The organism is Acetoanaerobium sticklandii, assembly GCF_000196455.1.
In the GTDB taxonomy this organism is placed as follows: Bacteria; Bacillota; Clostridia; order Peptostreptococcales; family Filifactoraceae; genus Acetoanaerobium; species Acetoanaerobium sticklandii.
Genome location: NC_014614.1, coordinates 2,137,966 through 2,368,651, shown reverse-complemented (window position 1 = coordinate 2,368,651; position 230,686 = coordinate 2,137,966). Strand labels below are relative to the sequence as shown.

The window sequence follows — 230,686 nt, the reverse complement described above, 5'->3', positions numbered from 1 at the left end:
ACGGGGAGGTTTGGCACCTCGATGTCGGCTCATCACATCCTGGGGCTGTAGTAGGTCCCAAGGGTTGGGCTGTTCGCCCATTAAAGTGGTACGCGAGCTGGGTTCAGAACGTCGTGAGACAGTTCGGTCCCTATCCGTCGCAGGCGTAGGAAATTTGAGAGGATCTGTCCTTAGTACGAGAGGACCGGGATGGACGCACCTCTGGTGCACCAGTTGTCACGCCAGTGGCACAGCTGGATAGCTACGTGCGGAATGGATAAGTGCTGAAGGCATCTAAGCACGAAGCCAACCTCAAGATAAGATTTCCCTCCGCAAGGGTAAGACCCCAGGAAGACTACCTGGTTGATAGGCTCTAGGTGTAAGTGCAGTAATGTATTGAGCTTAAGAGTACTAATAGGTCGAGGACTTGACCTAACTTAGGATTATGATATGCAGTTTTTAGTGTGCAAACACTAACAATATGGCTATTATAGAGAAGAGGATACACCTGTTCCCATCCCGAACACAGCAGTTAAGCTCTTCATCGCCGATGGTACTTGGACCGCAGGGTCCCGGGAGAGTAGGACGTAGCCAATTGACTAACCACAGAATATGATTTCTGTGGTTTTTTAATGCAAAAAAATAAAAGATATTGATATAGCATGGCATACGTAATATAATGTATAAAACTTATGTACAGAAAGGCTAAAGGGGGGACTGTAATGTACTATAAAAAAATAGAGGGTAAGCTATGCTATCTATCACCTATTAACCAAGAGGATTATGAGCTTTATACGAGATGGCTTAATGATTTGGATATCAGCATAGGGCTAATGACAGCATCTAAAATAATAACACCTGAAAAAGAAAGAGAGATATTAGCGCATCTTCAAAATACAGAATATAACTTCGCGATAGTAGATAGGCAAAGACATACTTTGGTTGGGAATATAGGTATATTAAATATAGATACTCTAAATAGATGTGCTGAAATAGGAGTTTTTATAGGAAAAAAAGAAGATCAAAGCAAAGGCTATGGACAAGAATCTTTAAATTTGATTCTAGATTTTGGATTTAATATATTAAATTTTCACAATATGTATTTAAAGGTATACGATTATAATAAAATTGCTATATCATGCTATGAAAAAGTGGGATTTAAAGAAGCAGGAAGACTTAGAGAAACTAAAATAATAGCTGGTCAAAAATTCGATACTATATATATGGATATGCTAGCTAGTGAGTTTAAATCACCTGTTATAGCAGATATAGTAAAAAAGAAGAACCAAGTTAAAAAATAAATATTTAATTATTATGATAAAAATCTTGATGGTTATGGTATATAACTATTGAGATTTTTTTACTTATCCACAAATTTTATATTTTAGTCCACACATTCTATAAAAGCTATAGACAACACTATATATTGTGGTAGAATGTTTTATAGATAAAAAAACTAACCATATATTGTGCTTTGTAAACGGAACTGGAGGCGATAGCTTGAAAGTAGAAAAAAGAGATGGAAGAATAGTAGAATTTGACAAGATAAAGATAAAAAATGCTATAGAAAAAGCAATGAGTGAAACTATTGAAGGTATAGATGAAGCTTTAAGCTTAATGATTTCTAATGGAATAGCAGAGGATTTTGAGCAAAGAAGAGTACCTGTTAGAGTAGATGAAATTCAAGATATGGTAGAAATCATGCTTATGGAAAGTCCTAGAAAAGATGTAGCCAAGAGCTATATTATATATAGAAGTGAGCAAGATAAGACGAGACCTAAAAAGCAAAAAGTAGAGCATCCTCTAATCACAGACGAATTTATTAGTCCATATAAGCATAAACCATCACCTATGGGTGAGCTTGGAAACTTTGTATTTTATAGAACTTATTCTAGATATTTAAAAGACATTAGTAGAAGAGAATATTGGTGGGAGACTGTAAGAAGAGCTGTTGAATATAACACAGGGATTGTTAAGACTTCAGCTGAAGAGGCTCAAAAGCTCTTTGATAATATTTTTAATCTTAGACAATTTTTATCAGGACGTACATTTTGGATAGGAAACACTGAGGTTTCAAAATATTATCCTATGGCAAACTATAATTGTGCATTTGAAATAATAGATTCTCTAGAGTCTTTTAAGGATTTGTTTTATTTATTAATGATTGGAGCAGGAGTAGGGGTTAGAGTATTAAAGGATGATGTGAAAAGTATTCCAAAAATCAGAACTGATTATAAGCTGATTCACAAAGATTATACTCCTATTGAGCCAAATGACAGAATGGAGAATACGAGCCTTAAGTTCGTATCTGAAGACGAAGTAGAAATAATAGTAGGTGACTCAAAAGAAGGCTGGGTACAATCATTAGAGTTTTTCTTTAATTTATTGAGTGGACACGATTACAGAAAAGTAAAAACTATAATAATGGATTACTCTAATGTAAGAAAGAAAGGCGAAATGCTAAGAACCTTTGGTGGAACAGCATCTGGGCATGACAGTCTTAAGCAGATGTTTATTAAGATTGATAAAGTAATTCATAAAAAAGCTATTTCTCTTAATCATAAAAGAGTTAATCTAGAGCCAATAGACTGCTTGGATATAGCTAATATTATCGGTGAAAATGTGGTAGTTGGTGGAGTAAGAAGAACAGCGGAAATGGTTATAATTGATCAAGATGATAAAACTTGCATAGATGCGAAATCAAAGTTATATATTCAGCAAGATGGACAGTGGACTATAGACCAAAGTATTTCACACAGACAAATGAGCAATAATTCTATTTATTATACAAAGAAGCCATCTAGAGAACAACTAAGATGGCAGCTTGAGAAAATGAGATACAGTGGAGAACCAGGGTTCATAAATGCAGAGGCAGCAATTAAAAGACGTCCTAATATGAATGGTGTAAATCCGTGTGGAGAGATATTGCTTGATACAAAAGGACTTTGCAATCTAACAACAATAAATGCTTTTGCTTTTGTAAAAGAAGATAACACCTTGGATTTAGAGGGGTTATTACAGGCACAAAGACTTTCTGCTAGAGCAGGATATAGAATGACTTTACTAGAACTTGAACTGCCAAAATGGGATATGGTACAGCAAAGAGACAAGCTTATTGGATGCTCCTTAACAGGATGGCAAGACATGGTTAATGCGCTTGCTATGACTAAGGATGAAGAAAGAGAGCTTTTAAGCAAGCTTAGAGATGAAGCTCATAAAGCAGCAAATGATTATGCTAAGGAGCTAGGACAAACTGCTCCAATACTGATGACTACAGTGAAGCCAGAAGGAACCTTATCTCAGCTTCCTACAGTTTCAAGTGGAGTTCATTACTCTCATTCGCCATTTTTTATTAGAAGAGTTAGAATTTCATCATCGGACCCGCTATTAAAAGTGTGTGAAGAGCTAGGATACCCAGTTCATCCTGAGGTAGGTCAAGATCCAGCTAATCCAGCAACCAAGGTTGTTGAGTTTCCTGTTAAATCTCCTATGGGTAAGACGAAGTATGATATTTCAGCAATAGAGCAGCTTGAAAATTACAAGCTATTTATGGAAAGCTATGTAGACCATAATTGTTCTATTACAGTGCATGTAAGAGATGAAGAGTGGGAAGCTGTAGAGCAGTGGGTATGGGATAATTGGGATGAGGTAGTTGCAATTTCTTTCTTACCTCTAGACGATAGTTTTTACGAGCTTCTTCCTTATGAATCCATTGATGAGGAAGAATATAATAGAAGAAAATCTATAATGAAACCATTTGTGCCCTCTCTTATATCAAAATATGAAAATGAAGAAAAAGAATATGAACTTTCAAATGATGGCTGTGATAGTGGAATTTGCCCAATTAGATAAAAAACAAGAAAAAATTTATTTAATTTAAAAATACTTCTTTTATAAATGTTTGGATATGTTAGAATATATTGGGTAAACTAAATAGTAGAAAAAAACTATTTATGATAATTTGAAATTCATAAAAAATATTAGGAGGTATATATGGATAAGAAGCATGAGCACACACATATGCACGGAACTGTAGAACATACTCATGATCACGATCATGACAAGGAGCATGGACACGACACTCATGACCATGGTCACCATCATCATGAAGGATGCTGCGGAAACCATGGTCATGAAGATCATGAATGCTGCGGACATCATCACCACGATGAAGACGAAGAGCCTATAACTCTAGATTTAATTTTAGACGATGGCCAAGAAGTGAAATGCGAAGTAGTTGGAATTTTTGAAGTTGAAGGAAAAGAATATATAGCACTTCTTCCTTTTGATGATGACAGAGTGTTACTTTACACTTATGAAGAAGACGGAGAAGAATTAAATCTTGAAAACATCGAAAATGATGAGGAGTTCAAAAAGGTTTCAGAAACTTTCTGGGAAATTTTCGGAGACGAAGATTTTGAGAAAGTAGACGAAGAGTAAGAACAGTTTAAAATCAAAAACACCAAGGATATTTATAATATCTGAGGTGTTTTTTATTGCGACGAAACAAGGCTTTCAGAAACAATGACAAGTTCTGTATGCATTTAAGGAAGAAAATTTTAATTGTTCTAGAAAAATATGAAGAAAATTTAACACTTTGATATTGAAGCTATACAAAGCTCTGTATGTGTATTTTAGAGACGGACAAAAATATAACAATGGGAAAAGAAAATGAGTCTTATTTAATTGTAGTTAAAATAATTTATAGGCAAATAGTCTCGAAATATTTATATAATTTAGAATTCTTTATAAAAAAACTGTTCTAGGTATAAAAACAATTATTTATATAATTCGAAATTTTTACATAAGATTATAATTAAATGTAAAATATGTTTATATTGACACTATCATCAGGTTTTAGTAATATGAAAGAAATAATTTTTATATGTAAAAAATTCTAAATATTCGAAAAGGGGGAGTAAATTTGAAAAGTTTTAAGATTAAGTCTTTAATGGCTTTGGCTTTAGCAGGTATGCTAGTGCTAAGCGGATGTGGCGGAGGACAAGAGGCTGCTGCACCAGAACAAGCTGCTGAAAAAGCAGATTTAACAACACAAACAGTGGATATCCACAAAGCAGAGGATCCTTCAAAGAATCCACAGCAAGCTCTAGATAGAAAAGATACTATAGTAGTAGGTATGACAGAGTTTAGTGGTAAATTTATGGAGCAGTTCCGTCAATCAAGCTACGATATGTATGTAAATCAAATGATATTTGAGCAGCTAGTTGAGGTTGATGATGAAGGTAAACCAGTAGATGAAGGTATTGCTACTTGGACAGTGGAAAACGATAACAAGTACATATTCAAGCTAAAAGATGGCATCAAGTTCTCTGATGGAACAGATGTTAAAGCAGAAGACGTTGAGTTTTCATATCTTCTTTTAGCTGATCCTAATTACGATGGCGACTCAGATATGAGTAAATACGGCTTTGTTGGATTTGATGATTATAAAAACGGTTCAGCGACATCTATTGAAGGTATCAAGGTTATAGATGATAAGACAATAGAGTTTACTTTAGAAGAACCAAATGCTGAAGTAATTTACTTCTTTACAGGCGGCATAGTACCAAAAGCTTATTATGGTGAAAATTACACTAAGGGAGACCTTTCTAGTGTAAAAGCTCTTTTAACTAAGCCAATGGGATCTGGTCCTTATAAAATGGTAGAGTATAAAGAAGGACAATCTGTAACATTTGCTGCTAACGAGCATTACTGGAAGGGACAGCCAGCAGTTAAAAATGTAATTTTTACAGTTACAGCTAAATCAACTGCAATGCAATCATTCTTAGGTGGACAGACAGATGTTGAAATGATGGATGTTAGTATTGAAAACGTAGAGCAGTTAAAAGGTGCAGGTTTCGTTGATCTTCATCGTTTCCCTACAAATGGATATGGATATTTAGGTATGAACAACGCTCTTCCTAAATTCTCAGATAAGAGAGTAAGACAAGCACTTGCTTATGCTCTTAACAGAAAAGATGTAGTTGAAGCAATTTATGGACCTTTTGGTAATGTACTTAATGTACCTCAGTCAAGAGTTGCATGGTCTTACTCTGAAGAAGGTATCAATGAATACGGATATGACATGGAAAAAGCGGCTGCACTTTTAGATGAAGCTGGCTGGACTATGGGAGATGATGGTTTTAGATATAAAGATGGAGAAAAGTTTGAAATCTTCTTTACAGGAATGGCAGACCATCCAGTACTTGATATCATGCTTCCTGTTATGATTGAATCTTACAAACAGCTTGGAATAGATTTAAAGGTTGAGTATGTTGACTTCCCAACATTAACTGAGAAAACAAACAACTTCTCAGCTGAAATGTGGTTTATGGCTTGGGGCTTAACTCCAGACCCAGGGGATTCTTCAAACGTTTATAAAACTGGAGGACCACAAAATAAATACAACTACGGAAGTACAAAAGTAGATGAGTTATTTGTTCAAGGTTCAAAGGAAACTGATTTCGAAAAGAGAAAAGCAATTTATGCAGAAATCTACAAAGTATTAAATGATGAATTACCATGCATTATAGTATATCAAAGAAGTGACATGTGGGCTGCAAACTCAAGACTTGAAGGCTTCCATGTTACACCATATAAAGAATTCACTAAAGACCTTTGGAAAGTAACAATCAAAGAATAGTGAAATAAGCAACTTAATAAAATGACCAGATGAATTTAGGCAAGGCCCAGTCTATAATGGCTGGGTCTTTTATTAAAAGGAGGCTTATAGTTAATGAGGCAGTACATAACACGAAGGGTGTTACAGATGATTCCGATTTTACTTGGATTATCGATAATTATATTTGGTTTGTTTGCACTAGCTCCAGGAGATTTTATAGATGCAAACTTAAGTAAAAATCTATCAGCTGAAAAGGTTGCAGAGCTAAAGGCTTTATATGGATTTGATCAGCCGCTACACATTAGATATTTCAGATGGGCTGGAGATGCTCTTAGAGGTAATTTAGGAGATTCACTTCAATTTTCTAAGCCAGTTACATCAGTAATTAACGATTATGTTTGGAATTCATTTATTTTATCCGCATTTTCATATTTATTATCTATTATATTAGCAGTACCAATAGGCATCATTTCAGCTACTAAGCAATACTCGAAATTCGATATGGGAGCTACTGTTGTTGCTCTTATAGGAATATCTATGCCAGCATTCTTTTTAGGACTACTTATGATTAAAATTTTCGCAATAGATTTACATATACTTCCTGTTTCTGGTATGAGAACCGCAGGACTTAATGCTACAGGATTCGCAGCTATGGCAGATGTGGGCAAACACCTTATACTGCCAACACTAGTACTAGCTTTTTCAGGGGTTGGGTCTCTGATGAGATACACTAGAACCTCTATGCTTGAAGTAATAAAGCAAGATTATATTAGAACGGCAAGAGCAAAGGGTTTATCCGAAAAGACTGTTATTTACAGACATGCTCTTAGAAATGCACTTATTCCAATTGTTACTATACTAGGATTAATGCTTCCGGGCCTCTTTGGAGGAGCAATGATTACTGAGCAGATTTTCGCATTCCCAGGGATAGGGAAAATTGCGCTTGGAGCTCTTAGTAAAAGAGATTATCCTCTTATGATGGGCTTCAATATGTTCATGGCGGTACTAGTTCTACTTGGAAACCTACTATCTGACATTTTGTATGCAGCAGTAGATCCTAGAGTAAGATTGAAATAAGGGAGGGCTTAGGATAAATGGAGGCAGTTAACAAAAAAGTGAAAATTAGCTCCAATGAGACTATAGAATCTCCTTGGAGGATGACATATAGAAGACTTAAGAAAAATAAACTATCTATGGTTGGATTTATTATATTACTAGGCATGTTTATATTTTCTTTTATAGGACCGTTTCTTTCACCTCACGATATGATTACAACAAATGTACTTAATGCAAATAAACCACCTAGCTCTCAGTTTTGGCTTGGAACTGATTCTGTAGGTAGAGATGTGCTTCTTAGACTTATGCTAGGGGGAAGAATATCCCTTTTAGTTGGGCTTGTGTCTGTAGCTATTTCTGTATTCATCGGGACTCTAGTTGGAGGGCTTTCTGGGTTTTACGGTGGCTGGATAGATAACGTCCTTATGAGAATAGCAGATATTTTCATGGCAGTTCCTACTATGCCTATACTTGTAATACTTGCTGCTGTTATGAGTGATTTAAAGGTACTTCCAGAAAGAAGAATATTTGTAGTAATGTTCATATTAGGTATTCTTAGCTGGGCAGGGCTTTCAAGACTTGTAAGAGGTCAGATTCTTACTCTTAGAGAGCAGGAATTTATGCAAGCAGCAGAAGCACTAGGTTTAAAAGATAGCAGAAAAATATTCAAGCATCTTATACCAAACGTAGTTCCAACTATCATAGTTAATGCTACTCTAGGAATAGGTAGCTCAATACTTATGGAATCAGCGCTTTCTTTCTTGGGACTTGGAGTTGTACCACCTATTCCATCTTGGGGAAATATGATTCAAGCGGTTAATAATTTTTATAATTTCCAAAACAGACCTTGGCTTTGGATTCCGCCGGGAGTATGTATATTCTTAACAGTTATGGCGATTAACTTGTTCGGCGACGGACTAAGAGATGCCTTAGACCCAAAATTGAAGCGATAGGAGGAAGACGAGTAGATGGCAAAAACATTGGTTGAATTTAAAGATGTGCATACCTATTTTTATACTGAAGCCGGAACAGTAAAAGCTGTTAACGGAGTGAGTTATAAGATTAAAGAAGGAGAAACTGTGTGCGTAGTTGGAGAGTCTGGATGTGGTAAGTCTGTTACTGCACTTTCTCTTATGAGACTAATAGCAGCTCCTCAAGGTGAGATAGTAAAAGGAAATATAAGTTTTGATGGAAAAGATATAACCTCGCTTTCTGAAGAAGAGATGATGAGCATTAGAGGAAATGATATCTCTATGATTTTTCAGGAGCCAATGACTTCTCTTAATCCTGTTTTTACAGTAGGAAACCAGATTATGGAGTCTATTATGCTTCATCAAAAATTAGATAAAAAACAAGCTAGAGATAAAGCAATTGAGATGATAAAACTTGTAGGTATCCCTAGAGCAGAAGCTATAGTTGATTCATATCCTCATGAATTATCTGGAGGAATGAGACAAAGAATTATGATAGCTATGGCGCTTTCGTGTAATCCGAAGCTACTTATAGCTGATGAGCCTACTACTGCGCTTGATGTTACTATTCAAGCTCAGATACTAGATTTGATGAGAGATATAAAGCAAAAAACACAGACATCTATTATGCTGATTACTCATGACCTTGGTGTTGTTGCTGAGATGGCAGACTATGTGGTAGTAATGTATGCTGGAAAGGTAATAGAAGAAGGACCAGTAAATGATATATTTAAGAATCCTCTTCATCCATACACTAGAGGACTACTTAAATCGAAGCCTGTAATAAATCAGGAGGCTGATAGACTTTATTCTATTCCTGGTCAAGTACCTAACCCAATAGGAATGAAAGATAGCTGCTACTTCCATGAAAGATGTGAGCACTGCATGGAAATCTGCAAGACTCAAATTCCTACCATTAAATATTATGATGAGCAACACAAAATCAGCTGCTTTTTATATGAGGGGGAGGGAAAATAAGTGTCAGAAATAATTTTAAGTGTAAGAGATTTAAAGAAATATTTTCCTATCAAAGCTGGGGTTCTTCAAAAAACTGTGGGACATGTTAAGGCAGTAGATGGAGTGAGTTTTGATATAGTAAAAGGAGAGACTCTAGGTATAGTGGGAGAGTCAGGTTGTGGAAAGTCAACAACTGGAAGAGCTATTATCAGACTGTTTGAAAAAACAGGAGGAGATGTATATTTTAACGGTAAAGAAGTTCATAGCTTAAACCATAAAGAGCTAAGAGCTATAAGACCTAAAATGCAGATGATATTCCAAGATCCATACAGTTCACTTAATCCAAGAATGACTGTAGGACAAATAGTTGGAGAGGCTCTATTAGATCATGGAATAATTACTGATAAAGTAGAGCTTAGAAAAAAAGTTATGAAAACTATTGAAGAATGTGGACTAGCATCATATCATATAGATAGATATCCTCATGAGTTTTCTGGAGGACAGCGCCAAAGAATAGGTATTGCTAGAGCTCTAGCACTTGACCCTGATTTTATAATAGCAGATGAGCCAGTATCTGCACTGGATGTTTCTATACAGGCTCAGATTATTAACCTTCTTATGGATTTACAAAAAGAGCGTGGATTTACTTATTTATTTATTTCGCATGACCTTTCTGTAGTAGAGCATATTTCTACGAGAGTAGGAGTTATGTATTTAGGCTCTATGGTAGAGCTTGCAAATAAAAAAGATATGTACAAAAATCCACTTCATCCATATACACAGGCACTTTTATCAGCTGCTCCAGTGCCAGATCCAACTGCAGAAAGAAAGCGTATTATACTTACTGGAGATATTCCTTCTCCTGCAAACCCACCATCTGGATGTAAGTTTCATACACGCTGCCCATATGCTATGCCTATATGCAAGACAGATATACCAGAATTTAAGGATAGAGGAAATAAGCACTTTGTTGCTTGTCACTTACTTGATAAAAATAATTAATATAAAATAGGAGAAATATCAGATGATTTTTAAGAAAAAAGAACAAGACCAGCAAGCTAACAGAATAAGAGATGACATATCGAAGGATTTTCCAGAGAAGATAACAATGAAAGACTTTATTGCACTTTGCATGGCTCAATATTCGGTACTGATTCCACTTGGTCTTTTGATTCTTTTAGGATATTTCATCATAGTGTTTTTTATAACCAAAGTATGGTTTTAAAAGAAAAGTCAGCTAATTTTAGCTGGCTTTTTGCTTGCCTAAAAATAATAAGGTATAACCTGCCTTATATTTTGAATTTATGTATGAGATTAATATATAATAGACATATAGTTTTTGATAAAAGCGTACTTTTGAGGTAAGCTTGAATTTAGAATGATCTTTAACTTGAATTTAGAATGACCTTTTAGTAGAGATATAAGAAATTTTGGGAGGATGTTATGATAAGTGCTATAGTGGTAGCTGCAGGAAAAGGGACTAGGATGAATGCAGAGATTAACAAGCAATTTATAGATTTGGAAGGCAAGGCAATTGTCCTTAGAACTATAGAAAAACTTGTAAAGGATTACTTAATCGATGAAGTAGTAGTAGTGATAGTAAAAGAAGAGGAAGCTATCTATAATGAAAAAGTTAAGCCCTATATAGTGACGGATAAAAAAGTTAAGCTAGCTTATGGAGGAAAGGAACGTATTGATTCAGTTAAAAATGGGCTTGCTTTAGTGGATGAAGCTTCAGAAATAGTTATAATTCACGATGGAGTAAGGCCTTTTTTTTCAAGTGAGGATATAAAAGCTGTAATAGAGGGAGCGGCGCAGTTTGATGGATGTATCATAGGCGTGCCAGTCAAGGATACTATAAAGGTAGTCGATAAAAATGGATTTGTTTTTGATACTCCAGATAGAGCTTCGCTTTTTGCAGTGCATACTCCTCAGGCATTCAAGAAAAAAGCTCTTATAGATGCCTATAAAAATTATGAAACAAGCTCTACCTACAATCTGCCTACAGATGATGCATCTCTTGTAGAGCACAACAAGGGTAGAGTTAAAACTGTAATTGGCTCTTATGACAATATAAAAATTACTACAAAAGAGGACCTCGTATTTGCAAAGGCTATACTTCATAAATATAAGGAGGAAGAATAGATGAGAATAGGAATAGGTTATGATGTTCATAAGCTAGTTGAAAATAGAAAGCTAATAATAGGAGGAGTGACTATACCTCATGAAAAAGGACTAGATGGACACTCTGATGCAGATGTACTTGTCCATGCAATCATGGACAGCTTGCTTGGAGCTCTTGCTATGGGAGATATAGGAAAGTTTTTTCCAGATACAGATATGAAATATAAGGGTGTAGACAGTATGCTTCTTTTAAAGGAAGTAGCTTCTTTTATAGATGAGAAAGGATATAAAATTGGTAATATTGACAGTGTTATTATTGCTCAGCAGCCTAAAATGGCTCCTTTTATAGATTCCATGAGAGTAAGAATAGCGCAGGTTCTGGAAATAGATGTGGAGCAGGTAGGGGTAAAAGCTACTACTACTGAGCATTTGGGTTTTGAGGGTAGAAAAGAAGGAATTAGCTCATCGTCTGTGGCAATACTTTTTAAAAAATGATATAATTAAAGGCTATGAGTGAGATATAATATAGTTATAACGTAGCGTTTATCTAAGCTTAGATAATTACGCTTAAGAAAGTATAAAAGATTTTATAAGGAGGATGAATATGAGCGTTAGAGTAAGATTTGCACCATCACCTACAGGCTTTGTACATATAGGAAGCCTTAGAACGGCTCTATACAATTTTTTGTATGCAAGAAAAATGCAGGGAAATTATGTACTTAGAGTAGAAGACACGGACAGAACTAGATTGGTTGAAGGGGCAGTAGAAGGAATGCTTTCTGCTATGAACTGGGCAGGAGTAAACCACGATGAAGGTGTTATGCTTTCAGATGACAATAAAGTAGTTCAAAATGGAGACTGTGGGCCATATATTCAGTCAGAGCGCCTAGACATATATAAGGAGCACATTAAGACATTGATTGATAAGGGAGATGCTTATTACTGTTTCTGTAGCAGAAGTAGACTTGACCGTATCAGAGAGCAGCAAAAAAATGAAGGGTTAGACCCTAAATACGATGGACATTGTAGAGAGCTATCTCAAGAGGAAATCCAAGATAAGCTTGACAAGGGAGAAGATTATGTAATTCGTATGAAGCTTCCTGAAAATAAAAGTATTACATTTAATGACATAGTAAGAGGAAAGGTTTCTATTCATACCTCTGATATGGATGACCAAGTTCTGATAAAGGCTGATGGATTCCCAACTTATCATTTTGCAGTAGTTGTGGATGACCATATGATGGATATCACTCACGTTATAAGAGGGGAAGAGTGGCTTACATCTACACCAAAACACGTACTTTTATATCAGATGTTTGGGTGGAAGGCGCCTACTTTTGTACATCTTCCAAACATTCTAAATGCGGATAGAAAGAAGCTATCTAAAAGACAAGGCGATGTAGCTGTAGAGGATTTTAGAAATAAAGGTTATCTTCCAGAAGCTCTAGTAAACTATATAGCTCTTGTGGGCTGGTCTCCTGAAGACAACAAAGAAATATTCTCTATGCCAGAGCTTATAGAAGCTTTTTCACTAGAAAGAGTATCTAAAAGCGGAGGAGTATTTGATACAGCTAAGCTGAACTGGGTTAATAGCCATTATATCAAAGAAGCTGACACTCAAAGACTAGTGGATTTGGCTTCGAAATTTGTAATAAAAGAAAAGCTGATGGGTGAGCAGGAAGTTAAAGCTAATAACGAGTGGCTTTTACTTGCTATGGATACAGTAAAAGATAGACTTGATTACCTAGCACAGTTTCCAGAAGAAATTAAAAGCTTTTTGAATTCTGCTATGCCAGAGCTTGAAGATGAAGCTAAAGAATTTATGAAGCTAGAGCATATGATGGAGCTAGCTGATGAGCTTGAAGCAAAAATAACAGCAGCTGATAAGATAACACCAGATTTTGTTTCAGCTATGTTTAAGGAAATTCAAAAGGAAAAAGGTATAAAAGGCAAGAACCTATTTATGGGAACAAGAGTTATAATCACTGGACAAAATCATGGACCAGATATCCCTATGGTACTTAGCTTACTTGGCAAGGAGAAAGCACTTTCTCGTATAGAGCAAGCTAAGGCTCACATTCGGGGGTTATAATGTTTGAACTTGGAAAAATAGAGCTAATAAAAGCAGTAATCCATGTGCTGGATGCAAATTTTGAAACTCCTATTTGTTCTTCTTTTGAAGTAGATGCTGATGATAGTACGACAATAGGTTTTATAGAGCATGCACTAGGCAGTATACTAGATTCTAAAAATATGCAGTGGAGCAATTTTGTAGAGGATAGCTCGCCAAAACGTATATTTGAAGCACTTTCTGGCGATATGAACTTATTTATGGATGCAACTAAGGATTTATCTTATGAGTTATTTAAACTTATAAAAGATAATCCAGACATAAGCTCAGGAGATATGGTATTTGCACTTTTTCAGATGGATGAAGCCTACTATCTAGCTGGTATGAAGTACAATTACAAAACCATGCTTACAAGAAAAATAGAAGCAATAAGAGATGGCCAGAGCATAAGCATAGTAAAAGACGCTTCACTTTTTGCAAGCAATAGACATAAGGCTGATGAAGGCTTTATAGTTCATCTTATGCATATGGATATAGCACTATTAGATAAGAAATATGAAATAAATGGAGAAAAAGAGTTCTATTTAAAAGAACATTTCTTAAAGTGCAAAAGCAATTTCTCTGAAAAAGAAAAGCTAGATATCTTCAGTAAAGTCACAAAGAATATAGAGAATAAGTATATTGGAGATGACTTAGAGAAAAAAGCTAAGATTAAAAAGGCTGTTGTTGATGCTGTGGTTGAAGATGGAATTCTAAGCGTAGAAAAAGCATTAGAAACAGCTTTTGAAGAAACAGATGAGATTAAAGCCATATATAAAGAAGCTCTTAGTAAAGCAGGCATCGAAAATGAGCAAATAGAAGTTTCTGAAACTGCACTTAAGAGAAAATTTGAAATTCAAAAGATAATAACCGAAAGTGGAATAGAAGTAAAGATTCCAGTAAATTACTATGGAGATCCTTCAAAGCTTGAATTTGTAGCAAATGGAGATGGGACTGTTTCTCTAGTGATTAAAAATATAGGGAATATACAAAGTTAGTAAAGATTAGATTGACAAAATCATACCAAATAATATATTATTTAAATCATAGTAATCCTACTGGAATACTATGATTTTCTTTATATAGAAATAATGTTATCTAAATTTGGGTATAAAATAAAAGGTATGAACACATGTCTTAAGCTATAAATATAGCATTTTAGTATATTTGCTGTATTTTATAATTACATGTATAAGTGAAAAAATTATCTCAGGAGGTAGAATATGATTTATGAAAATATCATGCAAACAATAGGAAAAACTCCAATAGTTAAGCTTAAAAATTTAACAGATGAGAATATGGCAGAGCTTTATGTAAAGCTGGAATTTTTTAATCCAGGAGGTTCAGTAAAAGATAGAGCTGCATTAAATATGATAGAAAACATGGAAAAAGAGGGTAAGCTTAAGCTTGGTGATATTATTGTAGAGCCTACAAGTGGAAATACTGGAATAGGAATAGCGATGGTAGGCTCGGCAAAGGGCTACAAAGTAATTTTATGCATGCCAGAGACTATGAGTATAGAAAGAAGAAAAATCTTAAAAGCCTATGGAGCTGAGCTGGTTTTAACTGAAGGAGCTAAAGGCATGAAAGGTGCTATAGCAAAAGCTGAAGAAATGGCACAAGAAGATGGCTATATTATCCTAAGACAGTTTGACAATAGCTATAACGTAGATGCTCACTATAAAAACACAGCTAAGGAAATAATAAGTGACCTACCTGATTTAGATGCTCTAGTCGTAGGAGTAGGAACAGGAGGAACACTTACTGGAGTTGCTAAAGCATTTAAAGAAAGCTCTATAAATGCAGAAATTGTTGCTGTAGAGCCAGTAGATTCAGCAGTTTTATCTGGAAATGCTCCAGGGCCGCATAAGCTTCAAGGGATAGGCGCAGGATTTGTGCCTAGTATTTTAGATACTGAGTATATAAGCAAGATAGAACAAATTCAAACGCAGGAAGCTTTTAATGCATCTAGACTTATGGCTTCAAAAGAAGGAATCCTCCTTGGAATTTCAGGGGGAGCAGCATTAGAGGCTGCGATTAGAACAGCTAAACGTCTTGGAAAAGGGAAAAAAGTGCTGTTTGTTGCTCCTGATAACGGAGAAAGATATCTAAGCACAGCTTTATATGGAGATGAATAAATAAATCTAGTAGGCAGCTTTATAGGCCGAAAATAAAATAGGAGAGTATAAATGCGAGAGGTGTTAAGCTTGAGAGAAAAACAAAAATTAACCTTTATGGAAAAAATTAAAGAGACTATAGAAGTAGCTAGAGAAAAAGATCCTGCTGCAAAAGGTGCAATTAATATCTTAGTTAACACCCCTGGTATTCATGCGATTATGTTTCACAGAGTTGCTCACAGCCTATATAATAGAAAACATTTTTTTATAGCTAGACTCATATCTCAAATCAGCAGATTTTTAACTGGAATTGAGATTCATCCAGGGGCTCAGATAGGCAGAAGGTTTTTTATAGACCATGGTATGGGCGTTGTTATAGGCGAAACTGCTGAAATAGGTGATGATGTAATGCTTTTCCATCAAGTTACACTCGGGGGAACTGGAAAAGATAAAGGAAAAAGACATCCAACCGTAGAAAATAATGTTATAATATCAGCAGGAGTAAAGGTGCTTGGACCTATAGTGATAGGTGAAAACTCGAAAATAGGAGCCAATGCAGTAGTACTGCATGATATACCTAAGAATGCTACAGCAGTTGGAATACCAGCGAAGGTAGTTAGGCTCAATGGAGAAAAGGTCGAGCACTAAATTTTGATTTGGGGAGGGAACATTTTGAAGATTTACAATACACTTACTAGACAAAAGGAAACATTTATCCCTTTAGAAGAAAACAAGATTAAGATGTATGTATGCGGACCTACAGTGTATAACTTCTTCCATATAGGAAATGCAAGACCATTTATGATTTTTGATGCATTTAGAAATTATATGGAGTATAGAGGTTACGAAGTAACTTATGTGCAAAACTTTACTGATGTAGATGACAAGATCATCAAAAGAGCGAATGAAGAAGGAATATCGCCAATTGAAGTGGCTGAAAAATACATCGCAGAATATTTTAAAGATGCAGATGCTCTAGGTATAAAAAGAGCGACCGTTCATCCAAGAGTAACAGAAAATATTGAAAACATCATAACCTTTATAGAAGATTTAATTTCTAAGGGCTTTGCGTATGAATTAAATGGAGATGTGTATTTTAACAGTCAAGCGTATAAAGAGTATGGAAAGCTATCTAAACAGAATTTAGAGGAGCTTAACTTAGGAGCTAGAATTGATGTAAATGATGAAAAGAAGCATCCTATAGATTTTGCTCTTTGGAAGGCTAAAAAAGAGGGCGAAATAGGCTGGCAATCTCCTTGGGGAGAAGGCAGACCAGGATGGCATATTGAGTGCTCAGTAATGAGTGCGAGATACCTTGGAGATACAATTGACATTCATGCAGGTGGACAGGATCTTATTTTCCCACACCACGAAAATGAAATAGCTCAAAGTGAAGCTAGGTCTGGCAAACAGTTTGCTAGATATTGGATGCATAATGGATATATAAATGTAGATAATCAAAAAATGAGCAAGTCACTTGGAAATTTCTTTACTGTAAGAGATATTCTTTCTGAGTTTTCAGGACAGGTTATAAGATTTTTCTTGTTATCAGCTCATTATAGAAATCCAGTGAATTTTAGCAAGGAACTGATACTTCAAGCGAAGGCTGGGATGGAAAGACTTGCAAATTCAAAGGAAAGACTTGTATTTACTATATCGCATGCAAAGGGGCAGATGAACGAATCTGAGCTTGAGCTTGTGAGTGCGCTTGAAAATCACAGAGACAGATTTATTGAAGCTATGGATGACGATATAAATACTGCTGATGCTATAAGTATAATTTTTGAGCTGGCAAGATTTTCAAACACAAATGTAACAGAAAATTCTTCACTTGAGTGGGCTGAAAAAAATCTTAGTTTATTTAATGAGCTTACTGGTGTACTAAATATTATAAAAGCTGAAGATACAGATTCGAATGACAATGAACAGATTGAAAAGCTGATTAAGGATAGAGTAGAGGCTAAGAAAAATAAAGATTTTGCACTGGCAGATGCTATAAGAGATGAGCTAAAATCTATGGGCATAGAAATAGAAGATACAAGGCAGGGTACAAAGTGGAAGAAAGTAAATTAGTAAATAAAGTAGGAATTTTATCTTTAGCTTTTATGGGCGATGCAGCGTACGAAGATAGGGTAAGGGCTCATGTGATAAGAAAGTGCCCTACGCTCAAGGTAAATGACCTTCATAAGGAAGCTGTAAAATATGTAAAGGCTTCAGCTCAGGCTTATGCAGTTTTAGAACTTATGAAGCAAGAGCAGCTAAGTGAAGATGAGGTGAGCGTAGTAAAGCGAGGCAGAAATCATGCTAGCAACGCACCTAAGAATGCAAATGTAGCTGAATATAAATATGCTACTGGATTTGAGGCGCTATTAGGGTATCTTTATTTTTCCAGCTTAACTGATAGAATGGAAGAAATAATAGATGAAAGCATAAAATTAATAAATAACTGCTTGACAAGTAAATAGAATGTATAATAAGATATTAAATAACTTTATACACTGCTTTGATAGGAGCTAGTAAAAATTATGATGCTAACTAGAGAGTGAAGTCCACCGGCTGAAAGACTTCTTAGCTATATTAATTTTGAACCTGACCTGGAGCATTTAGCAATAAACTAAACGGTAGGAGCGTTATATCCTGTTGAGTGAGTGTATGCAGTTCATTGCATACATTAATTAGAGTGGTACCGCGAGCCATCGTCTCTATATATTTAGAGATGATGGCTTTTTTAGTTCATAAAAACATATTAATATTAAAAATCAGCAATCTAAAATAGATATGCTTATTATTTTAAGGAGGAAGATTATCAATGGCGAAAAAGGACCAAGAATTTGTAAAAGATATTACCAACATGGATGAAGACTTTCCACAGTGGTATACTGATGTAATCACTAAAACAGACTTAGTTGATTATTCACCTGTAAAAGGCTTTATGGTAATCAAGCCCTATGGATATGCTATTTGGGAAAATATCCAGGCATTTTTGGATAGAAGATTTAAAGAAACAGGACATCAGAACTGTTATTTCCCTCTTCTTATACCAGAAAGTCTACTTAATAAAGAAAAAGAGCACGTTGAGGGCTTTGCTCCAGAGGTTGCATGGGTAACTCATGGAGGTAGTGAAAAGCTAGCAGAAAGACTTTGCGTTAGACCTACATCAGAGACTATAATTTGTTCTATGTATTCAAAATGGCTTACTTCATATAGAGAGCTTCCTTATCTATACAACCAGTGGTGTTCTGTTGTAAGATGGGAAAAATCAACTAGACCATTTTTAAGAACATCTGAGTTTTTATGGCAAGAGGGACATACTCTTCATGAAACAGCTGAAGAGGCGCAAGCTGAAACACTTCAAATGCTTGCTATATACAAAGAGATGGCTGAGGATTTACTAGCTATTCCAGTAGTAGATGGAAGAAAATCAGATAGAGAAAGATTTGCTGGAGCTGCAGCTACTTACACTATAGAAGCTTTGATGCACGATGGAAAAGCACTTCAGTCAGGAACTTCTCACAATCTAGCACAGCACTTCACTAAAGCTTTTGATATCACTTTCCAAGGAAGAACAGGCGAGCTAGAGTATCCTCATCACACTTCTTGGGGAGCTTCTACAAGACTTATAGGTGGAATCATAATGGTTCATGGAGACAACAGAGGCTTAGTACTTCCTCCAAGAGTAGCACCTACTCAAGTTGTTATTATCCCTATAGCTCAAAACAAAGAAGGGGTACTAGATAAAGCTTATGAAATCAAAAAAGAATTAGAAGCAAAAGGCATAAGAGTTACTTTAGATGATGATACTAACTACAGCCCAGGCTGGAAATTCAACCAGTATGAAATGAAGGGTGTACCTCTAAGATTAGAAATAGGACCTAGAGACATCGAAAATAATGTAGCTATGATAGCTAGAAGAGATACACTTTCTAAAGATTCTTACAGCCTTGACAATATAGGAGATACAGTGAAAAATCTTCTAGATACAGTGCATACTGATATGCTTGAAAGAGCTAGAGCTCATAGAGACAGTAAAACATTTACATTCAAGGATTATGAGGAGTTCAAGAGAAAAATGATTGAAACTCCAGGTTTTGCAAAAGGAATGTGGTGCGGAGAAGAAGAGTGTGAGGCTAAGATTAAAGAAGATACAGGAGTAACAATTCGTTGTATTCCTTTTGTTCAAGAAAATCTTGGAGAGACTTGTCAGTTCTGCGGAAAGCCAGCTAAGCATATGGTATATCTAGCAAAAGCTTACTAAAATTTTATAATTAATATTAAATTTAAGGGCACTAATTGATGCATGTGAATGCTTCGATTAGTGTCCTTTAGCTTGTATAATTTCTTCCTTTTTGGTATTCTACAGGTAGAGATATAGCCATATTTAAAAAAATATTGAACTATAAAGGAGAATGGACATGGATGCAAAACAAGCAGTAATTGCTAAATTAGATGAACTAAAAATCAATTACACTCTTATAGAACACGATCCAGTATATACAATAGAAGAAATGGAAAAAATAGATATTGAAAATGTAGACTACATTGTAAAAAATTTATTTCTAAGAGATGCTAAAGGCAGACAGCATTACCTAGTAGTAGCAGATAAGGACCAAAAAATTGATTTGAAAACACTTCAAGATAAAATAGGCTCTACAAAGCTCAGCTTCGCTTCAGAAGATAGATTACAAAAGTATTTAAAGCTAACTAAGGGAGCAGTATCTCCGTTTGGAGTTTTAAACGATGAAACTGCAGAAGTTGAAGTAGTATTTGATAAAAATCTTGTAGGAAGAAGCTGTGTAGCAGTTCACCCAAATGACAACAGCGCTACAGTTGTGCTTTCGTATGAGGATCTTGAAAAAATAGTCAAGGCAAATGGTAATACTTTTAAGGCAATTGAGCTGTAATTATAAATGATATTAAAAAGGATGGCGTTAATTAATGTTTTTTAACCAAACTAAACGTCTTAAAGTCAAGGAAATAATGTCAAAGGATTTTATAGTGTTTGACTCAGACATATCTCTTAGAAGATGCGTAGAGCATATAGCTCTTAATAATCTCAAAGAGGTAATAGTAAGACACCATGAAAAGCTTACAGGGTATATAAAATTTGACGATATAATAAAAATTTCATTAAGTCAAAGCTTTTCAGAAAAAAAACTATTCGATATCAGGGCTAATAAGCCCTTTTATCTTAATGTAGAAGATACAGTTCTTATGGCAAAAGACATAATGAGGGAAAATCAAGTAGATAGAGTATTTGTTTTAGATGATGAAAAGCTAGTAGGGGTACTTAGAACTCAGGACATAGTGTACAAGCTATATCCTAAAATTCAAGCAAATGAAGATTTGTATGAGCTGTTATGGGATAACGTTCATGAAGGCATATGCATAATAGATAATAAAGGAATGGTTTGCATTTGGGGTAGAGGCTCAGAAAAGCTTTACGGAATAAAAAAATCAGAAATTATTGGTAAAAAGCTTGAGGAATTTTTCCCTACGGCTTTGTTATTAGATGTGCTAAAAAGCAAAGAACCTGTGGAAAACATCATCCACAGCCCTAGAAAAAATACTTATGTAAATATAAGTGCTCTTCCACTTATTAAAAATGGCAAATTAATCGGCGTAGTATCTACTGAGAGAGATGTGTCAGAAATTACAAACCTATCCAGAGAACTTGAATTCACTAAAGAGAAGCTAGACTATCTTCAAGTAGAAGTTAGAAAAATGAACGAAGATAAATTTTCCTTTGGCAATATAGTTGGGAAAAGTAAAATAATGACTCATACTATAGATAGAGCCTATCAGGTTGCATCGACGACCAGTAGTGTGCTTATCAGTGGTGAAAGTGGTACTGGTAAAGAAGTATTTGCAAGGGCTATACATCAGTCAAGTGGCAGAGAAGGAGCTTTTGTAGCTATAAACTGCAGTGCTATACCTGAGAGTCTTTTTGAAAGTGAGATGTTCGGCTATGAAAGTGGTGCATTTACTGGGGCTCTTAGCAAAGGGAAAATAGGAAAAATTGAGATAGCAAATGGAGGAACACTTTTTCTTGATGAAATAGGTGATATGCCTCTTCATATGCAGGCAAAGCTCCTTAGAGTACTTCAAGAAAGACAGCTTATGAGAGTGGGTGGAGATAAGAGTATATCTCTCGATGTGAGAGTAATTTCCGCTACTCATAGAAATTTAGAAGATATGGTAAAGTCGGGAACATTTAGAGAGGACCTTTACTATAGATTAAATGTTGTAAACATAAAGCTTCCTAGTTTAAGCGACAGGATAGAAGACGTTCCACTTTTTGTTAAGCTTTTTATTGAAGAATTTTGTAGGGAAAATCATATGAAGGTTCCAAATATTTCTCCTGAAATATTAAATATGCTCATGAACTATAGCTGGCCAGGAAATATAAGAGAGCTTAAAAATATGGTAGAGCATTTAGTTGTTTTTTCTAAAAATAATGAAATTCAAATAGATACTCTCCCTGAATATATAAATAACAAGGAAGATAAAACAATAAACATAAAAAATGAAAAGAGTTTAACAGACCTTATAAGAAAAACTGAAATAAAAGCGATTCATGATGCAATGAAAGAGTGTGGGAATAACAAGCAACAAGCGGCTAAACTGCTGGATATTCCTAGAAGTACTCTCTACTATAAAATCAAATTTTATGACTTAAATCAATACTTATAACCATATGTCAAAAAATTGACATGTGTCAGAAAACTGACACAAATTGCTCTGATGCATTGATTTTAAGTTCGTTACGTTTTAATTTTAACAAAACCTCTAAGTTAGTGTCAGAAAACTGACATCAACATAGAGGTTTTATTTTTGAGATAAGTAATTATTATAATCGCAATAAATAAAATTTATAGCTAGAATTCTGGATTTGAAGGTAATTAAAATAAAAAAATATCAATTGTTTATTTTTTGGCACGGTACTTGCTTTGTTTATTAACAAACAAAGTTGAAGGAGGTGAAATGATGGATATTGTTTTACTTTTAAAACAGCATGTAGGCGCACCATGCCAAAGTATAGTTGAGGCTGGACAAAAAGTTCAAAAAGGAGAATTGATTGCTAAACCAAATGGTTTAGGAGCAAATCTTCACTCAAGCGTTTATGGTGTTGTAAAAGCTGTAAATGAAACTGCAATCATTATTGAAGCAGACGAAAATCAACCAGATGAATTCGTAAAGATTAAAGATACAAATACCCACATTGAAGCTATCCAGGAAGCTGGAATAGTTGGCTCAGGAGGAGCAGGCTTTCCTACTCATGTAAAGCTTAACGTAAACCTTGAAGGTGGATATGTTATTGCCAACGGAGCAGAGTGTGAACCTGTACTAGGTCACAATATAAAGCTAATGGAAGAAGATCCTCAGCTTATAATAAGAGGTCTTAAATACGTAAAAGAAATCACAAATGCATCTAAGGCATACATAGCGATGAAAGCAAAGCACAGAAAAGCTCTAAGAATTCTTAAAACAGCTTGCGAGCTTGAGCCTGATATAGAAGTTAAGATTCTTCCAGATATGTATCCTGCTGGAGATGAAAGAGCAATAGTAAGAGATATCTTAGGAGTTCTTCTAGAGCCAGGACAGTTACCAAAGGCTGCCAATGCTGTTATTCAAAATGTAGAGACTTTAAAGCATATTGTAAATGCAATAGAACTTAGAAAGCCATATATCACAAAAGATATAACTGTTGCTGGAAGAGTAATGGATGCTACTGATGGAAAAGTATTTATGGATGTACCTGTAGGCGAGAGTGTAAAAAAATATATTGATCTTTGTGGTGGATATATGAATCCTCACGGCGAAATTGTTATGGGAGGACCTTTTACTGGAAGACATGTAGAAGAAGATGCTCCGATAACAAAAACAACAGGTGGAATTTTAGTAGCTATGCCTTTTGTACATGACGAGAGAAAAGTTGGTCTACTGGCTTGCGAATGCGGAGCCCAAGAAGACAGACTAAGAGAAATCGCTAAAGAAATGGGTGCAGAGGTTGTAGCTGTAGAGAAATGTAAGAGAATGGTAGAGGTAGATGGAAGATACCGCTGCGATAACCCAGGAATATGCCCTGGTCAAGCTGAAAAAGTAATCAGCATGAAGAAAAAAGGTATACAAATTCTTTTGACAGGTACTTGCGGAGACTGAACGAATACCGTTATGGGAGTAGCTCCTAGGTTAGGAGTTCCAACATATCACAGTACAGACCATGTACTTAGAGCAGCAGGACAAAGACTTGTTAGAAGAACTGATAAATAAAAAAATTATAATTTAGATAAGGAGGAAGGCTTGTGTCAATAACTTTAGAAAGTGCGAAAGAGCATGCTAATGATTTAGCCGTTTTATGTTGTCGTGCAGAAGAGGGTACAGTAATTGGACCTAGTAATTTAGAAGATCCAGCTATATTTGGTGACTTGGAGGATTCAGGTTTATTAACTATTCCTGCTAACTGCCTTAAAATAGGAGAGGTTTTAGGAGCGAAATTAGTTAAAACAGCTGATTCACTTACTCCACTTACTCCAGAATTACTTGAGGGAGTAAATTCTATAAGCGAAGAAGCACCTAAGCAAGAAGCTTCAGCACCAGTAGAAGCTCCTGTAGCAGAGGTAGCACCAGCTGCTATGCCAGTAGCAAATGTGACTGGTTCAATGCTTAAGATTCATATTGGAGAAGGAAAAGATATCAATCTTGAAATCCCTTTAACAATTGCAGGACAAATGGGAGTAGTTGCTCCAACAGCTGCAGCACCAGCAGGAGTAGCTATGCCAGTAGCATCAGCTACAGAGCAAGTAGTAGCACCAGCAGGAGAGCCAAAGCTTGTAAGAACACTTCAAAAGAAGCATTTCAAAATTGAGAAGGTAGAATTTGGACCTGAGACAAAAATTGAAAATAACACTATTTACATTAGAGAAAATATCTGCGAAGATGCTGTAAAAGTAAGCAACCTAGTTACAGATATCAAAGTAGAAATCATTACTCCAGCTGATTACGGCAAGTACAGCGAAACTATTATGGACGTTCAGCCTATAGCTACTAAAGAAGGCGACGGAAAAATAGGACAAGGTGTTACTCGTGTTATCGATGGAGCTATAATAATGGTTACAGGAACTGACGAAGATGGAGTTCAAATCGGTGAGTTTGGTTCATCTGAAGGTGAACTTGATGCAAACATCATGTGGGGAAGACCTGGAGCTCCTGATAAAGGAGAAATCCTTATCAAGACTCAAGTTACTATAAAAGCTGGTACTAACATGGAAAGACCAGGACCACTTGCTGCTCATAAAGCAACTGATTTCATCACTCAAGAAATCAGAGAAGCTCTTAAGAAGCTTGATGATTCTGAAGTAGTTGAAACTGAAGAGTTAGCTCAGTACAGAAGACCTGGCAAGAAGAAAGTTGTAATCATCAAAGAAATCATGGGACAAGGCGCAATGCATGATAACCTAATCCTTCCTGTAGAGCCAGTAGGAGTAATAGGTGCAAAGCCAAACGTTGACCTTGGAAACGTTCCAGTTGTTCTTTCACCTCTTGAGGTACTTGATGGAGGAATCCATGCACTTACTTGTATAGGACCTGCATCAAAAGAGAACTCTAGACATTACTGGAGAGAGCCTCTAGTAATTGAAGTTATGAATGACGAAGAATTTGACTTAGCAGGTGTTGTATTTGTTGGTTCTCCTCAGGTTAACGCTGAGAAGTTCTACGTATCAGAAAGACTAGGTATGTTAGTTGAAACTATGGATGTAGAGGGAGCTTTCATCACAACTGAAGGTTTCGGAAACAACCATATAGACTTTGCTAGCCACCATGAGCAAGTTGGTATGAGAGGAATTCCAGTTGTTGGAATGTCATTCTGTGCTGTTCAGGGAGCTCTAGTTGTTGGAAACAAATACATGAAATACATGGTAGATAACAATAAATCTGAGCAAGGTATAGAAAATGAAATTCTTTCTAACAACACTCTTTGCCCAGAAGATGCTATAAGAGCAGTTGCTATGCTTAAAGCAGCAATAGCTGAAGAAGAAGTAAAAGTTGCTGAGAGAAAATTCAACAAAAACGTTAAAGAAAACAACGTGGATTTAATCGAAGAGCAAGCAGGAAAAGAAATTACTCTACTTCCAAATGAGCAAGTTCTACCAATGAGCAAGAAGAGAAAAGAAATCTATGAGGCAGATAAATAAACCGTTCTTTTAAAATGAAAAGGTGATTATATGAAATATGGAGACAAAATCATATATATGGAAGGAATCATTGTAGATTTTGATGATTGTTCTGTATCGGTAGATTTTAAAGGAAGGTTAGGCTTTCTGAAAGTCCCTAAAAGAATGCTCATTACTGACTATCCTCTTGAAATTGGTCTAGAGGTTGCTATGAACATGAGTTTTATAGAAGTATTAAGTGATGAAGTTAATGAAAAATATTTGAGTAATATCCAAAAGAATAAAGATAAAAGGAGGAAGATGAATGTCTGATTTGACTGTAGTAAAAGGATTACAATCTGAAATTTATGTACCTATTACACCACCACCAGTGTGGACACCAGTAACAAAAGAATTAAAAGACATGACTGTTGCGCTTGTTACAGCAGCAGGAGTTCATATGAAAGCTGACAAGAGATTTAACCTAGCAGGAGACTTTTCTTTCAGAGTTATTCCAGGAGATGCATCTGTAAATGATATGATGGTATCTCACGGAGGTTATGATAATGGAGATGTAAACAAAGACATCAACTGTATGTTCCCAATAGATCCAATGAGAACATTAGCTAAAGAAGGATTCATTAAAGCTCTAGCTCCTATAAACATAGGATTCATGGGTGGTGGTGGAGACCAAAAGAAATTCTCAGAAGAAACTGGTCCTGAGATAGCTAGACAACTTAAAGAAGAAGGCGTAGATGCAGTTCTTCTAACAGCTGGCTGAGGTACCTGCCATCGTTCTGCAGTTATAGTGCAGAGAGCGATTGAGGAATCGGGTATTCCTACAATAATTATAGCAGCATTACCACCAGTTGTAAGACAAAATGGAACTCCAAGAGCTGTTGCTCCACTAGTACCTATGGGTGCTAATGCTGGAGAGCCTAATAATCCAGAAATGCAAAAAGCTATTTGTACAGATTCTCTAAAGCAATTAGTTGAGATTCCTAGTGCAGGAAAAATAGTACCACTACCTTACGAGTACGTAGCAAAGGTTTAATGGATTATATTTCTAAACAAAGGGCATATGCCCTTTGTTTAGAATAAAAATGAAGGTGAATAATATGCTGACAAACGAAATTGATTTAAGAAAACTTGTCATTAGATCTTATCATGTAGATAAAGTAGAATTTGCAGAAAAAGCAAAAATTAATGACAGTTGCTTAAGTTTTTCTTTATCCAAGATTGACAATATTATAACTAAATATCCATCGATAAAAGAAATTTCAGTAAAAATAATTAAGCCTAGGGAACATAATATTTGGACTAACAGTATTATGGATATTCTACCTATATCTGTAAAGGTACTTGGAAATTTAGGAGAAGGTATCACCCACACTATTACTGGGGCTTATGTTATGATAACTGGAGCAGATGAGGAAGGTACTCAAGTTGCTGAGTTTGGTTCGTCTGAAGGAATTTTAGCTGAAAGGCTAAAACTAGGTAGACCAGGTACTCCTTCTGAAAACGATTACATTATTTCTTTCGATTTAGTTTTATATAAGGGAAAAGGCGTAGTTAGAGAAGCAATTATAGAGTGTCATAAAGCTTGTGATGATTTTTTAGAGGATGTAAGACTGTACCTAAAGGCTATGGACTCCAAATTATGTACAGAAAAGTACAAATTTTACGACAAAATAAGAAAAAATGGCTATAAGGTGGCAATAGTTAAGCAAGTTGCAGGCCAAGGAGCTATGTATGACAATTTTATTTTGCCAAATAGTTCAAGCTCTGTAGCCGGAGGTAGAAGTATTATAGATATGGGCAATATGCCAATCATTTTAAGTCCTAATGAATACAGAGATGGTGCTATTAGGGCTATGACTTAAAGAAGGTGAATGATAATGGGTGTAGGACCATCTACAAAAGAGACTACTTTGCACCATTTTAGAGATCCGCTTTTAGATGTAGTATCGAATGATCAAGATATTGATTTAATGGGAATCATAGTCGTTGGAACTCCTCAAAGCAACGAAGAAAAAGAATACGTCGGCAAGAGAGTAGCTGTATGGCTAGAATCTATGCGAGCAGATGGAACTATTATTTCAGTTGACGGATGGGGAAACAGCCATGTTGATTATGCAAACACTATTGAAGAAATTGGTATCAGAGGAATTCCTGTTGTAGGGCTTAGCTTTATAGGAACTCAAGCAAAATTCGTAGTGGAAAATCAATATATGGATACTATAGTAGACTTTAATAAGTCGAAGGCAGGTATAGAAACCCAAACTGTGGGAGAAAACACAGTGGAAAAATTAGATGCTAAGAAAGCCTTAGCGTTTTTGAAACTAAAAATGAAGGGAGCAAGAAGATGAAGTTTTCTAAAGGAATTCACGCTATAGATTCACATACTATGGGAGAACCTACTAGAATAGTTGTAGGAGGTATTCCGCAGATTAATGGAGAAACTATGGCTGACAAGAAAAAATATCTTGAAGATAACCTAGACTACGTTAGAACTGCTTTAATGCATGAGCCAAGAGGACATAATGATATGTTTGGTTCTATTATAACTAGCTCGAATAATAAAGAAGCTGATTTTGGAATTATATTTATGGATGGCGGCGGATACTTAAATATGTGCGGCCATGGTTCAATTGGAGCTGCAACTGTAGCAGTAGAAACAGGAATGGTAGAAATGGTAGAGCCTGTTACTAATATCAACATGGAAGCACCTGCTGGACTTATCAAAGCTAAGGTTATGGTAGAAAATGAAAAAGTAAAAGAAGTATCTATAACTAACGTTCCTTCATTTTTATATATGGAAGATGCTAAATTAGAAGTACCTTCTTTAAACAAGACTATTACATTTGATATTTCTTTTGGCGGAAGCTTCTTTGCTATTATACATGCAAAAGAGCTAGGAGTTAAAGTAGAAACTAGCCAGGTTGATGTACTTAAGAAATTAGGTATAGAAATCAGAGATTTAATAAATGAAAAAATCAAAGTTCAACATCCAGAGTTAGAGCATATCAAAACTGTTGATTTAGTAGAAATCTACGATGAGCCATCTAATCCTGAAGCTACATACAAAAACGTTGTTATCTTTGGACAAGGGCAAGTAGACCGTTCTCCTTGTGGAACTGGAACTAGTGCTAAGCTTGCAACACTTTACAAAAAAGGACATCTTAAGATAGATGAAAAATTTGTATACGAAAGCATCACTGGAACAATGTTCAAAGGAAGAGTTTTAGAAGAAACTAAAGTTGGAGAATTTGATGCTATAATCCCAGAAATTACAGGGGGAGCATATATAACTGGATTCAATCATTTCGTAATTGATCCAGAAGATCCACTTAAGTATGGATTTACAGTATAAAATAGTGTATAATCGTTAAAATATGATTTAACAATCAAATTAAAATTAATTGAGGAGGCTACTATGATTACAGGGATATTAGGAGTTTTAGGCGCACTGACGGCATGGTTCAGCTTTGAGTTTGTTAAGGATGTCGCAAAACACAAAGACAATCTAGAAACTGAGACTAACTTTTTAACAGCAGGTATTATCGGATTTATAACAAACTTTTTTGATACACTAGGTATAGGAAGCTTTGCACCTACTACCGCTTTACTTAAAGCTTTTAGACAAATACATGACAGGGTTCTACCTGGAACATTAAACGTTTCTTGTACATGGCCAGTTGTTGCAGAGGCATTTATCTTTATCACAGTTATAGAAGTTGAGCCAGTAACACTTATTGGTATGCTAGCTGCAGCTACTATTGGAGCTTGGTTAGGCGCTGGCTTCGTTTCTGGACTTCCTGAGAAAAAGATTCAGCTTGCAATGGCAATCGCACTTTTTGTTACAGCGTTTTTAATGCTTGCTGGACAAATGGGATGGATGCCAGGAGGCGGAGATGCTATAGGACTTACTGGAGTAAAACTTGTTTTAGCTATAGTTGGTAACTTTATCCTTGGAGCTCTTATGACACTTGGAATCGGACTTTATGCTCCTTGTATGGCTCTAGTTTATTTCCTTGGAATGAGCCCAGCAGTTGCTTTCCCTATAATGATGGGATCTTGCGCATTCTTAATGCCAGTTGCATCTGTTAAGTTCGTAAGAGAAGGCGCTTATAACAGAAAAGCTTCTTTAGCTATAGCTGTACTAGGAATTGTTGGAGTATTTATAGCGGCATATATCGTTAAGTCACTACCTCTTGATATTCTTAGATGGTTAGTAATAGGAGTTATCTTCTATACTTCTATGACAATGTTTAAAGCTGCATCTAAGCCAGCTGATACAAAAGCTGCATAATTAAAATTTTATTTATAATATAAAGGTTATATCTTGAGTAAGATTATTCTTACTTGGGTATAACCTTTTTAATTGGACATGATTTTAGTAGAATTTGAATTTAGTTTATATTTGAAGGGTGGCGAAATGATGAATGTAGAAAAATCCCCAAAAGGCAAGTCGATTAAAGTTAAGCTTTTATTTGTTCCTCTCATTGTAATACTTGTGGGGGTATTTGTAATCGGAGCAGTTTCTAGCGTGCTCACAAAAAACAGTTTGTTAGCTGAGATGAGAGAAAATGGATTTTTTTTAACACATTCATTTGTTGACAGACTTAATGATAATTCGCAAGCTCTTGGTAGTATGAATGAAATGTTATCAGAAAAAATTATCTCAACTGGGAATACTATAGTTTCAAATAGTGGTAACTTGAGCATGGAGTATATGCAAACGCTTGCTAAAGACTTAAATGTAGATGAAATAAACTGGTTTAACCCTCAGGGCATGATAGTGTATTCAAACTTTGTTGATTATGTAGGATGGCAGGCTCCTAGTGACCATGCGGCTATGGCATTTGCAAATGGGACTGAAAAAACTCAAATAGAAGCCATAAGACAAGATGCAGAGTCAAAAGAATACAAGCAGTATGGCTATGTAAGAGGAAATGATGGTTACTATGCTCAGGTAGGGATAAAAGCCGACATGGTTCAAAAGTTCAGCGACCAGTTCAGTTACCAGACCCTAATTGACAATATAGTGGATGATGAAAAAATTGTTTATGCACTTTTTATAGATAAGAATTTAATCGCAACTGCTCACAGCAATAAAGACAGAATAGGTATAACTTTGACGGATGAAGGAAGTAAGACAGCTGCAGTTGATAAAAAAGAGTATGCATCAGAATATTATTATGAAGCTGGAAAAGTAGACGTCTACGATATACTCATGCCTGTGGAAGTGGCAGGAGAACATCTAGGAGCTATAAACATAGGATTCTCCATGGAAAGCGTCAATGTTGCTATAGCAAAAAACAACATGATGATAGCAATTGCAGGCTTATTGATCTTTGCAATACTAGCTCTTATATTGTATACAAATCTAAGTGGTTCTATTAAAATTATCAATAAGCTAAAAGCACATTTACTTCAAATGGCGTCAGGTGATTTTTCTCATGAGTTAGAGGATGGCCTTCTAAATAAACAGGATGAATTTGGTCAGATGGCTAATGCGCTAAGTGAGATGAAAACCTCTATTAGAGCGATGCTTTTTACACTAATAGAACGCTCAGATCAGATACATGAGGCATCGAATAGATTTGCTGAGGTTTCTAAAAAAACAGAGTTTACCTCTAAGGAAATATCGAAGGCTATAGAGGAAATCGCTAACGGTGCTACCTCCCAAGCAAAAGATACAGAGCAGGCGAGTGAAAATGTAAGCGAAATGGAAGAGGCTATAGAAAAAGATTTTGAGCATATTAAGGAGCTTAATCACTCGGTAACTCAAATAGACAAGCAAAAGAATGAAGGCTTTGTGCTACTAAATGAAGTGGTAAGTCAGACGGATAGCAATATGAAATCCTCCGATATGATTTACAAGATTATCTTGAGTAATAATGAAAGTGCCGAAAAGATCGAAGTGGCAAGTCAAATGATTCAAAATATAGCAGACCAGACTAATCTTCTCGCACTTAATGCTGCAATAGAAGCTGCAAGAGCTGGAGAAGCTGGAAGAGGATTTGCTGTTGTTGCTGATGAAATAAGAAAATTGGCGGAGCAATCAAATGACTTTACAAATGATATTAAGACTATAATCGATGAGCTAAGACAGAAATCTACAGGAGCTGTAGAGGCTATGGTAGAGGTTAAGGATATAGTTAATAAACAAAATATTTCTGTAAAAAGTACTGAAGAGAAATTTGAAATGATAGCACAAGCGATTGAAACGGTAAAAGATGTGATTGAAAAGCTAAATCAATCATCTAAAATAATGAATGTGAATAAAGATGCAATAGTAAATCTAATGCACAATCTATCTGCGGTATCTGAAGAAAACGCTGCGGGGACAGAAGAGGCATCGGCATCTATGCAGCAGCAATTAGAGTCAATAAGCATGATATCCGAGTCTGGAGAGGAGCTAGCTATTATCGCTGATGAACTAAAATCTCTTATTGATAAATTTAAAGTTTAATATTTGTTAAGAAAATTTAATATATAAATAAATTCAAAAAGGAATATAGTCTTTTCAAAGATTATATTCCTTTTTAGTTACTAAAAAAAAGTGTAATTTTATGACTATTTTGAAAATACTAAAAAAATAGATTGAATGTAAAGAAAAAATGTATTAGATTAAGATTGGCAAATTAATTTTACTTATAAAAATTTAATTTTACAACGAAAAGGAGAAATGAGACTAAATGAAAAATGGTATTTTTTCTATAGGTATTAAAGGAGAACTTTTGGTTTTTCTATCGGCTATGGGATTTGCTACAATGGGAGTATTGGGAAAGATGGCTTACAGCTATGGGTTAAATACTACGACTCTTCTTTTTCTAAGATTCTTTATTGCCGCCATTATTCTTTTTTTAGTCTCGCATATTTTAAAACGACCTTTAAAGCTAAATGCCAAAGACGGTATAATAGCATTTGGATTTGGATTTATAGGGTATAATTTGGTTTCCTTTTGTTATTTTTATTCACTAAACTTTATACCTGCATCGCTTACTGCAGTTATTTTTTTTACTTATCCTATTTTTGTAACCTTATTTTCATTTGCTTTTTTCAAAGAAAAGCTTACGCCGAATAAAATTTTATCTTTAGTATTAGGCAGTGTAGGTATTTTATCGATAGTATCTCCAGGAAAAGCTCAAATAGATTATAGAGGAATTATTTTTTCTCTTCTTGGAGGGATTCTATATGCGTTTTATGTACTAGGACTATCTCTCCCGAGAGTAAAGAAAATAGACTCAGTAAAAATGAGTTATTATACCAATATATTTGCAGCTTTAGGTATGGGAATTGCAGCGATAGTAAGTAACACCTTCATATATCCTATAAATATATTTGCTCTTAGCTATGCGGCTCTTATAGGAATATTTGCAACTTCAGTAGCTATGCTTGCTCTTTTTGCAGGAGTGAAGAGAATAGGAGCTGTAAAAGGATCCATAATTGCAAATATGGAAATTGTAATTGCCTGTATACTAGGAGCAGCGTTTTTAAATGAAAAGATGGGAATATATCAGCTTATGGGAGCTGTTCTTATAATTACATCAGCTATTATGGTAAGCCTACCAAACAAAGCTTTAAAAAAAGTATCGTTGGAAAATTCATTTGAAGTGAAGTAAAACATGCTAAATTGAATTAAATATAAAATGAATAAACAAAAATACCACTTGAATAAAAAAATATTTGAAGCAAGTAAATATATTGAAGAAAGCGATAATAATAAAATTATATCTCAGATTATAATTTATACTGATGAAACATTAAGTTCTAGTGTAAATGCATTCTGAGATATTGTTTTTTTTGACAAATTCTTAGTATTTTCTTGAATTGTGTATAAATGCTAAATATGATATATTAAGTCAAAGAACTTTACAAGAAAAGGGGAGCTTATGATGAGAGTAAAACTAATTGCACATACAGATAATCCGGACAAGGTTGTGTCTATGGCCGCTAAACTTTGCTATTCTCCAGTTGGAGCAGAGTCTATAGGTGAAGGTTTATCACCTCAAGAGGTTGAGAAGTTTCTTGGCATTCTTGTATCAATGGGACACGAAAGCCCTATAGAGCATGTAAGCTTTACGTTTTCTATTGAAGGAATATCAAGAGCCTGTTCTCACCAAGTAGTAAGACACAGAATTGCTAGCTTTTCTCAGCAGTCACAAAGATATGTAAAGCTAAGCCAATTTGAATACATAGTTCCACCACAAATAGAAGCCAATGAAGAGGCTAAGTCCATATTTTTAAAAGCTATGGAAGCAGACCAAAAAGCTTATGATGAAATAGTTGAAAAACTATATGAAAAGAATTATGCAGAGTTTATAAAACAAGGCATGAGTGAAAAAAAAGCGGCCTCAGCTGCTGAAAAAGTATCTATAGAAGATGCTAGATATGTATTTCCTAATGCCTGTGAGACTAAAATGGTAGTAAGCATGAATGCGCGCTCCCTTATGAATTTCTTCACTCATAGATGTTGTGAAAGAGCACAATGGGAAATCAGAGATTTAGCTTTTGAAATGCTAAGAGAAGTAAAGAGCGTAGCACCTATTTTGTTTAAAAATGCAGGTCCTAGTTGCTACAAGGGTAGTTGTAAGGAAGGTGCTATGTCATGTAAACGACCAGACATCCCAAAATCTAAAATTGAAGCTATCGAAGCTAGTTTATAAAACTAAAAGCAATTGTAAAGAAATTAAATCGCTGTATTTAAATTTATAAGGAGGTACCTGTTATCTCCTTATAAAAATTATCTAAAATAGAAAGAAGAAACCAGTATGAATATATCAGGAAGAAATCCAGTGCTTGAAGCACTTAAAAGCAATCGGACTATAGATTGCCTATATATTAAAGCGGGAGATAAAGAGGGCTCTATTAAAAAAATCCTCTCTATAGCAAAAGAACAGAAAATATTAATCAAAGAGGTTGATAAAACCAAACTAGATGAACTTGCTGAAGGCACCCAGCATCAAGGGGTTGTGGCGCTAGTAACAGATTATAAATACTATGAACTTGAAGAAGTGTTAGATGAAATTAGAGAAAAGGATGAAAAACCTTTCTTTATTATATTGGACGAAATAGAAGATCCTCATAATCTAGGAGCTATAATTCGTTCTGCAGAGGGTGCTGGAGCTCACGGTGTAATCATACCAAAACGAAGATCGGCCTCTGTGAATGCAACTGTAGAAAAGACAGCTGCTGGAGCGGCGTCTTACATGAAGGTTATAAAAGTAACCAATCTAGTATCTACAGTTGAGAAGCTTAAGAAAGAAGGTATATGGATTTATGCCTTGGATATGGATGGAGAGTCATATGATACAGTGGATTTAAAAGGCTCAGTTGCTCTAGTAGTAGGAAATGAAGGTAAAGGTATATCGAGACTTCTAAAGGACAATTGTGATTTTACCCTCAAAATACCTATGAAAGGTAACGTCGGGTCTTTAAATGCGTCCGTGGCTGCATCTATTCTTTTATATGAAGTAGTAAGGCAAAGACGAAATAGTTAGGAAGATAAAATTGAAAAAGAAATTTACGGACTATCTCATAGTAGATGGCTATAATGTAATTAATGCATGGAGTGATTTAAATGAAATTGCTAAAGTGGACTTAGAAGGAGCAAGAGACAAGCTCAATTTTATTCTAGGTGAATATGCTGCTTTTAGTGGAATCTTCACCATAGTTGTCTATGATGCATACAGAGTCAAAGCTCATACGAAAAGAGAAGAAGAAGTAGGCAATTTAAAAATTGTGTATACAAAAGAAAAGCAAACTGCCGATTCATATATAGAAAAGCTTATAACCGAGTTTGGACCTAAAAAGCACTTGAGTATAAGAGTTGCAAGCGATGACATGGCTGAGCAGCAGATGGTTCTTGGCAAGGGTGGAAGCAGAATAACTACAAGAGAGCTAAATATAGAGGTACAGCGCTCAAACACTAAAATTAAAACCACAACAAAGACGAAAAAAACAGAAAAAAACACCTTAGAGGATGTGGTTGACACGGATGTGCTTCGAAAATTAGAGGAAATAAGAAAAGGTGTATCTAAGGGGAAATGATGGAGGCTGTTAAATGTCAAAAAATGAGGACTTGAAATATGATTTCGCAATTGCTGACTCAGACATCGTTGATGAAAACAAAGAAATAATAAGCGATGATGAAGCTGACGTAGATGACAATATGGTTTTTAGAGCGAAAGCTGGAGACGAAAAATCTTTAAATCATATTCTTAAAAAATATCGTAACTTTGTAAGATCAAAAGCCAAGCCCTTTTTTATCGTTGGAGCGGACAAAGAAGATATATTGCAAGAAGGAATGATTGGGCTATTTAAAGCAATTAGAGATTACGATGAAGAAAAAACAGTTTCATTTAGAGCGTTTGCAGAGCTATGTGTAACTAGGCAAATCATTACAGCTGTAAAAACGGCAACGAGGCAAAAACATATTCCCCTTAATTCGTACATTTCTCTTAATAAACCTATGAGTGAAGAAGATCCAGATAAAACTCTTATGGATATGATGAAAAATTCTCATATAAGTGACCCTGAACAGCTTATAATAAGTAAAGAAGAAATGAAGCTCATAGAAGAGAAAACAAAGGAAATGCTAAGCGAGTTTGAAACTAGGGTTTTATCACTATATTTAAAAGGCTATTCCTATAATGAAATATCTGAGAAACTTTGCAAGCATACTAAAAGTGTTGATAATGCGCTTCAGAGAATAAAAAGAAAGTTTGAAAAATATTTGGAGCAAAGAGAATAACATAAATAAGTAATTCAAAACTTATAGAAAACAAAAATTACTTTTAAATTTCAATAATTTTAAGGTATTGATAATAAGATTTTAATATACAAAAAATCTTTCTTGATTTTTGTGTATAAACATAGTACAATATGCCTTGTAAGTGCTCACGTGGCTCAGTCGGTAGAGCGTCGCCTTGGTAAGGCGGAGGTCGGCGGTTCAAGTCCGCTCGTGAGCTCCATTTCTTTTTTATAATAATGAAACACTTGGAAGTGTTTATTGGAGGAGGAGCTAATAAAATGGCAAAAGCTAAATTTGAAAGAACCAAGCCACACGTTAATATTGGAACAATAGGACACGTAGACCACGGAAAAACAACATTAACAGCAGCAATCACAAAGACATTACATGCAAGATACGGATTCGGAGCAGCAGTAGATTTCGAAAACATAGATAAGGCACCAGAGGAAAGAGAAAGAGGAATCACAATCTCAACAGCACACGTTGAGTATGAGACTCCAAACAGACACTACGCACACGTTGACTGCCCAGGCCATGCTGACTACGTTAAGAACATGATCACAGGAGCAGCACAGATGGACGGAGCTATCCTAGTATGTTCAGCAGCAGATGGACCAATGCCACAAACAAGAGAGCATATCCTACTATCAAGACAGGTAGGGGTACCATACATCGTAGTATTCCTAAACAAATGTGACATGGTAGATGACGAAGAGCTACTTGAGCTAGTAGAAATGGAAGTAAGAGACCTACTAAACGAGTACGAATTCCCAGGAGATGACACTCCAATTATCAGAGGATCAGCACTAAAAGCATTAGAAGATCCAGCATCTGAGTGGGGAGACAAAATCGTTGAGTTATTCGAGCAAATCGATAGCTACATTCCAGAGCCAGAAAGAGATATCGACAAGCCTTTCCTAATGCCAGTAGAGGACGTATTCTCAATCACTGGTAGAGGAACAGTTGCAACAGGAAGAGTAGAAAGAGGAATTCTAAAAGTTCAAGACGAGGTAGAAATCGTTGGACTTACAGAAGAAGCAAGAAAAGTAGTAGTAACTGGAGTAGAGATGTTCAGAAAGTTACTAGATCAAGCGCAAGCTGGAGATAACATAGGAGCACTTCTTAGAGGTGTAACTAGAGATGATATCGAAAGAGGACAAGTTCTAGCTAAATCAGGAACAATCAAACCAAGAACGAAGTTCACTGCAGAAATCTACGTACTTAAAAAAGAAGAGGGTGGAAGACATACTCCATTCTTTAAAGGATATAGACCACAGTTTTACTTCAGAACAACTGACGTAACTGGTGACATCACACTTCCAGATGGCGTAGAAATGGTTATGCCTGGAGATAACATCACTATTTCAGTTGAGCTTATCACTCCAATCGCTATGGAAGAGGGACTTCGTTTTGCTATCAGAGAAGGCGGAAGAACTGTAGGCGCTGGTGTTGTTGCTACAATCGTAGAGTAATTAAAGCCCTGACTTATATACGAGCTTTTGCATTATGCAAAAGCTCGTTTTTAATATAAACTGAAATAAAATAGAAGGATAACAGCAAAAAAAATTAATATAAACCTAGAGCAAATATAGTGGAAAGCTTTGACAAAAAATACAAATTGAGTTAAACTTTAATTTCGGCGAAAATCATAATTTAGTTGATATATAAGAGCGAAATCTCTTGACATCGGCTGGCGATTGTGATAGATTTTATGGGTAATGTTATATAATTACACCAATCTATGTTTAAAAATAGATCCTTCTAACACATATTAATGTAGGAGGTGGACCATGAGAGTAAAAATAACACTTGCTTGCCAAGAGTGTAAGCAAAGAAACTACAACACTACAAAAAACAAGAAGAATGACCCAGACAGAATAGAGCTTAGCAAATACTGCAGATTCTGCAAAAAGCACACTGCGCATAAAGAAACTAAATAGTCAAAGGGTGTGAATGGATTGTCAGCAGAAGCAAATGTAAAAAAAGGTATAGGAACTTCTCTAAGAGAAACCAGAACAGAACTTAAAAAGGTTCATTGGCCAAGCCGCAAAGAATTAACAAACTATACTTGGATTGTTATATTCTCAGTATTTATTGTGAGCTTAATAATTTATCTTATAGATTCTGGACTCGGGTTTATCATTGAGAAAGTAATTTCTTTATAATCGTTAACCAAAAGGAGGGTCAGGCCTTTTTAGGCTGATGTCTATGTCAGAACAAGAACAAGCCAAATGGTATGTAATACATACTTATTCCGGACACGAAAACAAGGTGAAAGCTACAATTGAAAAAGCCGTTGCCAATAGAGGCATGGAAGACTTGATTCAGGACGTTGCTGTTCCTGTTGAAGACGTTGTCGAAAACAAAAATGGTAAAGAAAAAATCAGGCAAAGGAAAGTGTTTCCGGGTTATGTGCTGATTAAGATGATTGTTACAGACGAATCCTGGTACGTTGTAAGGAATACAAAAGGAGTTACTGGATTTGTAGGACCAAACTCAAAACCAGTAGCGCTAACAGCAGAAGAAGTTGAGAACATGGGAGTTGAAAAGCAAAAGAGCTTTGACCTTGTTGTAGATTTCTCTATAGGAGATAAAATCCAAGTTTCAGGAGGACCTTTTGATGGTTTTGCAGGTACGATTGAAGAAATCAACCATGACAAAAAACATGCAAAGGTCAACATTTCCATGTTTGGAAGAGAAACTCCAGTAGAACTTGAATTTTATCAGGTTAAAAAGGTAAAGTAATCTAACAGGAGGTGTATATAATGGCTAAAAAGGTAATTGGACAGATTAAACTTCAAATACCAGCAGGAAAAGCTACTCCAGCTCCACCGGTAGGACCGGCTCTTGGACAGCATGGAGTTAACATAATGGGTTTTTGTAAAGAATTTAACGCTAAGACAGCAGAACAAGGTGGATTAATAATACCGGTTGTTATAACTGTATATCAAGATAGATCATTCAGTTTTATAACTAAGACTCCACCAGCTGCAGTTCTTATCAAAAAAGCATGTAAAATCGAGTCTGGTTCAGGAGAACCAAACAAGAAAAAAGTTGCTAAAATTACAAAAACACAAGTTAAAGAAATTGCGGAGTTGAAGTTACCAGACTTAAATGCTGCTTCAGTTGAGTCAGCGATGAGCATGATTGAAGGAACAGCAAGAAGTATGGGCGTAACAGTAGAAGAGTAGTTCTATTTTAATCATATAGATTGGTGGGAGGCAAATTTATTTACCGTTATTACCACAAGGAGGCATTTTAATGGCGAAGAAGGGCAAGAAATATCAAGAAGCGCTTAGTAAATTCGACAAAAATAACTACTACAATGCAACTGAAGCGTTAGGTGTAGTTGTAGAAGTAGCTAGTGCAAAATTTGATGAAACAGTTGAAGCGCATATCAAACTTGGCGTTGACTCTAGACATGCTGATCAGCAGGTTCGTGGAGCAGTTGTACTTCCTAACGGAACAGGTAAAACTAACAGAGTTTTAGTGTTCGCTAAAGGAGAAAAAGCTAAAGAAGCAGAAGCAGCAGGAGCAGATTTTGTTGGAGCTGAAGATTTAGTAACAAAGATTCAAAGTGAAAACTGGTTTGATTTCGATGTTATCGTAGCTACACCAGATATGATGGGATTAGTAGGAAGATTAGGTAGAGTTCTTGGACCTAAAGGACTTATGCCAAACCCTAAATCTGGAACTGTAACATTTGAAGTAGAAAAAGCAATCAATGAAATCAAAGCTGGTAAAGTTGAGTACAGACTTGACAAAACTAACATAATTCACGTTCCAGTAGGAAAAGTTTCTTTTGGAAAAGAAAAATTAGCTGAGAACTTCCATGCTTTAATGGAAGCGGTTGTAAAAGCTAAGCCATCTGCAGCAAAAGGACAATATTTAAGATCAGTAGTAGTAACTAGCACTATGGGACCTGGAGTTAAAATCAACCCAGCAAGAGTAAACGACTAAAAAACTATTGACAATTTATATTCTAGGCTATATTATGTTTAGGTACTTAAAAATTAAATTATTACCGTAGACAGTAGGTGCTTATGCTTAATATCCTGCCGAGGATTATCTTATTTTTATAAAATGAGCCTTTGTATGTCTATGGATATATAAAGGCTTTAATTGTTTTAAAGCCTACGAAGGAGGTGCCGTATGACAAAAGCGATTGAAATGAAAAAAGGCGTAGTTGCAGAAATAGCTGAGAAACTTCAAAAGTCTGCTTCTTGTGTGGTTGTTGACTACAAAGGACTAAAGGTTGAAGAAGTGACTGAACTTAGAAATAAGTTTAGAGAAGCTGGGATTGACTATAAAGTATACAAAAATACATTAGTTAGAAGAGCTGCAGCTGAAGTAGGTAACATGGCTCAGTTTGACAATGTTAACTTAGTAGGAACTAATGCTATAGCGTTTGGATATGAAGATCCAGTAGCTCCTGCTAAAATAGTTAATGACTTCGCAAAAACTCATCCAAAGCTAGAGCTTAAGATGGGATTTGTAGAAGGCGAATTCTATGATGCTGATAATATCAAAAAACTTGCTGAGATTCCTTCAAGAGAAGAGCTTATCGCAAAACTTCTTGGAAGTCTTAAAGCTCCAGTATCAAACTTTGTTTATCTTGTTGACGCAATTGCAAAGAAGCAAGAAGCTTAATTTAATTTAAAAATAATTCGGAGGTGTACGTAATGACTATAGAACAAATTTTAGAAGCTATAGAGAATATGAAAGTTCTTGAACTAAACGAACTTGTAAAGGCTGCTGAGGAGAAATTTGGTGTTTCTGCTTCTGCTCCTGTAATGATGGCTGGTGCTGCTGCTGGTGCTGCTGCTGAAGAAAAAACTGAATTTGATGTAATCCTTGCTGAGGCAGGATCTTCAAAAGTAGGAGTTATCAAAGTAGTAAGAGAAATCACTGGACTTGGCTTAAAAGAAGCTAAAGACCTAGTTGATGGAGCTCCAAAGCCAGTTAAAGAAGGCGCAACTAAAGAAGAAGCTGATCAAATTAAAGAAAAGCTAGAAGCTGCAGGCGCTAAAGTAGAAGTTAAATAATTTAACTCTAGTAATTGAGTGCTTCAGGTATTACCTGAAGCACTTTTTTGTTCTAATAATTGCATTGACAATAAGGCAGAGTTTAGGTATAATAATTTGATGCTTTATAATGGAGTACTTTTGCCCATTTGTTTTATTTTTATTATTGAGAGGTGAAGTCTTGATGCCACATCCACATCCTGTGCAAATCGGGAGAAGGACCCGAATGAGCTTTTCTCAGATAACTGAAGTCGCAGAACTTCCCAATCTTATAGAAATCCAGCTCGAATCCTATGAATGGTTTCTTAGAGAAGGGCTTAGAGAAGTTTTTGAAGAGGTATTTCCTATAGAAGACTATACAGGAAATATTAAGCTGGAATTTCTTGATTACTTTATTGAGGAAACTCCAAAGTACGATGTAGAAGAATCGAAAGAAAGAGATGTAACTTACTCGGCACCGCTGAAGGTAAGAGTAAGGCTTACTGTTCCAGACGAAGATGGTTCTAAGATAATTAAAAACGAATCTGGAGAACCAGTATTTTTAGGTGATTTTCCTCTTATGACAGATAAGGGAACATTTATAATCAACGGAGCAGAAAGAGTTATTGTAAGTCAGTTAGTACGTTCTCCAGGTGTTTATTTTTCTCAAGAAATGGATAAATCAGGAAAGAGACTTATTTCTTCTACTGTAATTCCAAACAGAGGAGCATGGCTTGAGTACGAAACTGATTCAAACGATATAGTTTCTGTAAGAATTGACAGAAATAGAAAACAACCGGTAACTATGCTACTCAGAGCATTAGGCTATGGAAGCGACCAGGAAATTAGAGAACTTCTTGGTGATGACGAAAGACTTGAGGCTACTATTCTTAAAGATAGCTCAAAGTCAACTGACGAAGGCTTAATTGAAATTTATAAAAAATTAAGACCTGGTGAACCACCTACATTAGAAAGTGCGACATCGTTAATAAACTCTATGTTTTTTGATCACAAGAGATACGATTTAGCTAAAGTTGGAAGATATAAATTCAACAAAAAATTAGCTTTATCTAACAGAATCTACTCTAGAGTACTATCGAGAGATGTGGTAGACCCATCTACAGGAGAAGTAGTACTTACAAGTGGAATTAAGCTTAGCGTAGAGCAAGCTAAGATGTTAGATGATATTGGAATATCTCATGTTTATGTCTATGGAGAAGAAGAAAAAGAAGTTAAGGTTATAGGTAACTGTTTTGTAGACATTAAAAAGCATATAGCTTTTTCTATCGACGATTTAAATATAAAAGAAAAAGTAAGATATAAGGTTCTAAGAGAAATCTTAGACAATTTCAGTACAGAAGAAGAAATAAAAGCTCAGCTTATCGAAAGAAAAAGAGAGCTAGTTCCAAAACACATAACTGAGGAAGATATAATTGCATCTATCAGTTATCAGTTCAATTTATTCCATTCTATAGGTAATATAGATGATATCGATCATCTAGGAAACAGAAGAGTTCGTTCTGTTGGAGAACTTCTTCAGAATCAATTTAGAATCGGTCTGTCTAGAATGGAGAGAGTTATCAAGGAAAGAATGACTGTTCAAGATGCTATAGACCTTACTCCTAACTCATTAATGAACATCAGACCAGTAACTGCAGCAATCAAGGAGTTTTTTGGTTCTTCTCAGTTATCTCAGTTCATGGACCAAACAAACCCACTTTCTGAACTTACGCACAAACGTAGACTTTCTGCTCTTGGACCAGGTGGTCTATCAAGAGAAAGAGCTGGCTTTGAGGTAAGAGACGTACACTATTCTCATTACGGAAGAATGTGTCCTATAGAGACACCAGAGGGTCCAAACATCGGACTTATAAACTCACTTTCGGTGTATGCAAGAATCAATGAATATGGTTTTATTGAATCTCCATATAGAAGAGTAGACAATGAAAATAACAAAGTAACTGAAATCATAGATTATCTTACAGCAGATGAAGAAGATTTATACATCAGAGTTCAGGCGAATGAGCCTCTATCTGAAGATAGCTGGTTTGTAAACTCAAAGGTTGCATCTAGAACTAAGATGGGTACAGTTGAACTAGTGCCTACTGAGTTGGTTGACTACGTTGACGTTTCACCAAAACAGGTAGTTTCAGTTGCAACGGCTATGATTCCTTTCTTGGAAAACGACGACGCAAACCGTGCCCTTATGGGATCGAACATGCAGCGTCAGGCGGTACCGCTAGTTAGAAGAGAAGCACCTATTATAGGAACTGCTATAGAATATAGAGCAGCCAAGGATTCTGGTGCAGTTATCGTAGCAAGGCACGACGGAGTAGTAGAAAAAGTATCGGCAAAAGAAATCATTATAAAAAGAGAAGACGGACAAAAAGATAGATATCGTCTGCTTAAATTCAAACGTTCTAACCAAGGTACTTGTATCAATCAAACACCTCTTGTAAACAAGGGCGATGTTATGAAAAAAGGTGACGTTATAGCAGATGGACCTTCTACTGATTTAGGGGAAATTGCTCTTGGCAGAAACTGCCTAGTTGCATTCATGACGTGGGAAGGTTATAACTATGAGGATGCTATCTTAATTAATGAAAGACTTGTTAAGGAAGATAGATTATCTACTATTCATATAGAAGAATATGAAGCTGAAGCTAGAGATACAAAGCTAGGGCCAGAAGAGATTACTAGAGACATACCTAATGTAGGCGACGATGCAATTAAGAATCTGGATGAAAGAGGAATAATTAGAATCGGTGCTGAGGTTGAATCTGGGGATATCTTAGTAGGTAAAGTAACACCTAAGGGTGAAACTGAAATAACTCCTGAGGAAAGATTGCTTCGCGCGATATTTGGTGAGAAAGCTAGAGAAGTTAGAGATACATCTCTTAGAGTTCCACATGGAGAGTCAGGAATTATAGTTGATGTCCGCATATTTACAAGAGAAAATGGGGATGAACTATCTCCAGGAGTAAATGAACTTGTAAGATGCTACATTGCTAAAAAGAGAAAAATTAATGTTGGAGATAAAATGGCGGGTCGCCATGGTAATAAAGGGGTTATTTCTAGAATTCTTCCAGAAGAGGATATGCCATTTATGCCTGATGGAACACCAGTTGAAATCGTACTTAACCCTCTAGGCGTACCTTCGCGTATGAATATTGGACAGGTACTGGAAATTCATATGGGACTTGCTGCAAAAGCTCTGGGATGGCATGTTGCAACACCTGTATTTGATGGAGCAGTTGAGGAAGACATCTTCCAAGCTCTTGATAAAGCTGGTTATCCAAAGAGTGGAAAGATTCATCTTCAAGATGGAAGAACTGGAGATTATTTTGACAATCCAGTAACTGTTGGATACATGTATATGCTTAAGCTTCACCACCTTGTAGACGACAAAATACATGCAAGATCAACTGGACCTTACTCCTTAGTTACTCAGCAGCCTCTTGGAGGTAAAGCTCAGTTTGGAGGACAGCGTTTTGGAGAGATGGAGGTTTGGGCTCTTGAGGCATATGGAGCAGCTCACACACTTCAGGAAATCCTTACAGTTAAGTCTGACGACGTGGTTGGTAGGGTTAAAACTTACGAAGCTATCGTAAAGGGTGAAAATGTTCCAGAACCAGGCATACCAGAGTCATTTAAGGTTCTTATAAAAGAGCTTCAATCACTTTGCTTAGATGTTAAGGTTCTAACTGAAACTGATGAGGAAATTGAAGTTAGAGAATCTATTGAAGAAGCTGCACTTGTTGATGAATTTGAGTATGTAGCAGAAGATAGAGATGACATGATAGAGGAAGTTTTAACGCCTGAAGAAGATTTTAACCTTGAAGAAGAAGGCGATGATGATATAGATTTTGATTCATTTATTTCTGATACAGATGAGGAAGATGATGAGTTTGATTTTTAGTTTGCTAACGATTGACTATATTAATTTCAAGGAAAGGAGCGACACTCCTTGTTTGAACTAAACAACTTTGAATCCATACAAATAGGGCTAGCTTCTCCAGAAAAAATTAGACAGTGGTCTAAGGGAGAAGTAAAAAAACCTGAAACAATTAACTACAGAACTTTAAAGCCAGAGAAAGATGGGCTTTTCTGCGAAAGAATTTTTGGACCTACAAAGGACTGGGAATGCCACTGCGGAAAATATAAAAGAGATAGAGCAAGACACAAGGGTATAGTTTGTGACCGCTGCGGAGTTGAGGTTACAAGATCGAAAGTAAGAAGAGAGAGAATGGGTCATATCGAGCTAGCGGCTCCGGTTTCTCATATTTGGTATTTTAAAGGAATCCCATCTCGTATGGGACTCCTTCTAGATATGTCACCTAGAGTACTAGAGAAGATACTTTATTTTGCATCTTATGTAGTAATTGATCCAGGTGAGACAAACTTATCTGAAAATCAGCTTCTTAATGAAAAAGACTATAGAGATGCTCTTGAAACTTTTGGACACAAAGCATTTAAAGCTATGATGGGCGCTGAAGCTGTTCAAGAAATACTTAAAAAGGTTGATCTTGAAAGACTTTCAAAAGAGCTTAAAGCAAAGCTTAAAGATGCTACTGGTCAAAAAAGAATTAAGACGATAAGACGACTAGAAGTAGTAGAAGCATTTAGGCAGTCTGGAAATGATCCAACATGGATGATTTTAGATGTAGTTCCAGTTATACCACCAGATCTTAGACCTATGGTACAGCTTGATGGAGGAAGATTTGCAACTTCTGACCTAAATGATTTATATAGAAGAGTAATAAACAGAAACAACCGTCTAAAAAGACTTCTTGAGCTTGGAGCACCTGATATCATTGTAAGAAATGAAAAAAGAATGCTTCAAGAGGCAGTTGATGCTCTTATAGACAACGGAAGAAGAGGAAGACCTGTAACTGGTCCTGGAAACAGACCTCTTAAGTCACTTTCTGACATGCTAAAAGGAAAGCAAGGACGTTTCCGTCAGAACCTTCTAGGAAAGCGTGTTGACTATTCTGGACGTTCGGTTATAGTAGTTGGACCAGAGCTGAAGTTTTATCAGTGTGGACTTCCTAAGAAGATGGCTTTAGAACTATTTAAGCCGTTTGTAATGAATGAACTAGTTAAGAAAAATTACGCGCACAACATAAAGAGTGCTAAGCGTATGGTTGAAAAGATTAAACCAGAGGTTTGGGATATTCTAGAAGAAGTAATTAAAGGACATCCAGTACTTCTAAACCGTGCTCCGACTCTGCATAGACTTGGAATTCAAGCATTTGAACCAGTTTTAGTTGAAGGTAAAGCTATAAAGCTTCATCCACTTGTATGTACTGCTTATAATGCGGATTTCGATGGAGACCAGATGGCTGTTCACGTGCCTCTTTCAGTAGAAGCACAAGCCGAAGGAAGATTCTTAATGCTTTCTCCAAACAACATTCTAGCGCCTAAAGATGGAGCGCCTATTACTACTCCTACTCAGGATATGGTACTTGGTACTTACTACCTTACTATTGAAGAAAAGGGTGTTATAGGGGAAGGCTCTGTATTTAAGGACTTCACTGAAATGATGCTTGCTTATGAAAATCATCAAGTCCATCTTCATGCTAGAGTAAGAGTAAAAGTAAAAAAATCTTCAGATGATCCAGGCAGACTTGTTGAGAGTACTGTTGGAAGATTTATTTTTAATGAAAATATCCCTCAAGATTTAGGATATGTAGATAGAGAAAAAGAGCCTTATGCTCTTGAAGTTGATTTTATATTAGACAAGAAAATGATAGGAAAGGTTATAGACAAATGCTTTAGAAAGCATGGAAATACTATGACTGCTATCATGCTTGATAATATTAAGAATCTTGGATTTAAGTTTTCAACTAGAGCGGCTATTTCTGTTTCGGTTGCAGATATGGAGATTCCAGAAGAGAAGTACGCACTGATAAGAGAAGCTGAGCAAAAAGTTGAAAAGTATGAAAAGAACTTCAGAAGAGGACTTATGTCTGATGATGAGAGATATGAAAGAGTAATAGAGACTTGGGCTAAAACTACTGAAGAAGTAACTGATGCTCTTATGAAGAAACTTGGACCTCTTAATAACATCAACATTATGGCTGTATCTGGAGCGAGGGGTTCTAAAAAACAGATTAGACAGCTTGCTGGTATGCGTGGTCTTATGGCGAATGCATCTGGTAAGACAGTTGAAATCCCAGTTAAATCGAACTTCCGTGAAGGACTATCTGTCCTTGAGTACTTTACATCTTCTCATGGTGCCCGTAAAGGTCTAGCCGATACAGCACTTCGTACAGCTGACTCTGGATACCTAACAAGAAGACTTGTTGACGTATCACAGGACGTTATCGTAAGAGAGCTTGATTGTGAGACGAATGAGGGAATAGAAGTAAGTGCATTTAAAGACGGAAACGAGGAAATAGAAGGTCTATTCGATCGTATCGCAGGAAGATATGCACTAGAGAATATAATTCATCCAGAAACTAACGAACTAATTGTTCCAGCAGGCGAAATGATTCAAGAAACTGATGCTGAAAAAATTGTTGCAGCTGGTATAGAATATCTAAAACTACGTACACCTCTTAACTGTAAAGCTAAAAAAGGTATCTGTGCTAAATGCTACGGACGTAACCTAGCAACAGGAAAAGAAGTAAATGTAGGTGAAGCTGTAGGTATTATTGCCGCGCAGTCAATCGGCGAGCCGGGTACTCAGCTTACAATGCGTACTTTCCATACAGGTGGAGTTGCAGGAGGAGATATAACGCAAGGTCTTCCAAGGGTTGAAGAGCTTTTCGAAGGTAGAAAACCTAAAGGACTTGCTGTTATTACTGAGTTTGCAGGAACTGTTAGAATAGAAGAAACTGGAAGAAAGAAAGAAGCTATAGTTACCACAGATTCAGGGGAAGAAAAGAACTACACCATTCCTTATGGCTCTAGAATGAAAGTAAAAGATGGTGCTAAAGTTAAAGCTGGAGAACCACTTACACAAGGATCTATTAATCCTCATGATATCCTTAGAGTTAATGGAGTAACTGGGGTTCAAGATTATATAGTTAAAGAGGTTCAAAGGGTATATAGACTTCAGGGTGTTGATATCAATGATAAACACATTGAAATCATAATAAGACAAATGCTTTCTAAGGTAAAAGTAGAAGAATCAGGAGATACAAATCTTCTTCCTGGAGCTCTAGTTGATATCTTAGAACTAAGACGCATAAATGAAAAGGCAGTTGAAAATGGCTTACAGCCAGCTACAATAAAAAGAGTTCTGCTTGGTATAACTAAAGCATCTCTTGCGACAGAATCATTCTTGTCAGCGGCATCATTCCAGGAAACTACTAGAGTTCTTACTGAGGCAGCTATAAAAGGCAAGAAAGACAATCTAATTGGACTAAAAGAAAATGTTATTATCGGAAAGCTTATTCCAGCAGGTACAGGCATGAAAAGATATAAGACTATAGAAATTTCTACTCCTGATATGGTTAAGCCAGACGCTAAAGAGCAAAAAATAGAGAATTTTGTAGATTAAATATGTTGACTACTACCAAACCTGGTGGTAAAATATAACAGTGTGTAAATTAGCAGACTCCTTAAGGGGACTGCTAATTTCATTACACTGGTCAAATGATTTTTTAAAACCAAGCTATTAGAGGCTTTTGAATTTACATATGAATTCTTTAGCGACGGTAGCAATACTCAAAGCAGTTGGCTGTGCAAAAAAACAAATAATTTAAAAGGAGGTGCGCGAATGCCAACCATTAGTCAGTTAATTCGTAAGGGAAGAGAAGAAGTAGAAAAAAAATCTACAGCTCCAGCTCTTCAAAGAGGATTTAACTCTCTTAGAAAAAAAGGAACAGAGATATCTGCTCCACAAAAAAGAGGAGTTTGTACGTCAGTAAAGACTGTTACTCCTAAAAAACCTAACTCAGCGTTAAGAAAAGTTGCCAGAGTTAGACTGACAAATCAAATGGAAGTTTCAGCTTATATCCCAGGAGAAGGACACAATCTGCAAGAGCATAGTGTTGTTCTAATCAGAGGAGGAAGAGTTAAAGACTTACCAGGAGTTCGTTATCACATTGTGAGAGGAACGCTAGATACATCAGGAGTAGACAAGAGAATGCAAGCAAGATCAAAGTACGGTGCAAAGAAACCAAAAGCTGCTAAGAAATAGTTGAGTATTGTTCGGTGCGTTTATTATATATATAACAGGCGCCCGCGACATAGAAACAGCTTATGTCGAGTACCGATGATCTAATAAATTAGATTATTAAGGAGGGAAGTATAGTGCCAAGAAAAGGTAATGTTCCAAAGAGAGAAATTTTGCCAGACCCTATGTACGCAAGCAAGGTTGTGACAAAATTAATAAATAAAGTTATGCTAGATGGAAAAAAAGGTACATCACAAAAGATTGTATATGGTGCGTTTGATATTATAAAAGAAAAGACTGGTGAAGATCCATTAGAGGTTTTTGACAAAGCTATGAATAATATCATGCCAGTACTTGAAGTAAAAGCTAGAAGAGTTGGTGGAGCTAACTACCAGGTGCCAATAGAAGTTAGACCTGATAGAAGAGAAACTCTAGGACTTAGATGGTTAGTGAAATACACTAGACTTAGAGGCGAAAAAGGTATGACTGATAAGCTAGCAAAAGAAATTATGGATGCAGCTAACGGTACAGGGGCTTCAGTTAAGAAGAAAGAAGACACCCACAAAATGGCAGACGCAAATAGAGCATTTGCTCACTATCGTTGGTAAAATAGTATTCGTTTTGCCAGAAAGGAGTGTAATACGTGTCAAGAAAGTTCCCTTTAGAAAGAACTAGAAATATTGGTATCATGGCCCACATAGATGCGGGTAAGACTACCACGACAGAGAGAATTCTATTCTACACAGGAAAAACCCATAAAATTGGAGAGACTCACGAAGGAGCTTCTCAAATGGACTGGATGGAGCAGGAAAAAGAAAGAGGTATAACAATTACTTCTGCTGCTACAACTGCTGAGTGGAAAGATCATAGAATTAACATTATAGATACTCCGGGCCACGTAGATTTTACAGTTGAGGTTGAAAGATCTCTTAGAGTTCTAGATGGAGCTGTAGCTGTATTTTGTGCGAAAGGCGGAGTTGAGCCACAATCTGAGAATGTTTGGAGACAAGCAAATAACTATAACGTTCCAAGAATTGCGTTCGTTAATAAAATGGATATCATAGGAGCAGACTTTTTAAGAGTTGTTCAAATGATGAAAGATAGATTAGGAGCTAATGCAGTAGCTCTACATCTTCCTATAGGAGCTGAAGATACATTTACTGGAATAATCGACCTTATGATTATGAAGGCTTATATGTATAAGGATGACAAAGGTCAAGAAGTTGACATAGTTGAAATCCCAGAAGATATGAAAGCTCTAGCAGAAGAATACAGAGAAAAAATGGTAGAAACTATAGCTGAGTTAGATGAAGACTTAACAATGAAGTTCCTTGAAGGAGAAGAAATCTCTGTAGAAGAGCTTAAGGTTGCACTTAGAAAAGGTGTAATTGCTTGTGAAGTTAATCCAGTATTCTGTGGAACAGCTTACAGAAATAAAGGTGTTCAGCTAGTTCTAGATGCAGTTATTGATTATATGCCATCTCCACTTGATATTCCAGCTATTAAAGGATTACTTCTAGATGGAGAAGAAGCAGAAAGACACTCTTCAGATGAAGAACCTTTTGCAGCTCTTGCATTTAAAATCATGGCTGACCCATTTGTTGGAAAGCTTGCTTTCTTTAGAGTTTATTCAGGAGTACTTAAATCTGGTTCTTATGTAATCAACTCTACTAAGAATAAAAAAGAAAGAATTGGACGTATCCTTCAGATGCATGCTAACACAAGAGAAGAAATCTCTGAAGTATATGCTGGAGATATCGCATCTGCTGTAGGTCTTAAGGACACTACAACTGGTGATACTCTTTGTGATCCAGACCACCCAATTATTCTTGAGTCTATGGAATTCCCAGAACCAGTTATCCACGTAGCTATTGAGCCAAAATCAAAAGCTGCTCAGGAAAAAATGGGTGTGGCACTTCAAAGACTTTCAGAAGAGGATCCTACATTTAGAGTTCGTACTGATGAAGAAACTGGACAGACTATTATCGGTGGTATGGGTGAGCTTCACCTTGAAATCATCGTTGACCGTCTGCTTAGAGAATTCAAAGTAGAAGCTAATGTTGGAGCACCTCAGGTTGCTTATCGTGAAACAATTAAGAACCCTGTTGATATTGAACACAAATATGCTAAACAGTCTGGTGGACGTGGTCAGTACGGTCATGTTAAAATTAGAATGTTCCCTCAAGAGCCAGGAGCTGGATACCAGTTTGTAAACTCTACAGTTGGTGGATCTGTTCCTAGAGAATACATCGGACCAGTTGATGCAGGACTTCAAAGCGCTATGGCTGCTGGTATTCTTGCTGGATATCCAGTTGTAGACGTAAAAGTTGAGCTTTATGATGGTTCTTATCATGAGGTTGACTCATCAGAGATGGCGTTTAAGATGGCTGCTTCTATGGCATTTAAAGATGGTATGAGAAAAGCTAACGCTATAATTCTTGAGCCATACTTCAAAGTTGAAGTTGTTACTCCAGAAGACTACATGGGAGATGTTATGGGAGACCTTAACTCTCGTAGAGGTAGAATCGAAGGAATGGAAGCTAGACAAGGAGGAGCACAAGCTATCAACGCTATGGTTCCACTTTCAGAAATGTTTGGTTATTCTACAACTCTTCGTTCTATGACTCAAGGTAGAGCAACTTACACAATGATATTTGACCACTATGAAGAAGTTCCAGCTTCTATTGCTAAAAAGATAATGGAAGAAGGAAAATAGTAAGATACTATTTGAATTTTTAGTATAAAATATAAATATAGGAAGGCCTTTTGGCTTTCCTAATATCAAGTATACATTCACTTAAAAGGAGGATTTTTAAAATGGCAAAAGCTAAATTTGAAAGAACCAAGCCACACGTTAATATTGGAACAATAGGACACGTAGACCACGGAAAAACAACATTAACAGCAGCAATCACAAAGACATTACATGCAAGATACGGATTCGGAGCAGCAGTAGATTTCGAAAACATAGATAAGGCACCAGAGGAAAGAGAAAGAGGAATCACAATCTCAACAGCACACGTTGAGTATGAGACTCCAAACAGACACTACGCACACGTTGACTGCCCAGGCCATGCTGACTACGTTAAGAACATGATCACAGGAGCAGCACAGATGGACGGAGCTATCCTAGTATGTTCAGCAGCAGATGGACCAATGCCACAAACAAGAGAGCATATCCTACTATCAAGACAGGTAGGGGTACCATACATCGTAGTATTCCTAAACAAATGTGACATGGTAGATGACGAAGAGCTACTTGAGCTAGTAGAAATGGAAGTAAGAGACCTACTAAACGAGTACGAATTCCCAGGAGATGACACTCCAATTATCAGAGGATCAGCACTAAAAGCATTAGAAGATCCAGCATCTGAGTGGGGAGACAAAATCGTTGAGTTATTCGAGCAAATCGATAGCTACATTCCAGAGCCAGAAAGAGATATCGACAAGCCTTTCCTAATGCCAGTAGAGGACGTATTCTCAATCACTGGTAGAGGAACAGTTGCAACAGGAAGAGTAGAAAGAGGAATTCTAAAAGTTCAAGACGAGGTAGAAATCGTTGGACTTACAGAAGAAGCAAGAAAAGTAGTAGTAACTGGAGTAGAGATGTTCAGAAAGTTACTAGATCAAGCGCAAGCTGGAGATAACATAGGAGCACTTCTTAGAGGTGTAACTAGAGATGATATCGAAAGAGGACAAGTTCTAGCTAAATCAGGAACAATCAAACCAAGAACGAAGTTCACTGCAGAAATCTACGTACTTAAAAAAGAAGAGGGTGGAAGACATACTCCATTCTTTAAAGGATATAGACCACAGTTTTACTTCAGAACAACTGACGTAACTGGTGACATCACACTTCCAGATGGCGTAGAAATGGTTATGCCTGGAGATAACATCACTATTTCAGTTGAGCTTATCACTCCAATCGCTATGGAAGAGGGACTTCGTTTTGCTATCAGAGAAGGCGGAAGAACTGTAGGCGCTGGTGTTGTTGCTACAATCGTAGAGTAATTAAAGCCCTGACTTATATACGAGCTTTTGCATTATGCAAAAGCTCGTTTTTTATTTTTTGTTTTTTTAGGTTTTGCTAGCAAAGCTAAAAAAACAATTTAAATAACAATAGCTTATAAAAAAATAATTTCATTTAATTTTTTACTTAATGATATATAAAAAAATAAATTTCCGTATAAAAAAATTTATTAAATATTTAGAAAAATCAGATATTGAGTACACACTACTAGTGTGGTATACTAAACGAAATAAAAATATGAATCAAAGGGAGGTTGTAAGTCATGAAGAAGATTACTACATATCTACTTCTAATTTTTGTATTAAGCACTATGTTGTTTGCAGGGTGCTCTAGCCAGCCATCTGCAGGAGGAGATGCAGCTGAAAGTGATACAATTAAGATTGGTTGGATAGGTTCTCTTACTGGAGATCAGGCTGTATGGGGAACTTGTGAATTCGATACCTTAAAAATGGTAGTTGAAGATGCAAATGCAGCAGGTGGAATACTTGGGAAGCAAATTGAAGTTATAGGTTATGATACTAGGGGAGATGCTACTGAAGCAGTTAACGCTGTTAAGAGACTTACCTCTCAAGACAAAGTTGTTGCAATACTTGGACCTAATGCTAGTGGACAAGCTATATCAATTTCAGGAGTATTAGAGCAAATGAAAGTAGCAAATATAGCTACAGTTGCAACAAATCCAAAAGTTACAGTTAATGATGACGGAAGCGTAAAACCATACAATTTTAGAGTTTGCTTTATCGACCCATATCAAGGGGCAGTAGCAGCTGGATATGCAGCCGATAAATTAAGCTTTACTAAAGCAGCTATACTATACGATGTAACAAGTGACTATTCTCAAGGACTTACTGAATTCTTCGAGAAAACGTTTACAGAAAAAGGTGGAACTATAGTAGCTAAAGAAGGATTTAAAGCTGGAGACGTTGATTTTAGAGCGCAGCTTAGTAAAATCAAAGAAGCTCAGCCAGAAGTGATTTTCATGCCTTATTATTATAAAGAAGTTGCTCTTAGTGCAAATCAAGCTAGAGAACTAGGAATTACATCAGTATTAATGGGTGGAGATGGCTGGCCTTCAGATCAGCTTATAGAAATGGCTAGCGATGCTATAGAAGGAAGCTTCGTAGTAAACCATCTTGATTTTAATGATCCAGATGTAAAACCTTTCCAAGAACAATACAAAGCTAAATACAATAAAAATCTTGAGCTTAATGGTTATTTAGTACATGATGCATTCAAACTATTTGAGCAAGCAGTAAAAGATGCTAATTCAACAGATTCAGATGCTATAGCAAAAGCTTTATCAACTGCAAAAGTTGAAGGTATCACTGGTAACATTAATATAAGTCCAGAAACTCATAACCCTGAAGGTAAAGAAGCTGCAATAATTAAGATTACTGGCGGAAACTATGAATTCCAAGAAAAATATGCGGCTGAATAAAGTGCTCTAGATTATTAAATAAGAGTCCCACTTATAAGTAATATAAAACTTACTGTTAAGCTAGGGGAAGCTTGTTTTAACTAAAATAATGGCAAAGTCTTCTTTACATATTAAAGAAGACTTTGCTATTTAATCTATAAGAGTTGCCTAATATGAGGTACGAAAGGGGTTAATTCGATGATTGGATTCATACAGCAGATGATTAACGGCTTATCCATTGGAAGTGTTTATGCACTTATGGCAGTTGGATATTCACTGGTTTACAGTATTATGAACTTTTCTAACTTTGCCCATGGCGGAGTAATAATGATAGGCTCATACATAGGATTTTTTTGTATTTCCTTACTAAATTTCAGCTTTCCAGTTGCATTTTTAACTGCGGCGCTTGGCTCTGGATTGCTAGCAGTAGTACTCGAAAAAGTAGCCTATAATCCACTGCGAAAAAGAAATGCACCGTTTTTATACTTTATAATATCAGCAATGGGTGCATCTATATTTTTAGAAAATATTGTAGTAGCGACGATTGGGCCTACTTTTAGAACCTATCCACCAGTGTTTTCTGCTACTCCGATTCAAATTGGAGGACTGACAATAGGAAGGCTAGATGTTCTTATGTTTGTCATCTCGGCTATAAGCTTGAGTATATTAGTATATATAATAGAGAAAACTAAAATAGGACTAGCTATTAGAGCGACATCATACAGCTCTAAAGGGAGTACTCTTATGGGAGTAAATGTTGACAAAGTAATATTTACTATATTTTTACTTGGAGGAATATTAGCAGGGATTGCAGGCGTACTTTTTGGTATGAAATATACTGTATATCCACAGATTGGCGCAATAACTATGAAATCTTTTATAGCAGCTGTATTTGGAGGACTAGGAAGTTTGCAAGGCGCAGTTATAGGTTCTATTTTATTAGGAATTATCGAAACGCTTACATCGGGATATATATCCTCACAATATAGAGATTTGATAGCTTTTGCACTACTTATTGCTGTTTTAATTATCAGACCTACTGGAATCATGGGTAAATCTAACGAGGATAAGGCATAAGGAGGGATAGATATGGATATGTATTATGTGCAAGGGATACTAATACTGGCTGGAATAAATCTCTTAACAGTGCTAGGTTTATCTCTTCTTACAGGGTTTACAGGGCTTTTTTCTTTTGGACATGCAGGCTTTATGGCTATAGGAGCGTATATGACTACGATGATGACTGTCAAGCTTGGACTTCCGTTTATTCCTGCGTTATTGGTTGGTGGCCTATCAGCAGCACTTATAAGCTTAATAATAGGAAAATTCACGCTTAATCTAAAAGGAGATTATTTTTGTATAGCAACTCTTGGTTTTGGAGAAGCTATTAGACTTATACTTGATAATATTCAGTATTTCGGTGGCTCTAGAGGATGGGCAGGTATTCCATTATATACAACATTTTGGAACGTAATGATTATAGATGTTGTTGCAATTATAGTAATGGTATTTATAATAAATTCCAGACATGGTAGAAATATGAAAGCAATAAGAGAGGAAGAACTTGCATCTCAGATAGTTGGGATAGATGTATTTAGATATAAAATGACATCACTGGGAATTAGTGCACTATATGCAGGAGTTGCAGGAGGAATGCTAGCACATTACCTTGGATATCTACAACCGCTTATGTTCCAAATGGTTAAATCCACAGAACTTACAATTATAGTGATTTTTGGTGGACTTGGAAGTATTACAGGAAGCGTTATTGGAGCTATCCTTCTTACTGCACTTCCAGAGATACTTAGAGACTTCTACCAGTGGAGACTTGTGATTTATGGATTAGCTGTTATTGCTATCATGATAAGCAGACCTAGAGGGCTTATGGGAGGAAAAGAGCTTAATTTCAAATTTATAAAAAAATTATTCAATAAAGAAAAAGAGGTGAATATTTAATGAGCGAGATGCTAACATTAAAAAATGTCACCAAAAAATTTGGAGGACTAACTGCAGTAGGTGGAGTGGATTTTAGCATTAAAAAAGGTGAGATATTTGGACTGATAGGTCCTAATGGAGCTGGTAAAACTACCATTTTCAATCTTATTACTGGAATATATGGACTTACAGAAGGCGATGTTTTATTTGAAGGAAAGTCAATTAGTGGATTAAAGCCATTTCAAATAGCAAATACAGGAATAACAAGAACGTTCCAAAACATAAGATTATTTAAGAATTTAACTACCTATGAAAATGTTTTAATTGCTTGTCACAAGTCAGCTAGTTATGGGCTTTTAGACAGTGTTTTTAGAACGAGGAAGTTTAAAAATGAAGAGAAGCTACTTGCAAAAAAAGCTGAAGATTTAATGGAGCTTATGGGGCTTACTCAGCATAAAAATATGCTAGCATCAAATCTTCCTTATGGACTTCAAAGAAGATTGGAAATTGCAAGAGCGCTCGCTCTTAATCCAAAACTCATTCTACTTGATGAGCCAGCAGCTGGAATGAATCCCGAAGAAACTCTTAGACTTATGGAACTTATAAGAGAAATAAGAGACAAGCTCGATGTGACTGTTTTAGTAATAGAGCATCATATGGACCTTATTATGGGTGTTTGTGACAGGATATTTGTACTAAACTTCGGTCTTCCTTTAGCACAGGGCTCTCCTAAAGAAATCCAAGATGATAAAAATGTAATCGAAGCTTATCTTGGAAAGGAGGACGAATAGATGCTACAAATAAAAAATCTAAATGTATATTATGGTGGAATACACGCCCTAAGAGGAGTGTCTATTGATGTAAAAGAAGGCGATGTTGTATCTATAATAGGTTCTAACGGAGCAGGAAAATCAACTCTTCTTAATTGTATCAGTGGGATAGTTAAGCCTAAGGAAGGCGAAATACTTTATAAGGGACAGCCACTAGCCAAGGCTCCGCATAAAATAGTTGAATCTGGCATATGTCAAGTTCCTGAAGGCAGAATAATATTTGCAAATCTCACTGTAAAAGAGAATTTATATATGGGAGCTTTTCTTAGAAAAGACAAGGATAAGATTGAAGAAGATTTGAAAGGCATATTTAAGCTTTTTCCAAGACTGGATGAGAGAATTAATCAGGTTGCAGGAACTCTCTCGGGAGGGGAACAGCAGATGCTTGCTATGGGTAGAGGCATAATGAGCAATCCAAATCTTGTGCTTTTAGATGAGCCATCACTAGGCCTTGCTCCACTTTTTATTAAAACAATATTTGAAATAGTTGAAGAAATTCAAAATATGGGAAAAACAATTCTACTCGTAGAGCAAAATGCTTATAAAGCTCTTTCGGTAGCAAACAAAGCCTATATTTTGGAGCAGGGAGTTGTTACCTTAGAGGGCAATGCAAAAGATTTACTAAAAGATGAGAGAATCCAAGAAGCTTATTTAGGAAAAAAACATTAGAGTATATAATCATGAAGTCGTAATTTCGATTAAAAATAATAACTTTATTATAAAAAACTTGGATATATTTTTAATTTAAGGTATAATTAATAGGTTGAGAAAGTGAAAAAATCTGTGTTTTAAACAGATTTTTTCACTTTCAAAAAGTAGAATAATAATTATGGATTATTCTGAAAAATCTAGCTGAAAAAAACTTCTAAAAAACTTTAAAAATAAACAAAAAAAGCTTGCATTAGGTATGATGCTGATATACAATATAGTAGTGTGTTTTTTAAGGAATGCGATGATGTAGAAGGTTGCTAAGCATTGCTTGGGTAATTTCTACGGAGTATGCAACATCTAGAATGGGGCGACGAGACGCTGAAAGGCTGTTTTTTTTAAACACACTTTAGAAACACCCGGAACAGTTTTCAGAGGTCGAGTCGTACGATAATCGTACGATAGGAGGTAAAAAAATGTCAAAAAATCAAAAGATCAGAATCAGACTGAAATCTTACGATCACAGAATCCTAGATATGTCAGCTGAGAAAATTGTAGAGACGGCTAAAGGGACAGGAGCATCTGTTTCAGGACCAATTCCGCTACCTACAGAGAAACAAATTATCACAATCTTAAGAGCGGTTCACAAATACAAAGACTCTAGAGAGCAGTTCGAAATCAGAACTCACAAGAGACTTATAGATATTAGCAACCCAAGCTCTAAGACAGTTGATTCTCTAATGAGACTAGACCTGCCAGCAGGCGTAGACATAGAAATCAAACTGTAAAATGCACAAAGAAGTTAAGGTATTTTAAATAGATAGATACCTTATCTTAGTATGATTGCTCAGCAATCCGCTGTAAGATTAATGGAGGTGTACTTATGAAAGCAGTACTAGGAAGAAAATTAGGAATGACTCAAGTTTTTGCTGAAGATGGAAGATTAGTTCCAGTTACAGTAATTGAGGCAGGACCTATGGTAGTAACACAAATCAAGAACAAAGAAACTGATGGCTATGAGGCTGTTCAGGTTGCTTTTGGAGAAGTTAAAGAAAAGAGAGTTAACAAACCTCTTAGAGGACACTTTGCAAAAGCAGGAGTAGGCTTTAAAAAATTCGTAAGAGAATTTAAAGTTGAAGATTTATCAGCTTATTCTTTAGCTCAAGAAATCAAAGTAGATGTATTTGAAGCTGGAGAGAAAGTAGACGCTATAGGAACTTCAAAAGGTAAGGGATTCCAAGGACCTATAAAAAGACATAATCAAAGTAGAGGACCTATGACTCACGGTTCTAGATATCACAGAGGACCTGGTTCAATGGGAGCGGCTTCTGATCCATCAAGAGTTTTCAAAGGTAAAAAACTTGCTGGACACATGGGAGCTGAAAGAGTAACTATTCAAAATCTTGAAGTAGTTAAAGTAGATGTAGAAAAAAATCTTATCCTTATTAAAGGTGCTGTTCCAGGACCGAAAAAAGGCCTAGTAGTAATTAAAAAGGCTATAAAAGGTTAATCGATAGATAGGAAAGGAGGAACACAAAAATGCCTAAAGTTGATGTATTGAATATAAACGGACAAAAGGTTGAAGAACTTGAGCTTTCAGAAAGCATTTTCGCTGCTGAAATCAGCGAGTATGCTGTATATGAAGTAATTAAGAATCACCTTGCAAATAGAAGACAAGGAACTCAGTCAGCTAAGACTAGAGCCGAAGTAAGAGGCGGAGGAAGAAAGCCTTGGAGACAAAAAGGAACTGGTAGAGCTAGACAAGGTAGTACAAGATCTCCGCAATGGATTGGTGGAGGAGTTGTATTCGCACCAAAGCCTAGAGATTACAGCTACAGCGTAAACAAGAAAGTTAGAAGACTTGCTCTTAAGAGTGTTTTAACTACTAAGGTTAACGAAGGAAACTTAATCGTTCTTGATGCTTTAGAAATGAATGCTCCTAAAACTAAGGACTTCATAGCTATGTTATCTGCAGTAAACGCTGGCAAAAAAGCGCTTGTAGTAACATCTGAGAATTCTCCAAACGTTGTTAAATCAGGAAGAAACATTCCAGGAGTAGATATTACTTTTGTGAACACGCTAAATGTATATGACATTATGAGACATGATTCACTAATAATTACTAAAGAAGCAGTTAGAAAAACAGAGGAGGTGTACGCATAATGCTAGCGCATGATATCATAATTAAACCGATTATCACAGAGCAAAGTATGGCAGCATCAGCAGAGAAGAAGTACACTTTCGTTGTTGCCAAAACTGCTAACAAAACTCAAATTAAACAAGCTGTAGAGCAAATTTTTTCTGTTAAAGTAGCAAAAGTTAACACTTTAAACTACGATGGAAAAACTAAAAGAATGGGAAAATATGTAGGGAAAACTTCTTCTTATAAAAAAGCAGTTGTTACTCTAACACCAGCGAGCAAAGAAATTGAATTCTTTGGAGTATAAGTAAAAAGGAGGGAAATTAAATGGCTATTAAAAAATTCAAACCGATTACTCCGAGCTTAAGACACATGACTGTACTTAAGTCAGATGAAATCACTAAGCACGAGCCAGAGAAATCTCTTCTTGCTACTCTTAAGAAGAATGCAGGAAGAAATTCTCAAGGATCAATAACTGTTCGTCATAGAGGCGGCGGAGCAAAAAGAAAATACAGAATCATAGATTTCAAAAGAGACAAGGATCAAATACCTGCAAAGGTAGCTGGAATCGAATACGATCCAAACAGATCTGCAAATATTGCACTACTTCACTACGTAGATGGAGAAAAAAGATATATCTTAGCTCCAAACGGATTAAAAGTAGGAGATGTAATATTCTCTGGAGAAGGTTCAGATATCAAAGTAGGTAACTGCTTAAAGCTTAAGGATATGCCAGTTGGTACACTAGTACACAACATCGAGCTTAAAGAAGGAAAAGGCGGACAAATGGTAAGATCTGCTGGAACTTCTGCACAGCTTATGGCTAAAGAAGGCAAAAACGCTCTTCTTAGATTACCTTCAGGTGAAACAAGATATGTAAACATCAATTGTAAAGCTACAATTGGACAAGTTGGAAATCTTGACCACGAGAACGTAACTATCGGTAAAGCTGGAAGAAAAAGACATATGGGAATCAGACCTACAGTAAGAGGTTCTGTTATGAACCCTAATGACCATCCACACGGTGGAGGAGAAGGTAGATCTCCAATAGGAAGACCATCTCCAGTAACTCCATGGGGTAAGCCAGCACTTGGATACAAGACAAGAAAGAAGAAAAAAGCTTCTAATAAAATGATTGTTTCTAAGAGAAAGAAATAGTAAGCCTTGAAAGGAGGATTTCATAGATGGGAAGATCAGCTAAAAAAGGGCCTTTCGTACATGAAGGACTTTTAAAGAAAGTACAAGAAATGAACAAAAACAACGATAAAACTGTTATAAAAGTATGGTCTAGATCGTCAACAATATTCCCTGAATTTGTAGGACATACTATAGCTGTACATGATGGCAGAAAGCACGTGCCAGTATATGTTACTGAAGATATGGTTGGACATAAGTTAGGAGAATTCGTTCCTACTAGAACATTCAAGGGACATAAAGACGACGATAGAACAAGTAAAAGAAAATAATTCCTTGATTATGGAAGGAGATGAATAATAGATGGAAGCTAAAGCGATAGCTAAATATGTAAGAACTTCTCCGCGTAAAGCTGGACAAATTTGCTCTTTAGTAAGAGGCAAAAATGTAGAAGAAGCAATTGCAATATTAAAATACATGCCGCAAAAAAGCGCGGGTATCATTGCTAAGGTTGTAAAATCAGCTGCTGCAAATGCGGAAAACAATATGAATATGGACCCTAAAAAACTCTATGTTTCTGAAGTTTACGCAAACCAAGGACCAACGCTTAAAAGATTTATGCCAAGAGCTCAAGGTAGAGCTACTGGAATAAGAAAAAGAACAAGTCATATTGGCGTTGTTGTAAGAGAAAGATAATAGTAGATAGGAGGGAAAAGAATGGGTCAAAAAGTAAACCCACATGGACTTAGAGTCGGTATTAATAAAGACTGGGATTCAAAATGGTTTGCAAATAAAGGAGACTTCGCAGCTTTTTTACAGGAAGATTTTAAAATCAGAAAAGTATTAAAGAAGAAGCTTTATTTGTCAGGCATTCCTAAAATAGAAATTGAAAGATCAGGAAATAAAGTAAAATTAAACATCTTTACTGCTAAACCAGGAATGGTTATAGGAAAAGGTGGACAAGGCATCGAGGAAATCAAAAGCGAAGTTGAAAAAATGACTGGCAAACAAGTTTTTGTAAACATTCTTGAAGTTAAAAGACCAGAAATGGATTCTCAACTAGTAGCTGAAAATATAGCACTTGCACTTGAAAGACGTGTTGCTTTTAGAAGAGCTATGAAACAAGCTATGCAAAGAGCTATGAGGTCTGGAGCTAAAGGTATCAAGGTTTCTACATCAGGAAGACTTGGTGGAGCGGAAATGGCTAGAACTGAAGGATATTCAGAAGGAAACGTGCCACTTCATACACTTAGAGCAGATATCGATTATGGATTTGCAGAAGCTGATACTACTTACGGAAAACTAGGCGTTAAGGTGTGGATTTGTAAGGGAGAAATTCTTCCAACAAGAAAAGGACCAAAAAGAGAGTTAGACTCAGTTATGCCTAAAGAAGAAAAGAAAAAACCAAGAAGAAGAGATGACGGATTTAATAGAAGAAATGATAGAGGACAAGGTGGTCAAGGAGACAGAAGAAATTCTCAAAGAACCCCAAGACCTTCTAGTAATTAGTCCTAATCAGAGGAAGGAGGAAAAAATATGTTAATGCCAAAAAGAGTTAAGCGTCGTAGAGTTCATAGAGGCAGTATGGCAGGTAAAGCTCAAAAAGGTAATACCATAACATACGGTGATTATGGCCTAGTGGCACTTGAGCCAGCTTGGATCACATCGAATCAAATAGAAGCAGCCCGTATCGCTATTAATAGATCAGTAAGAAGAGGCGGTAAGGTATGGATAAAAATATTCCCTCATAAGCCTGTAACACAAAAACCGGCTGAAACTCGTATGGGTGCTGGTAAAGGTTCACCTGAGTACTGGGTAGCAGTAGTAAAGCCTGGTAGAGTAATGTTTGAAATGTCAGGGGTATCAGAGGAAAGAGCAAGAGAAGCTATGAGACTAGCTATGCACAAATTACCTATTAAATGTAAATTTGTGAAGCGTGAGGAAACAGAAGTAAAGGGTGGTGAAGCTGATGAAAGCTAAAGAGTTAAGAGATATGACTGTTATTGAACTTGGATCTAAACTCAACGAACTTAAAGGTGAACTCTTTAACCTTCGTTTCCAGTTGGCTACAGGACAGCTAGACAATCCAGTGAAATTAAGATTTATAAGAAAAGATATTGCACGTGTTAAGACCATCCTTAACGAAAAACAAAAGGCTAACGCATAAGCCTTTGGGAAAGGAGGATATAAATGAAAAGAGAAACAACTAGAAAAACAAGAATTGGATATGTTACTTCAGATAAAATGGATAAGACTGTTGTAGTATCTATAGTAGAACTAGTACGTCATCCTCTATATGGAAAAGCAGTTAAGAAAACTGTAAAATATAAAGCTCATGACGAGGAAAATAAATGCAAAATAGGTGACAGAGTCAAAATAATGGAGACTCGTCCTCTTTCGAAAGATAAAAGATGGAGAATTGTGGAAGTAGTAGAAAGAGCTGCTGAATAATTCTAATTAGCAGAGAGGAGGTATTATAATGATACAACAAGAATCTAGACTTAAGGTCGCTGATAACTCTGGAGCTAAAGAAATTCTTTGCATTAGAGTACTAGGCGGATCTAAAAGAAAGTCAGGAAACATCGGTGACATAATCGTTGCTTCAGTTAAAAGTGCAACACCAGGCGGAGTTGTTAAAAAAGGTAAAGTAGTAAAGGCGGTTATAGTACGCTCAAAGCAAGGACTTAGAAGAAAAGACGGTAGCTACATCAAGTTTGATGAGAACGCTGCTGTAATTATAAAAGATGATAAAACTCCAACAGGAACACGTATATTTGGACCTGTAGCAAGAGAGCTTAGAGATAAGCAGTTCATGAAGATCGTTTCCCTTGCACCAGAAGTTCTATAATCAAGGAGGTGTCATAAAGAGTGCGTATTAAAAGTGGAGATACCGTAGTAGTAATAAGCGGAAAAGATAAAGGTAAAAAAGGTAAAGTACTAGAAGTTATCACTTCTAAAGATAAAGTTCTTGTAGAAGGCGTTAACGTGGCTACTAAACACCAAAAGCCAAACCAAAAGAACCCTCAGGGTGGAATTATTCACATAGAACAACCTATTCATGTATCTAACGTTATGCTTTTCGATGCTAAAGCTGGAAAAGGTGTTAGAGTTGGAATGAAGAAATTAGAAAACGGAGATAAAGTTCGTATATCTAAGAAATCAGGAGAGCAAATATAATATAGTTTGAAAGGAGGCAGAATCACGTGGCTTCAAGACTAAAAGTAAAATACGATCAAGAGATCATAAAAGCACTTATGGAAAAATTCAACTACAGCAATGTAATGGAAGTTCCTAAGCTTGAAAAAGTAATAATCAACATGGGTGTCGGTGAGGCGAAAGACAACGCTAAAATATTAGATGTTGCTATTGCTGAACTTGAAAAGATAGCTGGACAAAAAGCAGTTACAACAAAATCAAGAAAATCTGTTGCTAACTTCAAGATAAGAGAAGGAATGCCAATCGGAGCAAAAGTTACTCTTAGAGGAGATAATATGTATTACTTCGTTGATAAACTAGTAAACATATCACTTCCAAGGGTACGTGACTTTAGAGGTGTAAGTAAAGATGCTTTCGACGGAAGAGGAAACTATGCGCTTGGAATTAAAGAGCAACTTATTTTCCCAGAAATCGAATATGATAAAGTAGATAAGGTTAGAGGTATGGATATCATATTTGTAACAACTGCAAAAACCGACGAAGAAGCAAGAGAGCTACTTAGACTAATCGGAATGCCTTTTGCAAAGTAAAAAGGAGGGAAAATCGTGGCAAAAAAAGCAATGATCCTTAAGCAACAAAAAAAGCAAAAGTACCAAACTAGAGAATACACAAGATGCAATCTATGCGGTAGACCTCATGCGGTACTAAGAAAATTCGGAATTTGCCGTATATGCTTTAGAGAATTAGCATACAAAGGCCAAATACCAGGAGTAAGAAAAGCTTCTTGGTAATACATGGAAGGAGGTAAAAGATCATGACAATGACAGATCCAATTGCAGATATGCTAACACGTGTAAGAAACGCAAGCTCGGTACAACACGATACAGTTGACATACCTGCTTCAAATATAAAAAAGGAAATTGCCAGAATTCTTTTAGAAGAAGGATACATCAAAGGTTACGACGTAATCGAAGATGGAAAGCAAGGACTTATCAGAATGCAACTTAAGTATGGCAAAAATGGTGAAAAAGTTATTACTGGAATCAAGAAAATTTCTAAGCCAGGTATGAGAGTATACGCTGATAGAAACAATGTTCCAAAAGTACTTAACGGTATTGGAATATCAGTAATATCTACTTCAAAAGGAATTGTAACAGATAAGCAAGCTAGAGAGCTTGGCGTAGGTGGAGAAGTAATCTGCTACGTATGGTAAACTTATGCAAAGGAGGTGCCTAAATGTCAAGAATAGGACGTAAACCTATAACCGTTCCAAGCGGTGTAGAAGTTAAAATAGATGATAAAAACCTAGTTACAGTTAAAGGACCTAAGGGAACATTAACTGAGCAAATTTCAAAAGATCTTAAGATTGAACTTAATGAAGGTGAGCTAGTTGTTACTAGACCTACTGACAACAAGAAGCATAGATCATTACATGGTCTTTCTAGAACACTTATTGACAACATGATAATAGGCGTAACAGAAGGATACTCAAAGAAACTTGAAATAGTTGGAGTTGGATACAGAGCTGCTAAGCAAGGAAAGAAACTAGTACTTAGCTTAGGATTCTCACACCCAGTTGAAATGGAAGATCCAGATGGCATTGAAGTTGAAGTTCCGTCTCAAACAGAGATTTTAATCAAAGGAATCAACAAGCAATTAGTTGGTAACTATGCTGCTAAAGTAAGAGCATGGAGAGAGCCAGAACCATACAAAGGCAAAGGAATCCGTTACTCTGGAGAATATGTAAGACGTAAAGAAGGTAAGACAGGTAAGAAATAAAGGAAAGGAGTGAAGAAAGTTGTTCAAGAAGGTAGATAAAAACGCAAACCGTATTGCTAGACACAAGAGAGTGCGTAAAACGGTAAAGGGAACTCCTGAAAGACCAAGACTTAACGTGTACAGAAGTACTAATAATATTTATGTACAAATCGTTGATGATATAAACAGAATTACCCTTGTATCCGCTTCTACGATTGATAAAGAATTAAAAGGAACTCTTTCAAGCACAAGCAACAAAGACGCTGCTAAAAAAGTTGGAGAGCTTGCTGCAAAAAGAGCTTTAGAAAAAGGAATCGATACTGTCGTATTTGACAGAGGAGGATATATTTATCACGGAAGAATTCAAGAGCTTGCAGAAGCTTTAAGAGAAGCTGGATTGAAATTCTAAAAAAGGAGGGGATAAGATGCTTAAAAAGCCAATAGATGCTAGACAACTAGATATCGAAGAAAAAGTTATTGACATAAGAAGAGTTACAAAAGTTGTTAAAGGTGGTAGAAACTTTAGATTTGCTGCGCTTGTAGTTGTTGGAGACAGAAACGGACACGTAGGAATCGGTACTGGAAAAGCTATGGAAGTACCTGAGGCTATTCGTAAGGCAGTGGAAGACGCTAAGAAGAACCTTATCACAGTTCCTATAGTTGGAACTACTGTACCTCACAGAATCCAAGGAAGATACGGAGCAGGAAATGTTCTTATCATGCCAGCTAAAGAAGGTACTGGAGTTATCGCAGGAGGACCTGTTCGTGACGTGTTAGAGCTAGCTGGTCTTAAAGACGTTAGATCTAAATCACTAGGAACAAACAATGCGAGAAACGTTGTTAACGCAACAATGCAAGGTCTTGCTTCACTTAGAAAAATCGAAGACGTAGCAACCCTAAGAGGTAAAAAAGTAGAAGATCTTTTAGGTTAGGAGGCGAAAGAAATGGCAAAACTAAAAATAACGCTTGTAAAAAGTGTAATAGCTACAAAGCCAAATCAGAGAAAAACTGTAACAGCTCTTGGACTTACTAAGAGAGAGCAAACAGTAGAAAAGCCTGATAACGCTCAAATCAGAGGTATGATTGAAGTAGTAAAACATCTTGTGAAAGTAGAAGAAGCTTAAGCAAAAGGAGGTGCAAGGAATGAAACTACACGAGTTAAAACCAGCTAAAGGCGCAGTTAGAGCTAAGAGAAGAATCGGTAGAGGTACTGCGACTGGTCAAGGTAAAACTGCAGGTAGAGGACAAGACGGTCAATGGTCACGTTCAGGTGGAGGAGTTAGACCTGGATTTGAGGGTGGACAGATGCCTCTATATAGAAGACTTCCTAAAAGAGGATTTAATAACTTCGAATTCGAAGCTAGATATACAATCTTAAATGTAGATAAGTTAAATGCCTTTGAAGATGGAACTGAAGTTACACCAGAGCTTTTAAAAGAGACTGGAATCATCAGAAAAATCGAAAAAGATGGCGTTAAGATACTAGGAAATGGCAGCATAGAAAAGAAACTTACAATCAAAGCAAATAAGTTCACAAAATCAGCTGCAGAGAAGATAGAAGCCGCTGGAGGAAAGGCCGAGGTGATCTAATGTTTAAGACACTTCAAAATGCTCTTAAGATACCGGATTTAAGAAAAAAATTGGTATTTACCTTTTTAATGCTGGTAGTATTTAGAATAGGTACAGCAATTCCTGTTCCAGGAATAAACGTCGATGTAATAAAACAAATGATTTCTCAACAGGCAGGCATACTATCTTTTTATGATATCGTAGCTGGAGGAGCATTTAGTAATTTTACGATCTTTGCGCTGAGCATCACGCCGTACATTACATCATCGATAGTAATCCAACTTCTGACAGTTGCTATACCTGCACTTGAAGACATGCAGAAATCTGGTGAAGAGGGAAGAAAGAAAATCCTTCAGTACACTAGATATCTTACAGTAGTATTAGCACTTATTCAGGCTACTGCTATTGGAATTGGATTCTTTAACAGTGCCCTTGTTTCGGATTCTATACTTAGTAAAATAAGCGTAGTTTTAACTCTTACAGCAGGAACAGCATTTTTGATGTGGCTTGGAGAGCAAATTACCGAAAAAGGCATTGGAAACGGAATTTCACTTTTAATCTTCGCTGGTATTGTATCTAGAATACCACAGGCTACTGTTCAAACTTTTGAACTTGTAAAGTCTGGAGAGCTTAATTTTATTCAAGTAGGTGTGTTTTTAATAATCTCTGTAGCTATAATAGTAGGAGTTATCCTAGTGCTTCAGGGAGTTAGAAAAATACCTGTTCAGTATGCAAAAAGAGTTGTAGGAAGAAAAACTTACGGAGGTCAATCAACGCACATCCCTCTAAAAGTAAATCAAGCTGGAGTAATACCTGTAATCTTTGCAGTATCTCTACTTGCATTCCCACAGACTCTAGGTATATTTATAAAAAATCCTGAGTATCAGGCATTTGTCTCAAAATGGTTCACAGCAAGTGGAAACCCAGGAATCTATGTATATACACTTATGGAATTCCTACTAGTAGTATTCTTCACATATTTCTATATATCAATTACGTTTAAACCTGACGAAGTTGCAGATAATATGAAAAACTCAAATGGATTCATTCCAGGAATAAGACCAGGAAAATCTACAGAGGAATATTTAGCAAGAGTACTTAACAGATTGACACTTGCAGGAGCAGTTTTCTTAGCATTAATAGCTTCCCTACCAACTATCATTTATGCGGCAACTAACATACCGTTTAGATTTGGCGGAACATCATTACTGATTGTTGTCGGTGTTGCTATTGAAACAATGAAGCAAATTGAAGCGCAAATGGTAATGAGACATTATCAAGGCTTTTTAAAATAAACTCCAATGATCGGAGCATTCCTAGGAGATGAAAAGATGAGATTAATACTTTTAGGACCTCCAGGGGCTGGAAAAGGTACACAAGCTTCTGGGATCGTAGATAGATACAAAGTGCCTCATATTTCTACTGGTGATATCTTTAGAAAAAACATTAAAGAAAACACTGAGCTTGGAAGAAAAGCTAAAGAATATATGGATAAAGGATTACTTGTACCAGATGAACTTGTAGTAGCGATTGTTGAAGATAGACTAAAAGAAGCTGATGCAAGTGAAGGCTTCTTGCTAGATGGATTCCCAAGAACAGAAAACCAAGCTCAGGCTTTGGATACTGCTCTTGAAAAAATGGATACCAAGCTAGATAAAGTAATCAATATAGAAGTTGATAAAAGTATACTTGTAGGCAGAGCTGTAGGAAGAAGAATTTGTAAAAACTGTGGAGCTACTTACCACATAGAATTCAATAAGCCTAAGCAAGAAGGAATCTGCGACTTATGTCAAGGTGAACTTTTCCAAAGATCTGACGACACTGAAGAAACAGTATCAAAGAGAATTGAAGTATATCTAAATGAAACACAACCTCTTATTGACTACTACACGAAAAAAGATATCCTAGTGACTATTGACGGTCAGCAGGATATAAATAAGGTGCTTGAGGATATAGTAAGTGCCTTGGGAAGTGAAAAATAAATGATTATTATAAAATCAAAACATGAAGTTGAGCTATTAAGAGATGCTGGAAAAATAGTTGCTGAAACTCATGAAATCATAAGAGATGCGATTAAAGAAGGCATTAGCACTTATGAGCTAGATCAAATAGCAGAAAAAAATATAACCAAGTATAATGCGATTCCTTCTTTTAAAGGATATGGTGGATTTTCTGGAAGCATCTGCGCTTCATTAAATGAAGTTGTAGTTCACGGAATACCATCAAAAGATATCATACTGAAAAATGGTGACATTATAAGTATTGATATTGGAGCATTTTATAAAGGCTATCATGGAGATGCTGCAAAAACACATCCTGTTGGCGAGATATCTGGAAATGATAAACTTTTGATAGATGTAACCAGACAAAGCTTTTATGAAGGAATCAAACATGCTGTAGTGGGGAATAGACTATCGGATATTTCACATGCTATTGAGGTATATGCTACGCGTTATGGATTTTCTATAGTTAAAGACTTTGTTGGACATGGTGTTGGAAAAGAGCTACATGAAGAGCCTCAGATTCCAAATTACGGCCCAGCTGGTAGAGGTCCTAGGCTTCAAGAAGGCATGGTGTTGGCGATAGAACCCATGGTAAATCAAGGAACCTATAAGGTTAAAGTGTTAGGCGACGGTTGGACAGCAGTGACGCTAGATGGTAAAAAATCTGCTCACTATGAACATACCATTGCTATAACCAGTGAACAGCCACTGCTGTTAACAGCGCTATAGAGGAGGTCACGCCTTGAATGGGAAAATTCAGATAGGTCAGATAGTAAAAAGCATTTCAGGAAGAGATCAAAATAGATATTTTATAATTGTCAGCATTGTTGATGATAAGAATGTACTCATTTCTGATGGTAAGCTTAGAAAAATTCAAAATCCTAAACTTAAAAAGCTAAAGCATCTTAAATTAATGCCAGCCGTTTCAGGAGATATGGATAAAATAAATTACAAAGACCTGCAAAGCCAAAATGCTTTTATAAGAAAAGAACTTGAAAAGCTAGGATATTCTAACATAAGGGAGGTATAATATGTCCAAAAAAGACGTTATAGAATTGGAAGGTACGATAATAGACGCACTTCCAAATGCTATGTTTAAAGTTAAACTAGAAAATGATCATGAAATTATAGCTCATATTTCAGGAAAATTAAGAATGCACTTCATAAGAATACTTCCTGGAGACAAGGTAACTGTTGAACTTTCTCCCTACGATCTTACTAAAGGGAGAATTACTTGGCGAAAGAAGTAGCCTAAGGAGGGATTAAGATGAAAGTAAGGCCATCTGTTAAGCCTATTTGCGAAAAATGCAAAATAATTAAAAGAAAAGGCAAAGTAATGGTTATCTGCGAAAATCCTAAACATAAGCAAAAACAAGGTTAGGATTTGTTTACAGAACACATCATTATTTGATATAATACAATTTTAGGATAATGTAAAACATATCCGACGTCCAAATGTAAAAATAGGAGGTGTAAATACATGGCTCGTATCGCCGGTGTAGACTTACCAAGAGAAAAAAGAGTAATAATTGGTCTGACATATATATTCGGAATAGGAAAGAATACTTCTGCTCAAATCTTATCAGCTACTGGTATTAACGAAAGTACTAGAATCAAAGATTTAACAGAGGAAGAAGTTAACCTATTAAGAAAAGAGATCGATAATTATAACGTAGAGGGAGATTTACGTAGAGAGATTTCTTTAAATATTAAGAGACTTAGAGATATCAGATGCTACAGAGGTATCAGACATATGAAAGGACTTCCAGTTAGAGGTCAAAAGACTAAAACTAACGCAAGAACTAGAAAAGGTCCTAAGAGAACTGTTGGTCGTAAGAAGAAAAAATAAAGTCTCTATTTAAAAAGTAAGGAGGGAAAATAATGGCTAAGCCAAAGAAAAAAGTGACGCGTGTAAAAAGAAGAGAACGTAAAAACATAGAAAAAGGCCACGCACATATTCAGTCAACTTTTAACAATACTATTATTACATTGACTGATGTTCACGGAAATGCTCTTTCTTGGGCAAGTGCAGGACAGCTTGGATTCAAAGGCTCAAGAAAATCTACTCCATTTGCCGCTCAAATGGCAGCAGAAACAGCAACTAAAGGTGCTATGGAGCATGGACTAAGATCTGTAGAAGTATTTGTAAAAGGTCCTGGATCAGGAAGAGAAGCAGCTATCCGTGCGCTTCAAGCAGCAGGATTAGATGTGACAATGATTAAAGATGTTACTCCAATTCCTCACAACGGATGCAGACCGCCAAAAAGAAGAAGAGTTTAATTTAAGGAGGTGTCATATAAGTGGCAAGATATACTGATTCATCATGCAGACTTTGCCGTAGAGAAGGAATGAAGCTATTCCTTAAAGGTGACAGATGCTATACAGATAAATGTGCATTTGCTAAAAGAGCATATGCTCCTGGACAACATGGTCAAGGAAGAAAGAAAGTTTCTAACTACGGAGAGCAATTAAGAGAAAAGCAAAAAGTTAAAAGAATATATGGAGTTTTAGAGACTCAGTTCAGATTAACTTTTGAGCGTGCAGAAAAAATGCAAGGTATGGCGGGTGAGAACCTACTTAACCTTTTAGAAAGAAGATTAGACAACGTAGTATATAGAATGGGACTAGCTGCTTCTAGAAAAGAAGCTAGACAATTAGTAAGACATGGACATTTCAATCTTAATGGACATAAAGCTAATATTCCTTCTATGACAATCAGCGTTGGAGATGTTATAACAGTAAAAGAAACTTCAAGATCATCTGTAAAAATTAAGTCATTGGTTGAAAACTCTACAAGAGTAGCTCCTAAATGGCTTGATGTAAGTCTTGAGTCGATGAGTGCTAAAATGGTTGCAAATCCTACAAGAGAAGATATTGACCTTGAAGTAGCAGAACATCTAATCGTAGAGCTTTACTCTAAGTAACCGCACCTAAGATTAGTACCCTCGGTGATCTTTTTAAATTATTTTACAAGGAGGGTTTATTAGTGATAGAAATCGAAAAGCCAAGTATAGAAGTGTTAGAACTTAAAGAAAACTATGGTAAATTCGCTTTAGAACCATTGGAAAGAGGATTCGGTATAACTGTAGGAAACTCACTAAGAAGAGTACTTTTGTCCTCTCTTCCTGGTGTTGCCGTTACATCTATTAAAGTAGATGGCGTACTACACGAATTTTCTACGATTCCAGGTGTGAAAGAGGATGTTACTGAACTCATATTGACTCTAAAAGAGCTTTCTATGAAAATGGATTCTGATGGAGCTAGAACTTTAAAAATAGAGCATACTGGTGAAGGTGTAATCAAAGCTGGAGATATTATTTGTCCGCCAGACGTTGAAATTCTAAACAAAGATTTACATATAGCTACGCTTTCTGAGGATGCTAAGCTATACATGGAAATCAATGTAGATAAAGGCAGAGGCTACGTTTCTGCTGAGAATAACAAATCTGATGATATGCCAATTGGAGTAATCCCTGTAGATTCTATATATACACCTGTTCATAAAGTAAGCTATTTGACTGAAAACACAAGAGTTGGTACTAGAACTGATTTTGAAAGATTAGTTTTAGAAGTTTGGACAGATGGCAGTATAGGAGCTCAAGAGGGTGTTTCCTTAGGGGCAAAAATACTAGTTGAGCATCTTAACCTATTTATCGACCTTACAGACCATTTAGGTGAAGTTGAGCTTATGGTTGAAAAAGAAGAAGATAAAAAAGAAAAAGCTCTTGAAATGACAATAGAAGAACTTGACTTATCTGTTAGATCATACAATTGCCTTAAACGTGCTGGTATCAACACGGTTGAGGAATTAACTGAGAAAACAGAAGATGATATGATGAAAGTTAGAAACCTAGGAAAGAAATCCCTAGAAGAAGTTATTCAAAAGCTAGAAGAGCTTGGATTCAGCCTTAAGCCAAGTGAAGACTAGGGAAAAGGAGGGATATTAACAATGGCAATGTACAGAAAATTAGGCATGGTTTCTTCTCACAGAAAAGCAGTACTTAGAAACCTTGCTACAGACATACTAAAGCACGGAAGAGTTACAACTACTGAAACTAGAGCTAAAGAAGCTAGAAGAATGGTAGAAAAAATGATTACTCTTGGTAAAAGAGGAGATCTTCATGCCAGAAGACAAGTTATGGCTTACATGATGGATGAAACTGTTGTAAAAACTCTATTTGATGAAATCGCACCTAAGTATAGTGAAAGAAAAGGTGGATACACAAGAATAATGAAACTTGGACCAAGACGTGGAGATGGCGCACCAATGGCTATCATTGAACTGGTTTAATTAAAACATAAAAATACCCTTATCGAAAGTTATGCTTTCGATAAGGGTATTTTTAAATGGGTAATTTTTTAATATAAAAAGGTCTATAACTTTTAGCAGTCAAATTATCATTACTTCATAAAGAAAACTTTTGCAACAAGTAGTCCCATACTCACAAGTAAAAGAACAAAGGATATAATAAATAAGCTCTTGTACAGTATTTTCATATTCTTACCTCCTAGTTGTTTTTTAATCGTCTTTCTTGAGTAGCAAGAAATGACAGATTCTTATTTTCTATTTCGGTAAAATTCTCAACAATGTCGTTAGGACTTTTAATACTCATATCAGGATTGTACCAAGGCTTTTCGTCAAAGTAGCGCTGATTGGCTCCTGGACCAAAATAATATCCATGTCTAGCATACATCTCATTGATAGCAAGTCTTAAATCCTTTGAGCTCATTCCGATGATATCATCAAGAGTAAGCTCCTTAGTGCTGCTAGGAAGCAAATAATCTTCGCCTAGAGCGCCCTCAGAATCACCCTCAGAAGAATCTTCTTCAGGGATAGCTTCGTCCTCATTGGGAATGCCAACTGAATCTGGTTCTGCATTATTTTCAGCGGAATCATTACTTGCTATAGGAGTATCAGCAGTGTTACCAGCTAGTTCATCAGATTTAAACTTCTCGGCTACAGAGGAATAAATTTCATTAAATGATATTTTAGGAAGAATATCCATGGTAGCTACACCATAAATAGCTAGAGCAACAAGTAAAAAAGCCACTGGAATAATAATATTAAGCTTCTTTTTTCTACGTTTTTTTTTGATATTTGAGGTATATCTTAGCAATCTGTTGTATTTAGGCTTATCTAAATGCACTTCGAAAAAATCTCTGTTTTTTTCGAAAAGGCTTAAAAATTTATCTGCATCTCTTTCAACTTCATAAGCCGAAAGAGTAAGCTCAAACAAAATTTTAGTGTGGTATTTATTTAATAAAAGCTGCTGCTTTACATTTGCAAATTTTGTTATGTAAGATCTATTTTCCTCTAATAAATTAAAAGCTTCATCAAAATTTCGTTTTAAAATTAACTCATCTATATTTTTAAATAAATTGTCTACTTTTAGTTCTGAATCAGTAGGTAAATTGTTTTGGGGCATATAAGCACCTCCTTTTTTATATTTACAATTAAGAAAGTTTTACTTTTAGATATTATAACACAATATATGACTATATTGATATTTCTGCTAAGTTACACTTTACAAAAAATGTTTCCTAGTTAAAAAATTGTTTTATGGTTAATTATAGTACCAAATACGTATGTAATATTTAAAAGAGAGTAAAAATATGTTAATATTAAGGTTAGGCATAATTAAGCTTAGTAATTAAAAGGGAGAAAATAATGAAGCCAATTATAAAAATTGATAATCTCACCTATGAATATACAGATGGAGAAAGAGTAGTAAAAGCAATAGATGAAGTGACATTAGACGTACACGAAGGAGAATTTCTAGTGGTGATAGGTCATAATGGCTCTGGAAAATCTACGCTTGCAAAACACTTAAATGCTATACTGCTTCCGACCTCTGGGAAAGTATATGTAGATGGATTAGATACCTCGGTATTAGAAAATACTTTTGATATAAGACAAACAGCTGGAATGGTATTTCAAAATCCTGATAACCAAATAGTTGCTACTGTAGTGGAAGAGGATGTGGCATTTGGACCAGAAAATCTAGGAATAGAGCCAAAAGAAATAAGAAAAAGAGTAGATGAAGCCCTTGCAAATGTAGGGATGAGTGAGTTCGCAAAAAAAGCCCCTCATCTTTTATCGGGAGGGCAAAAACAAAGAATCGCAATAGCAGGAATAATAGCTATGAAACCAAGATGCATCATCATGGATGAACCCACTGCTATGCTAGACCCAAGAGGGCGTAAAGAAGTAATGGATACCGTATATAGACTTAATAAAGAAGATAAAATAACTGTCATTCATATCACTCACTTTATGGAAGAAGCAGTAAATGCAGATAGGGTATGTGTAATGGAAGATGGAAAGCTTATAATGCAAGGAAAGCCTAGAGAAATATTCAAGCAAGTAGATAAATTAAAAAAACTAGGGCTAGATGTTCCTCAGATGACAGAACTAGCATATGAGCTAAGAAATGAGAATATAGATATTGAAGATGATATTCTCACTGTGGAAGAGATGGTGAACAGATTATGTCAGTAGTTATAAAAGATTTAGTTCATGTTTATAATCCAGGCTCTCCATTTGAAAGTACAGCTCTAAATGGAGTAAATCTTGAGATAGGAAAAGGAGAGTTTATTGGACTAATAGGTCATACAGGTTCAGGAAAGTCAACTCTCATACAGCATCTTAACGGACTGCTTAAGCCATCATCAGGTACTATACTTATAAATGGACTTGATATCACAAAAAAAGAAACCTCGCTTATTGAAATTAGAAAAAATGTAGGACTTGTATTTCAATATCCTGAGTATCAGCTTTTCGAAGAAACAATATATAAGGACATCGCTTTTGGTCCTGGTAACTTGGGACTTTCAGAAGAAGAAATTGATGTAAGAGTAAGAGAAGCTATGGAAATTACGGGCTTAGATTTTGAGCTTCTAAAGGAAAGGTCGCCTTTTGAGCTTTCTGGAGGTCAAAGAAGAAGGGTAGCAATAGCTGGGGTAATAGCTATGAAGCCAGAAGTTCTTATTTTAGATGAGCCTACAGCTGGACTAGACCCAAGAGGTAGAGATGAAATCTTGCAGGAGATAAAAGAAATTCACAAAAGACATAATACTACAATAATACTAGTATCTCACTCTATGGAAGATATTTCGAAATTAGTCGACAAAATTATCGTTATGAATAGAGGACAAATAGAATTCGTAGGCTCGCCTAGAGAGATATTCAAGCATGAGACTAGATTAAAAGAAATAGGACTAGGCGTACCAAAAGTAGTAGAGCTAGTAAAAGCACTCAGAGAAAAAGGATTTGATATAGCTGAGGACAGAATGACAATAGAAGAGGTAAAGGAAGAAATAATTAGAATTTTAAGGAGTAAGAAGGATGCTTAAAGATATAACAATAGGACAGTACTACCCTACAGATTCCATAATTCACCGATTAGATCCCAGAGTAAAGATACTATTCACCTTTATCTTTATGATATCTTTATTTGTCATAAATACCTTTGCTCCCTACGCCCTTATATTAGCTTTCTTACTTGTGATAATAAAAGTATCAAAGATACCATTAAAATACATTCTAAAAGGCTTAAAACCACTTTGGATATTGCTTATATTGACCTTTTCTATAAATGCATTCTTAAGCCCAGGAGAGCCGATATGGTCGTTTGGATTTTTGAAGCTTACAAGAGAAGGGGTAACTCAAGGTAGCTTTATGCTCTTAAGATTAGTATTTCTTATAATAGGAACCTCTGTACTAACTCTAGCTACAGCACCTATAGAGCTGACAGATGGTATAGAAAAGCTACTAAATCCTCTAAGAGTAATCAAAGTACCAGCTCATGAGCTAGCGATGATGATGACTATAGCGCTCAGATTCATACCTACTCTTTTGGATGAAACTGATAAAATAATGAAAGCTCAAATGGCTAGAGGAGCAGATTTTGAAAGTAAAAATATGATAAAAAGAGCAAAAGGGCTTATTCCTCTTCTAGTACCATTATTTATCAGTGCATTTAGAAGAGCTGATGAACTCGCCATGGCTATGGAAGCTAGATGCTATAGAGGTGGAGATGGAAGAACTAGAATGAAAGAGATAAATTTTTCTACTAAAGACTACGTAGCATCTACTATAATAGTAATATATCTAGGCGTAATAGTTGCTATGCGCTGGGTGGGAATCTAATGAGAAATATTCTAATCTTAATTGAATACGATGGAACCAATTATAATGGTTGGCAAAGACAGCCAAATGCTGCTAGCGTTCAAGAAGAGATAGAAAAAGCTATATACAAGGTCACAAAAAAACAAACAGATATTTATGGCTCAGGAAGAACAGATGCAAAAGTTCATGCTCTAGGTCAAGTTGCAAACTTTCACACAGACTCTGCTATACCTACTGAAAAATTTGCTGTAGCACTTAACACCAATCTTCCTGACGACATAGTAATATTAAATAGCATAGAGGTGCCAGAGGAGTTTCATTCTAGGTATAGTGCAAAAGTAAAAACCTATAGATATAGAGTTTTAAATACACCAGTTAGAAGACCGATAGAGCGAAACTATGCTTATCATGTCAGAGAAGACTTGGATTTAGATATAATTAAAACTATGGCAAAGCTACTAATAGGAGAGCATGACTTTAAAGCCTTTTCCAGTAGTGGCTCATCCGTAAAAACTACAATAAGAACAATATACGATATAAAAATTACTAAAGAAAATGATATAATAGAATTTGAGTTTACTGGAAATGGTTTTTTATATAATATGGTCAGAATTATAGTAGGAACACTAATAGAACTTGGCAAGAAATCAACTAGGTATGATATACAAAGGGCACTAATGACAGGAGATAGAGGCTTCGCAGGACCAACTGCTCCACCTCAAGGACTTTTTCTAAAAAAAGTAAGTTATAATCTTGACATTAAATCCTAAGTATATTACAATATATTGGTATGTGTAGATAAGTTGTCCAATGCCCCGGACTTTATATACAACCAACTAATTAGTAAGAATCTGGTAAGGAGGAAAATAAATGAAGTCTTATATATCTAAACCTTCTGAGGTTACTAGAAAATGGTACCTTATAGATGCAGAAGGAAAGACGCTTGGTAGAATTTCTACAGAAATCGCAAGATTACTTAGAGGAAAACATAAGGTGACTTTCACGCCTCACGTTGATGGTGGGGACTTTGTTATCGTAATAAACGCTGACAAGGTGGTAGTAACAGGAAACAAAACTGACGATAAAATCTATAGAAGACATACTGGCTATATCGGTAATATGAAAGAAACTAACTTTAGAAAGCTTCAACAAGAAAAGCCTGAAGAAATCATCAAGCTTTCTGTAAGAGGAATGCTACCTAAAAACAAACTTAGAGCTCCAATGATGAAGAGACTAAGACTTTTTGTAGGTAATGAGCATACTCATGCAGCACAAAGCGTTGAGACTTTAAACATATAGTTTGAGAGAAGGGAGGATTTTTTCATGGCAAAAGTACAATATTTCGGAACAGGAAGAAGAAAAAGCTCTGTCGCTAGAGTAAGACTATTACCAGGCGAGGGAAACATTACAATAAATGGAAGAACTCTTGACGAGTATTTCGGTTATGAAACTCAAAAGAGAGAGGTTATGAGACCTCTAACTATTACTGAAACTCTAGGAAGATATGATGTAATAGTAAAAGTAGAAGGCGGAGGATTTACAGGTCAAGCTGGAGCAATTCGTCACGGTATCTCAAGAGCACTACTTAAAGTAGATGCTGAACTTAGACCAACTCTTAAATCAGCTGGATTCTTAACAAGAGACTCTAGAATGAAAGAAAGAAAGAAATACGGTCTTAAAGCAGCTAGAAGAGCGCCACAGTTCTCAAAAAGATAATTTCATTTATATTTATATCAAAATCCCCAAGTCATTATGGCTTGGGGATTTGTTTGATTTTAGAGATTATTATACCTAATAAATTTTTACTCTACTTGTTTTTTGTAATACATTGTATTACAATGTAAATAAAAGGAGTGATAATTTATGCTTTCAATAAGATGTAGTTCAGAAGATGAGAATTTAATAAAAAAATATGCAGCCATGAAAAAGCAAAGTGTATCAGAGTTTTTGAGACAAGCAGCACTAGAAAAAATAGAAGATGAATATGATTTAAAGCTAGTAAAGGACTATTTGGATAAAAAAGAAAAAATGAGTTTTTATTCTGCTGATGAAGTAGAAAAGGAACTTGGTATATGAGTTATAAATTAATTTATTCAGAAGATAGCTTAAAGCAGTTAAAAAAATTAGATAAGTCTGTTCAAAAACTAATTGTACGATATCTTAGAAATCTTGAAACTTTAGAAGAACCTAGAGCAAAAGGAAAGGCTCTGTCTGCTAATTTAAAAGGATTTTGGAGATATCGTATTGCAGATTATAGAGTAATATGTGAAATTGATGATGACAAGATAATTATTATAGTAATAGATATAGGGCACAGAAAAAATATTTATGACTAGTTCAAAAGTTACTAAGCCATTATGGTTTGGGGATTTGTTGTATGGAGGTAGAGAAAATGAACATATTAGTAAGTGCCTGTCTTCTTGGTGAAAACTGTAAATACAATGGAGGAAATAATTTAAGTGAAGCAGTGGTAAATTATGTAAAGGGACATGAAGCAATTGATATATGTCCTGAAATGCTGTCTGGACTTGGATGTCCTAGACCACCTGTAGAGCTAGTAAATGGAATAATTATGACTAAAGATGGCATTAATCTAGATGATAAATTTCATGAAGGTGTGAGATTAGCGATGGAAATGATAGAAGCAAAGGAAGTGGATTTAGCTATATTACAATCTAGAAGTCCTACCTGCGGAGTAAAGCAAATCTATGATGGAAGCTTTAGTGGAAATTTGATTAAAGGACAGGGAATATTTGCAAAAGCACTTATAGCTCAAGGTATTAAAACCATAGATTCAGAAGATATAAGCTAATAATTACATAATACTTATTTCTCATAATAATTCAAAATCCAAATTAGTAATGTAAAGACTTGACATTTTTATTCTATTTGATATCATAATGATATCAAATAGAATTTTTTAGTCAGGTAAGTTTTTATAGATTAAATAGATTTAGACTATGAAATTCTTAAAGGCTATATGATTTTCTTTTGATATAGCCTTTGTTTATTTTATTTTTTACGATTTTGATTTTGGAATGGGGGATTTGTCATGCAAGAGAAAATTTTGAATCAAAAGAAAAATGGTATGCTTGCTTTAATATTAATTATTCTATCTTACCTATTAGCTATCGGGGGATTGGTAATATTTGCAAGTAGTAGCACAGTACTACTGATGGTAGTGTGTATTTTGTGGCTAAGTATAGGCTGGATATCTTTACTTGGATTAAAAATATTGAAACCTCAAGAAGCTTTAGTTCTTACACTTTTTGGTAAGTATATAGGAACATTAAAAGAGGAAGGCTTTTACTACGTAAATCCATTTTGCTCTAGTGTGAATCCAGCTTCTAAGACAAAGCTTAAACAAAGTGGAGATGTTGATGCAACAAATAACACAGGGATAACCATCGGAAGCATCGGGGGACATGCAAACGTAGAGGCTAACAATAAAAGGATATCACTTAAAATCATGACACTTAGCAATAACAAGCAGAAAATAAATGACTGCTTGGGGAATCCTATTGAAATAGGAATAGCTGTGACATGGAAGGTAGTAGATACTGCAAAAGCTGTATTTGCAGTAGATAACTTCAAAGAATATCTTTCTCTTCAATGCGACTCAGCACTTAGAAATATAGTTCGTACCTATCCATATGATGTAGCCAATAATATAGACACAACAGGAGATGGAGTAGCTGATGACGGGAGCCTTAGAGGTTCAAGCGAACTAGTAGCTTTAAAAATAAAAGAAGAAATTCAATCAAAAGTAGCAGAAGCAGGACTAGATATATTAGAAGCTCGTATCACTTACCTAGCATATGCACCTGAAATCGCAGCAGTAATGCTACAAAGGCAACAAGCTTCAGCTATCATAGATGCTAGAAAAATGATAGTAGATGGGGCTGTAGGAATGGTAGAAATGGCATTAGATAAACTTAATGAAAACAAAGTAGTAGAGCTAGATGAAGAGCGAAAAGCAGCTATGGTCTCAAATCTACTTGTAGTATTATGCGGAAACCATGATGCACAACCTATTGTTAATTCAGGAAGTTTATATTAGTAACTTCGAAAAGTGAGATGATGTGATATGAGTGAAAATCGCAAAAAACAAATTCCTTTGCGATTATCGGCCAAGCTTTATGATGCGATTGCCTCTTGGGCTGAAGATGATTTTAGATCAGTAAATGGGCAAATAGAATACCTGCTTACAGAATGCGTGAGACAGCGTAAAAAAAATGGAAAATATGTTTCTGATGAACTTGATATACCACCTGAACTGGATGTTGAGTAATAACTAAACAAAACAAAACCAAACCAAACCAAATCCTTAATTTAATAATAGGGTTTGGTTTTTAATTTATTACATATAAAATATATGAATATATTATAAATAAGTTTATACTAAAGATAAAAACTAAAGGAGATAAACATGATTGATGAATATATTTATGTAGACTATGAGAATGTTCAAGATATTAAAGTCGAATTTATTAAAAATACATCAAAAGTGATTATTTTAATTGGAAATGAACAAATAAAAATTCCAATTGATTTGGTTCAAAAATTACAACCTATGGGGAATTTAGTAGAATGGATTAGAGTAAATGGAAAAGGAAGAAATGCACTTGATTTTTATATTAGTTTTTTCTTAGGAAGAGATGTTACAAAAGACAAAAATAAACATTTTGTGATTTACTCTAAAGACACTGGATATGATCCATTAATAACATATTTAAAAAATGATGGCATTAAAATAAGAAGAATAGTTAGTTTTCAAGAGCTTAGAAAAGATAGTGAGATAAAATTTGATGAGGCTGGAATTAATAGAATAAAAGACAATTTATCTAAAGTTGCAAGTAATAAAAGACCAAAAAAGAAAACAAGTCTAAAAGGATATATAAAATCTATGTTACCAAAAATAAACGATAAAGATATTGACAAAATCATGGAAGGATTGTTTATAAAAAAATTGATTTTTGAAGAAAACGGGTTGATTAAATATGATTTACAAAAGAAAGCATAATAAATATATGATAAGAAATAGAATATTAATTGTATATCTATTATTCATCAGTATAAGTATACTTACTGGATGTTGTATAAATCAAACTGTTAATGAAACTGAATTAACATATGGAGATGATTTAATAAATTTAGTTGAAGAAACTATGAAGCAAGAGCCAAGAGAAGAAAATGAAATTCAAATTACAAAGGCAGAAATAGTGGCTTCATTTGAAGACGAGACAAAACAAATCGTACTTGCTAATATCTATCAGATGGGTTTCATACCTGAAGAGGGTAGGTTTATTTCATCTAGCGGAGCGATGTTTCCAGTTGAAATACAGTATGAAATAGATGATAAAAAGCTTGTAAATCCTTTGGTTATATATCCTTTAGATGGATCAGAATTTTCTTCATCTTTGAAAAAAATGAGCAGAAATAATATAAAATGGTACAAACAGCTTATGGAATCTCAAAACTCATATCATAGAATTTACAATGACATGATTCAAAAGCTAAAAAAAGAGATAGTAGAAAATAATTTAGATGGATATATCCATACAAAAGATGAAATTCCTAATTATACTGAGGATGTAATATTTTTAGAAGAGCTAAAAAATGAGCCTAAAAGCAATATAGGAATAGTAAAAGAAGAAGCCTACTTTAGGGCTAAAAATCAAATTGGTAAAGTAAATTGGCCACATTATGAAGGTATATTATTTAATGAAGCTACAGGAATTGTAGTTGAATCTATATTTGATGAATTTCCTAAGTAGAGATAGATAATAGTATGATTTTAGGAGGAGAAATAATGAACGAGTTATATAATATGATTTACAAAAGAAAATCTATAAGAAAATTTGATTCTAGCCTTAGTGTATCTGATGAGGAGCTAGAGCTAATAAAAAGCCAGTTTGAAAAAGTAATTCCACTTATTCCAGAGATTAAAATTAAATTTGAAATAGTAAAAAAATCAGAAACAACAGCTAAATATGGTGAATATGCTCTGCTTTTTTATAGCGAGAATAAGGATAATTATCTATTAAACGCAGGCTATGTGTTAGAACAGATGGATTTATTTATGGCATCTATAAACATAGGAGTCTGTTGGTATGGAATGGCGAAACCAAAGTCTGATTTTGGAAGTGGTCTTGACTATGTGATTATGCTTGTATTTGGAAAAAGCAAAGAAACAGATTTTAGAACAGATTTTTCAAACTGCAAAAGAAAATCTGAAGCGGAATTATTTAGTGGGGATTTTGATAAAGAAATACTAAACCTAGTAAGATATGCACCTAGCGCCTGTAACTCTCAGCCTTGGAGAGCTTCATTTGATGATAATAAAATTAAGATTTATAGAAATACAAAAGTAAAATCCTTTATTCCATTTGTGAAGTTGCCTTATTACAATTCGCTTGATATGGGGATATTTCTCTGCTACCTAGAGATAATTTTAAATAAGCATGAGTATAAGCTTGAAAGAACTATCATAAATAAAAATGAAAAGGATAGTTTAGGGTGGATAGAAATAGCGGAATATAAGCTTTAATTTTAAAACAAGGAGAACTGCTATGAAAATCGAAAATAATTCTGTTTTACTTTATTCTTCGCAGACAAATCTAGTAGTAGACAAGCTAGATAAAGATGGAGTTTGCTTTAATAAAAAAGAATTTGTAGTAAGGAAATATGAAGAGGTTGCACCTATTTTTGTAGCGGCATACAGCTGGTTTGTGAATGAAGCTCAAAATTATGTGAAAGGTCCACCAGAAGCTGAGTATCCTTACTGGGCGTTTGCAGATATAAATAATGTAGAGAGCCATGCAGACAGCACTATATTAAAGCTCAATGTTCCTTTGGATGAAGCTATATATTTTGATATGCAGGATTGGTACAAGATACTTAGGCTTTCGTATATAGGGGAAACTGCTCAGGATGAAGCTAAGTTTAAAAAGATGCTAGAAGCCTATGGAGTAAAAAATGAAAGTGATGTTATTCTCACCAATTTTTATCCTCAGTTAAAAAGAGAAGTACAAGAAAGCTGGAAAAGATTGTTTAAGCATCATGAAAATATAAAGCAAGGAAGAAATGATGAGGCTATTAATATTCAAGCGGCTCTATGGCAGATAAAAAAGGAATGGATACATACTCTTTAGAAATCACAGGATATGATTTTGTTAGCTTTGATATAATGCAAAAACCATATTAAGATGGCCTTTATGACCGCCTTAATATGGTTTTTTTAAATCAAAGCTTTATAATGAGAATTTTTTTATTATAGAATCTAGCTTTGAAGCTACTTCTGATAGATGTCTGGAGCTCTTTGTAATGTTTTCCATTAGGTCTAGCTGAGTTTCAGTAGTAGCAGCTATTTCTTCAGCAGAAGCAGCATTTTCTTCTGTGATTGCAGAAATACCTTCTATAGCACTTAGAACACCTTCTTTATTATCGTTTATTGAGCTGATATTGATAGTTAGCTCATCTAGTTGTTTTACGGTATTAGAAAGTGATTCTTCTATTTCATCAAATGAATTCAGTACTCTGCCCATTTCTCCAGTAGCACCTTCTACTGCTGTTTGAGTTTCTGACATGTTGTTTTTTATTAAGGAGATTTCCCCTTGTATTTCATCGATTATATTTTTTATTTGATCTGTAGATTTTGAAGTTTGTTCAGCTAGCTTTCGTATTTCATCAGCAACAACTGCAAATCCTCTTCCGCTTTCTCCAGCTCTAGCAGCTTCTATAGCGGCGTTTAGTGCAAGTAGGTTTGTTTGGTCTGCTATGTTTTGGATTACACCTACTATGTCTTCGATTAGAGTAGATTTATCAGCTAGAGTGTTTACATTATTTCCAAGTGAAGTAGTGATTGTGAGAGTTTTTTCAAATTCTACGTTTAGATTTTCCACGGATTTTAGTCCATCTTGGTTTTTCTCAGTCACATTAGTTGTAAAGGCTTGAAGCTCGCTAGCGTTGTTATCTGCATATTTTATTTGCTCAGCTAGCTTGCTTAGCATCTCAACACTTATTTGAGCTTCGTTAGCTTGACTTTGAGCACCTTTTGCAAATTCTGTAACAGCTTCATTTACTCCATTTACAGAGCTATATCCTGCGTTGGCTCCGTCGCTCATCGCTGCCGCTGTCTGAGAGAGAACTTTGGAATCTTCGCTTAGGGTATTTACTATATCTCTTAGATTTTGTCTTAAATCAAATACAGCTTTTCCTATTATCCCAGTTTCATCCTTGTAGTTTACTATATCATCAAACTCAGAAGTTTCTTTGATGTCTAGCATGGCGATACGATTAACTAGTTCAGTTATTCTGTGAATAGGCTTAGTTATAGATTTGCTTATGATAGCGCTTATAATAGCTGCTAAGATAGCAATAGCTATAGTAACTGAGATGATAATCATGATATTTCTTCTAAGCATAGCTGCAGCAGCAACTTCTTCTGCTTTGACAACCTCATTGATATCATCGATATAATTTCCTGTTCCTATAATCCAGTTGAAATATGGCTCTAACTGAATATACCCTCTCTTAGGAAGGGGGATAGTTTCACCAGATTTAGGAAAATCATAATTTAAAAATCCTTGTCCATCGGCTTTTGCCATTCTTATAAATTCTTCGACTATTTTAACTCCATTGTCATCAGTAAGCCCAAGTCTACTAGTTCCCTCAACATCCTTGTTTCCAAGAAGAACAACATTTGTTCCGTCAATAGTGTCAGCCCAGAAATATCCACCATCTCCATACTTTGCATTTCTAACAATATCAGCAGCTAGCACAGTTCCAGTTTCTTTATCTAGCTCTCCAGATTCGATTGCATTTTCAATAGGTTTAAGCGAAGTTATTAGTGACTCAGTTGCGGATTTAATCATCAAATCATAATCCTCTAGAAGTAATTTTTCTTTCTGAGCTATTTGAGCCTTGCTATTGGTAGAAAAGGTATAAATACTGACACTACCAATTAATAATCCCGCAAGTAGAATATTTAGTAGTGCGACCATTAAAATTTTTGAACCTATGCTTTTCACTGATTACCACCCCGTTTTGATAGATTTCTGTTTTAAGTTTAATTTACCCTAAGTAGACATCATTATAACATTTATATGTATTGATTAGTTATTTTATTAATAGCAATTTAGAATTTGAAATAATTGTTTCCTAGGTATAGAATAAAGAAGGTTACAAGTTTTTCGTGAAATGGAGGAATGATGTTGAAAAATAATTATACTATTTTGGTAAGTCATAATAATGAAAAAATGTTTATTTTATTTAAAAGTATAGTGGTTGGCTTAGCGGCAGGAGGAGTTTCAGTTCTTTACAGAATCACACTAACAAATGCAGAAACAATCTCTAATTTTACATATACTTTTTTGAATCAAAATTTCATGTTTCTCCCTATTACTTTTTTATTCTTAATTGGAATGGGATATTTTGTAGGGTATTTAGTTGATAAAAATAAAATGATTTCAGGAAGTGGAATACCTCAGTTAGAAGGAATTCTAAAAGGATATTTTAAATCACGTAAGTCTTGGATGCACACACTAATATCAAAGTTTGTAGGAGGTGCTATTGCTATAGTAGCAGGTTTATCTTTAGGTAGAGAAGGTCCTTCTATTCAGTTAGGAGCATGTATAGCTGAAGGGGTTGGAAATAAAATTGGAAAAGGTAGACTAGAAAAAAGAATACTTATGGCTAGTGGAGCGAGTGCGGGATTAGCAGCAGCATTTAATGCACCTATGGCAGGTGTGATTTTTGCCTTAGAAGAAATTTTTAAGTATTTTTCTCCAATCATTTTACTATCGACTATTTCTGCTGCAGTAACTGCAGACTTTATTTCGAAAAAAGTTTTTGGTATGAATCCAGTTTTTAATTTTCCAGTAAGCCAAACAGTACCACTTAATGGATACTTAATGCTTATATTTTTAGGAATTGTTTTGGGGATTTCTGGAGCTATCTATAATTATACTTTATTTAAAACTCAAAAATTTTATAAAAAATTAACTTTTCTTAATATAAGAACAAAAATAATAATTCCTTTTATTCTAGCAGGATTTCTAGGTTTAGTTTTTCCACTTGCAACAGGAGGAGGCCATAAGATTATAGAATATCTAAATCTTAAAAATGGTATTAGTTTTCTTGTTTTAATCTTAATAGTTAAATTTATTTTTTCGATGTTAAGTTTTGCATCAGGAGCTCCTGGTGGTATATTTTTTCCTTTACTTATTTTAGGTGCAACTATTGGAAGTATCTTTGGACATGTAATGATAGGAAATGGAATTTTTGATGAGAGTCTTTTTAATAATTTTATTATCCTTGCTATGGCTGGATATTTTACGGCTATTGTAAGAGCACCTATAACTGGTATAGTTTTAATAATGGAAATGACAGGTTCTTTCAACCATTTGCTTTCACTCACAGTTGTTTCAATTACAGCATACATAGTGGCAGAGCTTTTAAATAGTCCTCCAGTATATGATAAATTACTTGATAATTTAATAGTTCAAGAACATCCAGAAGATGAGAAAGAACATATTAATAAAATTCTTGTAGAAATAATAGTTCAGCATGACTCTGTTTTTGAAAATTCTTTGGTAAAAGATTTACATTGGCCAGGAAAATCTCTTCTCGTCGCTATAAAAAGAGGAGAAGTAGAACTTATTCCAAAAGGAGATACTAAAATTATGGTGGGAGATTATTTGGTTGTATTAACAGATATTAATTGTGAGTCTAAAATAAGAGAAAAATTAGAAAAATTGAATTTACGCCCTTAGAAAAAAGTGACTGAAGCTAACGATTTAATAATTTAAAAAAATACTTGCAATTTATCCTAGAACAGTGTATTATAAAAATCAAACTTAATAAAAGTTGCTTATCAAGATTGGTGGAGGGACTGGCCCTACGAAACCAGGCAAGGGTTTTATATAAAACCGAGTGCTAATTCCAGCAGACAATAGTCTGAGAGATAAGTGTAGCCTACAAGTCTATTTTTGTATTTAGATTTGTTGATTTTATTTATTTAAAATCATAAAGCCGCACTTTGTGCGGCTTTTTTAATTTCTCAGACTCTCAATATGAAAAGGAGAGGATATTAATGAAGAATTACAGTGTAGAAACTCAGTGTGTACAGGCAGGCTATGAACCAAAAAGTGGAGAGCCAAGAGTAGCTCCTATAGTGCAGTCAACTACTTACAAGTACGATGATGCAGATCAGGTTGCAGCTTTATTTGATTTATCAGCAGTAGGTCATATGTATTCCAGAATCAGTAATCCAACTGTAGAGGTTTTGGAAAAAAAGCTGACTGTTTTAGAAGGCGGAGTAGGGGCTCTTGGGGTTGCTTCAGGGCAATCAGCAAATTTCTTTGCTATTTTTACTTTGTGTAGCGCAGGAGATAATTTTATCTGCCTTTCAAATCTATACGGTGGAACCCATACGTTGTTTACTTCTACTTTAAAGCGTATGGGAATTGAGGCAACTATACTTCCATGCACAATAGAGCCTAAAGAGATTGCAAAACATGTAAATTCTAAAACAAAGCTGCTATTTGCAGAAACGTTAGGAAATCCTGGTGTAGAGGTACTTGATATAGAGGCTTTTGCAAAAGCCGCACATGATAATAAATTGGCATTTGTTGTGGACAATACCTTTGCTACACCTTATTTATGCAGACCGATAGAGCATGGAGCTGATATAGTTACTCATTCCGCTACGAAGTATTTAGACGGTCATGCAACTAGTCTAGGTGGCGTGATAGTAGATAGTGGTAATTTTGATTGGAACAATGGGAACTTTGATTGCCTTACTCAGCCAGACCTAGCATATCATGGGCTTAGCTATACAGAGACTTTTGGAAACCAAGCCTTCATCGTAAAGGCAAGAGCATCGCTTCTTAGAGATTTAGGCTCTACGATGAGTCCCAATAATGCATTTTTAATTAATTTAGGAACAGAAACCTTGGCTCTTAGAATGCAAAGACACAGTGACAATGCTCTAGAGGTTGCGAAGTTTCTTCAAAGCCTAGATGAGGTTGCATGGGTGAACTATCCGAAGCTAGAAGATTCAAAAGACTACAAGCTTGCTGAAAAATATCTTCCTAAAGGCGCTTCTGGAGTTATATCATTTGGAGTGAAAGGCGGAGTAGATAAAGCCAAGCTATTTATTAATTCTGTCAAGCTAGCAAGTCTTGTAGTTCATGTAGGAGATTTAAGAACTCATGTGCTTCATCCAGCTAGCATGACTCATAGACAGCTAAGTGAAGAGCAGCAGATTAAAGCTGGGATTGCTCCTGAGATGATTAGGCTATCTGTAGGAATCGAAAATCCAAAGGATATCTGCGATGATTTATACCAAGCACTAAAAGCTCAGGCGTAAGGGGGAATAGTCTTGCCTATAATAAATTCTACTAATACGGACCTACTAAAGGAGTTTTACGACAAGGATATTTTTCAGATTCCAGAGCTAAGAGCAACGACTCAGGATATAAGACCTCTGAAAATAGGTATAGTCAATTTAATGCCTAACAAAAAAGAAACAGAAATCCATCTGATGAAGGCGCTTTCTAATACGCCTCTTCAGATAGAGCTTGATTTAATAAGAACAAAAAGCAGAAAAAGTAAATACACCGATATGGAGTACCTTACTAAAAACTATAAAACCTTAAACGAAATTAAAAATAATAAATACGATGGACTTATCATAACAGGAGCTCCAGTTGAGCATTTGGAGTTTGAAGAGATTGATTACTGGGATGAATTAAAGGAGCTATTCGAGTTTGCCCGTACACATGTTTACTCGAGCTTATTCATATGCTGGGCATCTCAGGCGGCTTTATATTATTACTACGGTGTACAAAAAAGGAATCTAGGTTCAAAGCTAAGCGGAGTATTTGAATATGAACTAGCTGAGGATTCAAAGCTAACTAGAGGTCTAGATGATAATTTTTTCTATCCTCAGTCGAGAAATACTGAAAACGAAGAAGCTGAGCTTAGAAAGGTTCCAGATTTAAAAATCCTAGCACGTTCAGATGAGGCTGGTGTATGCATATCTTCTAGTGTAGATGAAAGATTTGTTTTTATATCAGGACATGGAGAATATGATACCGATACACTTTACAACGAGTATATAAGAGACTTAAGTAAAGGGATAAATCCAAGTATACCTAGAAATTATTTTAAAAATGACGACCCTTCAAATCGCATTCTTGTAAGATGGAAATCAAGTGCTAGCTTAATTTTTTCAAACTGGATTAATTATTTTGTCTATCAGCAGACACCATATCAGATAGAAAAAATAGAGCAAAAGGTGGTTGCAAAATTCGGTGGAAGCTCACTATCTGATTCGGCTCAGTTTGCAAAGACGAAGGACATCATACTGTCAGACAAAAATAGAACTCACATAGTAGTGTCAGCTCCAGGTAAAAGACATGATGAGGATATCAAGGTCACTGATTTGCTTGAAAGCTGTTATGAGTTAAAAATAAAGCAGCTAGAAATAGAAAAACAAAGAAAAAAAGCTTTAGGACAGGTCTATGAAAGATTCAAGGAGATATCAGAAAATCTTAAGCTTCCAAGTCATGTATTTAGCCTTATTAGCAAAACTGTAGAAGATATTGAGGATTCTATTCATAGGGATTTTATTATAAGCAGAGGAGAGTATCTAAATGCTCAGGTACTAGCAGCTCACCTAGGGTATAGATTTATAGATGCATCTGAGCTTATTTTCTTTGATGAAACTGGTTTAGTAGATGAAGCAAAGACCTATTTAGAAATTCAAAAAAAGCTTAATAAAGAAGAATTTGTAGTAATTCCAGGTTTTTATGGAAAGGATTTTAATGGAAATATTAAAACCTTTGAAAGAGGAGGCTCTGATATTACAGGCTCTATCATTGCAAGAGGAATGTCTGCTGATTTATATGAAAACTGGACTGATGTAGATGGAGTTATGACTGATGATCCAAGAATAAACGAAAATGCAGTTACTATCTCAGAGATGAGCTATGAACAGCTTCTTGAAATGAGTAGAAACGGGGCAAAGGTATATCACCCAGATGCAGTAAATCCAGTAGCTACTGCCTCTATACCACTTAGGATATGCAATACAAATAAGCCAAGTAATCTAGGAACCTTGATTCAAAAAACTAAACACAATAACTAAAGCAAAAGAGCTGGTTTTTTCTTAACTGTATTAATAGTAAAGAAAAAGCCAGTTTTTTATTGTGAATACAATTACATAGAAAAAACCTAGATTATCCTTTATAATATAAAAAGTAAGTATGAAGGCATTACTTAGGAGGAAATATGGGCAGATTATTTGTGGTTGAATCAGGTTCTGATGCTAGTGGCAAGGCTACGCAGACTGAGCTTTTATATAATAAACTGAAGATGGATGGATATAATGTAAGAAAAATAGAATTTCCAAATTATAAAAGTGAGTCCTCGGCTTTAGTGAAGATGTATTTAAGAGGAGATTTTGGCTCAAAGCCAGAGGATGTGAATCCCTATATAACTTCTACTTTTTATGCTGTAGATAGATATGCTTCCTTTAAAACTTCATGGGAAGAATTTTATAATAATGGTGGAATAATAATTGCAGATAGATATACTACCTCTAATATGGTCCATCAAGCGGCAAAATATGATGACTATAATGACAAAGATAAGTTCTTGCAGTGGCTTGATGAGTACGAGTTCGACTTTTATGGACTTCCAAGACCTACAAAGGTATTTTTTCTAAATATGCCTGTAGAATTTTCATTTAAGCTGATGAAAAATAGAAAAAATAAAATTACAGGAAATGTCAAAAAGGATATTCATGAAGCAAATAAGGATTATCTAGAAAAATCTTATGAAAATGCTCTTTATGTGGCAAAAAAATATGGCTGGGAAAATATTGACTGTACAAGCGATGATAAGCTACGCCAAATTAAAGATATTCACGAGGAAATATACAGCTTGATTCTTAAGAGCCTTAAATCGAGTGAGGATGGAGATTAAATTGGAAAGAGATAAGTTATATAAAGAAATACAAGATAATCTTTTTTATGCGGCATCTAATCAAACCTTATCTCATGCATTTATTTTTGAAGGGTCAAAGGATTCAAAAAAAGAGGTAATGGCAACAGAACTTAGCAAGAGGATACTAGATACTGAGCATCTAGAAAACTGTAGTGATTATTTTGTAGTAACAAACGAAAAAATGAATATAGAAACCATTAGGTTTATAAATAGAGATTGTTACATAAAGCCTTTTAAAGCAAAAAAAATCTATATATTTGAAGATGCTATGAAGATGACTCCAGTAATGCAAAATGCTTTTCTAAAAACCTTGGAAGAGCCTCCTTCAGATGTACTTTTTATACTTATATGTGAAAATGCAAGAGGGTTACTAGATACGGTTAGATCTAGATGTATATCGTACTATTTTCCTTCAGAGGACACTTCTTTAGATATTGATAAAGCATTAAAGGAACAAATTGAGAGTTTTTTTGAGAATCTTATTGAAAAGAATGAAATAGGTATAATTCAATATATGGAAGACTTAAAAAATCAAAAAGATGATATTGATGTAGTCATAGATGCATTCATGGATTATACGAGAGATATATTAATTACTAAAGAACGCAGCGATTATTTGTCATATTGCATAGCAGAAAATGAACTTGTGGATACACTAGCTTCTTCTTTTACCCACTTTCAGCTTCTGACAATTATTGATATAATAGAAGACACTAGAAAAAAACTATCTAGTAGATGTAATTACAATTTGACGTGTGAGGCGATGCTTTTTAATATAATGGAGGTTATAAAGTGATAAAAGTTGTAGGAGTTAGATTTAAAAAAGCTGGGAAAATATACTATTTTGACCCAGTTGATATAGAAATAAGTCAAGACGAAAAGGTAATAGTTGAAACAGCTAGGGGAATGGAGTACGGTATTGCAGTAGTACCTGGTAAAGAGGTAGAGGAATCAGATATTATTGCGCCTCTTAAGCCTATTATTAGGCTTGCCAATGAAGAGGATATCCAAAGAAACCTAGAAAATAAAACTCTTGCAGAGGAAGCTTTTAAGATTTGTGAAGAAAAGATAATAGTACACCAGCTTGATATGAATCTCATAGATACTGAGTATACTTTTGATAGAAATAAGCTGATATTTTATTTTACAGCTGAAGGCAGAATAGATTTTAGAGAGCTTGTAAAAGACCTTGCTGCGATTTTTAGAACTAGAATTGAGCTTAGACAAATAGGTGTCAGAGATGAAGCTAAGTCACTAGGTGGATTAGGCTGCTGTGGAAGACCACTGTGCTGTTCTACTTGGCTAGGAGAGTTTCAGCCTGTTTCTATAAAGATGGCAAAGGATCAGAGCCTTTCTCTTAACCCTACGAAGATTTCAGGTATTTGTGGCAGACTATTTTGCTGCTTGAAATACGAGCATGAAACCTATGAAGGTATTCTAGAATACATGCCTGAGGTTGGAAGCATTATCAAGACTCCAGATGGAGTTGGAAAGGTTCTTGATTCTCAAGTGCTTGCAGAGGAAGTAAAAGTTCTTATGGACAATAAGGACACTGTAGATATAAGAAAGTTCAAAGCTCACGAGGTTCAAATATTAAAGAAGCCTAAGAAAACTCAGGATTCTAATGTCCATGAGGTTGAAAAAGAACTTAAGAAACTAGAAGACTAAAAAAAGGAGCTTATGCTCCTTTTCTAATGAAAATAAACGGAAAATATAAAAGGAGATTAAAATGCCTGAGTTATTAAATGAAAATGAAAGAATTGACGACCTGCAGATACATGACCTTAAAATCATACAGCAAAAGGATGGCTTTTGCTTTGGGATAGATGCTGTTTTGCTGTCAAATTTTGTAACAGTAAAAAAAGGATATGTAGGAGCGGACTTTGGAACAGGCACTGGAATTATTCCTATATTGGTAGCTGGAAAAAGCAAGGTTGACCATATATATGCAATAGAGATTCAAAAGGAAGTTGCTCAGATGGCCAATAGGTCTATTATGCTCAATAAATTAGAGGATAGAGTAGAGATTTTAAATATAAATTTAAAGGATGCACTTTCTTATATCAAGCCTCATTCTCTTGACTTTATAACATCCAATCCCCCATATATGCATGCCAATGGGCTGACTAATGAAAATGAAAAGAAAAAAATATCAAGGCATGAAATTCACTGTAATTTAGATGATATAATGAAGACAGCATCGAAGCTTTTAAAGGACAATGGAAGCTTTTTTATGGTTCATAGACCTATCAGGCTCTGCGATATCTTTGTCAGTGCAAGGGCTCATAAGCTAGAGCCGAAATTGATGAAATTTGTACATCCAAAGCCATCAAAGGCTCCGAATCTAGTGCTGATAAAGTTTGTAAGAGCTGCAAAGCCTGAGCTTAAAATACTAGACCCTCTTTATGTACACAAAGAGGATGGCAGCTATGATGAGGAAATAATAAGAACATATTCTATTAAGGAATTAGGTGAAGACCTTGGCTAAATTATATGTATGTCCTACTCCTATTGGAAATCTTGAAGATATCACTCTAAGAACTATAAGGACGCTTGAAGAAGTAGACTATATAGCAGCAGAAGACACTAGGCATACTATCAAGCTTTTGAACCATCTAAATATAAAAAAACCTTTGATTAGCCTTCATGAGCACAACGAAGCATTTAAATCAAAGGAGCTTATAGAACTAATTACATCAGGTCATGACATTGCTCTTGTATCAGATGCAGGAATGCCAGGGATATCTGACCCTGGAGAAAAACTCATCAAGCAGTGCATTGAAAGTGAGGTAGAGGTTGTAACTCTTCCAGGACCTTCTGCATTTATTACTGCTCTTGTAAACTCTGGACTAGATACAAGCAGATTTACTTTTGTTGGATTTTTGGATAGGAATAATAAAACTAGAAAAGAAACAATTGAAGCACTGAAAGCTAGGCAAGAAACCCTTATTTTTTATGAAGCTCCTCATAGGATAGAAAAAACTATTTCTGAGCTTTTTGAAATACTAGGAGACAGAAAAATAGTAATAGCAAGAGAGCTTACTAAAAAGTACGAGCAGTATATAAGAACAAGCCTTAAAAGCTTGAGTGAAGATTTTTCTATGCTAGAGCATAGAGGAGAAATGGTTATTATTTTAGAAGGAGCTATAGAAGAAGTAGAACCTGAAATAAATAAAGAAGCTGTTGAAAAAAGAATTAAAGAACTGCTTTTGCAAGATTTATCCACAAAGGAAGTTGCTAAGCAGATAGCTATTGAATATAAGATTAAAAAAAATGATGCCTATGCCTTGGCTTTGGGTATTAAGTAGGTATCATCACGCAGCTACCGGTAAAGTAAAAAAGAACCTGTTTGATTTTATCAATCAGGTTCTTTGAGATATGTATAAAAGATATTATAGCGTTGAAATTTTTGAAGCGCATCCATTACAGATGTTTTTTCCGTTGAACTCTTTAATATCTTCCGTGCTGCTGCAGAATATACATGATGATTCGAATTTTTTTAGTATTATAGAGTCGCCTTCTACGAAAATTTCTAGTGGATCTTTTTCTGAAATATGATGGATTCTTCTTATTTCAATTGGAATTACTACTCTTCCTAACTCATCGACTCTTCTTACTACGCCAGTTGACTTCAATTTATACCTCCTGAATTTAATTAACAAATTATCTAACAAACATAGAATATCTTATCAGTGCAGGAATAAAATGTCAACAATAATTATACTTTACTAATTATTTTTCCAGGGAGTGAGAACTATGCTTAATATATTAAGACCTATAGAGATATTGAAAGAAATAGAAAAAGAAAGAAATGATAAATTCTATATTGCTGGCTCTGGAATTAGAGAATATTTAATTGCAGACAAAATAAAGAGAATAAGAATATTAACATCCTTCGAAGCTCTAGATATAGCCCGAGAATTTATGAATAGATGCGAAGGCTATACTATGATTGAGAAAGAAGATGGGAGTATAGAAATATTTAGCGATAGATTTGTTTCTCTTATATTTTCTAAGATTTGCCCACAGGGAATCATAAGCCAGCTGTCAAAAAAAATATATACAGTTGATGCTGTAGCTATGACCTTGGATGATTTTATAGATTTCAAACCTGAAAAGCTTATAAATCCTCATGGAGGACTTGAGGATATAAATAATAGAATCCTCAGGATAGTCGATGGGGAAAATTTAAGACAAAATCCTATAGGATATCTTAGAGGGATTAGACTTATGGCTGAGCATGAGCTAGATATTGACCCTGATACTGAAATCTTTATGAAAGAGCATGTACATTGGTTAGAAGGGATAAGAGGCTATGAATACACCAAAGAGCTTTTTAGAATCCTAGACCAAAAAGAAAGCTCATACTATATAAATCTAATGGATAGACATATAGGAATGCTTCAGTATATTTTTCCTGAGATAGAGCCTATGAAAAATGTAGGCGAATGTAAGTATCACGTGGTGGACTCTTTTACTCATTCAGTGTATACCTTAAAGGTGCTTGAAGGGGTAGTAAATGCAAATGGCTTTTTTGAGGACCACCTTAGGACAGCTTATGAAGAACATACTAGTAATTGCATGAAGAGTAATATAAAAAGACTATCTCTTATAAAGCTTGGAGCTTTTTTCCACGACATAGGAAAACCAGCGGCTAAGTTCAACGATGACAAAGGAAGAACGAGGTTCCAAGGTCATGAGATAGTAGGAGCTGAGATGCTTATGGAAATAGGAAAAAGGCTAGGGCTAAGCGAAGAAGATACGGTAACTTTATCTAGATATTCGGCTCTTCATATGTTTCCTCTAGTTATTTATAAAAACAATGATGTATCTGGAGATACATTGTTTAATATGTTTTCGCAGACTGAAGATGAAACCTTAGATGTACTTTTAATTGGATATGCAGATATAGTAGCAACTAGAAAATTGCTTAATCCAGACGAAGAAATGGGTAATTTTAAAGTCCATGTAGAATATATAGCAAACAACTATATAACAAGATATCTTCCTCTTAAGGAGATGGATAAAATTATTACCTTTGAGGAAATAAAAAAATTAGTTGGAGAGCACGAAGCAATGCCCGCATATGAGGCTCTTAGAAAGGCTATATATATGGGAAGAGTCCCTCTAAAAAGGGATAAAATAGATAAATTTCTTTCAAATATAAGTTGGAAATAGTATAAGATTTTTAGATTTAATAAAGAATTATGATTTTGACAGATATTGTGACATACTTTATAATTGTATATTGGGTTAAAGGTGTTATACAAATAAGTTAATATTTCATATTATTATATTTGGAGGAAATGATGAGTAGAAATCTTGCGCTTGAACTTGTTAGGGTAACAGAAACTGCAGCACTAGCATCTGCTAGATATATGGGCAGAGGAGATAAAAACGGAGCTGATGGAGCTGCTGTAGAAGGTATGAGACTTGCCTTTGAAAGCATAGATATAGATGGAGAGGTAGTAATAGGCGAGGGAGAACTAGACGAAGCACCTATGCTATATATAGGAGAAAAGCTAGGAACTGGAAATGGAAGAAAGACAGATATAGCAGTAGATCCTTTAGAGGGTACGAGTCTTATTGCAAAGGGACTTCCTAATGCTATAGCAGTTTTAGCGATGTCAGAAAAAGGCTGCTTATTAAAAGCGCCTGACACTTATATGAAAAAAATAGTAGTAGGTCCAGAAGCTAAAGGCTGCATTGATATTGATGATACAGTTACCAACAATATCACCAGAGTATCTAAAGCGCTCAACAAAAGAATTTCTGAGATTACTTTAATAGTTCAAGACAGAGATAGACACAAGGACATTATAGATGAGGCTAGAGCAATAGGAGCCAGAATTAAACTTTTCAGTGATGGAGACGTAGCTAGTGCTATGGCTACATGCTTTGAAGAAACTGGTATTGATATTTTTATGGGCATAGGAGGAGCTCCTGAAGGAGTTATTACTGCAGCAGCTGTCAAGTGCATGGGCGGAGATATGCAGGCAAAGTTAAATCCTCTAAGCGAAGAAGAAATTTCAAGATGCCATGAAATGGGCTTTACAGATGAAAAGCTATCAAAGGTACTTTATCTAGATGATTTAGCAAAGGGAGAAGATGTCTTCTTTGCTGCTACTGGAATAACAAGTGGAGATTTGTTAAAAGGAGTAGTATATCTTAAAAATGATAAAGCCAAGACTCACTCTATAGTTATGCGCTCGAAAACAGGTACTATAAGATTTGTTGAAGCTATTCATAGATTAGATAAAAATAGCATTATGGTTGACCTTATGGATAAATACAAAAATATCTAGTAAAATAAATAAATGGAATTTTATTTATAATAATGAAAAATATAATTTTTAAATTTTGACAATAAGCTAGCCATTTATGATTAGTTGGAAAAGGGGAGATTTTTATTATGGATAGGAATCTAGCGTTGAACCTAGTTAGGGTTACAGAGGCTGCAGCTATCGAAAGTGCAAAATTTTTGGGTCGTGGAGATAAGGATGGAGCAGATGAAGCAGCTGTATCAGCTATGAGGAAGATGTTTTCGACTGTAGATATAGATGGCACGGTTGTAATAGGTGAAGGAGAAATGGATGAGGCTCCTATGCTTTATATAGGAGAAAAAGTTGGTCTAGGCGAAGGACATCCAAAAGTAGATATAGCAGTTGATCCTGTAGATGGAACTGTTTCTGTTGCCAAGGGATTTAATAATGCGATAGCTATAATTGCTATGGCTCCTGAAGGAAAGCTACTTCATGCTCCAGATATGTATATGCAAAAAATAGCAGTAGGACCAAAAGTAAAAGGCAGAGTAAGTCTTGATATGCCTATTCCTGATATCCTAGTTGAAACTGCTAAGGCTCTTGATAAACCAATTGAAGAACTTACAGTTACCATGCTTGATAGAGAGAGACATTCAAATCTTATGAAAATCTGTAGACAGATGGGATGCAGAATTAAGCTTGTTATGGATGGGGATGTAGCGGCAGCTATAGATACTTGCTTTTCACATACAGGAATAGACATAATGCTAGGCTCCGGGGGAGCTCCAGAAGGTGTTCTGGCAGCAGCGGCAATAAAATGTCTAGGAGGAGATTTCCAAGGCAGATTAATTGCAGAAGAAGAAAGTGAATACAAAAGATGCCAGAAGATGGGAGTAGATCCTGAGCAGCTTCTTGAATTAGAAGATTTAGTATGCGGAGACGAAGTGTATTTTGCAGCAAGTGGAATATCAGATGGAAATTTACTTAAAGGTGTCATTTTTGACTCCGAAAATATGGCAAAGACTCACTCCATAGTGATGAGAGCAGAAACTGGAACGATAAGATTTGTAGAGGCTATTCACAGACTAAATAAAAAGCCTTATATCTATGCAAATAAATAAAATCAGAATCTAGTCTCGCAGTTTTATTAATAGCGAGGATTTGGATTATGTGGTATAATAATAAAGTAGCGGATGATTAGCGCAAGCTTATTGTCAGCTACTTTTACTATTTTATTGTGAATACAGTCTTGTAAACATCTCGATACTAGCTTTTCATAGAATCTTCTCATGAAGTATCTCAAAACCAAAGATTAATTTCCATAGACAAAAGCAAATAGTAATTAAATATTTTAATATAGAAGCTTTAGGAGGAACTACAAAATGGTTGATTTGCATTCGATGAAGCTCATTGAGTTAAAAGAATTGGCAAAAGAAAAGAATATTAAATTGCCAAAAGCAGTAAAGAAAAATGAGTTGATTGAGATATTAGAAAAAAATAATGAACAACCTAATAAAGATGAATTTATTAAAAGTGTTGATACAGACAATAAAAAAGAGCTTGCTAATAAAAAGGATAGTCAAGAACAGCAGCTAGCATCTTTGCCAGACAATTTAGCAGAAGAAATCAAAGATGAGCAAGAAGTGAATTTTGCAGAGGGAGTACTTGAAATCCTGCCAGATGGCTATGGATTTTTAAGAGGCTCGAATTATCTATCTACAGAAAATGACGTTTATATATCTCCATCCCAAATTCGTAGATTTAATATGAAAACAGGAGATAAAATTCTAGGTATAACTAGGCCACCTAAAAATGGAGAAAAATTTCGAGCTATTTTATATGTAAAGTCTATAAATGGTTATAAGCCAGATGCAGCTACAAGAAGAAAATCTTTTGACACGCTCACTCCTGTTTATCCAGATGAGAGATTTTATTTAGAAAAATCTAAAGAGCTTTCTGCAAGATTAATTGATATAATAAGTCCTGTTGGAAAAGGTCAAAGAGGATTAATAGTAGCTCCCCCAAAAGCTGGTAAAACAACTCTACTTAAAACTATAGCAAATTCTATAATTCATAATAATAAAGAGGTCGAACTAATAGTACTTCTAGTGGATGAACGTCCTGAGGAAGTAACAGATATCAGAGAATCTGTAATCGGAGCAGATGTAATATCATCTACATTTGATGAGCTTCCTACTCACCACATAAAAGTTGCTGAAATGGTTCTAAATAGAGCAAAAAGACTTGTAGAGCATGGAAAAGACGTAGTGATTCTTCTTGATAGTATCACAAGACTTGCAAGAGCTTACAATCTTACGATATCTCCAACTGGAAGAACTCTTTCAGGAGGACTTGATCCTGGAGCTTTATATGGCCCTAAGAAGTTTTTTGGAGCGGCTAGGAATATTAGAAACGGTGGCTCTCTTACTATATTAGCAACTGCTTTAGTAGAAACGGGTTCTCGTATGGACGATGTAATCTTTGAGGAGTTCAAAGGTACAGGCAACATGGAGCTTCATCTAGATAGAAAGCTAGCAGAAAAACGAATTTTCCCAGCAATAGACATATATAAATCTGGAACGAGAAAAGAAGAAATGTTACTAAATGAAAAAGAGCTTGCTTGTGCATACAACCTTAGAAGAACTCTTAGTAACTCAACAGCGTTTGATATTATGGAGCAGATTATTTCGATGATGAAAAATACAAAAGATAACGATGCATTTATAGATGCTATTACGGAAGCATTCAAACAATAATCTAAATTTAAAAATTGATTTTTATTATTGAATTTAAAATAATAGTGTGTTACAATGTTATGGTTGATAGAGCATATAATCAGATGCATTATGCGCATTAGTAGGAGTGAGGTGAGTTTCATGAAAGCAAATATTCATCCAGAATATAAAGAAGTACAGGTTCACTGTGCATGTGGAAATACATTTATGGCTGGTTCAACTAACGAAGAAATTCGTGTTGAAATCTGTTCACAGTGTCATCCTTTCTACACTGGTCAAGCTAAAAGCATTGAAAAGGGTGGAAGAATCGAAAGATTTAACAAAAAATTCAACAGATAGCAATTATAAAGGACCGAAGAATTTCGGTCCTTTTATAATATAAAAAGTCAATACTGCAATAATTTTTTTCTTAGTAATATAATAGAAGAAAGATAAACAAAAATATCAGGCGGTGAACGAATTATGTATAGACCTAGTGGTCATGGATATATTGAAGCTGTAGTTGGTCCTATGTACAGCGGTAAAAGTGAAGAACTCATAAGACGCTTAAAAAGAGCTAAGATTGCAAAACAAGAGGTTATTGTTTTTAAACCATGCATAGACAATAGATACAGTAAAGAAGATGTAGTATCTCATAGTGGAATAAGCATACGAGCAATAGCAATTAATCACACAGAGGAAATTCATAAGTATATCACTGGTGAAACCCAAGTTGTTGGGATAGACGAAGTACAGTTTTTTGACGAGGGAATTGTAGATGTTGCTTTAGAATTAGCAGATAAAGGGATAAGAGTTATAGCTGCTGGATTAGATTTGGATTTTAAAGCAGAACCTTTTGGCCCAGTGCCAGAGCTTTTAGCCAGAGCTGAATTTGTAGACAAGCTTCAAGCTGTTTGTGTAAAATGCGGAGCTCCAGCTACTAGAACCCAAAGGCTAATAAACAAAGAGCCTGCAAGATACGATGATCCTATAATCTTAGTAGGAGCGACTGAGTCGTATGAAGCTAGATGCAGAAAATGCCACAGAATTAAAAAATAAATCTTTTAGCTTAAAATGGGTATAATAATTAAGTATGAGTAATATACTAAGGAGTAACTGAATGAGCAAACAAAACGTAGGTGGCCAGGCCCTGATAGAAGGGGTTATGATGAAAAGTGAAAAGGCAAAATCTATAGCTATTAGGAAGCAAGACGATTCGATACTTGTAACTTCAGAGGACATCAAGCCCTCAAAATATTCCAAACTTAAAAAAATACCATTTTTAAGAGGGATGTTTGTGCTTGTAGAGTCGATGGTAGAAGGAACAAAGGATATAAACTACGCGGCATCATTTTACGCAGAGGATGATTCTGATGAAGTTGATCTATTCGAAAAAATTATGGTTAAGCTATTCAAGGATAAAGCAGAAAAAGCTGCAACTATGATTTCAGTAATATTTGCATTTGCAATAGCAATTGGCCTGTTTATTGTTTTGCCAGCTTTTTTGGTAAAAGGCTCTAATGAAGATGCGACAATGTTTTCAAGCTTAAAAGAAGGCTTAATCAAAATAAGCTTTTTTGTAGCCTATATATATATCATATCTCTTATGAATGACATTAAAAGAGTATTTCAATATCATGGAGCAGAGCATAAATCTATATTTGCTTATGAAAAAGGACTGGAGCTTACAGTAGATAATGTAAAGAAAATGCCAAGACTTCATCCTAGATGCGGAACGAATTTTATTTTTGTAGTGCTTATGGTATCTACTTTTGTGTTTTCGTTTTTCACATTCGAAAGTGTACTTACAAGATCCATTCTAAAATTGATATTTTTTCCAGTAGTTGCAGGAATAGCCTATGAGATAATAAAAATTGCTGGAAAATATCAGAATCCATTTACAAGAGTATTAATTCTTCCTGGACTATTGATGCAAAAAATAACAACTAGAGAGCCGGATGAAAAGCAAATTGAGGTTGCTATAGCAGCACTAAAGGCTACGCTTGATAAGACTGAGGTAGTAAGTCCAAGTCTCACATAGATTAAATGGAGAAATAAATTATGAAGATAAAAGATATAATTAATTATGGTGTATCCATGATTAAAAATACTGAAAGCCCATCGCTTGAAATCCAAATGATGATAGCAAAAGTAATTGAAAAAGATAGACTTTATATCATGCTCAATCTAGAGGAAGATATAGATGAATCGAAGGTAGAAATTATAAAGACTATGATTGAAAAAAGAAAAAACTCCTATCCTCTTCAGTATATATTAGGAGAAAGAGAATTTTGGGGTATGGACTTCAATGTAAGTGAAGGAGTCCTTATTCCTAGGCAAGATACTGAAATTTTGATTGAAGAGACTCTTAAAAAACTTAAAAACCACAAGCATAAATCTAACCTAAAAGGATTCGAAATAGGAGTAGGCAGTGGGATTATATCAATTACACTACTCAAAGAAATTGAAACCTTAATTATGATAGGAGTAGATATAAATGATAAAGCCATAGAATTGACAAAAGCCAATGCATCAAAGCATCAAGTAAGTGATAGACTTTGCATTTTGAATTCAAACTTATTTGAAAAAATTAATAAAGAGAATCAATTTGATTTTATAATATCAAATCCTCCATATATAGAAACTAAAGTAATAGATAGCTTGCAGGAGGATATAAAGCAGCATGAGCCAAAGCTAGCTTTAGATGGTGGAGCAGATGGACTTGATTTTTATAGAGATATAATAGAACAGTCCAAACATTATATTAGCCCTGAAGGCTTTATCGCTTTTGAAATAGGCTATAATCAAGCAGAGGCAGTTAAAAAAATATTTGTGGAAAATGGCTATCAAAACGTAACTATTGCAAAGGATTTGGCAGGGTTTGACAGGGTTGTAATTGGTATGATTATCTGATAAAATAAAGTGTTTGTATATGAAGAAAAATAAAGGGTGGTAAAGATGTTTGATAAAATAGAGTTTGTTGAGGAAAAGTATAAGGAGCTTAACCAGAAGATTTCTGATCCTGAGGTTATAAATAACCAAAGTTTATGGCAAAAGCTCATGAAAGAGCATGCAGAAATAGAACCAGTTGTTATGAAATACAGAGAGTATAAAACCGTTAAGTCTCAGTTTGAGGGAGCGAAAGAAATTCTTGAAAGCTCAAACGACGAAGAAATGAGAGAATTAGCTAAGATGGAATTGTCAGAGCTAGAGGAATCGCTTGAGGCTGTTTCAGAAGAGCTTAGAGTTCTTCTTCTGCCAAAGGACCCTAACGACGATAAAAACGTTATAGTTGAAATTCGTGCAGGTGCTGGTGGAGATGAAGCCGCTTTATTTGCAGGGGTACTATTTAGAATGTACTCTATGTACGCATCTTCTAAAAGATGGAAGGTTGAGCTTATGTCTTCGAATGATACAGGAGTAGGCGGATATAAAGAAGTTGTGTTTATGATTATCGGTAAGGGAGCATACTCAAGATTAAAATTTGAGTCAGGCGTACACCGTGTTCAAAGAGTTCCAGAAACTGAGTCGGCTGGAAGAATTCACACGTCTACAGCAACTGTTGCCGTACTTCCTGAAGTTGAAGAGGTAGGAGAGGTTGAGCTTAACCTAAACGACGTAAGGGTTGATGTGTTTAGATCATCTGGAAACGGTGGACAGTCAGTTAATACTACAGACTCAGCAGTAAGACTTACTCACGTTCCTACAGGGATTGTTATATCTATGCAGGATGAAAAATCACAGCTAAAAAACAAAGAAAAAGCTTTTAAAATACTAAGAGCTAAATTGTACGATATAGAGCTAGAAAAAGCTCAAAAAGAAGTAGCTAGAGAAAGAAAAAGCCAGGTTGGGACAGGAGACCGTTCTGAGAGGATACGTACATACAACTATCCTCAAGGTAGAATAACAGACCATAGAATAGGAGTTACATTATACAAGCTAGATGCTTTCTTAAATGGAGATTTAGATGAAATGGTGGACGCTCTTATAACTACTGACCAAACTGAAAAAATGCAAATGGCAGAGTAATAATAGGGATATTAAAAATTTGTAGCCATAAGAAGGTCAGTTACTGACCTTTTTTGCTATAAACTGTTACTAGATTCACCACTGAGTGTGAGGCGAGATATAATGAAAGCAAAGAGATGCTTGCTAATAGATACAGATAAAGACAAAGAATTTTTAGATGAGCAGTTACATAAGGTAGCAAATCTGCTTAAAGCTGGAAAAACAGTAGTATTTCCTACTGAAACTGTATATGGACTAGGAGCTAATGCACTGGACCCTGAAGCAGCAAAGAAAATCTATGAAGCAAAAGGCAGACCATCTGATAACCCACTGATAGTACACATTTCTAAAAAAGAAGATGTGGATTTTCTTGCGGGAAATATCAGCCAAGATTCAAAGCTTCTAATGGAAGATTTTTGGCCAGGACCACTTACGCTAATCTTAGATAAATCAGATAGTGTTCCGATCGAGACAACAGGAGGGTTAATGACTGTTGCAATTAGAATGCCATCAAATCCAATAGCGAGAAAGCTAATTGATTTAGCAGGTGTACCTATTGCTGCTCCATCTGCCAATATTTCTGGAAGACCATCTATAACCTCTTCGAAATATTTAGTAGAAGAGCTTTGTGAAAGAGTGGATGCTATAATCATTTCAGAGGATAGCGAAATTGGATTGGAATCAACAGTAGTAGATATGACAGCTAGTACTCCAGTAATACTAAGACCTGGAAAAATAGGAAAAACTGAGATAGAAAAAATTCTCAATAAGGAAATAGAGCTAGATCCATCTTTAAAGGATGAAAATGCGGCCCCTAAATCTCCGGGCATGAAATACAAGCATTACAGCCCTAACGCTACAGTAATTGTGGTTACAGGAAGCTTGGATGAAATGAAGCAAAAGATAAACCAAAAGCTGAGCCTTGATAAAAATATAGGTGACAAGGTAAAAGTGGTTTGCCTTGAAGACAGAGTGAGCTTATATGATGGTTATGGCATTTCTTGGGGAAAAAGCAGCCAAGAGGCAGCTAAAAATTTATTCAAGATACTTAGATTAATGGATGAACAAAATATAGAAGTTGTTTACTTTGAAGCGTTAAATTCAGATGAGATAAGTGAGGCTGTAATGAATAGACTTATAAAAGCGGCTGGAAATATGATTTTGTAGGAGGAAGCTATGCTGAAAGTAGCCTTTGTATGTACAGGTAATACCTGCAGAAGTCCTATGGCTGAAGCTATATTAAAATATGTCCTTGAAAAAAAAGGAGAAAATCTTTCTGAGTATAGGATATATTCTCTTGGAATTATGGCTATGAATGGAGACAGCGCATCTTATAATTCTATTGAGGTCATGAAGGAACTAAAAATAGATATCAGCTCTCATAGAAGTCAGAGGGTTAATCCTGAAAATATCAAAGCAGATATACTAATTACAATGGGAAAATCTCATAAGGATTTTCTGATTGTAAATACGACTGACACTCAGATATTGATGCTAAAGGAATTTGCAGGCTATGGAGAAGTAGATGTGAGAGATCCATATGGAGGCTCTTACTATGACTATGTAGATGTGAGAGATGAAATACTGGATAGCATTGAAAAAATAGCAGATAAAATCATCGAGCTAAAAAAGAAAAAAATAGGAGGCTTATAAAAATGAAGATTGGATTAGGCGCTGATCATGGTGGCTATAAGTTAAAGCAGCTTATAAAAGAGCATCTAGAGAAAAATGGATATGAAGTTGTAGATTATGGAACAAATTCATCAGATTCTGTGGATTATCCTGACTATGGGAAAAAGGTAGCTCAGTCTGTCATTGATAACGAAGTAGAAAAGGGTATAGTGTGCTGCGGAACTGGTATAGGTATAAGCCTTGCTGCCAATAAAGTCAAAGGCATAAGATGTGCTAATGTTTCAGATACTTTTTCAGCAAAGATGAGTAGAGCACATAACAACTGCCAGATGATAGCTCTTGGTGAAAGAGTTTTAGGAGCTGGACTTGCACTTGAGATAGTGGATGCATTTTTGAATACAGAGTTTGAAGGAGATCGTCACCAAAGAAGAGTAGATAAAATTATGGATATTGAGGGAGGATTCACATGTCAAAATTAGTAGTAGTAGACCATCCAATGATTCAGCATAAGCTGAGTATACTAAGAGATAAAAACACAGGTTCAAGAGAGTTTAGAGCTCTAGTTAAAGAAATAGGTATGCTAATGGTATATGAAATTACTAGAGACCTACCTTTAGAGGAAATTGAAATAGAAACACCAGTTACTAAAACAAGAGCTAAAGTACTTGCAGGAAAGAAGCTTGCAGTAGTTCCTATACTTCGTGCAGGTCTTGGTATGGTAGATGGAATTCTAGAGCTTATTCCAGCAGCAAAGGTTGGACATATAGGTCTATATAGAGACCCAGAGACTCTAAAACCAGTTGAGTATTTTTGCAAGCTACCACAAGACGTTGAAGAAAGAGAATTTTTAGTTGTTGACCCTATGCTTGCTACTGGTGGATCAGCTGAAGCTGCTATACAGCTACTTAAAGATAGAGGAGCTAAAAATATAAGACTAGTATGCCTAGTTGGATGCCCTGAGGGAGTAAAGATGGTTCAAGAAGCTCATCCTGATGTAGATGTTTATTTAGCTGCACTAGATGAAAAATTAAACGACCATGGGTACATAGTGCCTGGACTTGGTGATGCAGGAGATAGAATTTTCGGGACAAAGTAACACTAAATATATTTAATCATAATGTAAATTATATTTAATTATTTTTTTGCAAGTCTATATTTTGTATTGTTTTTTCTGTTATAATAATAACAACAGATATCTATGCTTAATAATAACAGATTGGAGTTGTTGATATTTGGATAGACGCGATAAAATTAATTATTATTTAGATATAGCTCAGACAGTTTTAAATAGAGGAACTTGCAGAAGAAGAAATTATGGAAGCATTATAGTGAAAAATGACGAAATAATTTCTACAGGATATACGGGAGCACCAAGAGGCAGAAAAAATTGTATAGACCTTGGATACTGTTATAGAGAAGCTATGAATATTCCAAGAGGACAGATGTATGAAACTTGCAGATCTGTTCATTCTGAAATGAATGCCATAATATCAGCAGAAAGACGAGATATGATAGGAGCGACCTTATATCTTGTTGGAAAAGATATGGCTACAGGAGAGCTTGTAGAAAATGCAGATTCGTGTAGTATGTGCAAACGTGTTATAATTAATGCAGGAATAAAAGAAGTTATAATAAGGGAGACTTTAGAAACCTATAGAGTCATCCCGGTACAGACCTGGATTGATGAAGATGATTCTCTTTCGGGTGTTTTAGGATATTAGGAGGTGCTTTTGTGCCGAAAATCATTATTGCTTTTTTAGGAGCAATGTTGTTTTCATATGTTTTAACTCCCTATGTGATTAAGCTAGCGCATAGGATAGGAGCTATAGATGTACCAAAGGATGACAGAAGAGTTCATAGCAAGCCCATACCAAGACTTGGTGGAATTGCAATCTTTGGGGGATTTTTCATAGTATCTACTTTGCTCATTCCACCTAGCAGAGAGATGATGGGTTTTCTGCTAGCATCAGTAATTATGATTATCATGGGAATACTAGATGATACAAGAGGATTAGGAGCGAAGACTAAGCTTTTAATTCAAATAACCTGTGCACTTATTGTATTTGTCTTTGGAGTTCGAATAGAATTTCTGACAAATCCCTTTGATAAAGAAACAGGAATGCTTTATTTAGGAATTTTAGCTCTGCCACTTACTGTGTTTTGGATAGTTGGAATTACAAATACAGTTAATTTAATAGATGGGCTAGATGGACTTGCAGCTGGAATCTCAGCTATATCAGCCATAACTCTTTCTTTTATTGCATATATGTCAAACGACATAACATCTACTATTCTTCTTGTTGCACTTGCGGGAGGAGCAATAGGCTTTTTACCATTTAATTTCAACCCTGCAAAAATATTTATGGGTGATACAGGCTCGCTATTTCTAGGCTTTGCCTTATCTGTTATTTCAATAGAAGCTGCAATTAAGTCAGCTGCAACCTTGGCAGTTGTAGTACCTATTTTGGCACTTGGAATACCAATCTTTGACACTACTTTTGCTATAATAAGAAGAGCAAATGCAGGAAGACCTATTATGGAAGCGGATAAAGGGCATCTTCACCATAGACTGCTTAGCAGAGGATTATCTCAAAAGCAAACAGTTATAGCCTTATATCTAATGAGCTGTATTTTAGGAGCAAGTGCTATTTTTATAGCTGAAGCTAGTATGAAATCAGCAATGGTAGTGCTGACCTTAGATTTATTGCTTATAATTTACGGTGTATTTAGACTTAAAATACTTACTCACATACAGGAGGAAGTTAAATGAAAGTAAAAGTATTGACAGTATTTGGGACTAGACCAGAAGCTATTAAAATGGCACCACTAGTTAAAGAACTTCAAAAAAGAGAAGAAATCGAGTGCAAGGTATTAGTGACTGCCCAGCATAGACAAATGCTAGACAGTGTTTTGGATATTTTTGATATCACTCCAGATTTTGACCTTAATATAATGCAGCATGGCCAGACTATCACAGATATAACAAGTAGAGTAATGTATGGCTGTCAGGAAGTATTTAAAAGCTATAAGCCTGAAATAGTACTTGTGCATGGGGATACGACTACTACCTTTGCCGCTAGCCTAGCTGCATTTTATGAAAAAATACCAGTGGGACATGTAGAAGCGGGGCTTAGAAGTGATAACATTTATTCTCCTTACCCTGAAGAGATGAATAGAAGGCTTACGGGAAGGCTAGCAAGCTATCATTTTGCTCCAACTATAGCCAACAGAGAGAATTTAGTTAAAGAAAATGTATCCAGAAGAGACATATTAGTAACTGGAAACACTGTTATCGATGCGCTTTTAAGTGTAGTAAATGATAACTACAAATTCGAAAATGAAATGCTTAATACAATAGATTTTAATGAGAAAAAAGTAATTTTACTTACTTGCCATAGAAGAGAAAACTGGGGCGAGCCAATGAACAATATATTTAAAGCATGTAATGAACTTGTTTTAGATAACCCTGATGTTCATTTGATATTCCCTATGCATATGAATCCTATAGTAAGAGATAGTGCACACGAGTTTATGGGAAATAACGATAGAATTAGTTTAATTGAACCACTAGATTATGAGCCATTTGCAAACTTGATGAGCAAGGTATATATGATAATGACTGATTCAGGAGGCATTCAAGAAGAAGGCCCTGCACTTGGTAAGCCTGTTATGGTACTAAGGACAGAGACTGAAAGGCCAGAAGCTGTTGAAGCAGGAACTGTAAAAGTTGTAGGAGTTGACCCAGACAAAATTTACAGAGTGGGAATGAGACTCGTTCAAGATTCATCATACTATGAATCTATTGCAAATGCTGTTAATCCATATGGAGATGGAAAAGCATCTAGTAGGATTGCTGACCATATTTTATTTAAATTTGGCATTAGTAATAAAGAAGTAGATGAATTCAAATAAAATTTTATGGATAGTTAAATTTATATCGGTTTCAAATTCGAAAATATGATAGTATAATTACATATGTACCCTTAAAGGAGTAAGGCTATGCCTAAAGAAGATAAAAATTTTTATAAATCCTTGAGCAATCTGGCTCTACTGAGTCAAATTGGATTTTCTATGATAGTTCCTATTATTGGATGTGTTTGGATAGCGAATTTCTTAATGAAAAAATTTAATATGGGAACCTGGGTACTGTTCTTATTTATAATACTAGGAGTTACAAGTGCATTTGCTAATTTATTCAGACTTACTAGATTTTCTAGTAAAACTAATGAAAATAAAGACAGCAAGACAAAAGATAAGGATGGAGATTTATAAAACGTGGATGCTACTTTAAAAGAAACCATAAAACTTTTTAAAGGGATAGTATTTTTAGATATACTGCTAATAGCGGTATTATTTATCCTTAGGAAACTTGATTTAGCAATGCTTCAAGGAATATTAATTGGTTCTATTTACGCTCTGCTAAATTTTAGACTTTTAGCTGTTAGCATAAACAGGGCCGTTACAATGTCTCCTGGTAGAGCTCAAATGTTTGCTGGGATAAGTTATTTTGGTAGGTTTGCTTTGAGCGCTGTTATTATACTAGCAGCGATTAAAGTTGACTATATAAATGCTTTAGGTGTAATTATACCAATGTTTTTTCCTAAGGTAATAATCATAGGCTCTGCAATAAAACGCAAGAGCTAATGGGAAATGTCAGAATTTTACTGACAACTTTTTTAAAAAGAATTATCAAACTTAAGGAAAGGAGGGAATTAAGTGAACGGTCCTAAAATATTTTTTGAAATACCTATATTTGGTGGACTTCCAATTAATCAAACCATGGTATCGAGTTGGCTCGTGATGGGAACAATTATTCTCTTGGCTTATCTTGGAGCTAGGAAGTTAGAAAAAATTCCTAGCAAACCTCAGCTTATAGCAGAAGGATATGTAGGTGCAGTGTATGGCTTAGTTGAGCAGACTATGGGTAAAGATAAACTTGAATTTGCACCTTATATCGGTACTTTATTTGCTTTTTCACTTTTTTCAAGTCTTAGCAGCTTAGTTGGATTAAGACCACCTACTGCAGACTTAAACACAACACTAGGATGGGCACTTATAACATTTTTTCTAGTACAAGCTAATGGTGTTAGGAAAAAAGGGCTTAAAGGATACTTAAAAGGCTTTTTAGATCCTCTACCTATGCTGTTACCGCTAAACCTTATTTCAGAAATATCAAATCCTATTTCTCTTAGTTTCCGTCATTTTGGAAACATTGCAGGTGGTATGGTAATAACAATGCTACTATACAATTTTCTAGCATGGCTTAGTGGTGCGATATTTGGTTTCTTGCCATTTATTGATGCTATTCCACTGCTTCAAATCGGAATACCTGCAGTACTATCAATATATTTTGATTTGTTCACAAGTGTACTTCAAGCATTTATATTCTGTATGCTTACAATGGTTTTTGTGGCGATGGCCATGGATTAACAACTTTTGTTAAAAATAAGACAAAACTTATTTTTTAGAAATTATAATTAATTTAAAGTACAAATGTACAATTTAAAGGAGGAATATTAAATGGAAAGAGCAATAATATTAGCAGCATCAGCAATTGGAGCAGGACTTGCAATGATCGCAGGTATAGGCCCTGGTATCGGTCAGGGATTTGCAGCTGGTAAAGGTGCAGAGGCAGTTGGAAGACAGCCAGAAGCACAATCTGATATCGTTAGAACTATGTTACTTGGAGCAGCGGTTGCTGAGTCAACAGGTATCTATGGTCTAGTTATCGCGCTTCTTCTTTTATTTGCTAACCCACTAATCAACTTATTATAGTTATTAGCTTGGAAATAGCAAGAAATAAGGAAGGAGGAGGAAAATGTTTCAAAACTTTATAAGCCTTGGGGTATTTGAAGTATTAATTACATGGGCTAACACCATTATCTTGTTTCTAGTTCTTAAAAAACTCCTTTTCAAACCTGTTAAGACCTTTATGGAAAATAGACAGAATGAAGTTGCAAAAGCCTTTAATGAGGCAGATGAAGCGAAAGCTAAGGCAGAACTACTTGAAAAACAGTATGCTGACAAAATAGCTATGGCAAAATCTGAAGCAGCTGAAATTGTTAAGGAAGCTTCAAAAAGAGGAGAAGATCGCTTTGAAGAGATAGTAGCTGAAGCTAAGAAAGAAGCTGAAAGAATTACTGTTAAAGCCAACAGCGAGATTGAAAGAGAAAAGCAAAAGGCAATGAATGAAATCAAGGATGATATTTCTGAGATTGCTATGATGATAGCGAGCAAGGTTATTCAAAAGGATATCAATTCTTCTGATCATGACCGCCTTATTAAAGATTTTATTGATAATGTAGGTGATACATCATGGCAGAACTAGTACAGCAAAGATATGCAGGAGCTTTTTATGAAGTAGCAAAAGAGCTTCAAAAAGAAGATGACTTTTTAGAAGAACTTAAGTTCATAGATAAAGTGCTTACTGAAAATGCTGATTTTATGAAGGTACTAAAAGCGCCTATGATATCTAAAGAAGAAAAAAAATCTTTGATAGAAAATGTATTTGCTAATCAATTATCTACTTCTACATTTAATTTCCTGAAAATTCTAGTAGATAAAAGTAGAGTAGCTGCTTTCCCTCAAATAGCTGATGAATTTAAAAATTTACTAAATGCTGCTAGAAACATAAAAGAGGTAACAGCAATAACTGCAGCTCCTCTGAGTGAAGAATTAAAAGCCGCACTTATAGAAAAATTACAAGCTATTACTGGTAGCGAAATCGTTTTAAATCACTTAGTAGATTCTGGCCTTATAGGTGGAATTTTAATTAAAATTGGTAATGAACAAATAGATGGCAGTGTAAAAAGCCGTCTAGAAGGACTAAAACAAGATATTTCAGCAATAATTGCATAGAAGGGTGGTGAGACCATGGAACTTAGACCAGAAGAAATAAGCAGCATTATAAAACAACAAATTAAAAGATATGAAAATAAAATAGATCTTCAGGATGTTGGAACAGTTATTCAGGTTGGTGACGGAATAGCTAGAATTCACGGACTAGAAAAATGTATGGCAGGTGAGCTGCTTCAGTTTGAAGGAGATGTCTATGCCATGGCCCTTAACCTTGAGGAAGATTTTGTCGGAGCCGTAATGCTTGGTTCAGATGAAAACATCAAGGAAGGGGATACTGTTAAAAGAACAGGACGTATTGTGGAGGTTCCAGTAGGAAACCAGTTACTTGGAAGAGTACTTAACGCACTTGGACAACCTATAGATGGTAAAGGACCAATAAATACAGATACATTTAGACCTATTGAAACTCAAGCGCCAGGAATCATTGAAAGAAAATCAGTTCATGAGCCTCTACAAACTGGAATAAAGTCAATTGACTCTATGATTCCTATAGGAAGAGGACAAAGAGAGCTTATTATAGGCGATAGACAAACAGGTAAAACTACAATTGCTATCGATACTATAATCAACCAAAAAGGCAAGGATGTTATATGTATTTATGTTGCTATCGGACAAAAGCGTTCAACGGTTGCTCAAATAGTTGATACTTTAGAAAAAGCAGGAGCTATGGATTATACTATTGTAGTAGCGGCTACAGCATCAGAGCTAGCACCTCTTCAATATATATCGCCATATGCAGGATGCTCTATGGGTGAACACTTTATGCATGAAGGAAAGCACGTTCTTTGCGTATACGATGATTTATCTAAGCATGCCGTTGCTTATCGTGCGATGTCACTTCTACTTAGAAGACCGCCGGGACGTGAGGCATATCCTGGAGACGTATTTTATTTGCATTCAAGATTACTTGAAAGAGCTGCAAAGCTAAGCGATGAAAAAGGAGCAGGTTCACTTACTGCGCTTCCTATAATAGAAACTCAAGCAGGAGACGTTTCTGCATACATTCCTACTAACGTTATTTCTATAACTGACGGACAGATATTCCTAGAGTCAGAGCTATTCTTCTCAGGAGTAAGACCTGCAGTAAACCCTGGTATCTCAGTTTCAAGGGTTGGAGGTAACGCTCAAATTAAAGCTATGAAAAAAGTTGCTGGTACTGTAAAGCTTGCTTATGCACAGTATAGAGAGCTTCAATCATTTGCTCAGTTTGGCTCAGACTTAGACAAGGATACTAGAGAACGTCTAGAAAAGGGAGAAAGAATCGTTGAGGTTCTAAAGCAACCAGAATCATCTCCTATAGATGTTGAAAATCAAATTATGATTATATATGCTGTAAACAATAACTATCTTAAAGATATTGAAGTTGAAGACATCAGTGAATTTGAAACTGAATTCTTTAATTATATGAAAGAAGCTTATCCAGAAGTTGGAAAGGATATAGCTACTAGCAAGAATATCTCAGATGAAACAGAAGAAAAACTAAAGGCTGCTATTGAAGAATTCAAGACTAAGTTCAAAAACAGTAAGTAGCCTCTAAATGAGGAGGTGAATGGAGCATGGCAGGAGTTGGAATGAAGGACATCAAAAGGCGTATCAAAAGCGTTGAGAGCACGATGCAAATCACTAAAGCAATGGAGCTTGTGGCATCTTCAAAGCTTAGAAAAGCCAAAGAAAAGGTTGAAAATTCCAGACCTTATTTCAATACACTTTATGATACTATGAGAAAAATTTCTCGTAGCACAAAGGGACTGAAATCTCAATTTACAGTGGATAGAGATACGGGTAAAAAAGGATATATCGTTGTTGCTGGAGATAGAGGACTAGCAGGAGGATATAACTCGAATGTTCTAAAGATGGCTGTAAATCACATGGATAATCAAAAATATCCAGTTATAGCAGTGGGAAAAAAATCAATGGACTTCTTCAACAAAAGAGGATATCCACTTCATGGAAAGTTCTCTTCTGGAGCAGAATCTATAGAAGTAGCAGAAATTCATCAAATTTCAGAAGAAGCTATTGCGCTTTATAAATCAGGTGAAATAGATGAGCTGTATATAGTATTTACTAAATTCGTATCTACACTTACTCAAGAACCGCAGATAATTAAATTGCTGCCTCTTAAGTTTGATGATGAAGGAGCTACAGCTAAATCTAGTTTAACTGTATATGAGCCATCGCCAGAAGGTGTATTTGATTATTTAGTACCTAAGTATATAGATGGAATAATATTTGGAGCAATCGTTGAATCATTTGCATCTGAGCAAGGAGCTAGAAGAACAGCAATGGAATCAGCTACAGACAATGCAGAAGATATGATAGGGTCGCTTCAGCTTAAGTATAATAGAGCTAGACAAGCAACTATAACTCAAGAAATATCAGAGATTGTTGCAGGAGCAGAAGCACTGAAGTAAGAAGATAGGAGGTAGAATAATGCCAGAAAGAAAAATAGGCACAGTGGTTCAAATAATTGGACCGGTGTTAGATATTAAGTTTCCTACTGAAGAACTTCCAAATCTTCTAAATGCTGTAGAAATTGAGCATGACGGAAGAAAGATTGTAGTTGAAGTATCTCAGCACGTAGGAAACGATACAGTAAGATGCATTGCTATGAGCTCTACAGATGGGCTAGTTAGAGGGATAAAAGCTGTAGACACAGGTGAATCTATTACGGTACCTGTTGGAAGAGATACTTTAGGAAGAATCTTTAACCTTCTGGGAGAGCCTGTTGATAATATGGAATATGTAGGAACAGGCAATCGCCTTCCTATTCATAGAGAGGCTCCTGCATATGAAGACCAAGAGACTTCTACAGAAATACTAGAGACAGGAATAAAAGTAGTTGACCTTATTGCACCATACGCAAAGGGTGGAAAGATAGGACTGTTTGGTGGTGCAGGAGTTGGTAAAACTGTACTTATAATGGAGCTTATCAATAACATAGCAAAAGAGCACGGTGGTATTTCGGTATTTACTGGTGTTGGCGAGAGAACAAGAGAAGGAAATGACCTTTACGAAGAAATGAAGGAGTCAGGAGTTATTGACAAAACAGTTCTAGTATATGGTCAGATGAATGAGCCTCCTGGAGCACGTATGCGTGTTGGCCTATCTGGACTTACTATGGCTGAATACTTCAGAGATCAAGAGGGTCAGGACGTTCTTCTATTTATTGACAATATATTCAGATTTACTCAAGCGGGTTCAGAGGTTTCAGCACTTCTTGGACGTATGCCTTCTGCGGTTGGATATCAGCCAACGCTAGCTACAGAGATGGGTGCCCTTCAGGAGAGAATTACCTCTACTAAAAAAGGCTCAATCACTTCTGTACAGGCTGTATACGTTCCAGCAGACGACCTTACTGACCCAGCTCCAGCAACTACATTTGCCCATCTAGATGCAACTACAGTTCTTTCAAGAAATATTGCATCACTGGGTATTTATCCAGCGGTTGATCCACTAGATTCTACATCTAGAATACTTTCAGCTGATATAGTTGGTAAAGAGCATTATGATGTTGCCAGAGATGTTCAGTCTATACTTCAAAGATATAAAGAACTTCAAGATATAATTGCGATTCTTGGTATGGATGAACTTTCTGATGAAGATAAACTAACAGTATCAAGAGCAAGAAAAATTCAAAGATTCCTTTCTCAGCCGTTTTCTGTTGCAGAGCAGTTCACAGGAATGGAAGGTAAGTATGTACCACTAAAAGAGACAATAAGAGGGTTTAGAGAAATAATTGAAGGTAAGTATGATGACTTACCAGAATCTGCCTTTTTATTTGTTGGAACAATAGATGAAGTTGTGGAAAAAGCGAAGAAGGGAGAGTAGACTATGGCTACTTTTAACCTTCAGATAGTAACGCCTGATAAACTTTTTTATAACGAAGAAGTCGATATGCTTGTAGTTAGAACAACTGAGGGTGATGTTGGTATACTTAAAGGGCACACAGACTATGTTGCATCACTTGACATCGGAATTATAAAAATAAAAAAAGATGGAGTTTTCAAAGAAGCTACAATAGCTGGAGGCTTTATCCAAGTAGACAAAGAAAAAACTACTATTCTAACAGAAGCAGCTGAGTGGCCCATTGAGATAGATGTTGAAAGAGCTAAGAAAGCTAAGGAATTGGCTGAAAGCATAATTAACAGAAAGCTATCTGAAAGAGAAATGGATATGGCTGAAGTTAGACTTAAAAAGGCTCTTAATAGAATTAGAACAGCTCAAAAAGACTAGGCTTTGCCTAGTCTTTTCTTATTGTGTTATAATGTAATTTAGAATAGTTATTAATAACCTTTGAGCTATAGGAGATAAAAATATATGAAAACTCAAGATATTTTTCAAGATATATTATCAAAAAAAAGAGTGCCTCTCTTACTTAACTATGCTCCATATCAATCTATGATTAAATATGGGCAAAGTAACAAAATGAAAGATATAAGCAATGAAATAAAGTCGCTTATTGAAGTAGAGAAAAAGCATATACTAGAAGTAAATACTCTTCATAAAGAAAAATCTAGAATTACAGCAAATGTGCTTTATATTTCTAATGAACTTAATTCTCAGAACAATCTTAGCATGGAGAAAAGGCTTGAAGAGCAACGCTTAAGAATGGAAGAAGTAAGAGAAGAAATCAAAAATAGAGAAGATGAAATTCAAGATATAATAATGGAAAAGGAAGAAAAAAATCTAGAGCTTTTGAAAGAAACCATAGATTATGCTTATGAATATATGAAAAAAGACGAAGCAGAGCTTAAAAAGGTTTTGGAAGAGATAGAAGTACTAAGACAAAAACTAAAAGTAGATAGAGAAAAAAGAGATAAATTGGAAAAGCGTGTCAATTCTATTTATGGGTTTTTACATGCTATGGTAGGAGCGAAAGATACTGAAAAGCTCGATGAGGAATTTTTAAGCAAGTAGGTGAAGCATGATAAAGGGTATTGGAAATGATATCTTGGAAATAGATAGAATAAAGTCAGCTATTGAAAAAAATTCTAGATTCTTAACTAAGATATATACAAAAAGCGAGCTTGATTATTATCAGGCAAAAGGCCAGAAAATTGAAACCTTAGCAGGTATGTTCTGCGCGAAAGAAGCTGTTTCTAAAGCTCTAGGAACTGGATTTGTAAGCTTTGCGTTTACAGATATAGAAATACTAAGAGCTTCAGGAGGAAAGCCATATGTCCTGCTTCATAATAAAGCTAAAGTCGCTCTAGCCGAACTTGGAGGGTTTAATATAAATATAAGCATATCCCATAGCAAGCATTATGCTCATGCAGTTGCTATTATTGATTAGGATATAAAGAATTTGAAATATTGGAAAAATTCTAGCTTCAAGGTATAATGAGGTTAGATTAAATTTATAGTTTAAATCATATTTTTTATGGTAGATATAAATTGTATGATATCAGAAGGGGGATTGCATTATGAGCCATACATTTAGACCGACATGGGCAGAAATCAATCTAGACCATGTGAAAGCAAATTATAATAATATAAGGAAATTGCTTAAACCCGAGACGAAATTTTGTGCAGTAATCAAAGCGAATGCTTATGGACATGGAGCTGTGCAGTATGCAAAGGTTTTAGATAAAGAAGGAGCAGATTATTTTGCTGTTGCAGTTTGTGAAGAAGCTTTAGAGCTAAGACAAAATAGCATCACTAAGCCTATAATGTGCCTAGGCTATGTTCCAGAGGACAGGTTTAAGGATATGATGCAAAACAATGTAGACATCACAATCTACAGCTATGAAAAAGCTGCTTTATTATCTCAAATAGCCAAAGATAATAATCTAAATGCAAAAATACATATTAAGCTAGACAGCGGTATGTCTAGACTTGGGCTTCAATGTGATAATGAAGCAGTAGATGAAATACTTAAGATATCAACCTTAGAAAATTTAGAAATAGTTGGCATTTTCACACATTTTGCACTAGCAGATGACAAAGATTTAAGCTATACTCATGAGCAGTATAAGAATTACAGCTTCGTTGTAAATGAGTTAGAGACTAAAGGACTTAAAATTCCAATAAAACACGTTTGCAACAGCGCTGCAACTATGATGCTACCAGAGTATCATCTAGATATGGTAAGACCTGGAATAATACTTTATGGTCATTATCCATCAGATGATGTAGATAAATCAAAAGTAAAGCTATATCCAGCAATGGCACTTAAAAGCACGGTTGCTCATGTAAAAAAATTGGAAGAGGGCAGAGGGATAAGCTATGGTCATAAATATCGCTCTAAGGAAAATGAAATAATAGCAACGATTCCTATAGGATATGCGGATGGATTTACCAGAATGTTATCTGGACAAGCTGATGTAAAACTAAATGATAAAATGGTGCCAGTAGTTGGGCGTATCTGTATGGACCAGTGCATGCTTTCATTGGAAGAAGAGGCCAAGGTAGGAGACCAGATTACTATATTTTCGGATGAAGAGGGTATGGATATCGAACGTTTTGCGCAAAGACTAGGGACCATAAACTATGAGCTACTGTGTATGGTACAGCGCAGAGTGCCTAGAATATATAAAGAAGATGGAAAGATTATCAAGGTACAAGATTATCTGATTTAGGGCTACCTAACGTATCTTCTCGAGTATCAGGTGAAGGGAAGAGTGCATAATAATGAGCAATAATATAACAGTCAGAAGAGGAGATATTTTTTATGCCGACCTCAATCCTGTAATAGGATCAGAACAAGGTGGAACCAGACCTGTACTCGTTGTACAAAATGATATAGGTAACAAATATTCTCCGACAATTATAATTACAGCAATAACGTCACAGATTAATAAAGCCAAACTGCCTACTCATATTGAGATTAAGGCAGGGAACTATGGGCTTGTTAAAGATTCGGTAGTTTTATTGGAGCAAATAAGAACCATTGATAAAAAGCGTCTTAAAGAAAAAATTGGACGATGCGATGAAAATCTGATGGAGCAAATTGACAAGTTGCTTCAAGTTAGTTTAGGTATTTTTGAACAATAAACTATCATTAACCAAATAATGATAACAATTAAGAATTAAAACTAAGTTTAATACAAGCTGTACATATTTTAGAGCTGTAAGAGGAATTTTCTCTTGCAGCTCTTTTCTGTCTTTAAACTGTAACCGAAATAGTGGGCTTTTAATGATAACATAATATAGACAATAGATGAAAAGGAGAAGATGAAATTGAAAAGACATATAGCATTGATGTTAACCTTATTACTTTCTCTATCAGTTCCAGCTCAAGTTTTTGCAGATACTAAGGATGATAAAGATAATGATAGTAAGCCAGTAGCAGAACAAACTGAAGATGATGGGAAAATAGATACATATATTATTGAACATAAAATATATGTAAGCGTAGAAGATTTAATGAATCTGCTACAGTACACCAAGGTCAGTCCAACAGAATATACATATGAAAATAAAACAATTGTTTTTGATGGAAATAATAAAACTGTAACTACGAATGGAATGAGCAAGAGTATTCCAAATGGAATACTTTATTATATGGGAAAGACTGTAATTAGCACTGAAGCTGTAGAATCTGCTTTTGGGAAGGTTCTTACTACTAGCAATGTGAAGATGAGCTTTAATGTAATAAATAAGCAAAGTGAAACACCATCTGCCTATGCATGGACAAAAAACAGAGTTATAGCACACGCTTTAGGCTCAGTAAATGGAGTTACAAACAGCAATACTCTAGATGCAATGAAGCAAAGCTATAAAAGTGATTTTAGATTATTTGAAGTAGACCTTCTTCCAACTGTTCACGGAGAGCTTGTTGCTAGTCATGGTTTTTATGAGCTTTTAGCTAGCAAATATGGAAGACCAATTCCAGAGCAGTATTCAAACGAAATACCAACTAAAGAAGAATTTTTGAATTTTAAATTTAACGGTATGTATAAAACTATAGATATAGAGGAAATAGTAGCTATAATGAGTGCAAATCCTGATATCTATATGATTACAGATACTAAAATAACTGACTATGCTCAATCTTCAGCTCAGTTTAAAGAGCTTGTTAGAGTGTGTAAAGAAGTGGATGAATCAGTTTTAGATAGAATTATACCTCAAATTTACAATGAGAGTATGTATGATGCAGTTATGAGTCAGCATAAATTTAAATCACTTATCTATACTTTATATGCTACTTCAGCTACAAATCAGCAAGCACTTGAATTTGTAACAGCAAAGGGAATCAAGGTTGTTACTATGCCACCAGAAAGAATTAATGCTCAAGATATAACTCTATTTAATTCTTATGGTATAAAAATATATACACATACTATAAATGATGCTGAGCAAATGAAAAATTTTAAAAATATGGGAGTATATGGTTTTTACACAGATTTTATAACCCCTACACAATTTGATAGCCTATAAATTACTACTTAATATTTTGTTATCTTCGTTTTTGTAGTATAATATTGTAGGATATTTCCCAGATTGTATAGATTGGATGTGAGGGTTAGTTGAAACCTAAATATATAAAGGGAGCAGGTTACATAGGTCTGCTCCTTTGTTCGTTGTTTTCTGTTATGCTAGTTGTGCTTTTAGAGCTGTCAAACAGAGCTTCTTTTAGAGAAATTATGAGCTTTATGGCAAGTGAGCCCAGAATAGTAGCACTTAATATAATTATAGCTGTGTCTCTTACTGGATTTATTTATATTCTATTTAGGAAGGTTTGGCTTTCTAGCTTTTTAGCACTGCTTTTATCGACTCTAATGGGCTTTGTGAATATGTCAAAATTTAAATACCAAGGCGTTCCTTTTCTTCCTTGGGATATTTTTCTTATTCAAGATGCGGCTAGAGTAATGCCAGCGATGAAAAATGAATTTTTAGATTCAAAAAGTATTGCATTTCTAGGACTAGCTGCTAGTTTACTATTAATAGTCGTTGCATTTTATTTTTTCTGGGATAAAAAAGTAAACTTGAAATACAATAGCAATAAGCTTTTGGGTGTAGTTAGCTCTATAGTAGTCATAACTATGTTTTCAAGTGTACTTATAGGTTTCTCCTCGGAAAATAAATATAGAGCAGATTTTTTTAGAACAAACGCGATTACTAATTATTTTTGGGACCAGAATCAGAACTATACATACAATGGCTTTTTGCTTGGATTTACTATAAATATCAGCAATATTATTATTAAAAAACCGGATGGATATAGTAAAACTAAAATTGCAGAAATCGACAAGGAGCTACTAGCATATGAAAAGCAAGGTGAGGTTTCGCCTGATATAGTAGTTATCATGTCGGAATCCTTTGCAGACGTAACGAAAATAGAAGGGCTAGAGTTTTCAAGTGACCCAATGCCAAGGTTTAGAGAAATAGGAGCAAAAGGGATAACTGGTGAAGTATACGTTCCTGTTCTAGGAGGGAAAACTGCAAATACTGAATTTGAATTTTTAACTGGTTATAGTGTAAAGCACCTTCCAGAAGGCTCTGTACCTTACCAGCAGCATATTAAAAACGATATAAACTCATTAGCTAGATATATGAAGGAAGATAATTATTTAGCCACAGCCATACATAACAATATTCCAGAGTTTTGGAATAGAAAAAAGGTTTATGAGTATATGGGCTTTGATAGATTTATTTCTGTAGACGAATTTGAAAATCCATTTTATTTTGGAAGCTGGATTAGTGATGCAGATATGATGAGCAAGATAAAACATACACTTGAGGAAAACGAAGACAAAAATCAGATGATTTTTGCTGTTACCGTCCAAAATCATGCTCCTTATTATGTTCCTGGAGGAGTTGAGGAGATTAAAGTGGAAGGCGATTTGTCCGCTGAAGATAAGGATATGCTATCGAGATATGCTACAGGAGTTAAAATATCTGATAATGATTTATACGAGCTTTATAAATATATAGAAAAAAGAGATAAGCCTACGATTTTATGTTATTTCGGAGATCATTTGCCAGGTGGATTCTCAATGTATAGGACTTACCCATACTATACAAACATGAAAGCTGGAACAAGCAGAAAAGATATGTTTGCAACCCCATATATAATTTGGAGCAACTATAAAGAAAATCCAAAGACTATGAATCTTGGGATAAATGCTCTTTCAGGAGTACTGCTAGATTATGCTGAGGCTACAGTACCTAAATTCTATGGGTACATGGCCGCTCAATATCAAGATCAGAGTATATCGGAGCAAACATATTTTGATATAAAATCAACTTATGAAGACATACAAAAATTTAGAATGAATGAATACCAAATCATGTATGATGATTTATTTGGCAAAAAATATCAAAATGAGAATTAGAAGGAAGGTAACATTATGAGGGTAGAAAGAATACTTGCGATATTTCTTGCACTTGGACTTATCGTATCATCATTCATACTATTTGATAGGATGAAAGTTGAAAATGGCTATAAAACCTATGAATTAACTTTAGATTACAATGAAATGCTTAGATATTCAAGTGAAGCTGAACAAGATATGGAAAAATCCCTTAAAGACTTTAAAGAAGCAGGAGTAGCTTCTGTAAACATAGGAGAAGCTACTATTAACTCTCTTAAAATGAATGAAGATTTTAAAATTAGAACTAGCTTTGAAGGCTACGATTTAGTTATAGCTGGAGAAAATGAAGGGCTGAAGTTCATTGAAGCTGGTCTAAAGCAGGTACTTAAAGAATCCAGAAAAATGACATATAGAGATGATAATACCTTGGTAATTGAAGGAAAGCCAAAAGATATGGCTTTTGATTCAACAGTTGTAAGAGATTTTGTGGGCAATAAAATCGGAGCTAGTACAATCGGTCAAGCCTCTAAGCTAGAGTACACCGGTCTAGGCTTCTTAGAAGATGAAATTAAGCTAGCAAAAGCTTCAGGATTAAATGTGCTTTTAAGACCAGTATATATTGCAGATACACAAGATGCTAAAAAATCCATAGATAGGTTTATAGATTCTATAGATAAAAACAACCTAAAGCAAACATATGTAATTTTTGCTGGAGAGCAAGTAATCGGAAGCGACGAAGAGCTAGATTATCTTGCTAAAACTCTGTACGACAGAAACATTTCAGTTGGTATGATTGAGGCTTCAGTTCAAAGAGAGCATCTAGAAACTATAGGGCTTCAGCCGTTGGTTGAAAAAATGGATTATAAAGCTATAAGAGCTTTTACTACATGGCAATTCATACAAAAAAGATTTGATTATGGAATACCTATGCACCACAACGGAGAAGAGATAGTAAATACTTTTTATAGAGCAATTACAGAGAGAAATATAAGAATTATATATTTTAAACCATTTATTATGCCAAATAGCAAGGCTGTAACTGATATGAAAATATATAAGGATAGACTTGATGATTTGCAGGAACGCCTTTCGAAAACTCACGATATAAAACCAGGTGAAGTACAGCCTATGCAGCCGCTAAGAGCAAGAAGAAGCATGCAGATGATTGCGGCGATTGGAACTTTAGCTGCGGCATTTATCATGCTTGAAAATATAATTAAATTAAAAAGAAAGCATTTACTTTTAGGGTTTATGGTATCAGCTATTTTAACTGGAGGAATATATGCGGCAAACATTAAGCTGGATTTAGTTAATAAGCTGTTTGGGCTGCTTGCAACTATTGTATTCCCATCGCTAGCTATAATTTGCGTTCTCGCTATAATAAAAGATATTCTGGCAAAAGATCAAAAGGTTAAAACCTTCCAAGCCTATGCAAGAGGACTTATAGTGCTTGTACTTGCAATAGCGATATCTTTAATAGGAGCAATATATGAGGTAGCCTTCTTTGCTCAGAGCAAGTATCTTTTAGAGCTAGATATTTTCAAAGGGGTAAAGCTTTCACAGGTAGCTCCTCTAGCAATAGCACTTGTAGCTTACATGGCTTATTTTGGCTACAGTAGAAAAGATAAAGACAATTACCTACGAGTAAATGAAATAAAAGAATTTTTGCTAGGAAATATTAAAATTTGGCAAGCGCTGATAGTAGGGGTACTACTTGGAGCAGTAGCTCTTTTACTGCTTAGAAGTGGACATGAATCAAATGTTGAGCCTTCATCTATAGAATTACTCGTAAGAAACATGCTGGAGTTATTCTTGCCAGCTAGACCGAGAAACAAAGCCTTCTTATTAGGCTATCCAGCGCTTATTTTATTTGTATTTTTAGCCTTTAGAAAAAGATTTATTTGGAGCTTTCCTGCATTTGCCCTTGTTGCAGCCATTGGGCAGAGCAATATTTTAAATACCTTTTCCCATATTAGAACTCCTATTTATATCTCATATCTAAGAGTCAGCTATGAGCTTGCTATTGCAGTTATAACAGGAGCTATATTTGTACTTTGTGCAGATTTATTTATAAAATTCCTGGAAAAGGTCAAGAAAAATGCATAAGATACTCATATCAGGTTATTATGGATTTAATAATGTAGGCGACGAAGCTATATTAAAAGGTTTGATTGAGGGAATAAAAAGGGTTGAAGGGCCGATAGATATCGTAGTTTTATCTCAACATCCGGAGTTTACTAGTAAAAAACACGAGGTAAGATCTATCAAAAGAACTAATTTGCTGCATATTTTTAAAGAAATGAAGAACATGGATCTCCTTGTAAGTGGAGGAGGGTCACTGTTTCAAGATGTAACGTCAAAGAGGTCTATTGCTTACTATATAGGTATAATATGGTTTGCGAAAAGACTATTCAAGAAAAAAGTGATGATATACTCTCAAGGGATAGGTCCAGTTAACAAGAAGTATAACAGATGGTTGCTTGGGAAAATATTGAATTCCATAGATTTCATAAATGTACGAGATGAAAAATCTAAGCTTGAACTAGAGAGCCTCGGTGTGACAAAAGAAATTTTAGTTACTACAGATACTGTTTTTGGAATATCTAAACCACCATTAGAAATGGGAAAAGCTGTACTTGAGAAAAAAAGTAAGATAAAGGGAAAGCCATATATAGGAATATCGGTAAGACACTGGAAGACAGGGAATAATATAGCTGAAGAAATGGCAAAATTATGTACTGATATAGTTCAGGATATGGACTGCGTACCTGTGCTTATTCCTTTTCATTTTTACAAAGACTTAAAGCTTATGGAAAGCATCCATAAAAATCTCGATAAAGATATTAAGGACAAGGTAGTTATAATAGATGAATATCTTTATGTTGAAGATTATTTGTCCCTTATTGGAAATATGGATATCATGGTCGCTATGAGACTCCATGGCTTGATTTTTTCTGTTCTTATGGGTGTTTATCCAGTTGGAATATCATATGACCCTAAGATTCAAAGCTTTCTTCATATGATGGATAGAGAAGATGCAATGGAAGTAGAAAATTTAAATGCGACGCTACTTTATAAAGAATTAAAGGATGCTTTTATAAACAAAGAAGAAAATACTATAAAGCTCAAGGAATATCAGAATAAATTTATTGAGCTTGCAGATACACACAATCACAAAGTATATGATTTACTATCGCAGTAACGGAGGAAGTTCTAAATGCAAAGAATGACGATTTTGGGAGTTTCTATTGATAGGGTAGATATGAAAGAAGCTGTTTCAAGAGTAGCAGAAGCATTAATGCTTAATAAAAAATTTTTTATAGTAACCCCTAACAGTGAAATAGTAGTCAACGCAAATAAAGACAAGACTTTATTTGAAATAATTAAATCTGCTGATATGGTGGTTCCAGATGGAATCGGGCTAGTGCTTGCATCCAAGATAATGAAAACACCACTTAAAGAGCGTGTTACAGGGATTGATTTAATGGATAATCTCTTGAAGTTTTCAAGTGAAAATGGCTACAGCGTTTATCTTATTGGCGGAAAAGAAGGCATAGCTCAGGACGCAGCAGAAAATATAAAAATCAAGTATCCTAATATAACAATTGCTGGGACGCATCATGGTTATTTCAAAGGAAAGCATACTGGAAATGTAGATCATCCTGATGAAAAAGAAGTTATAAATCATATTAATAACGCAAATCCTGATTTAGTTTTTGTAGCTTTGGGAGCTCCTAAGCAAGAAAAATTCATTTCCTATAACCTAAATAAGTTAAATGCTAAAGTATTTATGGGAGTAGGAGGAAGCTTAGATGTATATGCTGGTACAGTGAAAAGAGCACCAGAAATATATCAAAAGCTTGGTCTAGAGTGGGCATATAGAGCAATAAAAGAGCCGTGGAGAATTAAGAGACTCGGAGCTATACCTGTATTTGCACTGAAGGTGCTTATAAAAAAAGATAAGCCTATGTAAATAATATAGCCAGAAATAGACGATACTAGCATCGTCTATTTTTTTATGCTCTATTTAGTTATTTTTTGATTTAATCAAAGCACAAAAGGGGTAACTATGGTTTAAGGACTCATTTTATAAGGGGGAATCAGCCGTGCCAGTAGATATTTCAAAATGGAGATTAGAACCTAGGGATTTAAAATTAAAATACAATATGGATGATTTTGATTTTAAAAGCACTCAGGATTTAAAGCCTTTAAAAGGGATAATAGGCCAAGAAAGAGCAGCAGAAGCTCTGAACTTTGGACTGAAAATGAAAGCAAAAGGCTATAATATATTTGTAGCAGGTATAAGCGGAACAGGGAGAAGCAGCTATACCTATTCGATGGTTTCGAAAGTTGCTCAGACAAAAAAGAACAACAAAGATTATGTCTATGTTTATAACTTTAAAAACCCAGATGAGCCTAAGGCAATTAGCTTTCAAGCAGGAGAAGCAAAGCATTTTCAAAAGGATATGGATACTGTAGTGGATAAGCTTTACGAAGAGATACCAAAGGTGTTCACATCAAGAGAGTATGAACTTAGAAACAATGAGATAGCACAGAAATATGAAAGAATGGGACAAAATTTAATTGAAGAATTAAATGAGTTTGCAAAAGATAGAGGTTTCTTTTTTCAGCAGGGAAATCAAGGACTGCTTACTATTCCTTTAAAGGAAGATGGTAGTCTTATGAGTGATGAAGAATATAACGGTCTTTCTGAAGATGAGTTTGCAAGATTAAGAGAGAAGTCTCAGGACTTAAATAAAGAAGTAACTGAATATATGAACAGAATGAGAAACCTAGAGCAAAAACTAAGAGAAAAAATAATTGAGCTAGATAGAAAAACCGGAGAGAGAGTTATTTCATTTTTCTTTGACGATATAGTAGAAAAATATAGCTCCAATGAAAAGGTAATTCTGCATATTAATGATTTAAAAGAGGATATGGTAGAACATATTAATAAATTCAAGGGACAGCAAAAAACCTCTGCAAATCCATTTTCCATTCAAAAGGAAGATCCAAAGAAATTCTTCGAAAGATATAAGGTAAATCTTTTTATAGATAACTCAGATAGAATAGGAGCGCCTATAGTAAATGAAACCAATCCTACCTACTATAACTTAACAGGTATGATGGAATATAAAAATGAAATGGGCTTCTTAACAACTAGCTTCATGGATATAAAACCAGGTGCACTTCATAAAGCAAATGGAGGCTTCTTAATTTTAAATGTGAAGGATTTATTCTCTCATCAGTTTGCTTGGGAAGGTCTTAAGCGTTCATTAAAAACAAATAAAGTAACAATTGAAACTCTTAATAAGCAATATGGCTATATAGTAACAGCAACCTTAAAACCAGAGCCTATTGATATGGACTTAAAAGTGATTCTTATAGGAGATTATTACACCTATAGTGTTTTATTTTCTTATGATGAAGACTTTAGAAAGCTATTTAGAATTATGGCAGATTTTGATGTAGAAATGCAAAGATCATCAGAGAATGTATATAAATTTGCACGTTCTATCGCCACTCAGTGCGAAGAAAAGGGTCTAAAGCATTTTTCAAAGGAAGCTGTCGAAAAGGTTGTTGAGTACAGCTCAAGACTAGCTGACAGCAAGGATAAACTAAGCTCAAGATATAACCAGCTAGTAGAAATACTATATGAAGCTGATGCACTTAGTGATGAGACTAGTGTATTTGTTACCGCTCAAGATGTACAAAGAGCAATAAATGCAAAGAGATACCGTAATAATAAGTATGAAGAAAAGCTAAATGAAATGTATGAAGATGGAACGCTTCTAATAGATATAGACGGAGAAAAAATAGGGCAAATAAATGGACTTGCTGTCATGGGAACAGGAGAATATTCATTTGGAAAGCCTGCAAGAATCACTGCATCTAGCTATAAAGGCAAGGCTGGAATAATAAACGTTGAAAGAGAAGTAAGAAGAAGTGGCTCTAGTCATGACAAGGGAGTTCTCATTCTTTCAGGATATATAGGTGAAAAATATGCAAAGGAAACCACTTTATCAGTTACAACATCCATAACCTTTGAGCAGAACTATTCAGGTATAGATGGCGATAGTGCGTCCTCTACTGAGCTTTATGTGATTTTATCAAGCATAGCTCAGATACCTGTAAAACAGTATATAGCTGTAACTGGTTCTATAAGCCAAAAGGGAGAAATTCAGCCTATAGGTGGAGTTAATGAAAAAATTGAAGGCTTCTTTGATGTATGTATGCTAAAGGGCCTAACTGGAAACCAAGGAGTTATAATTCCAAAGCAAAATGTCAAGAACCTCATGCTCAAAGATGAAGTAGTAGAAGCAGTCCAAAAAGGAGAGTTCCATATATATTCTATTTCAAATGTTGAAGAGGGACTAGAAATATTAACAGGACTAAGCCATGATGAAATCGAAGAAAAAATTCACGAAGGTTTAAAGTACTACGAAGAAAAAGAAGAAGCTAAGGATAGTGAAGATGAAGAATAATTGATTTTATACTCTCATATTATATTAATTTAAATTTTAGATTAATATAATAGTATTTTAAAACTATGACTAAAATATAGGATGAAATAAACCTCCAGAAAAGATAAGTTAATTTAAAATTGCTTATATTTTTGGAGGTTTTTTCATGTTATGAATAAGATTAATTCTCAAATCAGTTGTTATATAAATAAAGCTAGAAAGAAAAATTTTAAGAAAGTTCTGTCATTTACACTAGTTGTTAAGTATGTTAAAATATTATTAAATTAAATAAATCTCCGAGCATTTCAACCTGTGAACTTATAAATTTATGGTTGCTGTGCCGATAGGGTTTGATTGGAAACAATCAGGCCTCCTGATGGAAAGGAGAATATCATGCGCAAAACAACATTCCATTAGGCATGCTGTTTTTTTGTGCGTGCTTCCTTAAAATGCTTGAAGATTTACTTGAAAAAAAGGAAGAGGTGTATGTAAAAATGTTTGGGAAAAAGATGAGATTTGTAACAAGTTTTTTGGTGCTAGTAATGTTGATAGCTCAATCAGCAGTATTTGCACAGGGGGGAGACAAGGTCGCTGTAGAGCTTACAGGAGCAGGGCTGAAAACTGAATTAAAGCTTACACTAGAAGATTTAAAGGCAATGCCTGCAGAAGCTCAAATCGAAGATGAATACATTTATAATAGCAAGACGGGAGAGAAATCTGCTAAGGTAAAAGGGGTTAGTCTTGCTTACTTGCTAAAAGAAAAAGCAGGTGTAACTGCAAATGATGCACAGGTTTTATTTACAGCATCAGATGGATATGCAATAGATCCTCAATCACTAAAAGATATTTTTAATCCAGAGCTAAAATATGTTTTAGCTTATGAAGTTGACGGCCAAAATATCAATAATGATGACAATGCTGATAGCGAAGAAATAACAGTTTATAGGAAAGTAAAGACTGCAGGAGAATTTGGAACTGTATTCAAAATGGTTGTTAATATTTCTGTAGGAGAGGCTATTGAAACCTCTAATATTCCAGAACCAAATAATACTACAGAATCAAATGCTGAAAAAACACAAGCTATAGTGTTTAATGATATAACTAATGAGTATAAATTTGCAGAAGTAGCTATTCAAGAGCTTGCTAAAAAAGGAATTATAAATGGAATGGGTGAAGGGAAATTTAACCCAGAGGCTAGCCTTACGAGAGCTCAAATATGCACGATTATGGTTGCTTCTCTAGGCTATGAACCTAAAGAATACAAAGGTGGATTTACAGACGTAGATGCCAGTGATTGGTTTGCTCCTTATGTTCAAGCAGCGGTTGATGCAGGACTATTCACAGGATATACAGACGGTTCATTTAAGCCTGAAAAAGCTATAATCAGACAAGAAATAGCTGTAGTAGCAGGAAAAGCAGCTGTAAAATCTGGAGTTGTAGCTGAAGCAAAAATGACTAAGTTTGTAATGGAAAAGTCAAAATATGCAGATAAAGATATAGTTCCTGGATGGGCAGGAAATTCTATAGCATGGCTTGAAGCTCAAGGGGTTTTTGAAGGCATTGCAACAGAAAACTTTGAACCAGCGAAAGTTGTCAATAGAGCAGAAGCTGCATCTATAGTCTATAATACTTTATTTAAAAAATAATAACAGTCTAGAATTAAGTAAATGAGCGATAGCAACAGCTTTCGCTCATTTGCATAGGTTGGGAGAGATAAGTATGGATAAGAGAAGGTTGAAAGGCTTAAGTTATTTACTTACATTATGTATGATTTTTTCTTTGATGGTATTTAATCCTATATCTGCGGAAGGCTTAGCTACAGAGCTATTAATTACTGGCAGTGGAATTCATAGCGAAGTCAAAATAACATCATCTGACTGGTCTAAGTATAAAATGACTGAAAGATTTTATTCTACCAATAATAGTTTAAGTTTTCATAAGATAGTTAAGGCAAAAGGCTATGATTTATTTGATTTAATAGGAAAAACCAATTTAAAAACAGATAAGGATTACACAGTAAAATTTACTTGTGCAGATGGATTTGAGTTTAATAAATCAGTAAGTGAGCTACAAAATACATATTATTCAAGTGATTTTACAGAAGCTAAAAAAGTAAAAGTATCACCAATGATTGCTAGATATACAGCAGTTTTAGCAGATTTTCCAAAGGATAAATTTAAGCCACCTGTAAGTTGGAAGGATAGAGCTCTTACTGATAGTGATTTGGATAAAGACTTTCCAAAGTTATTGTTTGGGCAAACAAACATAGATGATATGAATATGTCTAAGTGGGGAAAAGAAGTTGTAAAAATTACAATAGGAGAAGAATCTACATTAGATAAGCCAGCAATAAAATCCACATATAAGCATATAGACTATACAGGAGCACCTTACAATGTCGATGCTATATCTAGTGCAACGTTTACAGTAGAGGGGCCAGCTGTTGAGGGATATAGAGCTATATCGCTCAGACAGATAGAAGAAGATACCAAAGGGCAAAGAATAGTCACAACCTTTGAAAAAATAAAGAATAAGATTGTCAAAAGCACATATGAAGGAATGAATGTTAAGCACTTGATTGACAACTATGTAAAAGTAAAGCCTAATGCAGGAAATATTGTGTTCAAAAATAAATCAAGGCAGCCAATTCTTACTGTACCAATTTCTGAGGCAGATAAGTATACAGTATCCTATGGTATCAATGGAGTACCTCTTGTCTATTTAGATACAGATGTTGGATTTAAGCCTGATAAATACAACGATAATGGCTGCTTCAAACTTATTTATAAGCAAGAGAGCGAAGATGCAAAGGAATTTTCTAATGTTGCATATATGTATGTTGAAGAAAAAGATGCAAAAAATATTTATGAGCATACTTATTCTCCATATAATGACACCAAGTACACGGACTATGAAATTGTGATTCATGGCAATAAGATGAGTAAAGAGGTAAGGTATAAAGTGTCGGATTTAGAAGCCATGAAGGATATTCAGTTAGAAATGGAATATAGCTTATCAAACAGCGAATATTTTTGGTATTACAATAAGTATAAAGGTGTTACCCTATGGGAACTCTTACTTAAAGCTGGAATAGATCCAAATATAGATGAATCCACTAGTATTCAATTCATAGCAGCAGATAATTACAATTTTGCGCCTATGACAATTAAAGAAATAAAGGATAGTTCACTCTATGGATACTACGAAAAGCAGGCTATGGATAAAGGTGACGGAAGCTTTGATGGGAATCAGGTTAAACCGCTAAACTCTGGAATGCCAGTGCTTTTAGCATATGGATTCAACGGATATCCATATGTCACTAGACCTACTGATAGTGGATATAATGCAGGCCTAGGAAATGATGGTGGACCACTAAGAATAATTTTTGGAAAGACCAACTACAATGATACTAATGGTTCAAATCAAGTACAATTTCTAAAAGAGATCATTATTGGTGGAGGGAAATCTATATCTACAGATATAAAAAGTAGCATAGAAGGAAAAGCAAATCATAAAGATGTGACTGCAGGTGATTCATGGAGTCATAATCAAAATGGATATCAGGAGTACCTAGATAAGCCAGTACTTAGAATTACTGGTTCTCAGATAAAACAGCCAGTTACTCTTACTCTAAGGCAGGTTGAAGAAATGAAGCAATACGCCATTAGAGATATATATACAGGAGATGGAATTAGAGAGTTTGAAGGAGTCGTTCTTTGGGATATGATATCAAAAGCAGTAGAGCTTAAGGATGGAGTTAAGTCACCAAGTATAAGAGTGTTTAGTGGAGAAAGCTACAATCAAATTCTACGAAGCATGGATCAGGTTATAAACGGAAGTGTTAATTCCAAGGGAGAGCTGAAGAAAATACTACTTGCTTATGCAGTTGATGGTTATCCTCTTGTTCCCAATGAAGGAAGTACAGGCTATATTAACAACAATGCCTATGGGCCACTGAGATTAGTAGTTGAAGAAAGTAAATCTATGTGGGTGAAATGGGTAGATTGTATCGTAGTAGGAACGGGAGATTATGAAGCCCCAGAAATGAAAGATGTTAAGCAACTCAATTTTGGAACCGCAAATGATTCTACTTTAGCAAAAAACGAAACTGATAATAATATATGGAAGCTGTATAAAAATGACACGGGAAAAGAATTACCAGAAGCTAGTGTAAGATGTATGGAGATAGACAAGGATGGAAATCTTTGGGTAGGAACTAACAATGCAGGAATAGCGATAAAGACGCCCCAAGGAAGTTGGAAGAATCTTACAAAAATTACAACTGACAATGCAGGAGAAGTAACTGTAGATATTTCTTATGCTATAGTACAGCGTGAAAATGGAGAACTTTGGATGGCTCTTGGAGGAGCTCAAACTCCACAGGGAATACTGGTTAAAAGTGGTGATAGTTGGAAACTGCTAAACACTGAAAATTCTTTACTTCCTTCGAATTTTGTCCAAGAATTAGAGCTAGATGGTAAAGGTGGCATGTGGATAGGAACAGGAAGTGGAGCAGTATATATAGATAAAAATAATTTATGGAAGGTATATACTAAGAAAAATGGATTGATTCTAAGCTCTGTGGATGCTATTGAGCCTGATGACAAAGGTGGTGTATGGATAGGGTTTTATCCAGATACTATAGGAGATACTGAAAATTCTAAATATATAGGAGGCTATCAGTATATTGATAAAACAGGAAAAATCACTACGTATACTGACTTTGAGAATAAGTCTTTTGGAACAAACTGGGTAAGGAGTATTTCAATTGACAGTGAAGGCAGTATATGGATAACTAGATCAGGAAATTATCCAGGGCAAGGACATGCAGAAATTGATTACATTAAAAATGGAGTAAAAAAAGTATATAAGGCAAAAGATTTATTTCCTGAAATAGCTTCAGAAGATGATATAAGAGCTATACAAGCAGATAAAAAACATAAAGGAAGATTATATATAGCAACTCATAGAAGTGGGCTACTTGTAAGTGAAGAAGTAGGTAAAATTCTAAAAAAAATAGATTCGACAAATACCTTTCCAAGTAGACAATGGGATAATATTTATTATATTGATGTAGACAAAGACAGTATTTTTGTAGGAAGTAATGGAGGAGCAGCTATTTCGTCAGAAGAGTAAACCTTTTAAAGGAGGCTAGCAAAGATGCCATCTAAATCAAAACGTATACTAGCATTAATTTTATTGCTTGGGATATTAATGCTAGGGGGATGTACTTCAAAAGAAAATACAGAGCAATCCGTGGATGTATCTACGCAAACTGAAAATACTAAGTCAAAAGATGAAGATATAAAAGTTAGTAAAGAAGATAACAGTGCTAGTAATATTCCTGAGGAAGAAATTTCTCAGGAATTAGCTTCCAATGTTAACAAAGAGGATTCTGAAGAAAAATTAGAAAGTTCTAAGGAGCCCAAGCCAATTCAAGCACCAGAAAAACAAGAAAATAATGATATAGCAAAAACTAATTCAGCAGAACCTAGCTTAGCAGAAGCTCATAAGGTAGAAGAAAAAGTAGAAGCAAATACTTTAAAAATACAAGGTAATATCGCAAACAAGCTTAATTTAACTTTGGCTGAATTAAAATCCATGAATGATATTATTTTTGAAGATGAATTTTATTCATTAAATAGTTTTGGAACAACAGGTCATACCTCATTTAAGGGAGTTAAGCTGTGGAGCTTGCTAGAACAAAAAGCAAAAATTTCTCCAAATGCATCAAAAATTACTTTAATTGCCACTGATGGATATAGTATGGAATTTACGGTGAATCAGGTAAAGAAATTAGATTATATTGATGAAACCAATCCAGAGAAAAAATTTCCCATGATTATAGCCTGGGAAGAAAAGGGAATAGAATATGATGTCGCAGATGGACCACCTTATAAGCTTATAGTAGGCCAAAAAGAAGCAGGCGATGTAAATAAGCCTCAGTGGGTTTCTAATATTGATAGAATAATAGTTGAGTAAGGTAAGTGATAAAATGAAAAACAGAAAATTTTATATAATAATTTTGGGGATAATACTTGCTGTAATTGGGTGCTCATTTATTCTAAACAATACTGCGTCGCAGGAAAAATTAAAAATCAAAGCGTTTTATCCTGAGGCTCAAAAAATCAAATTAGTAAAAGATATAGCTGATGATACATTTGTTTCTCTTAATTTACCTGCTGTAAAAAGAGCTTATGAGGTAGATGGAGTAATAAAGGCTTTTGTAGTTAGTTGTGTTGGGTATGTTGGTCCAATTGAAGTATTGGCTGCCTTAGATGACGAGAGTGATGAACTCAAAGGAATAGAAATACTAAATCACAATGAAACAGTTGGATATGCTGAGCATATAGAAGAAAACTGGTTTTTAGAAAGATTTAAAGGTATAGGGGCAAATAAATATTTGAATTTAGTCGTACTAGATAAGGAAAAACCTGAGGACATAATTCAGGTTACGGGTGCTACAGTGAGTTCGCAGGCAGTTGTTAATGCAGTAAATGCGGCAATAGGAGCTTATCAATATAAAGTGCGTGGTATAGAAATGGAAAAAGTGCCTGATGTAGTTTCGCAAGAGATTTGGGAAAATGATGTCAATAGCTTTGTAATCAACTGGGATGGTGGTTCTCAAAGAATTGATACCAAAAAGCTAAAAGATTTTGAACAGCTCGATATGAGTGTAGTATTAATTAATACTACAGGAACCAAGACTCCTATGAAAGTAAAGGGACCGAGCCTTAGAACTATTCTGGAAAAGCAAGGGCTGGATTTAAGCAAATTTGAAGGAGTGGGCATCACAGGCAGAGATGGCTACTATACCATGATAGACAGAGAAAAGTTAGAAGCAAATGAAGTTATTTTGGTCTGGGAAGTAGATGGAAAGGAATTAAAGGAAGAAGAAAAGCCTGTTAGAGTTGCACTGCCAAATGAGATGGGACCTTACTGGGTGAAAATGGTTTCGAGTATAGACTTATATGAACAAATATCTCCTAAGGAGATAGATAAAGTCTATATGTTTGATGCTTTAACTGGAGATATAGAACCATACTATTATGAGTATTATGGAAGCAAAGACAAATCTATTGAGATAGGGAAAATCCTAAATAAGTTTGATTTTGTGGATGAAAAAGGCTTTTTTACCATGGCGGCTTCTGATGGACTGATAAAAAATGAAACGATTTCTATAGTGAGACAAAGGTATTTCATTAAAGTTGATGGGGAAAATGCACCTATGAACATAGCTCCAAACTTTAAACTTGGAATGAATGTAAAAGAAATGACTCATTTCTCAACTACAAAGGATGCAGTAATCTTTCCCAAAAGCATGGAAAAAGTTGTTAGAATAAAAGAAATACAAGGACAGCAGGGCTTGCTCCTTGAAGATGTACTAATTACTTCGGGAATGATATGGGAAGAAGACATAGCTTTGAATGTAGTCAACATAGATGGTTCCGAGATTTTATTAGATTTAAAAGAGCTTTCAAATTACTATATTACCTACAAAGATAAAAATGTGTATTTATTTCATAAAGATACTCAGCTAATGAAGAATGTATTAAGGATAGAAAAGCGATGAGATTAAAAAAGCGTAGCCTTATTCAATTATTGATAACTTCTTTTATTGTTTTAAATTTTGTAACCTATGGTTTATACATAAATGATTTTATTGAGTTTAAATTTCTATCTATAGGCGATTTAAATCCTTATGGTGGATGGAGCGCTTTAAAATCCTCATTTACAGAGGTAGCATATAGTTTTAGGGGAATAACTAAGCCGATTGCACTTACAATTTCAATTGTAGTTACTGCTACTTTATTTGGTAGAATTTTTTGTGGATATATTTGTCCCATAGGTGCTATGCAGGATTTTTTTAAATTCCTTGGGAGTAGATTTGGAATCAAAGAAAAAAAACTTCCAAGAAGTAAGTTTTTTGTTCCTGAAGTTATTAAATACTTCATACTGATATTAATATTGATTCTAAGCATTTTTGGATTAGGACAATACATCTCAAAGCTTTCAGTATGGCTAGCCTTTGCTAATATCTTCGTAGGAATAAATCTTCAAATAGGAACATTTTTATTAGTTTTAACCATAATAGGATCTTTAATTTATAAAAGAGTATTTTGCAGGTGCTTATGTCCGCTTGGAGCTATTCAAGGCCTTCTTTATGCCATTGGACCACTAAAAATCAAAAAAGAAAAAACCTGCAATGGATGCTCAAATTGCTTTTTAAGCTGTCCTGTAGATATTACCACTAGTGAAGAAACTTATATATCGCCAGAGTGTATAAACTGTCTTAGTTGTACGGAAAAGACGTGTTTAAGGGATTCCTCAGGCTACTTTGTAAGCTTTGCTGGAAAAAAGCTGAAAAATAGCACTTATTTAGCCATGGGTATAGGCTTAATGCTTTTCACATATTTCTGTCTTCCAGCAATCCCATTACATGAAGAGTATTCAGGAGCTATGGATTTAAAGGGAATAAAGAATGGAAGCTATAAGGGTATAGGGACAGGGTTTGGAGGGAATATTAAGGTTAGGGTGACTATAAAAAACCAGAAAATAAATAAAATAGACATTATAAGTCATAATGAAACTCCTGGATACTTTGAAGAGGTTTATAAAAATATGACAGTTCAAATTATTGAAACTCAAAGTTTAAATATAGATGGTGTAAGTGGAGCTACAGTAACTAGTAGAGCTTTTATAAATGGAGTAAAAAGTGGACTTAGTCAAGCTTTGGATAAAGAATAAGAGGTAAAGTATGAAATTCAAAAAAATTTTAATTCCTTTGCTGCTAATAATAATTATTATTTTTATATTTAATCTAACAAAAAAAGAAGAAGCGTCCATAAATATATTAATAAATGAAGAAGATATAATCATAAAGAGTGAATATATATATAACCATCCAGAGACAGTTGTATTTCCAGCGGTAGTGAGAAGTAGTGGAAAAAAACCAGAAGAAACTGAATATAAGGGTATCGAAATCAATTTATTATTCTCATCTTTAGGGATAGATATTACAAAGATGAAGAATATTACTTTTAATGCAACTGATGGATATCGGATAATTTTACCACTTGAAGAGATAATGATGCCAAGGAATGTATATCTGACCTTTGAAAGAGATGGAGAATATCTAAAGTCAAAAAAACAAGGTGGAAACGGTCCATTTCAACTAATAATAAGGAAAGATTCATTTAGTCAGCGCTGGATAAAACATGTGGATGAGATTATTCTAGAGTAAAATCAAATAAATGATTATAGAGGTATTTATGAATAGAGAAAAAAGCTTATTAGGAAATTACACAGTTTTTGACCTTGTAATTATAGCAATTATCTCTTCTCTAGGGATAGCAACAAAGCCAATTATAGTGCCCCTAGTCCATATTCTTACAGGACCTTTATTTATACCAGGAGGTGCTATTGCTGGAGGATTTTACATGCTTTGGATTGTTCTAGGAATTGGATATATAAAAAAAATTGGAACAGGGACACTTATAGGTGTTGTCCAGAGCATTTTAGTAATAGCAAGTGGAGCTATGGGTACGCATGGAATTATGAGTATTATTTCATATACTTGCCCAGGGATAGTTGCTGACCTTGTATTTCTAGTATGCAGGGACAAAAAATATACTGTTATGCATTATATTTTTGGATGTATGGCAGCGAATATAACTGGTACAGCTATTTCTAATTTACTATTTTTTAGGCTTCCTTCTACTGTGCTACTGCTTTTATTTTCAAGTGCAGCTTTATCGGGAGCTATTGGAGGGCTAATAGCATCAAATATCGTCAAAAGCTTAGAAAGTATGAAGTTGAATATATAGAGGTGTACAATGAGGATAGCTAAGATAATTGTACTAGTAACATTAATAATTTCGAATTTATTTCTTGTGGGCTGCGGCTCTGAATCTAAATTACAAAAGAATAACTCTTTGGAGCTAAATGGAGTAACTGTATTTAATAAAGATGAGAACTTGGTTAAAAATTATAGGCCAAAAGAAAAAATACATTTTAAAGAACTGGTTAAAGAAAGTAGTGAGTATATTTCAATAATAACTGGAGATGGTTCTGTAAGAAAAACTACAGCTGATATTTATCTCTCAAGTGATTCAAATGGAGTAAATATAACCTATAAAGATAAAATAATAAGTGATGTTGTAGGCATTTATTTACATGATAATTTGTACAGTATAAGGGATGCTTTTTACGATGCAAAAGAATATTTGGATTCTGAGGAAAAAGTAATGGTGATATTGCTTGATGGATTCTCGCTTAATCAGTACAACTATGCAAAAGAGAACAACTATATAGAATATATTAGCAAGTATTACAGAAATGAAGCTTTGAGTGTATATACACCGGTTACGAATGCGGGGTTTGCTGCCATTATAACTGGTGAAAATCCCAATATAAACGGAGTTCATGATAGAAGCTTTAGAAGTATGAATGTAGATAGTATGTTTGCTTATGCTTTGAGCAAGAAAAAGCAAGCGATACTGCTTGAAGCCGATATAAAAATTCTAGATACTGAAATCGAACCCAAACTCCATGTTGATTCTAATAATGATAAAAATATAGACGACGAAATATTTGAAACAGCAAAATCAGTAGCTAAGGATGAGTACGATTTGATATTTGTACATTTTCATGGAATTGATGATAGAGGACATGCTTACGGACCTCAAGCTTTAGAAACTATGAATTATATAAAACAAATCGATGGGTATATTCAAGAACTTAGTAGCATCTGGAATGGACCAATAATATTGACAGCAGATCATGGGATGCATAAATTTGAAGATGGTGGAAGTCATGGAAACTGTATACAAGAAGATATGCTAGTACCTTATTTTAAAAAGGAGCAATAAAAATGCACAAAAAAAATTTCGCTGTAATTTGTATATTTTTGTGCCTATTCGTGGCCGTTTGGATATCTTTGAAATTGAATCAGCCAAATATTGAAGAGCAAAAAAAATTATTAGAAAACTCTGAGATTCTGCTTTTGGCAAATCAGCAGGAATATTTGATAGGATTAAATGATTTGATGGTGATAGGAGAAGAAGAGTTTACCTCAGTACTAGATACATCTTCTACCAATCCAACAAACCATAAGTATACTGGTGTACAGTTGAAAAATATATTATCCCATTATCAAATAGATTTAGATGAAAGCTCGGCTTTAGTACTTAGTGGAATGGACAATTATTCAGTAGCCTATACTACTGAGGAGATACTTAAGAATAACAATGTTTATATTGTTTTTAAAGAAGATGGAAACTATCTGGGAAGTAAAGAAAATGGAGGAAGAGGCCCCTACGAATCTATAGTAGTAGCTGATGATTTTAGCAACAGAAGATGCAAATGGCTTACAAGAATCGAGTGTGTAAAATGATGGCTATTAAAATTCTGAATTTAAGCTTTAAGTATAAGGACTCAAAAGAGTATATACTAAGCAATCTATCTATAAATATAAAAGAAGGAGAAATAACTGCAATTTTAGGAGAAAGTGGCAGTGGGAAAAGCACCTTATGTAAGTGCATCTGTGGTCTTATTCCCAAACTATATCAAGGAGATATTTCAGGAGAAGTGCTGTTGTTTGGAGAAAATATAAATAATATAGCTCTATCTGAAATTGCTTCTAAAGTTGGCATTATATTTCAAAATCCATCAACACAGCTATTTTCACCCACTATTGAAGATGAGCTGGCATTTGGACCAGAGAATTTATGTATAGATAGAGATGAAATTGGAAAGAGAATAGATGAAATCCTTAAATTAATAGATATGCAATCATATAGGTATGATAATCCAAATAATTTATCAGGAGGCCAACAGCAACTTATTGCAATGGCATCAGTTCTGATGATGAAGCCTAAAATACTAATATGTGATGAGATTATGTCATGGATTGATGAAGAAAAAAAAGAGGTTATTAAAGATATACTTATAAAGTTAAAGGGAGAAGGAACAACAATAATTATGGTAGATCATGATATGGAAAATATAAAAATTGCAGATAATATAATATATATTTAGGGATGATTATGGATAATCTAATTGAAATAAAAAATATGAAATATCAATATCATAAAGATAAAAAGCTATTTGAAAAATTTTCCTTGCAATTAGATTGCAAAAGGACAACGGTTATCACAGGGAATAATGCTTCGGGAAAGACAACCTTGAGCAAGCTTATCATGGGAATTTTAAAACCACTTGAAGGAGATATTATTTTATTTGGAGACAATTCGAAAAACATGACTCTTTCTGAAATAGGTCAAGGTATAGGATATGTCTTTCAATATCCAGAAAGACAGCTTTTTACTACTTCTGTGATAGATGAGCTTACCTTTGCTGAGATCTTAAAAGGAGAAAAAAAGGAAGCGGTGATGGAAAAGGCAGAAGAAATGATAGAACTATTTGCTTTAGAAAAAGCAAGAGACGTTTATCCATTTTTTTTAAGCTATGGAGAGAAAAAAAGGCTTGCTATAGCTTCAGCTTTAATGAGCAATCCAAAATATCTTATTTTGGACGAACCCACAGCCTCTCTAGATAAAGATAAAATTATAAACCTTTCTATGATTTTAAATAAGCTTGAAGAAAAAAATGTTGGAAAACTTATCATAACTCATGACAAAAATTTTATAAAAGAGCACGGTGAGCGCGTAATCCACTTGGATGGGGGTCGAATTGTAAAGGATGAAGCAAATTAATATAGATCCAAGAACAAAACTTGCAATAGTTGCTCTATTATCAACTTTGGGTTTGATATATAAAGATTTGCTAAGCTTAGTAATTATTTTGTCTGTAGCAATTCTAATAGCCTTAGCTTTAAATAGTAATTTTATTTCAGTAGTATCAAGACTAAAAAAATTGCTAGGACTAATTCTTGTTATAGCAATAATACAAAGTATATTTATAAAGGAAGGCAATTCAGTAATAAGTCTAGGGAGTGTAAGTCTCCTAACTGATATTGGGATTATGAAAGCTACAGAATTTATTTTAAGGCTAATGATAATAATCGTATCATCAGTAATACTTACTACATCAACGAGCAGAGAAATAATACAAGCATTGATACAGATGGGACTGCCCTATGAAATTGCCTTTATGGTATCTATTTCAATTAGATTTTTGCCACTATTTAAAGATGAGATGAGAGATATGGTAGTTGCTTTACAGCTTCGAGGAATCGACCTAAAAAAAATAAAGCTAAAAGAAAAACTGCTGACCTATAAATATTTGCTTTTGCCAATTACGGCAAATTCAATCCTAAGGGCAAGAGAGCTTGCAACTGCTATGGAAATGAAAGCTTTTAGAGCATATCCTAAAAGGTCTAGCTATAAAATACTTAAAATGAATAAAATTGATTATTTAATAATTACAATAAGTTTAATAGGAGCTTGGACATTTATCATCATTTTTTAAATGAGGTGTAATATGAAAGTAGTATCGGTCATAGGTATAACGGATTCAGGAAAAACTACAACGATAGAAAATATTATTAAGGAACTCAGATTAAGGAACTATACGGTAGGAACTGTAAAGGAAATCCATTTTCATAACTTTAAGATGGATGTAGAAGGCACCAATACAGATAGACATAAAAAAGCTGGCTCACAGCTAGTTACAGCAAGAGGAGAAAATGAGACTGATATTTTGTTTCAAGAAAAATTGAGCCTAGCTAAAATTCTATCATTTTATAACCATGATTATGTAATTTTGGAAGGAGTCAGGGAGAAATCTATTCCTAAAATTTTAACAGCTCACAATATAAATAGAATTGAAGATAGGTTGGATGAAACTGTTTTTGCTATATCAGGCAGAGTATCTAGTGAACTTGATATGTATAAAGATATACCTTCAATAAATGGAATAACTCATATTCAAAAGCTCGTTGATTTAATCGAGAAAAATGCAATTGAATTTTTTCAAGATAAAAAAGAAGCGAGATATAAGGTTGTAATTGGGGGCAAGGAAGTTAATATATCAGCAGAATTACAAGAGCTGTTATGTCATACTATGCAAGTTATGACAAAAGAGTTAGGCTTACATATAGAGAATGAGGATACGGGTATATGTATACGAAAACGAGATTTATAAGTAAAAAAAATCAAGTGCATAGAGTTATTGAAGATGGAAAGAGCTATATAGAAAAAATATTTTATGAACCTAAAAATATGGAAATTGAAATTGAGATATTAGAGCTTTTGAATAAAAAAGGGTGTAATGTTCCAAAGATAATTAAAGCTTATAAAAATACTCTGATACTAGAAGACTTGGGAGACGTTACTTTATTAGACTGGTATGAAAAAGCTGAAAGAGAAGATTCTAAGAGCTATGAAGCTATGCTTAAAAAGCTGAGCCAATGGATGAAAGCTTTTTACTTTGTCACTAAAAATTATTATAAAAATGACATTATGCTTGGGGATGTAAATTTTAGAAACTTTATTATAAAGGAAAATGAAGTTTTTGGTATAGACTTTGAAGAGGTGAATCAAGGTAATGTGGAAACAGATATAGGCAATTTACTGGCTTTTGCTATGACATATTATCCTGAAAGTAAGTGGAAAATTGATTTTTCGGATAAATTAATGCAGATATTATTAACAGACCTGAAATTGAGTGAAGAAGTTGTCATAAGAGAAAGCGAGAATGCACTTATTAGAATCAAAAACAGGCGTTCAGTTTAGAATAATTTTTATATTAATAGAGGATAGATGTTATTGAAATTAAAGTTTGCTTATTTGCCTAGTGATCACAGTAAAAAAAGGTAGCAAATTAATGCTACCTTCTTTTCTATTACTACCAATTTATCGCTTTAAATTAGAAGCGATGTGTTAAAAATGTCGCTTGATGAATTCTTTGTTGTTCAAGAATTTCATTCATTCTTTTTTCATGCTTATATATTTTTTCTAGATTTTTTTCATCCTTCGCTCTTTTTGAAATTTTTATATCAAATCTTAATGAGCTTAGTGAAAAAGCAACGTTCATAGATGACATGTAGTATTCCTCCTCATATTCTTTCTTTTAAATATTGATTGATTGGCTTGATAATTAATACCTTGCTTTTTAGTGACAAATGAATTCATCATCTCATAGTCACCCTTTTAACAAATAATGTAATGCTCATAATACTAACACTCCTTTCGTTTATTTATATAAAAATAAAAAGACCATAGCTTTGCTTGGTCTTTTTTGACATGGTAAGCCACACAAGTAATTCTCATGTGGAAAAACACATAAAAAGACCGCAGTAATATAGACTGCGGTCAATATAAACATAAATTCACAATAGAAAATTCATTCTAAAGTCTATCTATATAAAGACAACAGTACTATAAAAATATAAAGTTTTCATTTCGCTGTAGACGTTAGTTTTAATCATTTTTACAGTACCTCCCTCTCAAAATTATTTTCTACACTGAAAATTATATTGCATAAATATTAGCTTGGCAATACTTTTTTATAAAAAAAGTGTAAATTTAGAATATTTAATCAAACTGTAATTATCTACTAAAAATATCCAAATTATGTAATACTTTGTCAAATACATCCATTTTCAGTAATTACATAATCCATTTGCTTATCATGCTCTTCCTTTGGTATTTTATCAAAGATTTGAACATCAAAAGCCAGTGCACAGGTGAAAGCATCTTCTCGTAGCTTTTCGATGAAGGTATCATAATATCCTCCGCCGTATCCCATTCTATACTTATCCTTTGAAAAAGCAACACCTGGGGTTATAACAAAATCTATATCAGCTGGGGAGACTTCTTTTATTGATTCTTTTTTTGGCACTCTGATATTGTAAAAATCTAGTTCCAAATCATCTGATAGACTTTTAATTTCTGAAAGCAGTAATGTTCTAGTGCCTTTAATAGAGATAGGAACAACCACTTTTTTACCTTTCTTAAAGAGATTTTCAATCAATTCATCAGTGAGAACTTCGCTTCTGAAATTTAAATAAACCATCACAGTATTAGACTTTTGATATGAATCTAGATTTTCAAGATGTGCTTTTATTAAAGCAGATTTTTCCTGTATTTCTTCTGTTCTTAAGGTATTGCGCTTATCTAGAGCCATTTTTCTAAAAGCCTTTTTATCATTTAGCAAGTTTTCCAATTTAAATCCTCCTCTTCATTAAAAAGAATCTATCAAATCTTCTGCAAAATATGAGCTTCGAACAAGTGGAGCAGAAGCAATGCTTTTGAAACCTAAATCTGAAGCTATAGCCTTGTATTCATCAAACTGTGCTGGAGAGACATATTCCTTTACTTTTATATGCTTAGAAGAAGGCTGTAAATACTGACCTAGAGTGAGTATATCACAATCCACACTACGCAGACATTTTAATGTTTCTACTACTTGGTCGCTTTTCTCTCCTAGACCAAGCATTAAACCAGACTTTGTATATATTTTAGGTTTTGTTTTTTTAGAATACTCAAGTACTTCTAGAGACCTTTTGAAATCTGCCATAGGTCTTACATCTAAGTAAAGCTCCTTAACAGTTTCTATGTTGTGATTTAGTACTTCTGGGTTTGAATTTAAAACTATATCTAGACAATCCTTCTTGCCTTGCATATCAGGAATAAGAAGCTCAATTGTCACATTAGGATTTTCTAAGCGAACAGCATTTACAACCTTTGCAAACTGATTTGCACCTTGGTCAGCTAAGTCATCACGAGTAACAGAGGTTATCACTGCATGACGTAGCTTTAATTTTTTAACTGCCATAGCTACGTTTTTAGCTTCATCTAAATTTACTTCCTCTGGAGATTCCTGAGTAACATTACAGAATCTGCAGTTTCGCGTACAGTTTTTTCCTAATATCATAAAGGTAGCAGTTCCTCTTTCAAAACACTCCATTTTATTTGGACAGTTTGCTTCACTGCAAACAGTATTTAGAGATAAACTAACTAGGATGTTGTTTACATTTTGAGTTTTAGCTCCGTTTTGAAGCTTTACTTTTAACCAGTCTGGTTTTTTCATTAAATATCCCCTAACGTAATAAAATAGTTTCAAGTAGAGCTGATATAAAGCTTTCATTATCAAGTCCCATAATGAAATCAGAAATACATGTATCAGCTAAGGCGTTATGTATTTTTTCTTTTTCTAATTCTAGTCCTAAAAACATAGTTTCAAGTTCTTCTATAGAGTTTTCGCCAAAAAAATCACCAAAAATTTTGAAATCATAAATGATATTATTTTTGACTGTTAAATTAAAATCGAGTATTCCAGAAGAAAGTACAATCGAATATGAAGTGTTGTAGCTTGTATTTTTACCGAAATTCCAAGAAGCTGTTCTAAAGCGCTTTTGAGCAATTTCTTCAATTTTTTCAATATCAGAGGATGTAAGTATATAGCTTGATTTTATTGAATATGTATCTTTTATATAATTTTCAAGATAGGCTTTAAAATCATGTAAATCCATTTTGTTTTCTAGATAATCTGATATATTTGCAACCCTAGAAGAGACAGATTTTACAGCTTTGTTTTGGAACTTAAGAGGGTGAGTATTTAGTGCCTTTGTCAATTTATCCATCTTTACATCATAGAGTAAGGTTCCATGGTGAAGCACCTTATCCTCATAAAAATACTGTGCGTTACCTGAAATTTTTTTACCTTCAATTGTTATATCATTTCTGCCTGTGAACTGAGCGTCTACAGCTAAAGATTTAAGAGCGTCGATTACAGGACTAGCAAAACGGCTGAAAGAGTGGTCGTCTGATTTTTTTGATATGAATGTAAAGTTCATATTTCCTAGGTCGTTATAAACTGCGCCACCACCTGAAAGTCTTCTAACAACATCGATGTTATTTTCGCTTACATAAGCTGAATTGATTTCAGCAAAGGTATTTTGATTTCTTCCAATCAATATAGATGGGCGGTTTATCCAGATAGTGAATATTTCTTCATCATATTCTGATAAAAAATATTCTTCTAGAGCATGGTTGAAAAATGGGTCATTACTTGTATTTACAACATGTATCATAGATATCTCCTTTAAGCTTTAAATACTTGTATATACATTATTATACAGTTTTATGAATAATAAATCAGCTATATTTGTAAGATTCTGAAATATATTTTGTAATTGTAATTTAATCTTATAAATTTTACCTTGGTGCAAATTCTTGCTATAATGTAATTTGGTAGTTAAGTAAATTGTTTGAACTTAAATTAAGATTCAGGAGTGGTATATATTGATAAAATTTGAGAATGTTTCAAAGTCGTATAAGGGAGAAAAATTCGCCCTTGAAGATATAAATATAGATATTAAAAAAGGGGAGTTTGTATTTTTAGTAGGTTCCTCTGGAGCAGGAAAATCTACATTTATTAAACTGCTTTTAAAAGAGGAATCTCCTACAACGGGAAGAATAATTATAAATGATATAGATACGACCGAGCTATCTAGAAGAAAAATTCCCAAGCTAAGAAGAAGCATGGGAGTTGTTTTTCAAGATTTTAGATTGCTTCCAAACAAAACTGTTTATGAAAATATTGCATTTGCAATGGAAATAACGGGAAATAAAGCCAAGGATATCAGAAGAAAAGTTCCTACTATACTGAGCATGGTGGGTCTGAGTGATAAGGCAAAATCTTATCCTTCTGAACTATCTGGAGGAGAGCAGCAAAGGGTGGGATAGCTAGAGCTATAATCAACAATCCTGCACTTCTTATAGCAGATGAACCGACGGGAAATCTAGATCCTAAAAATGCTACTGAAATTATGAAGCTCCTTAAAGATATTAATAATCGTGGAACCACTGTTTTAGTTGCTACCCATGCTAAAGATCAAGTTGATAAAATGATGCAAAGGGTAATAGCTCTAGATCATGGAAAGCTGGTTAGAGACGTAGAAAGGGGCCTATACAACGATGCTAAATAGTATTGCTTATAATATTTCAGAGGGTACTAAAAGCCTATGGAGAAACAGAGGTATGTCCGTAGCGTCTATAGCTTCGGTTGCAGCATCTCTATTTGTTTTAGGAATTGTGCTATCTATAGTAATAAATATAAACAATTTTGCCATAATTGCTCAAAAGCAGTTTGATAATATACAGATATTTCTGGTTGATGAAATGCAAGCAGATGATATAGCTAGGTTTAAAAGAAAGATTGAGAACATACCTGGAGTAAGCAAGGTGGATTTTGAATCCAAGGATATGGCTATGGAGAAGCTAAAAGATAGATGGGAAGATGATGCTTATCTATTAGATGGGCTAGAAAATCCGCTTCAAAATTCTATGATAATAGAGCTTACGAACATAAGTCTAGCGGATGAAGTTGTAAAGCAGATTCAAGATGACGATTACATAGATAGTATAAGCTATTACAAGGATGTAATTGACAAAATGCTTACTATATCTAGAATAATTAGTACAGCTGGACTTGCAATCATCTTACTCTTATCTATAGTGTCTTTGTTTATTATTGCAAATACAATTAAGATAGCACTTTATGCAAGAAAAAGAGAGATTAATATAATGAAATATATAGGAGCTACAAACTGGTTCATACGCTGGCCATTTATAATAGAGGGAATGACTCTGGGCTTTTTGGGAGCGGCTATTGCACTAGGCTCTGTATACGTTTTGTATGGGTTTATATTTTCTAAGCTTTCATCAGAAGCGTATTCTCTTATAGGAGGGTATCTTCTACCTATAAGCACTATTTTTGACAATATAGCAATTATTTTTGCGTCGATGGGAATTGGAATCGGAGTACTTGGAAGTCTAGTTTCTCTTCGTAGATATTTAAAGGTATAGGAGGAAAATCAATGAAAAAACTTATATCTTTGATGGTTTCTATGGTTATGATATTTGGTAGTATTTCATTTGCTTCAAATTATAATAATCAACTTAATAATGTAAATAAGAATATAAAAAATGTAAAAGATGAACTAAAGAATAAGCAAAATGTAGTTAAGGATATAAACAAGATTATTTTAGAGCTAGATGCAAAGATAGATGAAAGTGAGCAGAAGATTTCAGTTATTCAAAATGATATTGCAAAAACTCAAGCTGAAATTGATGTAACTCAAAAAGAAATAACTAAATTAGAGGATAATATAGACACAAATACTGATCTGTTAGGTAGCAGATTAAGAGTAATGTATAGAACCTCTGATATAGATTATTTTCAGATTTTACTTAACTCAAGTGATATGGAAGAACTTTTGTCAAACATGACTATGATAAAAAAAATAGTCAAAAATGATAAGGAAATTTTAGCAGATCTTAAAGAACAAAAAGATAGCGTGGAAACTAAGAAAATTAGTCTTCAAAAAGAAGAAAAAAGAATGTCTACATTCAAGGCATCACTGGAATCAGAACAGAAGGTTCTGGAGAAAAACATGCAAGAGCAAAACAGCAACAAGCAAATGGTTGTTAAGGATATTGAAAAATTAAAGCAGATGGAAGATGCTTTAATCAAGGAAGCAAATGACCTGCAGAGCAAGATTAGAGAACTTCAAAAAACAAAAGGTATTGGAGGAAACTACAAAGGCGGGGTTATGGCTTGGCCAGTATCTGGAGGAGGAAGAGTAACATCTAGCTTTGGTTATAGAATACATCCAATTTTAAAGGAAAAGAAGCTTCACACAGGTATGGATATAGCTGCACCAAGTGGAACAGGGATATTTGCTGCAAATGATGGAAGAGTTATATTTGCAGGGACAAAAGGCTCTTATGGAAAAGCTGTTATAGTAGACCATGGTGGAGGAATAGTAACGCTTTATGCTCACTGTTCATCGATTTTGGTATCTGATGGACAGGATGTAAAAAAAGGCGAAACTATTGCAAAGGTAGGCTCTACTGGATATTCTACTGGTCCTCATCTTCATTTTGAAGTCAGAGTAAATGGCGACTATGTAAATCCAGCATCTTATATTGGAGGATAAGCTTAAATTTGTTTTATAAAAGAGCGGAGGCTATAAATTGATATCTAAAAAGAAAGCTGTCATAGGAGCAGTCTTATTAATGGCTGTGACATTTTTGCTCACAAACATATTCAATGTTACTATTGGAAATAAAGTTATTATATCTAAAAGTGATTATCAGGAATTTCAAAAACTTTCTAAAGTCAGATTTTTAAAAGATAGAATTGAAGATGAATTTTATCAAGATGTAAAGGAAGAAGACCTTATTGCAGCTATGGAAAGAGGAATATTCGATGGCCTAGATGATCCTTATTCTCAGTATTATACAAAGGATGAATTCAAAGATTTGATGGAGATGACATCTGGAAGCTATGTAGGTGTAGGAATTGTGGTTTCTCCAGGAGAGGATGGCTTTATAACCGTTGTTGCGCCAATAGAGGATACTCCAGCAGAAAAAGCAGGCATTTTGCCTGGAGATAAGATAACTAAAGTAGATAAGGTCAAATATTCAGCCAAAGAAATGGATAAAGCTATTTCTATTATTAAAGGAGAGCCTGGAAAAGAGGTTGTTCTTTCTATAATAAGAGAAAATAAACCAGAATTTGATATTACTATAAAGCGCGAGCAAATTCTTATAAAATCAGTAAAATCTGAAATGATGGATGAAATAGGCTACATGAGAATATCTAGCTTTGATGAAAGAACTGGAGAAGAGTTTGATGAAAACCTATTAAGCCTTAAAAATAATAATCCAAAAGGACTTATTATAGATTTAAGAGATAATCCAGGTGGATTACTAGATCAGGTTAAAGAGGTTGCAGATAGTATTCTTGGTGAGGCTACCATAGTATATACTGAAGATAGGGCAGGAAATAGACAATATCTAAAGTCAAATTCCTCAGGAAAACTTGATATTCCTCTAGTTATACTTGTAAATGAAAACAGTGCATCAGCTTCTGAAATACTCGCTGGAGCAGTGAGGGATAACAAAGCCGGAACTCTTGTTGGAACGACTACCTTTGGAAAGGGCCTAGTTCAAAATGTAGTTCCGCTAAAAGATGGATCAGGCTATAAAATTACTATGGCTCAGTATTTCACTCCAAACGGAGAATACATCAATGAAAAAGGAATTACTCCAGAATATGTTGTAGAAATAGGAGAAGAAGATACCGAAGATGTACAGCTTAATAAAGCAATAGAAGTAATTAGAGAAAAAAATAAATAAATTGTATTTTCTTCATAATTCCTTCACAATTTAATCTTATACTTTGATTATAGAAGGACAATATAGTCCTTGATAAATTTGAAGGAGATGGATATAATGAGAAAATTTAAAACTATGGCACTTGCACTTTCTATGACAGCACTTCTTTCTACAGGAATGGTGTTTGCAGCAGAATATAGTTCACCTATTGAAGTGCTTTCTAATTTAACTGGTTCATCAGTAGAAGACATCTATGAGCAAAGAGGGGACAAAACTCTTGGAGCTATAGCTCAGGAAAAGGGTGTTTATGATGAGTTTAAATCAGGTATGATAGAAAGCAAAAAAGCTATTTTAGAGCAAAGAGTAAAAGATGGAGTTTTAACTCAAGAACAAGCAGATGTTATACTAGAGAGAATGGAAACTAATATTGCTAATTGCGATGGTACTGGTGTAATGATGGGTAACGGTATAGGAAAAGGCGCTGGCTGTGGATTTGGACTAGGAAATGGTCAAGGAATGATGAGAAATGGTAATGCTCCTCAAAATGGCCAAGGATTTGGACAAAAAAATGGAATGAAATTTAATCAATAATAAGTTTAGCAAGTAGATGATAATTAATTATTAGAGATTACTGAATTTAAAGACCCTCAAGAACTTTTCTTGAGGGTCTAATTTTTAGTTAAATAAATTTCACAGCGTAAATTCATTTGATTTAAGTTAATTAACTATGAAATTGTATGTTTTATATTGAATTACTTAATTACAGCAGGAGTATATGTTCTTGCTGCAAGCTCTTTGTTCATCATAAATAAGCCATTTGGGTTGCCATTAACTAGTTTTATTTGCTCTAAAAGACCATTTGCAGTATCTTCTTCTTCAACCTGCTCTTTTACGAACCACTGAAGGAAGTTTTGAGTTGCATAGTCTTTTTCTTCTATAGCGATAGTCATTAGATTGTGGATAGAACGAGTAACTAGTTGCTCATGAGCTAAAGTTTTTTCGAATATATCTATCTCGTCTTTGAAATTAGAATCAAATGCTGCTAAATCCTTTAGTACTACATCTCCACCTACGCTGTAAGCATAGTTGAATAATAAGTATGCGTGGTCTCTTTCTTCTTGAGCTTGGACATGGAAAAAGTTAGCAAAGCCATTTAAGTTTTTCCCCATAAAGTATGCTTCCATTGCAATGTATGCATAAGAAGATTCAAACTCCAATTTAATTTGCTCGTTGATTGCGTTTAACATTTTTTCACTTATCATGTAATACACCTTCCTTATCTAATTATTGTGTCTCTCTTAATTGTACCCAATTAATAAGAAAATAACAAATATTTATATATAAAAATTATTCTTGACATTTTTCAGACTAATAATATAATAACATCTAGACAGGTAAAATTTTATATTTAAAACTTATATAATAGGTGAAGAAGCAACCGCTTTGAAAAAACTTCAATTGGGTTGCTTTTTTTTGTGGAGGGAAACTATGACTATGATAGAAAAACTACAGATTAATAATGAACAGAAGGTATTTTATAGAAGAGTTATGATGCTAACAATACCTATAATAGTACAAAATCTTATAGCGTCACTACTCAATCTTATGGATACTGTAATGATAGGTAGACTAGGTGAACTATATCTAGCTTCAGTTGGAATAGCAAACCAATATTTTTTCTTTTTTACATTGATGTTATTTGGTGTAAATGCAGGATGCTCAATTTTCATATCTCAGTTTTGGGGAAAGCAAGATGAAGTGAGTATTAAGAAAACTGCGGCACTTGCTATAAGCTTTAGCTTTGTAATTGGAATTTTATTTATGTTAGCTGGAATATATTTTTCTGATGAAATCATATCTGTATTTAACTCTGACAAATCAGTACTAGCAACTGGAGGCGATTATTTAAGGATAGTTGCTTTTAGCTATATATTTACAGCAATAACTGTAGGCTTTGCTTTTTCGTTAAGAAGCACAGAAAATACTTTTGTGCCTATGGTGGGAAGCATAGCAGCTCTAGTAGTAAATGTAGTGCTGAACTATATTTTGATATTTGGGAAGCTAGGCTTTCCCGCTATGGGAGTAAAGGGAGCGGCTATAGCAACTGTTATTGCAAGAATAATAGAAACTATGATAATCTTAATTTATGTGTATAAAAAAAGTAATTTGCTCAATATTAATTTCTCGCATATTAAAATGCTAGATTTCAAGTTTATAAAAGTAGTGTATGCTGGAATGCTTCCAGTGCTTATAAATGAGTTTGTTTGGGGACTTGGAAATCTTACTTATAATGTCATATATGCAAGAATGGGTATAGGAACGGCAGCGGCTATACAGGTTACGAGCACTGTTATGAACCTTCTTATGATAGTAATAATTGGACTTGGAAATTCGGCTATGGTTATCGTGGGTAAAGAAATAGGTGCAAAAAGAGAAGATTTAGGTAAGTTATATGCAAAAAGACTGTATAAGTTTGCTCTGATTATAGCTATAATTATAGCAACGGTAATATTTTTAACAGCAAACGATTTTGTATATTTTTTCAAAATGTCAGATACAGTTCTTAATGATACCAAAAGAATTTTGTATGTAAATGCTATACTTCTCCTTATAAGAAGCTACACTTTTATAATGATAGTTGGAGTTTTAAGAGGTGCAGGTGATTCAAAATATGCAGTTAAAATACAAGGGCTTACTCTTTGGACCATAGGTATTCCTATGGCGTTTATAGGAGCATTTATTTTGAATTTAGATGTATATTACGTAGTAGCATTAACAGGTATGGAAGAAATAGTAAAATATATATTTATTAGAAGACGCTTTAAATCAGGAAAATGGATTCACAATATGACGAACTAATCTTGGGAGATAATAATGAAAACTGACATAAAAAAAATACTCAGTTTAGCTTGGCCTGTTATGCTGGGAATGGTATTTCAATCCCTTCTAGCTACAGTAGATACCTATTTCATATCTCAGCTTGGTCTTGAGCAATCAGCTTCTTCGGGAATAGCAAATTCAATTTCTGGAGTTGTATTTGTGATGTCTACTCTTGTATCGGCTGGAACCATTGCTCTAATCGCTAGAAGTTTTGGAGAAGAAAACTGGGAAGCTATAAGAAGCATAAGCGGAAATTCTTTGCTACTATCGGCTTGTGTAGGAATAGTTCTAGGCTTATCTGGATATTTTCTTACTACAAGCATTTTGGAAGTTTTTTTTAAGCCAAGTGCTAGCATTCTTAAATATTCATCTGAGTATTTAGGAATTATGTTTCTGGGAACAGTTTTTGTTTTTTTAAACTCTACACTTAGAACTATTCTTCAGGCTATGGGAGACACGAGAACACCTCTTTTTATATTTGGTCTATCAAACATAATAAATGCTATTTTGGATTATATACTTATGTTTATATTTGATTTTGGAATAGCAGGAGCTGCATTTGCGACAGTAATTTCGAATATAGCAGCAAGCATAGCAATAGGCTATATAGTTTTTGGAAGAATTTATAACTTTGATTTAAAAAAGCTAACTGAAAGCTTAGGATTTAATCTAAAAACCTCGACTAGAATTTTAAGAATAGGTGGGTGGGCATGCCTTCAGCAAGTAGCAAGGCCTATAACTGGAATGCTCATGTTTAGCTTGGTATACAGCGTTGGAGCAGCAGAAGGTAGTGCGGCATTTAATATAGGTGCTCAATTATTTAATTATACCTTTATTATATTAGGCGGACTTTCAATGGCAATATCTGTAATGGTAGGTCAAGCTTTAGGAAGAAATGACATAGATTCCTGCGATAGTATAATAAAGCAAGGTATGAAGGTAGCAATAATAAATATTTTAGTATTTGGTGTACTTTATATTGCTATTCCAGGGCAGATAATTGGGCTTTTTAGAGATGAACCACTAGTTGTGCAGTATGGAATTTCTTATATGAGGATAGTATATGCTGGTATTATTTTTGTGGCGTGGACTTCTATTTATTCAGGCGTGTTTCAAGGAGCTGGAGATACCTTTCCACCTATGATTTCTGCTATGGTTGCAAATGTAGTTTTAAAGCTGCCACTAGCATATTTACTTGCATATCCTTTTAAACTTGGAATTGATGGTGTATGGATAGCTATATCCTTATCAGTTGTAATAGAAGCATTAGGAATCATATGGTCTTTTAGAAAAGGAAAATGGAAGCAAAAGCAAATATAGCTTAGAAGTGGGGGAGATTAAAATTTTTAAGACTCAAGATTCAAAGCAAATAAGAAATTATTTCAAAAAATACGAGCTAGAAACTTTAAACTTGGCAGGGATCATTGACAATGTTTCAGAGGCAGAAATCTTTACTGACTCACTTGATAATCCATCAGGAGTTTTAATTAAATTTAAATACTTTAACTATTTACACACAGAGAGTACAAAATTTTTAGATGAAATGTTTGAAGAGCTTTTCCCTCAAGGAAAGTATGGTTTTGCAGGAACTACAAGATTTCTCACTTCTGAGATTAAAAGGCGCTATAAGATAGACTGGGAAAATGACTGTGATTTTTATTACATGCCTAAGGAAAACTACTCAAATGTAGATTTGAAATCAAATGCCAGTGAAATTGATATTAAAGATGCCGAGTTTATAGACGAAAACTATAATTACAGAAATAGTCATACCATACATGAAATTAAGGATGCCATATCAAACAGACCTAGCTCTGGTATTTATATTGATGGCAAGTTAGTTTGCTGGGTGCTTATACATGAAGATGATTCATTAGGCTTTATGTATACTATGGATGAGCATAGAGGGAAAGGATTTGCTTTAGATGTGTCTTTGGATATATCTAAGAAGATAATAGACAAAGGGAAAATTCCATTTTTACAAATTGTATCTAGTAATCCAATGTCTCCTGGGCTTGCCAGAAAAACAGGATTTGTAAAAAAAGGTCAGGCAGACTGGTTTGGAATTATTATAGAATAATACTAAATAAAATTATATAATCGTATAAAGTAGAAAAATCAGTAATTTATCTTAGTAGAAAATGGAGATGATAATCCAATGAAAGATACTGTTACTTTATGGACTAGGCAAGATAAAAGAATTTTAGAGGTGCTAGAGTCGAAAGGTAGATTTATTATGGACTCAGCCCATATTGAAGAAAAGCAGATGGACATAGCTCAGTATTACTTAAAGCTATACAACTGGTTTTCTGATAGAGCAAGTAGTCATGTGGAGAGACCATCTGATGTAAAGTACCCTATATGGTGCTCTATAAGTGAAGAATATATGCTGAGAAAAACAGAGGATACTGTTGTTTTAAAGCTAGAAGTTCCAAGAAAAAATGTCATATACTTTAATGGTGGCAGATGGGACATGGTGTTAAATCACATGTATATACCTAGAGATGAAGAGGATGACAGGGCTTTTAAACTAGAGCTAAAAAATAGAGGAATAAATAACAGCTTCACTTTAGTAGACGGACCAAATGCCAATTTTTATCCTGATTTAAAAAGAAAGATTATCGCAAGCTGGGATAGGGTTTTTGAAATAGAGGATTGGAATGACATATTTACTCTTCAAGCTAATATTTGGGAGATTCCTTCTAAGTGGATTCTTGAGATAGAGAAGTAATGACTAGCCATAATCAAAGACTGCTAATAGGTACTCGTGACATGTGTTATATTTTAAGTAAAAGCCAAACTATTAGATTACCTATAGCTTGGCTTTTAAATTACTTTGTAATTATAGCAATTTAGCAAATTCTTTATCAACCTATTATTAAGGTACTAATTAGAGACCTAAGCAATTTTGTCATTTTTCACTGGAGTGCTTACTGGCTTTGGAGCTTTCTTGATATCAGTAATCAGTCCTGTAGCATGTCCCATAGGACAAACCTGACACCATGATCTAGGCTTAAAGAATACTCCCATTAATACTCCAACAACAAAAGAAGCGAACATAAATCTAAATAAAGCAAAGGCTATTTTATCAATTTGTCCTCCTGAATGAATGATTGATAATGATAACATCACAACCATAAGAGTCAAAAGTGCATTTTTGAATTTTTTAGTTTTCATAAATTTTGGAAGATTGTTTTGCATAGATAATTTTTCTAAAAATTTGCCTAAAAAAGATCCTCTAGGACAATAAGCAGAGCAGTGAATTTTTCCTCTGCCTCTTAAAGCATGATAAATAGGCATGGTCATACAGACAATTCCAAATAAGCCGAAATATACATTATATACTGACAAAATAAAAAAACTGATTATTATTATCCATGACCAGCTTTGGTGTGACTTATGTTTTTTCTTAGGTGTATTTAATGGTTGTTTTGCATTGATGTTCATTGATTATGTAACCTCCTGAAATGTATTTTAAAATTGATATATTCAAATATTACGATATATAGATTGATTTGTCAACACTAAAAATGTATTATATAAATTATAGTATGTTAAAATAATAGAAAGTTATGGAAAGTGGTAATTTAGGATATGGAATATTATTATTGATAGTAAGCGAAATCAAAAATTGTAAAATATAAGCATAATTAAAAAGTGAATTGGAGGATATAAATGAATATTTTTATTACTAATGATGATGGAATTGAAGCTATTGGAATCCAAGCCTTGGCAAAGACTATGGCTGAATTTGGTAGTGTTTATGTAGTAGCTCCAGACAAGGAATACAGCGGAATGTCTAGAAGCATATCAATCAGAAAGCCACTAACAGCTAAAAAATATCATATAGCTGATGATATAGTGTCATACAGTCTTGCTGGCTCACCAACTGACTGTGTAAAGGTAGGGATTGAAGGTATTTTTAAAGAAGTAGAATTTGATTTACTTCTTAGTGGGATTAATAGAGGACCGAATTTAGGTAGCGATGTTTTTTATTCAGGAACAGTTTCTGCTGCGCTAGAAGGTTTATACCAGAATATTCCTTCGATAGCACTTTCAAATTGTTCTTTTGACGATGACAGCAATGCCTATGAGCTTATATGTGATAAGTTTAGAGAGTTTTTAAATGGATATCTTAAGAATATGGATAAACAGCAGGAATTTATTCTAAATATTAATTTTCCTGAAAAAATATGTGTAGATAATGAGTTTGCAGTTACTTCTCTTGGTAGAAGAGACTATAATAACGTAATTTTAAAAAGGGATTTGGGAATAGATATCCATGAATTCACTATAGGAGGAGAACCCATAGCTGTAAATGAAGCCTCTGACAATGATGTGTGGATGATTCAAGAAAATAAAATAACTATTACACCTATATATAATTCTTTGTATTCTCATAGTCATTTTGAATATCTAAAAAGTAATTTGTTTTAGCAATTAGTATACAATCAACCATACTAGAGGTGGTTTAATATGTATGACTCAAAAAAATATCTAAAAATACTGCTTAATATATTTCTGCTTCTTCTTTTGGTTATACTGATTTTTTTCGTTGTTCCTAAGCTAGCTGTGTTTTTCATGCCCTTTGTAATTGGATGGATTATTGCTCTTATCGCTAATCCTCTTGTAAAATTTTTAGAAAATCATGTAAAAATAGTAAGAAAACATGGTTCTATGATTATAATTATTTTTGCCTTAACATTGGTTATAATAACTGGATATTTTGGAATATCGAGAATATACAAAGAGCTTATAACTTTAATACAAAATTTGCCTGAGATATATAATTCGTTAAGCCTAGATATTGAAAAAATATCTCATAACTTTCAGGGAATATATAAGCTTATGCCAGAGGAAGTTCAAATAAGTTTATCAAGTATTGGAGAAGAATTATCTGTAGGAGCGGCAAATGGAATATCGAACATTGGAAAACCAACTTTTACAGCAGCGGGTAGATTTGCTAAAAATATTCCTTCAACTTTTATAAATATCATAATCACAATTTTGGCAGCCTATTTTTTTATTGTCGATAAAGAAAATATAAGTAGAGGCATCAAAAATTTAGTATCAGATGATATATTTGCTGTATTTACGGATATAACTAATAGATTGAAGTTCCTTGTAGGAGGATATTTCAAAGCACAATTTAAAATTATGGGTATTGTAGCAGTTATTCTTTTCGTAGGATTTTTAATTCTAGATATAGGCTATTCTTTTTTACTAGCGCTAGGAATTGCGCTACTGGATTTTTTCCCATTCTTTGGAACGGGAGCCGTGCTCATACCTTGGACTATATTTAAAGTCTTAACGGGAGACTATAGGCTTGCTATAGGGCTGTTTCTAATATATATCATCAGTCAAGTGGTAAGGCAGATAGTACAGCCAAAAGTTTTAGGAGATACCATAGGTCTTAATCCGTTAGCTACATTATTCTTTATGTTTATAGGCTTCAAGCTTGGATCGGTTATTGGTTTAGTTTTAGCAGTGCCAATAGGTATGATTTTTATAAATTTTTATGAAGAAGGATACTTTGATAATTTTATAAAGACCATTAAGGATACGATAAAAGAAATTAATGAATTTAGAAGGCTATAAAAACTTGTAGTAAAATGCAAGTTTTTATAGCCTTTTGAAATTGAAGTAATTAATAAGCTTATTCAATTAATAAACTTATTAGCTCATCCAAGGTTATATTTGTAATGTATTTATTTATATCTATATTAGATAGAGCTTTAGAAATCGATGCTTTTTCATGAGAGATATTCTTAAGGCTAGCTTCTAACTCACTTATATCATTTTTTCCAAAGAAATCCCCAAAGATTTTTATATCTTTAATAATTCCTTTAAGCACATCAATATGAACCTCAAAGGTTCCAGCGGCAAATCGTTTTTCATTATAAAATGAATACTTAGGAGAATTTCCAAAATTCCATTCCCAGGTACTGTATTTTTCATCTCTTAGTTTATTGATTTTTTCAATTTCCTCTTGAGTTAATGAGTCTATAGGGCTTTGAGTATTACTTGAAATATATTTAAAAATCTCGTCCTTGAATTCTAGCACGCTGATTTTATTTGCAAGATGCTCAGAAATATTAGTAACTCGGCTAGCTACTGATTTAACGCTTTTGTCTGAGAACTTGATATCCTTTGGCTTTAGAGCACCACTTAAATCATTCATATTAGATGAAAATAACAAGGTTCCATGGTGCATTACTCTGCTTTTATGCTTGCACTGGGCATTCCCAGAAAATTTCTTTCCTTCTATCAACATATCATTTCTTCCAGAAAACTCAGCATCGATTCCAAGCGTCTTCAAAGTGCCTATAATCGGAGCAACAAAGCCCTTAAAATCATTGAAGCTAGATTCATCATTAACTATAAAAGTGAAATTTATATTGCCTAAATCGTGAAAAACAGCTCCTCCACCAGTTAGCCTTCTTACTACTTTTATATTTCTCTCTTTTACAAATTCAAGATGAATTTCAGAGAGTGTATTTTGATTTTTTCCTACTACAATACAAGGTTCATTTCTCCAAAGTATAAAATACTCTTCATCAGTTTGCTTTAGAAAATATTCTTCAAGTGCTAGATTAAAATATGGCTCTGTGGAATCATTGTAAATATATCGCATACAGCAGTCTCCTTTAATTTGGCTCTAGTTTTAGGTTTGAAATTATATGCAATATTCATATGCATATTTATAAACTGATTATAGTTTATAGACCTGCTTTAATCAATAGAACAAGAAATTAAAAACCACAAAAAATTAATGTAAATGTCTATTACATATCATAAAAAATCTGATATAGTAAAAGATAGGGAATACAATTATTTGTGCTTTTATTGTGGGGAGGTAGACATCTTGAAAATTGAGAAAAAAATAATGCCAGATACGTTATTAGTTGAGCAGCTAAGAGCGTTAGAATCAAAGTGTAATGCCTATGACAAAATCCAAAGTTCAGCGTGTATAGATGTGAGCATGAATTATTATGAGGATATGAATAGCATATTTTTAATGTATGAAGAAGATAAATTGATAAGCTTTATTTCAGTATTTGCACCTTTAAAGCATGAAATAGAGATTTGTGGTTTTACTGATCCTGAATATAGAGAAAAAGGCTACTTTTCAATGCTTTTAAAAGAAGTGATAAATGAAGCCAATAAATTTAATATTAAGGACTTGTTGTTTGTATTTGATGGTAAGTTTTCTCACAGTGAGAAATTAGGTAAAAAGTTAAATGCAAAGCTGTATTTAACGGAATATTTTTTGACTTATAGCTTTAAAGATGATAAATGTAATAAACTAAAAAATAAAGTTGTAATAAAAGAGGTGCAACATTCAACTGAATTTCCAATAGTTATTGATCTTGACAAAAGAATTTTTAAAGAGGATGAAGATGTTGCTATATCAATGGCAAAAGCTATACTAGCGAGCGAAACAAGGTCACAATATGTGTGCTATCATGATAAAAAGCCTATTGGAATGATAAATGTAGATATAAACAATGATGAGGCTATGATTTTTGGCCTTGGAGTACTTAGTGAGTACAGAGGAAAAGGCTATGCAAAGGATATGCTCTGCTTGCTTATCCATGAACTTAAAAAAGTGGATATAAGCTCAATAAGCCTAGAGGTAGATAGCAATAATCCAGAGGCTTTAGCTCTTTATATGAGCTGTGGATTTGAGAAGGTTAAAAGCTTTGAATATTATAGAATGGATTTACACGATTAAAACTTAATAACAAGGAATAGACTGGGAGTTAGAGGATTAGAGTTAATATAGATGTATACGCTTTAAATTAAAAAAATATCAGGGGGGATTATTTTGGAGAAAGCATATTTGACACCAAAGGAGATTGTGACGGCGACTATAGAGACAGGTATAAAAAAAGTTAAAACTAAGCCATTGAACCAGTTTATTCTTGGAATATTAGCAGGGGCCTTTATAGCGTTTGCATCAGAAGGTTCAAATATGGCAGCCTTTAATTTATTTGCTAAACCAGAGACCTATGGACTTGGAAAAGCATTAGCTGGAGTAGTTTTTGCAACAGGCTTGATGCTAGTTATAATAGCAGGAGGAGAGCTTTTTACAGGAAATACTCTAATAACTATTGGGGTATTAGAGAAAAAAATTAAACTTAAGGATATGCTTTCGAACTGGTTTTTCGTATATCTTGGAAATTTTGTAGGAGCTGTATTTATAGCTTACATGATGAATATGTCTGGTCTTTTTAACAGTGGAGATAATATGCTTGGAGGAATCACTCTAAAGATAGCAGCGTATAAGACTCATCTTACTTTCTCGCAGGCGTTTTATCTAGGTATAATGTGTAACTGGTTGGTATGTATAGCTGTGTGGATGTCTTATGGAGCAAAGGATATAATTGGAAAATGCTTTGCTATATTTTTCCCGATTTCTCTATTTATAACCTCTGGATTTGAGCATAGCATAGCAAACATGTATTACATCCCAGCTGGAATTTTAGCTAAATCTAACGCCTCATGGGTAGAGGCGTCAGGACTTACTGCAGAAAAGCTGGCTCATTTAAACTGGAATACCTTTATAACGAAGAATCTCATTCCTGTAACTATAGGCAACATAGTAGGTGGAGTTATTTTAGTTGCTGGAGTATACTGGTTTACCTATTATAAAAATAGTGAGAATGCCTAGTTCCTAATTTCTTTCAAATAGTTATAAAGAGTATATCTAGATATATTTAGACGTTCTGATATAATAGGAATACTTCTTTGAAGTACAAAGGCGCCTTTTTCTTCGAGACATTTTACTATCTGTACTCTATCCTCTTTCTTTAGCATAGAAATAGGCTTGCCTACAAACTTAAGAGCATCATCTATGTAGCCGTCGAGCAAATCTTCTGTATTTGGACTTGCTTGGATTACTTCAGAGATATCTTTACCCACAGAAATTAAATCTTTAAGTATATTATGGGCAAACTCAAAATTTGTATAATCAAAATTTATACCAAGAGCATAATGATATCCGTGACCCTTCATATGAAAAGTAGAGCTTTTTAAAGTTCTTTTATCTGGGCTTAGAGCTTTGCAATTGATAATATCAGTTCCACTAAAAAACTTATCGATATCTTTTCCACCTAGGATTTTAAATTTATCTCCTATGTTTCGGTTTGTGACTTGGCCGTTAGCTATGTAGACTATCGATTTGTTTGGGTCATTCATGTCATGAACTACAGTTTCGCAATTTGGACCAAACATGACTGAAAGTCCATCACATAATCTGCTTAGAAAATCTAATGCTGTATTTTTATCCATTTTTATCACCTAAACTTTATAAAGATTTATAATTTATTTTAGTTTATATGATTAAATGGCTTAAGTCAACAAAATGTATACTATTATGACAAAATGTAGAAAAAGCTTGGATTATAATCCAAGCTTTTCACGTATTAGAATATTTAATTGTTTTTAGCAGGAATGAATTCTTTAACCTTAATTCCTTTAGCTTGTAGTTTTTCTTGAAGCTTTTCTAAATTATCTCCTACAAGCCTAATGGAAATTTCTTGAATTCCCATTACCTGAGTGTCCATCTGAGCTATATTTGTTATATTTGCTCCATGCTTATATATTACATCTGATATCTTTAATAAAGTCCCTGCAAAATCGTCAGAATGAATTACAATTTTAGCATCTTCAAGCCCATATACCTTAGTTATAACTTGAAATAATGCTTTTTGAGTAACTATTCCTAAGAATTTTCCAAAATCATTAACAACAGGCAAGAATCTTACTTGCTGGTTAAGAAAAATATCAGCAGCTTCTTCTATAAAAAGAGTGTCTTTGACAGGTTCAACTTTCATATAAGCAAAAGCACTAACTGGTCTTTGGATAAATGTCTCAAAATCTTTTTCTCCAGATTCAAAAAACTTCTCATACACATACTGCTTTGAAAGAAAGCCTATGAATTTCTCGTCATCAGTTACAGGAAGAGATAAAAATCCATTTTCCTCAATGATATCTATGGCCGATTTTACTGTGTCGTTTAAACCTAGAGTTGTAAGTTTGTTTGCTGGTGTTAAAAGAGAACGGATAAGCATAAATACTTCCTCCTTAAATTTTTAAAAGTATTATTAATACAAATAAATTTATTTATATATTGATTTCATAATATTTATTCCCATAATAAAGCTATTGAAACAAGGAATTTAATTAGTTAAAAATCCTTGTCCAAGCACAGTATGAACTACATTTGCAGTCACAAAAGCACTAGGCTCATTTAGCTCAATATGCTTTTTCAATCTTATAAATTCTCTTTTGCTCATTACTGCTACAATTACTGTTTTTGATTCCTTAGTATAAGCTCCTTCAGCCTTATATAGAGTTGCACCACGAAGGAGATTTCTTGTTATAAAGTCTCTAATAATTTCTGGATTGCTACAGACTATATGCACGTTAATTTTTGTGCCCAGTCCAGCAATCATATTATCGATTATCATACCATTCATAATTACACCTAGAAGTGCATATAACCCTAGTCTAGGTCCAAAAGTAATACCTGCTAAAATGGTTATGAAAAAATCAACAAATAGCAAGGATCTTCCTATAGGAATATGAAGAAATTTGTTTAATATTTTTGCCAAAATATCTGTACCACCAGTTGATGCATTTTGATATAGTACTAGTGACATTCCAGTACTAGAAACAAGCATACCAAACACCAAATTTATAAACAAATCATCGGTTAAAGGCTTCATACTAGGATGAAGTCTTTGGATAAACCAAATAGCACCAGAAAGTCCTAAGCTGGCATAAATACTTTTTGCGCCAAAAGCAGGACCAAGAGTGAAAAAGGCTATTATAAATAAAATAGAGTTAGTTAAAATAAGTAAAAAGCCCACTGATAAAAAATTTAAATGTGTATGTATAATTAGTGAAAGACCAGTTACCCCTCCCACAGCTAGCTTTGATGGAATTAAAAAAACCGTAAGACCAAGAGCCACGATTATAAAGCCTAAAGTTATTATTAGATATTCTTTTAATTTTTTATTCATGTAGGTATTCCTTCCTTTCTATTATCCAAATTGCTAGTATACTACTTCCGAGTCTAGATTGCAATATACTGGAAATAAGGCGAAATAATTAGATTTTACAGAAATTTCTAGCATAGCAAATAATTAAATTATAAATTATAATAATATCTATAGCTGTTATAGTTTTATTAAGTTTTGATTTAAGGTTCAAATAATAGTATACTAATTATATAATGTTTTTTAGATACATAAAATTTTGATTAAGATGGTGAATTGATGAAATTTTTAACTAGAGGAGATAAAATCCTCATTATTTTAATTCTAATACTTAGCTCTCTACCCTTGCTGACACTTAGGGATAGTATGGCAGCTGGAAGCAAACAAATTATTGTAAATATAGATGGTGAAGTGAAGCATGAGTTTTTACTTAATGAAAAAGCTGAGTCAGTTTATTATACATTTGACGTAGTTAAAGAAGGAGTTACCTACCAAGCTAAATTAGAGACTAAAGAAGGAAGAGTAAGACTTTTAAGATTGCCTGAAGAGGTAGCACCTTTATCAATTCATTCTGATACAGGATGGATAGATAAACCCCATCAGATGATTGTAGCATTACCTGCAAAGCTGATTGTTACTGTTGAGGACTACCAAGCTGAGTCCCAGAGCGACATAGATATAATATCTTATTAAAAATACAATGATGAGGAGGGTTAGCTTGCTTAGTAATAGACCTAGAGTAGCACTATTAATAATAGTAATGATGGCGTTAATTGTAAGTCAATTTGAAAATAGCTATTCCCTTAGTCAAAGTAAAGTGGAGCAGGAAAAGCATGTTCTTGTGTTAAACTCCTACCATAGGGGTTTTAAATGGACAGATGATACAGTGACTAGTTTTCTAGAGACTATTGAGAGCTTATCCCCTGAACATAAGTATGCATTTTATATAGAATATTTGGATTGGAAGAAATATCCGACTCAAAAGAATGTAGAAAACATGTATGCAAATCTCAGGTACAAATATGGCTCAAAGCCCATAGATTTAATAGTAGCAACTGATGATAAGGCGTTAGAACTAGCAATAGATTATCGTGAAGAGCAATTTAAAAATATACCCATAGTATTTACGGGTGTAAGTCACGATAGCTTCAAACTACTTTCTGATAATCAAGAAAATATAACCGGAGTAATAGAAAATATTGATTTAGAACCAACTATCCAGATTGCCAAGCTCCTTAATCCAGAATTTAACAAAATATATACAATTCATGATTTTACTGAAAGTGGTATAGCTATGAATAAGGAAGTGGCAAGTACTGTAAAAACAATAGATTCAAATTTAAACTGCATAGCACTTCCACCTATGGCTGTAGATGATATCATAGCATCAGTAAAGGGACTTCCAAATGATAGTGTTGTTTTAATTACTACATTTTATAGAGATGCCCAAGGTTTAATTGTAGAAAACTCAGAATTTGCTAGTCTTATTAGTAAATATTGTAATGTGCCCGTATTTTCATTATATGATTTTTATTTAGGATATGGAGTAATTGGAGGAGCGGTGCTCCAAGGAAGTAAGCAAGGAGAATTAGCAGCAAAACTAGCTAATGATTATTTTGATAATAAAGAGCTAAAAAATATAACCCCTGTGCTTCATCCTAAAACTGAAGTTATTGTGGATTATGATGAAATAATTAAATATAATGTGGATATAGACAAGCTTCCAAAGGATACAGTCATTTTAAACAAGCCATTATCATTTAGAGAATCAAATCCAGAGGCTTATTATTTGGTTATGACAGTAATATTTTTACTTATAATATTGGTCCTTAGTCTGATATATTACACTAGGAGGCTGATAAGAACTAAACGACAGCTAGAGAGCCAAAATGAAGAACTGCATGATTTATACGAGCAGATATACAACTCTGAGGAGGAACTAAAAAAACTGGTTTATTTCGATTCTCTGACTAAGCTTCCAAACAGAATTGCTCTTACAAATGATATACAAGAGCATGTGAAACAACAGGAAGCTATAACTGCAGCACTTATGATTATTGACATTGATAATTTTAAATATATTAATGACACCTTAGGCCATCATTTTGGAGATGAATTTTTAATTGAAATTGCAAAAATATTCTTAAACTTATCTAGTCAGGCTATACGTGTGTATAGAATTGGTGGAGATGAATTTGCATTTTTAGTAACGGCATCGACGCAGCAGATTGAAATAGCAGCACAAGAAATAATGAATTGCGTTCACAAGCCTATATTCATGGACAAGATAAAAATTCATACCACACTGAGTATGGGAATTGCGGTATATCCTTTTGCTGGAAAAACAGTTCAGCAACTACTGAAAAACGCTGATATTGCAATGTATGAAGCGAAGCAGAGAGGCAAAGAGCGCTACGTATTTTTTGATGATGTGATGAATTACAGAATTATAGAAAAAACTAAAATAGAGCACAACCTTCAATTTGCGCTTGATAATAAGGAGTTTATGCTATATTTCCAACCTCAGTATAAAACTTCTAATGACAAAATATCTGGATTTGAAGCTTTGATTAGATGGAAAAGCAGAGAACTAGGGATGGTGCCTCCGAATGATTTTATTAAAATTGCTGAGGAGAGCCAAAAAATAGTAGCTATAGGTAAATGGGTGTTTGTGAACTCTTGCGATTTTGCATCTAAACTTATTAGAAGAGGATATAAAGATATAAAAGTCTCTGTAAATATATCTATAGTCCAATTAATCCAAGATGATTTCACAGATTTTATTTTAGCTACTATAGAAAGTAAAAATCTAGATTTTAAGCTTATAGAATTAGAAATCACTGAAACTGTACTTATACGTTCAGTTCAAGAAGCATACACAAAGCTTGAGGCTTTAAGAAGTAAAGGAGTTTCCATATCTCTTGATGATTTTGGAACAGGGTATTCATCACTTAGCTATTTGCAAAACCTTCCTATAACAACGCTTAAGATGGATAGAGCATTTGTTGAGGATATAACGAAAAATACAATAACTGAGAATCTCGCAAGCTTTATTATATCTATGGCTCACAAGCTGGATTTAGAAGTAATAGCTGAGGGAGTTGAAACCAAGCTTCAACTAGATATTCTTAAAAAATATAATTGCGATAAAGTCCAAGGCTATTATTATTCAAAACCTGTGCCAGAGGAGCAAGCTTTTTTACTGTTAGAAAGTAAGGGTGTTGACAGAAATTTACAAGATGGATATAATTAATATAGAAAACTTAATAACTATGATACATGGTTTAATCGAAAGATTGATTAAAAGAGAAGTTGGGTGAAATTCCCACGCGGTCCCGCCGCTGTAAGAGAGTAGTTTTTACTTATTAATCCACTGATTCAACGGAGAATTGGGAAGGAAAGTAAAAATGATAATCCTCAAGCCAGAATACCTGCCTGTATTATTAGCCAGAAACTCTACGAGAGATAGAGAGGTTAAAGCAAAGTGCTCATGTTTGTATATGAATCCTAAGCTCCTCTTATCTTCGTAAGAGGAGTTTTTTAATCCTCCCAATTAATCGGCTCTTCGTTACGCTCATTTCAAGAGCCGGTTACCCTTTTATGCCCCTAACATTGCGGAGTAATAGCAGCTTTTAACTGCATTATTTCCAAAATGCTCAAACTTCCTTTAAAAAATAAAGGGAGTTTTTTTTCGATTATGTGGTAAACTTATTTAATAATAGTTTTTTGGAGGTAAGGGTATGATATTGTTAGGTGAAAGGCAAATATTAAAGGTAGTTAGGTTTGCTACTATTGGAGCATATTTAGGAGATGAGGATGATCAAGTACTTCTTCCTAAAAAATATGTCCCAAGCACACTGTGCATTGACGATGAAATTGACGTATTTATATATAGAGATTCCAAGGATAGACTAGTAGCAACAACTGAAAAACCAAAGCTAACGCTAGGAACTATAGCTTTGCTTAAGGTGTCTCAAATAACGGATATAGGGGCATTTATGGATTGGGGTTTAGAAAAAGATTTGCTTTTACCATTTAGAGAGCAGACAATAAAGGTTGAAGAAGGAAATGAGTACATGGTAGGGCTTTATATTGATAAGAGCGATAGATTATGTGCTACTATGCACACCTATGAGATATTATCAGGAGAGTCTCCTTACAATGTAGATGATATGGTTGAAGGTATGATTTACAGTATAAAAAAAGATGTAGGTATTTTTGTAGCTATCGATAGAAGATATCACGGTATGCTTCCAATCAGTGAAGCTCTTCGTATATATAAACGAGGAGATATGATTAAGGCTAGAGTAGTAGAAAAGGATGAAGAAGGCAAGCTGAAGCTTAGTCTTAGATTAAAGCCTCTTGAGCAGATAGATAAGGATTCTTATACAATATTGAAGGAAATAGAAAAACAAGGCGGGTTTTTAGCACTTAATGACAGCTCAGAGCCTGATGAAATCAGAAAGCAGCTCAGCATGAGCAAAAAATCTTTCAAAAAAGGTCTTGGCAGACTTCTTAGAGAAGAAAAGGTTGAACTAAGGGAAGATGGAATATCTTTAAAAAAGCTTTAAGCTAAAAATTTAGGGTAAAAAATGGTTAAAGGGGGAGTGTCTATGAAAGCAAAAGATATAATGACTCCAAATGTTATTACTGTTTCAAAGTCTGATTCAGTTGAAAAAGCCATTAAGCTATTGTTAGAGCATAATATAACAGGACTTCCAGTTGTAGATGAAGCAAATCATGTTATAGGCATAATAACTGAAGGCGATTTAATGTATCGGGGAGGAGAAATAAAGCCTCCTAGATATTTGGCTATTTTTGACAGCTATATTTTTATTGACAATCCTAGTAAATTTGAGAAGCAATTAAAGAAAATGACAGGGATGTTTGTAGAGGATGTAATGACTACCCCAGTTATAGTAATTGAAGCAGAACAAAGCGTACCAGATGCAGCCAACCTTATGACAAAGCATAAGGTAAATAGGCTCCCTGTTATAGAAGAAGGAAAATTAGTTGGAATTATAAGTAGGAGAGACATTATAAAAAGCTATGCCTCAATGGCATAGCTTTTTTCGTTTATGTATGATTTAATTGTTCCTTTGTATACTAGCTCTAGAGATTTGATTTGAAGCAAGTCACATGGTTTTATTAGGCCAAAAGCTTTTTTAGGACGGTATATTCCAGCTTGAGTCAATGCAAGAGAAACAAATTGAGAGCAGAAGAAATGGAAAGATCTGTTTACTGGAAGGTTAAACCATAAACCGAAAAGACCGATAAAATTATATCTGTAGTTCTGCTGTGATATTATAAAAGGTGATATTTTTTTTCTTAATATGTAGTATTGCTTTTCTGTGACCTTAAGCCTATAAATGCAAAGTGAAGTATTTTCAAATCTTTTATAGATCCCCTTTGAAAGGTCTTCTACTACAAAACCACCAGAAAAAGGATTGCTTGGGTTAGTTCTTCCAAAAGAATATAGATTTTTAAGAGGATTATCTAGACCAAGTGAGACATGGATGTAATCTGAATTTTCGAAAAAATTCAAAGTCTTAGACAACCAAGTTCCAGTTTTTGTAAACACTAAATATATATATTGTTGTTTCATACTATAGACTCCTTAGGTAAAAATGCTTATAATATATATCTTAAGCATATAGAAATAGTATATGCTAATTTATAAAAAATGCAATATTTTTTTGAAGCTTTCTAACTAGATTATATTAATAAAAAATTTGATATAATGGAAATAGTTAAAATTAGTTTGGGTGGTGAATGATACTGGATACGGTAATGATGGGACTAGATAAGAACTTAATAGGGCAGAAGCTAGAAAAAGATGTCTACAGCGAAACAGGTATTTTAGTGGTGGCTGCTGGAACTTATATTTCTGAAAAAGTATATAAAAAAATGGAATCGTACTTTATTAATAATGTTCATATCAAAAAAAAGAAAGTTAAGGATATAAGATATCAAGATTATACAGTAATCAAATCAACTTATCTTAAAAATGTAGATGTGATGAAAACTGTGCTTAAAGAAATATCTTTAAATGGTACAGTTGATGATAAGATGATAATGGACATGACTAATTCTCTAACACTTAATTCCCAAAAAATGGGTTATTTTATAGACTGTATTCAGGATTTAAAGTCTACTGATGAATATACATATAATCATAGTATAAATGTTGCAATCTATGCAATGCTCATTGGAAGCTGGATGAAGCTTCCTGAAATAGATATTCAGTACCTCGTGCTGGCTGGAATACTTCACGATGTGGGCAAGTCAAAAATCCCAAATGAAATTCTAAATAAAAAGACAAGACTCACTGAAGAAGAATTTGCTATAATGAAAAAGCATTCTCATTTAGGATACTGCATTGTTAAAGACATGGATAATATTCCTGAGGATGTAAAAAAAGCTGTTCTAATGCATCATGAGAAATTAGATGGAAGTGGATATCCTTTAGGGTGTAAAAATAAACAAATTCCAAAGTTTGCCCAAATATTAGCGGTTGCTGATGTATATGATGCATTGACTTCAAAAAGAGTTTATAAAGATAAAATTACTCCTTTTGAAACTTTTAAAGAAATGAGTAAGATGGGATACTCTCATTTTGCTCCTGATGTACTTATGACTTTTTTAAAAAACATAGTTTATTATTATGTAGGTTTTAAACTCAAGCTAAACACTGGAGATATAGGAGAAATTCTTTATATCTCACCACTTAATAATTATCAACCGCTTATTAAAATAGAAAATAAAGTAATAGATTTATCTTTAGATAAGAGGTATAGAATTTTAGAAATGGTGTAAAAATTTAATTGAAGAGGTTATTATGAGAATATGTAGTATACAAAAAATTCCTAAAAAATCTAAACTGGCAAAACCAGTATATGATCATAAAGGTATTTTGTTGTTAAATGAAGGAATAGATATAACAGAGAGCATAAAAAATAAATTTATAGCTAATAATATTTATTTTATCTATATAGAAGATGATATTTCTGAGGGGATAGAAATTGAGTCTATAATTGACGACGAAACTAAAGCAATGATAACCTTTAGCATAAAAAATATAATTGATAATATAAGCAGTGGGAAAAAGACTAATGCAATGCTTCCAATTCAAGAAATAAAAAAGGTAGAAAATATTGTTGACACTCTATTAAAAAATATAAAAGAAAAGAATGAGTTGTCCTACATGGCTGTGGAACTTATGGGAACAGATATGAATACCTATACTCACAGTGTAAATGTAGCAATATTATCTATTATCAATTCAATAGATTATGGATATTCAGATTCTATGTGTGAGAAGATTGGATTTGGAGCTTTAATGCATGACATTGGGAAAACAAAAATAGATAATCATATACTTCAAAAACATGAGTTATTATCTCTTGAAGAATTTAATCTTATGAAGATGCATCCTACATTAGGATATAAAATGATTAAATCAGATCCATCTATAAGCTCCATCTCAAAATCTATAATTTTAAACCATCATGAAAAGCTAGATGGAACGGGATATCCAAGTGGACTTAATGCATCACAGATGCCAGATTTTTTGAGAATAGTTACTCTTTCAGATATGTTTGACGCTATGACAACTGATAGAGTATATAGAAGAAGAATTCCTGTGCATGTCGCACTTGAAACTCTTATGGCAGATTGCATTAGTAAATTAGATTCCAAAATCTATAATAGATTTGTAAGGAATGTAATTTTATATCCACCAGGGAGCATGGTAATGCTGAATGAAGGAACAACTGCAATAGTCAGCGAATACAACAAACTAAATCCTACAAGACCTAAGCTAAGAATAGTAGACTCAAAAAATTACAGCTATCAAGAGGAAATTGATTTGATGCAGATACTTAATCTGTTAATAGAGCACACCATTGATTAAACTCTATTAAGCTAGTTAGGAGGAAGACATTGAAACTAGAAATCTTTGATTTTGTAGAAGATTCATTGAAAATACTAGATAAGTTTTCTCCAGAACTTGTAACGCTTTCTAGTGAATTAGAGAATTTTTACAAAAGATATTTATCTGAAAGTGATTATTTTTTAAATGTATCATCCAGGATAAAATCTCCCATGAGTTTGAAAGAAAAAATACTAAGAAATAATTATTATCTGATGTTTTCAGATGCTGAGGCATTTTTCTTTGAATTATCAGATTTAATAGGAATCAGATTAGAGTGCAGATTTATTGAAGATGAAGAAAAATTATATCAATCTATAAAGAGTATATTTTGTTTACAAAGACCTGATGGATATTATTATAATGAAGAATTTCCAAATATATTACTTAATTTGAGAGATAAGCAGCCTCAGATACAAAAAAATGGATTCGAAATATATAGATTAGATGGAATTATAATAGGAGAATCAGCAACCTTTCATTATGAGCTTCAGCTAAAATCTCTAGTAAATATGTTTTGGGGAGAAATTGAACATAAAATTTTATACAAAAATTACAATTATATGCCAATTGAAGATTTTTATAGAGATATAATGTCATCTATCAAAGGAAATATTACTATGATAGACAGGCAACTTATGATTCTCCACGATCATCTTAATGATATGAACTCATACGATTCTGAATCCAGAAAAAAACAATTCGAGACTATGATATCAAAAGCTATTTATGAGCTTTATTCTATTAAAATTAAAAAGAAGCTTGGATTTGTAGTGGACTTTAGAAATACATGTGATTTGATTACAGATTATCTTTTGAAAAAGGATAGGCAGTATCAGAATATAGAATATCCTCAGATGATAACTAAGATAATGACTAGATTTAATGAAATCATATCCAATCAATTGGATTTTGATGAGTATCTCTACTTTGAAAGAGAGGTTACTTTTGAAGGAGAATTTGAATCAAAGATAGGAAAGGCAATATATAAAGCTATTAATAAAGACTTTAGATGGAATATGTTATTTAGAATAATATTTGATATAGAAGTAGGGAATAATGCTGAGGATTTTGAAGGATTCATTAAATATATTAAAAACAGATTTTATAATCCTTTGATGAATGACCTGAATTTTTTAGAGACTTTGAGCAAAGATGATAAAAAAAATATTATTGATGATATTTTATTGATGATATCAGACTGCTTTTTATCAAGCTTGAGTATAGACTTTATTGATAATGAAAACATCCTTAACATAAATAATTGGATTATAGATAACATTAGTGTAGCAGACAAAAAAAGCTGGGAAGCTAGAAAAATAGATTATTTAAATCAACTTAAAAATGAACTTAAATAACGCTGAATCATTGATTCAGCGTTATTTTTGATTGAGATATTTTAAAAAATTGACCTTCAACTAAATTTATTGAAATTGGAGATGAAATATAACTACTAAGTACGATATTTGAAGGAGAGTTTATAGGCTCATTAGAAATCTCAACAAATCCATACTTATCATCGGGATAAACTGTATAGCTTCCTGGATTTATATCTTTACCTACTAAATATTTTGCATTTTTATGAGTATCTATATTTTCAAAAGAAGTCACAGGGGCTTCATCTAAAGGTATAGCATCAGCATCTATAAGCGTTAAATAATCTCCGTCTTCTACCTTGATATAGGTAAATTTAGAAAAGACATCATTGTCCTTTATATCTATAAAATTGGCTTGAGGAGTCATAGATATTCTATAAAATGCTGTAGGCATATCAGAAACCAGCTTATAAACTCCTGAAGGCAAATCTCTACCAATTAATAAGGCAGTATCATCTACAGGTGTAGTTACTTCACCTGTTTCTGGCTCAATACTGATAGTTTCTTCAGAAATAGTGGCTTCTTCTGTATCAATTGTTTCTATCTCTCTAGAAGAGTTAGATAGATTTTGTGCTTCAGAATTTTTTAAATCTAGGGCGACAGTAACTAAAAGGCCAATTACAATGCCAAATATCACTAAAAATAATAACCCTATAATTAAGAATTTAAGTTTTGAAAAGAAAGTAGTTTTCTTACTCATAGCAACTCCTTAGATAACAAAAATCAAATAGGCATATTTTACTAGTACTATTATATAGATTATTTTCAAAAATTAAAAGATAAATTTAATCCATAGCAATCTTTTTTAATCTAGTAAGAATGATTTTTGTTTCTGCTGTAGTTTCGCCTAAAAGACTTGCAATTTCCTGAGCAACTCTCATTTGCTTATCTATAACCTCTTGAGCGGCGTCTAAAGTTCTTTCTTTCATAGCATTCAAAGCTTTTATATTTTTTTCTTCTTGAGTTATATCCGACATTATAACCATATAAACATTCTCTTCCTTAATAAATGACATTTCAAAGATAATGCAGATGTCTTTAGAATCTATACATAGTTTTTTATGTATAACAGCAGATTTGTCGAGTCTGATATCAAATAAAATGTCTCTACCAACAAGAGTTTCAATATTTTGACCTTCTACATCCTCGAAATTAACCTCTAATATTTCCTCAGCTTTGGGGTTTATTTCTATTATATTCATATCAGGGTCTAAAAATAATATTGCATTTGGTGTATACTCAAATATAGTATTTCTTATACTTTCAGCTTTTTTTCTAACAAATGGCAGACACATTGTGATTTCAGACATATTGCAGTAAACAGCCTTTGCTTTATCTCGGCATGTTTTGTATCCACAGGTGTTGCAATTTAATTGGTCGCTATCCTTAAATTTACCCATAGAATGAAGAATTTCAATGATTTCTTCCTCAGTTGGCTCTGGCATAAATATAGGTTTCTCTTTAAAGGTTCTTCTTAAATCAGAGCTTTCAATAGTTATACTAGTTGGCGATTCTAAAGACACAGGTTTATTCTTTGCAAAGTCTCTTACTCTTTTTTCTATAACATAACAATTAGGATGATTGCTAGGCATAGCAGGCCCACCTATACATGAACCTTCGCACATGTTAAGTTCTACACACACACCTTCAAGTTCATCGTTGGATAAAGCTTCAAGTATATTAATACATGCATCAACTCCGTCAGCTTGCATATATTGATATCCATATATGTCTGATACAGATTTGAGATTTGAAAATATTCCGCCCTTTACAGGAAATGATGCTCCATTGATATCAGTTGGATTTTCAAAATTTTCTTCTTTTAAATTCTTTAAATCTATATTACTTTCTTCTAGCCAAGTTGCTATTTCATCAAAAGTAAGAACCTCGTTTATTACTTCATTGGTATTATATTCAAAAGCTTCTTGCTTCTTTGCAATACAAGGGCCTATAAATACGGTAAAGGCATTAGGGTTAGATTTTTTAATTAACTTCCCATGTGCAAGCATTGGAGAAACAGTAGGAGCTAGATAAGCTATACACTTAGGGTAATATTTTTAATTAAATAATTAGCAGAAGGACAAGAACTAGTTACAAAATTTTTATATTTTTGAGTTTTTAATGCATCAATATACTCTTGCTTTACATACTCAGCACCTATTCCAGTCTCAGAAACATCTGAGAAGCCCAATTTTTTTAGGGCAGTTTTGAATTGGCCAGGGTACTTCATGTCAAAAGCACCTACGAATGAAGGCGCTATACTTGCGATAACTTGAAAATCATCATCTATAGCGGCTTGAACATTTCTTAGCCTAGATTTTACTTTTATAATATGCTGAGGACAGACCACTTGACAATGTCCACAAACTATACACATTTCCTTTACGACCTCTGCACGACCGTCGATAATTTTGATGGCTTTGGAAGGGCATGAGCGAAGACATTTATAACAATCGCTACAATTTCCCTTTTCTATTTCAATCCACTGCATAACAGCCTCCTAATAATTTTGAAGAACACAGTAAATACTTGCTTAACATATTAATTATACATAAATTATGAATAAAACAAAACTAAGTTCAAAAATAAATTAATTTTAACTATGAATTATAATTTGTAAGAATATTATAACTTTTATTATAACTATTAGTGGTATTATATAATCAAAATAATTGATAGGAGAATAGTGAATGAAAAAAATTAGCATAGGGATAGCCATGCTCTTGATAGTTATAGTATATCAGCTTTTACTTAATGTATTTTTTATTACAATGGATGAATATAAGTTTAATCAAAGTTTAGGCTTATTATCCGAAGGTATAAAGCCATATGAAAGAGATTATTTGAAGCTAATATACAAAAGAATAGATAAATTTGAAAAAGAAAGATTAGAAAAAAGCTCTGTAAGTTTAAGCTATAAAGAAGAAAATTTGAGAACCTTCTATAATAAAGCCTTAAATAGATTAACAGATAAATATCTGTCTGAAGACGAAGTTTTATTATCAGAAACGGATAATCAAGAAAAACTGACTGACAATAAAAGTTTAAATAAATCTAGGCTCGATAATATGTTCAGCCGCTTAAAGACCATGGTATCTGAAAATGATTATAATGATATTAATACACTTTATGATAAGTACGAGACTTCCGAGGATTATTCATATATTGAAGATATAAAGACCATAATAGATAACTACGAAGAGATTAACAGCGATATTTTTGTAGAGTATATCTTAGATCCTATAGATATGAAGGCATATTTTAGCTTGAATTTACAGAAGAATTTAGTTTTAGAACCTCTTTTGCCAATTATTGAAAGTAACCCTACGTCTTCTGAGCTAGAAACCTATGATAAAATTTGGAGAGAAATCAAGGATAAATTAGGTACAAATCTCTTAGCATCTTTAGACTCGTTTATTGTATATTCTGACGGAAAGGATGAAACGCTTGCCTATGTAAATTATATAGATGACAAAGCAAGTAGATGGTATATGGCTATCGATATAGAAGATTCTATTAACATGGAAGATAATAGTCTAAAGGAAGATTTTTATTTTACTATAGTGCATGAACTGGCTCACGTTATAACTTTGAATGACACTCAAGCTATATATAATTCAGAGCCTTCATTTGGAAAATATTTTGAGGAGGATATTAGTTTTAATGAGGACTCCTACCTGAATGAATTTTATAATAGGTTTTGGACTTATTCAATTGATGAATCAAGAATAATTCAAAACCTCGATAATGAAGATATAAGATACAAATTTTTTCTAAGACATGAAAATTCCTTTGTTACAGATTATGCAGCTACAAGCCCAAGCGAAGATATTGCAGAATCCTTTGCTTATTTTGTGATAAATGAAAAGCCTATGGGCAATGAAATTTGGGAGCAAAAAATTAGATTCTTTTATGAATTTGAGGAGTTAGTAGAAATTAAAAATAATATTAGAAAGAGACTTTCATCTCTTGAAATAGCAGCCTAAAATTTTGAGTCATGTTTATAGAAGCTAGAAGCTTTTAATAAAGATGGCTCAATTTTTCTGATTAAATAAAATTAAAATATTGCATAACTATTACTTATGGTTTATACTGATAATAATAAATTTATGATAATAATTATCATTAACAATGATGAAGGAGGCTTCTTATGAAAGCATTGCTAGTTGGAGCTGATAGATTAGGAAATATTCCTGATACTTTAAATAGTTATGGAATAAATGATTATATACATTGGCCAGGAAGAAAAAAAGGCATGAGAAATTATGACATCCCTGATGAAATAGATATGATTATAGTCTTCTATGACTTTATTGAACACGGACTTACAGAAAATGTTAAAGAGAAGGCTAGAAAGAAAGAGATTCCATGTATTTTTTCAAGACGTGCCTGTAGTGATTTGGCAATGAGATTAAATAGCTGCCAGACATGTAAGTTCTGCCCTCAAAAAACATCTTAACATATTGTATACAAAATATTTCTTACTTAGTCAAAAACCTGCATACTGCAGGTTTTTTTGAGTGTGTTTTTTTAAAAGATTGCAATAAAATACATTAAGTTATAGAATAGAGAAGGATAGGCTAAAATACATATTAACGAAAGAAGGGTAAGCTTTGGAAACAAAATCATTTTTCTCCTATGATATTAAAAATCTAAAAGGAGATATTATGGGAGGTTTTACAACAGCAATTGTAGCGCTGCCTCTTGCACTAGCTCTTGGAGTAGCATCTGGAGCAGGAGCGAAGGCTGGTCTTTATTCAGCTATAATTACAGGAATTCTATCGACTTTATTTGGGGGTACGCCAGCTCAGGTTAATGGCCCTACAGGAGCTATGACAGTGGTTTTAATTGAGCTCTACGAAAAATTTGGAGCAGAAGCTTTATTTGCAGCTATGCTAGTGGCAGGAGTCACGCAGATTTTAATTGGAGGCTTGAAGCTTGGAAAGTATATTCACTTGATACCTCAACCCGTAATTGTTGGATTTACAAACGGGATTGGATTTTTGATATTTTTGAAAATGATACCATATTTTGAAACGGGTCCTGTTGTTGCACTTATAACGATAGCAGTGATGCTCTTATTTCCTTTTATAACAAAAAAAGTCCCAGCATCTCTAATGGCTCTTATTGTAGGAACAGTTGCTGGAACCTATTTGCTTCCAGGGGGAGAGCTAGTTGGAGCTATCCCTAGTGGATTGCCACAGTTTACATTACCATCATTTCCAGCAAATCAGCTGGTTGATATAATCCAATCAGGAATAATACTAGCAATGCTTGGATGTATTGAATCTCTTCTAGCTGCTCTTGTGGTTGATGAGATGACAAAAACCAAGCACCATTCGAATAAAGAGATAATAGGACAAGGTATAGGAAATACTGTAGCTACATTATTTGGAGCACTTATTGGAACAGGAGCTATAGTAAGATCTGCAGTAAATGTAAATGCAGGAGGAAGAACTAGGCTTTCTGGGATACTTCATGGAATAATTTTACTTGTAATTACACTTAAGTTTGCACCTTTAGCGTCACAAATACCTCTAGCTGTTTTAGGTGGAATCCTAATGGGGACAGCTATAAAAATGGTAGAGTACAGTGCAACCAGAAAGTTTACATATGCATCTAAGCGTGCAGGGAGTGTTATAATTGTAACTACCCTTTTAACTGTATTTAGTGATTTGGTTATCGCTGTTGCAGCTGGAACACTTCTATCTATGTTTTTATTTGTACTTAGCATGGGAGAGGTTTACTTAAAGCAGTATCCTATTTCAATAAAGGGAGGCAAAAAAGTTGCTTCTTATACTGTAGAGGGGCCATTGTTCTTTGGCGTTTCAAATGCTATTGCTAGTAAGCTGGAAATAGAATCAGAGGATGCAGATATTATAGTTCTTAATCTTATGAATATGCCAGTTATGGATTCAACAGGAGCTATTGCAATTAAAAGTATAAAGCAGCTACTTGAAGGAAATGGGCAGACACTAATCCTAGCTGGAGTAAAGGAACAGGCTGGAAAGCTTCTTACAAAGCTAGAGGTAATATCTGATGAGGATTTACAAATTTCTTCTATGAGAATAAAGGATGTTTTGAGCCATATTGAAATGAATATGGTAAATGCATAATAAGTATTGAATCGTTAACAAAAAATATAGATGAAAATAATCTTATCAAACCTTTGCTATATTAATAATAAAAGCACAATCCTTCTACCAATGCAATAAGAGGATTGTGCTTTTTTAATTTTAATCTGTGTATAAAACAATACAGTTTCTACCAGCTTCCTTTGCTTTATAAAGAGCTTTATCAGCCTTATCAAAATGCTCATGGTAGTTGTATTTATGTATATTTCCAGCAGAAATACCTATGCTTACTGTGACATAACTAGATTTTTTTTCTCTAGTGTATGGAATTTTTAAGTTTTCTATAGATTTTCTAATTTCTTCTCCAAGTACGGCAACATCACGTTTTTTAATGTCAGAAGTAAAACATAAAAACTCTTCGCCACCATATCTACCTGCGTAAATACCGAAAGAAGCTAGTTTAGTCAAAGCGCCAGAAATCATGGATAAGCAGACGTCACCTTGAAGATGTCCCCAGTAATCGTTGTATAGCTTGAAGTTATCTATATCTAGAAGAAATACACAGGAAATTAAATCTGAGTTATTTTGAGGACTTAAATCTGCAAACATTTTTTCTATTCCTCTTCTGTTGTAAAGCTTGGTCAATTCATCTATCAAGGTTTCTTTAGTAAGAGAAATATTTTCTTTTTTTATTTTTTCGAGCTCATTATTTACTTGAGCTATTTCTCTTTTTAGTTTTGAAGTTAGATTTTTAAAATTATCATTTTCTCGTTTCTCTTTATAGTAATTGAATTCAATTGAAATAATTTCAAGCCTTTTTGATAGATTGATAGCTTCTATTTCCTTTTCTTTATTATGATAGGCTTTAAAGTGATGAAGCGAAGTTTTATAGTCTTGAATTACTTCGTAGTAGTCAGCTAACAGCTTATATATTTGGCTAGTTTTGGATTGTAGCTGGTTATCGATAGAGTGATTAAGAGCTTCATTTAAATATTTAATTGGATTAAGACCTTGACGTTGGTCGCAAATAGCCATATGAATAAGTAAATCAATGAGATAAAACTTGTTATTTATTTGGTTGAGCTTCATAAGAGATGATATAAAATAATCTCTAGAAGCTGATATATCTCCGAGTTCAAACATTACTCTTCCGAGCTTTGTCTCGATTTCAGCTTGGTTTATCATATCTGTATGATTTAAAGCTAGTGCATATGCCTTATCAAGATGTTGCTTAGCGGCTTCGATTTCTCCACTAGTTAAATATACATCACCAATATTTGAGTATATAACGGATGAATTTAAATCGATGCTATTCTTTAGAGTTATTTCTAAAGCTTTGTTATAATACTGTAAAGCTAAATTTTTGTCTTTGGCTTCCCGATATATCTCGCCTATATTGTTTAGTATTGAAGATTCGAGATTTGGGTCTGGGTAAGATTTTATAATCTCTAGTGCAGTCATAAAATTTTCAAGTGCTTCAGAATATGAACCAAAATAAAAATAAGTTATTCCTATCATATTTTTGGCTTTCATAATTCCGAATTTATAATTAATATTTTCATAAATATCTAGGGCATCATATACATGACTGAAGCATTTAGTGTAGTCAGACATAACTCTGCAAGCGTAGGCCATATGAAGTAGACTATCCGCTTTTAGTTGAATTAAATCTAAAGATATTGCAAAATATAGAGCCTTTTCAGCTAATTTATATGATTTTTTTGGATTAGCGAAAGACATAAGCTTTGACTCTTTTATTAAGGATTCAATTTTATCTGCTGTCAAAAGAATGCCTCCCATCTATGGAACAAGTAAGAACTCCAACTATTAATGTAATACAGATTAATTATAATTATTCATATGTGTATATTATACTTTAAAAGGGTACAAAAAAATATAAGTTTTAGAGATTTTCAAATGGAAGGAGCTCTATTATGAAAATACTTGTTGCTGATGATGAAGCCATAAATAGAAAACTACTGGAGATAGAAGTAAAGGAGCTAGGGTATAAGGTATTAACTGCCAAGGATGGCTACGAGGCAAAGCAGATATGGGAAAATGAGAGACCTTCAATAGTTCTTACAGATTGGAACATGCCTAATATGAATGGAATAGATTTGGTTAAGCATATTCGAAATAATGAAGGCAATGACTACACCTATATAATAATGGTCACTGCTATGGCGAGAGAAGATGATTTGATTGTAGGCTTTGAAGCAGGAGTAGATGACTATCTTACAAAGCCTGTTGGAAAACATGAGTTATACTGGAGGCTAAAGGCAGGACTTAGACTTATTTCCAACAATGACAAGGATATGCTTATTTTTGCGCTCGCGAAGCTTACAGAAATAAGAGATGAAGACACAGGTAACCATATAGAAAGAATAAGGCTATATAGTAAGCTGATAGCTGAAGAACTTTATAAACGAGGAGAAAGACCACTCGAAATTAATCAAAAATTTATTGATGATATTTATATTACTAGCGTACTTCATGATATTGGAAAAGTAGGAATACCTGATAATGTTTTGTTCAAACCAGATAAATTAAATTCAGAAGAATATAATATTATAAAAAATCATACCCTTATAGGGTACAAAACGATTGAATCACTTATTTCAAAGAGCCAAAGAAAAACTACACTTAGTATGGCTGGAGAAATTGCTAGAAGTCATCATGAAAATTGGGATGGGAGTGGTTATCCAGACGGATTAAATGGCGAAGATATTCCTCTAAGTGCTAGAATAGTTGCTCTTGCAGATTTTTATGATGCACTTGTAAGTAAAAGGGTGTATAAAGAATCTTGGACCCATGATGATGTAGTGAAAGAAATATTTAGACAATCAGGGAAAAAGCTAGATCCATATGTTGTATCGGGGTTTTTAAGTATAGAATCAGAGTTTCAAAAAATAAGCTCTGCACTAGCTGAGTGACCTCATATTGGATATAAATATTAAATTGATTTAGTTTCTGCTAATTAATATTATATTTTTTAATTTCAAGTAAAGAGAGTGTATTTTTAGATATGACGTTTTATCATAAAAATACACTCTCTTTTTTTATTGGCTAATTCTTGAGTATAAATACTCTTGACAAATATACCCTAAGGGGGTATTCTGAAATTGTAAATGTTAATTGATATTCAAAGAAATAGTCGAGTATTAACTAATCCAATTTAGATATTTTTTAGTGGACTTCTTGTTAATGAAAATATGAGGTGAGATTATGTCAAAGAAAAAAGTTATTTTAGGTATAGATGGAATGACCTGTGCTTCTTGCTCTGCAGCAATTGAAAAAACTTTAAATAAAAAAGAAGCCGTGGAAGCAAATGTTAATCTAGCAATGGAAAAAGCTTCTATTGAGTTTGACGATTCCGTGATAGGTTTAAAGGAAATAGAGGAGACCATTGAAAAGCTAGGCTACACTGTTGTGAAAAATAAGGTGCTATTAGAAGTAGATGGTATGACTTGTGCAGCTTGCTCTAGCATAATAGAAAAAGTAGTAGGTAAATTAGAGGGGGTATATTCAGTTTCTGTCAATCTCACTACTAATACAGCTCAGATTGAGTATAACGAAAAGCTTATTAGCTTAGATGAAATTCAAAAGAAAATGGATAAGCTAGGATATCCTTCAAGGCTGAAAACTGATGATAAAGATAAAAAGGCTAAACAAAAGGATGAGCTTGCTACTAAAAAAACCAAACTAATTATTTCGATAATCCTGTCTCTACCACTTTTATATACCATGGTAGGGCATATGCCTTGGGAGACAAGTCTTCCTATGCCAGATATTCTTATGAACCCGTGGTTTCAGATGCTACTAGCGACACCAGTTCAGTTTATTATTGGCTGGAGCTTTTATGTAGGCGCTTATAAGTCACTAATGAATAAAAGTGCAAACATGGATGTACTGATTGTAATAGGAACCTCGGCGGCATATTTTTACAGTGTATACGAAGGTTTAAAATCAATTGGGACACATCATATGCCTCACCTATATTTTGAGACAAGTGCAGTGCTTATCACTCTAGTTCTTCTTGGGAAGTACCTTGAAAGTAATGCAAAAGGAAAAACAAAGGAGGCTATTGAAAAACTACTTAGTCTTCAAGCTAAAGAGGCTACTGTTATAAGAGAGGGAAAAGAAATAAGACTTCCTCTTGAAGAAGTTAAAAAGGGAGATGTAGTAGTTGTAAAGCCAGGAGAAAAAATTCCTGTCGATGGTATAGTGATTTCAGGAAATAGCTCAGTAGATGAGTCTATGCTTACGGGAGAATCTATTCCTGTTGAAAAAAGCTCTGGGGATGAAGTTATAGGTGCAACCATAAATAAAAATGGTAATTTTACTTTCGAAGCTACTAAAGTAGGAAAGGATACTGCTCTAGCCGGAATAATAAAAATAGTTGAGGAAGCTCAAGGCTCGAAAGCGCCTATACAGAGAATGGCTGATAAAATATCAGGAGTATTTGTTCCTGTAGTAGTTGCTATTGCCTTTGTAGCATTTTTAGTATGGTATTTTATAGCAGACAAAGGGAATTTTGCTCATGCTCTAGAGGTTGCTATTTCAGTTCTTGTTATATCATGTCCGTGCGCCCTAGGTCTTGCTACTCCTACTTCGATTATGGTTGGTACAGGCAAGGGAGCAGAAAACGGGATACTATTCAAAGGCGGAGAGTACCTCGAAACTACGCATAAGATAGATGCAGTGCTTCTTGATAAAACTGGTACAGTTACAAAAGGAAAACCAGAGGTTACAGATTATTTTGAGCATGAAAAAGGTGCTTTAGCTTATATAGTGTCAGCCGAAGCGAAATCTGAGCATCCTTTAGCAGATGCAATAGTCTTATATGGAGAGACTAAAAATATTAATAAGCTCGAAATAAGTAGCTTTGAAGCAATACCAGGCAAAGGCCTGCATGCTAAAGTGGATGCTAAAGATGTATTAATAGGAACAAGAGCTCTTATGAAAATGTATGACATAAATATTGATTCTGGTGAGGATGAATATGCCCTGCTTGAAAACGAAGGCAAAACAGTGATGTTTGCAGCAATCGATGGGAAATTTTCAGCGAGCATTGCTGTTGCTGATACAATAAAGCAAAGCTCAAAATCAGCAATAGAAAAAATAAATAAATTAGGAATTGCAGTTTATATGGTTACAGGAGATAATCAAAGAACTGCAAATGCAATAGCATCACAAGTGGGTATAGAAAATGTATATGCAGAGGTACTTCCTGAACAAAAAGCTGATGTAGTAAAAGATTTGAAAGATAAAGGTTATAAAGTCGCTATGGTAGGAGATGGGATAAACGATGCTCCAGCTTTAGCTTTTGCAGATATAGGTATGGCTATAGGAACTGGCTCAGATGTAGCGATAGAAGCGGCAGATGTCACTCTAGTTGGAGGAGATTTAGATCATATACCAAAATCAATAGATTTAAGTAGAAAAACTATGAGGAACATAAGACAAAATCTATTTTGGGCATTATTTTACAATACAATAGGAATTCCAGTTGCAGCAATGGGATTTTTAGAGCCTTGGGTAGCTGGAGCAGCTATGGCATTTAGTAGTGTTTCTGTTGTAAGCAATGCACTTCGTTTGAAAAAAGTTAAGCTATAGGGAGATGTGTGATGAAAGATACTAAAAATGATGAAATAATGCCGTTACTTCAAGAACAGAAAAAGCCTTTAGTCCCTAGAACAGAGGATGAAATGGCAAAACTTTTGTCTAGGCTAAAGAAAATAGAAGGTCAAGTGAGAGGTCTTCAGAAAATGGTAGAAGATGAGAGGTATTGCATAGATATACTTGTTCAGATATCAGCAGTAAATGCAGCTCTTAAAAAAGTGGGTATGCAGGTTTTAAAAAGACATACAACACACTGCGTTGCAGATGCTATTAAAAAAGACGACTCTGAAGAGACAATAGATGAACTTATGAAAACTATAGAATTATTTATGAAAATATAAAAAGAAAAACCAGCTGTATTGGTGAATATACAGCTGGTTTTTCTTTTGTGCTTAGGGAAATATATAATTAGGAAAATTGCAATCTGCCTTTAGTTGCTACCATACAAGCCTTGTATACTACAAGAGTAATTACCATATTAGTAAGTGAGGTAGGCAGCACGATTGAAGTGAATAACACCATAAATGGAGCAGGAAGACCAACTATAAATAGTGCACTTCCTAGAAATACTGTTCCGCTTATAGCAGTACCTATTAGCCCTATGATAGCCATCTTTAGTTTATCGTTTTTAAGTGAAGCCATTGCTTTAATCATTAGGTAAACTATAAGTGCTGTAACCATTTTATCTATAAAATTAGGAAGCTGGCCTCCAGGAAATGTAGTAGTAAGAGCAGTAATCATGCCACCAACTGCACCAGCTAAAAGTGCATTTTGCAAAGTTGGGTAAATAACTATGCTTAAAAACATAAATGCTAAGAATAAATCAAATTTCATTCCGAATATTCCAGGTACACTAGAGTGAAGAATAAAGCCTATTGCTAAGAAAAGTGCAGTTAAAATCATGTTTTTTGTTTTCATTGTAAGTTCTCCTTTTAATATTAATTATTTTAAATTTATACCAATGTGATATATCTGATTGAGACAATTCATTTGAAGTTCATAACATAATTTCTACACCTCCTTTGATTTAATACAATAAAAAAGACTGATTACTCCCTGTAAAGGAGCAAACAGTCTGTGTTCGCGGTACCACCCTTTTTAAGATAAAAACTTTATCTCATCTCATACGGATACTAACATATCCTGCCTCTATAACGTGAGGACACGGTCAACAGCTACTACAATTTTCACCTGACATCTCATGGGTCCATTCTTCTAAAACCACTTGTCTTATCTCACCACCTAAGACTCTCTGTAATAGCTTAATTTAGAGTACTACTCCCAATCACTGATTCTTATATTAAGTTTTACTATTGATAGCTATTATACTAGCAAAAAAAATAAATGCAAGTAGGTTTTATATAAAAATTTAATTTTATTAGGAGCTTATAAACCTTCATAGTTAATTTAAATTCTTGGACTTAAGAATGATTGATTTATATAGAATATTAATACCCAGTTATAGACATAGGACTAAAAGCTTAAATATATAGGATAAAATAATATTTATGAATAAAAAAGTTTATTTGTTGAAAATCAAGGTATATATTAATTAAGAAAATAATAATTATTGTCAATAAACATTATAATATTGACTATTAAAAGGAGGAATTATAATGGGAATTATTGCTTGGATTATTTTAGGTGCTCTTGCAGGTTGGATAGCTAGTAAATTTACTGGTAATGATGCTAGTATGGGAGCGTTTGGTAATATTATCGCAGGTATTGTAGGAGCTTCTGTAGGAGGCTTTGTATTTGGTATGATAGGCGGACAGGGAGTTACTGGATTTAATATATGGAGCTTATTTGTAGCAGTGATTGGTGCAGTAATAGTACTGTCTATTATAAATATGGTAAAAAGATAGTTAAATGATATAAAAAAGTATCAGTTTAAAAGCAGTTAGGAATTTGATAATTTAAAATAAAAGGGACTGTTAGAAAAATAAATATATTGTAGTTTTAAACAAAACCAATATATTGTATTTATTTCTATGCAGTCCCTTTTTAATTTTTAAGCAATCAAATTAAATTAAAGAAAATCTAATGTTATTTACAAATTAAATAAAAGAAAATTTAATGTTATTGATAGTTTTTTAATAAATTATTAACTTTATATATTATATTGAAGTAAAATTTTATTAGATAAATCAAATTTTTGGTTTTTATTTAATAACTTCATTAGGGATATTAAATCTCTCTCGTTTAAAAAATGAGCTAGTTTATCTGATTTATTATTAATTACTTCTTCTAAGATATCAATAAAATTAGCTTCATTGTCATAAATGAATTCTATTATCTTTTTATATGATATTCTATCTTTGTTTTTTAGAGCAAAGGATAGAGCCGTTTTAAGATATTCGTTTGCTTTAGATGTATTTTTTAAATAAGTATACCCAAAAGCCATATTAAGAGAAATATCTGAAATGTAGGCTGGAATATATTTTAAAGAGCTAAGGTGGTCATCTAGGATATCAATTTCTTTTTGAACACTTTTTTTATTGCTCTTAAGTGTAAATATTTTTATTTTCATTGAATTAAGAAGGCCTTCTATTTCATCCTCATTTTGGATAAGAGCCTCTGTAGTATTTAGAATTTCTAAAGCCTTCTTATAGTTTTTGTTTTCTATACATACTAGGATTTTTAAAATATTAATATCTACAATTCTAGATGATTCAGACATTTCTAGATATTTATCTAATTGAGTCAAATGCTTAGATGATTCATCGTAATTTTTATTGTTATAGTTTATTGAGGCAAGTTTATACCATATAGGAACCATGCATTTCATATCTTCAGAAAAACAATGTGCTTGAGCTATTTTGCCTATTTGAAGCGCATCATTTGTTCTTCCTAAATATACACATACATCCATAACTCTAGGAGCAAGATTTAAAACTATCATAGGATTTTTGTCTATTTTAACTGCATTTTCAAATGTCTTGATATAATACGAATAGCTTGTTGGGATATCATTGTGTTCTAAATAATACTTTGCAATTAGCTCATATATATAAGTGTTTTGAGGCTGAAGATCCCACTTGCTTACAAATAAAGCTATTTCGTCTATTTTATCATTAGGAATTTTGTAGTTATTATAAGTGGCTTCCTTAAGATAATCCATATAACCTCTAGCTTTACTTTTTGCATCGTAAATACCAGGAATGAATAAATCTCTAAATTCAAGCTCGATATCTATACCTCTGGCTTTGCATAGACTATTCATATTTCTAACCAAAATCTCAGCGTTACCTCTATTTAAGGTAGCGCGGTTGTTTTCTATAAGGCTAATCAAATTTCTAGTTATATCATCAGCAGCTAATTCATGCTGCTTGAATCCAAGCTCTTTTCTTATTTTTCTTAGAATATCACCTGGAGTAAGTGTAGTTATATTATCCATAATTCACCTCAAATAGAGTTTAAAATAAATGTAAAAAAATTTCACATTGTTATATACTATATTATATATAAAAAAAGATAGAATAGGGAACAAAATTGTTAAAGTTAGCAAAATTGTTTGATTCTAAGTCATTCTGTTAATCCATGAGCTGATTAAGAATAGTTATCAAAAATAAAAGACTTTTTTTATTTTTTAGCATATAATGAAATATAAATAGACTTATTTAGGAGATGATAAGAATGCCTAAGATTTTAAAAAAAATAAAAGATCCTGTTAGCTGTCTTACACATATGGCAGGAGCTATAGCATCAATAGTTGGGATGATTGTTCTCATTTTATTAGCAATTAGAGAAGGAACTCCATGGCATATAGTTGGATTTTCAATTTTTGGAGCTAGCTTAATTTTGCTTTACAGCGCTAGTACAATTTATCATATGCTAGATATCTCGGATAGAGTCAATTTGATACTTAGAAAAGTTGACCATATGATGATATTTGTGCTTATTGCTGGTACTTATACACCTATATGCATAACAGCTCTTAGAGGTGGACTTGGATGGACTCTGCTTGTTGTAATTTGGACAGCTGGAATTTTAGGGATGATTTTAAAGGGTGTGTGGATGAATGCACCTAGATGGCTGTCTACTCTTATTTATGCTGTAATGGGCTGGATGATTATACTTGCTATTTATCCACTAGCAAAAGCTATACCTGCTCAAGGTACAGTATTTTTGGTTATGGGAGGACTCTTCTATACTATAGGCGCAGTTATTTATGGTTTAAAATGGCCAAAGATTAATTTTAAGTATTTCGGATTTCATGAAATATTTCATATTTTTGTGTTAGCGGGCAGTTTAAGTCATTTTTTTATGATGTATTATGTCATATAAAATCCTAGGTTAAGGTTTTAAAATAAAAAATATAAATAAGAAAAAATTGGATTGGAGAGATATATTCATGCAAGAAACAACTCTAGACAAAATCAAGCAAATATCGATTAATTTATTTAACGAAAAGAGCTACGAAGGAACTAGCTTAAAAGATATTTTCAACTTGATTGGAATATCTGCACCTTCTTTTTATTACTATTATTCATCTAAAAAAGATTTATATATAGAGCTGATTAAGGATGCAGAAGAACTTCACAGGAAAGCGTTTATGGAGGTTTTGGAAAAAAGCAAAGCAAAATCAAGCAAACAACAGCTAGAGGCACTTATAAAGCAGTACTGGGTATTTAAAGCAGAAAATCCAGATGTAGCCAATTTTTTAGCCAGAAATGCACTTTTTCCTCCTTTTGAGTTTAGAGAAGAAATCTGGGCTATGCTAAAGGAGCATTATATTAAATATCATGAGTTTGTTCAAGAAATTGTAAAAAATGGCATGGAAACAAATGAGATAAACCAAGATGTTTCAGAAGATTATATTGTAAAAATGTTTTTTCAAATGCTAATCGGTAGTTATATTAATGTAAGTGCGCCTACAAAAGATTCTCTAGATGATAAAGTGAATTTCAGCCTCCAGGTGTTATTTGATGGTATAGGTGCATAAGTAAAAATACCTTGAATATACTAAATTACTGGTGTACAATTTAATTATTTATTGTATACATTGAGAGGAGGCATTAGGTATTGGAAAAATATAATCATAAGCCTATAGAAAAAAAATGGCAGGATATCTGGGAAGAAAAAGGCGTATTTCACGCATCAAATGATTCAGATAAAGAGAAGTTTTATCCTCTTGTAGAGTTTCCTTATCCATCAGGACAAGGGCTGCATGTAGGGCATCCTAGATCATATACTGCACTTGATGTTGTTGCTAGAAGAAGAAGATTGGATGGATATAATGTACTTTATCCTATTGGTTGGGATGCATTTGGCCTTCCTACAGAAAACTATGCAATCAAAAACAAAATTCATCCTAAAATAGTTACAAAGGACAATATAGCTAACTTTAAAAGACAGCTTATGTCTCTTGGAATATCTTTTGACTGGTCAAGAGAGATAAATACTACTGATGAAGGGTATTATAAATGGACTCAGTGGATATTTATTCAGCTTTTCAACAAAGGACTAGCTTACAAAAATAAAATGCCTATAAACTGGTGTAATAGCTGTAAAGTTGGCCTTGCAAATGAAGAGGTTATCCAAGGAACTTGTGAGCGTTGTGGCGGAGAAGTCGTACGTAAAGAAAAAAATCAGTGGATGCTTAAGATTACTGAGTATGCAGATAGATTGATTGATGATTTAGATTTAGTTAATTATATAGATAGAGTTAAGATTCAGCAGAAAAATTGGATTGGTCGTTCATATGGTATGGAGATTAAATTTCCAGTCGACGATACTAGCTTAACTGTATTTACTACAAGACCAGATACTATATATGGAGCTACATATATGGTAATTTCTCCTGAGCATCCTATAATTCAGGAAAAAAGCCACAAAATTCAAAACTTAGATGAAGTTCTTGCATATAAAGAAGAAGCTGCTAAAAAATCTGAGTTTGAAAGAACTGAAGTAAACACTGAAAAAACAGGTGTAAGAGTTTTAGGCTTAGATGCTGTAAATCCTCTTACAAAACAAAATATTCCGCTTTTTGTTTCTGATTATGTTCTTATGACATATGGAACGGGAGCTATAATGGCAGTGCCAGGCCATGATACAAGAGACCATGAATTTGCAAAAGTATTTGATCTACCTATAGTTGAGGTAGTATCAGGAGGAAATGTTCAGGAAGAAGCCTTTACTGATATAGATAATGGTACTATTGTAAATTCGCCTATTATAGATGGACTTTCTGTTAAAGAAGCTAAAGAAAAAATATCTGAGTATATAGAAGCTCAGGGACTTGGAACTAAAAAAGTAAACTTTAAATTAAGAGACTGGGTATTTTCTAGACAAAGATATTGGGGAGAGCCTATTCCACTTGTGTATTGTGAAAAATGTGGTTGGGTGCCGCTTCCAGATAGTGAGCTACCACTTACACTACCAGAAGTAGAATCTTATGAACCGACAGACGATGGAGAGTCACCACTTTCTAAAATCACTGACTGGGTAAGTACTACATGTCCTTGCTGTAGTGGACCAGCGCAAAGAGAGACTGACACTATGCCGCAGTGGGCTGGCTCATCATGGTATTTCTTAAGATATGCAGACCCTGACAATAATGAGGAGCTAGCTTCTAAAAAAGCTCTTGATTACTGGATGCCAGTAGATTGGTACAATGGAGGAATGGAGCATACTACGCTTCACCTTCTATATTCACGTTTCTGGCATAAAGTTCTATATGATATAGGTGTAGTTACAAACCCTGAACCGTATGCAAAGAGAACTTCTCATGGTATGATTCTAGGTGAAAACAACGAAAAAATGTCCAAATCAAGAGGCAACGTTGTTAATCCAGATGAAATAGTAGAAGAGTATGGTGCTGACACCTTTAGAATGTATGAAATGTTCATTGGAGACTTTGAAAAAAGTGTTCCATGGTCATCTTTAGGAATCAAAGGCTGTAGACGTTTTATAGAGCGTACTTGGAAGCTTCAAGAAATGATTAGAGAGGAAGACATATTCTCTGATAAAATCGAATCTAGCTTGCACAAGACTATCAAAAAAGTGACAGAGGATTATGAAACCCTAAAATTCAACACAGCCATAGCGGCTATGATGTCATTGATAAATGAAATTTATGATATAGGTGGAATAACTAAAAAGGACTATCAAACATTCTTGATTTTATTAAATCCAGTTGCTCCCCACGTTACTGAAGAACTATGGCAGCTTATGGGATTTGACGGATTCTTAAATGAAGCTCCTTGGCCAAAATATGATGAATCAAAGCTTGTAGAGTCTACTATAGAGATACCTGTTCAGATTAATGGAAAGGTAAGAGGCAAGATAGTAGTAGCAGCAAACATATCTCAAGATGAAGTAATCACAATGGCAAAATCTGATTTAGTTGTAAAAGATATGTTAGACGGAAAAGAAATTAAGAAAATAATTTATGTTCCAGGAAAAATACTAAATATAGTTGTATAAAGCATAGAACAATCTTCTATTATGAAATTCTTAATAAAAACACTAAAAACTTGAGGCTTATTTGCTTCAGGTTTTTAGTGTTTTAGATGGTTAATATAATTTAAAAAGTTAGCTATTTTTTTAAAAAAGAAAGTAAGTAAGACCTTCTATTAATTTCATCTGGATCAGTATATTTATTGTAATTATCTTTGCTATGCTGGTCTAAAATCTTAAATGGATCATTTTTTTCATCAAGTTCATTTTTTGAAGATGAAGCAAAATGAATTTTACTATAGTTAATCATAGAATTCCTAATATCAATATTAGTAGTTGAATTAGTAGAACTTTGACGAACATTTTCGTACTTAATCTCAGAATCGCTAGAGCCACTTTTTGAATAGGATATTAATTTTGAGATTGCACCTTTGCGTTCAGCTACATCAGTTGGACTCATTCCAAGAGCTATATTAGCTTCTACTCTAAGTTTAAACTCTGTAATCCAATCCCTTCTTCCTTCAGAATCCTCTACTGTTTTAAAGTTGTTTACTCCAAAAACTTTCCTAAAATCAACAGAAAGCATAGATATAACAGTTCTATCTGCTACAGTTATTTTGTCAGATAAACATAGTTCTCTTTTTAAAGCAGAGACTTCCTCATAAGTGGCATTTCTAAGGTCAATTTTTCCAATAAGACTTTCAGATAAATTGTTTTTACCAGATAGGTAACCCTCTATTTCTTCTTTACTATTACTATATTCGCTAACAGGTTTATTAGTAGATTTGGGTGGGTTTAAGGTTGATGGATTTGACACATAAGTATTTGAAACTATCAAGAAAATCGCCTCCTAAATTATGTAAAAAATATCACAATGATTATATCGGGGAAAACAAAAATAGGCTTTAATTAGCATAAATAATATTTACTATAAGAATTTTGTATTAATATTTTAAACAAGATACTATTATTTAGAGAACCAAGGTTAATACTGAGGTTCTTTTTTTAATCTCAAATTTACATAGGGATAATGAAACCTTAACATTAGTGGGATATAAATGAAGTAAGTACAATTATAAGGAGTGATTACATGGCTAAGGTAGTGGATGTGATTCATGAATACAAAATTTTGAAGACGAAAAGGGATTTTGTAGTAATCAATACACGAGGTAATAATTGTAACCATTCGCACTTCCTTCATGAAAGAGCTGCAAGAAATTTAATCGATATAGTTTTGCGTAAACAAATACCGAAAAGTATATATTTTCAAGAAGCCGCTAAAAGAATTATACTTGATGAAAGCTACGAGGAAAAAATAATTTTGAATCAAAGAAAAAGCAAAAAAGAAAGGTATGTAAATTATTGCAGATGATTCAATCGTTCTATACCTCTTATAAAATATGATATACTTATTAAAATATCAGATTAAACTCATATGGTTAAGAGGTAAAATATGATGAAAAAATATATAAGATTAAGTATAGAAACTGAAGACAAGATAGGAGTAACTCTAAAAATTCTAGGTAAAATTTATTCTAGACATATAAGTCTAAATTCAGTTGAGGTGTTTTCTAAAAGAGTAAATATCCAGATTGAGGATATTGAAAGCCAAGAAATTAAAGATATTACAAATGATTTGATGCAATTAGAGGACGTTATTTCTATTAAAGAAATTAAGCTTTTAGAATTTGAAAAAAGCTCAAAACGTCTTGAGGCTATTATAGATTCTGTAGATGAAGGAGTAATAGCTCTAAATCCAAAATTAGAAATTGAATTTTTCAATGACTATTCAGAGAAAATATTTGATTATGATAAAACAGAGCTACTAGGGAAAAATATAAAAAGCTTTCTAGGAAAGAGTACAAATTTAATAGGTTTCTTGGAACAAGGGAAAAATTATGATAATATAGAAACTTTCATCCAAAATGAGAGAGTAGAAGGCAGATATTTGGCTAGCGGAAGAGCGATAAAGGATGATGATGGATATTCTGCTGGAGCAGTTCTAACTATTAAAGACTATAAAAAAGCAAAAGAGCTGGCAGATATAGTGATAAGCTCTGAAGATGATCAATTTAAAGATATAATAGGAAATAGCAATGCTATATACAACCTTAAAAAAATAGCTAAAGCTGTTGCGAAAAGTGATTCGACTATTCTTATAAGAGGAGAAAGTGGAACGGGCAAAGAGCTTTTTGCAAGAGCGATAAAGAATCTAAGCCAAAGAGAAAATCAGAGATTTATAACTATAAATTGTGCTGCTATTCCTGATTCTTTGATAGAAAGTGAACTATTTGGCTATGAAAAAGGTAGCTTTACAGGAGCTCTAAACAGTGGGAAACTAGGACTTTTTAAAGAAGCGGATAAAGGAACTTTATTTCTGGATGAAATAGGAGAACTATCACTTACAACTCAGGCCAAACTGCTCAGAGTATTGCAAGAAGGTGTGGTTAGAAGAATAGGAAGCAGTAAGGAAGAAAAAGTCGATGTGAGAATAATCTGTGCAACTCATAGAAATTTGGAAGAAATGATTGAAAAAGGAATGTTTAGAGAGGATTTATACTATAGGCTTAATGTTATACCTCTAGAGATTCCACCTCTGCGTGATAGAAAAGAAGATATTCCACTTCTGGTTAGTTATTTTGTGCAAAAAATGAATAAAAAGCTTAATAAATCTGTTGGAAGTACTAGTATGGTTTTTTTGGAAAGACTTATGAGCTATGAATATACAGGAAACATAAGAGAACTAGAAAATATTATGGAAAGAGCTATGAATTTATGTGAAGGGGCGATACTTTCAGAGGAACATCTGATGCTAAATCCTGCCAAAGAAAAGGACAATGAAAAAGCATTTGAAATTATAAGAAGCGAAGCTTCATTAAAGAAACAATTGGAAGATATAGAGAAACAAATATTATTAAATAATATAGAAACTGATATGAGTATAAGAAAAACAGCAAAAAAACTTGGACTTTCTCATACTGCACTAATTAATAAATTAAAAAAGTATAATTTGAAAATGTAAGTGTAATTTAAAAATGTAAATATAAATTTACAGTGGAAATATATATTTACTATTTAATTGTAATAATGGAAATTAAAAATTCCAATATATAAATTGGCAATTGGATTTTAAAGAAAATTTCAACTTTTGCTTAAATTAAAAATAAAATTATGTTGTAATAGGATAGATGTAATTAATTTTTATATAAAAATAATAACATCTATTTTTTTTGGCAAGCTTATTGCTTCTGTATTTAACTAAATAAGTATGTAATTTTTGGATAAATTAAGGAGGATATTATTATGAATAAAGATGCTTTAAAGAATATGGGATTTGCTACAAGAACTATACATGGTGGATATCAGAAAAATGAAATGGGAGCTTTAGCTACTCCTATATACCAAACTTCTACATTTATTTTCGACAGCGCAGACCAAGGTGGAAAACGTTTTGCTGGAGAAGAAGAAGGTTACATATACACAAGATTAGGAAATCCAAGTAATACTCCTGTAGAAGAAAAGCTAGCACTTTTAGAAGGAGCAGAGGCATGTATGTCAATGGGCTCTGGAATGGGAGCAATCAGTTCAGCTCTTTGGACGGCTCTTAAGGCAGGGGATCACGTAGTTGCAGCAGATACACTTTATGGCTGTACTTTTGCTCTTCTTAGCCATGGTATGCCTAGATACGGAGTAGAGGTTACTTTCGTAGATACTAAGGATCCTCAAAATGTTAAGAACGCAATGAAGCCAAATACAAAGGTAGTTTATTTAGAAACACCAGCAAACCCTACTTTAGATGTAGCTGATATAAGAGCAATAAGCGATATAGCTCACCAGAATGAAGGGTGCTTAGTAATGGTTGACAATACATTCTGTACACCATATATTCAAAGACCAATAGAGCTAGGAGCAGATGTTGTAGTTCACTCAGCGACTAAATATCTTAATGGACATGGAGATGTAATAGCAGGATTCGTAGTAGGAACCAAAGCTTTTATAGATCAAGTGAGATTTTTTGGAGTAAAAGATATGACTGGAGCAGTTCTTAGTCCATTTGATGCTTTCCTTATAGCTAGAGGTATGAAAACTCTTCATATCCGTATGGAGAAGCACTGTGAAAATGCAGTGAAAGTTGCTGAGTTTTTACGTAATCATCCTGCAGTAGATAAAGTATACTTCCCAGGTTTTGAAGATTTCCCACAAGCTGAAATAGTTAAAAAACAAATGAGTCTTCCAGGAGCAATGATTGCTTTTGAAATAAAAGGAGATATCGAAAAGGGTAAAAAGGTTATGGACACTGTTCATCTTTGCGTACTTGCTGTAAGCTTAGGAGACGCAGAAACATTGATTCAGCATCCAGCATCTATGACTCACTCTCCATATACAGCAGAAGAAAGAGCAAAAGCGGGAATAAGCGATGGATTAATCAGACTTTCTGTAGGCTTAGAGAATCCTGAAGATATAATTGCAGATTTAAAGCAAGCCTTAGATGGTATTTTATAAATAGCTAATTAATTTAATATACTTAATTAACAAAAGCCCATAGATTATTATGGGCTTTTTTGCAGGTATGAGAAGAATTTTAAGGATGCTAATGAGCATATATTTACGTAAATTGCAATAATAAGTTGAACTAGTTCTCCATACCTGTAATAACTATTGATAAAATAATTCTCTAATTTGATCTTCAAATGCTTGATCTGGAGTAAGATAGTTTAGTATCTTCCTTGGAAGTGAGTTGCACCAGTTTTGCACCTTGATGATGTTTTTATGTGTATAATCCTTGATTCTTCTTCCTTTAGGAATGAACCTTCTTATCAGACCATTATGACGTTCATTCGTTCCTCTTTCACCTGATGAATAAGGATGTGCAAAATATACCCTTAAATTCGAATATTTCTCCAAAGTACTAAGCCTTGAAAATTCTTGACCATTGTCAGCAGTAAAGCTTTTAAATACCTTAGTATACAAGCTTCCGCATTCTGTGAAGAGCTCATTTAGACTATTCTGAACAGCGTCAGCTGTTTTGGAAGGTATCATCCTTATAATCTGTTTTCTAGTCATTCTTTCAGTTAGTGTAAGAAGCACATTATCTTCCTTGCTCTTACTACCGATGACAGTATCAATCTCCCAGTGTCCAAACTCGCTACGCGAATTGATGATCTCAGGTCTAAGGTCGATACTTGTTCCAAGATTCCTTTTATGAAATCTGATACGCTTACTTTTAGTATCTCTTTTTAGTTTAAATGGAAGATCTACATTTGAGATTTGAAGAAGACCTTTATCAACGTAGTTGTATAGTGTTTTAGCACATACCATATCAGTAGCAGCAAAGCTTTCATTTGTCTTGCATGAACCTACTATTGAATCAAATGAATGCTTATTTTCATAAAAGAGTTTATACACATGCTCGATGAAGTTTTGGCATTTAAACAGTTTGTATTTGCTACCGCAATTCTTCCTGTTCCTTTTATAGATGATATGACCTGTTTCAGCGAAATACGATGATGTAGATTTCCCAGCTTTAATTTGAGTAACAGTTCCTCTTTTAATCTCATTACGTACAGTATTAGCAGATCTATTAATCATTTTAGCAATACGGTAAGGCGAGTAGCCTAAAGAACTTAAAACTTCAATTTTACTTCTTTCAAACTCATTTAAGTGTTTATTCCTTCTGCATATTGGTGTATTATTAGAGTATTCCATAGCTCGCACCTTCCTGTAGTTGGTTATTTTGTGGTGATTTAATTATATTACAGGTTGGAAAGCTATGGAATTTTTTATTGGTTCAATTTGATTTTACAATTAAGCTAACCTAAATGTATTTGATATAAGCTATAGATTTGATATAATAAAAAGACGTTATTAAAAACCAATATATTGGGTAAATTATATATATGATTAATTTATTTGAATTTATTGTTAATACAATAAGGTGTAAAAAAACCATATAATTTTTGATTCTATGGTTTTTATTTTCGAAAAAAGGAGTGTTATTATGAAGTATAAAGGTGTAGGAAGTTTTATTCTCGCCTTTGCAATTTTATTTTCTCCGATATCATCATATGCCGAAACACTTAATCCTCAAATACCAATAGAGAATCAACCAGTATCCACAACTACAGATTCAGCTATAAAGGTTACAATGCCGGAGGAATATATAGGAACAATTAGAATTGCAAATGGCTTAGGTCAGATTTATGATTTTGATGCTACAAAAGTATTTAAGTTTTTACCTAATCCCAGTGGGGGAGTAATGCTTCTTCAAATGGATGAAGTAATATTTTATCAAGAGCTAGAGAACATGAAAAAAGCGCTTAATAAAAAAGGCCAAAATGCTGCGACTAGTATAAATACAAAAGGAGAGCTAGTAGCTATAACACCAGGGGTTCAAGCTATTGAAATGGACATTGAAAAAGCTAAGCAGGATTTGATTATGAAAGTGAGACATCAGGATTTTACTCCTTATCAGCCTGTGTTTAACTACGGACAAGTTCCAAGTAGGACTACTGAAGATATGAAAAAAATAAATTTTATTCTTTCTGAGTTCTCTACTTCTTTTAATTCTAAAGTTGCAGGAAGATCAGAAAATATATCACTGGCTGCCAAAGCAATCGATGGAACTATACTGATGCCAGGAGAAGAATTTTCTTTCAATAAGGTAGTTGGCCAAACTACTCTTGCTAGGGGATACAAAAATGCACCTGTAATTGTGGATGGAGAGTTTGTTGAAGGAGTAGGAGGAGGAGTGTGCCAGGTTTCTACTACTTTGTTCAATTCTGTATTAAGAGCAGGCATGACAGTGACTTCAAGAAGAAATCATTCTCTTCCTGTTGCATATGTGCCTAAAGGAACGGATGCCGCAGTAGCATCTACTTTGGATTTTAAATTTAAAAACACATTAAACAATCCGATTTATCTTCAAGCCTTTGTAGAAAATTCTAAGATATATTTTAGGATTTATGGAAGTCAAGCTGATGATAAAGAAGTAAATATTTCTGTAAAGAAACTGGCAGAAAGAAAGTATGAAATGACAAGAACTGTAAATGGAAGTATACAGGATAAATTCATTTCAAGCTATAGAGAGCCTAAAAAAACCAATTAAATTAAGGCTTAACTAATCAAAGAAATAAACTCATAATATGAAAAATTTGAATGAAAATATTGATTTATGAAAAAAATCCTGTATCATTAAAGCAGGATTTTTTTATGAATTTAGATACTTTAGCTTTATGATATTAGTATAAAGTAAGCTCATATAATGGAGGAGTAAAAGATGATAAGAAGAATTGAAAAAACAGATAAAGAAATATATATGGAATTTGCGAAGAACTTCTATAGCTCAGATGCAGTAGACCATACAGTTCCAGAAAGCCATTTTGAAGCTGCTTATAATGAGTTTTTTAGGTCTTCAGATTATTTGGAAGGGTATATCTTAGAATACGAGTCTAAGCCTGTAGGGTATGGAATAATTTCAAAAACCTTTTCACCAGAAGCTTGTGGAGTAGTAATTTGGATAGAGGAGCTTTATCTTCTTGATGAATATAGATCAAAGGGACTTGGAAGAGATTTCTTCGAGCTTTTAGAACAAAAAGCTAATTCAGAAGGAATAGCAAGACAAAGACTAGAAATATCTCCAAGCAACGAGAGAGCTAAGAAGCTCTATATGAAAATGGGCTTTAAAGAGCTGGATTATAAACAGATGGTTAAAGATTATAAATAAGTATGTTAATAACTAATATTATTATTGTGAAAATAAACGGCTCTGAAACGATCAGGAATATTTGATTTAATTTGTGGATGGAGCTTTCATTAAGGTGGTGTCTATGATAAATTATACAAAACCCAATATGGATATATGGACAGGAAGAATAGATGATGAAAAAAACTACAATGCTTTTAGATGGCATCAGTGGGTTAAGCCTCTTAATCTGATGGATGAGACTATTTCCTTAGATTCAAATCAAGCAGGTGTTGCTTTTATTGGATTTCTTAGCGATGAAGGAGTAAGGAGAAATTTAGGAAGACCTGGAGCTTTAAATGGTCCAAAGAGTATAAGGAAGGAATTATGTAATCTTCCATGTAGTTTTTCATCGAATTTGAAATTGCTTGATGCAGGAGATATTTACTGCGAGGATAATGATTTAGAAACAGCTCAGAAATCGCTAAGCTTAGCAGTATCGAAAATTATGGATATGGGGTTGTTTCCACTTGTTTTAGGTGGTGGACACGAAGTTGCTTTAGGAACCTATATGGGAGTAAAAACCAAAACCAATTTAGGGATTATAAATTTTGATGCTCATTTTGATATTAGACCATATAAAAATGGAGCTTCTTCTGGTACTATGTTCAGACAAATAGCAGATTACTGCAAGCTTAATGAACTTCCTTTTAATTATTACTGCATAGGAATTCAAAAAAGAGGAAACACTATAGAGCTTTTTAATACTGCTGATGCACTGGGGATAGAGTATCTTTTGGCAAAGGACATCGAAGAAGGAGCCTTAGAAGATGCCTTTGCAAGCCTAGATAATTTTATCGAAAAGCAAGAAAGTATTTATGTGACTATATGTAGTGATGTTTTTTCTTCTGCATTTGCACCTGGAGTAAGTGCGGTTCAGCCACTAGGACTTCATCCTAGTAGAGTACTAAAATTCTTTGATAGAATCTTCACTCATAAAAAAGTTATAGCAATGGATATAGCAGAGGTATCGCCACGCTACGACCAAGATAATATAACCTCTAACTTAGCGGCTACCTTTATATTTGCAGCTGTAAATTCTATAGCAAGTAATAACCTAAAGCTGTAATTCAGTAATATAAAATAAAAAATAATAAATACCTCCGAAAAAGAACCTATATTTAACTAGGTTCTCGTTTTGGAGGTATTATTTTAAATAAATCAAAGCTTTAAAAAACTACTTGTAATTTTCCTTAGAAATAATATTAAGAGCCTATTTGCTACTGAACATTATATCCTTTAAGTAAGTCTCTATATAGAAAATCAGAGCCACTGATATGCTTAAATAGCCATGTAATAAGGAATTTTAGCAAATCATTAGTATGTTTAATCTGGTCTTCGTCAAAGCTTGACAAATCTAGCTCTTCTATGTCACTTACAAGCTTGTCATGCTCTGCCTTATGAGTATCCTTGTATTCATAAGAATACTGGTCAAAAAGATTTTCTTCATATTTGAAATGGTAAATAGTATATTTTTTTAAATCATTTATAACAGTTGCAACTTCATCGTAAATATCTACGCCTTGTTTTGCTTCTATTAATAGAGCAGCCATTTTGTTAATTATGTTTACTAGTTCCTTATGCTGGTCATCTATAGACTTGATTCCTAGCTCATACTGTGTTTCCCAACTTATCATTGTAATAACCTCCATTTAGTGTTTTGAATTATAATGTTTATATTAGTAATAAAAAGTATTATCTACTACTCACTTTATTAGATTCAGTTATATAATATCATAAATTGAATCTAAATCGCTGATTTCATAGGTAGGTGAAAATTCAAAAGTATTGCTGATTTTGTTTGGATTGTACCAACAGGTATCGATTCCAAAGTTTATACCACCTTTTATATCAGAAGTTAAGCTATCTCCTATCATAAGTACGGATTTTTTATCGTTGTGATTCATTTTATTCAGAGCATAGCTGAAAATTTCTGGGTTTGGCTTTGAAAGATTGATAGCTTCTGAAATAATTATTTCTTCAAAGTAATGGGCTATGCTAGATTTTGATATTCTATTTTCTTGAACCTCAGTTAAACCGTTGGTAATGATAGCTAGCCTATGAGATTTGGATAGCTTATCAATGATAGCTGTAGATTTTTCATATAGGAAGGATGCCTGCCCTAGATACTTCATATATGTTTTTGAAAAAAGCACCGAGTCATAATCTAAATCTAAGATATCAAAAAATCTTCGAAAGCGTTCTGCCTTAAGTGCATCTTGAGTAATTTTTCCTTGTTCAAATTCTTTCCATATATCGTGGTTCACCTTGTGATATAGAGGTATATGAACGGATTCTTCATAAGCTATATTAAAATGCTTAAGAGATTCTTCAATTGCATACCTCTCTGCTTTTTTAAAATCAAAAAGAGTTTCGTCTGCATCAAAAAGTAATAATTTATATTTCATTTTTACCTCCATTCTTCCATACAAATTATATCATGATAAATTGTTTTTAAAAAATAAATAATTGTTAACTCTGTGGGTATTCTATATAAGAGAACTAATGAGAGGGTGGTGAATTATGTCTAAAAGAGGCAAGTTAATAACACTAATCCTTCTTGTAATAGCTATGATTGTTATTTCTTTTTTAGTGCTACTAGGACTTCCACAGAAAAATATCGAGGAAGATTATCGCTTGACAAACGAGTCTATATCAAAGCAAGAAGAATTTGAGCTTCCTAATCAGAAGAAGCTAAATTTAGATGATATAGATAATGAAACCTTTGAGCGATATATAGATGAAATCACTAATAGCTTCATACATGTTGAGTCTGAAATAGGTACACTAGAGTCAAAATCATGGTATGATGAATATATGGAAATGCAGGTAAAAAGTTATTATAAAGAAGATAATCTATACAAAATCTACGCATATGATAAAAGCATGAATTTCGAGATATATTACTGGGACAATAAGGTGACATTTATCCTAGCCGTACCAACTGAGTATAAGGACCAGAAAAATGAGAATGGTGAAATAATTGGGTATAGAATGTTTTTTGTTGAAAATACAATGATAGCATCTATGGATTTAGATGGAAACTCTGTAGATCCCAAATCTGCGGATTTTAAAACTATGGAGGATTTTGCTTTAAGATTATCTTATTATTTTACACTGATTAATAATAAACCATAGGGGTGGTATTTTGTCAGACATCAATACACTAAATATAAAGGGCTGGGAAGAAGTTTCAGATGAAGCAAAAAAACAACTTGTTTCTAAAGCCCAAATTATAAACTATACTAATGAAACCTTGCTCTATCTAGAGGGGGAAGAGGAAATACCAGTATTTATAGTTTTAAGTGGAAATGCTATACTTTCTAAATTTTCGGAAACAGGAGAAGAAAAAATATTATATATTTTTGGAGAAGGAGAGCTTATAAATGAGCTTTCACTTGATGGTCTAAGAACTTCAAATAGCACTAGAACCCTAAAAAATTCTGTACTTCTCAGTATAAAACCAACTGAGCTTTTAACTCTCATGCTTAAGTATAAAGAACTAAATATATTAGTAATAAAATCTCTTACAAAAAAAGTAAGAAGAACCCAAAGACAGGCTCTTAATCTAGGAAGACTAAAAACTGGACAAAGAATAGCTTCAAAGCTTTGGAAGCTTTCAAGAGATTATGGAATATCACATCCAGAAGGAAGTCTTATAAACCTAGATATAAATAGAACCGATATAGCAGCAATGGTAGGAACCTCCAGAGAAACTGTAAGTAGATTTTTGACTACACTAGAAAAAGCCAAAGTCATATCACTTATAGATAATAAAATAATAATTAAAGACAAAAAAGAGCTATTGAAATATGTGAAAAGCAGTGAATAAAAAGCTATGAATCTCATGAAAGTTGAGATTCATAGCTTTTGTTGTAATAAAGCAAGTTTATCTTAAAGTAAATCTTCACCTTCAGACCAGTCTACTGGGCAAAGTCCCCCTGTTTGTAGTGCTTTAAGTACTCTTAAAGTTTCATCTACACTTCTTCCAACATTCAAATCGTGAACTACACTGTATCTAACAACACCTTGAGGGTCTATTATAAATAATCCTCTTAGAGCAATTCCTTCTTCTTCGATAAGTACACCGTAATCGCTTGCAACCTTTTTAGTAAGGTCTGCAGCTAGAGGGAAGTTTAGCTTGCCTAAATCTGAGTTTATCCAAGCTTTATGTGAATGCTCACTGTCTATACTTACACCAAGTACTTCAGCGTCCATACCTTTAAATGCATCGTATTTTTTTGAATATCCTGTGATTTCTGTAGGGCATACAAATGTAAAATCTAGGGGATAAAAGAAAAGTACAAGCCATTTGCCTTTATAGTCATCAAGAGAAACTCTTCCAAATCCACTACCGTCTCCTAGTGCTGTTGCCATATTAAATGATGGAGCTTTCATTCCAACTATTCTTTCCATTGTAAATTCCTCCTATAAAATTGATTTATTTTAGTAGTATTTCTTAACCTGTTTAGAATTATATCATAAATGTAATGATTACAAAAGAAGTTTTTTATTAAATTGATATAAAAATTCATTTGAGCGTTTTATTTGAAATTAAAATTGATAAGAAAATTTTTCAATACCGCTATATAAAAGATGAAATCTAGCAAATTTTATGTATTTGGAGCTTATATTGTGATAATTATCACAGAAAGATATTTTTTTAAGTGATATTGTATCGTTAGATGATTAACAAACGATTAATGGGTATATTTATGAAAGTAACAGGAAAAGATTACCAAAGATTTAAATCACGAGGAGGGAAACTATGAGCTATAAGATTAGTAATTCAAAGTTCAATGAAATCCTTGAAAGGCTTTCTAATGACTATGAAATCTATGCGCCAGTTAGAATTAAAGGCAGAGGAAGATTTTCAGACACAGATAATATCAGATATCAAAAAATATCAAAGGTAGAAGAAATAGAATACAAAGAAAAATCGAGATTTTCTGCAAAGGAAATACCTTTTCCTGCAACAGAAACCATTTTTAACATAGTTGGAGAGCAGTTACTTGAGCCACTAGTTAAAAATAGAAAGTTTTTAGTATTTCTAAGATCATGTGATATTCATGCTATGGATAAACTAGATTCAATTTTTCTGAAAAATGGAGATGTTCAAGACCCTTATTACAAAAGAAAAAGAGATAATATTAGCTACATAGTAATGGGATGTAATAAAAGCTTTGAAAATTGCTTTTGCGTAAGTATGGGAACAAATAAAACTGACAACTACTCAATGGGTATAGGTTTTGAGCAAGACTCAGTAAAGCTAGAAGTAAAAGACTCAATATTTTTTGATTACTTTAATAACCTTGATAAAATTGATTTTAAACCAGATTTTGTTGAGGAAAACGATATAGTTGTAAATCTTCCAGATGGCGAAAAGATTGACACTAGCTTATTTAACGATGAAATGTGGGAAGAATACGCAAAGAGATGTATTGCCTGTGGACGCTGTAATTTTTCCTGTCCTACATGTTCATGCTTTACTACTGTAGATATAGCTTATGATGACAACGTGGACAATGGAGAAAGAAGAAGAACCTGGGCTGGATGTCACGTTGATAAGTTTACGGATATGGCTGGCGGACACGTGTTTAGAAATGATTATGGCTCTAGAATGAGATTCAAAACTATGCATAAAATATATGATTTTAATAAAAGATTTGGAAGTCATATGTGTGTAGGTTGTGGCAGATGTGATGACCAGTGCCCAGAGTATATATCATTTTCAAACTGTATTAACAAAGTAACTAAAAAAGTAAACGATACTATCAAGGAGGGATAAAATGAATCCATATATTCCATTTCCAGCAGAAATAATTAAAATTAATCAGCAGACAGACATAGATTATACATTCTTTGTAAAATCAGATCTAAAGGTTAGAAGTGGTCAGTTTGTTCAGTTATCCATTCCTAGAGTAGGAGAAGCGCCAATTTCAATTAGTGATTTTGGTGATGGCTATATAGAGATGACTATAAGAAAAGTTGGAAAAGTTACTGATGAATTATTTGAAAAAAAACCAGGTGATTTTATATATTTAAGAGGACCTTATGGCAACGGATTTAGAGTTGAAGATAATTTTGGCAAGGATTTAATATTAGTAGTAGGTGGAACTGGCCTAGCACCAGTAAAAAACCTTATAAACTACTATTACAACAATCTTGATTCACTTAATAGCTTTAGACTTATTGTTGGATTTAAGTCTATGAAAGACAGACTTTTTGTACCTGAACTAGCAAAATGGGGAGAGAAATTCCCAGTCAATGTAACTCTTGATAGACCAGAAGAAGGATGGTTTGGAAGTACAGGCTTTGTTACTGAGCATGTTCAAAAAATGGTAATAAAGGATATTGCAAAAACTCATGTAATTATAGTAGGACCACCTCCTATGATGAAATTTACTGCACTTGGCTTCCAGCAGATAGGCATGCCAAAAGAACAGATTTGGATGTCCTTTGAAAGAAAGATGTCATGTGGACTAGGAAAATGTGGACATTGTAAAGTAGATGAAACCTATGTCTGTCTTGAAGGTCCGGTTTTCAGATATGATAAAGCTATCAAACTAGTAGATTAGGAGGGGTAAGGATGCTTGATTTAAATACTAAAAAAATAAAAAAGAATGCATTTCGTATCACAAAACATAGAGGAACTACCTCTCTAAGAGTAAGAATTCCAGGTGGAGAGCTTGATGCAGATATTATGCCAATACTTCATGATATAGCCAAGAAATATGGAGATGGCAAGATGCACATCACTATAAGACAAGGTTTTGAAATAACAGGAATAAGGTTTGAGGATATGCCTGAAGTCAACAAAATGATAGAGCCTGTAATTCAAAAGCTTGAGGTTGATAATGGTGTAGAAATCGGTGAACCAAATAAAGGATATCCAGCAGCAGGAACTAGAAATATATCAGCATGTATTGGAAATAAGGTCTGTCCATTTGCAAACTATAATACTACGCAGCTTGCAAAGAGAATCGAAAAAGCAATATTTCCTCATGACCACCACTTTAAAGTTGCCTGTACAGGATGTCCAAATGACTGTATAAAAGCTCACATGCAGGATTTTGGAGTAATAGGTACGGCAAAGGTTGAATATGACTATAGTCAGTGTATAGGCTGTGAAGCCTGTGTTAAAAACTGTAAGATTAGAGTTACAGGAGCTCTTTCTATGAAAAATGGAAAGGTAGTAAGAGACGAAAGAAGATGTGTAGGATGTGGGGAATGCGCTCTTACTTGTCCAACTCAGGCATGGAGCCGTAATCCACAAAAATACTACAGACTGGTTATAATGGGAAGAACAGGAAAGAAAAATCCTAGAATAGCTAGAACCTTCTTAGAGTGGGTAGATGAGGACACAATAGTAAAGGTTATCAAAAATACCTATGCCTTCGTAGATGAATATATAGATAGAAGCCTTCCGAAAGAGCACGTAGGCTATATAGTAGACAGAGCTGGCTATCAGAAATTTAAGGAATATGCTCTAAAGGACGTAATTCTTCCTAAAGGGGCAAAGGTAGCTGAATATATAGATTTTGGTGGCTACAAATATGAAAGAGACGCATTTATGATAGAAGCTGAGTAAAAAAGAAAAATAATATATAAAGCACTGTAAATAAAATGATTTCAGTTTTTTTAACCTAGACGAGACACCTTTGGATTTTTAATCTGAAGGTGTTTTATTTGATTTTGAAATGTTGATTTATGGTATAATTAATTAGAAATTAAGTAATTTAAATATAATTAACTAAGGAGAGTAATTATTATGAAGCTAATTTCTTGGAATGTTAATGGAATAAGAGCTTGTGTCAAAAAAGGCTTTTTAGAATATTTTGATGAAGTAGAGGCAGATATTTTTTGCATACAAGAGACAAAACTTCAAGAAGGACAAATAGATTTGATGTTAAATGATTATGAGCAGTATTGGAATTATGCAGAGAAAAAAGGCTACTCAGGAACTGCAGTATTCACTAAAATAAAACCAATTTCTGTTGCTTATGGAATAGATATAGAGCATCACGATACAGAAGGCAGAGTAATAACCTTGGAATACGATAACTTCTATCTTGTTAATGTATACACCCCAAATGCTCAGCCAAAATTAGCTAGACTTGAATACAGAATGCAGTGGGAAGACGATTTTAGAAGATATTTAAATGATTTAGATGAAAAGAAACCTGTTATAGTTTGTGGAGATTTAAATGTAGCTCACAATGAGATAGACCTTAAAAATCCTAAATCAAATAGGAAAAATCCTGGATTTAGCGATGAAGAAAGAGGGAAATTCACTAATCTATTAGACAGTGGATTTATTGATTCGTTTAGATTTTTCTATCCAGATGCTACTGAAATGTATACGTGGTGGTCATATAGATTCAACGCCAGAGAGAATAATGCAGGCTGGAGAATTGACTATTTCTGTGTATCAAACAAACTGAAAAACGAGCTAAAAAATGCTGAGATTCATATGGATATTCTTGGCTCTGACCATTGTCCAGTAGTGCTTGAAATATTTTAATCTAGGAGAGATAAAATGAATAATGAATTAAATGACTTTTTTGAAGTAGATATAGCTACCCTTAATCCTACAAATAAACTATATTATTTTAATCCATACATGATAGAGGCAAGTTCTAATATAGTAGCTATACTTAAGGATAAAGAATTTTATAAAATTGTACTTGATGAAACTATATTTTATCCAGAAGGTGGAGGGCAACCCAGCGATAGAGGAGAAATAGAAGAAATACCAGTTTTTGATGTAAAAGAAAAAGATGGTATAGTGTATCATTATGTAAATGAGCTTCCGAAAAATTCAAAAGTTAAATCTAAAATAGATTTTAATAGAAGATTTGATTTTATGCAGCAACACTCTGGAGAACATGCTCTTTCTGGAGTGATACTAAAATTATTTGGTGGAGCTAACAAGGGTTTTCACATTGGAGAACAATTTGTAACTATAGATATCAATATAAAAGATATGACAGAAGAGATGCTTATTGAGGCAGAAAATGAAACCAATAGATATATTTTTGAAAATCAAAAAGTAGACCAGATAGTTACAGACACAGAAGGCTTAAAAGCATATCCAATAAGAAAAGAAATAACTGCTGAGGAAGATATAAGGGTGGTATCTATGGGAGAAGCTGATTGCTGTGCATGCTGCGGAACTCATGTGAGAAATCTAGGAGAAGTGGGTATAATAAAAATAATAAAAGCAGAATCGTATAAAGGAATGACTAGGATTTCTTTCCTATGTGGATATAGAGCCCTAAACGATTATAAAGAAAAAAACGATATTATTAAATCATTAAAAAAGGAACTTTCATCAGAAGAATCAATGATTTTGACGAAGGTACAAAAACAAAGAGAGGATATATCTGCTTTAAAGAAGCAAAGTGATATTATAAGAAAAGATCTTGCAAAAAATATTTCACTTAATATAAAGGCTGATGAAACAATAGCTATTATTTTTGATGATGTAGACTTTCTTACACTAGTACATATAGAGTCTATTTTGCTTGAAAAATCAAATACAGTTATTCTTGCAACTACAGTTGATAATAAGATTACTGCTGTGACAAAAAATGATGCCATAAATCTGGGACAGTTTTTTAAAGAAAATATAAAATCCTATAATGGAAAAGGAGGAGGTTCAAAAGATAAGGCACAAGGAAGCTTTGAAACTAAAGAAGAGATAATTGCTTTTTACACTAGCTTGATGTCAAAGATTGTCAATTAATCGTAATAGGTAATTAGTCCCTTTGGACCTATAAATTTATTTTTATGCCCAATTTAACATAGTACTATTGACTAGGATAATTTCTAGGTGTATAGTTTTAGTTAGGAGGGATGTAAAATGATTTTACTATACGATAAAAAATATGCTTGTCCAAATTGCAAGTCTAATTTTACGACTAAAAAACCCCTCAGTTCTAAATTAAGAGTAGAAAAGGTAGAATCTGATAATCATAAAATATACAAAGGTGTAAATCCTTACCACTATGAAATAAACATCTGCCCACACTGTGGATATGCCTTTGGAGAGAATGCTAATAAGAGGCTTAATATACAGAAAACAGAAAAGATTATTCAGTACCTTCTAAATATAAAGGATTTTACTAGACTTGCAGGTGAAAGAACTCATGAGGATGGACTGAGAACGCTAAAACTAGGACTATACATTGCCCAACTAATAGAAGAGCCATATTATGTAAAAGCAGGATTGTCTTTGAAAATAGCTTGGCTTTATAGAGAGCAAGGGAATATTGAAGGTGAAATGAGTTATCTTAATCAGAGTTATGATAATTATAAAAAATGCTATATAAATGAAGATTTTGAAGCTATAGGATATAAAAGATATTTTATGCTTTATACTCTTGCAGAGCTAAGCAGAAGACTTAACTATTATGAAGATGCAAAAAGATGGTATGCTGAGTTATTTGCAGAAAGAAATGTTCCTAGAATCACTATGAATGCAGCTAGAGATTTATGGATAGAGTTTAAAGAAGAAAGAAAAAGCACTGTGCATTTTGAAACACAAAAAGGCGCCTGACACAGCTCAAGTTTTTGAGGATGACTTTGAATTTAGTAATTTATAATTTAATATTTTATTTTGAAACTAAGAATCAGCTTATACGTGGTTCTTAGTTTTTTAGTTTTTGCAAAAAAAATCAACGTTTGCTTTAAAAAATAGATTTTCAGATTATATCAAGAATTATAAAGCTATTCAATCATCAATTAAATAGCATATGCTAAAAACTTTTATTGACATCAAAAATTAAAAGAGTATAATCAAAATTATAAAAGGCATATGCCAATAACTTGCTATGAGGAGATGAAAGTATGAAAATAGCTATACCAGTAGATGAAAAGAACATAGAATCAAAGGTTTGCATATCGTTTGGAAGGACACCATATTATATGATATATGATACTGACTCAAAAGAAGCAGAGTTTTTTGACAATGAAGCAGCTTCTAGTCCAGGAGGAGCTGGAATAAAAGCTGCTCAGAGTTTAGTAGATAGAAAAATTGATGTACTACTTACTCCAAGATGCGGAGGAAATGCTGCGGATGTTATTAATGGAGCGAATATTAAAATGTACAAAACTCAAGGTGATTCAATAAAAGTCAATTTAGAAGCTTATGAAGCTGGAAAGCTTAATGAACTGACTGAAATTCATGAAGGAATGCATAATCATGGAAAATAGGCTCAAAATTGCAGTCCTTAGCGGTAAGGGTGGCACTGGTAAAACTTTAGTTTCTGTAAACTTAGCTTACACTGCGAAAAAGGCTCTTTATTTAGATTGTGATGTAGAAGAACCAAATGGCCATCTTTTTTTCAAACCCGATTACCTGACTAAAGAAGATGTATCGGTAAAAATTCCATATGTGAATGACTACCTTTGTAATGGATGTAAAAAATGCGTAGATTTTTGTAAATTTAACGCTTTAGCTTACATAAATAACAAAGTAAAAGTATTTAGTGAAGTTTGCCACTCTTGTGGAGGATGTATGGAAATTTGCCCTGAAAGTGCGATATCTGAAATTAATAAATCGATAGGGAAAATAGAAAAAGGTAATCTAGAAGATGTTACAGTTGTGTCAGGTATATTAAACACTGGAGAAGCTTCTGGAGTTCCTATAATAAAAGCTATGATAGATGATGAAAATATAAATGAGCAAGTCACTATTGTAGATTGCCCACCAGGCAGTGCCTGCATAGTTATGGAAAGCATAAAGGATGCTGATTACTGCCTACTAGTAGCGGAACCTACATTGTTTGGTAGTCATAATCTAAAGATGGTGTATGATTTAGTAAGATTATTTAAAAAACCTTTTGGTGTTGTTCTAAACAAAACCCAAGATGGATTCAATCCCTCAAAGGAATTTTGCGAGAATAATAAAATAAAAATATTAAGCGAAATTCCATTTGATGTTGAGCTTGGAAAACTAAACTCTGATGGGAAAATAGTTTCTAAAGAAAACAGGAGTTATCATGACTTATTTGCAAAACTGTTAACTGATATCACTAAGGAGGCTCAAAATGAAGCAATTATTAATTCTTAGCGGTAAAGGTGGTACAGGTAAAACTACAGTAGCTACAGCATTTATTAAACTTTTAAATGCAAAAGGTTATGCTGACTGCGATGTAGATGCTCCTAATTTACATTTACTTATGCATCAAAATACAGATAAAATAAGTTCAAATTATTATGGTATGAATAAAGCTGTAATTGATTCTGAAAAATGTATCAATTGTGGGCTTTGCATGGAAAAATGTAGGTTTGATGCCATAGAAAATGAATCAGATTACAAAGTAAATCCTTTTGCATGTGAAGGCTGTAGTCTTTGTGAATATGTCTGCCCTGTAAATGCCATCATTATGAATAAAGATGTAGCTGGAGAGCTTATGCTATATAAGTCAGATGCTATTTTTTCTACAGCAGAGCTTAAGATGGGTAGTGGAACATCTGGAATGTTAGTATCTGAAGTCAAAAAAGGATTGAGAGATAATTTAGTCACTGATGAGATAGTTATTATTGATGGTTCTCCTGGTATAGGATGTCCAGTAATAGCATCTATTACAGGAGTAGATTTTATTCTTATTGTTTCAGAGCCGTCTATTTCAGGAATCAGTGATATGAAAAGGATAATAGAAACAGCAAATCATTTTAAAACTAAAGTGGCTGTTTGTATCAATAAATATGACACAAATATAAAAAAAGCAGAGGAAATAGAAGAATATTGCATACAGAAAAATATACCTTTTGTAGGAAATATTCCTTTTGATAATAAGGCTGTAAAAGCTATAAATGAAGGCAAAAGCATAATAGATGAAGATACAGTTTCTGGAAAAGCAGTAAAAAATGTATATCATAAGACGATAAGTTATCTTCTAGAGAAAGAGAATAAATTAGAATCTATATTATAAGTGGAATTAAGGGTAAAAATATTATAGTTAATATATTAAATTTTATAAAATGTGAGGATGGTGCTAAAAATGTCTAAACGTATCTCTTTAGGAAGTACTTTATCTAACACTAAAATGAGGACACCAGAGAATCTATCACTTAGCTCAGGCATGTGCTGCGTATGTACTGCAAATTGCGTAGGACCGTGTGAAATAGGACTATCGGCAGTGAGAGGCTCAGAAGCAATTTATCCATATGCTACAGACATAAATCAATTTGCATCAGAAAAAGAATACTCACTTGATTTTTCTCATTTTAATATCAATGGAAGAGTCTTTCAAGCAAAAGGCGAAAGTATGGATCCTTATGAAGTAACCTATCCTAAAGCGGAAATAAAGACTACATTTGGCATCAAAAATCCTATACCTGTAAAAGGCCCCTATATATTACCCGCGATTGCTAAGTTAAACTGGCAGGATTACTATGCTGGAGCGGCAGTGTTTGGAGTACCTGTAGTTATAGGAGAGGACGTAGTAGCTAAAGATAAAGCTCTTGAGCTAGACCATAATAAAGTTATAAATTCTCCCTTAATTAAAGAAATGGTAGATACATTTAGAAAATATTATCATGGTTATGGAGATATTATACTCCAAGCCAATATGGATGATGAGTATCTAGGAGTTTTAGATTATGCCATAGAAAAACTAGGAGTGGAATCTGTAGAAATAAAGTTTGGACAAGCAGCAAAAGGCATACAAGGAATGGGCAGAATTAAAGATATAAACGATGCTCTTAAATTTCAAAAAATGGGCTATGTGGTTTACCCTGATCCTAGTGATTCAAAAATTGCAGAAGCTTATAAATCAGGAATTGGCCAAGTTTTTGAAAGAATTGGTAAATTACCTGTTTGGGATGAAGAGCATTTTGAAAAAAGAATTGCAGAGCTTAGAGCAAAAGGAGCAAAGAGAATTTGCTTTAAAACAGGCCCATTTGACCCTGAGGATCTACTCAGAATATTAAAGATAGCCTCTAAGTGTGAAGTTGACTTAGTTACATTTGATGGAGCAGGTGGAGGAACTGGAAATAGTCCAGTTAAAATGATGAATGAGTGGGGAAGCCCAACAGTAGAGCTAGAATGCATAGTATATGGACTTTTAGAAAAAATCTATAGTGAAGGCTATAAAAAAGTTCAGGTTGCAATTACTGGTGGTATAGCTATGGAAGATCAAGTATATAAAGCCCTGTCCCTTGGAGCGCCATATATTAACTTTGTAGCTATAGGAAGAGCTGCCATGGCTGCTGCAATATCAGGAAAACATGTTGGAGAGGCTATTGACAACGGAAATATTTTTCCAGATATAAAAAGATTTGGAAATACTAAAGAAGAGATATTTGAAGACATTAAGCAACTTAAAACTATATATGAAGATGCTGTGAATCTTCCAGCGGGTGCTATAGGAGTTTACTCATATTTAGAAAGAGTAAGTACAGGAGTGAAACAGCTCATGGCTCTTAATAGAAGATTTGATATAAAGGACATATCTAGAGCTGATATATTACCTATGACAGCTTTAGCCTCAGAGGTAAGTGGCTTAGATAGCTACAGTAAGCGTTTATCAAAAATATTAAAATAAAAACATTTTTAGGAGGAAGATTATGAAAATAGCAATTGCAAGTGACAGAGGTATGGTAACACAACATTTTGGACATTGTGAGCACTTTCATATTTATGAAGTGGATGGCAAAGAAGTAGTAAATTCTGAAAAAGTTAAAAACCCAGGTCATAGACCAGGATTCCTTCCAGTATTTTTACATGAGCAAGGAGTTAATGTAATAATTTCTGGTGGAATGGGAGGAGGAGCTATTGAGATATTCAATGAAAAAAACATTGAAGTAATAATAGGAGCTAAGGGAGAACTTGAAAATACTATAAATTCATATTTAAGCGGTGAACTAAAATCAACAGGAAGTGTATGTCATGACCATATGCATGAAAGCGATGGATGTGGACATTAGAATATAGAGGATTGTAGTTGAATTCAAAAAAAGGTAGTGCATATGTACTACCTTTTTTTGTATAAATTATGGCTATTAAATTAAATATCATTTGAAAAAGGATTATTATAAATATCTTATTCATACGTTATAGTTACAATATATTAATCCTCGAAGCTTTCGCCGTCATCTTCAGGCAAAATTGCATATCTTTTAGCCCATAGAGTTTTATATTTTACAGCATGATTATGAAGCGCAGTAGTGTCTTCAGGAAGCTGTTTTAAAATTTTTGCAGGGACACCTGCAAGCATAGAAAATGGTGGCACTACCATATTTTCCTTAACTACTGCTCCAGCCCCTATAATGCATCCTCTTCCTATTACTGCTCCGTTTAGTATAGTAGCTCCCATACCAACTAGAACATGGTCTTCTATAGTACAGCCGTGAAGAATAGCTTTATGGCCTACAGTCACATAATCGCCAATAATTAGTGGATAGTCATCATCACAGTGAAGTACGCTTCCATCTTGAACATTAGAATATCTGCCAATCAAAATTTTATTTACATCGGCTCTAGCTACAGAGTTAAACCAAATGCTACTGTATTCTAACATTTCTACATTTCCAATGACCTGGCAGCCATCAGCTACAAAACATTTATTATCAATTACAGGACTATGCCCCTCGAATGCTGCATACATAATTATTATACCTCCAATTTAATAGATTTTTACTGTGGATAAAGCAAGGTTTTAGAGACTCACTGGCAATCTTTGGTTGCCTTAATGGATGGAGTTCTTTTTTTGTAAAATAATTTTCAATAATCAACTACTTATTTGTAGTATAATAATTATTATATCAGAATATGAGAGAGTTTTTGTATAAGATTAATTAAAAATGGAGATGAGATGAATTGAGAATAAGTAATAATATGGTAGAGACTATCATAACTAAATTTAAATCGCTTTTCTACAAAAAAAATGAGACTAAAGCTATGGAAATTTTGAAAGATAAAAATAAGGTATCAAAGCTACTTGAAGAAGCTATGAATAAGGCTAAGGCAAATAGAATTGGACCTATAGATGAAATTTGGAGCAAGCTTCAAATAGTATTTTCGCTATTAAAGGACTGGATCTCTGGAGAATACAAGCAGATTCCTATGGGTTCGCTTATGATATTAGTTGTAGGCCTTATATATTTTATAACGCCAATTGATATTTTGCCAGATTTAATTCCAGGTGGATTTGTAGATGATGTAGTTATTTTTGGATTTTTATTTAAGCAAATTTCCGCAGATATTGATGCATATAGATCATGGAAGGAAGAAAAAGCAGCTATTACTTTTTATGAAAAAAATGGAGATGCATATGCGGACGAAACTCTGTTTATAGATATGTCTGATGTATATGAAAGATTTGAAGTATACCTGAAAGATGGAGACAATATATTAGATGCAGGATGTGGCGCTGGAAGAGATAGCAAACATTTCCTAGAAAAAGGCTATGATGTAACTAGCTTTGATGGATGTAAAAAACTGGCCCAAAGAGCAAGTAGCTTTATAGGAAAATCAGTTATAAATATGAAATTCACAGAGCTAAATTACAATGAAGATTTTAACGCCATTTGGGCCTGTTCATCTCTTATACATTTAACTAGAAAAGCCTTTGTAAAGGTCTTGCTAAAATTTTATGAAGCGCTTAAGCCAGAAGGTCATGTATATATATCCCTTAAATATGGTGATTCTGAAAAAGTAGAGGATGGAAGAGTGTTTACTTCTTACACTCAAAGCTTAGTAAAGGATATAATAGATACCAAAACACCTTTTAAAATTGAAGAAATTTGGATTACATCAGATAAAAGAGTAGGCAGAGAAAACGAAAAATGGCTTAACGTAATCCTGTATAAAAGCTAAATCTATTTAATAATTAAAGAGCAGATTCTATAAAGTCCTTATTATAAGGATTATTTATAAATACTGCTCTTTTTGATTAGTAATTTTGAAATTGATTTAGTAGCTTAGTAGCTATGAATTAGTTTTGATTTATACTAGTTTGTAGTATAAATTTCCTCGAATTTTGAGTCATCTAGTTCCTTAAATATCTTTTCTATATCTGTAGTAATTATACTTGATATATCATCATAGCAAAATGAAATGCATACGCCACAGCTAGAGCTTAGCCTTCTAGGAACTGGCATCATTTCGTTATCTATATTGTTTTTGTTTAGAAATCGTCTGTATTTTACAGCACCTGAGTGAGTAAAAAATAAAACAATATATTTATTTGCTTGCTCTAAGAACATAATCTTCTCCGCTTGCATTTATTTCTATTTTATAGCCATTTGAATCCATAAATCTTTTTACATTTTGCTTTGCTGTTTCATTATCCACTATTACAGAAAAGCTAGTATTTGACTTTTTCATAGCTTTCTTTGCAAGCAAAACAGGCTGTGGACATGAAAGACCTCTAGCATCGACTTCTATCATATTAAGCACCTTCCTTTAATTCAACTTCTTTAAATTTTATTTCCTTTTCTATATAAAAATATGAAATACCTCCTAAAACTATAAATCCAAGAATAACTGCAACTTGTCCATTTAGTGATGGACCAGTAGGAGCAGAAGCAAGCTTAAAGTTATGAGCGAAAGCTGCGCCTACAAGCATACCTATAATAGTTACGGCTGAATCTACATTACCTTCGCCTGCTAGTATTAATTGGCGTAGAGGGCATCCACCAAGAAGAACGCTACCCCAGCCAGCAAGAGCCATCCCTAAAAAATTCCATAGTGCATCGGTGTGAGCTACAGGTTGTTCTATAAATCCTAGCTTAAATTGACCAGTAAGCATATTTCCAATCAAAACAAATACAAAGATTGATAAAAATCCAGTTAGAAGATAGCTGTCTTTAAACATAATCATATCTCTAATTCCACCAACCATACAAAGTCTAGTTTTTTGAGCAGCTATACCAGATACTAAACCAACTATAAGAGCAAATATCCAAGGAGCTCTCATTGATCCAGGGCCAGATTCACTAAATATAAGTAGTGTAGGAATAAATACTAAAATTCCAAGAAGTACTAATGCAAGTATTGAAATTGAACTAGCTTCTAAAGGAGAAGCGTTATATGTACGACCAAGACTAAAACCTTTATCTAAAATTTTAACTCCAGCAAAAATACCAACTGTAAAGCCCAAAATTCCAAATAATGCATTTAAGTCTCCTCCGCCTAGTCTAAGAATCATTCTAAGAGGACAGCCTAAGAACATAAGCGCACCTATCATAACTATAAAGCCTAAAATAAATCTAGTAAAAGGAGAAGAACCGTTTTTAGGATTGAACTCCTTACTAGCTTTTGACATAATAAAAGCTCCTAGTATAATTCCTATAACTTCAGGGCGTATATACTGAACTACTTCAGCTCTATGAAGCCCTAATCCGCCTGCGATATCTCTTATAAAACAAGCGATGCAAAGTCCCATATTAAGAGGATTGCCTAATTTTACAGAAGCTACTGACAATATGCCTATAATTGCTCCTGCAATGATGATACCAATTTTGTTTTTCATAATCATCTTCCTTTCTAATTATTTTATTCAACTAAATTATAACAAAGAAAACTTATAATTATTGTCATATGCCAAATAGAATTTTTTTATACTAACCATAAAGTAAATTTATAATGATAAGCATATATACATGATAAAGTTAATATATACAATAAGTAAGAGGAGGAAATCAAATGAGAGTATATTTTGATAATGCAGCTACTACATATCCTAAGCCCCAGCAAATGATAGATTCTATGGTTGATTATATGAAGAATATTGGATGTAATATTTCAAGAGGTGTTTATGAAGATGCTATTAGTGCTGAAGATATAGTTTATGAAACTAGAGAAATGATAGCTGCTCTTTTCAACTTTGATTTAGCAGAGAATGTTTGCTTTACAAAAAATATCACAGAGAGTCTGAATATTATCATAAAAGGATTGATAAAAGAAAATGACAAGGTTCTAGTTTCACCGTTTGAACACAATGCTGTAATGAGGCCATTAAATAAAGTAAAAGCCGAGATAATAAAGCTAAAGCTAAATGAGAAATGTAAGTTTGATGAGCAAGATTTAATTAACCAACTTGAAAATGAAATAAAAGCAGTAATAGTAAGCCACAGCAGTAATGTATCTGGAGACATATTACCAATAAAGCAAATTGGAAAACTGTGCAAGGAGTTTGATGTGCCTTTTATTGTTGATTCAGCTCAAACAGCAGGGGTACTTCCTATAGATATGAAGGCAATGTACATAGACGGCTTATGCTTTACAGGACATAAGGGTTTGCTAGGGCCACAGGGTATGGGAGGTTTTGTAATTAGTGAGGACTTGATTGAGAGAGTAGGTACTTTTATTGAAGGCGGAACGGGGAGCAAATCAAACTTAGAAATACAGCCTTTTGATATGCCAGATAAATATGAAGCTGGAACTCAAAATTTGCCAGGGATATATGGACTAAATGCAAGCTTGAAATATATAGAAGAACAAGGAATTGAAGCTATTTGCAAGAAAGAAAGAGATTTACTTAAATATTTTGAATTGGGATTGCTCGATTTAAAATCAAAACATAATGGATTTGAAATTATAGGACTAAATGATAATGACAATAAAACGGCTATACTATCTTTGGATTTTAAAGACATAGATAATGCAGTAGTGTCTCATGAACTTCAATCAAAATACAAAATTCAAAATAGATGTGGACTTCATTGTAGTCCTAGTGCCCACAAGTTTTATAACACCTTTCCTCAAGGTACAGTGAGGTTTAGCTTAGGGCATTACAATACTTGCAAAGAAGTCGATTATGTTTTAGAAAGTATAAAAGCAATTCTTAATGGTTTATAAAAATTTATTTTTATTTATAATATTTCTTTCTATGTGTATTGTTATTTGTTACAATTATTAAGATGGGAAAAAACATATACTAAGGAGGAAATATGAACTTTCATAATATCGACAAAGAATATATTCTAAGCACAGCAAAGAGCCTAATGGAGTTTCATAGTCCAAGTGGATTTTGTCACGAAATAATCGAAGAAATGAAATCTTGGGTAAAAGAGCTAGGATATGAAATGACAGTGAACCAAAAAGGCTGTGGATTTATAAGCATAGCAGGGAAATCAAAGGACAGAGTAATAGGGCTTTCTTCTCATGTAGATACATTAGGAGCTATGGTAAGATCAATAACATCAGATGGTCAGCTTAAATTTACTTTAGTTGGAGGACCTATAGTACCGACACTAGATGGTGAATACTGCCAAATAAAAACTCGAGATGGAAAGCTTTACACAGGAACGTTTTTAAGCACTAGTCCAGCAGTTCATGTGTTCAAGGATGCAAGCAGCAAGCCTAGAGATACTGAAAACATGACTATTCGTATAGATGAATGTGTTAAGTCAAAGGAAGATGTAGAAAACCTAGGCATAATGCCAGGAGATTTTATATTTATTGAACCTAAAACTACTATTACGCCTAGTGGTTTTATCAAGTCCAGATTTATAGATGATAAAGGTAGCGTTGCTTGTCTGTTTGGACTGATGAAATATCTTAAGGATAACAATTTAACTCCTGAATATGATTTGAGAATTGTATTTTCAGTTTACGAAGAAGTAGGCCATGGTTCATCGAATATCCCTGAAGATATAACAGAACTTATAGCGGTTGATATGGGTTGTATTGGAGATGATTTGAGTTGTACAGAATATGATGTATCTATCTGTGCAAAAGATTCTGCAGGACCATATGATTACAATATGACTTCGACTTTGATTAATCTAGCAAAAGATAACAAGCTTTCATTTGCTGTAGATATTTATCCTTTCTATAGTTCAGATGTAAGAGCTGCACTTACTGCAGGCTATAACATAAAAGGTGCTTTAATTGGACCAGGAGTACATGCATCTCATGGAATGGAAAGAACTCATTACTTCGCATTTGAAAACACATTAAAATTACTTATATCATACATAACACTAAAATAAATATAAAATAGACTTGATTTTTTAAATCTTTAGTTGTAAACTGAGTCACAAGAGCAAGAAATAATTTAATAAATTAGACTAGGGGTGCCGATCAAATCGGCTGAGATAAAGATGTGTTCTTTGACCCTTTACCTGATCTGGATAATGCCAGCGTAGGGAAGTTAGGCCATTTATTTATATTGGGCATAAATCCTAGATTGGGTTTATGCTCTTTTTATTTACAAAAAAATATATTAGGAGGAAGTAGGATGAAGATTCAAAAAATGGTATTTGCATCATTATTGGTAGCCATAGGAACTATGGTAGGACATGTAATTTATATTCCAGTAGGGGTAGCTAAATGTTTCCCTATTCAGCACACGATTAATGTTATTTCAGCGGTGCTGCTTGGACCTTATTACGCTGTATTAAACGCATTTTTGATATCACTGCTTAGAAATATACTGGGAACAGGCTCTATACTTGCGTTTCCAGGAAGTATATTTGGAGCTATACTGGCCTCGTATATGTATAAAAAGTTTAACAAAATTTCGCTTTCTGCTTTGGGAGAAATAATTGGAACAGGAATCATAGGAGGTCTAGTTGCTTTTCCTATGGCAAAATTCATTCTTGGAAAAGAAGTAGGAGCATTTTTCTTTGTAGTTCCTTTTATGCTAAGCACTATCGGTGGAAGCATAATAGCAATAGCAGTACTTAAGTCTGCATTTGCTTATAAATTGACTAAAGACGATGGGAGGCATAGTGCATGAAGAAGGTTCTGACTATTGCTGGCTCTGATTCTTCTGGTGGAGCAGGAATCCAAGCTGACCTAAAAACCTTCTGTGCTCATAAGGTATATGGCATGAGCGTAATAACAGCCGTAACTGCTCAAAACACTTTAGGAGTAAGCCATATAGAGACTCTCTCATCTCTCTCAGTAAGAAAACAAATAGAAGCAGTGGCAGAGGATATAGACATAGATGCAGTAAAAATAGGGATGCTGTCAAATGCTGAAATAATTCTCACAGTTGCAGAGCTAATAAAGAGCTATAGGTTTAAAAATATTGTCTTAGATCCTGTCATGATATCCACTACTGGATTTGATTTGCTTGAAAAGGATGCAAAAAAAGCTCTAATTCAAGAGCTTTTGCCACTAGCTGATGTAATTACACCAAATCTTCATGAGGCGTCTGCTATATTAGATGGCTTAGAAATAAAATCAAAAGAAGATATGGAAAAGTCAGTTCATGCATTTAGGAAACTAACATCCTCTGCTGTACTTATTAAAGGAGGGCATCTAGTGGATGATGCGGCAGATTTACTGGCCTATGAAGATAAACTCAGATGGTATGATGCTCCAAAAATTAATACAAATAATACCCATGGTACAGGATGTACTCTTTCATCTGCTATAGCTTCTAATCTAGCTCTTGGATTATCTGTAGAGCAAGCAGTATTTGATGCAAAGGAATACATCACAGGAGCTATAAGAAATAGTTTGGATATAGGAAGTGGAAATGGTCCGACAAACCACCTGTACAGACTTATTACATAGCAAAAAGCTAAAGTTAGTGAGAAAGGAGATTTATGATGAAAGATCAAGTTATAAGTTCGCTTCATAAACTTAGGGATATTAGTCCGCTAGTGCATCATATTACAAATAGTGTAACTATCAATGACTGTGCCAATATCACCCTAGCTATAGGAGCATCGCCAGTTATGGCCGATGATGAAAATGAAGTAAAGGAAATGGTAAATCTAGCAAAGGCACTAGTTCTAAACATAGGGACTTTAAATGCTAGAACAGTTGAGTCTATGCTTCTTGCAGGAAAAGAAGCAAATAAAATTGGAATACCTATAGTTTTAGACCCTGTAGGAGCAGGAGCCACAAGTTATAGAACTATGTGGGCGCAAAGATTATTTGAAGAATTAAATATTTCAGTGATAAGAGGAAATGCTTCAGAAATAATGGCAATGTCAGGACTTACAGGAAATACAAAAGGAGTAGACTCATCTAGTGAATCAGATGCAGCAATGTCTTGTGCAAAAGAGCTCATTGAATTTAAGCCTTGCACAGTAGCTATAACTGGAGCTGTAGATATCGTACTGGATGAATCTAGAGAGCTAAGATTAAAAAATGGAACCAAAATGATGAAGCAAGTCACAGGAACAGGATGCATGGCAAGCTCTTTGACAGGAAGCTTTTGCGCCTCAGGAGTAGATTCATTTTTAGCTGCAACTTCAGCGCTTACAGTAATAGGAATAGCTGGAGAACTAGCAGAATGCAGTCTTAAAAACAACGAAGGAATAGGAACCTTTAGAACTAGACTATTTGACTATGTACATACTATGGATGCAAATAAAATTAATCTGTATATGGAGGCTTTGGAAAATGAAAAAATCAGAGCTTAGAAAAAAAACTGACTACTCATTATATTTAGTTACAGATAGACTCTGCCTTTCTGGCAAAGACCTATTTCATAGTGTGGAAGATGCCATTAAAGGTGGTGTGACTGTAGTTCAGCTAAGAGAAAAAACAGCATCTTGCAGAGAGTTTTATCAGATAGGATTAAAGCTAAAAGAAATCACTAGACGTCATAATATTCCTCTCATCATCAACGATAGAGTAGATATAGCTCTAGCACTGGATGCTGAGGGAGTACATGTGGGACAAGAGGATTTAGATGCTCTACTTGTTAGAAAACTTCTAGGACAAGATAAAATTTTAGGAGTTTCTGCAAAGACCTTAAGTCAAGCTACAAAAGCAATAGAAAGTGATGCGGATTATATAGGAGTGGGAGCAATTTTTCCAACCTTAACTAAAGCTGATGCTAGTGAGCTTAGCCTTTTAGATATTTCTGATATATGCAGTAAAATCAATATTCCAGTGCTTGGAATAGGCGGAATAAATCAGGAAAACATTTCAAAGCTAAACAATCTTGGACTAGATGGTGTTTGCGTAGTATCAGCGATTTTAGGGCAAGCAGACTGCCTAAATGCTACGAAAAATTTAAGACAATCAGTTGATAATCTATTAAAAATATAAAAAATAAAAAGGAGACTAGCATTATGAATTATTCAACTCAAATGGATGCAGCAAGAAAAGGCATTGTAACTAAAGAAATGGAAATAGTAGCAAAAGAAGAATACATGGATATCAATATACTTATGGAAAGAGTTGCAAATGGAAGTATAGCAATCCCTGCAAATAAAAATCATAAAAGCCTAAGTCCTAAAGGAGTAGGTCAAGGGCTAAGCACAAAAATCAATGTGAATTTAGGTATATCAAAAGACTGCCCGGATATTGAACCAGAGCTAGAAAAAGTAAAAAAAGCTATAGAGATGAAAGCTGAAGCCATCATGGACCTTAGTTCATTTGGAAAAACCGAGGAATTTAGAAAAAGACTAGTTGAAATGTCATCTGCTATGATAGGAACAGTTCCTATATATGATGCTGTTGGATTTTATGACAAAGAGCTTAAGGATATCACAGCAAAAGAGTTTCTGGATGTAGTAAGAAAGCATGCAATTGATGGCGTAGATTTTATGACTATCCATGCAGGCATAAACAAAGAAACAGCTGAGGTTTTCAAAAGAAATAAAAGACTTACGAATATAGTATCTAGAGGTGGCTCGCTTATGTATGCATGGATGCAGCTAAACAATGCAGAAAATCCATTTTTTGAATACTATGATGAGCTGCTAGATATATGCGCCGAGTATGATGTAACCCTTAGTTTAGGAGATGCTCTTAGACCAGGAAGCATTAACGATGCATCTGATGCTTGCCAGATAAAAGAATTAATCACACTAGGAGAGCTTACTAAGCGTGCTTGGGAGAAAAACGTACAGATTATAATCGAAGGGCCAGGACATATGGCTATAGATGAGATTCAAGCAAATATGCTACTTCAAAAAAGACTTTGCCACAATGCACCATTTTATGTACTTGGACCTATAGTTACTGATGTAGCCCCTGGATATGACCATATCACTTCAGCAATAGGTGGAGCAATAGCAGCTACCTATGGAGCAGATTTTCTATGCTATGTTACACCAGCAGAGCATCTTAGACTTCCTAACCTAGAAGACATGAAGGAAGGCATAATAGCATCGAGAATAGCTGCGCATGCTGCTGATATAGCTAAAAAAATTCCAAAAGCAAGAGAGTGGGATAATAAAATGAGTAAAGCTAGAGCAGATATAGACTGGGAAACAATGTTCAATCTATCTATGGATGAAGAAAAAGCAAGAAGATATCGCAAGGAATCAATGCCAGAAAATGAAGACACTTGTACAATGTGCGGAAAAATGTGCGCGATGAGAACCATGAACAAAATAATGGCAGGAGAAGATTTAAATATTTTAAGAGAAGCGTAACTTTAAAATGTAACCTGTGGGATTATGATATTTAATCATTGTACCACAGGTTTTTTCTATAAAGCCACCAGGTAGTTACTATTAAAATTATAGTTGATAATAAAGGGCATAAAAAACCTGCTATCATCCATCCAGTAACTTTGTGTGGAGGATATATTTTACTTTTGCAAATTCTATAATTTACATAAGCAAAAATTATACATATTATAATTACTGGCCATGCATATTGAATTGTAGTTTTTGCTTTAGCCCAAAAAAAGGAATCCATTTTATTGCTCCTTTCTCTTTTTATATATAAATATTATAATTTAAATTATCAAGAACATCAAATTCTATAGGAAATCATTGAATAGGGGAAGAAAATTAAATTGGAATCTTAATGATTTCAAACAAGCATCTAGTTAAAATAATAGATAATTGAGTATTTCCATGAGGATAAATACCGATAAAGGAGATAATAATATGTCAATAACTATTAAACGAGATACGGGGTTGATGGGTACGGCCTCGAAAGTCCAAATAAAAATAAACGGAGAAAAGGTAGCAAGCGTTATAAACAATGAACAAGTAGACATTGAACTCCCTGAAGTTAAAGCTCGCTTAAAAGTCACACAATTTGGAGTGAAGAGCAATGAGATAACGGTTAACGAAGGAGATATTATAAAAATAACAACAACCAGTTTTAATCGAATAAGTATGATTTTAATGTCTATAGTTATAATTGTAACAAATTTCATACCGAATTTGACATATAAGATAATTACATTTACTTTTGTAAGTATATTGCTTGTGATTGGTTTGTTATCTATTGAAGGATTCCATATACAAGTTATGACTCAAAATGGCAATTATAAGGAGTAGTATTAGTAATATCTCAAATAAAAAAACCAAGAGGGACGGTTCTTTTTGATTCCCTCTTGGTTTTTTATTGATTATTAGTCTAGATTTAGATAGTTTTTTGACCTAAATCTTGCATAAATCTAAGTATATAGCCATCGGGATCCATAACTATAAAGTGCTTTTCTCCATGCTCCATATCGTCTTTTTTATACCAGCGTTCTTCTAAAGGACAAAGCAAGCTGATATTAGCTTTTTCCAAATTAGAAACTAGTTTATCAATGTCATCAGTTTCTATAGAAAAGTTCACGCCTCTTCCAAAAGGATATTCTAGCTCATATTTCTTCCATGCTTCATTAGAATTTTCTTGAAGTAAAAGCTGAGAGCCATAAAATGAAATAAAAGAAAAATCCTTATCCTCGCCTTCGTAAGTTTTTTCAAAGCCTAAAACATCACAGTAAAAAGAAAGGCTTTCTTTAATAGAT

The 230,686-nt window shown here is 34.0% G+C and carries 246 protein-coding genes, 1 tRNA gene, 2 rRNA genes, 2 pseudogenes, 4 riboswitches and 2 other annotated features (2 of these 257 running past the window's edge); of the genes and pseudogenes, 220 read left to right on the top strand and 31 right to left on the bottom strand.

Features of this window, described 5'->3' with window-relative positions:
* From CLOST_RS11350 to rplQ, 88 genes are all read left to right on the top strand, one after another.
* Positions 1–414: ribosomal RNA gene (locus CLOST_RS11350) — 23S ribosomal RNA — on the top strand (it extends 2,504 nt beyond the left edge of the window).
* Positions 415–459: 45 nt separating this feature from the next.
* Positions 460–576 (top strand): 5S ribosomal RNA (rrf, locus tag CLOST_RS11345).
* A gap of 125 nt (positions 577–701) precedes the next feature.
* Positions 702–1,280, top strand: coding sequence for a GNAT family N-acetyltransferase (locus tag CLOST_RS11340; protein ID WP_013362467.1), 579 nt, complete (start codon positions 702–704; stop codon positions 1,278–1,280).
* Positions 1,281–1,479: 199 nt separating this feature from the next.
* A complete protein-coding gene (nrdJ, locus tag CLOST_RS11335) occupies positions 1,480–3,831 on the top strand; it encodes a ribonucleoside-triphosphate reductase, adenosylcobalamin-dependent (RefSeq protein WP_013362466.1) in 2,352 nt (783 codons plus the stop codon).
* A 141-nt stretch (positions 3,832–3,972) separates the two neighbouring features.
* Entirely contained in the window at positions 3,973–4,419 is a 447-nt protein-coding gene (locus tag CLOST_RS13820; protein WP_013362465.1) for a DUF1292 domain-containing protein, read from the top strand.
* A gap of 484 nt (positions 4,420–4,903) precedes the next feature.
* On the top strand, positions 4,904–6,622 hold the full coding sequence (locus CLOST_RS11325) for an ABC transporter substrate-binding protein (protein WP_013362463.1): 1,719 nt from the start codon (positions 4,904–4,906) through the stop codon (positions 6,620–6,622).
* 93 nt (positions 6,623–6,715) lie between these two features.
* Positions 6,716–7,678 (top strand): ABC transporter permease, encoded by a 963-nt coding sequence (locus tag CLOST_RS11320; RefSeq protein ID WP_041487210.1) that lies wholly within the window; start codon positions 6,716–6,718, stop codon positions 7,676–7,678.
* 17 nt (positions 7,679–7,695) lie between these two features.
* A complete protein-coding gene (gene opp4C / locus CLOST_RS11315) occupies positions 7,696–8,610 on the top strand; it encodes an oligopeptide ABC transporter permease (protein WP_013362460.1) in 915 nt (304 codons plus the stop codon).
* A gap of 15 nt (positions 8,611–8,625) precedes the next feature.
* Positions 8,626–9,606: an ABC transporter ATP-binding protein gene (locus CLOST_RS11310; RefSeq protein WP_013362459.1), complete on the top strand. Its 981-nt coding sequence runs from the start codon at positions 8,626–8,628 to the stop codon at positions 9,604–9,606.
* Positions 9,607–10,587 carry an ABC transporter ATP-binding protein gene (locus tag CLOST_RS11305; RefSeq protein ID WP_013362458.1) on the top strand — a complete coding sequence of 327 codons (981 nt, stop codon included), beginning with the start codon at positions 9,607–9,609 and terminating at the stop codon, positions 10,585–10,587. It begins immediately after the preceding gene.
* Positions 10,588–10,609: 22 nt separating this feature from the next.
* Positions 10,610–10,810 carry a hypothetical protein gene (locus CLOST_RS11300; protein ID WP_013362457.1) on the top strand — a complete coding sequence of 67 codons (201 nt, stop codon included), beginning with the start codon at positions 10,610–10,612 and terminating at the stop codon, positions 10,808–10,810.
* 218 nt (positions 10,811–11,028) lie between these two features.
* On the top strand, positions 11,029–11,730 hold the full coding sequence (ispD, locus tag CLOST_RS11295; RefSeq protein ID WP_013362456.1) for a 2-C-methyl-D-erythritol 4-phosphate cytidylyltransferase: 702 nt from the start codon (positions 11,029–11,031) through the stop codon (positions 11,728–11,730).
* Positions 11,731–12,204, top strand: a complete 474-nt coding sequence (gene ispF / locus CLOST_RS11290) for a 2-C-methyl-D-erythritol 2,4-cyclodiphosphate synthase (RefSeq protein WP_013362455.1) — start codon at positions 11,731–11,733, stop codon at positions 12,202–12,204. It begins immediately after the preceding gene.
* Positions 12,205–12,313: 109 nt separating this feature from the next.
* Entirely contained in the window at positions 12,314–13,801 is a 1,488-nt protein-coding gene (gene gltX, locus CLOST_RS11285) for a glutamate--tRNA ligase (protein ID WP_013362454.1), read from the top strand.
* Positions 13,801–14,817: a nucleoid-associated protein gene (locus tag CLOST_RS11280; protein WP_013362453.1), complete on the top strand. Its 1,017-nt coding sequence runs from the start codon at positions 13,801–13,803 to the stop codon at positions 14,815–14,817. The genes gltX and CLOST_RS11280 overlap by 1 nt, the downstream gene beginning before the upstream one ends.
* 225 nt (positions 14,818–15,042) lie before the next feature.
* Complete coding sequence (cysK, locus tag CLOST_RS11275) at positions 15,043–15,957, top strand: cysteine synthase A (protein ID WP_013362452.1); 915 nt, start codon at positions 15,043–15,045, stop codon at positions 15,955–15,957.
* A gap of 51 nt (positions 15,958–16,008) precedes the next feature.
* On the top strand, positions 16,009–16,584 hold the full coding sequence (gene epsC / locus CLOST_RS11270) for a serine O-acetyltransferase EpsC (RefSeq protein ID WP_013362451.1): 576 nt from the start codon (positions 16,009–16,011) through the stop codon (positions 16,582–16,584).
* A gap of 24 nt (positions 16,585–16,608) precedes the next feature.
* A complete protein-coding gene (cysS, locus tag CLOST_RS11265; protein ID WP_013362450.1) occupies positions 16,609–18,009 on the top strand; it encodes a cysteine--tRNA ligase in 1,401 nt (466 codons plus the stop codon).
* On the top strand, positions 17,991–18,401 hold the full coding sequence (locus tag CLOST_RS11260) for a Mini-ribonuclease 3 (RefSeq protein ID WP_041487209.1): 411 nt from the start codon (positions 17,991–17,993) through the stop codon (positions 18,399–18,401). Before cysS ends, CLOST_RS11260 begins: the two co-directional genes overlap by 19 nt.
* Before the next feature lie 344 nt (positions 18,402–18,745).
* On the top strand, positions 18,746–20,191 hold the full coding sequence (proS, locus tag CLOST_RS11255) for a proline--tRNA ligase (protein WP_013362448.1): 1,446 nt from the start codon (positions 18,746–18,748) through the stop codon (positions 20,189–20,191).
* Positions 20,192–20,348: 157 nt separating this feature from the next.
* Positions 20,349–20,837, top strand: coding sequence for a prolyl-tRNA synthetase associated domain-containing protein (locus tag CLOST_RS11250; protein WP_013362447.1), 489 nt, complete (start codon positions 20,349–20,351; stop codon positions 20,835–20,837).
* A gap of 34 nt (positions 20,838–20,871) precedes the next feature.
* The gene (prdR, locus tag CLOST_RS11245) at positions 20,872–22,626 is read left to right on the top strand and encodes a sigma-54 dependent transcriptional regulator PrdR (RefSeq protein ID WP_013362446.1); all 1,755 of its coding nucleotides are present in this window, start codon (positions 20,872–20,874) and stop codon (positions 22,624–22,626) included.
* Between the two features lie 294 nt (positions 22,627–22,920).
* Positions 22,921–24,207 carry a proline reductase-associated electron transfer protein PrdC gene (gene prdC, locus CLOST_RS11240; RefSeq protein WP_013362445.1) on the top strand — a complete coding sequence of 429 codons (1,287 nt, stop codon included), beginning with the start codon at positions 22,921–22,923 and terminating at the stop codon, positions 24,205–24,207.
* A 32-nt stretch (positions 24,208–24,239) separates the two neighbouring features.
* Complete coding sequence (gene prdA / locus CLOST_RS11235; RefSeq protein WP_013362444.1) at positions 24,240–26,129, top strand: D-proline reductase (dithiol) proprotein PrdA; 1,890 nt, start codon at positions 24,240–24,242, stop codon at positions 26,127–26,129.
* 30 nt (positions 26,130–26,159) lie between these two features.
* A complete protein-coding gene (locus tag CLOST_RS11230; protein WP_013362443.1) occupies positions 26,160–26,420 on the top strand; it encodes a CBO2463/CBO2479 domain-containing protein in 261 nt (86 codons plus the stop codon).
* Positions 26,413–27,141, top strand: coding sequence for a D-proline reductase (dithiol) protein PrdB (prdB, locus tag CLOST_RS13815; RefSeq protein ID WP_013362442.1), 729 nt, complete (start codon positions 26,413–26,415; stop codon positions 27,139–27,141). The genes CLOST_RS11230 and prdB overlap by 8 nt, the downstream gene beginning before the upstream one ends.
* Positions 27,142–27,190: 49 nt before the next feature.
* The gene (gene prdD, locus CLOST_RS11215; RefSeq protein WP_231853133.1) at positions 27,191–27,970 is read left to right on the top strand and encodes a proline reductase cluster protein PrdD; all 780 of its coding nucleotides are present in this window, start codon (positions 27,191–27,193) and stop codon (positions 27,968–27,970) included.
* Positions 27,971–27,985: 15 nt separating this feature from the next.
* Positions 27,986–28,456: a glycine/sarcosine/betaine reductase component B subunit gene (locus CLOST_RS11210; RefSeq protein ID WP_041487206.1), complete on the top strand. Its 471-nt coding sequence runs from the start codon at positions 27,986–27,988 to the stop codon at positions 28,454–28,456.
* Positions 28,453–29,460 carry a proline racemase gene (locus CLOST_RS11205; protein ID WP_013362439.1) on the top strand — a complete coding sequence of 336 codons (1,008 nt, stop codon included), beginning with the start codon at positions 28,453–28,455 and terminating at the stop codon, positions 29,458–29,460. Before CLOST_RS11210 ends, CLOST_RS11205 begins: the two co-directional genes overlap by 4 nt.
* A 63-nt stretch (positions 29,461–29,523) precedes the next feature.
* Complete coding sequence (locus CLOST_RS11200; RefSeq protein ID WP_013362438.1) at positions 29,524–30,399, top strand: sulfite exporter TauE/SafE family protein; 876 nt, start codon at positions 29,524–29,526, stop codon at positions 30,397–30,399.
* Positions 30,400–30,477: 78 nt separating this feature from the next.
* The gene (locus CLOST_RS13640) at positions 30,478–32,565 is read left to right on the top strand and encodes a methyl-accepting chemotaxis protein (RefSeq protein WP_157858301.1); all 2,088 of its coding nucleotides are present in this window, start codon (positions 30,478–30,480) and stop codon (positions 32,563–32,565) included.
* A gap of 226 nt (positions 32,566–32,791) precedes the next feature.
* On the top strand, positions 32,792–33,718 hold the full coding sequence (locus CLOST_RS11190) for a DMT family transporter (RefSeq protein ID WP_013362436.1): 927 nt from the start codon (positions 32,792–32,794) through the stop codon (positions 33,716–33,718).
* A 273-nt stretch (positions 33,719–33,991) separates the two neighbouring features.
* The gene (gene thyX, locus CLOST_RS11185; protein ID WP_013362434.1) at positions 33,992–34,762 is read left to right on the top strand and encodes an FAD-dependent thymidylate synthase; all 771 of its coding nucleotides are present in this window, start codon (positions 33,992–33,994) and stop codon (positions 34,760–34,762) included.
* Between the two features lie 105 nt (positions 34,763–34,867).
* Positions 34,868–35,596: a 23S rRNA (guanosine(2251)-2'-O)-methyltransferase RlmB gene (gene rlmB, locus CLOST_RS11180; protein WP_013362433.1), complete on the top strand. Its 729-nt coding sequence runs from the start codon at positions 34,868–34,870 to the stop codon at positions 35,594–35,596.
* Between the two features lie 10 nt (positions 35,597–35,606).
* Positions 35,607–36,146, top strand: coding sequence for an NYN domain-containing protein (locus CLOST_RS11175; protein ID WP_013362432.1), 540 nt, complete (start codon positions 35,607–35,609; stop codon positions 36,144–36,146).
* A gap of 13 nt (positions 36,147–36,159) precedes the next feature.
* Positions 36,160–36,849: an RNA polymerase sporulation sigma factor SigH gene (gene sigH, locus CLOST_RS11170; protein ID WP_013362431.1), complete on the top strand. Its 690-nt coding sequence runs from the start codon at positions 36,160–36,162 to the stop codon at positions 36,847–36,849.
* Between the two features lie 144 nt (positions 36,850–36,993).
* A tRNA-Thr gene (locus CLOST_RS11165) sits at positions 36,994–37,069 on the top strand.
* Between the two features lie 58 nt (positions 37,070–37,127).
* Complete coding sequence (gene tuf, locus CLOST_RS11160; protein ID WP_013362418.1) at positions 37,128–38,321, top strand: elongation factor Tu; 1,194 nt, start codon at positions 37,128–37,130, stop codon at positions 38,319–38,321.
* 318 nt (positions 38,322–38,639) lie between these two features.
* The gene (rpmG, locus tag CLOST_RS11155; RefSeq protein ID WP_013362430.1) at positions 38,640–38,789 is read left to right on the top strand and encodes a 50S ribosomal protein L33; all 150 of its coding nucleotides are present in this window, start codon (positions 38,640–38,642) and stop codon (positions 38,787–38,789) included.
* 18 nt (positions 38,790–38,807) lie between these two features.
* Positions 38,808–39,014: a preprotein translocase subunit SecE gene (gene secE / locus CLOST_RS11150; protein ID WP_013362429.1), complete on the top strand. Its 207-nt coding sequence runs from the start codon at positions 38,808–38,810 to the stop codon at positions 39,012–39,014.
* 43 nt (positions 39,015–39,057) lie between these two features.
* Positions 39,058–39,594 (top strand): transcription termination/antitermination protein NusG, encoded by a 537-nt coding sequence (gene nusG / locus CLOST_RS11145; RefSeq protein WP_330360758.1) that lies wholly within the window; start codon positions 39,058–39,060, stop codon positions 39,592–39,594.
* A 20-nt stretch (positions 39,595–39,614) separates the two neighbouring features.
* Positions 39,615–40,040, top strand: a complete 426-nt coding sequence (gene rplK, locus CLOST_RS11140; protein ID WP_013362427.1) for a 50S ribosomal protein L11 — start codon at positions 39,615–39,617, stop codon at positions 40,038–40,040.
* A 70-nt stretch (positions 40,041–40,110) separates the two neighbouring features.
* Positions 40,111–40,809: a 50S ribosomal protein L1 gene (gene rplA, locus CLOST_RS11135; protein WP_013362426.1), complete on the top strand. Its 699-nt coding sequence runs from the start codon at positions 40,111–40,113 to the stop codon at positions 40,807–40,809.
* A gap of 46 nt (positions 40,810–40,855) precedes the next feature.
* Positions 40,856–40,981, top strand: a sequence feature (ribosomal protein L10 leader region).
* Positions 40,982–41,001: 20 nt separating this feature from the next.
* Positions 41,002–41,499 (top strand): 50S ribosomal protein L10, encoded by a 498-nt coding sequence (gene rplJ, locus CLOST_RS11130; RefSeq protein WP_013362425.1) that lies wholly within the window; start codon positions 41,002–41,004, stop codon positions 41,497–41,499.
* Positions 41,500–41,531: 32 nt separating this feature from the next.
* Positions 41,532–41,894, top strand: coding sequence for a 50S ribosomal protein L7/L12 (gene rplL, locus CLOST_RS11125; RefSeq protein WP_013362424.1), 363 nt, complete (start codon positions 41,532–41,534; stop codon positions 41,892–41,894).
* Between the two features lie 163 nt (positions 41,895–42,057).
* Positions 42,058–45,771: a DNA-directed RNA polymerase subunit beta gene (gene rpoB / locus CLOST_RS11120; RefSeq protein ID WP_041487205.1), complete on the top strand. Its 3,714-nt coding sequence runs from the start codon at positions 42,058–42,060 to the stop codon at positions 45,769–45,771.
* Positions 45,772–45,819: 48 nt separating this feature from the next.
* On the top strand, positions 45,820–49,359 hold the full coding sequence (gene rpoC / locus CLOST_RS11115) for a DNA-directed RNA polymerase subunit beta' (protein ID WP_013362422.1): 3,540 nt from the start codon (positions 45,820–45,822) through the stop codon (positions 49,357–49,359).
* Between the two features lie 219 nt (positions 49,360–49,578).
* Positions 49,579–50,001 (top strand): 30S ribosomal protein S12, encoded by a 423-nt coding sequence (rpsL, locus tag CLOST_RS11110; RefSeq protein WP_013362421.1) that lies wholly within the window; start codon positions 49,579–49,581, stop codon positions 49,999–50,001.
* Between the two features lie 113 nt (positions 50,002–50,114).
* Positions 50,115–50,585, top strand: coding sequence for a 30S ribosomal protein S7 (gene rpsG / locus CLOST_RS11105; RefSeq protein WP_013362420.1), 471 nt, complete (start codon positions 50,115–50,117; stop codon positions 50,583–50,585).
* Positions 50,586–50,620: 35 nt separating this feature from the next.
* Complete coding sequence (gene fusA, locus CLOST_RS11100) at positions 50,621–52,693, top strand: elongation factor G (RefSeq protein WP_013362419.1); 2,073 nt, start codon at positions 50,621–50,623, stop codon at positions 52,691–52,693.
* 101 nt (positions 52,694–52,794) lie between these two features.
* Positions 52,795–53,988 carry an elongation factor Tu gene (gene tuf / locus CLOST_RS11095; protein ID WP_013362418.1) on the top strand — a complete coding sequence of 398 codons (1,194 nt, stop codon included), beginning with the start codon at positions 52,795–52,797 and terminating at the stop codon, positions 53,986–53,988.
* Between the two features lie 281 nt (positions 53,989–54,269).
* Positions 54,270–55,445 carry an ABC transporter substrate-binding protein gene (locus tag CLOST_RS11090; RefSeq protein ID WP_013362416.1) on the top strand — a complete coding sequence of 392 codons (1,176 nt, stop codon included), beginning with the start codon at positions 54,270–54,272 and terminating at the stop codon, positions 55,443–55,445.
* Between the two features lie 177 nt (positions 55,446–55,622).
* Positions 55,623–56,501 carry a branched-chain amino acid ABC transporter permease gene (locus CLOST_RS11085; RefSeq protein ID WP_013362415.1) on the top strand — a complete coding sequence of 293 codons (879 nt, stop codon included), beginning with the start codon at positions 55,623–55,625 and terminating at the stop codon, positions 56,499–56,501.
* Between the two features lie 12 nt (positions 56,502–56,513).
* Entirely contained in the window at positions 56,514–57,380 is an 867-nt protein-coding gene (locus tag CLOST_RS11080; protein WP_013362414.1) for a branched-chain amino acid ABC transporter permease, read from the top strand.
* Positions 57,380–58,150, top strand: a complete 771-nt coding sequence (locus tag CLOST_RS14005; protein WP_013362413.1) for an ABC transporter ATP-binding protein — start codon at positions 57,380–57,382, stop codon at positions 58,148–58,150. The genes CLOST_RS11080 and CLOST_RS14005 overlap by 1 nt, the downstream gene beginning before the upstream one ends.
* Positions 58,151–58,858, top strand: coding sequence for an ABC transporter ATP-binding protein (locus CLOST_RS14000; RefSeq protein WP_013362412.1), 708 nt, complete (start codon positions 58,151–58,153; stop codon positions 58,856–58,858).
* Between the two features lie 455 nt (positions 58,859–59,313).
* Positions 59,314–59,625, top strand: a complete 312-nt coding sequence (gene rpsJ / locus CLOST_RS11065) for a 30S ribosomal protein S10 (protein ID WP_013362411.1) — start codon at positions 59,314–59,316, stop codon at positions 59,623–59,625.
* A gap of 95 nt (positions 59,626–59,720) precedes the next feature.
* Positions 59,721–60,347, top strand: a complete 627-nt coding sequence (rplC, locus tag CLOST_RS11060; RefSeq protein ID WP_013362410.1) for a 50S ribosomal protein L3 — start codon at positions 59,721–59,723, stop codon at positions 60,345–60,347.
* Positions 60,348–60,376: 29 nt separating this feature from the next.
* The gene (gene rplD / locus CLOST_RS11055; protein ID WP_013362409.1) at positions 60,377–61,000 is read left to right on the top strand and encodes a 50S ribosomal protein L4; all 624 of its coding nucleotides are present in this window, start codon (positions 60,377–60,379) and stop codon (positions 60,998–61,000) included.
* Complete coding sequence (gene rplW, locus CLOST_RS11050; RefSeq protein WP_013362408.1) at positions 61,000–61,284, top strand: 50S ribosomal protein L23; 285 nt, start codon at positions 61,000–61,002, stop codon at positions 61,282–61,284. The genes rplD and rplW overlap by 1 nt, the downstream gene beginning before the upstream one ends.
* Positions 61,285–61,304: 20 nt before the next feature.
* The gene (gene rplB, locus CLOST_RS11045; protein WP_013362407.1) at positions 61,305–62,135 is read left to right on the top strand and encodes a 50S ribosomal protein L2; all 831 of its coding nucleotides are present in this window, start codon (positions 61,305–61,307) and stop codon (positions 62,133–62,135) included.
* Between the two features lie 26 nt (positions 62,136–62,161).
* Positions 62,162–62,443 (top strand): 30S ribosomal protein S19, encoded by a 282-nt coding sequence (rpsS, locus tag CLOST_RS11040; protein WP_013362406.1) that lies wholly within the window; start codon positions 62,162–62,164, stop codon positions 62,441–62,443.
* Between the two features lie 31 nt (positions 62,444–62,474).
* Positions 62,475–62,807 (top strand): 50S ribosomal protein L22, encoded by a 333-nt coding sequence (gene rplV / locus CLOST_RS11035; protein WP_013362405.1) that lies wholly within the window; start codon positions 62,475–62,477, stop codon positions 62,805–62,807.
* Between the two features lie 21 nt (positions 62,808–62,828).
* Entirely contained in the window at positions 62,829–63,620 is a 792-nt protein-coding gene (gene rpsC / locus CLOST_RS11030; RefSeq protein ID WP_013362404.1) for a 30S ribosomal protein S3, read from the top strand.
* 27 nt (positions 63,621–63,647) lie between these two features.
* Positions 63,648–64,091 (top strand): 50S ribosomal protein L16, encoded by a 444-nt coding sequence (gene rplP / locus CLOST_RS11025; protein ID WP_013362403.1) that lies wholly within the window; start codon positions 63,648–63,650, stop codon positions 64,089–64,091.
* On the top strand, positions 64,081–64,278 hold the full coding sequence (rpmC, locus tag CLOST_RS11020) for a 50S ribosomal protein L29 (protein ID WP_013362402.1): 198 nt from the start codon (positions 64,081–64,083) through the stop codon (positions 64,276–64,278). The genes rplP and rpmC overlap by 11 nt, the downstream gene beginning before the upstream one ends.
* A 23-nt stretch (positions 64,279–64,301) precedes the next feature.
* On the top strand, positions 64,302–64,562 hold the full coding sequence (rpsQ, locus tag CLOST_RS11015) for a 30S ribosomal protein S17 (RefSeq protein ID WP_013362401.1): 261 nt from the start codon (positions 64,302–64,304) through the stop codon (positions 64,560–64,562).
* Positions 64,563–64,590: 28 nt separating this feature from the next.
* Positions 64,591–64,959, top strand: coding sequence for a 50S ribosomal protein L14 (gene rplN, locus CLOST_RS11010; RefSeq protein ID WP_013362400.1), 369 nt, complete (start codon positions 64,591–64,593; stop codon positions 64,957–64,959).
* 20 nt (positions 64,960–64,979) lie between these two features.
* Positions 64,980–65,288 (top strand): 50S ribosomal protein L24, encoded by a 309-nt coding sequence (rplX, locus tag CLOST_RS11005; RefSeq protein ID WP_013362399.1) that lies wholly within the window; start codon positions 64,980–64,982, stop codon positions 65,286–65,288.
* Between the two features lie 26 nt (positions 65,289–65,314).
* The gene (rplE, locus tag CLOST_RS11000) at positions 65,315–65,857 is read left to right on the top strand and encodes a 50S ribosomal protein L5 (protein ID WP_013362398.1); all 543 of its coding nucleotides are present in this window, start codon (positions 65,315–65,317) and stop codon (positions 65,855–65,857) included.
* 15 nt (positions 65,858–65,872) lie between these two features.
* Positions 65,873–66,058, top strand: coding sequence for a type Z 30S ribosomal protein S14 (locus tag CLOST_RS10995; protein ID WP_013362397.1), 186 nt, complete (start codon positions 65,873–65,875; stop codon positions 66,056–66,058).
* A 23-nt stretch (positions 66,059–66,081) separates the two neighbouring features.
* Complete coding sequence (rpsH, locus tag CLOST_RS10990; protein ID WP_013362396.1) at positions 66,082–66,480, top strand: 30S ribosomal protein S8; 399 nt, start codon at positions 66,082–66,084, stop codon at positions 66,478–66,480.
* Positions 66,481–66,503: 23 nt separating this feature from the next.
* Positions 66,504–67,046: a 50S ribosomal protein L6 gene (rplF, locus tag CLOST_RS10985; protein WP_013362395.1), complete on the top strand. Its 543-nt coding sequence runs from the start codon at positions 66,504–66,506 to the stop codon at positions 67,044–67,046.
* A 19-nt stretch (positions 67,047–67,065) separates the two neighbouring features.
* Positions 67,066–67,434, top strand: coding sequence for a 50S ribosomal protein L18 (gene rplR, locus CLOST_RS10980; protein WP_013362394.1), 369 nt, complete (start codon positions 67,066–67,068; stop codon positions 67,432–67,434).
* Between the two features lie 16 nt (positions 67,435–67,450).
* Positions 67,451–67,957 (top strand): 30S ribosomal protein S5, encoded by a 507-nt coding sequence (gene rpsE / locus CLOST_RS10975; protein ID WP_013362393.1) that lies wholly within the window; start codon positions 67,451–67,453, stop codon positions 67,955–67,957.
* Between the two features lie 12 nt (positions 67,958–67,969).
* Positions 67,970–68,149 carry a 50S ribosomal protein L30 gene (gene rpmD / locus CLOST_RS10970; protein ID WP_013362392.1) on the top strand — a complete coding sequence of 60 codons (180 nt, stop codon included), beginning with the start codon at positions 67,970–67,972 and terminating at the stop codon, positions 68,147–68,149.
* A 19-nt stretch (positions 68,150–68,168) separates the two neighbouring features.
* The gene (gene rplO, locus CLOST_RS10965) at positions 68,169–68,615 is read left to right on the top strand and encodes a 50S ribosomal protein L15 (RefSeq protein WP_013362391.1); all 447 of its coding nucleotides are present in this window, start codon (positions 68,169–68,171) and stop codon (positions 68,613–68,615) included.
* Positions 68,615–69,889: a preprotein translocase subunit SecY gene (gene secY, locus CLOST_RS10960; RefSeq protein WP_013362390.1), complete on the top strand. Its 1,275-nt coding sequence runs from the start codon at positions 68,615–68,617 to the stop codon at positions 69,887–69,889. The genes rplO and secY overlap by 1 nt, the downstream gene beginning before the upstream one ends.
* Positions 69,890–69,925: 36 nt before the next feature.
* On the top strand, positions 69,926–70,576 hold the full coding sequence (locus CLOST_RS10955) for an adenylate kinase (RefSeq protein WP_041487204.1): 651 nt from the start codon (positions 69,926–69,928) through the stop codon (positions 70,574–70,576).
* A complete protein-coding gene (map, locus tag CLOST_RS10950) occupies positions 70,577–71,326 on the top strand; it encodes a type I methionyl aminopeptidase (RefSeq protein WP_013362388.1) in 750 nt (249 codons plus the stop codon). It begins immediately after the preceding gene.
* Positions 71,327–71,339: 13 nt separating this feature from the next.
* Positions 71,340–71,627 (top strand): KOW domain-containing RNA-binding protein, encoded by a 288-nt coding sequence (locus CLOST_RS10945; protein ID WP_013362387.1) that lies wholly within the window; start codon positions 71,340–71,342, stop codon positions 71,625–71,627.
* A 1-nt stretch (position 71,628) separates the two neighbouring features.
* Positions 71,629–71,847 (top strand): translation initiation factor IF-1, encoded by a 219-nt coding sequence (gene infA, locus CLOST_RS10940; protein WP_013362386.1) that lies wholly within the window; start codon positions 71,629–71,631, stop codon positions 71,845–71,847.
* A gap of 17 nt (positions 71,848–71,864) precedes the next feature.
* Complete coding sequence (gene rpmJ / locus CLOST_RS10935; protein WP_008516283.1) at positions 71,865–71,978, top strand: 50S ribosomal protein L36; 114 nt, start codon at positions 71,865–71,867, stop codon at positions 71,976–71,978.
* Positions 71,979–72,077: 99 nt separating this feature from the next.
* Positions 72,078–72,446 carry a 30S ribosomal protein S13 gene (gene rpsM / locus CLOST_RS10930; RefSeq protein ID WP_013362385.1) on the top strand — a complete coding sequence of 123 codons (369 nt, stop codon included), beginning with the start codon at positions 72,078–72,080 and terminating at the stop codon, positions 72,444–72,446.
* Between the two features lie 32 nt (positions 72,447–72,478).
* Positions 72,479–72,877, top strand: a complete 399-nt coding sequence (gene rpsK / locus CLOST_RS10925; RefSeq protein WP_013362384.1) for a 30S ribosomal protein S11 — start codon at positions 72,479–72,481, stop codon at positions 72,875–72,877.
* Positions 72,878–72,897: 20 nt separating this feature from the next.
* Positions 72,898–73,521, top strand: a complete 624-nt coding sequence (rpsD, locus tag CLOST_RS10920; protein WP_013362383.1) for a 30S ribosomal protein S4 — start codon at positions 72,898–72,900, stop codon at positions 73,519–73,521.
* Between the two features lie 62 nt (positions 73,522–73,583).
* Positions 73,584–74,525: a DNA-directed RNA polymerase subunit alpha gene (locus CLOST_RS10915; RefSeq protein WP_013362382.1), complete on the top strand. Its 942-nt coding sequence runs from the start codon at positions 73,584–73,586 to the stop codon at positions 74,523–74,525.
* A 21-nt stretch (positions 74,526–74,546) separates the two neighbouring features.
* A complete protein-coding gene (gene rplQ, locus CLOST_RS10910) occupies positions 74,547–74,888 on the top strand; it encodes a 50S ribosomal protein L17 (protein ID WP_013362381.1) in 342 nt (113 codons plus the stop codon).
* A 217-nt stretch (positions 74,889–75,105) separates the two neighbouring features.
* On the opposite strand, the gene CLOST_RS10905 is transcribed toward rplQ, so the two are convergent.
* Positions 75,106–76,023, bottom strand: a complete 918-nt coding sequence (locus CLOST_RS10905; protein WP_013362380.1) for a YARHG domain-containing protein — start codon at positions 76,021–76,023, stop codon at positions 75,106–75,108.
* A 242-nt stretch (positions 76,024–76,265) separates the two neighbouring features.
* Here CLOST_RS10905 and CLOST_RS10900 point away from each other — a divergent pair, with 242 nt between their 5' ends.
* The 15 genes from CLOST_RS10900 (at position 76,266) to CLOST_RS10830 (ending at position 85,879) form a co-directional block, all read left to right on the top strand.
* Positions 76,266–77,096 (top strand): energy-coupling factor transporter ATPase, encoded by an 831-nt coding sequence (locus CLOST_RS10900; RefSeq protein WP_013362379.1) that lies wholly within the window; start codon positions 76,266–76,268, stop codon positions 77,094–77,096.
* Positions 77,087–77,950 carry an energy-coupling factor transporter ATPase gene (locus CLOST_RS10895; RefSeq protein WP_013362378.1) on the top strand — a complete coding sequence of 288 codons (864 nt, stop codon included), beginning with the start codon at positions 77,087–77,089 and terminating at the stop codon, positions 77,948–77,950. The genes CLOST_RS10900 and CLOST_RS10895 overlap by 10 nt, the downstream gene beginning before the upstream one ends.
* Entirely contained in the window at positions 77,943–78,746 is an 804-nt protein-coding gene (locus tag CLOST_RS10890; RefSeq protein ID WP_013362376.1) for an energy-coupling factor transporter transmembrane component T family protein, read from the top strand. The genes CLOST_RS10895 and CLOST_RS10890 overlap by 8 nt, the downstream gene beginning before the upstream one ends.
* Complete coding sequence (truA, locus tag CLOST_RS10885; RefSeq protein ID WP_013362375.1) at positions 78,746–79,495, top strand: tRNA pseudouridine(38-40) synthase TruA; 750 nt, start codon at positions 78,746–78,748, stop codon at positions 79,493–79,495. Before CLOST_RS10890 ends, truA begins: the two co-directional genes overlap by 1 nt.
* A gap of 100 nt (positions 79,496–79,595) precedes the next feature.
* Positions 79,596–80,024, top strand: a complete 429-nt coding sequence (rplM, locus tag CLOST_RS10880; protein ID WP_013362374.1) for a 50S ribosomal protein L13 — start codon at positions 79,596–79,598, stop codon at positions 80,022–80,024.
* Positions 80,025–80,048: 24 nt separating this feature from the next.
* The gene (gene rpsI / locus CLOST_RS10875; protein ID WP_013362373.1) at positions 80,049–80,441 is read left to right on the top strand and encodes a 30S ribosomal protein S9; all 393 of its coding nucleotides are present in this window, start codon (positions 80,049–80,051) and stop codon (positions 80,439–80,441) included.
* A gap of 147 nt (positions 80,442–80,588) precedes the next feature.
* Entirely contained in the window at positions 80,589–80,801 is a 213-nt protein-coding gene (relB, locus tag CLOST_RS10870; RefSeq protein ID WP_013362372.1) for a type II toxin-antitoxin system RelB family antitoxin, read from the top strand.
* Positions 80,798–81,061 carry a type II toxin-antitoxin system RelE family toxin gene (locus CLOST_RS10865; RefSeq protein ID WP_013362371.1) on the top strand — a complete coding sequence of 88 codons (264 nt, stop codon included), beginning with the start codon at positions 80,798–80,800 and terminating at the stop codon, positions 81,059–81,061. Before relB ends, CLOST_RS10865 begins: the two co-directional genes overlap by 4 nt.
* A gap of 56 nt (positions 81,062–81,117) precedes the next feature.
* Positions 81,118–81,537 (top strand): 2-thiouracil desulfurase family protein, encoded by a 420-nt coding sequence (locus tag CLOST_RS10860; protein ID WP_013362370.1) that lies wholly within the window; start codon positions 81,118–81,120, stop codon positions 81,535–81,537.
* A gap of 240 nt (positions 81,538–81,777) precedes the next feature.
* Positions 81,778–82,785, top strand: a complete 1,008-nt coding sequence (locus CLOST_RS10855; protein ID WP_013362369.1) for an SPFH domain-containing protein — start codon at positions 81,778–81,780, stop codon at positions 82,783–82,785.
* A gap of 27 nt (positions 82,786–82,812) precedes the next feature.
* Positions 82,813–83,016, top strand: coding sequence for a type II toxin-antitoxin system antitoxin (locus CLOST_RS10850; RefSeq protein ID WP_013362368.1), 204 nt, complete (start codon positions 82,813–82,815; stop codon positions 83,014–83,016).
* Positions 83,017–83,154: 138 nt separating this feature from the next.
* Positions 83,155–83,748, top strand: coding sequence for a PIN domain-containing protein (locus tag CLOST_RS13635; RefSeq protein ID WP_013362367.1), 594 nt, complete (start codon positions 83,155–83,157; stop codon positions 83,746–83,748).
* On the top strand, positions 83,726–84,502 hold the full coding sequence (locus CLOST_RS10840; protein ID WP_041487203.1) for a hypothetical protein: 777 nt from the start codon (positions 83,726–83,728) through the stop codon (positions 84,500–84,502). Before CLOST_RS13635 ends, CLOST_RS10840 begins: the two co-directional genes overlap by 23 nt.
* A 35-nt stretch (positions 84,503–84,537) precedes the next feature.
* Positions 84,538–85,275 (top strand): nitroreductase family protein, encoded by a 738-nt coding sequence (locus CLOST_RS10835; protein WP_013362365.1) that lies wholly within the window; start codon positions 84,538–84,540, stop codon positions 85,273–85,275.
* A gap of 22 nt (positions 85,276–85,297) precedes the next feature.
* Positions 85,298–85,879, top strand: coding sequence for a DUF3841 domain-containing protein (locus CLOST_RS10830; protein ID WP_013362364.1), 582 nt, complete (start codon positions 85,298–85,300; stop codon positions 85,877–85,879).
* 99 nt (positions 85,880–85,978) lie between these two features.
* Here the strand turns inward: CLOST_RS10830 and CLOST_RS10825 are convergent, their stop codons facing one another.
* On the bottom strand, positions 85,979–87,757 hold the full coding sequence (locus CLOST_RS10825) for a methyl-accepting chemotaxis protein (protein WP_013362363.1): 1,779 nt from the start codon (positions 87,755–87,757) through the stop codon (positions 85,979–85,981).
* A gap of 183 nt (positions 87,758–87,940) precedes the next feature.
* Here CLOST_RS10825 and CLOST_RS10820 point away from each other — a divergent pair, with 183 nt between their 5' ends.
* The 8 genes from CLOST_RS10820 to rsmI all read left to right on the top strand — a co-directional run bounded on the left by CLOST_RS10820 (position 87,941) and on the right by rsmI (position 97,048).
* Positions 87,941–89,500, top strand: coding sequence for a ClC family H(+)/Cl(-) exchange transporter (locus CLOST_RS10820; protein WP_013362362.1), 1,560 nt, complete (start codon positions 87,941–87,943; stop codon positions 89,498–89,500).
* A 95-nt stretch (positions 89,501–89,595) separates the two neighbouring features.
* Positions 89,596–89,698, top strand: a riboswitch (SAM riboswitch).
* A gap of 122 nt (positions 89,699–89,820) precedes the next feature.
* Positions 89,821–91,098: an O-acetylhomoserine aminocarboxypropyltransferase/cysteine synthase family protein gene (locus CLOST_RS10815; protein WP_013362361.1), complete on the top strand. Its 1,278-nt coding sequence runs from the start codon at positions 89,821–89,823 to the stop codon at positions 91,096–91,098.
* A gap of 12 nt (positions 91,099–91,110) precedes the next feature.
* A complete protein-coding gene (locus CLOST_RS10810) occupies positions 91,111–92,880 on the top strand; it encodes a homoserine O-acetyltransferase/O-succinyltransferase family protein (protein ID WP_013362360.1) in 1,770 nt (589 codons plus the stop codon).
* Between the two features lie 143 nt (positions 92,881–93,023).
* On the top strand, positions 93,024–93,719 hold the full coding sequence (locus CLOST_RS10805; protein WP_013362359.1) for a dTMP kinase: 696 nt from the start codon (positions 93,024–93,026) through the stop codon (positions 93,717–93,719).
* 1 nt (position 93,720) lies between these two features.
* Positions 93,721–94,536 (top strand): DNA polymerase III subunit delta', encoded by an 816-nt coding sequence (locus tag CLOST_RS10800; protein WP_231853132.1) that lies wholly within the window; start codon positions 93,721–93,723, stop codon positions 94,534–94,536.
* Positions 94,533–95,408 carry a PSP1 domain-containing protein gene (locus CLOST_RS10795; RefSeq protein WP_013362357.1) on the top strand — a complete coding sequence of 292 codons (876 nt, stop codon included), beginning with the start codon at positions 94,533–94,535 and terminating at the stop codon, positions 95,406–95,408. Before CLOST_RS10800 ends, CLOST_RS10795 begins: the two co-directional genes overlap by 4 nt.
* A gap of 61 nt (positions 95,409–95,469) precedes the next feature.
* Complete coding sequence (locus CLOST_RS10790; RefSeq protein WP_013362356.1) at positions 95,470–96,228, top strand: tRNA1(Val) (adenine(37)-N6)-methyltransferase; 759 nt, start codon at positions 95,470–95,472, stop codon at positions 96,226–96,228.
* Positions 96,212–97,048: a 16S rRNA (cytidine(1402)-2'-O)-methyltransferase gene (rsmI, locus tag CLOST_RS10785; RefSeq protein WP_013362355.1), complete on the top strand. Its 837-nt coding sequence runs from the start codon at positions 96,212–96,214 to the stop codon at positions 97,046–97,048. The genes CLOST_RS10790 and rsmI overlap by 17 nt, the downstream gene beginning before the upstream one ends.
* An 84-nt stretch (positions 97,049–97,132) precedes the next feature.
* Here rsmI and CLOST_RS10780 read toward each other — a convergent pair whose 3' ends face one another.
* On the bottom strand, positions 97,133–97,375 hold the full coding sequence (locus tag CLOST_RS10780; protein WP_013362353.1) for an AbrB/MazE/SpoVT family DNA-binding domain-containing protein: 243 nt from the start codon (positions 97,373–97,375) through the stop codon (positions 97,133–97,135).
* A 121-nt stretch (positions 97,376–97,496) separates the two neighbouring features.
* Between CLOST_RS10780 and CLOST_RS10775 the strand changes: the two genes are divergently transcribed.
* The 50 genes from CLOST_RS10775 (at position 97,497) to CLOST_RS10530 (ending at position 146,631) form a co-directional block, all read left to right on the top strand.
* Positions 97,497–98,918 carry an HD domain-containing protein gene (locus CLOST_RS10775; RefSeq protein WP_013362352.1) on the top strand — a complete coding sequence of 474 codons (1,422 nt, stop codon included), beginning with the start codon at positions 97,497–97,499 and terminating at the stop codon, positions 98,916–98,918.
* 131 nt (positions 98,919–99,049) lie between these two features.
* Positions 99,050–100,045: a class II fructose-bisphosphatase gene (gene glpX / locus CLOST_RS10770; protein ID WP_013362351.1), complete on the top strand. Its 996-nt coding sequence runs from the start codon at positions 99,050–99,052 to the stop codon at positions 100,043–100,045.
* A 107-nt stretch (positions 100,046–100,152) separates the two neighbouring features.
* On the top strand, positions 100,153–101,124 hold the full coding sequence (glpX, locus tag CLOST_RS10765; protein WP_013362350.1) for a class II fructose-bisphosphatase: 972 nt from the start codon (positions 100,153–100,155) through the stop codon (positions 101,122–101,124).
* A gap of 261 nt (positions 101,125–101,385) precedes the next feature.
* Entirely contained in the window at positions 101,386–102,759 is a 1,374-nt protein-coding gene (gene rho / locus CLOST_RS10760) for a transcription termination factor Rho (protein ID WP_013362349.1), read from the top strand.
* 120 nt (positions 102,760–102,879) lie between these two features.
* Positions 102,880–103,077 (top strand): 50S ribosomal protein L31, encoded by a 198-nt coding sequence (rpmE, locus tag CLOST_RS10755; protein WP_013362348.1) that lies wholly within the window; start codon positions 102,880–102,882, stop codon positions 103,075–103,077.
* Between the two features lie 123 nt (positions 103,078–103,200).
* Positions 103,201–103,776: a thymidine kinase gene (locus CLOST_RS10750; RefSeq protein WP_013362347.1), complete on the top strand. Its 576-nt coding sequence runs from the start codon at positions 103,201–103,203 to the stop codon at positions 103,774–103,776.
* 61 nt (positions 103,777–103,837) lie between these two features.
* Positions 103,838–104,758 carry a DUF1385 domain-containing protein gene (locus tag CLOST_RS10745; RefSeq protein ID WP_013362346.1) on the top strand — a complete coding sequence of 307 codons (921 nt, stop codon included), beginning with the start codon at positions 103,838–103,840 and terminating at the stop codon, positions 104,756–104,758.
* A gap of 20 nt (positions 104,759–104,778) precedes the next feature.
* A complete protein-coding gene (gene prmC / locus CLOST_RS10740) occupies positions 104,779–105,630 on the top strand; it encodes a peptide chain release factor N(5)-glutamine methyltransferase (protein ID WP_013362345.1) in 852 nt (283 codons plus the stop codon).
* A gap of 45 nt (positions 105,631–105,675) precedes the next feature.
* Entirely contained in the window at positions 105,676–106,746 is a 1,071-nt protein-coding gene (gene prfA / locus CLOST_RS10735) for a peptide chain release factor 1 (protein WP_013362344.1), read from the top strand.
* A 102-nt stretch (positions 106,747–106,848) separates the two neighbouring features.
* Entirely contained in the window at positions 106,849–107,892 is a 1,044-nt protein-coding gene (locus CLOST_RS10730) for an L-threonylcarbamoyladenylate synthase (protein ID WP_013362343.1), read from the top strand.
* Between the two features lie 9 nt (positions 107,893–107,901).
* Positions 107,902–108,378 carry a low molecular weight protein arginine phosphatase gene (locus tag CLOST_RS10725; protein WP_013362342.1) on the top strand — a complete coding sequence of 159 codons (477 nt, stop codon included), beginning with the start codon at positions 107,902–107,904 and terminating at the stop codon, positions 108,376–108,378.
* 2 nt (positions 108,379–108,380) lie between these two features.
* Positions 108,381–108,836 carry a ribose 5-phosphate isomerase B gene (rpiB, locus tag CLOST_RS10720; protein ID WP_013362341.1) on the top strand — a complete coding sequence of 152 codons (456 nt, stop codon included), beginning with the start codon at positions 108,381–108,383 and terminating at the stop codon, positions 108,834–108,836.
* Positions 108,824–109,453 (top strand): uracil phosphoribosyltransferase, encoded by a 630-nt coding sequence (upp, locus tag CLOST_RS10715; RefSeq protein WP_013362340.1) that lies wholly within the window; start codon positions 108,824–108,826, stop codon positions 109,451–109,453. Before rpiB ends, upp begins: the two co-directional genes overlap by 13 nt.
* A 136-nt stretch (positions 109,454–109,589) precedes the next feature.
* The gene (locus tag CLOST_RS10710; RefSeq protein ID WP_013362339.1) at positions 109,590–110,078 is read left to right on the top strand and encodes a deoxycytidylate deaminase; all 489 of its coding nucleotides are present in this window, start codon (positions 109,590–109,592) and stop codon (positions 110,076–110,078) included.
* 11 nt (positions 110,079–110,089) lie between these two features.
* Entirely contained in the window at positions 110,090–111,127 is a 1,038-nt protein-coding gene (locus CLOST_RS10705) for a glycosyltransferase family 4 protein (protein ID WP_013362338.1), read from the top strand.
* Positions 111,124–112,269 (top strand): non-hydrolyzing UDP-N-acetylglucosamine 2-epimerase, encoded by a 1,146-nt coding sequence (gene wecB, locus CLOST_RS10700; protein WP_013362337.1) that lies wholly within the window; start codon positions 111,124–111,126, stop codon positions 112,267–112,269. The genes CLOST_RS10705 and wecB overlap by 4 nt, the downstream gene beginning before the upstream one ends.
* 87 nt (positions 112,270–112,356) lie before the next feature.
* Positions 112,357–112,629 carry an AtpZ/AtpI family protein gene (locus tag CLOST_RS10695; RefSeq protein ID WP_013362336.1) on the top strand — a complete coding sequence of 91 codons (273 nt, stop codon included), beginning with the start codon at positions 112,357–112,359 and terminating at the stop codon, positions 112,627–112,629.
* Positions 112,630–112,632: 3 nt separating this feature from the next.
* Positions 112,633–113,001, top strand: a complete 369-nt coding sequence (locus CLOST_RS10690; RefSeq protein ID WP_013362335.1) for an ATP synthase subunit I — start codon at positions 112,633–112,635, stop codon at positions 112,999–113,001.
* A 72-nt stretch (positions 113,002–113,073) separates the two neighbouring features.
* Complete coding sequence (gene atpB / locus CLOST_RS10685) at positions 113,074–113,787, top strand: F0F1 ATP synthase subunit A (protein ID WP_013362334.1); 714 nt, start codon at positions 113,074–113,076, stop codon at positions 113,785–113,787.
* Positions 113,788–113,877: 90 nt separating this feature from the next.
* Positions 113,878–114,132 (top strand): ATP synthase F0 subunit C, encoded by a 255-nt coding sequence (gene atpE, locus CLOST_RS10680; RefSeq protein WP_013362333.1) that lies wholly within the window; start codon positions 113,878–113,880, stop codon positions 114,130–114,132.
* Positions 114,133–114,175: 43 nt separating this feature from the next.
* A complete protein-coding gene (gene atpF / locus CLOST_RS10675) occupies positions 114,176–114,685 on the top strand; it encodes a F0F1 ATP synthase subunit B (protein WP_013362332.1) in 510 nt (169 codons plus the stop codon).
* A complete protein-coding gene (locus tag CLOST_RS10670; RefSeq protein ID WP_013362331.1) occupies positions 114,673–115,215 on the top strand; it encodes a F0F1 ATP synthase subunit delta in 543 nt (180 codons plus the stop codon). Before atpF ends, CLOST_RS10670 begins: the two co-directional genes overlap by 13 nt.
* A gap of 15 nt (positions 115,216–115,230) precedes the next feature.
* The gene (gene atpA, locus CLOST_RS10665; RefSeq protein WP_013362330.1) at positions 115,231–116,745 is read left to right on the top strand and encodes a F0F1 ATP synthase subunit alpha; all 1,515 of its coding nucleotides are present in this window, start codon (positions 115,231–115,233) and stop codon (positions 116,743–116,745) included.
* Positions 116,746–116,771: 26 nt separating this feature from the next.
* Positions 116,772–117,626, top strand: a complete 855-nt coding sequence (atpG, locus tag CLOST_RS10660) for an ATP synthase F1 subunit gamma (RefSeq protein ID WP_013362329.1) — start codon at positions 116,772–116,774, stop codon at positions 117,624–117,626.
* 19 nt (positions 117,627–117,645) lie between these two features.
* On the top strand, positions 117,646–119,043 hold the full coding sequence (gene atpD, locus CLOST_RS10655) for a F0F1 ATP synthase subunit beta (RefSeq protein WP_013362328.1): 1,398 nt from the start codon (positions 117,646–117,648) through the stop codon (positions 119,041–119,043).
* Between the two features lie 3 nt (positions 119,044–119,046).
* Complete coding sequence (gene atpC / locus CLOST_RS10650; RefSeq protein ID WP_013362327.1) at positions 119,047–119,448, top strand: ATP synthase F1 subunit epsilon; 402 nt, start codon at positions 119,047–119,049, stop codon at positions 119,446–119,448.
* 84 nt (positions 119,449–119,532) lie between these two features.
* On the top strand, positions 119,533–120,132 hold the full coding sequence (locus CLOST_RS10645; RefSeq protein WP_013362326.1) for a coiled-coil domain-containing protein: 600 nt from the start codon (positions 119,533–119,535) through the stop codon (positions 120,130–120,132).
* Between the two features lie 7 nt (positions 120,133–120,139).
* Positions 120,140–120,508, top strand: coding sequence for a holo-ACP synthase (acpS, locus tag CLOST_RS10640; RefSeq protein WP_013362325.1), 369 nt, complete (start codon positions 120,140–120,142; stop codon positions 120,506–120,508).
* 130 nt (positions 120,509–120,638) lie between these two features.
* On the top strand, positions 120,639–121,793 hold the full coding sequence (gene alr / locus CLOST_RS10635) for an alanine racemase (RefSeq protein WP_013362324.1): 1,155 nt from the start codon (positions 120,639–120,641) through the stop codon (positions 121,791–121,793).
* A gap of 52 nt (positions 121,794–121,845) precedes the next feature.
* Complete coding sequence (locus CLOST_RS10630; RefSeq protein ID WP_013362323.1) at positions 121,846–122,208, top strand: type II toxin-antitoxin system PemK/MazF family toxin; 363 nt, start codon at positions 121,846–121,848, stop codon at positions 122,206–122,208.
* 186 nt (positions 122,209–122,394) lie between these two features.
* Entirely contained in the window at positions 122,395–123,594 is a 1,200-nt protein-coding gene (locus CLOST_RS10625; protein ID WP_013362322.1) for a phosphatidylinositol-specific phospholipase C/glycerophosphodiester phosphodiesterase family protein, read from the top strand.
* Positions 123,595–123,683: 89 nt separating this feature from the next.
* Positions 123,684–125,492: an LTA synthase family protein gene (locus tag CLOST_RS10620; RefSeq protein ID WP_013362321.1), complete on the top strand. Its 1,809-nt coding sequence runs from the start codon at positions 123,684–123,686 to the stop codon at positions 125,490–125,492.
* A 15-nt stretch (positions 125,493–125,507) separates the two neighbouring features.
* Positions 125,508–127,577 (top strand): DUF5693 family protein, encoded by a 2,070-nt coding sequence (locus CLOST_RS10615; protein WP_013362320.1) that lies wholly within the window; start codon positions 125,508–125,510, stop codon positions 127,575–127,577.
* The gene (gene csaB / locus CLOST_RS10610) at positions 127,570–128,673 is read left to right on the top strand and encodes a polysaccharide pyruvyl transferase CsaB (protein WP_013362319.1); all 1,104 of its coding nucleotides are present in this window, start codon (positions 127,570–127,572) and stop codon (positions 128,671–128,673) included. Before CLOST_RS10615 ends, csaB begins: the two co-directional genes overlap by 8 nt.
* A gap of 15 nt (positions 128,674–128,688) precedes the next feature.
* Positions 128,689–129,444, top strand: coding sequence for a WecB/TagA/CpsF family glycosyltransferase (locus CLOST_RS10605; RefSeq protein WP_013362318.1), 756 nt, complete (start codon positions 128,689–128,691; stop codon positions 129,442–129,444).
* Between the two features lie 133 nt (positions 129,445–129,577).
* The gene (locus tag CLOST_RS10600) at positions 129,578–131,956 is read left to right on the top strand and encodes a Lon protease family protein (RefSeq protein WP_013362317.1); all 2,379 of its coding nucleotides are present in this window, start codon (positions 129,578–129,580) and stop codon (positions 131,954–131,956) included.
* Positions 131,957–132,217: 261 nt separating this feature from the next.
* A riboswitch (molybdenum cofactor riboswitch) is annotated at positions 132,218–132,338 on the top strand.
* A 16-nt stretch (positions 132,339–132,354) separates the two neighbouring features.
* Positions 132,355–133,581, top strand: coding sequence for an S-layer homology domain-containing protein (locus CLOST_RS10595; RefSeq protein ID WP_041487198.1), 1,227 nt, complete (start codon positions 132,355–132,357; stop codon positions 133,579–133,581).
* 73 nt (positions 133,582–133,654) lie between these two features.
* Entirely contained in the window at positions 133,655–137,071 is a 3,417-nt protein-coding gene (locus CLOST_RS10590; protein WP_013362315.1) for a two-component regulator propeller domain-containing protein, read from the top strand.
* Positions 137,072–137,095: 24 nt separating this feature from the next.
* Positions 137,096–137,917, top strand: a complete 822-nt coding sequence (locus CLOST_RS10585; RefSeq protein ID WP_013362314.1) for a molybdopterin-dependent oxidoreductase — start codon at positions 137,096–137,098, stop codon at positions 137,915–137,917.
* Between the two features lie 13 nt (positions 137,918–137,930).
* Positions 137,931–139,508: an FMN-binding protein gene (locus tag CLOST_RS10580; protein ID WP_157858300.1), complete on the top strand. Its 1,578-nt coding sequence runs from the start codon at positions 137,931–137,933 to the stop codon at positions 139,506–139,508.
* Complete coding sequence (locus tag CLOST_RS10575; protein ID WP_013362312.1) at positions 139,505–140,683, top strand: FMN-binding protein; 1,179 nt, start codon at positions 139,505–139,507, stop codon at positions 140,681–140,683. Before CLOST_RS10580 ends, CLOST_RS10575 begins: the two co-directional genes overlap by 4 nt.
* 10 nt (positions 140,684–140,693) lie before the next feature.
* Positions 140,694–141,179 carry a hypothetical protein gene (locus CLOST_RS10570; RefSeq protein WP_013362311.1) on the top strand — a complete coding sequence of 162 codons (486 nt, stop codon included), beginning with the start codon at positions 140,694–140,696 and terminating at the stop codon, positions 141,177–141,179.
* Between the two features lie 28 nt (positions 141,180–141,207).
* Positions 141,208–141,762 carry an ECF transporter S component gene (locus CLOST_RS10565; RefSeq protein ID WP_041487197.1) on the top strand — a complete coding sequence of 185 codons (555 nt, stop codon included), beginning with the start codon at positions 141,208–141,210 and terminating at the stop codon, positions 141,760–141,762.
* A gap of 9 nt (positions 141,763–141,771) precedes the next feature.
* Positions 141,772–142,806, top strand: coding sequence for an alkaline phosphatase family protein (locus tag CLOST_RS10560; RefSeq protein WP_013362309.1), 1,035 nt, complete (start codon positions 141,772–141,774; stop codon positions 142,804–142,806).
* 74 nt (positions 142,807–142,880) lie between these two features.
* Positions 142,881–143,330 (top strand): molybdopterin-dependent oxidoreductase, encoded by a 450-nt coding sequence (locus CLOST_RS10555; protein ID WP_013362308.1) that lies wholly within the window; start codon positions 142,881–142,883, stop codon positions 143,328–143,330.
* Positions 143,327–143,974 carry an energy-coupling factor ABC transporter ATP-binding protein gene (locus CLOST_RS10550; protein WP_013362307.1) on the top strand — a complete coding sequence of 216 codons (648 nt, stop codon included), beginning with the start codon at positions 143,327–143,329 and terminating at the stop codon, positions 143,972–143,974. Before CLOST_RS10555 ends, CLOST_RS10550 begins: the two co-directional genes overlap by 4 nt.
* A gap of 8 nt (positions 143,975–143,982) precedes the next feature.
* Complete coding sequence (locus tag CLOST_RS10545) at positions 143,983–144,651, top strand: energy-coupling factor ABC transporter ATP-binding protein (protein WP_041487195.1); 669 nt, start codon at positions 143,983–143,985, stop codon at positions 144,649–144,651.
* The gene (locus tag CLOST_RS10540; RefSeq protein WP_013362305.1) at positions 144,638–145,366 is read left to right on the top strand and encodes an energy-coupling factor transporter transmembrane component T family protein; all 729 of its coding nucleotides are present in this window, start codon (positions 144,638–144,640) and stop codon (positions 145,364–145,366) included. The genes CLOST_RS10545 and CLOST_RS10540 overlap by 14 nt, the downstream gene beginning before the upstream one ends.
* Positions 145,367–145,378: 12 nt before the next feature.
* On the top strand, positions 145,379–146,041 hold the full coding sequence (gene mobB, locus CLOST_RS10535; protein ID WP_013362304.1) for a molybdopterin-guanine dinucleotide biosynthesis protein B: 663 nt from the start codon (positions 145,379–145,381) through the stop codon (positions 146,039–146,041).
* Positions 146,017–146,631: an RIO1 family regulatory kinase/ATPase domain-containing protein gene (locus tag CLOST_RS10530; RefSeq protein WP_041487194.1), complete on the top strand. Its 615-nt coding sequence runs from the start codon at positions 146,017–146,019 to the stop codon at positions 146,629–146,631. The genes mobB and CLOST_RS10530 overlap by 25 nt, the downstream gene beginning before the upstream one ends.
* 133 nt (positions 146,632–146,764) lie before the next feature.
* Here the strand turns inward: CLOST_RS10530 and CLOST_RS13935 are convergent, their stop codons facing one another.
* From CLOST_RS13935 to CLOST_RS10515, 4 genes are all read right to left on the bottom strand, one after another.
* On the bottom strand, positions 146,765–146,941 hold the full coding sequence (locus tag CLOST_RS13935) for a hypothetical protein (protein WP_013362302.1): 177 nt from the start codon (positions 146,939–146,941) through the stop codon (positions 146,765–146,767).
* Between the two features lie 543 nt (positions 146,942–147,484).
* Complete coding sequence (locus CLOST_RS10525) at positions 147,485–148,063, bottom strand: 5-formyltetrahydrofolate cyclo-ligase (protein WP_013362301.1); 579 nt, start codon at positions 148,061–148,063, stop codon at positions 147,485–147,487.
* An 18-nt stretch (positions 148,064–148,081) separates the two neighbouring features.
* Positions 148,082–148,930, bottom strand: coding sequence for a lipoyl synthase (lipA, locus tag CLOST_RS10520; RefSeq protein ID WP_013362300.1), 849 nt, complete (start codon positions 148,928–148,930; stop codon positions 148,082–148,084).
* Positions 148,931–148,940: 10 nt separating this feature from the next.
* Positions 148,941–149,933 carry a lipoate--protein ligase gene (locus CLOST_RS10515; RefSeq protein ID WP_013362299.1) on the bottom strand — a complete coding sequence of 331 codons (993 nt, stop codon included), beginning with the start codon at positions 149,931–149,933 and terminating at the stop codon, positions 148,941–148,943.
* A gap of 211 nt (positions 149,934–150,144) precedes the next feature.
* On the opposite strand from CLOST_RS10515, the gene CLOST_RS14385 reads away from it, so the two are divergent.
* From CLOST_RS14385 to CLOST_RS10490, 6 genes are all read left to right on the top strand, one after another.
* Complete coding sequence (locus CLOST_RS14385) at positions 150,145–150,588, top strand: cell division ATP-binding protein FtsE (RefSeq protein WP_013362298.1); 444 nt, start codon at positions 150,145–150,147, stop codon at positions 150,586–150,588.
* Positions 150,589–150,671: 83 nt separating this feature from the next.
* Positions 150,672–150,830: an FtsE family protein gene (locus tag CLOST_RS14380; protein ID WP_013362297.1), complete on the top strand. Its 159-nt coding sequence runs from the start codon at positions 150,672–150,674 to the stop codon at positions 150,828–150,830.
* A complete protein-coding gene (gene ftsX, locus CLOST_RS10505; RefSeq protein ID WP_013362296.1) occupies positions 150,820–151,710 on the top strand; it encodes a permease-like cell division protein FtsX in 891 nt (296 codons plus the stop codon). Before CLOST_RS14380 ends, ftsX begins: the two co-directional genes overlap by 11 nt.
* Before the next feature lie 11 nt (positions 151,711–151,721).
* Complete coding sequence (locus CLOST_RS10500; protein ID WP_013362295.1) at positions 151,722–152,843, top strand: murein hydrolase activator EnvC family protein; 1,122 nt, start codon at positions 151,722–151,724, stop codon at positions 152,841–152,843.
* A 37-nt stretch (positions 152,844–152,880) separates the two neighbouring features.
* Positions 152,881–154,047: a S41 family peptidase gene (locus tag CLOST_RS10495; RefSeq protein ID WP_013362294.1), complete on the top strand. Its 1,167-nt coding sequence runs from the start codon at positions 152,881–152,883 to the stop codon at positions 154,045–154,047.
* A 96-nt stretch (positions 154,048–154,143) separates the two neighbouring features.
* The gene (locus tag CLOST_RS10490) at positions 154,144–154,617 is read left to right on the top strand and encodes a DUF2680 domain-containing protein (protein WP_013362293.1); all 474 of its coding nucleotides are present in this window, start codon (positions 154,144–154,146) and stop codon (positions 154,615–154,617) included.
* A 161-nt stretch (positions 154,618–154,778) separates the two neighbouring features.
* Here CLOST_RS10490 and CLOST_RS10485 read toward each other — a convergent pair whose 3' ends face one another.
* Positions 154,779–155,288 carry a ferritin gene (locus CLOST_RS10485; protein WP_013362292.1) on the bottom strand — a complete coding sequence of 170 codons (510 nt, stop codon included), beginning with the start codon at positions 155,286–155,288 and terminating at the stop codon, positions 154,779–154,781.
* A gap of 226 nt (positions 155,289–155,514) precedes the next feature.
* Here CLOST_RS10485 and CLOST_RS10480 point away from each other — a divergent pair, with 226 nt between their 5' ends.
* From CLOST_RS10480 to CLOST_RS10465, 4 genes are all read left to right on the top strand, one after another.
* Entirely contained in the window at positions 155,515–156,885 is a 1,371-nt protein-coding gene (locus tag CLOST_RS10480) for an MATE family efflux transporter (RefSeq protein WP_013362291.1), read from the top strand.
* 15 nt (positions 156,886–156,900) lie between these two features.
* Positions 156,901–158,226 (top strand): MATE family efflux transporter, encoded by a 1,326-nt coding sequence (locus tag CLOST_RS10475; RefSeq protein WP_013362290.1) that lies wholly within the window; start codon positions 156,901–156,903, stop codon positions 158,224–158,226.
* Between the two features lie 7 nt (positions 158,227–158,233).
* A complete protein-coding gene (locus CLOST_RS10470; protein WP_013362289.1) occupies positions 158,234–158,986 on the top strand; it encodes a GNAT family N-acetyltransferase in 753 nt (250 codons plus the stop codon).
* Positions 158,987–159,064: 78 nt separating this feature from the next.
* Positions 159,065–159,637, top strand: a complete 573-nt coding sequence (locus CLOST_RS10465; protein WP_013362288.1) for a DUF3841 domain-containing protein — start codon at positions 159,065–159,067, stop codon at positions 159,635–159,637.
* Positions 159,638–159,804: 167 nt separating this feature from the next.
* Here CLOST_RS10465 and CLOST_RS10460 read toward each other — a convergent pair whose 3' ends face one another.
* Positions 159,805–160,353, bottom strand: coding sequence for a 4Fe-4S binding protein (locus CLOST_RS10460; RefSeq protein ID WP_013362287.1), 549 nt, complete (start codon positions 160,351–160,353; stop codon positions 159,805–159,807).
* Positions 160,354–160,581: 228 nt separating this feature from the next.
* Here CLOST_RS10460 and surE point away from each other — a divergent pair, with 228 nt between their 5' ends.
* Together surE and ytvI are read left to right on the top strand one after the other, a co-directional pair.
* Positions 160,582–161,343 (top strand): 5'/3'-nucleotidase SurE, encoded by a 762-nt coding sequence (surE, locus tag CLOST_RS10455; RefSeq protein ID WP_013362286.1) that lies wholly within the window; start codon positions 160,582–160,584, stop codon positions 161,341–161,343.
* A 39-nt stretch (positions 161,344–161,382) separates the two neighbouring features.
* Positions 161,383–162,504, top strand: a complete 1,122-nt coding sequence (gene ytvI, locus CLOST_RS10450; protein ID WP_013362285.1) for a sporulation integral membrane protein YtvI — start codon at positions 161,383–161,385, stop codon at positions 162,502–162,504.
* A gap of 58 nt (positions 162,505–162,562) precedes the next feature.
* On the opposite strand, the gene CLOST_RS10445 is transcribed toward ytvI, so the two are convergent.
* Positions 162,563–163,540 (bottom strand): lipoate--protein ligase, encoded by a 978-nt coding sequence (locus CLOST_RS10445; RefSeq protein WP_013362284.1) that lies wholly within the window; start codon positions 163,538–163,540, stop codon positions 162,563–162,565.
* 231 nt (positions 163,541–163,771) lie between these two features.
* Here CLOST_RS10445 and CLOST_RS10440 point away from each other — a divergent pair, with 231 nt between their 5' ends.
* Positions 163,772–164,641, top strand: coding sequence for a GNAT family N-acetyltransferase (locus CLOST_RS10440; protein WP_013362283.1), 870 nt, complete (start codon positions 163,772–163,774; stop codon positions 164,639–164,641).
* A gap of 93 nt (positions 164,642–164,734) precedes the next feature.
* Positions 164,735–165,580: a formate/nitrite transporter family protein gene (locus CLOST_RS10435; protein ID WP_013362282.1), complete on the top strand. Its 846-nt coding sequence runs from the start codon at positions 164,735–164,737 to the stop codon at positions 165,578–165,580.
* Here CLOST_RS10435 and CLOST_RS10430 read toward each other — a convergent pair.
* The 3 genes from CLOST_RS10430 to CLOST_RS10420 form a co-directional block, all read right to left on the bottom strand.
* Entirely contained in the window at positions 165,577–166,200 is a 624-nt protein-coding gene (locus CLOST_RS10430) for a helix-turn-helix transcriptional regulator (RefSeq protein ID WP_013362281.1), read from the bottom strand. The two genes, CLOST_RS10435 and CLOST_RS10430, sit on opposite strands and share 4 nt — an antisense overlap.
* Positions 166,201–166,343: 143 nt before the next feature.
* Positions 166,344–166,982, bottom strand: coding sequence for a CBS domain-containing protein (locus CLOST_RS10425; protein WP_013362280.1), 639 nt, complete (start codon positions 166,980–166,982; stop codon positions 166,344–166,346).
* A 108-nt stretch (positions 166,983–167,090) separates the two neighbouring features.
* On the bottom strand, positions 167,091–167,936 hold the full coding sequence (locus tag CLOST_RS10420; RefSeq protein ID WP_013362279.1) for a YitT family protein: 846 nt from the start codon (positions 167,934–167,936) through the stop codon (positions 167,091–167,093).
* A 255-nt stretch (positions 167,937–168,191) separates the two neighbouring features.
* Here CLOST_RS10420 and CLOST_RS10415 point away from each other — a divergent pair, with 255 nt between their 5' ends.
* The 4 genes from CLOST_RS10415 (at position 168,192) to CLOST_RS10400 (ending at position 172,978) form a co-directional block, all read left to right on the top strand.
* Entirely contained in the window at positions 168,192–168,605 is a 414-nt protein-coding gene (locus CLOST_RS10415) for a NusG domain II-containing protein (protein ID WP_013362278.1), read from the top strand.
* Positions 168,606–168,630: 25 nt separating this feature from the next.
* The gene (locus tag CLOST_RS10410) at positions 168,631–171,165 is read left to right on the top strand and encodes an ABC transporter substrate binding protein (protein WP_013362277.1); all 2,535 of its coding nucleotides are present in this window, start codon (positions 168,631–168,633) and stop codon (positions 171,163–171,165) included.
* Between the two features lie 9 nt (positions 171,166–171,174).
* Positions 171,175–171,365, top strand: a riboswitch (cobalamin riboswitch).
* A 287-nt stretch (positions 171,366–171,652) separates the two neighbouring features.
* Entirely contained in the window at positions 171,653–172,483 is an 831-nt protein-coding gene (locus CLOST_RS10405; RefSeq protein ID WP_013362275.1) for a CvfB family protein, read from the top strand.
* 42 nt (positions 172,484–172,525) lie between these two features.
* On the top strand, positions 172,526–172,978 hold the full coding sequence (locus CLOST_RS10400) for a CBS domain-containing protein (RefSeq protein ID WP_013362274.1): 453 nt from the start codon (positions 172,526–172,528) through the stop codon (positions 172,976–172,978).
* Here CLOST_RS10400 and CLOST_RS10395 read toward each other — a convergent pair.
* Positions 172,960–173,517, bottom strand: a complete 558-nt coding sequence (locus CLOST_RS10395; RefSeq protein ID WP_041487192.1) for a hypothetical protein — start codon at positions 173,515–173,517, stop codon at positions 172,960–172,962. The two genes, CLOST_RS10400 and CLOST_RS10395, sit on opposite strands and share 19 nt — an antisense overlap.
* Before the next feature lie 167 nt (positions 173,518–173,684).
* On the opposite strand from CLOST_RS10395, the gene CLOST_RS10390 reads away from it, so the two are divergent.
* From CLOST_RS10390 to CLOST_RS10380, 3 genes are read left to right on the top strand one after another with little or no spacing between them, the layout of a single operon-like run.
* Positions 173,685–174,728, top strand: coding sequence for an HD-GYP domain-containing protein (locus CLOST_RS10390; protein WP_013362273.1), 1,044 nt, complete (start codon positions 173,685–173,687; stop codon positions 174,726–174,728).
* 22 nt (positions 174,729–174,750) lie between these two features.
* On the top strand, positions 174,751–175,824 hold the full coding sequence (locus CLOST_RS10385; protein WP_013362272.1) for an HD-GYP domain-containing protein: 1,074 nt from the start codon (positions 174,751–174,753) through the stop codon (positions 175,822–175,824).
* Between the two features lie 29 nt (positions 175,825–175,853).
* Positions 175,854–177,200 (top strand): GTP pyrophosphokinase, encoded by a 1,347-nt coding sequence (locus CLOST_RS10380; protein WP_013362271.1) that lies wholly within the window; start codon positions 175,854–175,856, stop codon positions 177,198–177,200.
* Between the two features lie 7 nt (positions 177,201–177,207).
* Here CLOST_RS10380 and CLOST_RS10375 read toward each other — a convergent pair whose 3' ends face one another.
* The 3 genes and pseudogenes from CLOST_RS10375 to CLOST_RS14315 all read right to left on the bottom strand — a co-directional run.
* Positions 177,208–177,918, bottom strand: a complete 711-nt coding sequence (locus tag CLOST_RS10375) for a hypothetical protein (protein ID WP_013362270.1) — start codon at positions 177,916–177,918, stop codon at positions 177,208–177,210.
* Positions 177,919–178,003: 85 nt separating this feature from the next.
* Positions 178,004–179,448: pseudogene (locus CLOST_RS14320) on the bottom strand ([Fe-Fe] hydrogenase large subunit C-terminal domain-containing protein).
* A gap of 96 nt (positions 179,449–179,544) precedes the next feature.
* A pseudogene (locus CLOST_RS14315) lies at positions 179,545–179,709 on the bottom strand (4Fe-4S dicluster domain-containing protein); the annotation flags it as partial.
* A 199-nt stretch (positions 179,710–179,908) separates the two neighbouring features.
* Between CLOST_RS14315 and CLOST_RS13625 the strand changes: the two are divergent.
* The 3 genes from CLOST_RS13625 to CLOST_RS10355 all read left to right on the top strand — a co-directional run bounded on the left by CLOST_RS13625 (position 179,909) and on the right by CLOST_RS10355 (position 183,334).
* Positions 179,909–181,204, top strand: coding sequence for a hypothetical protein (locus tag CLOST_RS13625; protein ID WP_013362267.1), 1,296 nt, complete (start codon positions 179,909–179,911; stop codon positions 181,202–181,204).
* 164 nt (positions 181,205–181,368) lie between these two features.
* On the top strand, positions 181,369–181,677 hold the full coding sequence (locus CLOST_RS10360; RefSeq protein ID WP_013362266.1) for a DUF2325 domain-containing protein: 309 nt from the start codon (positions 181,369–181,371) through the stop codon (positions 181,675–181,677).
* A gap of 154 nt (positions 181,678–181,831) precedes the next feature.
* Positions 181,832–183,334: a SulP family inorganic anion transporter gene (locus CLOST_RS10355; protein ID WP_013362265.1), complete on the top strand. Its 1,503-nt coding sequence runs from the start codon at positions 181,832–181,834 to the stop codon at positions 183,332–183,334.
* Positions 183,335–183,454: 120 nt separating this feature from the next.
* On the opposite strand, the gene CLOST_RS10350 is transcribed toward CLOST_RS10355, so the two are convergent.
* Positions 183,455–185,077 (bottom strand): diguanylate cyclase, encoded by a 1,623-nt coding sequence (locus tag CLOST_RS10350; protein ID WP_013362264.1) that lies wholly within the window; start codon positions 185,075–185,077, stop codon positions 183,455–183,457.
* Positions 185,078–185,226: 149 nt separating this feature from the next.
* Between CLOST_RS10350 and CLOST_RS10345 the strand changes: the two genes are divergently transcribed.
* From CLOST_RS10345 to CLOST_RS10335, 3 genes are all read left to right on the top strand, one after another.
* Positions 185,227–186,225 (top strand): HD domain-containing phosphohydrolase, encoded by a 999-nt coding sequence (locus CLOST_RS10345; RefSeq protein WP_013362263.1) that lies wholly within the window; start codon positions 185,227–185,229, stop codon positions 186,223–186,225.
* A 292-nt stretch (positions 186,226–186,517) separates the two neighbouring features.
* Entirely contained in the window at positions 186,518–188,908 is a 2,391-nt protein-coding gene (locus tag CLOST_RS10340) for a heavy metal translocating P-type ATPase (RefSeq protein WP_013362262.1), read from the top strand.
* 11 nt (positions 188,909–188,919) lie between these two features.
* Complete coding sequence (locus CLOST_RS10335; RefSeq protein WP_013362261.1) at positions 188,920–189,255, top strand: metal-sensing transcriptional repressor; 336 nt, start codon at positions 188,920–188,922, stop codon at positions 189,253–189,255.
* 67 nt (positions 189,256–189,322) lie between these two features.
* Here the strand turns inward: CLOST_RS10335 and CLOST_RS10330 are convergent, their stop codons facing one another.
* Entirely contained in the window at positions 189,323–189,832 is a 510-nt protein-coding gene (locus CLOST_RS10330; RefSeq protein ID WP_013362260.1) for a tryptophan transporter, read from the bottom strand.
* 141 nt (positions 189,833–189,973) lie between these two features.
* Positions 189,974–190,212, bottom strand: a binding site (T-box leader).
* Positions 190,213–190,530: 318 nt separating this feature from the next.
* Here CLOST_RS10330 and CLOST_RS10325 point away from each other — a divergent pair.
* Entirely contained in the window at positions 190,531–190,779 is a 249-nt protein-coding gene (locus CLOST_RS10325; protein ID WP_013362259.1) for a GlsB/YeaQ/YmgE family stress response membrane protein, read from the top strand.
* A 245-nt stretch (positions 190,780–191,024) separates the two neighbouring features.
* On the opposite strand, the gene CLOST_RS10320 is transcribed toward CLOST_RS10325, so the two are convergent.
* The gene (locus CLOST_RS10320) at positions 191,025–192,311 is read right to left on the bottom strand and encodes a helix-turn-helix domain-containing protein (protein WP_013362258.1); all 1,287 of its coding nucleotides are present in this window, start codon (positions 192,309–192,311) and stop codon (positions 191,025–191,027) included.
* A 239-nt stretch (positions 192,312–192,550) separates the two neighbouring features.
* On the opposite strand from CLOST_RS10320, the gene trhA reads away from it, so the two are divergent.
* The 3 genes from trhA to leuS all read left to right on the top strand — a co-directional run bounded on the left by trhA (position 192,551) and on the right by leuS (position 196,342).
* Positions 192,551–193,201, top strand: coding sequence for a PAQR family membrane homeostasis protein TrhA (gene trhA, locus CLOST_RS10315; RefSeq protein WP_013362257.1), 651 nt, complete (start codon positions 192,551–192,553; stop codon positions 193,199–193,201).
* A 67-nt stretch (positions 193,202–193,268) separates the two neighbouring features.
* Positions 193,269–193,859, top strand: a complete 591-nt coding sequence (locus tag CLOST_RS10310; protein ID WP_013362256.1) for a TetR/AcrR family transcriptional regulator — start codon at positions 193,269–193,271, stop codon at positions 193,857–193,859.
* A gap of 80 nt (positions 193,860–193,939) precedes the next feature.
* Positions 193,940–196,342 (top strand): leucine--tRNA ligase, encoded by a 2,403-nt coding sequence (gene leuS / locus CLOST_RS10305; RefSeq protein WP_013362255.1) that lies wholly within the window; start codon positions 193,940–193,942, stop codon positions 196,340–196,342.
* A gap of 112 nt (positions 196,343–196,454) precedes the next feature.
* On the opposite strand, the gene CLOST_RS10300 is transcribed toward leuS, so the two are convergent.
* Positions 196,455–197,153: a hypothetical protein gene (locus tag CLOST_RS10300; RefSeq protein ID WP_013362254.1), complete on the bottom strand. Its 699-nt coding sequence runs from the start codon at positions 197,151–197,153 to the stop codon at positions 196,455–196,457.
* A 252-nt stretch (positions 197,154–197,405) separates the two neighbouring features.
* Here CLOST_RS10300 and CLOST_RS10295 point away from each other — a divergent pair, with 252 nt between their 5' ends.
* The 3 genes from CLOST_RS10295 to megL all read left to right on the top strand — a co-directional run bounded on the left by CLOST_RS10295 (position 197,406) and on the right by megL (position 200,818).
* Positions 197,406–197,687, top strand: coding sequence for a hypothetical protein (locus CLOST_RS10295; protein ID WP_013362253.1), 282 nt, complete (start codon positions 197,406–197,408; stop codon positions 197,685–197,687).
* A gap of 81 nt (positions 197,688–197,768) precedes the next feature.
* Positions 197,769–199,337 carry a sigma 54-interacting transcriptional regulator gene (locus CLOST_RS10290; RefSeq protein WP_013362252.1) on the top strand — a complete coding sequence of 523 codons (1,569 nt, stop codon included), beginning with the start codon at positions 197,769–197,771 and terminating at the stop codon, positions 199,335–199,337.
* 281 nt (positions 199,338–199,618) lie between these two features.
* Positions 199,619–200,818, top strand: a complete 1,200-nt coding sequence (gene megL, locus CLOST_RS10285) for a methionine gamma-lyase (RefSeq protein ID WP_013362251.1) — start codon at positions 199,619–199,621, stop codon at positions 200,816–200,818.
* A 153-nt stretch (positions 200,819–200,971) separates the two neighbouring features.
* On the opposite strand, the gene CLOST_RS10280 is transcribed toward megL, so the two are convergent.
* Positions 200,972–202,021 (bottom strand): IS30 family transposase, encoded by a 1,050-nt coding sequence (locus CLOST_RS10280; protein ID WP_013362250.1) that lies wholly within the window; start codon positions 202,019–202,021, stop codon positions 200,972–200,974.
* 292 nt (positions 202,022–202,313) lie between these two features.
* Here CLOST_RS10280 and CLOST_RS13620 point away from each other — a divergent pair, with 292 nt between their 5' ends.
* The 3 genes from CLOST_RS13620 to hutG all read left to right on the top strand — a co-directional run bounded on the left by CLOST_RS13620 (position 202,314) and on the right by hutG (position 205,125).
* Positions 202,314–203,420 (top strand): VanW family protein, encoded by a 1,107-nt coding sequence (locus tag CLOST_RS13620; protein ID WP_013362249.1) that lies wholly within the window; start codon positions 202,314–202,316, stop codon positions 203,418–203,420.
* 171 nt (positions 203,421–203,591) lie between these two features.
* Positions 203,592–204,038 (top strand): GNAT family N-acetyltransferase, encoded by a 447-nt coding sequence (locus CLOST_RS10270; protein ID WP_013362248.1) that lies wholly within the window; start codon positions 203,592–203,594, stop codon positions 204,036–204,038.
* Positions 204,039–204,141: 103 nt separating this feature from the next.
* Positions 204,142–205,125, top strand: coding sequence for a formimidoylglutamase (gene hutG, locus CLOST_RS10265; RefSeq protein ID WP_013362247.1), 984 nt, complete (start codon positions 204,142–204,144; stop codon positions 205,123–205,125).
* 151 nt (positions 205,126–205,276) lie between these two features.
* Here the strand turns inward: hutG and CLOST_RS10260 are convergent, their stop codons facing one another.
* A complete protein-coding gene (locus CLOST_RS10260) occupies positions 205,277–205,693 on the bottom strand; it encodes a bacteriohemerythrin (protein ID WP_013362246.1) in 417 nt (138 codons plus the stop codon).
* A gap of 87 nt (positions 205,694–205,780) precedes the next feature.
* Positions 205,781–206,464: a YjjG family noncanonical pyrimidine nucleotidase gene (locus tag CLOST_RS10255; RefSeq protein ID WP_013362245.1), complete on the bottom strand. Its 684-nt coding sequence runs from the start codon at positions 206,462–206,464 to the stop codon at positions 205,781–205,783.
* A gap of 115 nt (positions 206,465–206,579) precedes the next feature.
* On the opposite strand from CLOST_RS10255, the gene CLOST_RS10250 reads away from it, so the two are divergent.
* Complete coding sequence (locus tag CLOST_RS10250) at positions 206,580–207,194, top strand: hypothetical protein (RefSeq protein WP_013362244.1); 615 nt, start codon at positions 206,580–206,582, stop codon at positions 207,192–207,194.
* 10 nt (positions 207,195–207,204) lie between these two features.
* A complete protein-coding gene (locus CLOST_RS10245; protein WP_013362243.1) occupies positions 207,205–207,888 on the top strand; it encodes a Crp/Fnr family transcriptional regulator in 684 nt (227 codons plus the stop codon).
* A 62-nt stretch (positions 207,889–207,950) separates the two neighbouring features.
* On the opposite strand, the gene CLOST_RS10240 is transcribed toward CLOST_RS10245, so the two are convergent.
* Positions 207,951–208,472: a peroxiredoxin gene (locus CLOST_RS10240; protein ID WP_013362242.1), complete on the bottom strand. Its 522-nt coding sequence runs from the start codon at positions 208,470–208,472 to the stop codon at positions 207,951–207,953.
* Between the two features lie 352 nt (positions 208,473–208,824).
* On the opposite strand from CLOST_RS10240, the gene asrA reads away from it, so the two are divergent.
* The 11 genes from asrA to CLOST_RS10185 all read left to right on the top strand — a co-directional run bounded on the left by asrA (position 208,825) and on the right by CLOST_RS10185 (position 218,993).
* Complete coding sequence (gene asrA / locus CLOST_RS10235) at positions 208,825–209,844, top strand: anaerobic sulfite reductase subunit AsrA (protein WP_013362241.1); 1,020 nt, start codon at positions 208,825–208,827, stop codon at positions 209,842–209,844.
* A gap of 1 nt (position 209,845) precedes the next feature.
* Entirely contained in the window at positions 209,846–210,634 is a 789-nt protein-coding gene (gene asrB / locus CLOST_RS10230; protein WP_013362240.1) for an anaerobic sulfite reductase subunit AsrB, read from the top strand.
* Positions 210,635–210,645: 11 nt separating this feature from the next.
* On the top strand, positions 210,646–211,647 hold the full coding sequence (gene asrC, locus CLOST_RS10225) for a sulfite reductase subunit C (RefSeq protein ID WP_013362239.1): 1,002 nt from the start codon (positions 210,646–210,648) through the stop codon (positions 211,645–211,647).
* 180 nt (positions 211,648–211,827) lie between these two features.
* Positions 211,828–212,580, top strand: a complete 753-nt coding sequence (locus CLOST_RS10220; protein WP_013362238.1) for an exodeoxyribonuclease III — start codon at positions 211,828–211,830, stop codon at positions 212,578–212,580.
* Positions 212,581–212,595: 15 nt separating this feature from the next.
* Entirely contained in the window at positions 212,596–213,804 is a 1,209-nt protein-coding gene (locus tag CLOST_RS10215) for an alanyl-tRNA editing protein (protein WP_013362237.1), read from the top strand.
* 117 nt (positions 213,805–213,921) lie between these two features.
* The gene (locus CLOST_RS10210; RefSeq protein ID WP_013362236.1) at positions 213,922–214,617 is read left to right on the top strand and encodes a DUF2225 domain-containing protein; all 696 of its coding nucleotides are present in this window, start codon (positions 213,922–213,924) and stop codon (positions 214,615–214,617) included.
* A gap of 290 nt (positions 214,618–214,907) precedes the next feature.
* Entirely contained in the window at positions 214,908–215,273 is a 366-nt protein-coding gene (locus CLOST_RS10205) for a NifB/NifX family molybdenum-iron cluster-binding protein (RefSeq protein ID WP_013362235.1), read from the top strand.
* A complete protein-coding gene (locus tag CLOST_RS10200; RefSeq protein ID WP_231853131.1) occupies positions 215,245–216,132 on the top strand; it encodes a nucleotide-binding protein in 888 nt (295 codons plus the stop codon). Before CLOST_RS10205 ends, CLOST_RS10200 begins: the two co-directional genes overlap by 29 nt.
* Positions 216,110–216,997 carry an ATP-binding protein gene (locus tag CLOST_RS10195; RefSeq protein ID WP_013362233.1) on the top strand — a complete coding sequence of 296 codons (888 nt, stop codon included), beginning with the start codon at positions 216,110–216,112 and terminating at the stop codon, positions 216,995–216,997. Before CLOST_RS10200 ends, CLOST_RS10195 begins: the two co-directional genes overlap by 23 nt.
* Before the next feature lie 69 nt (positions 216,998–217,066).
* Positions 217,067–218,611: a glutamate synthase-related protein gene (locus CLOST_RS10190; RefSeq protein WP_013362232.1), complete on the top strand. Its 1,545-nt coding sequence runs from the start codon at positions 217,067–217,069 to the stop codon at positions 218,609–218,611.
* 22 nt (positions 218,612–218,633) lie between these two features.
* Positions 218,634–218,993, top strand: coding sequence for a NifB/NifX family molybdenum-iron cluster-binding protein (locus CLOST_RS10185; protein ID WP_013362231.1), 360 nt, complete (start codon positions 218,634–218,636; stop codon positions 218,991–218,993).
* A gap of 143 nt (positions 218,994–219,136) precedes the next feature.
* Here CLOST_RS10185 and CLOST_RS10180 read toward each other — a convergent pair whose 3' ends face one another.
* Positions 219,137–219,673, bottom strand: coding sequence for a gamma carbonic anhydrase family protein (locus tag CLOST_RS10180; RefSeq protein WP_013362230.1), 537 nt, complete (start codon positions 219,671–219,673; stop codon positions 219,137–219,139).
* A gap of 230 nt (positions 219,674–219,903) precedes the next feature.
* Between CLOST_RS10180 and CLOST_RS13615 the strand changes: the two genes are divergently transcribed.
* Positions 219,904–220,884 (top strand): methyltransferase domain-containing protein, encoded by a 981-nt coding sequence (locus CLOST_RS13615; protein ID WP_162091645.1) that lies wholly within the window; start codon positions 219,904–219,906, stop codon positions 220,882–220,884.
* Between the two features lie 134 nt (positions 220,885–221,018).
* Here the strand turns inward: CLOST_RS13615 and CLOST_RS10170 are convergent, their stop codons facing one another.
* Genes CLOST_RS10170 through yedE form a run of 3 tightly spaced genes read right to left on the bottom strand, consistent with a single transcriptional unit; the run spans position 221,019 to position 222,541 of the window.
* Positions 221,019–221,273 (bottom strand): putative Se/S carrier protein, encoded by a 255-nt coding sequence (locus CLOST_RS10170; RefSeq protein ID WP_013362228.1) that lies wholly within the window; start codon positions 221,271–221,273, stop codon positions 221,019–221,021.
* A complete protein-coding gene (locus CLOST_RS10165; protein ID WP_013362227.1) occupies positions 221,251–221,457 on the bottom strand; it encodes a sulfurtransferase TusA family protein in 207 nt (68 codons plus the stop codon). The genes CLOST_RS10170 and CLOST_RS10165 overlap by 23 nt, the downstream gene beginning before the upstream one ends.
* A 1-nt stretch (position 221,458) precedes the next feature.
* Positions 221,459–222,541, bottom strand: coding sequence for a YedE family putative selenium transporter (gene yedE, locus CLOST_RS10160; RefSeq protein WP_013362226.1), 1,083 nt, complete (start codon positions 222,539–222,541; stop codon positions 221,459–221,461).
* A gap of 173 nt (positions 222,542–222,714) precedes the next feature.
* Here yedE and CLOST_RS10155 point away from each other — a divergent pair, with 173 nt between their 5' ends.
* The 7 genes from CLOST_RS10155 (at position 222,715) to thiC (ending at position 229,364) form a co-directional block, all read left to right on the top strand.
* Complete coding sequence (locus CLOST_RS10155) at positions 222,715–223,869, top strand: aminotransferase class V-fold PLP-dependent enzyme (RefSeq protein WP_013362225.1); 1,155 nt, start codon at positions 222,715–222,717, stop codon at positions 223,867–223,869.
* 92 nt (positions 223,870–223,961) lie between these two features.
* A complete protein-coding gene (locus tag CLOST_RS10150; protein WP_013362224.1) occupies positions 223,962–225,005 on the top strand; it encodes a M42 family metallopeptidase in 1,044 nt (347 codons plus the stop codon).
* Positions 225,006–225,075: 70 nt separating this feature from the next.
* A riboswitch (TPP riboswitch) is annotated at positions 225,076–225,181 on the top strand.
* 72 nt (positions 225,182–225,253) lie between these two features.
* On the top strand, positions 225,254–225,754 hold the full coding sequence (gene thiW / locus CLOST_RS10145) for an energy coupling factor transporter S component ThiW (RefSeq protein WP_013362223.1): 501 nt from the start codon (positions 225,254–225,256) through the stop codon (positions 225,752–225,754).
* Positions 225,751–226,539 (top strand): bifunctional hydroxymethylpyrimidine kinase/phosphomethylpyrimidine kinase, encoded by a 789-nt coding sequence (gene thiD / locus CLOST_RS10140; RefSeq protein ID WP_013362222.1) that lies wholly within the window; start codon positions 225,751–225,753, stop codon positions 226,537–226,539. Before thiW ends, thiD begins: the two co-directional genes overlap by 4 nt.
* Before the next feature lie 35 nt (positions 226,540–226,574).
* Positions 226,575–227,396 (top strand): hydroxyethylthiazole kinase, encoded by an 822-nt coding sequence (gene thiM, locus CLOST_RS10135; RefSeq protein ID WP_013362221.1) that lies wholly within the window; start codon positions 226,575–226,577, stop codon positions 227,394–227,396.
* Positions 227,377–228,030 (top strand): thiamine phosphate synthase, encoded by a 654-nt coding sequence (gene thiE / locus CLOST_RS10130; RefSeq protein ID WP_013362220.1) that lies wholly within the window; start codon positions 227,377–227,379, stop codon positions 228,028–228,030. The genes thiM and thiE overlap by 20 nt, the downstream gene beginning before the upstream one ends.
* 23 nt (positions 228,031–228,053) lie before the next feature.
* Entirely contained in the window at positions 228,054–229,364 is a 1,311-nt protein-coding gene (thiC, locus tag CLOST_RS10125) for a phosphomethylpyrimidine synthase ThiC (protein WP_013362219.1), read from the top strand.
* A 31-nt stretch (positions 229,365–229,395) separates the two neighbouring features.
* Here thiC and CLOST_RS10120 read toward each other — a convergent pair whose 3' ends face one another.
* Positions 229,396–229,632 carry a hypothetical protein gene (locus CLOST_RS10120; RefSeq protein ID WP_041487189.1) on the bottom strand — a complete coding sequence of 79 codons (237 nt, stop codon included), beginning with the start codon at positions 229,630–229,632 and terminating at the stop codon, positions 229,396–229,398.
* A gap of 194 nt (positions 229,633–229,826) precedes the next feature.
* Between CLOST_RS10120 and CLOST_RS10115 the strand changes: the two genes are divergently transcribed.
* Positions 229,827–230,225 carry a hypothetical protein gene (locus CLOST_RS10115; protein WP_013362218.1) on the top strand — a complete coding sequence of 133 codons (399 nt, stop codon included), beginning with the start codon at positions 229,827–229,829 and terminating at the stop codon, positions 230,223–230,225.
* Between the two features lie 85 nt (positions 230,226–230,310).
* Here the strand turns inward: CLOST_RS10115 and CLOST_RS10110 are convergent, their stop codons facing one another.
* Positions 230,311–230,686, bottom strand: the 3' portion of a protein-coding gene (locus CLOST_RS10110) for a bleomycin resistance protein (protein ID WP_013362217.1). The gene runs 38 nt beyond the window's last position; only the last 376 of its 414 coding nucleotides appear in the window; the start codon falls outside the window, past its right edge — the gene reads right to left on this strand; the stop codon is at positions 230,311–230,313.

Bases quoted from the DNA above. Each gene is read 5' to 3' on its own strand.
- CLOST_RS11340 (WP_013362467.1), top strand. From the start codon at position 702: ATGTACTATAAAAAAATAGAGGGTAAGCTATGCTATCTATCACCTATT.
- CLOST_RS13820 (WP_013362465.1), top strand. From the start codon at position 3,973: ATGGATAAGAAGCATGAGCACACACATATGCACGGAACTGTAGAACAT.
- CLOST_RS11320 (WP_041487210.1), top strand. From the start codon at position 6,716: ATGAGGCAGTACATAACACGAAGGGTGTTACAGATGATTCCGATTTTA.
- opp4C (WP_013362460.1), top strand. From the start codon at position 7,696: ATGGAGGCAGTTAACAAAAAAGTGAAAATTAGCTCCAATGAGACTATA.
- CLOST_RS11310 (WP_013362459.1), top strand. From the start codon at position 8,626: ATGGCAAAAACATTGGTTGAATTTAAAGATGTGCATACCTATTTTTAT.
- CLOST_RS11300 (WP_013362457.1), top strand. From the start codon at position 10,610: ATGATTTTTAAGAAAAAAGAACAAGACCAGCAAGCTAACAGAATAAGA.
- ispD (WP_013362456.1), top strand. From the start codon at position 11,029: ATGATAAGTGCTATAGTGGTAGCTGCAGGAAAAGGGACTAGGATGAAT.
- ispF (WP_013362455.1), top strand. From the start codon at position 11,731: ATGAGAATAGGAATAGGTTATGATGTTCATAAGCTAGTTGAAAATAGA.
- gltX (WP_013362454.1), top strand. From the start codon at position 12,314: ATGAGCGTTAGAGTAAGATTTGCACCATCACCTACAGGCTTTGTACAT.
- CLOST_RS11280 (WP_013362453.1), top strand. From the start codon at position 13,801: ATGTTTGAACTTGGAAAAATAGAGCTAATAAAAGCAGTAATCCATGTG.
- cysK (WP_013362452.1), top strand. From the start codon at position 15,043: ATGATTTATGAAAATATCATGCAAACAATAGGAAAAACTCCAATAGTT.
- epsC (WP_013362451.1), top strand. From the start codon at position 16,009: ATGCGAGAGGTGTTAAGCTTGAGAGAAAAACAAAAATTAACCTTTATG.
- proS (WP_013362448.1), top strand. From the start codon at position 18,746: ATGGCGAAAAAGGACCAAGAATTTGTAAAAGATATTACCAACATGGAT.
- CLOST_RS11250 (WP_013362447.1), top strand. From the start codon at position 20,349: ATGGATGCAAAACAAGCAGTAATTGCTAAATTAGATGAACTAAAAATC.
- prdR (WP_013362446.1), top strand. From the start codon at position 20,872: ATGTTTTTTAACCAAACTAAACGTCTTAAAGTCAAGGAAATAATGTCA.
- CLOST_RS11230 (WP_013362443.1), top strand. From the start codon at position 26,160: ATGAAATATGGAGACAAAATCATATATATGGAAGGAATCATTGTAGAT.
- prdD (WP_231853133.1), top strand. From the start codon at position 27,191: ATGAAGGTGAATAATATGCTGACAAACGAAATTGATTTAAGAAAACTT.
- CLOST_RS11210 (WP_041487206.1), top strand. From the start codon at position 27,986: ATGGGTGTAGGACCATCTACAAAAGAGACTACTTTGCACCATTTTAGA.
- CLOST_RS11205 (WP_013362439.1), top strand. From the start codon at position 28,453: ATGAAGTTTTCTAAAGGAATTCACGCTATAGATTCACATACTATGGGA.
- CLOST_RS11200 (WP_013362438.1), top strand. From the start codon at position 29,524: ATGATTACAGGGATATTAGGAGTTTTAGGCGCACTGACGGCATGGTTC.
- CLOST_RS13640 (WP_157858301.1), top strand. From the start codon at position 30,478: ATGATTTTAGTAGAATTTGAATTTAGTTTATATTTGAAGGGTGGCGAA.
- CLOST_RS11190 (WP_013362436.1), top strand. From the start codon at position 32,792: ATGAAAAATGGTATTTTTTCTATAGGTATTAAAGGAGAACTTTTGGTT.
- thyX (WP_013362434.1), top strand. From the start codon at position 33,992: ATGAGAGTAAAACTAATTGCACATACAGATAATCCGGACAAGGTTGTG.
- rlmB (WP_013362433.1), top strand. From the start codon at position 34,868: ATGAATATATCAGGAAGAAATCCAGTGCTTGAAGCACTTAAAAGCAAT.
- sigH (WP_013362431.1), top strand. From the start codon at position 36,160: ATGTCAAAAAATGAGGACTTGAAATATGATTTCGCAATTGCTGACTCA.
- tuf (WP_013362418.1), top strand. From the start codon at position 37,128: ATGGCAAAAGCTAAATTTGAAAGAACCAAGCCACACGTTAATATTGGA.
- rpmG (WP_013362430.1), top strand. From the start codon at position 38,640: ATGAGAGTAAAAATAACACTTGCTTGCCAAGAGTGTAAGCAAAGAAAC.
- nusG (WP_330360758.1), top strand. From the start codon at position 39,058: ATGTCAGAACAAGAACAAGCCAAATGGTATGTAATACATACTTATTCC.
- rplK (WP_013362427.1), top strand. From the start codon at position 39,615: ATGGCTAAAAAGGTAATTGGACAGATTAAACTTCAAATACCAGCAGGA.
- rplA (WP_013362426.1), top strand. From the start codon at position 40,111: ATGGCGAAGAAGGGCAAGAAATATCAAGAAGCGCTTAGTAAATTCGAC.
- rplJ (WP_013362425.1), top strand. From the start codon at position 41,002: ATGACAAAAGCGATTGAAATGAAAAAAGGCGTAGTTGCAGAAATAGCT.
- rplL (WP_013362424.1), top strand. From the start codon at position 41,532: ATGACTATAGAACAAATTTTAGAAGCTATAGAGAATATGAAAGTTCTT.
- rpoB (WP_041487205.1), top strand. From the start codon at position 42,058: ATGCCACATCCACATCCTGTGCAAATCGGGAGAAGGACCCGAATGAGC.
- rpsL (WP_013362421.1), top strand. From the start codon at position 49,579: ATGCCAACCATTAGTCAGTTAATTCGTAAGGGAAGAGAAGAAGTAGAA.
- tuf (WP_013362418.1), top strand. From the start codon at position 52,795: ATGGCAAAAGCTAAATTTGAAAGAACCAAGCCACACGTTAATATTGGA.
- CLOST_RS11090 (WP_013362416.1), top strand. From the start codon at position 54,270: ATGAAGAAGATTACTACATATCTACTTCTAATTTTTGTATTAAGCACT.
- CLOST_RS11085 (WP_013362415.1), top strand. From the start codon at position 55,623: ATGATTGGATTCATACAGCAGATGATTAACGGCTTATCCATTGGAAGT.
- CLOST_RS11080 (WP_013362414.1), top strand. From the start codon at position 56,514: ATGGATATGTATTATGTGCAAGGGATACTAATACTGGCTGGAATAAAT.
- CLOST_RS14005 (WP_013362413.1), top strand. From the start codon at position 57,380: ATGAGCGAGATGCTAACATTAAAAAATGTCACCAAAAAATTTGGAGGA.
- CLOST_RS14000 (WP_013362412.1), top strand. From the start codon at position 58,151: ATGCTACAAATAAAAAATCTAAATGTATATTATGGTGGAATACACGCC.
- rpsJ (WP_013362411.1), top strand. From the start codon at position 59,314: ATGTCAAAAAATCAAAAGATCAGAATCAGACTGAAATCTTACGATCAC.
- rplC (WP_013362410.1), top strand. From the start codon at position 59,721: ATGAAAGCAGTACTAGGAAGAAAATTAGGAATGACTCAAGTTTTTGCT.
- rplD (WP_013362409.1), top strand. From the start codon at position 60,377: ATGCCTAAAGTTGATGTATTGAATATAAACGGACAAAAGGTTGAAGAA.
- rplW (WP_013362408.1), top strand. From the start codon at position 61,000: ATGCTAGCGCATGATATCATAATTAAACCGATTATCACAGAGCAAAGT.
- rplB (WP_013362407.1), top strand. From the start codon at position 61,305: ATGGCTATTAAAAAATTCAAACCGATTACTCCGAGCTTAAGACACATG.
- rpsS (WP_013362406.1), top strand. From the start codon at position 62,162: ATGGGAAGATCAGCTAAAAAAGGGCCTTTCGTACATGAAGGACTTTTA.
- rplV (WP_013362405.1), top strand. From the start codon at position 62,475: ATGGAAGCTAAAGCGATAGCTAAATATGTAAGAACTTCTCCGCGTAAA.
- rpsC (WP_013362404.1), top strand. From the start codon at position 62,829: ATGGGTCAAAAAGTAAACCCACATGGACTTAGAGTCGGTATTAATAAA.
- rplP (WP_013362403.1), top strand. From the start codon at position 63,648: ATGTTAATGCCAAAAAGAGTTAAGCGTCGTAGAGTTCATAGAGGCAGT.
- rpmC (WP_013362402.1), top strand. From the start codon at position 64,081: ATGAAAGCTAAAGAGTTAAGAGATATGACTGTTATTGAACTTGGATCT.
- rpsQ (WP_013362401.1), top strand. From the start codon at position 64,302: ATGAAAAGAGAAACAACTAGAAAAACAAGAATTGGATATGTTACTTCA.
- rplN (WP_013362400.1), top strand. From the start codon at position 64,591: ATGATACAACAAGAATCTAGACTTAAGGTCGCTGATAACTCTGGAGCT.
- rpsH (WP_013362396.1), top strand. From the start codon at position 66,082: ATGACAATGACAGATCCAATTGCAGATATGCTAACACGTGTAAGAAAC.
- rplF (WP_013362395.1), top strand. From the start codon at position 66,504: ATGTCAAGAATAGGACGTAAACCTATAACCGTTCCAAGCGGTGTAGAA.
- rpsE (WP_013362393.1), top strand. From the start codon at position 67,451: ATGCTTAAAAAGCCAATAGATGCTAGACAACTAGATATCGAAGAAAAA.
- rpmD (WP_013362392.1), top strand. From the start codon at position 67,970: ATGGCAAAACTAAAAATAACGCTTGTAAAAAGTGTAATAGCTACAAAG.
- rplO (WP_013362391.1), top strand. From the start codon at position 68,169: ATGAAACTACACGAGTTAAAACCAGCTAAAGGCGCAGTTAGAGCTAAG.
- secY (WP_013362390.1), top strand. From the start codon at position 68,615: ATGTTTAAGACACTTCAAAATGCTCTTAAGATACCGGATTTAAGAAAA.
- CLOST_RS10955 (WP_041487204.1), top strand. From the start codon at position 69,926: ATGAGATTAATACTTTTAGGACCTCCAGGGGCTGGAAAAGGTACACAA.
- map (WP_013362388.1), top strand. From the start codon at position 70,577: ATGATTATTATAAAATCAAAACATGAAGTTGAGCTATTAAGAGATGCT.
- infA (WP_013362386.1), top strand. From the start codon at position 71,629: ATGTCCAAAAAAGACGTTATAGAATTGGAAGGTACGATAATAGACGCA.
- rpmJ (WP_008516283.1), top strand. From the start codon at position 71,865: ATGAAAGTAAGGCCATCTGTTAAGCCTATTTGCGAAAAATGCAAAATA.
- rpsM (WP_013362385.1), top strand. From the start codon at position 72,078: ATGGCTCGTATCGCCGGTGTAGACTTACCAAGAGAAAAAAGAGTAATA.
- rpsK (WP_013362384.1), top strand. From the start codon at position 72,479: ATGGCTAAGCCAAAGAAAAAAGTGACGCGTGTAAAAAGAAGAGAACGT.
- rplQ (WP_013362381.1), top strand. From the start codon at position 74,547: ATGGCAATGTACAGAAAATTAGGCATGGTTTCTTCTCACAGAAAAGCA.
- CLOST_RS10905 (WP_013362380.1), bottom strand. From the start codon at position 76,023: ATGCCCCAAAACAATTTACCTACTGATTCAGAACTAAAAGTAGACAAT.
- CLOST_RS10900 (WP_013362379.1), top strand. From the start codon at position 76,266: ATGAAGCCAATTATAAAAATTGATAATCTCACCTATGAATATACAGAT.
- CLOST_RS10895 (WP_013362378.1), top strand. From the start codon at position 77,087: ATGTCAGTAGTTATAAAAGATTTAGTTCATGTTTATAATCCAGGCTCT.
- CLOST_RS10890 (WP_013362376.1), top strand. From the start codon at position 77,943: ATGCTTAAAGATATAACAATAGGACAGTACTACCCTACAGATTCCATA.
- truA (WP_013362375.1), top strand. From the start codon at position 78,746: ATGAGAAATATTCTAATCTTAATTGAATACGATGGAACCAATTATAAT.
- rplM (WP_013362374.1), top strand. From the start codon at position 79,596: ATGAAGTCTTATATATCTAAACCTTCTGAGGTTACTAGAAAATGGTAC.
- rpsI (WP_013362373.1), top strand. From the start codon at position 80,049: ATGGCAAAAGTACAATATTTCGGAACAGGAAGAAGAAAAAGCTCTGTC.
- relB (WP_013362372.1), top strand. From the start codon at position 80,589: ATGCTTTCAATAAGATGTAGTTCAGAAGATGAGAATTTAATAAAAAAA.
- CLOST_RS10865 (WP_013362371.1), top strand. From the start codon at position 80,798: ATGAGTTATAAATTAATTTATTCAGAAGATAGCTTAAAGCAGTTAAAA.
- CLOST_RS10860 (WP_013362370.1), top strand. From the start codon at position 81,118: ATGAACATATTAGTAAGTGCCTGTCTTCTTGGTGAAAACTGTAAATAC.
- CLOST_RS10855 (WP_013362369.1), top strand. From the start codon at position 81,778: ATGCAAGAGAAAATTTTGAATCAAAAGAAAAATGGTATGCTTGCTTTA.
- CLOST_RS10850 (WP_013362368.1), top strand. From the start codon at position 82,813: ATGAGTGAAAATCGCAAAAAACAAATTCCTTTGCGATTATCGGCCAAG.
- CLOST_RS13635 (WP_013362367.1), top strand. From the start codon at position 83,155: ATGATTGATGAATATATTTATGTAGACTATGAGAATGTTCAAGATATT.
- CLOST_RS10840 (WP_041487203.1), top strand. From the start codon at position 83,726: ATGATTTACAAAAGAAAGCATAATAAATATATGATAAGAAATAGAATA.
- CLOST_RS10835 (WP_013362365.1), top strand. From the start codon at position 84,538: ATGAACGAGTTATATAATATGATTTACAAAAGAAAATCTATAAGAAAA.
- CLOST_RS10830 (WP_013362364.1), top strand. From the start codon at position 85,298: ATGAAAATCGAAAATAATTCTGTTTTACTTTATTCTTCGCAGACAAAT.
- CLOST_RS10815 (WP_013362361.1), top strand. From the start codon at position 89,821: ATGAAGAATTACAGTGTAGAAACTCAGTGTGTACAGGCAGGCTATGAA.
- CLOST_RS10805 (WP_013362359.1), top strand. From the start codon at position 93,024: ATGGGCAGATTATTTGTGGTTGAATCAGGTTCTGATGCTAGTGGCAAG.
- CLOST_RS10790 (WP_013362356.1), top strand. From the start codon at position 95,470: ATGCCTGAGTTATTAAATGAAAATGAAAGAATTGACGACCTGCAGATA.
- CLOST_RS10775 (WP_013362352.1), top strand. From the start codon at position 97,497: ATGCTTAATATATTAAGACCTATAGAGATATTGAAAGAAATAGAAAAA.
- glpX (WP_013362351.1), top strand. From the start codon at position 99,050: ATGAGTAGAAATCTTGCGCTTGAACTTGTTAGGGTAACAGAAACTGCA.
- glpX (WP_013362350.1), top strand. From the start codon at position 100,153: ATGGATAGGAATCTAGCGTTGAACCTAGTTAGGGTTACAGAGGCTGCA.
- rho (WP_013362349.1), top strand. From the start codon at position 101,386: ATGGTTGATTTGCATTCGATGAAGCTCATTGAGTTAAAAGAATTGGCA.
- rpmE (WP_013362348.1), top strand. From the start codon at position 102,880: ATGAAAGCAAATATTCATCCAGAATATAAAGAAGTACAGGTTCACTGT.
- CLOST_RS10750 (WP_013362347.1), top strand. From the start codon at position 103,201: ATGTATAGACCTAGTGGTCATGGATATATTGAAGCTGTAGTTGGTCCT.
- CLOST_RS10745 (WP_013362346.1), top strand. From the start codon at position 103,838: ATGAGCAAACAAAACGTAGGTGGCCAGGCCCTGATAGAAGGGGTTATG.
- prmC (WP_013362345.1), top strand. From the start codon at position 104,779: ATGAAGATAAAAGATATAATTAATTATGGTGTATCCATGATTAAAAAT.
- prfA (WP_013362344.1), top strand. From the start codon at position 105,676: ATGTTTGATAAAATAGAGTTTGTTGAGGAAAAGTATAAGGAGCTTAAC.
- CLOST_RS10730 (WP_013362343.1), top strand. From the start codon at position 106,849: ATGAAAGCAAAGAGATGCTTGCTAATAGATACAGATAAAGACAAAGAA.
- CLOST_RS10725 (WP_013362342.1), top strand. From the start codon at position 107,902: ATGCTGAAAGTAGCCTTTGTATGTACAGGTAATACCTGCAGAAGTCCT.
- rpiB (WP_013362341.1), top strand. From the start codon at position 108,381: ATGAAGATTGGATTAGGCGCTGATCATGGTGGCTATAAGTTAAAGCAG.
- upp (WP_013362340.1), top strand. From the start codon at position 108,824: ATGTCAAAATTAGTAGTAGTAGACCATCCAATGATTCAGCATAAGCTG.
- wecB (WP_013362337.1), top strand. From the start codon at position 111,124: ATGAAAGTAAAAGTATTGACAGTATTTGGGACTAGACCAGAAGCTATT.
- CLOST_RS10695 (WP_013362336.1), top strand. From the start codon at position 112,357: ATGCCTAAAGAAGATAAAAATTTTTATAAATCCTTGAGCAATCTGGCT.
- atpE (WP_013362333.1), top strand. From the start codon at position 113,878: ATGGAAAGAGCAATAATATTAGCAGCATCAGCAATTGGAGCAGGACTT.
- atpF (WP_013362332.1), top strand. From the start codon at position 114,176: ATGTTTCAAAACTTTATAAGCCTTGGGGTATTTGAAGTATTAATTACA.
- CLOST_RS10670 (WP_013362331.1), top strand. From the start codon at position 114,673: ATGGCAGAACTAGTACAGCAAAGATATGCAGGAGCTTTTTATGAAGTA.
- atpA (WP_013362330.1), top strand. From the start codon at position 115,231: ATGGAACTTAGACCAGAAGAAATAAGCAGCATTATAAAACAACAAATT.
- atpG (WP_013362329.1), top strand. From the start codon at position 116,772: ATGGCAGGAGTTGGAATGAAGGACATCAAAAGGCGTATCAAAAGCGTT.
- atpD (WP_013362328.1), top strand. From the start codon at position 117,646: ATGCCAGAAAGAAAAATAGGCACAGTGGTTCAAATAATTGGACCGGTG.
- atpC (WP_013362327.1), top strand. From the start codon at position 119,047: ATGGCTACTTTTAACCTTCAGATAGTAACGCCTGATAAACTTTTTTAT.
- CLOST_RS10645 (WP_013362326.1), top strand. From the start codon at position 119,533: ATGAAAACTCAAGATATTTTTCAAGATATATTATCAAAAAAAAGAGTG.
- acpS (WP_013362325.1), top strand. From the start codon at position 120,140: ATGATAAAGGGTATTGGAAATGATATCTTGGAAATAGATAGAATAAAG.
- alr (WP_013362324.1), top strand. From the start codon at position 120,639: ATGAGCCATACATTTAGACCGACATGGGCAGAAATCAATCTAGACCAT.
- CLOST_RS10630 (WP_013362323.1), top strand. From the start codon at position 121,846: ATGAGCAATAATATAACAGTCAGAAGAGGAGATATTTTTTATGCCGAC.
- CLOST_RS10615 (WP_013362320.1), top strand. From the start codon at position 125,508: ATGAGGGTAGAAAGAATACTTGCGATATTTCTTGCACTTGGACTTATC.
- csaB (WP_013362319.1), top strand. From the start codon at position 127,570: ATGCATAAGATACTCATATCAGGTTATTATGGATTTAATAATGTAGGC.
- CLOST_RS10605 (WP_013362318.1), top strand. From the start codon at position 128,689: ATGCAAAGAATGACGATTTTGGGAGTTTCTATTGATAGGGTAGATATG.
- CLOST_RS10595 (WP_041487198.1), top strand. From the start codon at position 132,355: ATGCTGTTTTTTTGTGCGTGCTTCCTTAAAATGCTTGAAGATTTACTT.
- CLOST_RS10590 (WP_013362315.1), top strand. From the start codon at position 133,655: ATGGATAAGAGAAGGTTGAAAGGCTTAAGTTATTTACTTACATTATGT.
- CLOST_RS10585 (WP_013362314.1), top strand. From the start codon at position 137,096: ATGCCATCTAAATCAAAACGTATACTAGCATTAATTTTATTGCTTGGG.
- CLOST_RS10580 (WP_157858300.1), top strand. From the start codon at position 137,931: ATGAAAAACAGAAAATTTTATATAATAATTTTGGGGATAATACTTGCT.
- CLOST_RS10575 (WP_013362312.1), top strand. From the start codon at position 139,505: ATGAGATTAAAAAAGCGTAGCCTTATTCAATTATTGATAACTTCTTTT.
- CLOST_RS10570 (WP_013362311.1), top strand. From the start codon at position 140,694: ATGAAATTCAAAAAAATTTTAATTCCTTTGCTGCTAATAATAATTATT.
- CLOST_RS10565 (WP_041487197.1), top strand. From the start codon at position 141,208: ATGAATAGAGAAAAAAGCTTATTAGGAAATTACACAGTTTTTGACCTT.
- CLOST_RS10560 (WP_013362309.1), top strand. From the start codon at position 141,772: ATGAGGATAGCTAAGATAATTGTACTAGTAACATTAATAATTTCGAAT.
- CLOST_RS10550 (WP_013362307.1), top strand. From the start codon at position 143,327: ATGATGGCTATTAAAATTCTGAATTTAAGCTTTAAGTATAAGGACTCA.
- CLOST_RS10545 (WP_041487195.1), top strand. From the start codon at position 143,983: ATGGATAATCTAATTGAAATAAAAAATATGAAATATCAATATCATAAA.
- CLOST_RS10540 (WP_013362305.1), top strand. From the start codon at position 144,638: ATGAAGCAAATTAATATAGATCCAAGAACAAAACTTGCAATAGTTGCT.
- mobB (WP_013362304.1), top strand. From the start codon at position 145,379: ATGAAAGTAGTATCGGTCATAGGTATAACGGATTCAGGAAAAACTACA.
- CLOST_RS10530 (WP_041487194.1), top strand. From the start codon at position 146,017: ATGTATACGAAAACGAGATTTATAAGTAAAAAAAATCAAGTGCATAGA.
- CLOST_RS13935 (WP_013362302.1), bottom strand. From the start codon at position 146,941: ATGTCATCTATGAACGTTGCTTTTTCACTAAGCTCATTAAGATTTGAT.
- lipA (WP_013362300.1), bottom strand. From the start codon at position 148,930: ATGAAAAAACCAGACTGGTTAAAAGTAAAGCTTCAAAACGGAGCTAAA.
- CLOST_RS10515 (WP_013362299.1), bottom strand. From the start codon at position 149,933: ATGATACATGTTGTAAATACAAGTAATGACCCATTTTTCAACCATGCT.
- CLOST_RS14380 (WP_013362297.1), top strand. From the start codon at position 150,672: ATGAAGCTCCTTAAAGATATTAATAATCGTGGAACCACTGTTTTAGTT.
- ftsX (WP_013362296.1), top strand. From the start codon at position 150,820: ATGCTAAATAGTATTGCTTATAATATTTCAGAGGGTACTAAAAGCCTA.
- CLOST_RS10500 (WP_013362295.1), top strand. From the start codon at position 151,722: ATGAAAAAACTTATATCTTTGATGGTTTCTATGGTTATGATATTTGGT.
- CLOST_RS10490 (WP_013362293.1), top strand. From the start codon at position 154,144: ATGAGAAAATTTAAAACTATGGCACTTGCACTTTCTATGACAGCACTT.
- CLOST_RS10485 (WP_013362292.1), bottom strand. From the start codon at position 155,288: ATGATAAGTGAAAAAATGTTAAACGCAATCAACGAGCAAATTAAATTG.
- CLOST_RS10480 (WP_013362291.1), top strand. From the start codon at position 155,515: ATGACTATGATAGAAAAACTACAGATTAATAATGAACAGAAGGTATTT.
- CLOST_RS10475 (WP_013362290.1), top strand. From the start codon at position 156,901: ATGAAAACTGACATAAAAAAAATACTCAGTTTAGCTTGGCCTGTTATG.
- CLOST_RS10465 (WP_013362288.1), top strand. From the start codon at position 159,065: ATGAAAGATACTGTTACTTTATGGACTAGGCAAGATAAAAGAATTTTA.
- CLOST_RS10460 (WP_013362287.1), bottom strand. From the start codon at position 160,353: ATGAACATCAATGCAAAACAACCATTAAATACACCTAAGAAAAAACAT.
- surE (WP_013362286.1), top strand. From the start codon at position 160,582: ATGAATATTTTTATTACTAATGATGATGGAATTGAAGCTATTGGAATC.
- ytvI (WP_013362285.1), top strand. From the start codon at position 161,383: ATGTATGACTCAAAAAAATATCTAAAAATACTGCTTAATATATTTCTG.
- CLOST_RS10445 (WP_013362284.1), bottom strand. From the start codon at position 163,540: ATGCGATATATTTACAATGATTCCACAGAGCCATATTTTAATCTAGCA.
- CLOST_RS10430 (WP_013362281.1), bottom strand. From the start codon at position 166,200: ATGGATAAAAATACAGCATTAGATTTTCTAAGCAGATTATGTGATGGA.
- CLOST_RS10425 (WP_013362280.1), bottom strand. From the start codon at position 166,982: ATGCTTATCCGTTCTCTTTTAACACCAGCAAACAAACTTACAACTCTA.
- CLOST_RS10420 (WP_013362279.1), bottom strand. From the start codon at position 167,936: ATGAATAAAAAATTAAAAGAATATCTAATAATAACTTTAGGCTTTATA.
- CLOST_RS10415 (WP_013362278.1), top strand. From the start codon at position 168,192: ATGAAATTTTTAACTAGAGGAGATAAAATCCTCATTATTTTAATTCTA.
- CLOST_RS10405 (WP_013362275.1), top strand. From the start codon at position 171,653: ATGATATTGTTAGGTGAAAGGCAAATATTAAAGGTAGTTAGGTTTGCT.
- CLOST_RS10400 (WP_013362274.1), top strand. From the start codon at position 172,526: ATGAAAGCAAAAGATATAATGACTCCAAATGTTATTACTGTTTCAAAG.
- CLOST_RS10395 (WP_041487192.1), bottom strand. From the start codon at position 173,517: ATGAAACAACAATATATATATTTAGTGTTTACAAAAACTGGAACTTGG.
- CLOST_RS10390 (WP_013362273.1), top strand. From the start codon at position 173,685: ATGATACTGGATACGGTAATGATGGGACTAGATAAGAACTTAATAGGG.
- CLOST_RS10385 (WP_013362272.1), top strand. From the start codon at position 174,751: ATGAGAATATGTAGTATACAAAAAATTCCTAAAAAATCTAAACTGGCA.
- CLOST_RS10375 (WP_013362270.1), bottom strand. From the start codon at position 177,918: ATGAGTAAGAAAACTACTTTCTTTTCAAAACTTAAATTCTTAATTATA.
- CLOST_RS13625 (WP_013362267.1), top strand. From the start codon at position 179,909: ATGAAAAAAATTAGCATAGGGATAGCCATGCTCTTGATAGTTATAGTA.
- CLOST_RS10360 (WP_013362266.1), top strand. From the start codon at position 181,369: ATGAAAGCATTGCTAGTTGGAGCTGATAGATTAGGAAATATTCCTGAT.
- CLOST_RS10345 (WP_013362263.1), top strand. From the start codon at position 185,227: ATGAAAATACTTGTTGCTGATGATGAAGCCATAAATAGAAAACTACTG.
- CLOST_RS10340 (WP_013362262.1), top strand. From the start codon at position 186,518: ATGTCAAAGAAAAAAGTTATTTTAGGTATAGATGGAATGACCTGTGCT.
- CLOST_RS10335 (WP_013362261.1), top strand. From the start codon at position 188,920: ATGAAAGATACTAAAAATGATGAAATAATGCCGTTACTTCAAGAACAG.
- CLOST_RS10330 (WP_013362260.1), bottom strand. From the start codon at position 189,832: ATGAAAACAAAAAACATGATTTTAACTGCACTTTTCTTAGCAATAGGC.
- CLOST_RS10325 (WP_013362259.1), top strand. From the start codon at position 190,531: ATGGGAATTATTGCTTGGATTATTTTAGGTGCTCTTGCAGGTTGGATA.
- CLOST_RS10320 (WP_013362258.1), bottom strand. From the start codon at position 192,311: ATGGATAATATAACTACACTTACTCCAGGTGATATTCTAAGAAAAATA.
- trhA (WP_013362257.1), top strand. From the start codon at position 192,551: ATGCCTAAGATTTTAAAAAAAATAAAAGATCCTGTTAGCTGTCTTACA.
- CLOST_RS10310 (WP_013362256.1), top strand. From the start codon at position 193,269: ATGCAAGAAACAACTCTAGACAAAATCAAGCAAATATCGATTAATTTA.
- CLOST_RS10295 (WP_013362253.1), top strand. From the start codon at position 197,406: ATGGCTAAGGTAGTGGATGTGATTCATGAATACAAAATTTTGAAGACG.
- CLOST_RS10290 (WP_013362252.1), top strand. From the start codon at position 197,769: ATGATGAAAAAATATATAAGATTAAGTATAGAAACTGAAGACAAGATA.
- megL (WP_013362251.1), top strand. From the start codon at position 199,619: ATGAATAAAGATGCTTTAAAGAATATGGGATTTGCTACAAGAACTATA.
- CLOST_RS10280 (WP_013362250.1), bottom strand. From the start codon at position 202,021: ATGGAATACTCTAATAATACACCAATATGCAGAAGGAATAAACACTTA.
- CLOST_RS13620 (WP_013362249.1), top strand. From the start codon at position 202,314: ATGAAGTATAAAGGTGTAGGAAGTTTTATTCTCGCCTTTGCAATTTTA.
- CLOST_RS10270 (WP_013362248.1), top strand. From the start codon at position 203,592: ATGATAAGAAGAATTGAAAAAACAGATAAAGAAATATATATGGAATTT.
- hutG (WP_013362247.1), top strand. From the start codon at position 204,142: ATGATAAATTATACAAAACCCAATATGGATATATGGACAGGAAGAATA.
- CLOST_RS10260 (WP_013362246.1), bottom strand. From the start codon at position 205,693: ATGATAAGTTGGGAAACACAGTATGAGCTAGGAATCAAGTCTATAGAT.
- CLOST_RS10255 (WP_013362245.1), bottom strand. From the start codon at position 206,464: ATGAAATATAAATTATTACTTTTTGATGCAGACGAAACTCTTTTTGAT.
- CLOST_RS10250 (WP_013362244.1), top strand. From the start codon at position 206,580: ATGTCTAAAAGAGGCAAGTTAATAACACTAATCCTTCTTGTAATAGCT.
- CLOST_RS10240 (WP_013362242.1), bottom strand. From the start codon at position 208,472: ATGGAAAGAATAGTTGGAATGAAAGCTCCATCATTTAATATGGCAACA.
- asrA (WP_013362241.1), top strand. From the start codon at position 208,825: ATGAGCTATAAGATTAGTAATTCAAAGTTCAATGAAATCCTTGAAAGG.
- asrB (WP_013362240.1), top strand. From the start codon at position 209,846: ATGAATCCATATATTCCATTTCCAGCAGAAATAATTAAAATTAATCAG.
- asrC (WP_013362239.1), top strand. From the start codon at position 210,646: ATGCTTGATTTAAATACTAAAAAAATAAAAAAGAATGCATTTCGTATC.
- CLOST_RS10220 (WP_013362238.1), top strand. From the start codon at position 211,828: ATGAAGCTAATTTCTTGGAATGTTAATGGAATAAGAGCTTGTGTCAAA.
- CLOST_RS10215 (WP_013362237.1), top strand. From the start codon at position 212,596: ATGAATAATGAATTAAATGACTTTTTTGAAGTAGATATAGCTACCCTT.
- CLOST_RS10210 (WP_013362236.1), top strand. From the start codon at position 213,922: ATGATTTTACTATACGATAAAAAATATGCTTGTCCAAATTGCAAGTCT.
- CLOST_RS10205 (WP_013362235.1), top strand. From the start codon at position 214,908: ATGAAAATAGCTATACCAGTAGATGAAAAGAACATAGAATCAAAGGTT.
- CLOST_RS10200 (WP_231853131.1), top strand. From the start codon at position 215,245: ATGAAGGAATGCATAATCATGGAAAATAGGCTCAAAATTGCAGTCCTT.
- CLOST_RS10195 (WP_013362233.1), top strand. From the start codon at position 216,110: ATGAAGCAATTATTAATTCTTAGCGGTAAAGGTGGTACAGGTAAAACT.
- CLOST_RS10190 (WP_013362232.1), top strand. From the start codon at position 217,067: ATGTCTAAACGTATCTCTTTAGGAAGTACTTTATCTAACACTAAAATG.
- CLOST_RS10185 (WP_013362231.1), top strand. From the start codon at position 218,634: ATGAAAATAGCAATTGCAAGTGACAGAGGTATGGTAACACAACATTTT.
- CLOST_RS10180 (WP_013362230.1), bottom strand. From the start codon at position 219,673: ATGTATGCAGCATTCGAGGGGCATAGTCCTGTAATTGATAATAAATGT.
- CLOST_RS13615 (WP_162091645.1), top strand. From the start codon at position 219,904: ATGGTAGAGACTATCATAACTAAATTTAAATCGCTTTTCTACAAAAAA.
- CLOST_RS10170 (WP_013362228.1), bottom strand. From the start codon at position 221,273: ATGTTCTTAGAGCAAGCAAATAAATATATTGTTTTATTTTTTACTCAC.
- CLOST_RS10165 (WP_013362227.1), bottom strand. From the start codon at position 221,457: ATGATAGAAGTCGATGCTAGAGGTCTTTCATGTCCACAGCCTGTTTTG.
- yedE (WP_013362226.1), bottom strand. From the start codon at position 222,541: ATGAAAAACAAAATTGGTATCATCATTGCAGGAGCAATTATAGGCATA.
- CLOST_RS10155 (WP_013362225.1), top strand. From the start codon at position 222,715: ATGAGAGTATATTTTGATAATGCAGCTACTACATATCCTAAGCCCCAG.
- CLOST_RS10150 (WP_013362224.1), top strand. From the start codon at position 223,962: ATGAACTTTCATAATATCGACAAAGAATATATTCTAAGCACAGCAAAG.
- thiW (WP_013362223.1), top strand. From the start codon at position 225,254: ATGAAGATTCAAAAAATGGTATTTGCATCATTATTGGTAGCCATAGGA.
- thiD (WP_013362222.1), top strand. From the start codon at position 225,751: ATGAAGAAGGTTCTGACTATTGCTGGCTCTGATTCTTCTGGTGGAGCA.
- thiM (WP_013362221.1), top strand. From the start codon at position 226,575: ATGAAAGATCAAGTTATAAGTTCGCTTCATAAACTTAGGGATATTAGT.
- thiE (WP_013362220.1), top strand. From the start codon at position 227,377: ATGAAAAAATCAGAGCTTAGAAAAAAAACTGACTACTCATTATATTTA.
- thiC (WP_013362219.1), top strand. From the start codon at position 228,054: ATGAATTATTCAACTCAAATGGATGCAGCAAGAAAAGGCATTGTAACT.
- CLOST_RS10120 (WP_041487189.1), bottom strand. From the start codon at position 229,632: ATGGATTCCTTTTTTTGGGCTAAAGCAAAAACTACAATTCAATATGCA.
- CLOST_RS10115 (WP_013362218.1), top strand. From the start codon at position 229,827: ATGTCAATAACTATTAAACGAGATACGGGGTTGATGGGTACGGCCTCG.